This is a genomic window from Pseudomonas sp. 210_17 TE3656 (genome assembly GCF_054821965.1).
The window spans coordinates 1,235,029-1,460,523 of record NZ_JBTRBC010000001.1; the positions used below are offsets into that span (position 1 = coordinate 1,235,029).

General features: G+C 60.8%; 225 protein-coding genes, 4 tRNA genes and 1 pseudogene (2 of these 230 cut by a window edge). 71 read left to right on the forward strand and 159 right to left on the reverse strand.

Translation table 11 applies throughout. From position 1 onward, the window contains the following. Both ACVI9W_RS05805 and ACVI9W_RS05810 read left to right on the forward strand, forming a co-directional pair. On the forward strand, positions 1-97 hold the final stretch of the coding sequence (locus ACVI9W_RS05805; RefSeq protein WP_461529446.1) for a glutamine synthetase family protein. Its footprint begins 1,268 nt before the window's first position; the window shows 97 of its 1,365 coding nt (coding positions 1,269-1,365); its start codon lies beyond the left edge, outside the window; the stop codon is at positions 95-97. A 30-nt stretch (positions 98-127) separates the two neighbouring features. After that, complete coding sequence (locus tag ACVI9W_RS05810; protein WP_461529447.1) at positions 128-1,435, forward strand: NAD(P)/FAD-dependent oxidoreductase; 1,308 nt, start codon at positions 128-130, stop codon at positions 1,433-1,435. A gap of 84 nt (positions 1,436-1,519) precedes the next feature. Here ACVI9W_RS05810 and fadD1 read toward each other — a convergent pair whose 3' ends face one another. Beyond that, on the reverse strand, positions 1,520-3,217 hold the full coding sequence (fadD1, locus tag ACVI9W_RS05815) for a long-chain-fatty-acid--CoA ligase FadD1 (protein WP_461529448.1): 1,698 nt from the start codon (positions 3,215-3,217) through the stop codon (positions 1,520-1,522). A gap of 324 nt (positions 3,218-3,541) precedes the next feature. Further along, on the reverse strand, positions 3,542-5,230 hold the full coding sequence (gene fadD2 / locus ACVI9W_RS05820; RefSeq protein WP_461529449.1) for a long-chain-fatty-acid--CoA ligase FadD2: 1,689 nt from the start codon (positions 5,228-5,230) through the stop codon (positions 3,542-3,544). 209 nt (positions 5,231-5,439) lie between these two features. On the opposite strand from fadD2, the gene ACVI9W_RS05825 reads away from it, so the two are divergent. After that, complete coding sequence (locus tag ACVI9W_RS05825) at positions 5,440-6,384, forward strand: lysophospholipase (RefSeq protein ID WP_461529450.1); 945 nt, start codon at positions 5,440-5,442, stop codon at positions 6,382-6,384. Positions 6,385-6,419: 35 nt separating this feature from the next. Continuing rightward, positions 6,420-6,890: a MaoC family dehydratase gene (locus ACVI9W_RS05830; RefSeq protein ID WP_010223082.1), complete on the forward strand. Its 471-nt coding sequence runs from the start codon at positions 6,420-6,422 to the stop codon at positions 6,888-6,890. A gap of 3 nt (positions 6,891-6,893) precedes the next feature. Here the strand turns inward: ACVI9W_RS05830 and ACVI9W_RS05835 are convergent, their stop codons facing one another. The 7 genes from ACVI9W_RS05835 to ACVI9W_RS05865 all read right to left on the reverse strand — a co-directional run bounded on the left by ACVI9W_RS05835 (position 6,894) and on the right by ACVI9W_RS05865 (position 11,972). Next, positions 6,894-8,129 (reverse strand): RNA polymerase sigma factor, encoded by a 1,236-nt coding sequence (locus ACVI9W_RS05835; RefSeq protein ID WP_461529451.1) that lies wholly within the window; start codon positions 8,127-8,129, stop codon positions 6,894-6,896. Beyond that, positions 8,129-8,614, reverse strand: coding sequence for an SRPBCC family protein (locus ACVI9W_RS05840; RefSeq protein WP_461529452.1), 486 nt, complete (start codon positions 8,612-8,614; stop codon positions 8,129-8,131). The genes ACVI9W_RS05835 and ACVI9W_RS05840 overlap by 1 nt, the downstream gene beginning before the upstream one ends. A 19-nt stretch (positions 8,615-8,633) precedes the next feature. Then, complete coding sequence (locus tag ACVI9W_RS05845; protein WP_038613614.1) at positions 8,634-8,978, reverse strand: YciI family protein; 345 nt, start codon at positions 8,976-8,978, stop codon at positions 8,634-8,636. A gap of 57 nt (positions 8,979-9,035) precedes the next feature. Further along, positions 9,036-9,470: a YybH family protein gene (locus ACVI9W_RS05850; RefSeq protein WP_461529453.1), complete on the reverse strand. Its 435-nt coding sequence runs from the start codon at positions 9,468-9,470 to the stop codon at positions 9,036-9,038. A 100-nt stretch (positions 9,471-9,570) separates the two neighbouring features. Then, a complete protein-coding gene (locus tag ACVI9W_RS05855) occupies positions 9,571-10,062 on the reverse strand; it encodes a GyrI-like domain-containing protein (protein WP_461529454.1) in 492 nt (163 codons plus the stop codon). Between the two features lie 215 nt (positions 10,063-10,277). Beyond that, positions 10,278-10,934 (reverse strand): LysE family translocator, encoded by a 657-nt coding sequence (locus ACVI9W_RS05860; RefSeq protein WP_422419493.1) that lies wholly within the window; start codon positions 10,932-10,934, stop codon positions 10,278-10,280. 84 nt (positions 10,935-11,018) lie between these two features. Continuing rightward, entirely contained in the window at positions 11,019-11,972 is a 954-nt protein-coding gene (locus ACVI9W_RS05865; RefSeq protein ID WP_461529455.1) for a threonine dehydratase, read from the reverse strand. A gap of 87 nt (positions 11,973-12,059) precedes the next feature. Between ACVI9W_RS05865 and ACVI9W_RS05870 the strand changes: the two genes are divergently transcribed. The 3 genes from ACVI9W_RS05870 to ada all read left to right on the forward strand — a co-directional run bounded on the left by ACVI9W_RS05870 (position 12,060) and on the right by ada (position 15,164). Further along, the gene (locus ACVI9W_RS05870; RefSeq protein WP_461529456.1) at positions 12,060-13,406 is read left to right on the forward strand and encodes an aminotransferase-like domain-containing protein; all 1,347 of its coding nucleotides are present in this window, start codon (positions 12,060-12,062) and stop codon (positions 13,404-13,406) included. Next, positions 13,403-14,026, forward strand: a complete 624-nt coding sequence (locus ACVI9W_RS05875; protein ID WP_461529457.1) for a DNA-3-methyladenine glycosylase family protein — start codon at positions 13,403-13,405, stop codon at positions 14,024-14,026. The genes ACVI9W_RS05870 and ACVI9W_RS05875 overlap by 4 nt, the downstream gene beginning before the upstream one ends. Before the next feature lie 76 nt (positions 14,027-14,102). Continuing rightward, on the forward strand, positions 14,103-15,164 hold the full coding sequence (ada, locus tag ACVI9W_RS05880) for a bifunctional DNA-binding transcriptional regulator/O6-methylguanine-DNA methyltransferase Ada (RefSeq protein ID WP_461529458.1): 1,062 nt from the start codon (positions 14,103-14,105) through the stop codon (positions 15,162-15,164). Positions 15,165-15,171: 7 nt separating this feature from the next. Here the strand turns inward: ada and ACVI9W_RS05885 are convergent, their stop codons facing one another. Further along, complete coding sequence (locus ACVI9W_RS05885; RefSeq protein WP_461529459.1) at positions 15,172-15,429, reverse strand: DUF2790 domain-containing protein; 258 nt, start codon at positions 15,427-15,429, stop codon at positions 15,172-15,174. 285 nt (positions 15,430-15,714) lie between these two features. Between ACVI9W_RS05885 and ACVI9W_RS05890 the strand changes: the two genes are divergently transcribed. Further along, positions 15,715-16,167, forward strand: coding sequence for a GNAT family N-acetyltransferase (locus ACVI9W_RS05890; RefSeq protein WP_461529460.1), 453 nt, complete (start codon positions 15,715-15,717; stop codon positions 16,165-16,167). On the opposite strand, the gene def is transcribed toward ACVI9W_RS05890, so the two are convergent. From def to ACVI9W_RS05910, 4 genes are all read right to left on the reverse strand, one after another. Further along, the gene (gene def / locus ACVI9W_RS05895) at positions 16,119-16,658 is read right to left on the reverse strand and encodes a peptide deformylase (RefSeq protein ID WP_461529461.1); all 540 of its coding nucleotides are present in this window, start codon (positions 16,656-16,658) and stop codon (positions 16,119-16,121) included. The genes ACVI9W_RS05890 and def overlap by 49 nt on opposite strands. Further along, entirely contained in the window at positions 16,648-17,634 is a 987-nt protein-coding gene (locus ACVI9W_RS05900) for a YihY/virulence factor BrkB family protein (RefSeq protein WP_157193614.1), read from the reverse strand. The genes def and ACVI9W_RS05900 overlap by 11 nt, the downstream gene beginning before the upstream one ends. A 155-nt stretch (positions 17,635-17,789) precedes the next feature. Continuing rightward, positions 17,790-17,969 carry a CsbD family protein gene (locus tag ACVI9W_RS05905; RefSeq protein WP_038613633.1) on the reverse strand — a complete coding sequence of 60 codons (180 nt, stop codon included), beginning with the start codon at positions 17,967-17,969 and terminating at the stop codon, positions 17,790-17,792. Positions 17,970-18,088: 119 nt separating this feature from the next. Beyond that, on the reverse strand, positions 18,089-18,514 hold the full coding sequence (locus tag ACVI9W_RS05910; protein ID WP_461529462.1) for a hypothetical protein: 426 nt from the start codon (positions 18,512-18,514) through the stop codon (positions 18,089-18,091). Positions 18,515-18,685: 171 nt separating this feature from the next. Between ACVI9W_RS05910 and ACVI9W_RS05915 the strand changes: the two genes are divergently transcribed. Then, positions 18,686-19,069: a hypothetical protein gene (locus tag ACVI9W_RS05915; RefSeq protein WP_038613634.1), complete on the forward strand. Its 384-nt coding sequence runs from the start codon at positions 18,686-18,688 to the stop codon at positions 19,067-19,069. Here ACVI9W_RS05915 and ACVI9W_RS05920 read toward each other — a convergent pair whose 3' ends face one another. After that, positions 19,070-19,906 (reverse strand): CvfB family protein, encoded by an 837-nt coding sequence (locus tag ACVI9W_RS05920; protein WP_461529463.1) that lies wholly within the window; start codon positions 19,904-19,906, stop codon positions 19,070-19,072. It lies immediately after the preceding gene. Positions 19,907-20,016: 110 nt separating this feature from the next. Between ACVI9W_RS05920 and ACVI9W_RS05925 the strand changes: the two genes are divergently transcribed. Continuing rightward, positions 20,017-20,886: a DUF6279 family lipoprotein gene (locus tag ACVI9W_RS05925; protein WP_461529464.1), complete on the forward strand. Its 870-nt coding sequence runs from the start codon at positions 20,017-20,019 to the stop codon at positions 20,884-20,886. Between the two features lie 33 nt (positions 20,887-20,919). On the opposite strand, the gene aceK is transcribed toward ACVI9W_RS05925, so the two are convergent. Further along, entirely contained in the window at positions 20,920-22,641 is a 1,722-nt protein-coding gene (aceK, locus tag ACVI9W_RS05930) for a bifunctional isocitrate dehydrogenase kinase/phosphatase (protein ID WP_461529465.1), read from the reverse strand. 186 nt (positions 22,642-22,827) lie between these two features. Here aceK and ACVI9W_RS05935 point away from each other — a divergent pair, with 186 nt between their 5' ends. Then, positions 22,828-23,712 (forward strand): DMT family transporter, encoded by an 885-nt coding sequence (locus tag ACVI9W_RS05935; protein WP_461529466.1) that lies wholly within the window; start codon positions 22,828-22,830, stop codon positions 23,710-23,712. A gap of 64 nt (positions 23,713-23,776) precedes the next feature. Here the strand turns inward: ACVI9W_RS05935 and ACVI9W_RS05940 are convergent, their stop codons facing one another. The 3 genes from ACVI9W_RS05940 to cysK all read right to left on the reverse strand — a co-directional run bounded on the left by ACVI9W_RS05940 (position 23,777) and on the right by cysK (position 27,128). After that, a complete protein-coding gene (locus tag ACVI9W_RS05940) occupies positions 23,777-24,667 on the reverse strand; it encodes a DMT family transporter (RefSeq protein ID WP_461529467.1) in 891 nt (296 codons plus the stop codon). A gap of 388 nt (positions 24,668-25,055) precedes the next feature. Continuing rightward, positions 25,056-25,991: an aspartyl/asparaginyl beta-hydroxylase domain-containing protein gene (locus ACVI9W_RS05945; protein WP_461529468.1), complete on the reverse strand. Its 936-nt coding sequence runs from the start codon at positions 25,989-25,991 to the stop codon at positions 25,056-25,058. Between the two features lie 162 nt (positions 25,992-26,153). Beyond that, positions 26,154-27,128, reverse strand: a complete 975-nt coding sequence (cysK, locus tag ACVI9W_RS05950) for a cysteine synthase A (protein WP_461529469.1) — start codon at positions 27,126-27,128, stop codon at positions 26,154-26,156. A 241-nt stretch (positions 27,129-27,369) separates the two neighbouring features. Between cysK and ACVI9W_RS05955 the strand changes: the two genes are divergently transcribed. Together ACVI9W_RS05955 and ACVI9W_RS05960 are read left to right on the forward strand one after the other, a co-directional pair. Next, entirely contained in the window at positions 27,370-28,215 is an 846-nt protein-coding gene (locus tag ACVI9W_RS05955; protein ID WP_157193625.1) for an AAA family ATPase, read from the forward strand. Between the two features lie 17 nt (positions 28,216-28,232). Next, positions 28,233-29,411 (forward strand): vWA domain-containing protein, encoded by a 1,179-nt coding sequence (locus ACVI9W_RS05960; RefSeq protein WP_422419949.1) that lies wholly within the window; start codon positions 28,233-28,235, stop codon positions 29,409-29,411. A 93-nt stretch (positions 29,412-29,504) separates the two neighbouring features. Here the strand turns inward: ACVI9W_RS05960 and ACVI9W_RS05965 are convergent, their stop codons facing one another. The 4 genes from ACVI9W_RS05965 to ACVI9W_RS05980 are packed head-to-tail and all read right to left on the reverse strand — an operon-like array spanning position 29,505 to position 33,187. Further along, the gene (locus ACVI9W_RS05965) at positions 29,505-30,425 is read right to left on the reverse strand and encodes a 5-oxoprolinase subunit C family protein (RefSeq protein WP_461529470.1); all 921 of its coding nucleotides are present in this window, start codon (positions 30,423-30,425) and stop codon (positions 29,505-29,507) included. After that, entirely contained in the window at positions 30,422-31,126 is a 705-nt protein-coding gene (pxpB, locus tag ACVI9W_RS05970) for a 5-oxoprolinase subunit PxpB (RefSeq protein WP_461529471.1), read from the reverse strand. Before pxpB ends, ACVI9W_RS05965 begins: the two co-directional genes overlap by 4 nt. After that, positions 31,123-31,875, reverse strand: a complete 753-nt coding sequence (locus ACVI9W_RS05975) for a 5-oxoprolinase subunit PxpA (protein ID WP_461529472.1) — start codon at positions 31,873-31,875, stop codon at positions 31,123-31,125. Before ACVI9W_RS05975 ends, pxpB begins: the two co-directional genes overlap by 4 nt. Positions 31,876-31,900: 25 nt before the next feature. Further along, the gene (locus ACVI9W_RS05980) at positions 31,901-33,187 is read right to left on the reverse strand and encodes an MFS transporter (protein ID WP_461529473.1); all 1,287 of its coding nucleotides are present in this window, start codon (positions 33,185-33,187) and stop codon (positions 31,901-31,903) included. Positions 33,188-33,330: 143 nt separating this feature from the next. On the opposite strand from ACVI9W_RS05980, the gene ACVI9W_RS05985 reads away from it, so the two are divergent. After that, the gene (locus tag ACVI9W_RS05985; RefSeq protein WP_461529474.1) at positions 33,331-34,242 is read left to right on the forward strand and encodes a LysR family transcriptional regulator; all 912 of its coding nucleotides are present in this window, start codon (positions 33,331-33,333) and stop codon (positions 34,240-34,242) included. Here ACVI9W_RS05985 and ACVI9W_RS05990 read toward each other — a convergent pair. Genes ACVI9W_RS05990 through ACVI9W_RS06000 form a run of 3 tightly spaced genes read right to left on the reverse strand, consistent with a single transcriptional unit; the run spans position 34,239 to position 36,056 of the window. After that, complete coding sequence (locus ACVI9W_RS05990) at positions 34,239-34,760, reverse strand: DUF2937 family protein (RefSeq protein ID WP_461529475.1); 522 nt, start codon at positions 34,758-34,760, stop codon at positions 34,239-34,241. The genes ACVI9W_RS05985 and ACVI9W_RS05990 overlap by 4 nt on opposite strands. Positions 34,761-34,770: 10 nt before the next feature. Continuing rightward, positions 34,771-35,544, reverse strand: a complete 774-nt coding sequence (locus ACVI9W_RS05995; RefSeq protein ID WP_461529476.1) for a class II glutamine amidotransferase — start codon at positions 35,542-35,544, stop codon at positions 34,771-34,773. Between the two features lie 23 nt (positions 35,545-35,567). Beyond that, positions 35,568-36,056: a hypothetical protein gene (locus ACVI9W_RS06000; protein ID WP_038613723.1), complete on the reverse strand. Its 489-nt coding sequence runs from the start codon at positions 36,054-36,056 to the stop codon at positions 35,568-35,570. 84 nt (positions 36,057-36,140) lie between these two features. Between ACVI9W_RS06000 and ACVI9W_RS06005 the strand changes: the two genes are divergently transcribed. Further along, positions 36,141-38,192, forward strand: a complete 2,052-nt coding sequence (locus ACVI9W_RS06005; protein WP_461529477.1) for a S9 family peptidase — start codon at positions 36,141-36,143, stop codon at positions 38,190-38,192. 126 nt (positions 38,193-38,318) lie between these two features. Beyond that, the gene (locus tag ACVI9W_RS06010; RefSeq protein ID WP_461529478.1) at positions 38,319-38,789 is read left to right on the forward strand and encodes a cyclic nucleotide-binding domain-containing protein; all 471 of its coding nucleotides are present in this window, start codon (positions 38,319-38,321) and stop codon (positions 38,787-38,789) included. Here the strand turns inward: ACVI9W_RS06010 and ACVI9W_RS06015 are convergent. Next, entirely contained in the window at positions 38,786-39,061 is a 276-nt protein-coding gene (locus ACVI9W_RS06015; RefSeq protein WP_038613729.1) for a hypothetical protein, read from the reverse strand. The genes ACVI9W_RS06010 and ACVI9W_RS06015 overlap by 4 nt on opposite strands. 125 nt (positions 39,062-39,186) lie before the next feature. On the opposite strand from ACVI9W_RS06015, the gene ACVI9W_RS06020 reads away from it, so the two are divergent. Both ACVI9W_RS06020 and ACVI9W_RS06025 read left to right on the forward strand, forming a co-directional pair. After that, positions 39,187-39,558, forward strand: coding sequence for a YajD family HNH nuclease (locus ACVI9W_RS06020; RefSeq protein WP_038613732.1), 372 nt, complete (start codon positions 39,187-39,189; stop codon positions 39,556-39,558). A gap of 72 nt (positions 39,559-39,630) precedes the next feature. Beyond that, the gene (locus ACVI9W_RS06025) at positions 39,631-40,101 is read left to right on the forward strand and encodes an RNA methyltransferase (RefSeq protein ID WP_038613734.1); all 471 of its coding nucleotides are present in this window, start codon (positions 39,631-39,633) and stop codon (positions 40,099-40,101) included. A gap of 6 nt (positions 40,102-40,107) precedes the next feature. Here the strand turns inward: ACVI9W_RS06025 and ACVI9W_RS06030 are convergent, their stop codons facing one another. After that, positions 40,108-41,328 carry a hypothetical protein gene (locus tag ACVI9W_RS06030; RefSeq protein WP_461529479.1) on the reverse strand — a complete coding sequence of 407 codons (1,221 nt, stop codon included), beginning with the start codon at positions 41,326-41,328 and terminating at the stop codon, positions 40,108-40,110. Between the two features lie 49 nt (positions 41,329-41,377). Continuing rightward, positions 41,378-41,827 carry a YcgN family cysteine cluster protein gene (locus tag ACVI9W_RS06035; RefSeq protein WP_038613738.1) on the reverse strand — a complete coding sequence of 150 codons (450 nt, stop codon included), beginning with the start codon at positions 41,825-41,827 and terminating at the stop codon, positions 41,378-41,380. Positions 41,828-41,984: 157 nt separating this feature from the next. Here ACVI9W_RS06035 and ACVI9W_RS06040 point away from each other — a divergent pair, with 157 nt between their 5' ends. Continuing rightward, complete coding sequence (locus tag ACVI9W_RS06040) at positions 41,985-42,578, forward strand: nitroreductase family protein (RefSeq protein WP_461529480.1); 594 nt, start codon at positions 41,985-41,987, stop codon at positions 42,576-42,578. A 117-nt stretch (positions 42,579-42,695) separates the two neighbouring features. On the opposite strand, the gene ACVI9W_RS06045 is transcribed toward ACVI9W_RS06040, so the two are convergent. The 5 genes from ACVI9W_RS06045 to ACVI9W_RS06065 form a co-directional block, all read right to left on the reverse strand. Continuing rightward, positions 42,696-43,628 carry a D-2-hydroxyacid dehydrogenase gene (locus ACVI9W_RS06045; RefSeq protein ID WP_461529481.1) on the reverse strand — a complete coding sequence of 311 codons (933 nt, stop codon included), beginning with the start codon at positions 43,626-43,628 and terminating at the stop codon, positions 42,696-42,698. A gap of 77 nt (positions 43,629-43,705) precedes the next feature. Then, on the reverse strand, positions 43,706-43,999 hold the full coding sequence (locus ACVI9W_RS06050) for a YcgL domain-containing protein (protein WP_038613744.1): 294 nt from the start codon (positions 43,997-43,999) through the stop codon (positions 43,706-43,708). Then, a complete protein-coding gene (gene rnd / locus ACVI9W_RS06055; RefSeq protein WP_038613746.1) occupies positions 43,996-45,129 on the reverse strand; it encodes a ribonuclease D in 1,134 nt (377 codons plus the stop codon). Before rnd ends, ACVI9W_RS06050 begins: the two co-directional genes overlap by 4 nt. 96 nt (positions 45,130-45,225) lie before the next feature. Then, positions 45,226-46,860 carry a phosphoethanolamine transferase gene (locus tag ACVI9W_RS06060; protein WP_461529482.1) on the reverse strand — a complete coding sequence of 545 codons (1,635 nt, stop codon included), beginning with the start codon at positions 46,858-46,860 and terminating at the stop codon, positions 45,226-45,228. A 163-nt stretch (positions 46,861-47,023) separates the two neighbouring features. Then, the gene (locus tag ACVI9W_RS06065; RefSeq protein WP_461529483.1) at positions 47,024-47,389 is read right to left on the reverse strand and encodes a 5-carboxymethyl-2-hydroxymuconate Delta-isomerase; all 366 of its coding nucleotides are present in this window, start codon (positions 47,387-47,389) and stop codon (positions 47,024-47,026) included. Positions 47,390-47,506: 117 nt separating this feature from the next. Between ACVI9W_RS06065 and ACVI9W_RS06070 the strand changes: the two genes are divergently transcribed. Further along, the gene (locus ACVI9W_RS06070) at positions 47,507-47,734 is read left to right on the forward strand and encodes a YdcH family protein (RefSeq protein WP_461529484.1); all 228 of its coding nucleotides are present in this window, start codon (positions 47,507-47,509) and stop codon (positions 47,732-47,734) included. A gap of 67 nt (positions 47,735-47,801) precedes the next feature. On the opposite strand, the gene ACVI9W_RS06075 is transcribed toward ACVI9W_RS06070, so the two are convergent. Next, positions 47,802-48,605, reverse strand: coding sequence for a phytanoyl-CoA dioxygenase family protein (locus ACVI9W_RS06075; protein ID WP_461529485.1), 804 nt, complete (start codon positions 48,603-48,605; stop codon positions 47,802-47,804). A gap of 204 nt (positions 48,606-48,809) precedes the next feature. On the opposite strand from ACVI9W_RS06075, the gene ACVI9W_RS06080 reads away from it, so the two are divergent. Next, positions 48,810-50,210, forward strand: a complete 1,401-nt coding sequence (locus ACVI9W_RS06080; protein ID WP_461529486.1) for an amino acid permease — start codon at positions 48,810-48,812, stop codon at positions 50,208-50,210. Position 50,211: 1 nt separating this feature from the next. On the opposite strand, the gene ACVI9W_RS06085 is transcribed toward ACVI9W_RS06080, so the two are convergent. The 9 genes from ACVI9W_RS06085 to ACVI9W_RS06125 all read right to left on the reverse strand — a co-directional run bounded on the left by ACVI9W_RS06085 (position 50,212) and on the right by ACVI9W_RS06125 (position 63,298). Next, positions 50,212-51,108, reverse strand: a complete 897-nt coding sequence (locus ACVI9W_RS06085) for a LysR substrate-binding domain-containing protein (protein ID WP_422422053.1) — start codon at positions 51,106-51,108, stop codon at positions 50,212-50,214. Positions 51,109-51,238: 130 nt separating this feature from the next. Further along, on the reverse strand, positions 51,239-52,678 hold the full coding sequence (locus ACVI9W_RS06090) for an alanine/glycine:cation symporter family protein (protein ID WP_461529487.1): 1,440 nt from the start codon (positions 52,676-52,678) through the stop codon (positions 51,239-51,241). Between the two features lie 329 nt (positions 52,679-53,007). After that, complete coding sequence (locus ACVI9W_RS06095; protein ID WP_461529488.1) at positions 53,008-53,382, reverse strand: type 1 fimbrial protein; 375 nt, start codon at positions 53,380-53,382, stop codon at positions 53,008-53,010. A 257-nt stretch (positions 53,383-53,639) separates the two neighbouring features. Then, positions 53,640-55,013, reverse strand: a complete 1,374-nt coding sequence (locus ACVI9W_RS06100) for a DUF1329 domain-containing protein (RefSeq protein WP_461529489.1) — start codon at positions 55,011-55,013, stop codon at positions 53,640-53,642. 50 nt (positions 55,014-55,063) lie between these two features. After that, positions 55,064-57,019, reverse strand: a complete 1,956-nt coding sequence (locus tag ACVI9W_RS06105; protein ID WP_461529490.1) for a DUF1302 domain-containing protein — start codon at positions 57,017-57,019, stop codon at positions 55,064-55,066. A gap of 50 nt (positions 57,020-57,069) precedes the next feature. Next, on the reverse strand, positions 57,070-58,386 hold the full coding sequence (locus tag ACVI9W_RS06110) for a phospholipase (RefSeq protein WP_461529491.1): 1,317 nt from the start codon (positions 58,384-58,386) through the stop codon (positions 57,070-57,072). Between the two features lie 126 nt (positions 58,387-58,512). Beyond that, complete coding sequence (locus ACVI9W_RS06115; protein WP_461529492.1) at positions 58,513-60,081, reverse strand: FGGY-family carbohydrate kinase; 1,569 nt, start codon at positions 60,079-60,081, stop codon at positions 58,513-58,515. A gap of 21 nt (positions 60,082-60,102) precedes the next feature. Continuing rightward, on the reverse strand, positions 60,103-61,698 hold the full coding sequence (locus tag ACVI9W_RS06120; RefSeq protein WP_461529493.1) for a glycerol-3-phosphate dehydrogenase/oxidase: 1,596 nt from the start codon (positions 61,696-61,698) through the stop codon (positions 60,103-60,105). Positions 61,699-61,702: 4 nt separating this feature from the next. Beyond that, complete coding sequence (locus ACVI9W_RS06125; RefSeq protein WP_461529494.1) at positions 61,703-63,298, reverse strand: FAD-binding oxidoreductase; 1,596 nt, start codon at positions 63,296-63,298, stop codon at positions 61,703-61,705. A 211-nt stretch (positions 63,299-63,509) separates the two neighbouring features. Here ACVI9W_RS06125 and gliR point away from each other — a divergent pair, with 211 nt between their 5' ends. Together gliR and ACVI9W_RS06135 are read left to right on the forward strand one after the other, a co-directional pair. Next, positions 63,510-64,547, forward strand: coding sequence for an AraC family transcriptional regulator GliR (gene gliR / locus ACVI9W_RS06130; protein ID WP_461529495.1), 1,038 nt, complete (start codon positions 63,510-63,512; stop codon positions 64,545-64,547). Positions 64,548-64,658: 111 nt separating this feature from the next. Further along, on the forward strand, positions 64,659-65,759 hold the full coding sequence (locus ACVI9W_RS06135; RefSeq protein WP_461529496.1) for an acyltransferase family protein: 1,101 nt from the start codon (positions 64,659-64,661) through the stop codon (positions 65,757-65,759). Between the two features lie 56 nt (positions 65,760-65,815). Here the strand turns inward: ACVI9W_RS06135 and ACVI9W_RS06140 are convergent, their stop codons facing one another. Both ACVI9W_RS06140 and ACVI9W_RS06145 read right to left on the reverse strand, forming a co-directional pair. Continuing rightward, positions 65,816-67,360 carry a methyl-accepting chemotaxis protein gene (locus tag ACVI9W_RS06140; RefSeq protein WP_461529497.1) on the reverse strand — a complete coding sequence of 515 codons (1,545 nt, stop codon included), beginning with the start codon at positions 67,358-67,360 and terminating at the stop codon, positions 65,816-65,818. Between the two features lie 455 nt (positions 67,361-67,815). Next, positions 67,816-68,091 carry a lysozyme family protein gene (locus tag ACVI9W_RS06145; RefSeq protein ID WP_461529498.1) on the reverse strand — a complete coding sequence of 92 codons (276 nt, stop codon included), beginning with the start codon at positions 68,089-68,091 and terminating at the stop codon, positions 67,816-67,818. Between the two features lie 93 nt (positions 68,092-68,184). Here ACVI9W_RS06145 and ACVI9W_RS06150 point away from each other — a divergent pair, with 93 nt between their 5' ends. Next, on the forward strand, positions 68,185-69,306 hold the full coding sequence (locus ACVI9W_RS06150; protein ID WP_461529499.1) for an acyltransferase family protein: 1,122 nt from the start codon (positions 68,185-68,187) through the stop codon (positions 69,304-69,306). Between the two features lie 104 nt (positions 69,307-69,410). Here the strand turns inward: ACVI9W_RS06150 and ACVI9W_RS06155 are convergent, their stop codons facing one another. Then, positions 69,411-69,578, reverse strand: coding sequence for a hypothetical protein (locus ACVI9W_RS06155; RefSeq protein WP_461529500.1), 168 nt, complete (start codon positions 69,576-69,578; stop codon positions 69,411-69,413). On the opposite strand from ACVI9W_RS06155, the gene ACVI9W_RS06160 reads away from it, so the two are divergent. Next, positions 69,559-69,915, forward strand: a complete 357-nt coding sequence (locus ACVI9W_RS06160) for an Arm DNA-binding domain-containing protein (RefSeq protein WP_461531797.1) — start codon at positions 69,559-69,561, stop codon at positions 69,913-69,915. The genes ACVI9W_RS06155 and ACVI9W_RS06160 overlap by 20 nt on opposite strands. A 240-nt stretch (positions 69,916-70,155) precedes the next feature. Here the strand turns inward: ACVI9W_RS06160 and ACVI9W_RS06165 are convergent. From ACVI9W_RS06165 to dapA, 5 genes are all read right to left on the reverse strand, one after another. Next, positions 70,156-70,245: transfer RNA gene (locus tag ACVI9W_RS06165), tRNA-Ser, on the reverse strand. Between the two features lie 93 nt (positions 70,246-70,338). Further along, positions 70,339-71,049, reverse strand: coding sequence for a phosphoribosylaminoimidazolesuccinocarboxamide synthase (purC, locus tag ACVI9W_RS06170; protein WP_038613804.1), 711 nt, complete (start codon positions 71,047-71,049; stop codon positions 70,339-70,341). 29 nt (positions 71,050-71,078) lie between these two features. Next, positions 71,079-71,837: an MBL fold metallo-hydrolase gene (locus tag ACVI9W_RS06175; RefSeq protein ID WP_422416997.1), complete on the reverse strand. Its 759-nt coding sequence runs from the start codon at positions 71,835-71,837 to the stop codon at positions 71,079-71,081. Beyond that, a complete protein-coding gene (gene bamC / locus ACVI9W_RS06180; RefSeq protein WP_038613808.1) occupies positions 71,838-72,953 on the reverse strand; it encodes an outer membrane protein assembly factor BamC in 1,116 nt (371 codons plus the stop codon). It abuts the gene before it with no gap. A gap of 17 nt (positions 72,954-72,970) precedes the next feature. Then, entirely contained in the window at positions 72,971-73,858 is an 888-nt protein-coding gene (dapA, locus tag ACVI9W_RS06185) for a 4-hydroxy-tetrahydrodipicolinate synthase (RefSeq protein WP_461529501.1), read from the reverse strand. A 260-nt stretch (positions 73,859-74,118) separates the two neighbouring features. Between dapA and ACVI9W_RS06190 the strand changes: the two genes are divergently transcribed. After that, positions 74,119-74,679, forward strand: coding sequence for a glycine cleavage system transcriptional repressor (locus tag ACVI9W_RS06190; protein WP_038613813.1), 561 nt, complete (start codon positions 74,119-74,121; stop codon positions 74,677-74,679). An 11-nt stretch (positions 74,680-74,690) separates the two neighbouring features. After that, positions 74,691-75,164 carry a peroxiredoxin gene (locus ACVI9W_RS06195; RefSeq protein ID WP_461529502.1) on the forward strand — a complete coding sequence of 158 codons (474 nt, stop codon included), beginning with the start codon at positions 74,691-74,693 and terminating at the stop codon, positions 75,162-75,164. A 76-nt stretch (positions 75,165-75,240) separates the two neighbouring features. On the opposite strand, the gene ACVI9W_RS06200 is transcribed toward ACVI9W_RS06195, so the two are convergent. Together ACVI9W_RS06200 and ACVI9W_RS06205 are read right to left on the reverse strand one after the other, a co-directional pair. Next, entirely contained in the window at positions 75,241-76,311 is a 1,071-nt protein-coding gene (locus ACVI9W_RS06200; RefSeq protein WP_461529503.1) for an AI-2E family transporter, read from the reverse strand. A gap of 24 nt (positions 76,312-76,335) precedes the next feature. Next, positions 76,336-76,575, reverse strand: a complete 240-nt coding sequence (locus ACVI9W_RS06205) for a sulfurtransferase TusA family protein (protein WP_422417298.1) — start codon at positions 76,573-76,575, stop codon at positions 76,336-76,338. A 108-nt stretch (positions 76,576-76,683) separates the two neighbouring features. Here ACVI9W_RS06205 and ACVI9W_RS06210 point away from each other — a divergent pair, with 108 nt between their 5' ends. Further along, positions 76,684-78,117, forward strand: coding sequence for a M48 family metalloprotease (locus ACVI9W_RS06210; RefSeq protein ID WP_461529504.1), 1,434 nt, complete (start codon positions 76,684-76,686; stop codon positions 78,115-78,117). A 72-nt stretch (positions 78,118-78,189) separates the two neighbouring features. Here ACVI9W_RS06210 and nadA read toward each other — a convergent pair whose 3' ends face one another. The 4 genes from nadA to ACVI9W_RS06230 form a co-directional block, all read right to left on the reverse strand. Next, positions 78,190-79,248, reverse strand: a complete 1,059-nt coding sequence (nadA, locus tag ACVI9W_RS06215) for a quinolinate synthase NadA (RefSeq protein ID WP_461529505.1) — start codon at positions 79,246-79,248, stop codon at positions 78,190-78,192. Positions 79,249-79,485: 237 nt separating this feature from the next. Beyond that, on the reverse strand, positions 79,486-80,985 hold the full coding sequence (locus ACVI9W_RS06220) for a YdgA family protein (RefSeq protein WP_461529506.1): 1,500 nt from the start codon (positions 80,983-80,985) through the stop codon (positions 79,486-79,488). Between the two features lie 52 nt (positions 80,986-81,037). Beyond that, a complete protein-coding gene (locus ACVI9W_RS06225) occupies positions 81,038-81,907 on the reverse strand; it encodes an isocitrate lyase/PEP mutase family protein (RefSeq protein ID WP_461529507.1) in 870 nt (289 codons plus the stop codon). Between the two features lie 92 nt (positions 81,908-81,999). Further along, positions 82,000-82,911 carry a helix-turn-helix domain-containing protein gene (locus ACVI9W_RS06230; RefSeq protein WP_038613832.1) on the reverse strand — a complete coding sequence of 304 codons (912 nt, stop codon included), beginning with the start codon at positions 82,909-82,911 and terminating at the stop codon, positions 82,000-82,002. Between the two features lie 173 nt (positions 82,912-83,084). Between ACVI9W_RS06230 and ACVI9W_RS06235 the strand changes: the two genes are divergently transcribed. The 4 genes from ACVI9W_RS06235 (at position 83,085) to ACVI9W_RS06250 (ending at position 87,395) form a co-directional block, all read left to right on the forward strand. Continuing rightward, positions 83,085-84,443, forward strand: coding sequence for a glutamine synthetase family protein (locus tag ACVI9W_RS06235; RefSeq protein ID WP_038613835.1), 1,359 nt, complete (start codon positions 83,085-83,087; stop codon positions 84,441-84,443). A gap of 49 nt (positions 84,444-84,492) precedes the next feature. Continuing rightward, positions 84,493-85,581, forward strand: a complete 1,089-nt coding sequence (locus tag ACVI9W_RS06240) for a polyamine ABC transporter substrate-binding protein (RefSeq protein ID WP_191833121.1) — start codon at positions 84,493-84,495, stop codon at positions 85,579-85,581. A 14-nt stretch (positions 85,582-85,595) separates the two neighbouring features. Beyond that, positions 85,596-86,891: an NAD(P)/FAD-dependent oxidoreductase gene (locus tag ACVI9W_RS06245; protein WP_461529508.1), complete on the forward strand. Its 1,296-nt coding sequence runs from the start codon at positions 85,596-85,598 to the stop codon at positions 86,889-86,891. Positions 86,892-86,999: 108 nt separating this feature from the next. After that, complete coding sequence (locus tag ACVI9W_RS06250) at positions 87,000-87,395, forward strand: hypothetical protein (protein ID WP_461529509.1); 396 nt, start codon at positions 87,000-87,002, stop codon at positions 87,393-87,395. Between the two features lies 1 nt (position 87,396). Here ACVI9W_RS06250 and ACVI9W_RS06255 read toward each other — a convergent pair whose 3' ends face one another. From ACVI9W_RS06255 to ACVI9W_RS06345, 19 genes are all read right to left on the reverse strand, one after another. Continuing rightward, positions 87,397-88,083: a peptidoglycan DD-metalloendopeptidase family protein gene (locus tag ACVI9W_RS06255; RefSeq protein ID WP_461529510.1), complete on the reverse strand. Its 687-nt coding sequence runs from the start codon at positions 88,081-88,083 to the stop codon at positions 87,397-87,399. Between the two features lie 87 nt (positions 88,084-88,170). Then, a tRNA-Lys gene (locus tag ACVI9W_RS06260) sits at positions 88,171-88,246 on the reverse strand. Positions 88,247-88,307: 61 nt separating this feature from the next. Continuing rightward, on the reverse strand, positions 88,308-88,982 hold the full coding sequence (queC, locus tag ACVI9W_RS06265; protein ID WP_422419586.1) for a 7-cyano-7-deazaguanine synthase QueC: 675 nt from the start codon (positions 88,980-88,982) through the stop codon (positions 88,308-88,310). Between the two features lie 15 nt (positions 88,983-88,997). Next, positions 88,998-89,645, reverse strand: coding sequence for a 7-carboxy-7-deazaguanine synthase QueE (queE, locus tag ACVI9W_RS06270; RefSeq protein ID WP_038613850.1), 648 nt, complete (start codon positions 89,643-89,645; stop codon positions 88,998-89,000). 159 nt (positions 89,646-89,804) lie between these two features. Then, positions 89,805-90,620, reverse strand: coding sequence for a tol-pal system protein YbgF (gene ybgF / locus ACVI9W_RS06275; protein WP_038613853.1), 816 nt, complete (start codon positions 90,618-90,620; stop codon positions 89,805-89,807). Between the two features lie 6 nt (positions 90,621-90,626). Next, the gene (pal, locus tag ACVI9W_RS06280; protein WP_028943075.1) at positions 90,627-91,124 is read right to left on the reverse strand and encodes a peptidoglycan-associated lipoprotein Pal; all 498 of its coding nucleotides are present in this window, start codon (positions 91,122-91,124) and stop codon (positions 90,627-90,629) included. 52 nt (positions 91,125-91,176) lie between these two features. Beyond that, complete coding sequence (tolB, locus tag ACVI9W_RS06285; protein ID WP_051939498.1) at positions 91,177-92,427, reverse strand: Tol-Pal system beta propeller repeat protein TolB; 1,251 nt, start codon at positions 92,425-92,427, stop codon at positions 91,177-91,179. 47 nt (positions 92,428-92,474) lie between these two features. Beyond that, complete coding sequence (tolA, locus tag ACVI9W_RS06290; protein WP_038613857.1) at positions 92,475-93,551, reverse strand: cell envelope integrity protein TolA; 1,077 nt, start codon at positions 93,549-93,551, stop codon at positions 92,475-92,477. Further along, complete coding sequence (gene tolR, locus ACVI9W_RS06295; RefSeq protein ID WP_028943072.1) at positions 93,551-94,003, reverse strand: protein TolR; 453 nt, start codon at positions 94,001-94,003, stop codon at positions 93,551-93,553. Before tolR ends, tolA begins: the two co-directional genes overlap by 1 nt. Before the next feature lie 14 nt (positions 94,004-94,017). Next, positions 94,018-94,713: a protein TolQ gene (gene tolQ, locus ACVI9W_RS06300; RefSeq protein ID WP_038613859.1), complete on the reverse strand. Its 696-nt coding sequence runs from the start codon at positions 94,711-94,713 to the stop codon at positions 94,018-94,020. A gap of 2 nt (positions 94,714-94,715) precedes the next feature. Further along, positions 94,716-95,171 (reverse strand): tol-pal system-associated acyl-CoA thioesterase, encoded by a 456-nt coding sequence (ybgC, locus tag ACVI9W_RS06305; protein WP_051939500.1) that lies wholly within the window; start codon positions 95,169-95,171, stop codon positions 94,716-94,718. 125 nt (positions 95,172-95,296) lie between these two features. Beyond that, complete coding sequence (ruvB, locus tag ACVI9W_RS06310) at positions 95,297-96,352, reverse strand: Holliday junction branch migration DNA helicase RuvB (RefSeq protein WP_461529511.1); 1,056 nt, start codon at positions 96,350-96,352, stop codon at positions 95,297-95,299. Further along, entirely contained in the window at positions 96,353-96,961 is a 609-nt protein-coding gene (gene ruvA, locus ACVI9W_RS06315) for a Holliday junction branch migration protein RuvA (RefSeq protein ID WP_038613864.1), read from the reverse strand. It abuts the gene before it with no gap. A gap of 108 nt (positions 96,962-97,069) precedes the next feature. Beyond that, a complete protein-coding gene (ruvC, locus tag ACVI9W_RS06320) occupies positions 97,070-97,594 on the reverse strand; it encodes a crossover junction endodeoxyribonuclease RuvC (protein WP_038613867.1) in 525 nt (174 codons plus the stop codon). A 117-nt stretch (positions 97,595-97,711) separates the two neighbouring features. Beyond that, positions 97,712-98,458 carry a YebC/PmpR family DNA-binding transcriptional regulator gene (locus ACVI9W_RS06325; RefSeq protein WP_038613870.1) on the reverse strand — a complete coding sequence of 249 codons (747 nt, stop codon included), beginning with the start codon at positions 98,456-98,458 and terminating at the stop codon, positions 97,712-97,714. A gap of 120 nt (positions 98,459-98,578) precedes the next feature. Continuing rightward, positions 98,579-100,354, reverse strand: a complete 1,776-nt coding sequence (gene aspS, locus ACVI9W_RS06330) for an aspartate--tRNA ligase (protein ID WP_038616901.1) — start codon at positions 100,352-100,354, stop codon at positions 98,579-98,581. Positions 100,355-100,448: 94 nt separating this feature from the next. Further along, positions 100,449-100,670 carry an FmdB family zinc ribbon protein gene (locus ACVI9W_RS06335; protein WP_157193672.1) on the reverse strand — a complete coding sequence of 74 codons (222 nt, stop codon included), beginning with the start codon at positions 100,668-100,670 and terminating at the stop codon, positions 100,449-100,451. Positions 100,671-100,763: 93 nt separating this feature from the next. After that, the gene (locus tag ACVI9W_RS06340) at positions 100,764-101,093 is read right to left on the reverse strand and encodes a ribbon-helix-helix domain-containing protein (RefSeq protein WP_461529512.1); all 330 of its coding nucleotides are present in this window, start codon (positions 101,091-101,093) and stop codon (positions 100,764-100,766) included. A 248-nt stretch (positions 101,094-101,341) separates the two neighbouring features. Next, positions 101,342-101,812: a Dps family protein gene (locus ACVI9W_RS06345; protein WP_038613877.1), complete on the reverse strand. Its 471-nt coding sequence runs from the start codon at positions 101,810-101,812 to the stop codon at positions 101,342-101,344. A gap of 321 nt (positions 101,813-102,133) precedes the next feature. Here ACVI9W_RS06345 and ACVI9W_RS06350 point away from each other — a divergent pair, with 321 nt between their 5' ends. After that, complete coding sequence (locus ACVI9W_RS06350; RefSeq protein ID WP_461529513.1) at positions 102,134-102,721, forward strand: cold-shock protein; 588 nt, start codon at positions 102,134-102,136, stop codon at positions 102,719-102,721. A gap of 67 nt (positions 102,722-102,788) precedes the next feature. Here the strand turns inward: ACVI9W_RS06350 and ACVI9W_RS06355 are convergent, their stop codons facing one another. Together ACVI9W_RS06355 and ACVI9W_RS06360 are read right to left on the reverse strand one after the other, a co-directional pair. Next, positions 102,789-102,995, reverse strand: coding sequence for a SlyX family protein (locus ACVI9W_RS06355; protein WP_157193674.1), 207 nt, complete (start codon positions 102,993-102,995; stop codon positions 102,789-102,791). Positions 102,996-102,998: 3 nt separating this feature from the next. After that, entirely contained in the window at positions 102,999-103,424 is a 426-nt protein-coding gene (locus ACVI9W_RS06360) for an HIT family protein (RefSeq protein WP_461529514.1), read from the reverse strand. A gap of 814 nt (positions 103,425-104,238) precedes the next feature. Here ACVI9W_RS06360 and ACVI9W_RS06365 point away from each other — a divergent pair. The 3 genes from ACVI9W_RS06365 to ACVI9W_RS06375 all read left to right on the forward strand — a co-directional run bounded on the left by ACVI9W_RS06365 (position 104,239) and on the right by ACVI9W_RS06375 (position 108,419). Continuing rightward, positions 104,239-105,561: an OprD family porin gene (locus ACVI9W_RS06365; protein ID WP_461529515.1), complete on the forward strand. Its 1,323-nt coding sequence runs from the start codon at positions 104,239-104,241 to the stop codon at positions 105,559-105,561. A gap of 170 nt (positions 105,562-105,731) precedes the next feature. Next, positions 105,732-107,447, forward strand: coding sequence for a proline--tRNA ligase (locus tag ACVI9W_RS06370; protein ID WP_422420978.1), 1,716 nt, complete (start codon positions 105,732-105,734; stop codon positions 107,445-107,447). An 18-nt stretch (positions 107,448-107,465) separates the two neighbouring features. Further along, positions 107,466-108,419, forward strand: coding sequence for a hypothetical protein (locus tag ACVI9W_RS06375; RefSeq protein WP_461529516.1), 954 nt, complete (start codon positions 107,466-107,468; stop codon positions 108,417-108,419). A gap of 48 nt (positions 108,420-108,467) precedes the next feature. Here ACVI9W_RS06375 and dinB read toward each other — a convergent pair whose 3' ends face one another. Then, complete coding sequence (gene dinB / locus ACVI9W_RS06380) at positions 108,468-109,532, reverse strand: DNA polymerase IV (protein ID WP_461529517.1); 1,065 nt, start codon at positions 109,530-109,532, stop codon at positions 108,468-108,470. A gap of 222 nt (positions 109,533-109,754) precedes the next feature. Here dinB and ACVI9W_RS06385 point away from each other — a divergent pair. The 4 genes from ACVI9W_RS06385 (at position 109,755) to ACVI9W_RS06400 (ending at position 114,180) form a co-directional block, all read left to right on the forward strand. Further along, positions 109,755-109,831: transfer RNA gene (locus tag ACVI9W_RS06385), tRNA-Met, on the forward strand. A 131-nt stretch (positions 109,832-109,962) separates the two neighbouring features. Continuing rightward, positions 109,963-110,039 (forward strand) — tRNA-Met (locus ACVI9W_RS06390). A gap of 206 nt (positions 110,040-110,245) precedes the next feature. Then, positions 110,246-112,888, forward strand: coding sequence for a bifunctional lysylphosphatidylglycerol flippase/synthetase MprF (gene mprF / locus ACVI9W_RS06395; RefSeq protein WP_461529518.1), 2,643 nt, complete (start codon positions 110,246-110,248; stop codon positions 112,886-112,888). After that, positions 112,888-114,180, forward strand: a complete 1,293-nt coding sequence (locus ACVI9W_RS06400; protein ID WP_461529519.1) for a virulence factor family protein — start codon at positions 112,888-112,890, stop codon at positions 114,178-114,180. The genes mprF and ACVI9W_RS06400 overlap by 1 nt, the downstream gene beginning before the upstream one ends. Before the next feature lie 101 nt (positions 114,181-114,281). Here ACVI9W_RS06400 and ACVI9W_RS06405 read toward each other — a convergent pair whose 3' ends face one another. Next, positions 114,282-116,180: a potassium transporter Kup gene (locus ACVI9W_RS06405; RefSeq protein ID WP_461529520.1), complete on the reverse strand. Its 1,899-nt coding sequence runs from the start codon at positions 116,178-116,180 to the stop codon at positions 114,282-114,284. Positions 116,181-116,387: 207 nt separating this feature from the next. Between ACVI9W_RS06405 and ACVI9W_RS06410 the strand changes: the two genes are divergently transcribed. The 6 genes from ACVI9W_RS06410 to tsaA all read left to right on the forward strand — a co-directional run bounded on the left by ACVI9W_RS06410 (position 116,388) and on the right by tsaA (position 121,395). Further along, complete coding sequence (locus tag ACVI9W_RS06410) at positions 116,388-117,242, forward strand: lipopolysaccharide kinase InaA family protein (RefSeq protein ID WP_038613902.1); 855 nt, start codon at positions 116,388-116,390, stop codon at positions 117,240-117,242. Between the two features lie 202 nt (positions 117,243-117,444). Beyond that, positions 117,445-118,782, forward strand: a complete 1,338-nt coding sequence (gene rimO / locus ACVI9W_RS06415; RefSeq protein WP_038613904.1) for a 30S ribosomal protein S12 methylthiotransferase RimO — start codon at positions 117,445-117,447, stop codon at positions 118,780-118,782. 89 nt (positions 118,783-118,871) lie between these two features. Beyond that, positions 118,872-119,342, forward strand: coding sequence for a GNAT family N-acetyltransferase (locus ACVI9W_RS06420; protein ID WP_461529521.1), 471 nt, complete (start codon positions 118,872-118,874; stop codon positions 119,340-119,342). 130 nt (positions 119,343-119,472) lie between these two features. Then, positions 119,473-120,183: an rRNA pseudouridine synthase gene (locus ACVI9W_RS06425; RefSeq protein ID WP_038613909.1), complete on the forward strand. Its 711-nt coding sequence runs from the start codon at positions 119,473-119,475 to the stop codon at positions 120,181-120,183. A 47-nt stretch (positions 120,184-120,230) separates the two neighbouring features. Further along, positions 120,231-120,692 carry a YehS family protein gene (locus ACVI9W_RS06430; protein WP_461529522.1) on the forward strand — a complete coding sequence of 154 codons (462 nt, stop codon included), beginning with the start codon at positions 120,231-120,233 and terminating at the stop codon, positions 120,690-120,692. 7 nt (positions 120,693-120,699) lie between these two features. Beyond that, a complete protein-coding gene (tsaA, locus tag ACVI9W_RS06435) occupies positions 120,700-121,395 on the forward strand; it encodes a tRNA (N6-threonylcarbamoyladenosine(37)-N6)-methyltransferase TrmO (RefSeq protein ID WP_461529523.1) in 696 nt (231 codons plus the stop codon). Positions 121,396-121,458: 63 nt separating this feature from the next. Here tsaA and fpr read toward each other — a convergent pair whose 3' ends face one another. Beyond that, positions 121,459-122,238, reverse strand: coding sequence for a ferredoxin-NADP reductase (gene fpr / locus ACVI9W_RS06440; RefSeq protein WP_400170476.1), 780 nt, complete (start codon positions 122,236-122,238; stop codon positions 121,459-121,461). A gap of 119 nt (positions 122,239-122,357) precedes the next feature. Here fpr and ACVI9W_RS06445 point away from each other — a divergent pair, with 119 nt between their 5' ends. Continuing rightward, positions 122,358-123,284, forward strand: coding sequence for a LysR family transcriptional regulator (locus tag ACVI9W_RS06445; protein ID WP_038613917.1), 927 nt, complete (start codon positions 122,358-122,360; stop codon positions 123,282-123,284). On the opposite strand, the gene ACVI9W_RS06450 is transcribed toward ACVI9W_RS06445, so the two are convergent. From ACVI9W_RS06450 to ACVI9W_RS06460, 3 genes are all read right to left on the reverse strand, one after another. Beyond that, a complete protein-coding gene (locus tag ACVI9W_RS06450) occupies positions 123,281-123,646 on the reverse strand; it encodes a diacylglycerol kinase (protein ID WP_157193687.1) in 366 nt (121 codons plus the stop codon). The two genes, ACVI9W_RS06445 and ACVI9W_RS06450, sit on opposite strands and share 4 nt — an antisense overlap. 77 nt (positions 123,647-123,723) lie before the next feature. After that, complete coding sequence (gene erdR / locus ACVI9W_RS06455) at positions 123,724-124,374, reverse strand: response regulator transcription factor ErdR (RefSeq protein ID WP_038613921.1); 651 nt, start codon at positions 124,372-124,374, stop codon at positions 123,724-123,726. 265 nt (positions 124,375-124,639) lie between these two features. Then, the gene (locus ACVI9W_RS06460) at positions 124,640-125,350 is read right to left on the reverse strand and encodes a tRNA-uridine aminocarboxypropyltransferase (RefSeq protein ID WP_157193688.1); all 711 of its coding nucleotides are present in this window, start codon (positions 125,348-125,350) and stop codon (positions 124,640-124,642) included. A 238-nt stretch (positions 125,351-125,588) separates the two neighbouring features. Here ACVI9W_RS06460 and ACVI9W_RS06465 point away from each other — a divergent pair, with 238 nt between their 5' ends. Then, entirely contained in the window at positions 125,589-126,005 is a 417-nt protein-coding gene (locus ACVI9W_RS06465; protein ID WP_038613926.1) for a quorum-sensing-regulated virulence factor family protein, read from the forward strand. 2 nt (positions 126,006-126,007) lie between these two features. Here the strand turns inward: ACVI9W_RS06465 and ACVI9W_RS06470 are convergent, their stop codons facing one another. Further along, positions 126,008-126,208: a hypothetical protein gene (locus ACVI9W_RS06470; protein WP_157193689.1), complete on the reverse strand. Its 201-nt coding sequence runs from the start codon at positions 126,206-126,208 to the stop codon at positions 126,008-126,010. Positions 126,209-126,604: 396 nt separating this feature from the next. On the opposite strand from ACVI9W_RS06470, the gene ACVI9W_RS06475 reads away from it, so the two are divergent. Next, positions 126,605-127,723: an LOG family protein gene (locus ACVI9W_RS06475; RefSeq protein ID WP_461529524.1), complete on the forward strand. Its 1,119-nt coding sequence runs from the start codon at positions 126,605-126,607 to the stop codon at positions 127,721-127,723. A gap of 7 nt (positions 127,724-127,730) precedes the next feature. Here the strand turns inward: ACVI9W_RS06475 and recX are convergent, their stop codons facing one another. From recX to ACVI9W_RS06580, 21 genes and pseudogenes are all read right to left on the reverse strand, one after another. Continuing rightward, entirely contained in the window at positions 127,731-128,198 is a 468-nt protein-coding gene (gene recX / locus ACVI9W_RS06480; RefSeq protein ID WP_461529525.1) for a recombination regulator RecX, read from the reverse strand. Between the two features lie 8 nt (positions 128,199-128,206). Further along, positions 128,207-129,274, reverse strand: a complete 1,068-nt coding sequence (gene recA, locus ACVI9W_RS06485) for a recombinase RecA (RefSeq protein ID WP_038613932.1) — start codon at positions 129,272-129,274, stop codon at positions 128,207-128,209. A 103-nt stretch (positions 129,275-129,377) separates the two neighbouring features. Beyond that, positions 129,378-129,860, reverse strand: coding sequence for a CinA family protein (locus ACVI9W_RS06490; RefSeq protein ID WP_157193692.1), 483 nt, complete (start codon positions 129,858-129,860; stop codon positions 129,378-129,380). 59 nt (positions 129,861-129,919) lie between these two features. Continuing rightward, positions 129,920-130,387, reverse strand: a complete 468-nt coding sequence (locus ACVI9W_RS06495) for a lysis protein (protein ID WP_461529526.1) — start codon at positions 130,385-130,387, stop codon at positions 129,920-129,922. 23 nt (positions 130,388-130,410) lie between these two features. Continuing rightward, a pseudogene (locus ACVI9W_RS06500) lies at positions 130,411-130,963 on the reverse strand (glycoside hydrolase family 19 protein). 28 nt (positions 130,964-130,991) lie between these two features. After that, entirely contained in the window at positions 130,992-132,023 is a 1,032-nt protein-coding gene (locus ACVI9W_RS06505) for a phage late control D family protein (protein ID WP_461529527.1), read from the reverse strand. A gap of 68 nt (positions 132,024-132,091) precedes the next feature. Next, a complete protein-coding gene (locus tag ACVI9W_RS06510) occupies positions 132,092-132,298 on the reverse strand; it encodes a tail protein X (RefSeq protein ID WP_461529528.1) in 207 nt (68 codons plus the stop codon). Further along, complete coding sequence (locus ACVI9W_RS06515; protein ID WP_461529529.1) at positions 132,273-133,118, reverse strand: phage tail protein; 846 nt, start codon at positions 133,116-133,118, stop codon at positions 132,273-132,275. Before ACVI9W_RS06515 ends, ACVI9W_RS06510 begins: the two co-directional genes overlap by 26 nt. 9 nt (positions 133,119-133,127) lie before the next feature. Further along, entirely contained in the window at positions 133,128-135,095 is a 1,968-nt protein-coding gene (locus ACVI9W_RS06520) for a hypothetical protein (RefSeq protein WP_461529530.1), read from the reverse strand. A gap of 140 nt (positions 135,096-135,235) precedes the next feature. Continuing rightward, positions 135,236-135,538 (reverse strand): phage tail assembly protein, encoded by a 303-nt coding sequence (locus ACVI9W_RS06525; protein WP_157193699.1) that lies wholly within the window; start codon positions 135,536-135,538, stop codon positions 135,236-135,238. A gap of 9 nt (positions 135,539-135,547) precedes the next feature. Continuing rightward, positions 135,548-136,057, reverse strand: coding sequence for a phage major tail tube protein (locus ACVI9W_RS06530; protein ID WP_461529531.1), 510 nt, complete (start codon positions 136,055-136,057; stop codon positions 135,548-135,550). Between the two features lie 16 nt (positions 136,058-136,073). Continuing rightward, positions 136,074-137,240, reverse strand: a complete 1,167-nt coding sequence (locus tag ACVI9W_RS06535) for a phage tail sheath subtilisin-like domain-containing protein (protein WP_461529532.1) — start codon at positions 137,238-137,240, stop codon at positions 136,074-136,076. An 89-nt stretch (positions 137,241-137,329) separates the two neighbouring features. After that, entirely contained in the window at positions 137,330-137,938 is a 609-nt protein-coding gene (locus ACVI9W_RS06540; RefSeq protein ID WP_461529533.1) for a tail fiber assembly protein, read from the reverse strand. Positions 137,939-137,948: 10 nt separating this feature from the next. Further along, positions 137,949-140,201 (reverse strand): phage tail-collar fiber domain-containing protein, encoded by a 2,253-nt coding sequence (locus ACVI9W_RS06545; protein ID WP_461529534.1) that lies wholly within the window; start codon positions 140,199-140,201, stop codon positions 137,949-137,951. Beyond that, positions 140,194-140,802 carry a phage tail protein I gene (locus ACVI9W_RS06550; RefSeq protein WP_461529535.1) on the reverse strand — a complete coding sequence of 203 codons (609 nt, stop codon included), beginning with the start codon at positions 140,800-140,802 and terminating at the stop codon, positions 140,194-140,196. The genes ACVI9W_RS06545 and ACVI9W_RS06550 overlap by 8 nt, the downstream gene beginning before the upstream one ends. A 1-nt stretch (position 140,803) precedes the next feature. Continuing rightward, on the reverse strand, positions 140,804-141,685 hold the full coding sequence (locus tag ACVI9W_RS06555; protein WP_461529536.1) for a baseplate assembly protein: 882 nt from the start codon (positions 141,683-141,685) through the stop codon (positions 140,804-140,806). Continuing rightward, on the reverse strand, positions 141,682-142,008 hold the full coding sequence (locus ACVI9W_RS06560; RefSeq protein ID WP_422417539.1) for a GPW/gp25 family protein: 327 nt from the start codon (positions 142,006-142,008) through the stop codon (positions 141,682-141,684). The genes ACVI9W_RS06555 and ACVI9W_RS06560 overlap by 4 nt, the downstream gene beginning before the upstream one ends. A 70-nt stretch (positions 142,009-142,078) precedes the next feature. Further along, positions 142,079-142,639, reverse strand: a complete 561-nt coding sequence (locus ACVI9W_RS06565; RefSeq protein WP_461529537.1) for a phage baseplate assembly protein V — start codon at positions 142,637-142,639, stop codon at positions 142,079-142,081. Beyond that, positions 142,636-143,154, reverse strand: a complete 519-nt coding sequence (locus ACVI9W_RS06570; RefSeq protein ID WP_461529538.1) for a hypothetical protein — start codon at positions 143,152-143,154, stop codon at positions 142,636-142,638. Before ACVI9W_RS06570 ends, ACVI9W_RS06565 begins: the two co-directional genes overlap by 4 nt. Beyond that, entirely contained in the window at positions 143,151-143,507 is a 357-nt protein-coding gene (locus tag ACVI9W_RS06575) for a phage holin family protein (protein ID WP_422417545.1), read from the reverse strand. Before ACVI9W_RS06575 ends, ACVI9W_RS06570 begins: the two co-directional genes overlap by 4 nt. Before the next feature lie 469 nt (positions 143,508-143,976). After that, positions 143,977-144,720, reverse strand: coding sequence for a LexA family transcriptional regulator (locus ACVI9W_RS06580; RefSeq protein WP_461529539.1), 744 nt, complete (start codon positions 144,718-144,720; stop codon positions 143,977-143,979). A gap of 158 nt (positions 144,721-144,878) precedes the next feature. On the opposite strand from ACVI9W_RS06580, the gene mutS reads away from it, so the two are divergent. The 3 genes from mutS to ACVI9W_RS06595 all read left to right on the forward strand — a co-directional run bounded on the left by mutS (position 144,879) and on the right by ACVI9W_RS06595 (position 148,226). Continuing rightward, complete coding sequence (gene mutS, locus ACVI9W_RS06585; protein ID WP_461529540.1) at positions 144,879-147,446, forward strand: DNA mismatch repair protein MutS; 2,568 nt, start codon at positions 144,879-144,881, stop codon at positions 147,444-147,446. A gap of 140 nt (positions 147,447-147,586) precedes the next feature. Next, positions 147,587-147,910: a ferredoxin FdxA gene (gene fdxA, locus ACVI9W_RS06590; protein WP_003252355.1), complete on the forward strand. Its 324-nt coding sequence runs from the start codon at positions 147,587-147,589 to the stop codon at positions 147,908-147,910. Further along, positions 147,873-148,226, forward strand: a complete 354-nt coding sequence (locus ACVI9W_RS06595; protein WP_461529541.1) for a hypothetical protein — start codon at positions 147,873-147,875, stop codon at positions 148,224-148,226. Before fdxA ends, ACVI9W_RS06595 begins: the two co-directional genes overlap by 38 nt. A 214-nt stretch (positions 148,227-148,440) precedes the next feature. Here ACVI9W_RS06595 and rpoS read toward each other — a convergent pair whose 3' ends face one another. From rpoS to ACVI9W_RS06635, 8 genes are all read right to left on the reverse strand, one after another. Beyond that, complete coding sequence (gene rpoS, locus ACVI9W_RS06600) at positions 148,441-149,448, reverse strand: RNA polymerase sigma factor RpoS (RefSeq protein ID WP_038613944.1); 1,008 nt, start codon at positions 149,446-149,448, stop codon at positions 148,441-148,443. Positions 149,449-149,555: 107 nt separating this feature from the next. Then, positions 149,556-150,437, reverse strand: coding sequence for a peptidoglycan DD-metalloendopeptidase family protein (locus ACVI9W_RS06605; RefSeq protein WP_038613945.1), 882 nt, complete (start codon positions 150,435-150,437; stop codon positions 149,556-149,558). Between the two features lie 180 nt (positions 150,438-150,617). Further along, positions 150,618-151,274: a protein-L-isoaspartate(D-aspartate) O-methyltransferase gene (locus ACVI9W_RS06610; protein WP_461529542.1), complete on the reverse strand. Its 657-nt coding sequence runs from the start codon at positions 151,272-151,274 to the stop codon at positions 150,618-150,620. Between the two features lie 20 nt (positions 151,275-151,294). Continuing rightward, complete coding sequence (gene surE, locus ACVI9W_RS06615) at positions 151,295-152,044, reverse strand: 5'/3'-nucleotidase SurE (protein ID WP_038613949.1); 750 nt, start codon at positions 152,042-152,044, stop codon at positions 151,295-151,297. Further along, positions 152,032-153,090 carry a tRNA pseudouridine(13) synthase TruD gene (gene truD, locus ACVI9W_RS06620; protein WP_461529543.1) on the reverse strand — a complete coding sequence of 353 codons (1,059 nt, stop codon included), beginning with the start codon at positions 153,088-153,090 and terminating at the stop codon, positions 152,032-152,034. Before truD ends, surE begins: the two co-directional genes overlap by 13 nt. Then, positions 153,087-153,560, reverse strand: coding sequence for a 2-C-methyl-D-erythritol 2,4-cyclodiphosphate synthase (gene ispF, locus ACVI9W_RS06625; protein WP_461529544.1), 474 nt, complete (start codon positions 153,558-153,560; stop codon positions 153,087-153,089). The genes truD and ispF overlap by 4 nt, the downstream gene beginning before the upstream one ends. Positions 153,561-153,636: 76 nt before the next feature. Next, the gene (gene fghA, locus ACVI9W_RS06630) at positions 153,637-154,485 is read right to left on the reverse strand and encodes an S-formylglutathione hydrolase (RefSeq protein WP_461529545.1); all 849 of its coding nucleotides are present in this window, start codon (positions 154,483-154,485) and stop codon (positions 153,637-153,639) included. A gap of 8 nt (positions 154,486-154,493) precedes the next feature. Then, complete coding sequence (locus ACVI9W_RS06635; protein ID WP_038613959.1) at positions 154,494-155,606, reverse strand: S-(hydroxymethyl)glutathione dehydrogenase/class III alcohol dehydrogenase; 1,113 nt, start codon at positions 155,604-155,606, stop codon at positions 154,494-154,496. Between the two features lie 106 nt (positions 155,607-155,712). On the opposite strand from ACVI9W_RS06635, the gene ACVI9W_RS06640 reads away from it, so the two are divergent. Beyond that, positions 155,713-156,609 carry a LysR substrate-binding domain-containing protein gene (locus ACVI9W_RS06640; RefSeq protein ID WP_461529546.1) on the forward strand — a complete coding sequence of 299 codons (897 nt, stop codon included), beginning with the start codon at positions 155,713-155,715 and terminating at the stop codon, positions 156,607-156,609. A 67-nt stretch (positions 156,610-156,676) separates the two neighbouring features. On the opposite strand, the gene ispD is transcribed toward ACVI9W_RS06640, so the two are convergent. From ispD to rpsB, 23 genes are all read right to left on the reverse strand, one after another. After that, positions 156,677-157,384, reverse strand: coding sequence for a 2-C-methyl-D-erythritol 4-phosphate cytidylyltransferase (gene ispD / locus ACVI9W_RS06645; protein ID WP_038613964.1), 708 nt, complete (start codon positions 157,382-157,384; stop codon positions 156,677-156,679). Further along, complete coding sequence (ftsB, locus tag ACVI9W_RS06650) at positions 157,381-157,659, reverse strand: cell division protein FtsB (RefSeq protein WP_038613966.1); 279 nt, start codon at positions 157,657-157,659, stop codon at positions 157,381-157,383. Before ftsB ends, ispD begins: the two co-directional genes overlap by 4 nt. A gap of 163 nt (positions 157,660-157,822) precedes the next feature. Further along, positions 157,823-159,112 (reverse strand): phosphopyruvate hydratase, encoded by a 1,290-nt coding sequence (gene eno, locus ACVI9W_RS06655; protein ID WP_442109256.1) that lies wholly within the window; start codon positions 159,110-159,112, stop codon positions 157,823-157,825. Positions 159,113-159,266: 154 nt separating this feature from the next. Then, entirely contained in the window at positions 159,267-160,112 is an 846-nt protein-coding gene (gene kdsA, locus ACVI9W_RS06660; RefSeq protein ID WP_038613970.1) for a 3-deoxy-8-phosphooctulonate synthase, read from the reverse strand. 3 nt (positions 160,113-160,115) lie between these two features. Beyond that, positions 160,116-161,744: a CTP synthase gene (locus tag ACVI9W_RS06665; RefSeq protein WP_422417566.1), complete on the reverse strand. Its 1,629-nt coding sequence runs from the start codon at positions 161,742-161,744 to the stop codon at positions 160,116-160,118. Positions 161,745-162,015: 271 nt separating this feature from the next. After that, positions 162,016-163,308, reverse strand: a complete 1,293-nt coding sequence (gene tilS / locus ACVI9W_RS06670) for a tRNA lysidine(34) synthetase TilS (protein ID WP_461529547.1) — start codon at positions 163,306-163,308, stop codon at positions 162,016-162,018. A gap of 105 nt (positions 163,309-163,413) precedes the next feature. Beyond that, positions 163,414-164,361, reverse strand: a complete 948-nt coding sequence (locus ACVI9W_RS06675) for an acetyl-CoA carboxylase carboxyltransferase subunit alpha (protein WP_038613976.1) — start codon at positions 164,359-164,361, stop codon at positions 163,414-163,416. 98 nt (positions 164,362-164,459) lie between these two features. Then, positions 164,460-167,981 (reverse strand): DNA polymerase III subunit alpha, encoded by a 3,522-nt coding sequence (dnaE, locus tag ACVI9W_RS06680; RefSeq protein ID WP_461529548.1) that lies wholly within the window; start codon positions 167,979-167,981, stop codon positions 164,460-164,462. A gap of 108 nt (positions 167,982-168,089) precedes the next feature. Next, entirely contained in the window at positions 168,090-168,719 is a 630-nt protein-coding gene (gene rnhB, locus ACVI9W_RS06685; RefSeq protein WP_342623058.1) for a ribonuclease HII, read from the reverse strand. Then, positions 168,720-169,847, reverse strand: a complete 1,128-nt coding sequence (gene lpxB / locus ACVI9W_RS06690; RefSeq protein ID WP_461529549.1) for a lipid-A-disaccharide synthase — start codon at positions 169,845-169,847, stop codon at positions 168,720-168,722. 2 nt (positions 169,848-169,849) lie between these two features. Beyond that, positions 169,850-170,626 carry an acyl-ACP--UDP-N-acetylglucosamine O-acyltransferase gene (gene lpxA / locus ACVI9W_RS06695; RefSeq protein WP_038613984.1) on the reverse strand — a complete coding sequence of 259 codons (777 nt, stop codon included), beginning with the start codon at positions 170,624-170,626 and terminating at the stop codon, positions 169,850-169,852. Beyond that, positions 170,623-171,063 carry a 3-hydroxyacyl-ACP dehydratase FabZ gene (gene fabZ / locus ACVI9W_RS06700; protein WP_038613986.1) on the reverse strand — a complete coding sequence of 147 codons (441 nt, stop codon included), beginning with the start codon at positions 171,061-171,063 and terminating at the stop codon, positions 170,623-170,625. Before fabZ ends, lpxA begins: the two co-directional genes overlap by 4 nt. Before the next feature lie 110 nt (positions 171,064-171,173). Then, positions 171,174-172,229, reverse strand: coding sequence for a UDP-3-O-(3-hydroxymyristoyl)glucosamine N-acyltransferase (gene lpxD / locus ACVI9W_RS06705; RefSeq protein WP_038613988.1), 1,056 nt, complete (start codon positions 172,227-172,229; stop codon positions 171,174-171,176). Between the two features lie 2 nt (positions 172,230-172,231). Next, positions 172,232-172,735 (reverse strand): OmpH/Skp family outer membrane protein, encoded by a 504-nt coding sequence (locus ACVI9W_RS06710; protein WP_010224837.1) that lies wholly within the window; start codon positions 172,733-172,735, stop codon positions 172,232-172,234. Positions 172,736-172,779: 44 nt separating this feature from the next. Beyond that, the gene (gene bamA / locus ACVI9W_RS06715; RefSeq protein ID WP_461529550.1) at positions 172,780-175,128 is read right to left on the reverse strand and encodes an outer membrane protein assembly factor BamA; all 2,349 of its coding nucleotides are present in this window, start codon (positions 175,126-175,128) and stop codon (positions 172,780-172,782) included. A 74-nt stretch (positions 175,129-175,202) separates the two neighbouring features. After that, entirely contained in the window at positions 175,203-176,555 is a 1,353-nt protein-coding gene (gene rseP, locus ACVI9W_RS06720; protein WP_461529551.1) for an RIP metalloprotease RseP, read from the reverse strand. 42 nt (positions 176,556-176,597) lie between these two features. Next, complete coding sequence (gene ispC, locus ACVI9W_RS06725; protein ID WP_461529552.1) at positions 176,598-177,788, reverse strand: 1-deoxy-D-xylulose-5-phosphate reductoisomerase; 1,191 nt, start codon at positions 177,786-177,788, stop codon at positions 176,598-176,600. Further along, a complete protein-coding gene (locus ACVI9W_RS06730) occupies positions 177,785-178,600 on the reverse strand; it encodes a phosphatidate cytidylyltransferase (protein WP_038614000.1) in 816 nt (271 codons plus the stop codon). Before ACVI9W_RS06730 ends, ispC begins: the two co-directional genes overlap by 4 nt. Then, entirely contained in the window at positions 178,600-179,355 is a 756-nt protein-coding gene (gene uppS / locus ACVI9W_RS06735) for a polyprenyl diphosphate synthase (protein ID WP_038614002.1), read from the reverse strand. Before uppS ends, ACVI9W_RS06730 begins: the two co-directional genes overlap by 1 nt. Before the next feature lie 18 nt (positions 179,356-179,373). Next, entirely contained in the window at positions 179,374-179,931 is a 558-nt protein-coding gene (gene frr, locus ACVI9W_RS06740; protein WP_038614004.1) for a ribosome recycling factor, read from the reverse strand. Further along, on the reverse strand, positions 179,928-180,671 hold the full coding sequence (pyrH, locus tag ACVI9W_RS06745; RefSeq protein ID WP_038614006.1) for a UMP kinase: 744 nt from the start codon (positions 180,669-180,671) through the stop codon (positions 179,928-179,930). Before pyrH ends, frr begins: the two co-directional genes overlap by 4 nt. Before the next feature lie 182 nt (positions 180,672-180,853). Further along, positions 180,854-181,717 carry a translation elongation factor Ts gene (gene tsf / locus ACVI9W_RS06750; protein ID WP_461529553.1) on the reverse strand — a complete coding sequence of 288 codons (864 nt, stop codon included), beginning with the start codon at positions 181,715-181,717 and terminating at the stop codon, positions 180,854-180,856. 189 nt (positions 181,718-181,906) lie between these two features. Next, the gene (gene rpsB, locus ACVI9W_RS06755; protein ID WP_038614011.1) at positions 181,907-182,641 is read right to left on the reverse strand and encodes a 30S ribosomal protein S2; all 735 of its coding nucleotides are present in this window, start codon (positions 182,639-182,641) and stop codon (positions 181,907-181,909) included. Between the two features lie 341 nt (positions 182,642-182,982). On the opposite strand from rpsB, the gene map reads away from it, so the two are divergent. From map to ACVI9W_RS06775, 4 genes are all read left to right on the forward strand, one after another. Further along, positions 182,983-183,765: a type I methionyl aminopeptidase gene (gene map / locus ACVI9W_RS06760; protein WP_038614013.1), complete on the forward strand. Its 783-nt coding sequence runs from the start codon at positions 182,983-182,985 to the stop codon at positions 183,763-183,765. A 21-nt stretch (positions 183,766-183,786) separates the two neighbouring features. After that, the gene (locus tag ACVI9W_RS06765) at positions 183,787-186,486 is read left to right on the forward strand and encodes a [protein-PII] uridylyltransferase (protein WP_461529554.1); all 2,700 of its coding nucleotides are present in this window, start codon (positions 183,787-183,789) and stop codon (positions 186,484-186,486) included. A 22-nt stretch (positions 186,487-186,508) separates the two neighbouring features. Further along, entirely contained in the window at positions 186,509-187,705 is a 1,197-nt protein-coding gene (gene dapC / locus ACVI9W_RS06770) for a succinyldiaminopimelate transaminase (protein WP_461529555.1), read from the forward strand. 159 nt (positions 187,706-187,864) lie between these two features. Beyond that, the gene (locus tag ACVI9W_RS06775; protein WP_461529556.1) at positions 187,865-188,557 is read left to right on the forward strand and encodes a zinc metalloprotease; all 693 of its coding nucleotides are present in this window, start codon (positions 187,865-187,867) and stop codon (positions 188,555-188,557) included. A gap of 47 nt (positions 188,558-188,604) precedes the next feature. On the opposite strand, the gene ACVI9W_RS06780 is transcribed toward ACVI9W_RS06775, so the two are convergent. Beyond that, positions 188,605-190,251, reverse strand: a complete 1,647-nt coding sequence (locus tag ACVI9W_RS06780; RefSeq protein WP_461529557.1) for a Na+/H+ antiporter — start codon at positions 190,249-190,251, stop codon at positions 188,605-188,607. A 230-nt stretch (positions 190,252-190,481) separates the two neighbouring features. On the opposite strand from ACVI9W_RS06780, the gene ACVI9W_RS06785 reads away from it, so the two are divergent. Genes ACVI9W_RS06785 through ACVI9W_RS06800 form a run of 4 tightly spaced genes read left to right on the forward strand, consistent with a single transcriptional unit; the run spans position 190,482 to position 193,588 of the window. After that, positions 190,482-190,844 carry an ArsC family reductase gene (locus ACVI9W_RS06785; RefSeq protein WP_191832239.1) on the forward strand — a complete coding sequence of 121 codons (363 nt, stop codon included), beginning with the start codon at positions 190,482-190,484 and terminating at the stop codon, positions 190,842-190,844. Positions 190,845-190,886: 42 nt separating this feature from the next. Continuing rightward, positions 190,887-191,921, forward strand: coding sequence for a 2,3,4,5-tetrahydropyridine-2,6-dicarboxylate N-succinyltransferase (dapD, locus tag ACVI9W_RS06790; protein WP_442109276.1), 1,035 nt, complete (start codon positions 190,887-190,889; stop codon positions 191,919-191,921). A 54-nt stretch (positions 191,922-191,975) separates the two neighbouring features. Next, entirely contained in the window at positions 191,976-193,181 is a 1,206-nt protein-coding gene (locus ACVI9W_RS06795; RefSeq protein WP_461529558.1) for an aminotransferase class V-fold PLP-dependent enzyme, read from the forward strand. After that, on the forward strand, positions 193,178-193,588 hold the full coding sequence (locus ACVI9W_RS06800; protein ID WP_461529559.1) for a SufE family protein: 411 nt from the start codon (positions 193,178-193,180) through the stop codon (positions 193,586-193,588). Before ACVI9W_RS06795 ends, ACVI9W_RS06800 begins: the two co-directional genes overlap by 4 nt. Here the strand turns inward: ACVI9W_RS06800 and tcdA are convergent. Then, positions 193,567-194,388, reverse strand: a complete 822-nt coding sequence (gene tcdA, locus ACVI9W_RS06805) for a tRNA cyclic N6-threonylcarbamoyladenosine(37) synthase TcdA (RefSeq protein ID WP_461529560.1) — start codon at positions 194,386-194,388, stop codon at positions 193,567-193,569. The genes ACVI9W_RS06800 and tcdA overlap by 22 nt on opposite strands. A gap of 289 nt (positions 194,389-194,677) precedes the next feature. On the opposite strand from tcdA, the gene ACVI9W_RS06810 reads away from it, so the two are divergent. The 4 genes from ACVI9W_RS06810 to ACVI9W_RS06825 all read left to right on the forward strand — a co-directional run bounded on the left by ACVI9W_RS06810 (position 194,678) and on the right by ACVI9W_RS06825 (position 199,805). Continuing rightward, on the forward strand, positions 194,678-197,269 hold the full coding sequence (locus ACVI9W_RS06810; RefSeq protein ID WP_038614034.1) for a glycosyltransferase: 2,592 nt from the start codon (positions 194,678-194,680) through the stop codon (positions 197,267-197,269). 176 nt (positions 197,270-197,445) lie between these two features. After that, positions 197,446-198,597 carry a succinyl-diaminopimelate desuccinylase gene (gene dapE, locus ACVI9W_RS06815; protein ID WP_422421553.1) on the forward strand — a complete coding sequence of 384 codons (1,152 nt, stop codon included), beginning with the start codon at positions 197,446-197,448 and terminating at the stop codon, positions 198,595-198,597. After that, positions 198,597-199,409, forward strand: a complete 813-nt coding sequence (locus tag ACVI9W_RS06820; protein WP_461529561.1) for a putative RNA methyltransferase — start codon at positions 198,597-198,599, stop codon at positions 199,407-199,409. Before dapE ends, ACVI9W_RS06820 begins: the two co-directional genes overlap by 1 nt. Positions 199,410-199,427: 18 nt before the next feature. After that, entirely contained in the window at positions 199,428-199,805 is a 378-nt protein-coding gene (locus ACVI9W_RS06825) for a hypothetical protein (RefSeq protein WP_038614041.1), read from the forward strand. Positions 199,806-199,893: 88 nt separating this feature from the next. On the opposite strand, the gene ACVI9W_RS06830 is transcribed toward ACVI9W_RS06825, so the two are convergent. Beyond that, positions 199,894-200,103 carry a cold-shock protein gene (locus ACVI9W_RS06830; protein ID WP_028942973.1) on the reverse strand — a complete coding sequence of 70 codons (210 nt, stop codon included), beginning with the start codon at positions 200,101-200,103 and terminating at the stop codon, positions 199,894-199,896. Positions 200,104-200,324: 221 nt separating this feature from the next. On the opposite strand from ACVI9W_RS06830, the gene plsB reads away from it, so the two are divergent. The 3 genes from plsB to ACVI9W_RS06845 are packed head-to-tail and all read left to right on the forward strand — an operon-like array spanning position 200,325 to position 203,944. After that, entirely contained in the window at positions 200,325-202,811 is a 2,487-nt protein-coding gene (gene plsB, locus ACVI9W_RS06835) for a glycerol-3-phosphate 1-O-acyltransferase PlsB (protein ID WP_342623075.1), read from the forward strand. A gap of 11 nt (positions 202,812-202,822) precedes the next feature. Further along, positions 202,823-203,221 carry a YbaY family lipoprotein gene (locus ACVI9W_RS06840; RefSeq protein WP_461529562.1) on the forward strand — a complete coding sequence of 133 codons (399 nt, stop codon included), beginning with the start codon at positions 202,823-202,825 and terminating at the stop codon, positions 203,219-203,221. A 33-nt stretch (positions 203,222-203,254) separates the two neighbouring features. After that, positions 203,255-203,944 carry a DUF4197 domain-containing protein gene (locus tag ACVI9W_RS06845; RefSeq protein WP_038614048.1) on the forward strand — a complete coding sequence of 230 codons (690 nt, stop codon included), beginning with the start codon at positions 203,255-203,257 and terminating at the stop codon, positions 203,942-203,944. A gap of 69 nt (positions 203,945-204,013) precedes the next feature. Here ACVI9W_RS06845 and ACVI9W_RS06850 read toward each other — a convergent pair whose 3' ends face one another. Further along, positions 204,014-207,079: an efflux RND transporter permease subunit gene (locus ACVI9W_RS06850; protein WP_461529563.1), complete on the reverse strand. Its 3,066-nt coding sequence runs from the start codon at positions 207,077-207,079 to the stop codon at positions 204,014-204,016. Positions 207,080-207,085: 6 nt separating this feature from the next. Beyond that, entirely contained in the window at positions 207,086-208,186 is a 1,101-nt protein-coding gene (locus tag ACVI9W_RS06855; RefSeq protein WP_461529564.1) for an efflux RND transporter periplasmic adaptor subunit, read from the reverse strand. 193 nt (positions 208,187-208,379) lie between these two features. Here ACVI9W_RS06855 and ACVI9W_RS06860 point away from each other — a divergent pair, with 193 nt between their 5' ends. After that, positions 208,380-209,015: a TetR/AcrR family transcriptional regulator gene (locus ACVI9W_RS06860; protein WP_461531798.1), complete on the forward strand. Its 636-nt coding sequence runs from the start codon at positions 208,380-208,382 to the stop codon at positions 209,013-209,015. On the opposite strand, the gene ACVI9W_RS06865 is transcribed toward ACVI9W_RS06860, so the two are convergent. Further along, a complete protein-coding gene (locus tag ACVI9W_RS06865) occupies positions 209,016-209,795 on the reverse strand; it encodes a class I SAM-dependent methyltransferase (protein ID WP_461529565.1) in 780 nt (259 codons plus the stop codon). Positions 209,796-209,893: 98 nt separating this feature from the next. Here ACVI9W_RS06865 and ACVI9W_RS06870 point away from each other — a divergent pair, with 98 nt between their 5' ends. After that, a complete protein-coding gene (locus ACVI9W_RS06870; protein ID WP_461529566.1) occupies positions 209,894-210,514 on the forward strand; it encodes an energy transducer TonB in 621 nt (206 codons plus the stop codon). A 17-nt stretch (positions 210,515-210,531) separates the two neighbouring features. Here the strand turns inward: ACVI9W_RS06870 and ACVI9W_RS06875 are convergent, their stop codons facing one another. The 6 genes from ACVI9W_RS06875 to ppc all read right to left on the reverse strand — a co-directional run bounded on the left by ACVI9W_RS06875 (position 210,532) and on the right by ppc (position 216,980). Next, positions 210,532-211,362 (reverse strand): isocitrate lyase/PEP mutase family protein, encoded by an 831-nt coding sequence (locus ACVI9W_RS06875; protein WP_461529567.1) that lies wholly within the window; start codon positions 211,360-211,362, stop codon positions 210,532-210,534. A gap of 33 nt (positions 211,363-211,395) precedes the next feature. Further along, complete coding sequence (locus ACVI9W_RS06880) at positions 211,396-212,265, reverse strand: DUF72 domain-containing protein (RefSeq protein ID WP_461529568.1); 870 nt, start codon at positions 212,263-212,265, stop codon at positions 211,396-211,398. Positions 212,266-212,268: 3 nt separating this feature from the next. Continuing rightward, positions 212,269-212,556: a hypothetical protein gene (locus ACVI9W_RS06885; protein WP_045189599.1), complete on the reverse strand. Its 288-nt coding sequence runs from the start codon at positions 212,554-212,556 to the stop codon at positions 212,269-212,271. 130 nt (positions 212,557-212,686) lie between these two features. Next, on the reverse strand, positions 212,687-213,361 hold the full coding sequence (tsaB, locus tag ACVI9W_RS06890) for a tRNA (adenosine(37)-N6)-threonylcarbamoyltransferase complex dimerization subunit type 1 TsaB (RefSeq protein ID WP_157193769.1): 675 nt from the start codon (positions 213,359-213,361) through the stop codon (positions 212,687-212,689). An 87-nt stretch (positions 213,362-213,448) separates the two neighbouring features. Next, positions 213,449-214,099, reverse strand: coding sequence for an adenylate kinase (gene adk / locus ACVI9W_RS06895; RefSeq protein WP_038614076.1), 651 nt, complete (start codon positions 214,097-214,099; stop codon positions 213,449-213,451). 253 nt (positions 214,100-214,352) lie between these two features. Beyond that, the gene (gene ppc, locus ACVI9W_RS06900) at positions 214,353-216,980 is read right to left on the reverse strand and encodes a phosphoenolpyruvate carboxylase (protein WP_461529569.1); all 2,628 of its coding nucleotides are present in this window, start codon (positions 216,978-216,980) and stop codon (positions 214,353-214,355) included. 135 nt (positions 216,981-217,115) lie between these two features. Here ppc and ACVI9W_RS06905 point away from each other — a divergent pair, with 135 nt between their 5' ends. Next, positions 217,116-217,448 carry a hypothetical protein gene (locus tag ACVI9W_RS06905; RefSeq protein ID WP_038614081.1) on the forward strand — a complete coding sequence of 111 codons (333 nt, stop codon included), beginning with the start codon at positions 217,116-217,118 and terminating at the stop codon, positions 217,446-217,448. Positions 217,449-217,518: 70 nt separating this feature from the next. Here ACVI9W_RS06905 and ACVI9W_RS06910 read toward each other — a convergent pair whose 3' ends face one another. The 9 genes from ACVI9W_RS06910 to cheB all read right to left on the reverse strand — a co-directional run. Then, entirely contained in the window at positions 217,519-217,848 is a 330-nt protein-coding gene (locus ACVI9W_RS06910; RefSeq protein WP_038614083.1) for a lipoprotein, read from the reverse strand. Then, complete coding sequence (locus tag ACVI9W_RS06915; RefSeq protein ID WP_461529570.1) at positions 217,845-218,768, reverse strand: alpha/beta hydrolase; 924 nt, start codon at positions 218,766-218,768, stop codon at positions 217,845-217,847. The genes ACVI9W_RS06910 and ACVI9W_RS06915 overlap by 4 nt, the downstream gene beginning before the upstream one ends. Then, on the reverse strand, positions 218,740-220,017 hold the full coding sequence (locus ACVI9W_RS06920) for a flavohemoglobin expression-modulating QEGLA motif protein (RefSeq protein WP_038614088.1): 1,278 nt from the start codon (positions 220,015-220,017) through the stop codon (positions 218,740-218,742). Before ACVI9W_RS06920 ends, ACVI9W_RS06915 begins: the two co-directional genes overlap by 29 nt. A gap of 24 nt (positions 220,018-220,041) precedes the next feature. Next, positions 220,042-220,587 carry a hypothetical protein gene (locus ACVI9W_RS06925; protein ID WP_461529571.1) on the reverse strand — a complete coding sequence of 182 codons (546 nt, stop codon included), beginning with the start codon at positions 220,585-220,587 and terminating at the stop codon, positions 220,042-220,044. A gap of 28 nt (positions 220,588-220,615) precedes the next feature. Further along, on the reverse strand, positions 220,616-221,320 hold the full coding sequence (locus ACVI9W_RS06930; RefSeq protein ID WP_157193781.1) for a TetR/AcrR family transcriptional regulator: 705 nt from the start codon (positions 221,318-221,320) through the stop codon (positions 220,616-220,618). Between the two features lie 101 nt (positions 221,321-221,421). Further along, on the reverse strand, positions 221,422-222,924 hold the full coding sequence (gene lysS, locus ACVI9W_RS06935; protein WP_038614096.1) for a lysine--tRNA ligase: 1,503 nt from the start codon (positions 222,922-222,924) through the stop codon (positions 221,422-221,424). Positions 222,925-222,995: 71 nt separating this feature from the next. Further along, positions 222,996-224,091 (reverse strand): peptide chain release factor 2 gene (gene prfB / locus ACVI9W_RS06940; RefSeq protein WP_096335686.1). Its coding sequence is split into 2 segments (ribosomal slippage): positions 222,996-224,018 and positions 224,020-224,091, totalling 1,095 coding nucleotides; the frame shifts between segments, so codons are not numbered across the junction. Positions 224,092-224,206: 115 nt separating this feature from the next. Continuing rightward, positions 224,207-225,211: a diguanylate cyclase domain-containing protein gene (locus tag ACVI9W_RS06945; protein WP_461529572.1), complete on the reverse strand. Its 1,005-nt coding sequence runs from the start codon at positions 225,209-225,211 to the stop codon at positions 224,207-224,209. A 51-nt stretch (positions 225,212-225,262) separates the two neighbouring features. Further along, on the reverse strand, positions 225,263-225,495 hold the end of the coding sequence (gene cheB, locus ACVI9W_RS06950) for a chemotaxis-specific protein-glutamate methyltransferase CheB (RefSeq protein WP_461529573.1). It continues 781 nt past the right edge of the window; 233 of the gene's 1,014 nt are visible here — the last part of the coding sequence; its start codon lies beyond the right edge, outside the window — the gene reads right to left on this strand; it ends in the stop codon at positions 225,263-225,265.

Genomic DNA, 225,495 nt, shown 5'->3' on the forward strand with positions numbered 1-225,495 from the left:
TCTCGGTGTCTACCTGGCGGTCAAACGTGCCGAGTACCGACAGTTCATGGCCGAAGTCGGCGAACAGGACTGGCGCTGGTACCTGACCCAGGCCTGATCCACTTTATTTTTGCGCCAAGGATTTTTTATGAACGCAGCCGTGAACACCGGCACCGCTCAACGCAGTGCTTCCTACTACACCGCCAGCCTCAACGACACCACCCAGTACCCAACGCTCAAAGGCACGGTCAAGGTCGACGTGGCAATCATCGGTGGCGGTTTTACCGGCGTGGCCAGCGCCGTCGAGCTGGCCGAACGCGGCCTGAAAGTCGCCATTGTCGAGACCAACCGCATCGGCTGGGGCGCCAGCGGTCGCAACGGTGGCCAGGTGACTGGCAGCCTTTCGGGTGACGAGGCGATGCGCAAGCAGATGCGCGAAAAGCTCGGCGAGGACGTCGACGACTTCATCTGGCACCTGCGCTGGCGCGGGCACCAGATCATCGAACAGCGGGTCGCACGCTACGGCATCAACTGCGACCTCAAGCGCGGTCACCTGCATGCGGCGATGAAGGCCTCGCACATGCATGAGCTGCAGTCTTTCGCAGCCGAAGCACAGCGCCGCGGCATGGGCGACCAGGTGCAGTTGCTCGATCGCAACGCCATGGCCGAACACCTGCAAAGCCCGTTGTACCTGGGCGCGCTGAAGAACCTGCGCAACCTGCACCTGCACCCGCTCAACCTGTGCCTGGGCGAAGCCCGTGCAGCGCATAGCCTGGGCGCGCTGATCTTCGAGAATTCCGAGGTGCTGGAGATTATCCATGGCGACCAGCCTGCCGTCGTCACCGCCCAGGGCCGGGTTGAAGCCAAGCAGATCATGCTGGCGGGCGACGTCTACCACAAACTGGAAAAGCGCCAGCTCAAGGGCAAGATCTTCCCGGCCATGGGCGGCATCGTCACTACCGCGCCGCTGGGCGACTTGGCCGCGCAGATCAACCCTCAGGACCTGGCGGTGTATGACTGTCGCTTTGTCCTCGACTACTACCGCCTGACCGCTGATGGCCGCCTGTTGTTCGGCGGTGGTGCCAACTATTCAGGCCGTGACTCGCGGGATATCGCTGGCGAGTTGCGCCCGTGCATCGAGCGCACCTTCCCGGCACTCAAGGGCGTGCCGATCGAGTTCCAGTGGAGTTGTGCCATGGGTATCGTGGTCAACCGCATTCCGCAGCTGGGCAAGCTTTCCGACAATGTCTGGTACTGCCAGGGCTACTCCGGGCACGGTATCGCCACCAGCCACATCATGGGCGAAATCATGGCCGAGGCGCTGACCGGAACGCTGGAGAAATTCGATACCTTTGCAGGCTGCAAACACATCAAGGTGCCGATGGGCGATGTGCTGGGCAATCCGTTGCTGGCGGCGGGGATGTGGTATTACCAGATGCTTGAGAAATTGCGCTGAGGCTAAATGCATCGCGGGGCAAGCCCGCTCCCACCGGGGACTCAATAACCCTGGTGGGAGCGGGCTTGCCCCGCGATTACTGACTCAAGCGATCTTCTTCAGACCCAGCTTTTTCAGCTCTTCATCACGCAGCTCGCGACGCAGGATCTTGCCGACGTTGGTGGTCGGCAGTGCATCACGGAACTCGATGAAACGCGGCACCTTGTAGCCGGTGACATTGGCACGCATGTGCTCCATCACCTGCTCTTTGGTCAGGGTCACGCCAGGCCGTGCAACGATGAACAGCTTGATCACTTCACCGGATTTCTCGTCCGGCACGCCGATGGCTGCACACTGCAACACGCCCGGCAACGCAGCCAGCACGTCTTCAAGCTCGTTGGGATATACGTTGAATCCAGACACCAGAATCATGTCTTTCTTGCGATCGACAATCCGCATGTAGCCATCAGGCTGGATCAGGGCGATGTCACCGGTCTTCAACCAGCCTTCGCTGTCGAGGATCTCGGTGGTCGCATCCAGGCGCTGCCAGTAGCCCTTCATCACTTGCGGGCCTTTGACGCACAATTCACCGACTTCACCCAGCGGCAGTTCGACGCCTTCGTCATTGATGATCTTGCACAGGGTCGAAGGCACCGGAATGCCGATGGTACCGATCTGGTTCTGTTCGGCCGGATTGACCGCCGCCACCGGGCTGGTTTCGGTCATGCCGTAACCTTCGCAGATAGCGCAACCGGTCACTGCTTTCCAGCGTTCGGCGACACTCATCTGCAGGGCCATGCCGCCCGACAGGGTGATTTTCAGGTTCGAGAAATCCAGCTTGCGGAAGTTTTCGTTGTTGCACAGGGCAACGAACAAGGTGTTCAGCCCGACAAAGCCGCTGAACTTCCACTTCGACAACTCCTTGACCATCGCCGGCAAGTCGCGCGGGTTGCTGATCAGGATGTTGTGGTTGCCGATCAGCATCATTGCCATGCAATGAAAGGTGAAGGCATAGATGTGGTACAGCGGCAACGGGGTGATCAGGATCTCGCAACCTTCATTGAGGTTGGAGCCCATCAGCGCCCGGCACTGCAGCATATTAGCCACCAGGTTACGGTGGGTAAGCATCGCGCCCTTGGCCACCCCGGTGGTGCCACCGGTGTACTGCAACACGGCCACATCATTGCTGTCGGGGCTCGCTTCTTTCACCGGCTGGCCGGCGCCTTTGCTCAATACATCATTGAACTTCAGCGCCTTGGGCAAGTGGTAGGCCGGGACCATTTTCTTCACGTACTTGATCACGCTGTTGATCAACAGGCGCTTTACCGGTGGCAGCATATCGGCCACTTCGGTGACAATAACGTGTTTGATCTGGGTCTTGGGCACGACCTTTTCGGCCAGGTGCGCCATGTTGGCCAGACACACCAGCGCTTTGGCACCGGAGTCATTGAACTGGTGCTCCAGCTCCCGTGCGGTATACAGCGGGTTGGTGTTCACCACGATCAGGCCGGCACGCATAGCGCCGAATACGGCAACCGGATATTGCAGCACGTTGGGCAGTTGCACGGCGATACGATCGCCGGGCTGCAGGTCAGTATGCTGCTGCAGGTAGGCGGCGAAGGCCCCCGACAACTCGTACAGCTGGCCGTAGGTAAGCGTTTTGCCCAGGTTGCTAAAGGCTGGTTTGTCAGCAAAGCGTTGGCAGGACTGTTTCAATACTGCCTGGATATTCGGGTACTCATCAGGGTTGATTTGCGCCGCAACCCCGGCTGGGTACTTATCCTTCCAAAAATTTTCGATCATGGAAGCCCACTCCTCCAGCACCAGCGAATTCTTCACCGCAGTCGATGCGATTATTATTGATATAAGATTACGGTTTATTGCAAACCAGATCATCAGAAGCGGGCCGAGAGTAGCAGCTTTGCAAAGGGTCGCCTAGAGCTAAAGCAGGCCGAATAGTCACGAAAATGACTCTTGATTATGCAATGGTCATTTTTAGAGTAAAAAACCTAAACAACCGGTTTATGCATAAAAGTGAGAGCGGGCTTGCCCCGCGATGCGCTGTGTCAGGTACAGCGCATCGCGGGGCAAGCCCGCTCCCACAGAAGCCCGCGCCCACCCTGGACGTCAGGCGATATCGCGCAGCTCCCGGCGCAGGATCTTGCCTACCGCCGTCATCGGTAACGAATCGCGCAGCACGATGTGCTTGGGCACTTTGTAGCCGGTGAAGTTGGCTTTGCAGTAAGCCTTCAGCTCTTCAAGACTCACCCCGCCTTCACGCGGCACCACAAACAGCTTCACGGCTTCGCCGGAGCGCTCGTCTGGAATGCCGATCACCGCGCAGTTGGCGACTTGCGGGTGGCTCATGACCACCTCTTCGATCTCGTTCGGGTACACGTTGAAACCGGAAACGATGATCATGTCCTTCTTGCGATCGACAATCCGGGTAAAACCATCAGGATCGATCACCGCGATATCACCGGTCTTGAACCAGCCCTCGCTATCAAGCGCCTCGGCCGTAGCCTCAGGGTGCTGCCAGTAGCCTTTCATCACTTGCGGGCCCTTGATGCACAACTCGCCCCGCTCGCCCATCGGCTGTTCGTTGCCTGCATCGTCAATGACCTTGAATGCCGTACCCGGCACTGGAATGCCCACTGTACCCAGACGCGCCAGCTTGCCGTACGGATTGGTGCTGGCCACCGGCGAGGTTTCCGTCAGGCCATAGCCTTCGACAATGCGGCAGCCCGTCAGGCTTTCCCAGCGCTCGGCGGTGGCTGTCACCAGCGCGGTGCCACCGGAGTTGGTGACTTTCAGCGCGGAGAAATCCAGGTTCTTGAATTCCGGGTGATTCATCAGCGCCACGAACAAGGTGTTCAGGCCGAGAAGCCCGGAGAACTTCCACTTTTTCAGCTCTTTGATAAAGCCTGGAATGTCTCGCGGATTGGTGATCAGCACGTTGTGGTTGCCGGTCACCATCATGCACATGCAATTCGCGGTAAAGGCATAGATATGGTAGAGCGGCAGCGGTGCGATCATCACCTCCTGGCCCTCTTTGATCAGCCGCTGGCCATCGGGGCCGTGCTGGGAAAAGCATGCCAGCACCTGAAGCATGTTGGCCACCAGGTTGCCGTGAGTCAGCATTGCGCCCTTGGCCAGGCCGGTGGTACCGCCGGTGTATTGCAGCACAGCGATATCACCGAGGCTCAGCGAGACCTGCTTGGGCACTACGCCACGCCCCTGACTCAACGCGCTCTTGAACGGCACAGCCTGGGGCAGATGGTAGTCCGGGACCATCTTCTTGACCTTGGCGACAATGGTATTGACCAGCCAGCCCTTGGCCGCCGGCAGCATGTCGCCCATCTTCGCTTCGATAAGGAAGTCGATGCCGGTATCGGGCAGTACCTCCTGCACCAGTTTGCCGAACATGTTCAGGTAGACCAGCGCCCGTGCCCCGGAATCCTTGAACTGATGACGCATCTCGCGAGCGGTATACAGCGGGTTGGTGTTGACCACGATCAGCCCGGCGCGCAAGGCGCCAAACACTGCGATCGGGTACTGCAGCACATTGGGCATCTGCACCGCGATACGGTCGCCCGGCACCAGATCGGTGTGTTGCTGCAGATAGGCGGCAAAGGCCGCAGAGTAACGATCGAGCTCAGCATAGGTCATCGTCACCCCGAGATTGCTGAACGCCGGGCGGTCAGCAAACTTCTTGCACGAGCGTTCGAACACTTCGATCACAGACTTGTAAGCATTCATGTCAATGTTCGAAGGAACGCCTGCCGGGCGCTTGTCATTCCAGAAATCAGCCTGCATTTATTCTTGTCCTCATACCTGAGCCGTTCCGGTCCCCTTGCCTGCTTGGCGAAGAAGGTGCTGTGCCGACGTTAGCAGGTATGCCGCAGGTGGCAAATATGCCAAGCGCTGTCATTTACATTGTGAATCTTGTTTGTCGCTGCCCTTCGATTGCACGCTTGGGTTATACACTGAGCTGAGTTACTCACCTGTGCGCACAAGGACTCGCCATGCACCACGATGCGTTCTGGCTAGCGGCCAGCGATCACTGCAGCCTTTATGTCTACCAATGGCTGCCCAGTACGCCGATCAAGGCAGTGGTGCTGCTGGCCCATGGCATGGCCGAACATGCCGGCCGCTATCAACGCCTGGGCCAGGCCCTGACTGCGGCGGGGTATGCACTGATTGCCCATGACCAGCGCGGTCATGGCCGTACCGCCGAACTCGGCACCCTGGGCCTGTTTGCCCGCCACGATGGCTGGAGCGCGGTGGTCAACGACCTGGGCATGCTCAGTCAGCACATCGGCCAGCAGTTTCCCGGTACCCCGGTGTTTCTCTTCGGCCACAGCATGGGCAGCTACATTGCCCAGGCGTACCTGATGCACCATGGCGCCAGCCTGCAAGGCGCCATCCTCAGCGGCTCGAACTTCCAGCCCCCGGCGCTGTACCGCACAGCGTGCGTGATTGCCCGTATCGAAGCCTGGCGTCAGGGTCCTCTGGGCCACAGTGCGTTGATCGACTGGTTGTCCTTTGGCTCCTTCAACAAGGCCTTCAAACCCACACGCACGGCCTTCGACTGGCTCAGCCGCGACAACGCCGAAGTCGACCGCTATGTGACCGACCCGTTGTGCGGCTTCCGCTGCACCAATCGTTTATGGATCGACCTGCTGATGGGGCTTGAACAGATCAGCCAGCCGGCCAACCTCAAACAGATCGATCCGAACCTGCCGATCCTAGTGATGGGCGGTGAATGTGATCCGGTCAGTGCCGGCAAGCGTCTCAAAGATCTGGCCGGTGCTTTGCGCCTGGCCGGCAACCAGCATGTGCAGTTGCAGCTATACCCCAAAGCGCGACATGAACTGCTCAATGAAACCAACCGTGACGAGGTCACGGCCGCGATCATCGACTGGCTGGAACAGGCCCTGGCCATTGGCCGCCCTGCCCGCAGCGAATGACGGCCGCCCCCGTGCCCCTAGCAGGAACCGAATCGATGACCCAGGTCACCAACACGCCTTACGAAGCCCTTGAAGTCGGCCAGACCGCCAGTTTCAGCAAGACCGTCGAAGAACGTGACATCCAGCTGTTCGCTGCCATGTCCGGTGACCACAACCCCGTGCACCTGGATGCCGAGTTCGCCGCCAAGAGCATGTTCAAGGAGCGTATCGCCCACGGTATGTTCAGCGGTGCCCTGATCAGCGCCGCGGTGGCCTGTGAGCTGCCTGGCCCGGGCACCATCTACCTGGGTCAGACCATGAGTTTCCAGAAGCCGGTGAAATTCGGCGACACCCTGACCGTGCGCCTGGAAATCCTCGAAAAGCTGCCGAAATTCAAGGTGCGCATCGCCACCCGCGTGTTCAACCAGAATGATGAGCTGGTGGTCGATGGCGAGGCTGAAATCCTCGCCCCGCGCAAACAGCAGACTGTCGACCTGGTCAGCCCGCCGCCGATCACCATCGGCTGAAGCTCACAACTCGCTCAGGCGGCGCTCGATAAAGCGCCGCTCTGCACCTTGCGAGGTCAGGCCCAGGGCGGTGCGGTACGCATCACGGGCCTGATCCAGGCGCCCCAGTTGCCGACACAGTTCGGCGCGGGCGCTGTGGGCCAGGTGATAATCCTGCAACTGCCCCCGCGCCAGAATCGCCTCCACCGCCAGCAACCCTGCCTGCGGTCCGTCGCGCCGCGCCAGGGCCGCGGCGCGATTGAGTTCGACCACCGGCGAAGGCCATCCGCGCAGCAGCACATCGTACAAACCGACGATTTCTTCCCAGTCCGTCTGCTCGGCACTGGCCGCGTCGGCATGCACCGCAGCAATCGCTGCCTGCAAGCTGTACACCCCGAGCTGCTGACTGCGCAGCGCCTGCTGCACCAACTGGCAGCCTTCGGCAATCAATGCACGATTCCACAAGCTGCGGTCCTGCTGATCCAGCAGGATCAAATCGCCATTCTCATCGCTGCGAGCCGCCTGTCGCGACGCCTGCAGCAGCATCAATGCCAGCAAGCCGAGCACTTCCGGGTCCGGCAGCAACTGCTGCAACAGTCGCCCCAGGCGGATCGCTTCATCACTGAGGTCATTGCGCATCAGGTTGTCACCCGATGACGCCGAATAGCCCTCGTTGAACACCAGATAAATGACCCGCAGCACGCTGTCCAGACGCTCGGGCAGCTCCGCCAGTGACGGGACCTGATAGGGAATCCGCGCATCGCGGATCTTGGCCTTGGCCCGCACGATTCGCTGGGCAATGGTCGCCGGGCTTTGCAAAAAAGCCCGGGCGATTTCCTCAGTGGTCAGATCACAGACTTCGCGCAGGGTCAGCGGTACCTGAGCATCGGCAGCCAGCGCCGGATGACAGCAGGTGAAAATCAGGCGCAGGCGATCATCTTCCAGCTCCTGGTCTGTCACCTCATCCTCCTGCCGCGCCTCCAGCGCCATCATCAACTGCGTCTGCGAGCGGTCGAAACGGGCTCTTCGCCGCAACCCGTCAATGGCTTTGAAGCGTCCGGTGGACACCAGCCAGGCCCGTGGATTGGCAGGAATGCCATCGCGCTGCCAGCGCTCAACCGCGACGAAAAACGCTTCGTGCATGGCCTCTTCGGCCAGGTCGAAATCACCCAGCAAGCGAATCAGGGTCGCCAGGATCCGGCGCGACTCGCGCCTGTAGACCGACTCGACTTCGGCCCGCACCTGAACCAGCGTCGTCATCAGCCCGGCATCTGGGTGGTCACCAGTGCGACCAGGCGATCCAGGCTTTCACCCCAGCCGCGATGAAAGCCCATTTCTTCATGTGCCAGGCAATCGGCGGCATTCCAGTGCAGCGCGCGTGCGGTGTACTTGGTCTTGCCCTGATGCTCCTCGAAGGTCACCACCACGGCCATGAACGCCTTGTTCGACGGCACCCAGCCCGGCCCGAAGGCATCGGTGAAGACAATCCGCTCAGGGGGGACAATATCCAGGAACACCCCCTGATTCGGGTATTCGGTACCATCCGGGGCCTGCATCACCGTGCGAAACAACCCTCCCACCCACAACTCCATTTCGCACAAGGGCGTGGTCATACCGTTGGGGCCCCACCATTGCGCAAGCAGATCGGGTTCGGTCCAGGCCCGGAACACCTTGCTGCGCGGTGCATCGATCACGCGGGTCAAGGACAGTTCGTACTGCGCATTGCCAGGGGGGTAGAGGCTCATATTATTGTTCTCCTGCGTCTCAGGGTTGGAGCTCGCGGATCGGCCTCACCTCGATGCTGCCGACCCTGGCGGCAGGTATTCCCTTGGCAATGTTCAGCGCTTCATTCAGGTCGCGGGCATCAACCAGATAGAAGCCGGCCAGTTGTTCCTTGGTCTCGGCGAAAGGCCCATCAGTCAGGCTCATGTGGCCACCGCGAACACGCACGGTGGTGGCGGTCTGCACCGGCTTGAGCGCCTCGGCGGCGAGCATCCGGCCGCTGCCCTGAATCGACTCGGCATAGGCCATGCACTCGGCATCCGCAGGGCTGTCGGGCAAGCTGTGCAACAGACTCTCTTCACAATAGACCAGGCAAAGGTATTTCATCGTCGTCTCCACAGCGGATGCAAAGTGCAATTCGGCATAATCCTCGACGCTCTCAGCTCAAGGCTTGAGCGCGAACAGGGCGGCACCGGTTTCCATGTCGAATGGCGCCGACCAATGCTCATGAATCACTTTCCACTGCCCATCGATGCGCTTGTAGCCAGCGGTGACGCGCATGTAACAGCTTTTATCCTCACCACCCTCTTCGATGGGCGGACCGCAGCGATTGAGCCAGTGGGCCAGCGCCAGCTCCGGCGTGGCATGAATCTGCAACTGCTCCATCTCGAAAATCATTTCACCAGGGCAGAGCTCCATGCAGGCTTGCCAATGAGCCTGATAGGCGGCCTTACCCTTGAACTGCAGTTCTTTGATGGCATCAAAGGCGACGATGTCATCGGCGTAAGGAGCGGTGATGGCGGGGATGTCCCGGGCGCGAACAGCTGGAATCCAGCGTTCGATAAGTTGACGGACTTCGTTTTCGGCGACGCTGCTCATGGTCGTGTCCTCTGCGATTCGACAACGGTCAGGCGCCGAGCGAATCGGCGCGTTCACAGATGGTCGAATGAGGACGCAGGGATTCGACAGTCGCAGCGGATTATTTTTTGCGGCCCACTGGCAACCAGATTTCCATCACGCTGAGGCTGGCAAAAGGATCGAAATCCTTGCCATAGCGCTCAAACTCCGGCGCCTGGGCAGCCTGTTCACCCGATTGCGGTAACCAGTCGTTCCAGATGGCCTGGAACGTAGCCTTGAGGTTATCGAGGCTGCCGTGGTGCTCGAACACGGCATAGCGCTGGGGCTTGAGTTCGACCTGCTGGAAGCCGGCAGGCAGCACCCTTACCTCCGCCACCTGCACACCAGCGATGTAGTCAAAATGGCCTTTGCCGTCGGCGTTGCAGCAAACGCCGTAGGTATGCTCGCCGACTTGTCCCGGGACCTTGCCGAGGTGCGGCTCGAAGCGTTGCCACAGTTGAGGAATCTGACTGATGGTGGACTGCGAGAAGCGACCACCGATACCGGCGATGGTGAAACCATCGGCCTGCTCAAAGCGTACGGGCTGAACGGCAACTTGAGTCGGGTTAGACATATCCTTTGCCTTATTTGAACCAGGAGCCCCTTGCGGGGCCCCAGGCCATTGTCATGGGAGAAAACCACTGGCTGCCGAGCGTTTGGCGCGTTTGGCGGCGCGTTTTTCATCAGCGGTTTTCAGGGGTTTTTTCTTGGCCATTTTTTTCGCATCAAGACCTTTCATCTCGAAGATCCTCCGGCCTGATGGCACCTGCACACGGGTACCCCGACTGATTATAGACCCGCTGTGGCCGCTGGCACGGCAAGGATGAACTCGCGGTATCCGGAGGCAATCACATAGACCGCGAAGTAGCAGAAGATGCCTGCCGAAAGCAGATAAGACCAGGTCAGCAGCCGGTCACCGAGCAGCCGCCCGCCATGACTGGCAATCAGGCAAAGTGACAGGCACCAGAGCAGCCCTGCTGCAAGAAATCCTGACAGGAACAGGCCCGCCTCCATCAGGCTGCCGCCACCGGAGCGCGAAATCAGCACACCGCCTACCGCCGCGAACCAGAGGATCGCACTGGGTGACGACATGGCCAGGAAGATCCCGCGCAAAAACTCACGCCAGGACGACTCCACCACCACTTCGCCGGGTTGCACATGACCTTCGCCACGCCACGCTGCCAGCAGCATTTTCACCGCGAACCACACCAGCAACACCGAACCGCCCAGCCACAGCACCCAGCGCACGGTCTCGAACTGCAGCAACACGGTCATGCCAGCCAGGGCCGCCACCGCATACAACAGATCACCGACACACGTCCCCAGGCCCAGCCAGAAACCCTGAAGAAACCCGCGCTGCATGGCCAGGGTGATCATGGCGATATTGGCGATACCGATATCCAGGCACAGGGAGAGGCTGAGGAGAAATCCGTTGGAAAAAGGCATAGGGCATTCCATAGACAGCGTTGAAGGCAGGCGCTATTAAAGCGGGATTCAGCGCGGCTGTATTGGAAGAAATTGCCCTTCGACTCACCCCGCCAACACCTGCGCATACCGCTCTCGATCGATATTGGCGCCACTGAGCACCACGGCCACCTTGCGCCCGCGCTGGCGTTCGCGCTCCTGAACCAGCGCCGCCAGCCCCGCCGCACCGGCGCCTTCGGCGGTGTTGTGGGTGTCCTCGTGGTAGATGCGAATCGCCTGGGCCACCTCCTCGTCACTGACCCTGACGATCCGCGCCGCGTGCTGGCGGATGATCTCGAAGGCTTCCGGCACCGGCATGCGGCAGGCCATGCCATCGGCAAAGGTATTCGCCGTGGCGGTGGTGACGATGCGGCCTTGTTCAACGCTCAAGGCAAAGGCATCGGCGGCGCTCGACACCACGCCAACGATCTCGGTGCGCAAGCCCAGCAGGTTACGGGCCTGGATCAGCCCGCAGATTCCCGAGCCCATACCGATGGGCACGTACACGCAATCGAGATCCGCAACCGCTTCGAACAACTCCAGAGCATAAGTGGCCACACCGCGAACCAGTTGCGGGTGGAAGGACGGCACCATTTCATAGTCATGCAGTTGCGCCTGACGTGCGGCCTCTTCACGGGCCTGGTCGAAATCGGCGCCGTATTCGATCAACTCCGCACCTTGGGCGCGCATCGCCGCGTTCTTCTCCCGCGAGTTACCTTGCGGCACCACGATGATGATCGGCAGCCCGGCGTTACGCGCCGCCAGAGCCATGCTCTGCCCGTGATTGCCACGGGTGGCGGTGACCAGGCCACGCACCTGCGGTTTTTGCCCCAGCAACCATTGCACGTAAAGCAAACCGCCGCGCACCTTGAACGCACCGGTCGGTGCATGGTTCTCATGCTTGACCCAGACCTCGCAACCCAGCCGCTCGGCCAGCCGTGGCCAGGCATATTGAGCAGTGGCGGGCACACTGGCATGCACCAGACGGGCAGCTTCACGCAGGGCAGTCAGGTCGAACATGGAACACCTCGGTAGCAGTGGGTTTGACCTGATCCTAGCGCCGGTTCATTGTATGGGTAAAAGTTTATATTGCATGGCCAACAATAAATGTGGACCCCTACCCTGCCTGACACCGGGCAACCCCGTTACCTGGCACTGGTCGATGCCATTGCCGAAGCCATCGAGCGTGGCGAACTGCCGGTCGGCGCACGCCTGCCGCCGCAACGGCGTCTGGCCTGGGCGCTGGGGCTCAACCCCAGTACCACCCAGCAGGCCTACCGTGAGGCTGCCGCCCGGCATCTGGTCAGCGGCGAGGTCGGACGTGGCACCTATGTGCTGGCTGGCAGCAAAGAAGCCACGCTGTTTCATCTGAAACAAAAAACCGCGCAGCCCAGCCTGATCGATTTGTCGACCAACGTGCCAGTGATCGATCCCGACAACCATGACATCGAACGCACCCTGCAGGCCCTGCTGCAGGACGGCGAAGTGCGCAGCCTGGAGCATTACCTGAGTGCCGACGCACTGCTCCTGGCCCGCGTACAAGGGGCTGCCTGGCTGGCCAACCGGGGGTTGCAGGTGAGCGCTAGCCAGGTGCTGCTATGCGGCGGTGCCCAGCAAGGACTGTTCAGTCTGTTGCTGTCGCTGTGCCAGGCGGGCGATCCGGTACTGGTCGAAAGCCTGACGGCCCCCGGCATCAAGGCTGCCTGCCGCCAGCTACGCCTGCCCCTGCACGGTATTGCCCTGGACCGCGAGGGTATCCTTCCCGATGACCTCGACCGCGTCGCCCGCGCAACCGGCGCACGGGTGGTGGTGCTCACACCCAGCCTGCAAAACCCCACCGGTGCCTGCATGAGCCGCGAACGCCAGCAGGCCATTGCCGAGGTGGTGCATCGCCACGGCCTGCTGCTGATCGAAGACGATGTCTACGGCGCGCTGACCGACCAACCGCCGTTGTGGCCGTTACTGGGCCAGCAGGGAATACTGATCAGCAGTCTGTCGAAGACCGTTGCTGCCGGACTGCGCCTGGGCTGGATCGTTGCTGACCCGCTGCTGTTGGCTAAAATCGACCCGCACGCACAGGCGACCCACTGGCAGGTATCGCCACTGAACCTGCAGATCGCCTGCCGCTGGATCAGTGAGGGTACGGCCAGCCGGCGACTGGCCTGGCAACGCGCAGAGGTCGAACAGCGCTGGCGCCTGGCACGCAAGATACTCGGCAGTGAGCGGCTCTTCGGCCTGCATCCCTCGCCGCATATCTGGGTAAGCTGTGCGATGCCGGCGCAAACGCTGGTGCAACGTTGTCGGGCTAACGCGGTAGAGGTGGTCCCGGCCGAAGTATTTGCCGTAAAACAGGGCGACCTGGCGGCGGTTCGTATCAGCCTGTCTGCAGCCAGCAGCCGTGCGCAACTGAAGCAGGCGCTGGAGCGCGTGGCCCACGCCATGGAGAGACCATGAGTAGTTTGTTCAACCAGGCCGAGCAGTTTCTCGCCGCGCTTGATCCCAAATGGGCCGCACATATTCAGGCCATCGGCCCCTGCCTGCATCAACCGCGCCCCGAGCGTGACCCGTATCAGGCGCTGGTGCGAGCAATTGCCTACCAGCAACTGCATGTGAAAGCCGGCGATGCGATACTCGGGCGCTTCCTTGCGCTGTATCCGGGCTGTGACTTTCCGAGCCCAGAGCAGGTATTGGCCACTTCGCCCGAACAGCTGCGCGCCTGCGGTTTCTCCGGCAGCAAGCTGGCCACCATCCAGGGTATCGCCAAGGCACGTCAGGACGGTGTGGTGCCAGACCACGAACAGGCGCTGGCACTGGATGATGAGCAACTGATCGAACGTCTGGTGAGTTTGCGTGGCGTCGGCCGCTGGACCGTGGAGATGCTGCTGATCTACACCCTGGAGCGCATGGACATCCTGCCCGCCGATGACTTTGGCGTGCGTGAGGGCTACCGTCGCCTGCAAGGGCTGGACACCCAGCCCACTCGCCGCCAGATGATTGAACTCGGTCAGACCTGGAGCCCTTACCGCACCATTGCCGCCTGGTACCTGTGGCGGGTACCGAATCCACGAGTTTGAACGCAAGACCCGGAGTTTTCTTCGCTGATGCTCGCCTTAACCTGAGTCCATCATTACTCAACAAGAGATTCCCGGCATGCGCCAAGACAAACCCCGCATCAGCGAAAACGACCCACGCTGGCAAGCGATCCTGGCCCGCGACCCGGCAGCCGACCGGGAGTTTGTCTATGCCGTACGCACCACCGGTGTGTACTGCCGGCCCAGCAGTACCTCGCGTCTGCCGCGTATCGACAATGTCGAGTTCTTTGACACCCCGGCACAAGCCGAAGCCGCAGGCTATCGCCCGAGCAAACGGCGCGCGGCAGACCAGACGCTGATGGCCGAACAGCATCGGGCGCAAGTCACCCGCGCCTGCCAATTGATTGAAAGTGCCGAGTCAGTGCCCAGCCTCAATCAACTGGCCGAGCAATTGAACATGAGCCCTTTCCACTTTCATCGGGTGTTCAAGACCATTACCGGGGTAACGCCAAAAGCGTATGCCTCAGCCCACCGGGCAAGTAAGGTGCGCAATCAATTGCAGCACGCCAGCACCATCACGGATGCCCTGTATGAGGCCGGTTTCAATTCCAACAGCCGCTTTTACGAGTCCAGCAATGCCCGCCTCGGCATGACCCCGGGGGCCTATCGAGATGGCGGCGCCAACACGGCTATCCGCTTTGCCATCGGTCAATGTTCATTGGGTGCGATCCTGGTGGCACAAAGCGAACGCGGTATCTGCGCAATCCTCCTCGGCGATGATCCGCAGGCATTGCTGCACGACTTGCAGGACAAGTTTCCCAAGGCCGACTTGCTCGGTGGCGATGCCGTCTTCGAAACCCTGGTGGCCCGAGTGGTTGGATTGATCGAGGTACCGGGGATTGGCCTGGACTTGCCGCTGGACTTGCGCGGCACGGCCTTTCAGGAGCGGGTCTGGCAGGCCTTGCGGGCAATCCCGGCGGGAACAACGGCCAGCTATGCCGAGATCGCACAACGGATCGGCTCGCCCAAAGCGGTGCGCGCTGTGGCCCAGGCCTGTGCGGCCAACGCCCTGGCCGTGGCCATCCCCTGTCACCGGGTGGTGCGCAGCGACGGCAACCTTTCGGGCTACCGTTGGGGCGTTGAGCGCAAGCGTCAGCTATTGGAGCGCGAGCGCCGATAAGGCGGGATCAACCGTTGGTGCAACCGTTACCCATGGCGCGGTACTCAAGGGTATGACGCTGACCTTGATGATCTTCGTAGACCATGGTCGCCGGCACGACTTCACAGACATTCGGAATAGTCGACAGACTGATAACCTTGGCAATATCCAGGTTGGTCGAATAATCGTACTGTTGAACAGCCGGCTGAGCACTGGCCGTGTTAACTTCATCAGCCAGAGCAAAGGAAGACACACCGACAAGAGCAAGGACAAGTAAACTTTTCATAACAATAAGCCTGCAAAGCAATCAAACTAATCGATTGACTTCATTGGCCAATAGCGGCGCGGAGAAGTTGTTACATCAGACACTAAGGACATAACACGAAGTACCGGTCCCACTGTTACTTTTTTGTGGGGACAAACATAGTTTACAAGTTGCCAGACAGGGTTAAATCCCTGAACCGAACATTCACTGTTACGGGATCTGCAACAATAGAACAGGGTTTTCACCCTCGACAGCTTGCAACTGTCGGTGTAAAAGCCCGGGCCAGAGCCTTGCCGGACGAACGCCGTGACCACCTTACGCTACTGCCTGCTGACCGGCCCCGAGCGGCCATTGCTGAATAAATTCTACAAAATCCAGGGTTCGCCCATGCGCGCAGCCGCGCAAGGGCAGCTCTGGGTGGCTCGGGCGGAGGAAATCGTCGCGGCGTTGTGCTTGACGCCCGTACCCGGTGGCAGCTGGCTGACCGGGTTATGGGTGGCGCAAAACTGGAGGGGCCGAGAGATTGCCCGGCACTTGATCGAGACAGCCATGCACAGCAGCGAGGGTACGACCTGGCTGTTCTGCCATCCTGACCTCGCTCCCTTCTACCAGCGCCAGGGCTTCAGCTCCTGCACCGGGCTGCCCGCCACGCTGGCCGAACGCCTGGCGCGTTACCAGCGCAGCAAGCCACTGCTGGCAATGGCCCGCCCTCAGTCGTCGCTGGCAGGATCCAGCCCGGGGAACAACACCTCGGTGTAGCCGAACTTGTTGAAGTCGTGGATCCGTGAAGGGTACAAGCGCCCGATCAGGTGATCGCATTCATGCTGCACCACCCGGGCATGAAAGCCCTCGGCAAGGCGATCAATCACCTGGCCGTGCGGGTCGATGCCCTGATAACGAATACAGCGAAAACGCGGCACCACACCGCGCAGGCCCGGCACCGACAGGCAGCCTTCCCAGCCGTCTTCCACTTCTGTGCCCACTGGCGTGATCAGCGGATTGAGCAGGATGGTCTGCGGTACCGGCTCGGCATCCGGATAACGCTCGCTGCGTTCAAAGCCGAAAATCACCAGCTGCAGGTCAACACCGATCTGCGGCGCGGCCAGGCCTACGCCGCCGACATGGCGCATGGTCTCGAACATGTCGGCAATCAGTTGCTCCAGCTCGGCACTGCCGATCAGGTGCTGCGGTACCGGTGGAGCGATGCGCAGCAAGCGCTCATCGCCCATTTTCAGAATGTCACGAATCATGGGATGTGCGACTCAAGGGTTCACCTTCCGGCGTGGCCGGGTGATCGAGCGAATGATCGCGTCCCAACCCGGAAACATGCTTTTTATCATGTTCGTGGGGGGCGTCACCGGCTTGTTTTTCACCCGGATTCTTACCCTCGGCAGACATATGCTCAATCACCGCATTCATTTCCGCCCCCAATAACAAAACGGCAGCAGAAATATAGAAATACAGTAGCAAGACAATGATCGCACCAATGCTGCCATACATCGCATTATAGTCGGCGAAGGTCTTTACGTAATAACCGAACGCCAACGAAGCGATGATCCACACCACCACGGCCAGCACCGAGCCCGGGGTAATAAAACGAAACTCCTGTTTAACATCCGGCATTACGTAATAGATCAATGCCACCGCCATCATCATCAAAATAATGATCGCCGGCCAGCGCAGTATCGTCCACACCGTGACAATGAACTCCTGCATGCCGATCTGCGAGGCAATCCATTCCATGACCTGCGGCCCGAGCACCATCAAGGCGGCCGTGGCCAGCAACATGCCGGCAATGCCCACGGTATAGATCACCGACAAGGGAATGCGCTTCCACACCGGGCGGCCTTCGACCACATCGTAGGCCGCGTTCATCGCGCTCATCATCAGCCGCACGCCCGCCGACGCGGTCCACAAGGCGATAACGATACCGACCGAAAGCAGGCCCCCCTTGGACTGCTGCAACTGGTCGATCACCGGGTTGACCTGTTCCAGCGCCTGGGGCGGCAACACCAGCTCCGACTGCAAGCGCAGCCAGGAGAAAAAGTCCGGCAAGTGCAGGAAGCCGATCAGCGCAATCAGGAACAACAGGAAGGGAAACAGCGAGAACAGCATCTGGTAGGCCAATGCCGAGGCATAGGTAGACATCTCGTCATCGAGAAACTCCTTGACGGTGCGCACCAGCACGCGATGCAACGGCAAGCCGCGCAGGTCGGGGAAAATCATAGCGTCTCCTTTCGCCGCTCGAGGGACATGAGCTCGGCTCCTCACTAAGGTCTGCACTGAAGTCTAAACGACGATCGCCGCCAAGTTGCTATTGTTTGCGGCAGATAGCACAACGGCCACCCTTGGTGGCCGTTGGCTAACTACCCTTACATCGTTCAAGGCTTTTTCACTGCATCCTTGACCTTGCCGGCCACTTGCTGGGCTTCGCCTTTGATCTCCTGAGCCTTGCCTTCGGCGCGTAGCCGGTCGTTGTCGGTGACCTTGCCGATACCTTGTTTGATGTTACCAACCGCTTCGTTGGCCAAACCTTTGACTTTATCTTTGGTGCCACTCATGGGAGTTCTCCTGAAACGGAAAATCGGGCTGTCGGCGTCGACAGTCAGTGGACCGGTGGCCTGTACGCAGAGTTTCAATTATTTGCCCGGAATCGTAACAGCAGTCGAAAACCCGCCTGTCAGGGTTTCAACGCATTGCACTGGTTGCGCAAGTCACTGTCTCTGATACTCCCGCAACTGCCCTTGCCTTGCTTGGCATAGCAATAATTGCGTTGATCACTGTCAGAAATGGAGCCACAGCCGCTCCCGCGGGTTTCTGCATAGCAGGCATTGCGAAGGTCGGAATCGCGGATGGAACCACAGCCACTGCTGCCTTGCCTGGCATAGCAATAGTTACGTTGATCACTGTCGGAAATGGAGCCACAGCCGCTACCGCGGGTTTCTGCATAGCAGGCATTACGAAGGTCGGCATCGCGAATGGAACCACAGCCGCTACCGCCTTCTCTGGCATAGCAATAGTTGCGCTGATCCGCGTCCCTGATACTCCCGCAACCGGCATACGCATAGCTGCTGAGCATCATCAGCAGGGCAATCAGTATTTTCATGGACCCTCTTCCCTGGCACTGTTTGATCGTTGACGAAGGTGACACCTTAATGCGCCATCAAATTGAGATCAAAGCCCAAGGAAAGTTCCAGCCCCAGCGCTCGCCGCTTTATGTTTCGCCGCATTGCCAGCACAATAGCCGACCTTTCAAGCGTCACCCGTAGGAACCTGCATGAAACTCGACAAACCCGCCGCCATTGCCCGTCGTAACCTGGAACTGGGAAAACCGGTGCTCTCCAGCGACAACACCCTGTTCGCCGTGCTCGACAGCAAGCGCAGCCTGTGGTGGTTCGATGTGCCGGTGAAGCTGGTACTGCGCAAAGGGGCAGCCGACTGGGTCAACCTGCTGCTGCACACGCCCGAGACCGACGAGTTGCAGCACTTGAAGGTGCCGGTGAACTTCCTCAAGGCCCATCTGGAGAAGATGGAAGTGCGCCACCCCGGCAAGCGACGCTCGACCATCAGCCTGGCGCTGAGCGCTGACCGCGACTCGATGCTCCAAGACCTGCGCCCAGGCGGTGAAAGCCTGAGCTTTGCAGGTTTCAAGCAGGTCTGATCAGACCAGTTCGATGCGGTCAGCGTGGATGACGATGCGGCCATCCTTGTACAAGGCACCGATGGCCTTCTTGAAGTTGCCCTTGCTGACCCCGAACAAATCGCTGATCAACTGCGGGTCGCTCTTGTCGCTGACCGGCAGCACGCCGTTGGCGTCCTTGAGCTTGGCAAGGATCTTGTCGTTGAGGCTGTTGGCCAGGTCCTGACCAATCGGCTGCAGGCTCAGGGCAATCTTGCCGTCGCTGCGCAGCTCCTTGATGTAACCCTTCTCCTGCTTGCCCGAACGCAGGAACTTGAACACCTCGTTCTTGTGGATCAAGCCCCAGTGCTTGTTGTTGATGATCGCCTTGAAGCCCATCGGGGTTTCTTCGGCCACCAGCAAATCAACTTCCTGGCCAACCGTGTAGGTGGCCGGTACTTTATCCAGGTAGCGGTCCAGGCGCGCGGTAGCGGTGATGCGGCGGGTGCGTTTGTCCAGGTAGGCATGCACCACGCAGTATTCGCCGGCTTTCATCTGGCGCTTTTCTTCGGAGTACGGCATCAACAGGTCCTTCGGCAGGCCCCAGTCGAGGAAGATGCCGATGCTGTTGATTTCCTTGACCTTGAGGCTGGCGAACTCACCGACCTGCAGTTTGGTCTTTTCGGTGGTTGCGATCAGCTTGTCTTCGCTGTCCAGGTAGACGAAGACGTTCAGCCAGTCTTCGACCTCAGTGGGCGTGTCCTTGGGAATGTAGCGGTTAGGCAGGAGGATTTCGCCATCCGCGCCGCCGTCCAGGTACAGGCCGAAGTCCGTGTGTTTCACGATTTGCAAACTGTTGTAACGCCCAACTAAAGCCATTTCCGGAAATCCTCTTTGCGAGGTCGGCATTCTACACCCAACCGGCAAAAGGAACCGCAATGCGCCATGCTGATCTATAAAGACAAGCAAGCCACTGCAAGGATTCGCTCATGTACGCCTGCCTGTGCAAGTACCTGCGCCCCTGCCTGTTCCTGCTCGTGCCTGCCCTGCTGGCCGTGGCCTGCAGCCGCATCGACCTGGCCTACCGCAACCTCGATGTACTGGTGCCCTGGACGCTCAACGACTACCTGAACATGAACCGCCAGCAAAAGACCTGGCTCAATCAGCGCCTGAAACAGCACCTGGCCTGGCATTGCCGTACGCAGCTGCCGGGATACCTGACCTGGATCGATGAAGTCCGACAGATGGTCGCCAACGGCCAGGTCACCGAGCAGCAACTGCAGGTCCGCACACAGGAAGCCAAACAGGCCATCGCCAAGGTCGCGGATCAGATCACCCCTTCCGCGGCGCAGTTGCTCAGGGCCATGGACGATGAACAGGTGCGCGAGATGCGCCAGGCCTTTACTGACGACATCCGCGAGCGCCAGGCCAAGTTCGTCAAAACACCCCTGCCCCGGCAGATCCAGGCGCGTGCCGAGCGTATGGAAAAGCGTTTGACCCCCTGGCTGGGCGAGCTAAGCCCGCAACAACAGGTGCGCATCATGACCTGGTCGCAAGGTCTGGGTGAACAGAACCGTCAGTCAATCGCCAACCGGGCGAACTGGCAGGCGCATTTCAGCGAGGCCATGGAACAACGCCAAAGCGCCAGTTTCGAGCCACGCCTTGAACAACTGCTGAAAAACCGCGAAAGCCTGTGGACCCCGGAGTACCGCCAGGTTAATCAGCGCGCTGAACGAGAAGCCCAGCGACTGCTGGTCGACATCATGGCCCAGAGCAGCGAACAGCAGCGCCAGCACCTGGAGCTGAAACTGAGCCAGGTGCGCAAGGACTTCAGTCAGCTCAAGTGTATGAAGGGGTAGGTCTGTGGGAGCGGGCTTGCCCCGCGATACTGTTCAACACTCCCGAGCCTTGCGCCGGTAAGGGAATACATCAATCACCTTACCGCCGCGAATCGCCTCCTGCAGGCTCTTCCAGTAATCGGCATCGTACAACTCACCATGCAACTGGCTGAACAGCCGGCGCTGCCCGCTGTCGGCAAACAGGAACGGCGGAAACTCTTCGGGAAACACGTCGAGCGGACCAATCGAATACCACGGCTCGCCGGACATTTCGTCCTCGGGATAACGCGGTGGCGGGATGTAGCGAAAATTGACCTCGGTGAGAAAACAGATTTCGTCATAGTCGTAAAACACCACACGACCATGCCGGGTAACGCCGAAGTTCTTCAACAACATGTCGCCGGGAAAGATATTCGCCGCCGCTAACTGCTTGATGGCCAGACCGTAGTCTTCCAGCGCTTCACGCACCTGGGCGTCGTTGGCGTTTTCCAGGTAGAGGTTGAGCGGAGTCATCCTCCGTTCGGTCCAGCAGTGGCGCACCAGCACAGTGTCGCCTTCCACCTGCACCGTCGAAGGCGCCACCTCCAGCAACTCGGCCAGGCACTCAGGTTCGAATTTGCTCAACGGGAAGCGAAAGTCGGAAAACTCCTGGGTATCGGCCATGCGCCCGACCCGATCGACGCTTTTCACCAGACGGTACTTCTCGATCACCGTAGCCCGGTCGACGCTCTTGGACGGCGAGAAACGGTCCTTGATGATCTTGAACACGGTGTTGAAGCCCGGCAGGGTGAATACGCTCATGACCATGCCACGTACACCAGGCGCCATGATGAAGCGGTCGTCGGTGCTGGCCAGGTGATTGATCAGGGCGCGGTAGAACTCCGACTTGCCATGTTTGTAGAAGCCAATCGAAGTGTACAGCTCGGCAATGTGCTTGCCCGGCAGGATGCGCTTGAGGAAGCTGACAAAATCGGCAGGCACCGGCACATCGACCATGAAATAGGAACGGGTGAAGGAAAAGATGATCGACACCTCGGCCTCATCGGTGATCAGCGCGTCGATCTCGATGCCGTGGCCTTCGCGGTGCAACAAAGGGATCACCAGCGGCCACTGTTCATCCTGGGTATACAGGCGCCCGACCAGGTAGGCACCTTTGTTGCGGTACAGCACCGGGGTGAACAATTCCACGGCCAATGCCGGGTCTTTGCACACCCAGTCCGGCAGGTTTTCGCGCAGTTGCCCTTCGAGCCGCGCCAGGTCGCCGGCAAGATCGCCATAGGCCACGTCGAAGCAATAATCGTCGAAGACTTGCGCCAGCACACTGGCCAGGCCGCCCTGTGGCCGGTAGGTCCGCGTCTGGGCCGCGCGCTCGTGGCTGCGCAACGAAGGCCGGGTGGTATGGATGAACATGCAGCCATCGCTGATCAGGTCATGGCTGAACAGGCTGCAGAAGATCGAGTTGTACCAGGTCTCGGACAGCTCATCGTCCAGACGCGGGTCGATCAGGCCGATGTACGCGCTTTTGACCAGCGGCCACTGCGCCACCTCCAGCAACACCTCGGCGTCAAATGCCTGATGCAACCAGGTACTGACTTCGCTGACCTTTTCCTCATAGAGGTTGATCCGCGCCGCCGAGGCGCTCTGGGTCTGTTGCCATTGAGCCTGCTCGAAGCGGGCGCGGGCGCCAATAGTGATCTGGCGAAAATGCTCACGGTAATCGTCGAAGCCATCGAGGATCATCCGGGCGATATCGGCGGCCGGCCAGTGCTGGGGCATACATCAGACCTCTGCGGGAATGTCGAAGCCTGAGCTTAGCCAGTCGCCGTGGGCAGGGAAAGCCTGGCGACACGGCTGTATCGGCCAAACTCACTGCCTCGGGAATTTCAGCGCAAGAAAGGGAGAGAACGGCCCCTGCGTTGTAACGTAAACTCGCGCCCCGCCCCAAAGGACCCGGAGAGCCCCATGAGCCCCATCGCCATCACCCGCCTGTTGATTCTTGCCGCTGTCTGGGGGGCCAGCTTTCTGTTCATGCGCATCATCGCGCCGGTGCTCGGCACCGTGCCCACCGCGTTCTTTCGGGTGTCGATCGCTTGCCTTGGCTTGTTGGTGATACTCGCCCTGCTGCGGGTGCGCTGGGATTTCAACGGCAAGCTCAAGGCCTGCCTGGTGCTGGGCATGATCAACTCGGGGATTCCGGCCACGCTTTATTCGGTGGCGGCCCAGGTGCTGCCGGCCGGTTACTCGGCAATCTTCAATGCCACCACGCCGTTGATGGGCGTGCTGATTGGTGCGTTGTTCTTCCGTGAACCGATGACCCTGGCCAAGCTAAGCGGCATTTTCCTTGGATTGTTCGGTGTCGGCATTCTCAGCGGAGCGGGCCCGGTGGCGTTTGACCACAAGCTGTTGCAAGGGGCCATTTCATGCCTGGCGGCGACCACCTGTTACGGCTTTGCCGGCTTTCTTGCGCGACGCTGGCTCGATCATCAGGGCGGCCTCGACAGCCGGCTGTCGGCCCTGGGCAGCATGATGGGGGCGACCTTGCTGCTATTGCCGATGTTTGCTTACAGCGTGGTCACCCAGCCGCTGGCGAGCTGGGGCGGCTGGGAGGTGTGGCTGTCACTGCTGGGCCTGGGCCTGGTGTGTACCGCGTTTGCCTACATTCTGTACTTTCGCCTGCTCAGCGAGATCGGCCCGGTCAAGGCCAGCACCGTGACCTTCATGATCCCGGCCTTCGGTGTGCTCTGGGGGGCCTGGCTGCTGGATGAGCCACTGTCGATGGCGCACCTGTATGGCGGGGTGTTGATTGCTGTGGCGTTGTGGTTGGTGCTCAAGCCGGCACGCGCCTGATCGCGGGACAGGCCCGCTCCCACCGGGTCGGTAGGAGCGGGCTTGCCCCGCGATGTAACGGATGTCAATCAGCCTGAAGTTGCGCCGCTGCAGCCGCTGGCTTGCGGAACACAAACAGCAGGCCGATCACGATCAGCCCCATACCCACCAAACTCAACGCCGCCAGGCGGTTACCGAAGATCAGGTAGTCCATTACTGCCGTCACCGCAGGCACCAGGTAGAACAGGCTGGTGACATTGACCAGGTTGCCCTTGGCAATCAGCCGGTACAACAGCAGGGTTGCCAGCAACGAGACCACCAGCCCCATCCACAGCAGAGCGCCGATGAAACTGCCTGTCAGTTCGACGTGCAGCGGCTGCAACGGCGCAATCACCGCACACATCAGCAACCCGGCGATGTACTGCAGCGGCAAGGTGCCCATGGGGTTGCTGGTGATGCGCTTTTGCATGATCGAGCCGAAGGTCATGCTCGCCAGCGCCAGCAATGCAAAGAGCATCCCCATCAAGGAGACCCCTCCCAGATTGATCCCCTGATAGACCACCATGATCAGCCCGCTCAAGCCCAGCCCGAGGCCGAACAATCGGCTCCAGGAACGCTGACGCTCCATCAACACCACGGTGAGGATAGGTTGCACGCCCATGACCGTGGCCATCACGCCGGGCGTCACCTGGGTGTTCAGCGCCAGCAGATAGAAGATCTGATAGGCACCGAGCAACACGCAACCGGTGGCCAGCGCTTGCAGCACCGCCGCCCGCCCGCGCGGCCAGCGCAACCTGAGCAACGGTGCGAGCAGCAACAGACCGCACAGGGCCAGGGCTGAACGCATCAGCAGGAAAGCAAAGGGACTGGCATGGGCCAGGCCCAGCTTGGAGACGATCGCCCCGCTACTCCAGAGCAGGACGAACAGGCTGGTGGTGGCCGCCGAGGCCACGGATTCTTTCGATAGAGCAAACATGAATGCCACCTGTAATTCGGGCAGATAAGCCGAACGGTGCTGCCCGCTGGGGGCAGCCAACCGTATTCAGTAGGGTGCAGGTGTGTCGGGTCGCAGCGGTTGGCCGCTTAGCCCAGCACTACCACGCCTGGTGGTGCGACAACGCACACAACCACGCTACTGACAGGTGGTGGGTAGTGACTGATCATGGCCGGCTGCTGACTCCCACGCACGACTACCACCGCGTCGGGCGCGGTAGCGAATACGGTGCGAAGTGGGGAAGCTGGCATGAGCAGGTCTTCGGTGAGGTGAAGTGGGTTTGACTATAGCGGTGAGTTCATCGCGGGGCAAGCCCGCTCCCACTGGAGGTCTGGAACCTGTGGGAGCGGGCTTGCCCCGCGATGCTGTCTCAGAACAACCAGTGATACAGCAGGTAAGCCACCACCACCGCCAGCACCGGACGCAACACCCGGTAGGCCTTGGGATTGGCACGCTTGAACTGTTTGACCCGGCCGCTGATCACGTTGCTGAAGCGCTTGCTCCAGGCATAAGCCCGGTTGATCCCGCCAACGCGCTCGTCATCGGTGTTCTGCGGCGCAGTGGCGCGGCCAAGGAAAGCGCTGACTTTGCGGTTGATGCGGGTCATCAGCGGGCTGTTGAGCGGACGCTCGACGTCGCAGAAGAGGATCACCCGGGTAGTCTCTGTCTCGTTTTTCACCCAGTGCACATAGGTTTCATCGAACATCACATCTTCACCGTCGCGCCACGCATAAGCCTGGCCATCGACGTAGATCCGGCAGTTGTCGGAGTTTGGCGTCGACAGGCCCAGGTGATAACGCAGGGAGCCGGCGAACGGGTCACGGTGCGGGTTGAGGTGGCTGCCACCGGGCAGCAAGGCGAACATCGCACCCTTGACGTTGGGGATGCTGTTGACCAGTTCAACGGTCTTCGGGCACAGCACTTCGGCCGATGGCAGCGCTTTGTCGTACCACTTCAGGTAGAAACGCTTCCAGCCCTTCTTGAAGAATGAACCGAAACCGGCGTCGTTGTCTTTCTCGGCGGCGCGGATGTAACCCTCGTCGAACAGGTGCATGGCCTCTTCGCGGATAACTTCCCAGTTGTCCTTGAGTACATCGAGCTCGGGAAACCGGCCGCGGTCCAGGTAGGGTTTGGAGGGCACGCCGGAAAACAGGTACATCAAGGCGTTATAGGGGGCGAACAGCGCCGAATGGTTGACGAACTGGCGCAACATCGGCAAGCGCGCCTTGCCACGCAGGTGCACATACAACGTGCTGCCGAAAAACATCAGCAATATACCTGCCTTGGCGACTAACGAAACAGTCATGCAACACTCCTTGGAATTTCGATCAAGCCATTGCTGCCGGATTAATCAAACATCATAAACCGATCTGGCACCGGGAAAAATCACCGGTGCCAGCATTCAGTGTTAAGGATTGTGCAACAGTGTCCGGCGCTGATTATTGCTCTTGATCAGCGCCAAAGCGCTTTACTGCTGGTTCTCCTGATCGGTGAACAGGTCGCTGAAGAGCATGCTCGACAGGTAGCGTTCCCCGGAATCGGGCAGGATCACGACGATGGTCTTGCCTTGCATTTCAGGCTTTTCCGCCAGGCGCACCGCCACTGCCATCGCCGCGCCGGAGGAAATCCCGCAGAGAATGCCCTCCTCCTGCATCAGGCGCAGGGCCATGACCTTGGACTCCTCGTCACTGACCAGCTCGACCTGATCGACCATTTTCAGGTCGAGGTTATTCGGCACAAAGCCGGCACCAATGCCCTGGATCTTGTGCGGGCTGGGCTTGACCTCTTGGCCAGTCATCGTCTGGGTGATCACCGGCGAAGTAAGCGGTTCGACGGCTACGGAAAGGATCGCCTTACCTTGCGTCTGTTTGATGTAGCGCGACACCCCGGTGATGGTGCCACCGGTGCCGACACCCGCAACCAGCACATCGACCGCGCCGTCGGTATCGTTCCAGATCTCCGGGCCGGTGGTTTTCTCGTGAATCGCGGGGTTGGCCGGGTTATCGAACTGGGCGGGCATGAAATACTGGGCGGTATCACTGGCAACGATTTCACCGGCCTTTTCAATCGCCCCTTTCATCCCTTTGGCAGGTTCGGTCAACACCAGTTCGGCGCCCAGAGCCTTGAGCACCTTGCGTCGCTCGATGCTCATCGACGCCGGCATGGTCAGCAGCAGCTTGTAGCCGCGCGCGGCAGCAACAAAGGCCAGGCCGATACCGGTATTGCCCGAGGTCGGCTCGACAATGGTCATGCCCGGCTTGAGCTTGCCGCTGCTTTCCGCGTCCCAGATCATGTTCGCGCCGATCCGGCATTTGACCGAATAACCCGGGTTACGCCCTTCGGTCTTGGCCAGAATGGTCACGCCGCGCGGGGCGATGCGGTTGATCTGGACCAGCGGCGTATTGCCGATGGAATGCGCGTTGTCAGCAAAGATACGGCTCATGACGGGGGTCCTTTTAGCACCGGAGCAGAAAACTTCAAGGGTAAGCCTGCCTCCAGGGCGAGTCCACCCCTGACACGTCCGGCAACATCCTTGCCCTGACCAGGTCACCAAGTGACGCTCCATTCAGAGACTGAATAGAGCGTCTGCGTTCCCAGTCGACCAGAGCCCGCGTTATAGTCGTGCATGACAATTTTTCTGCCAGGGGCCATGTACCCCCGGCACTACGTTAGAGGATCGGTTCATGAAGTTCGAAGGCACCAGCACCTACGTCGCCACCAACGACCTGAAACTGGCAGTCAACGCGGCGATCACCCTGGAACGGCCACTGCTGGTCAAGGGCGAACCCGGCACCGGCAAGACCATGCTCGCCGAACAGTTGGCCGAGTCCTTTGGCGCCAAGCTGATCACCTGGCACATCAAGTCGACCACCAAGGCTCACCAGGGCCTCTACGAGTACGATGCGGTCAGCCGCCTGCGGGATTCGCAACTGGGGGTGGACAAGGTCCACGACGTGCGCAACTACCTGAAGAAGGGCAAGCTCTGGGAAGCGTTCGAATCCGAGGAGCGGGTCATTCTGCTGATCGACGAAATCGACAAGGCCGACATCGAGTTCCCCAACGACCTGTTGCAGGAGCTGGACCGGATGGAGTTCTACGTTTACGAGATCGACGAGACGATCAAGGCTAAACAGCGCCCGATCATCATCATTACCTCGAACAACGAAAAAGAGCTGCCGGACGCCTTCCTGCGCCGCTGCTTCTTCCACTACATCGCCTTCCCCGACCGTGACACCCTGCAGCAGATCGTCGATGTGCACTACCCGAACATCAAGAAAGACCTGGTCAGCGAAGCGCTGGACGTGTTCTTCGATGTACGCAAGGTACCGGGCCTGAAGAAAAAGCCGTCGACCTCGGAACTGGTCGACTGGCTCAAGCTGCTGATGGCCGACAACATCGGCGAAGCCGTGCTGCGTGAGCGCGATCCGACCAAGGCCATCCCGCCGTTGGCCGGTGCCCTGGTGAAAAACGAACAGGACGTGCAACTGCTCGAGCGCCTGGCCTTCATGAGCCGTCGCGGTAATCGCTGAGCCCGGGGGCAATTGCCATGCTGCTCAATCTGTTCAATGAAATGCGCGCGGCCAAAGTACCCGTATCGGTGCGTGAGCTGCTTGATCTGCTCAATGCCCTCAAGCAGCGGGTGACCTTTGCCGACATGGACGAGTTCTACTTCCTGTCGCGGGCGATCCTGGTCAAGGACGAACGCCATTTCGACAAGTTCGACCGGGCCTTTTCCGCCTACTTCAAGGGCCTGGAAAACCTCGACCGACACCTGGAAGCGCTGATTCCCGAAGACTGGCTGCGCAAGGAGTTCGAGCGCTCGCTGACCGACGAGGAACGCGCGCAGATCCAGTCCCTGGGTGGCCTGGACAAGCTGATCGAAGAGTTCAAGAAACGCCTGGAAGAACAGAAGGAACGCCATGCCGGTGGCAACAAGTGGATCGGCACCGGCGGTACCAGCCCGTTCGGTTCGGGGGGCTATAACCCCGAAGGGATTCGCATCGGCGATGCCGGTAAACGCCAGGGCAAGGCGGTCAAGGTCTGGGACCAGCGCGAGTACAAGAACCTCGATGACCAGGTCGAACTGGGCACGCGCAATATCAAGCTGGCCCTGCGCCGCTTGCGCAAGTTCGCGCGCCAGGGTGCGGCCGAAGAGTTGGATATCGACGGCACCATCGACCACACCGCCCGCGATGCCGGCCTGCTCAACATCCAGATGCGCCCGGAGCGGCGTAATAGCGTCAAGTTGCTGCTGCTGTTCGACATCGGCGGTTCGATGGACGCTCACGTGAAGATCTGCGAAGAGCTGTTCTCGGCCTGCAAGACCGAGTTCAAGCACCTGGAGTACTACTACTTCCACAACTTCGTTTATGAGTCGGTGTGGAAGAACAACATGCGCCGCACCTCTGAACGTACCTCGACCATGGATCTGCTGCACAAGTACGGCGCCGACTACAAAGTGGTGTTCGTTGGCGATGCGGCCATGGCGCCCTACGAGATCACCCAGCCGGGCGGTAGCGTCGAGCACTGGAACGAAGAAGCCGGTTACGTGTGGATGCAGCGCTTCATGGAGAAGTACAAGAAGCTTATCTGGATCAACCCTTACCCCAAGGACACCTGGGGGTATACCGCTTCGACCAACATCGTGCGCGAGTTGATCGAAGACCGGATGTTTCCACTGACCTTGCGTGGATTGGAAGAAGGGATGCGGTTTTTATCCAAGTGATACCGGAACCTGTAGGAGCGGATTTATCCGCGATGGCCTGCACAGCAGGCCTATTTAGGGCCGCGTTGCGCCCCATCGCGGATAAATCCGCTCCTACAATTCAAACCGCTGCAAATAATCCCGCTGTTGCTGCCAGGCCAGCTCCTGCACCACTGGCCTGAACCTGACCACACTCCCCGGCAACAACTGCGCCAGCCGCGCCAGCGCCAACGGCGTCAATGCCCCCAACCGCGGATAGCCACCAATGGTCTGGCGATCATTGAGCAGCACGATCGGCTGCCCATCCGGTGGTACCTGCACTGCCCCCAGCGGAATTCCCTCGGAAATCATCGGTGCGCCCTGATACTGCAAGGCCGGGCCCAGCAAACGTATGCCCATGCGGTCGGCGCGGCTGTCCAGGGTCCAGTCACGGTTGAACGCCTCAAACAGGCTGATACCACTGAAATCGCCGATCTGCGCGCCCAGAACCAGATCGAGTGCGCTGTTATCAGTCAGGTCCGGCCGCAATCCCTCAGGCACTGTTTTCAGCCCTGAAGCCGTCCCGCGGTATTCGAGCTGTTGCCCCTTGGCCAGCGCTGAACCCAGTCCATCAAGCCCGCCCAGCTCCTCTCGCACAACACTGGCACAACTGCCCAGCACCTGCGGCGCAGTAAAGCCTCCAGGCGCGGCAAGATAGGCGCGAGCGCCCTGCAACGGTTGGTTAAGGCGCAGACGCTGGCCTCGGTTCAGGGTAAAGCTGGACCAGGGTTTGAGCGGCTCACCGTCGATGCGCGCATCCAGGTCGGCGCCGGTCAGCGCCAGACAGCAATCCTGCTCGGCGACCAGGCTGAAGCCTCCCAGGGTCACTTCCACCACCGCCGCCTCGGCAGGGTTGCCCAGCAGCCAGTTGGCCCAGCGCATCGAGACCCAGTCCAGCGCCCCGCCCTGGGTCACGCCCAGATGGCGCACGCCAAAACGTCCGGCATCCTGCAGCAGACACAGCGGCGTGCTGGCCTCAATCGACAAGCGGCTCATGCCAAGGCCTCCAGCGGGGTATCGTCGCCGCCCAGGTTGATAAAGGTGGCGCGATCCACGGCGACGAAACGCACCCGGTCGCCCGGTTGCAACAGACTGTAGCCGTCACGTTCGCGGTCAAAGAGTTTGCTCGGGGTGCGGCCGATCAGGTTCCAGCCACCCGGCGACACCGCCGGGTAGGCTGCGGTCTGGCGCTCGGCGATGCCGACGCTGCCTGCCGCCACGCGCTTGCGCGGGGTGGCCAGACGCGGCGCGGCCAGGGCCTCTTCAACCAGGCCCATGAAGGCAAAACCGGGGGCGAAGCCAAGGGCGAACACCTGATATTCGCGTTCACTGTGACGGCGAACGATATCGGCCACCGAGGTAGCGCAACGCTCGGCCAGCAGGCTCAGTTCCGGACCGACACTCAGGTCGTACCACACCGGAATCTCGTGCTGGCGCCCGCCGCTGCCGTTATCCGGCTGCAGGTTTTCCAGCGCTTCGCGAATCAAGGTGCGGGCCTGCTCCGGCGACAGTTGCAGCAGGTCGAAATGCACCATCAGCGTGGTGTAAGAAGGCACCAGGTCAACCAGATGCCCGGCGAACACCGTGCGCAAGCGCTGACTGGCCGCCAGCATCCAGGGCATGTTGGCTTCATCGATGGCGTCGAACAGACGCACCATCAGGCAGTCGATGGCCACCGTTTCAATGCGGTAGCTCATGACGCCACCAGGGCATCAAGGGCCTGGCGAATCTGTTGCACCGCCGCCACCGAGCTTTCGTTATCGCCATGCACGCACAGGGTCTGGGCCTGCAGGCGCAGCTCGCTACCGTCCACGGCGATCAATGGCTCGCCACGCGCCAGACGCAGGGCCTGGTCGACGATCCGCGCCGGATCGTGATGCACCGCACCCGGCAAGCGCCGCGAGACCAGATGACCGGCGGCATCGTAGGCGCGGTCAGCAAAGGCTTCGAACCACAAGGTAACGCCGTACTCGTCACCCAAGGCCTGAGCCGCACTGTTGTCGGCCGTAGCCATGAGCATCAGCGGCAACTGCCGGTCATAGCTAGCCAGCGCTTCAAGTACGGCGCGCAGTTTGAGCGGCTCAGCCATCATGTCGTTGTACAGCGCACCATGGGGTTTTACATAGGCAACCCGCGTGCCCTGGGTACGGCAGATGCCCTCCAGCGCACCGATCTGGTAGTGCAGCAGGTCACGGATTTCCTCGGCGCTGCAGGCCATGGAGCGGCGGCCGAAGCCGGCCAGGTCCTGATAGGCCGGGTGGGCACCGATGCGCACGTTACTGGCGATGGCCAGGGCCACCGTCTTGCGCATGATCCCCGGATCCCCGGCATGGAAACCGCAGGCGATGTTGGCGCAATCCACAAAGGGCATGACCTGGGCGTCCAGGCCCATGGTCCAGCTGCCGAAACTCTCACCCATATCGCAATTCAGTAGCAGGCGGCTCACGTCTGTCACTCCTTCAGGCTCGACCTTATTGGGCTTCAAGTTCTTTGCCACGGGTTTCCGGCAGGCTCAGCGCCGCCAGGATTACCACCCCGTAGGACACCGCTGCAAATGCGCCGATACCCAGGCCCAGCGGGATCTTCTGGCTGAGCATACCGATCAGCAGCGGGAAGAACGCCGCCAGCGCACGACCGATGTTGTAGCAGAAGCCCTGCCCCGAGCCACGGATGCGGGTAGGAAACAGTTCGGTGAGGAAAGCCCCCATGCCACTGAAGATACCCGAGGCGAAGAAGCCCAGCGGGAAGCCCAGCCAGAGCATCACGCCATCGCTGACCTGCATCTGGGTATACAGCAGGACGATGATGAACGAACCCACGGCGAACAGGATGAAGTTCTTTTTGCGTCCCAGCAGGTCAGTGAGATAAGCGCTGATTACATAGCCGATGTACGAGCCGAAAATCACCATGGCCAGGTAGCCACCGGTGCCGAGCACGCTCAGGCCGCGCTCGTTCTTGAGGAAGGTCGGCAACCAGGAGGTGATCGCGTAGTAACCGCCCAGCGCACCGGTGGTCAGCAGCGAAGCACGGATAGTGGTGAAGAGCATGCCGGGGGCAAAAATCTCATAGAAATGCGACGGTGCTTGGGTTTTTTCCGCCGCCTTGGCCTGGCGGTAGATTTCCGGGTCCTTGACCAGACGGCGGACGAAGATCACGAATACCGCAGGCACGATGCCCAGCAGGAACAGCGCGCGCCAGGCGTCTTCAGGCGGCAGCAAGGTGAACAGCACGGCATAGAGAACCGCCGTCAGACCCCAGCCAATGGCCCAGCCAGACTGCACCATGCCGACCGCCTTGCCGCGATCCTTGGCACGGATGACCTCGCCGATCAGCACCGCACCAGCGGTCCATTCACCGCCGAAACCGAAGCCCATCAGGGTGCGGGCGATCAACAGCTGTTCATAGTTCTGGGCGAAGCCGCAGAGGAAGGTGAAAAAGGCGAACCACAGCACCGTCAGTTGCAGGGTGCGGACCCGGCCAATACGATCGGAGAGGATGCCGGCGATCCAGCCGCCCAGCGCCGAGGCGATCAGGGTGCTGGTGTGAATCAACCCGGCTTCGGCGGTGGTAATGCCCCACAGCATGATCAAGGTGGGGATGACGAAGCTGAGCATCTGGGTGTCCATGCCATCCAGGCCGTAGCCGATCTTGCAGCTCCAGAAGGTCCGTCGTTCCTGTTTGTTGATGTTGCGGTACCAGTCGAAAGGTCCCGCCACTGAACTGGATTTGACCTGTTGCTGCACGCCCGATGGGTTCATGGTTGCCTCAGCTTGTTGGTATTGTTTTAAAGGCGGCGATCTTTGTCGCAACCGTGACCGACATTTTTCGATGGCCTCGGGTTATCGTCCAACGAGAAAAACCAGCGGTCTGGCATAAGAAAAATTTGATCAGTGAGCGCAGCATGAACCTCAAGTTCCTCGAAACCTTTGTCTGGGTGGCCCGGCTCAAGAGCTTTCGCCTGACCGCGGAAAAGCTCTTCACCACCCAGGCGTCGATCTCCAGCCGCATCGCCGCGCTTGAGGCCGACCTCGGGGTCAAGCTGCTGCTGCGCGATTCACGCGGGGTCAGCCTGACGCCCGAGGGCAGCAAGGTGCTCGAGTACGCCGAGCAGATGCTCGACACTGCCAAGGCGCTCAAGCAGTCGCTGGACAGCGACCGGGCCAAGGTTGGGCGGATACGCCTGGGGGTGATGGACACGGTGATCCATACCTGGATGAGCCCGCTGGTCTCGGAACTGATGGAGCGCTATCCGCAGGTAGAAATCGAACTGGTCGCCGATACTGCGCTCAATTTGCGCGAACAGCTGCAAAAAGGCTTTCTCGATGTGATCCTGCAAACCGACCTGCTACGCCAGGAATCGATCCGTAGCCTGGACCTGGCGCGCTACCCGATGGGCTGGATTGTCGCCAGCCAGTCGATCTACAACCGCGACTATGCCTCGCTCGCCGAGCTGGCCCGCGAGCGCATCGTGACCTTTTCGAAAAACTCCCGGCCGCACCAGGAAGTGCTCAGCCTGCTACAGGCCGAAGGCGTCAGCGCACCGCGCCTGAACTGTGTGAACTCGGTGGCGGCGATCACCCGCTTGCTGCGTGACGGCTTCGGCATCGGCGCCCTGCCGCCTGCGCTGGTCAGCGAAGAGCTGGCCAGGGGTGAACTGGTCCTGCTGCCGCTGGTGCAACAGCCACCGAGCCTGGAGCTGGTGGTGGCCTGGCAGACCGGGGTCGAGCTGGTCGATGAGGTGGTGGCGCTGTGTCGCAATGTGCTTGAACGCTACGCCGCCAATGCCGGGCCCGAGCGGATCAAGCTGGTCTAGCGCCAGCTCTCCGCCACCGGTTTGCGCCGCCCGCCAAGCACTACCCAGCCGACCAGCAACAACAGGCTTTCCACCAGCAGCGCCAGCAGCAAGGCACAGCTCAGCCCCCAGGCCAGCGCCTCGGGGGCCAGGAGAATCTGGTAGCTGTAGCCGTTGAGGGTTTCTTCGCGCAGCTGGCTGTCGGCGCGCACCAGCACATGCCAGGTCCGCTCCAGCCAGGGGCCCTGGAGGATCTGCCACTCGTGTTCGAACTGGCGATTACGGATCAGCAGACTGTCGATGCTGTTGGCATCGCTGTTGAACACCGGGTCGTCGCTGCTGCGGTAGTGACGCACCAGCGCCTGCAGATCGCCATTGAAGAAGCGTCTGGCGGTGGCCTCGAAGCCCTTGAGCCCTTCGCGAGATTCCAGCAGGTGCGCCTCGACCCGCTGGCTGTAGTCATTGATCAGGCCAGGTACCTGCACCCCTACCAGCAACCCGAAGGTGAACAGCAGCAACCGCAGATAACTTCTGAACATGGGCTATCCCTTAGCGTTGTCCTTGGGCGATACATTCACCACGGCGCCACAGGCCCCACTGGCCGGGCTCGTAGCGCTGCCAGGTTTCGTTCTCGGTCAGCGCCTCGGTGGCAATCACCGTGACCACGTCATTGGGGGTGGTTTCAGCCTGGAAGTCGACGATCATGTCGACGTCCTTGAGGCGCGCCGGCCCGAACGGTGCCCGGCGGGTGATATGCACAAGCTTGGTCGAGCAGAAACAGAACAGCCAGTCGCCATCGCTGAGCAGGCAGTTGAACACGCCCTTGCCGCGGTACTCGGCGCAAACCTCGACCAGCACCGGCAGCAGCACTTCAACCGGCACCGGCTCCGGGAACGCCTCGCGTACCCGATTGAGCAGGTCGCAGAAGGCCGCTTCGCTGTCGGTATCGCCAATTGGCCGATAGAAGCTGGCCCGGCCCTGGAACTCGCCAAGCTGACCGTTATGGGCGAAACACCAGTTGCGTCCCCACAGCTCGCGGACGAACGGATGGGTGTTGGACAGGCAGACCTTGCCGACATTGGCCTGGCGAATGTGGCCGATCACCACCTCGCTCTTGATCGGATAACGCTGCACCAGGTTGGCCACTTCCGACTCGCAGCTCGCCGCCGGGTCCTGGAACAGGCGTAGGCCGCGACCTTCGTAGAAGCCGATACCCCAGCCATCGCGGTGCGGTCCAGTGCGCCCCCCACGTTGCATCAGCCCGGTGAAGCTGAAAACGATGTCGGTCGGCACATTGGCACTCATGCCCAGTAGTTCACACATGCTTGACTGCTCCCGGGCACATCCTACAAGCGCGGCTCGACCCGCGAACGATTGCCGCCCAGTGGTGCTTCAGGCGGGTTGCGGTAGCGATCACTGCTGTTGGCGGCAAACGACTCGTCGACCAACGCTTCTTCGGCATCACGTTTGGCGGCCGCTTCGGCCTGCTCGCGACGGGCCTTGGCGCGTTTTTCCAGCGGCCAGCGCAGCACCACGAACAGCCCGTAGAGCACAAAGGCGATCATGCCGTACATGGCCAGGTCGGCGGCGGCACGCAAAGCGTTGTTGCCGACCTTGAACAGCAGGTCGAGGGCGGTAATGGCAATCGCTGGGGCGAACTTGTCCTTGACCGGATCGATGATGGTCGGGGTCAGCAGCAAGACTGCCATCAGCACCCGCAGCGGTTCGCGCAACCAGCGCCACATCCAGCGGGTCAGGCGAAAGCCCACCGCCAGGCACCCCAGGGCGGCCAGGGCGTAAAGGCCCCAGGCGAGCAGATAGTCGTTCTCGGTCATGGTGTCCGTGGCAAGCTAAGCAAATAGACGCTTATGATAAACACATTTCAGCGCGCAGGCGCCCCCCAGCCAAGAGATCCCCGCATGTCCGCAGACGCCACCGCTCCCCGCGCCCCGATTGCCCGCAAAGCCGAAGGCGCTGATCCCTATGCCTGGCTCCAGGAGCGTGACAGCCCTGCAGTCATTGCTTACCTGAACGAAGAGAATGCCTACCAGGCGGCGCAACTGGCCGACCAGGCGCAATTGCGCGAACAGTTGTTCGAAGAGATCAAGGGCCGGATTCAAGAGACCGATCTGTCGGTGCCCTCGCCCTGGGGCCCTTACCTCTACTACAGCCGCACCTCGGCAGGTGAGGAATATCCACGCCATTACCGCTGCCCGCGCCCGACTGACGACTCCAATAGCGTCGACGAAAGCCGGGAAGAACTGCTGCTGGACCCCAACCCGCTGGCCAACGGCGGCTTCCTGTCCCTCGGTGCCTTCAACATCAGCCCTGACCATCAGCGCCTGGCTTACAGCCTCGATACCAGCGGCGATGAAATCTACACCCTGTACGTCAAAGACCTGACCAGCGGCGCCATCGAGCAACTGCCGTTCGACAATTGCGACGGCAGCATGACCTGGGCCAACGACAACCAGACGCTGTTCTTCGCCGAACTGGACGACACCCACCGCCCGCACAAACTGCTGCGCCATCGCCTCGGGCGTGAAGGTTGCCAGGCGATTTTCGAAGAAACCGACGGGCGCTTCTTCCTGCATTGCTACCGGTCCAGCTCCGAACGCCAACTGATCCTGCTGCTCAACAGCAAGACCACCAGTGAAGCCTGGGTGCTCGACGCCGAACAGCCTGACGGCGACTTCACCTGCCTGGCGCCACGCGTCGAAGGCCATGAATACTTCCCCGACCACGGCCAGCTCGACGGCCAGTGGCGCTGGTTCATCCGCACCAACCAGGATGGCATCAACTTCGCCCTGTACCAGGCCGCCAGTGAGCAGGTACCGACCCGCGAACAGTGGCAACTGCTGGTGCCCCACCGTGACACGGTGATGCTCGAAGGCCTGAGCCTGAACGCCAGTGCCCTGAGCCTGAGCCTGCGTGAAGGCGGCCTGCCGATCATCGAAGTACGCCCGCAAGGCCTTGCGTCTTACCGGGTCGAATTGCCGGATGCGGCCTACAGCCTGTACGTGCAGGACAGCCTGGAATTTGCCAGCCCGCGCATCCGCCTGCGCTACCAGGCCCTGAACCGCCCGGCCCAGGTGCGCCAGCTGGAGCTGGCCGACGGCGCCCAGCAGGTCCTCAAGGAAACCCCGGTGCTCGGCCCCTTCGACCCCGACGCCTATGTCAGCCAGCGTCTCTGGGCCACGGCCAGTGACGGTACCCAGGTGCCGATCAGCCTGGTCCAGCGCCGCAGCGACCTGGGCAAGCCGGTGCCGCTGTACCTGTATGGCTATGGCGCTTATGGCGAAAGCCTCGACCCGTGGTTCTCGCATGCGCGCCTGAGTCTGCTCGATCGCGGCGTAGCCTTCGCCATTGCCCACGTGCGTGGCGGCGGTGAACTGGGCGAAGCCTGGTACCGGGCGGGCAAACAGGAACACAAACACAACACTTTCAGCGACTTCATCGCCTGTGCCGAACACCTGATCGCCCAGGGTGTGACCTCTGCCGAGCAACTGGCGATCAGTGGCGGCAGTGCTGGCGGCCTGCTGATCGGCGCGGTGCTCAACCAGCGCCCCGAGCTGTTCAAGGCGGCGATTGCCGAAGTGCCGTTCGTCGATGTGCTCAACACCATGCTCGACCCGGACCTGCCTTTGACCATCACCGAATATGACGAGTGGGGCAACCCGCAAGAGCCTGAGGTGTATGAGCGAATCAAGGCGTATGCACCTTACGAGAACGTCAAAGCCCAGGCTTATCCGGCCCTGCTGGTGGTGGCCGGCTACAACGACAGCCGCGTGCAGTACTGGGAAGCGGCCAAGTGGGTGGCCAGGCTGCGGGTGACCAAGACCGACGACAATCTGCTGCTGCTCAAGACCGAGATGGATGCCGGGCACGGCGGCATGAGCGGGCGCTATCAAGGGCTGCGGGATGTGGCGCTGGAATACGCTTTTGTCTTTAAAGTGCTGGGTTTGGTGTAAATCGGAATTTTTGTTGTCTGAGCCATTGATTCGCCGGCAACGCCGGCTCCCACAGGGATTGGTTTAGCCTGTGGGAGCCGGCGTTGCCGGCGATAGACACCACAAATCAACAAGAAACGACTGCAAATGCCTGAACCAACCCACCTGAATAATGAAATCCGCGACATGCTCATGGACTGCGGCCTGTTCGATCAGTTGCAACCCGGCGACTTCCAGCACGCCGCCGGTTACTTCAGCATCAGCACCCTCGGTACCGGCGAGGAAATCTTCGCCGAGGGCGATGCCGGCACGTTCATGTGCATCATCCATCACGGCGTGGTCTCGGTACGCAAAACCGACAGCGATCAGCGCCAGGTGGAAATCGCCACCCTGCGCAAGGGCCGGGCCTTTGGCGAAATGGCCGTGCTCGACGGCGAACGGCGCTCGGCCAGTTGCGTGGCGGCCAGTGACTGCCAGTTGCTGAGCCTGGGCAAGGACTCGCTGGAAAAGATGATCAACGACGCACCGAAAATTGCCGCCAAGATCATCCGTGCCCTGGCCGTAGCACTTTCCCGCCGCTTGCGCATGCAGGACGGCCAGCGCCTGTCACAGGTCTAGTCGGCTTTCTTGTCCTTGCTGTCATCAGGCGTCAGCCCGGGCAAGGGCTGATCCCTGGGTGGCACGGGCACTTTGATCGACGGCAGCAGCGGCGAACCCGGTCGCGCATCACCGGCCCGCGGTATGCTGCTGGGGGTGATCTGCGGATAAGGGGTCGGGGTCGCCGTCCCCGGTGCGCCCGGCACCGGGGCAATGGGCCGTGGCTGCAGGTCGGCGGCCTGCACCGTTTGCAGGCTGGCGAAGAACAACGCGGCAATGGTCAGGCAGCGCATGCGCAGACTCCTTCAAACACCTTCTGACAGCCTACTCCCAAGCGTAGCGGTTTGCCTGTCCGAACGGACCGCCAGCACGCTAAACTTCAGGTATAACCGTAACAAGCCCGAGAAAAGGTAATCCCATGAGTTCGTCATCCTCTGCCGCCGCCACCGCACGGCTCGACCGCATCCTTGCCGACGCCAAGCGCGACAAGGAGATGGGCTATCGCGACAAGGCCCTGAAAATGTACCCGCACGTCTGCGGTCGTTGCGCCCGGGAGTTCTCCGGCAAGCGCCTGAGCGAACTGACCGTGCACCACCGTGACCACAACCACGACAACAACCCCCAGGACGGTTCCAACTGGGAGCTGCTGTGCCTGTACTGTCACGACAACGAGCATTCCCGCTACACCGACCAGCAGTACTTCAGCGAAGGCTCCACCAGCAGTCCGAGCATCGCCAAGGCCACCCACAACCCGTTCGCCGGGCTTGCCGGTCTGCTGAAAAAAGACTGATCGCAATCCCCTGACCCACGGTAGCCGGCAAGCCCGTATAATCGCGTTCTTTTTTGCGAAGGGCCCCGGCACGTGGCGAACAAACGGTACAGCTGCATTGGTCTGTTCAACCCCAAGTCAGCGGAGAACGTCGGTTCAGTGATGCGCGCGGCGGGTTGCTACGGCGTCAACTCGGTGTTCTACACCGGCAAACGTTATGAGCGCGCGCGCGACTTCGTCACCGACACCAAGCGTGTGCACTACGACATCCCGCTGATCGGCATCGACGATCTGCAGAAGATCATCCCTCTGGGTTGTACCCCCGTGGCCGTAGAACTGGTCGACGGCGCCCGCCCGCTGCCCGAGTACACCCACCCGGACCGCGCCATCTACATCTTTGGCCCTGAAGACGGCTCCCTTGACCCGAGCGTCCGCGCCTGGTGCGAAGAAACCATCTACATCCCGACCCAGGGCTGCATGAACCTCGCCGCCACCGTCAACGTGGTGCTTTACGACCGCCTGGCCAAAGGCCTCAACACCCGCTCCGGGCCGAAGTTCAAATAACCCGTACTAGCGCAGCAGCTTGCTCGACAGCACTTCGGACTCGCGGCCCAGCACGCTTTCACTGAGCTGGATGAACTCCTGAGTGCTGACACTGTTCAGGCGCATCAGCGCGCGCGTGACATCGTCCAGCGAGCGCTGGTTGTGGGTGTGCAGGCGGATTTCCCGGTCCAGCGCCTGCAACAGCAGGACACCGCGCGCAGTCATGGCGCTGTCGGCCTGCTCGCCGCGCAGGCTGCTGACCTTGGCACCGCGATGCTCAAGGCCGGCCTGCAGGGCCTGGTAACGCTCTTCGGTGATCCCGCCCGCACGGCGCAGCAGCTCGGTGGCGTAATACTCGTTGATGCTTTCGGCAATCCAGTCGCTGGCCTGGCGGTCATTGATCTGCGCAAACACATGCACCAGCTCGCGCAGCAAGGGGCTTGAGCCATTTTCGCTGACCAGCGGCCGGCTACTGTGCAGGTAAATCGAATTGTGCCCGGCCCGCGTGCCGCGCCACAGCTGATCGCGGGCGCCGACCAGCAGCAGTTTTGGCGGATTGCGCGGGAACACCGCCTGCAGCTGTGGCCAGACGAAGGTCAGCAGGGTCAGGTTATCCAGCCGGCGCATGCCCTGGCCCTGCGGCGCGGCAACGCTGACTTCGGTTTCGCCCAGACGCGCACGCCGGGTGCCGATTGTGCCGGCGATCATCCAGCCGGTGGGACGGTCGAACAGACGCGAGACGTTGTCGATGCGAAAACGCTGTTTGCCGATACGTGGCCAGGGTGTTTCAACGCTCTTCCAACCACTGGGCAACTCAAAACTCAGGCGTGCCGCCAACTCGGTGCCATCTTGCTGATCAAGGCGCGCCGGGGGCACCAGATCGTCACCGCGAAACAGCGCCCAGTCAGGTGTCACCCGGGTTTCAAAGCTGCCATTGCCCTGGCGCTGGGCCAGGCGCACGCGGTAACTCAGCTGACTCTTGCCCGGTGCTGGCTGCCAGCGTCCGCGCAGACCGTCGCCTTGCAGTTGCCACTGGCCGTCGGCCTTGAAGTCGCTGTAGGCGCCCGCCTTGCCCAGATCGAAGTCCAGGCTACGCACGGCCGCCCCTTCAGCCAGAGTCACACGCACCTCGGCCTGTTCACTTTGCGGGATAAAACGGACGTGATAATCCAGATTGACCTTCTTCGCCCAGGCCGGCGAACTGGCCAACAGGCCCAGGGCCAACAGCCAATGGCAACGTACACGCATACAGAAACTCCTTGTTCCCCTGACGCGATACCCGGCAAGCCTCGACGGCTCAGCCAGCGCGGAAAATCAGATAATCTTCCCAGTCATCCTCGTCCACGCTGTTCTCGCTCAGCATACGGCCGGATTGGGAAATACGCTGTTTATGCACCTGCTGACGATCACCACAAACCAGATGGTGCCAGCTCGGCAGGTCCTTGCCTTCGCTGATCAGACGATAACCGCAGGTGGTCGGCAGCCATTTGAACTGGTCGGCCTTGCCCGGTGTCAGCTGGATGCAGTCGGGCACCAGCTTGAGGCGGTTCGGGTAGTCGCTGCACTGGCAGCTGTTGAGATCCAGCAGTTTGCAGGCGATACGCGTGTAATAAACGCTGTTGTCGTCTTCGTCTTCGAGTTTTTGCAGGCAGCACAGGCCACAGCCGTCACACAGCGACTCCCATTCCTGGCGGTCGAGCTGTTCGAGGGTTTTACGCTTCCAGAAGGAATCGGCGCTGGCAATCATGTAACGGGTGTCCTGTTTCAAAAGAGGCGCCGCAATGCGGCGGCGCCAGTCTAGGGCGAGTCTTGCGCCATTGCCAGACCGCTTGTCAGGGCTGGTACGACACAGTAGTTTGACCGGCGGTTGCTCCCCACCTTTTCCATTCGTTCAGGAACTCGCCATGAGTGTTAATCCTCGCGTTGCCGAACATGCCATCGACGACCAGTTCATCAAGCGCTGGTCGCCACGCGCCTTCACTGCCGAACCGATCAGCGAAGCCACCCTGCTGAGCTTCCTCGAAGCCGCCCGCTGGGCTCCTTCGGCCTACAACTCGCAACCTTGGCGGTTCCTCTATGCGCGCCGCGACACGCCGAACTGGGAGCGTTACCTGGGCCTGCTCAATGAGTTCAACCGCAGCTGGGCACAACACGCCTCGGCGCTGGTGATCGTGATGTCCAAGACCACCTTCGCAGCGCCAGGCGCCAGCGAAGAAACCCCGGCCTTGTGGCACACCTTCGACACCGGTTCCGCCTGGGGCCACCTGGCCCTGCAGGCCAGCCTCAGCGGCTGGCACACCCATGGCATGGCCGGTTTCGACCAGGAACTGACCCGCAAGGAACTGAAGATTCCCGAAGGCTATGCCCTGCACGCCGCAGTGGCGATCGGCAAACTGGGCGACAAGGCCAGCCTGGCTGAAGCCCTGCAAGCCCGTGAAGTTCCCAGCCCGCGGCGGCCGCTGAGCGAGCTGGCGGCTGAAGGTGATTTCACCTTGTAAGATTGATCGGTATTTGTGGGAACTGGCCTTGCCAGCGATGCGGGCGCCGCGCAGTAAATGAAACCGCGCCGATCCCATCGCCGGCAAAGCCGGCTCCCACAATGACTGCGGACCCGATCAATACCCGCGCTGGAAATCCACTTCCCCGCGCAGTTCCTCATCCGCCTGATACGCCCGCAGATTCTCGACAAACAAGCGCACCATCGCCGTTGGCGAGGTTGGCGCCGAGCTGTGCCCGGTCAGCAGCAGGCCCCAGGCAGTCCAGAACGGGTGACGGGCCGGCAGCGGTTCCTGGCGGCAGACATCAATCACTGCCCCGGCCAGATGGCCCAGCTTCAAGGCCTCGACCAGATCGCCGTCAACCACCGCTACGCCGCGCCCGGCATTGATGAACAACGCCTCGGGGTTGAAGCGGGCAAACAGCGCGGCATCGTACAGGTCATGGGTCGTCGGAGTGTCCGGCAACAGGTTGACGACATAATCGACCTCCCCCACCAGACGCCCCAGCTCACTCATCGCCGCCACTTCGATAAAAGGCGCCTGCTCACGGGCCTGGCTGGCGATGCCGTAGAGTTTGACGCCGAAGGGCAGGAGAAACTCGGCAACGCGCTGGCCAATATCACCGGTACCGACAATCAGCACCCGGCGCCCTTCCAGGCTGCGTCCAGGCCGGTCGTCCCACTTGCGTTCGACCTGGCTGACCAGACGCGCCATCACTTCTCGCTCGTGACCGAGCATGTAGGTCAGGACGTACTCGGCCATGACCTGGCCGAAGATGCCGACCGCCCGGGTCAGGCGATAGTCGCGCTGCAAACCGTCGGCCAGCAGCGGGGTGATCCCGGCCCAGGTCGACTGCAGCCATTGCGGCTGGTGGCCCTGGCGTAGCAGGGTCGCCAGCAGGTCCGGTTGCCCCAGCCACACAGGGCATTGAGCAGCCTGATCGGCCAGTTCGGCAGAATCGCCACTGGTCAGGACCTCAAGGTCCGGAGCGGCCTCGCGCAGCAGGCGGGCGTAGAGGGCATGATCCTGTTCAGCGATCAAAACACGCATGTTTTTACAACCTTGGCAGAAACAACGAAGGCCGCCAGGCCTTGGGCCCTGGCGGTATCACAGCAGGCAGGCCGGGCTCAGACCGGGTCGTTACGACGCAACAGTTCTTCGGGCAGGTGCTCGATGTACTCATCTTCAAGCGGCGGCATCTGCAGGTGGTAGCCCTGCTGCTCAAGGTTTTCCAGGACCTTGGTGATGTCCTCGCGGGCCAGTTGGCGCTCCGGGGTCAGGACCAGGTCGAAGGCATGCACCGGCTTGCCAAAGGCCGGCAGCAGGGCTTCGGGCACGCGCTCCAGGCCGTCGGCCTTAAGCACGTAAAGGTACATTTCGTTCTTGCGTGGGCTCTTGTAGATCGAGCAGATGCGTTTCATTGCGGTTCTCCAGCGCTGGCCAGGCAGTCAAGCAGCGCTTGCCCCATACGCTCACGGCGCCAGCCGCGCAACGCATCGGGAAGTTGATAAGGTCCGGCGGGGTAGCCGCTCTTGAGCAGCAACTCGAGGATTTTCTTGCGCAACATCAGCTCCGGGGCGATGTTCAGGCGCTCGGCCTCGGCCTGGCCGATGGCGCGCAGTTGCTTGAGCAACGCCGAGGCTTCGATCGGCAGCGGCTCGGGGACAGCCGGTGGCCACTCCGATGGCGGCACGCTGGCCGCCCGCTTGATCAGGTCGAGCAGGAACTCACCGTCCTGACGAATGGTGCGCGGGTGCATGTCCTCGATCTTCGCCAGCGCCGACAGCGAGTCCGGCTGGGTTTTGGCCATCGGCCACAGGGCATTTTCGCGCAGGATACGGTTGCGCGGCAGGTCGCGGGCGCGGGCTTCACGCTCGCGCCAGGCGCACAGTTCACGCAGCACCGCCAATTGCGCGCGGGACAGTTTCCAGGCCAGCTTGGCATCGCGGTACAGCTCGTTGGGGTCGGTTTCCCGGCGCAACTGGGCGACCAGCTCGGCACCATCTTCCAGCACCCAGGCATTTTTTTCGTCGGACAGTTGCGGGCGCAGACGCTCGTAGAGCTCGGCCAGATGCACCGCGTCTTCGGCGGCGTAACTGACCTGGGTTTCCGAGAGCGGGCGTTGCAGCCAGTCGGAACGGGTTTCGCCCTTGGGCAGCTCGATCCCGAGGACTTCCTGGACCAGACGTGAATAACCCATGGAGAAACCGAGATTCAGATAGCCGGCGGCCAACTGGGTGTCGAACAGCGGCGCCGGCAGGCTGCCGGTCAGACGCGACAGCACTTCAAGATCTTCGCTGCAGGCGTGCAGAACCTTGATTACCCGGGTGTCTTCCAGCAGTTCGGCCAGCGGCTGCCAGTTGCCGATCCGCAAAGGATCGATCAGGTAAGCACGCGCGCCGTCGCCAACCTGGATCAACCCGGCAATCGGATAAAAGGTATCAACCCGCATGAACTCGGTGTCGACGGCCACGAAGGGCAGCTGGCGCCACTGCTGGCAGTGTTCAGCCAGACTGCTGTCGTCGCAAATCCAGTGTATTTCGATGGCCACAAGGCTCTCCCACAAACAATGGCGCGCAGTATATACGCCGCAGGCCATTGCCGGGAAACCGCTCGACCGCTATCCCTGGCTGGCCTGTGCGTTGGTTCAATGTTGTGCAAGAGCCGGCTGGCAACCGGCAAACATGTCCAGTTGCTGATTATAGAGAGCGGTACGTACCTTCAACAGGCCGAGCATGGAGTGGAACAGGTTGTCCTGACTCAGCGGCTCGTTGCGTACCTTGTTCAGACAGTCGGTATCGACGGCAAAGTCCTGGCGATAGCTGTCGGAGAACCAGGCCAGCATCGGCACGTGTTTCTGTTGCTCCGGCGCCAGCATGTAAGGCGTGCCGTGCAGAAACAGGTTGTACTCGCCCAGCGATTCGCCATGGTCAGAGAGGTAGAGCATGGCCGTGTCGACCTTGTCCTGCTTGCTGCGCAGGATGTCGATCAGCGATGCCAGTACATGGTCGGTGTAAAGCAGGGTGTTGTCATAAGCATTGATGATGCTTTGTTCGCTGCACTGGTTCAACGCGTTGCTGGGGCACACAGGCGTGAAACGCTCGAACTGCATCGGATAGCGCTTGAAGTACTCCGGGCCATGGCTACCCATCTGATGCAACACCAGTACGGTATCTTGCTGCAGGTTGTCGATCATTGACGCCAGGCCTTGCAGGAGAATCTCGTCATGGCACTCACTGTTGGTGCACAGGGTCGGATCCTTGGCATTACTGACATCTTCAAACTGGACCCGGTCGCAGGTGCCTTTGCAGCCTGACTGATTGTCGCGCCAGCGAACACTCAGACCGGCGCGCTGAAGGACATCCAGCAAGCCTTCCTGGTTCTTTGCTTTACTGGCCTGGTAATCCTTGCGGGTGAAGCCTGAGAACATGCAAGGCACCGATACCGCCGTCTCGGTTCCACAGGAATGCACATCACTGAAAGCGATCAGCCCTGCTTCCTTGCTCAGTTGCGGTGTGGTGTCACGGCTGTAGCCCAACAGCCCGAAGTTCTGCGCCCGGGCGCTCTCTCCCACCACCAGCACCGTCAGCGACTTGCGCGCATGCTGCTGCCAGGCCGGATCGCGCTGGGCGTCTTCACCGATCTTGGCAAACGGCTTGGCCGCCGTGCCGAGCTGTTCACCGACATAACCGAAAGAGGCACCCACGACGTTGCTGGGCACCAGCATCAGGCGAATTTCATGATGGTTGCGAAACAGTGAAGCCAACCCCTGGTAATTGAGTAACGCCACCACGCCTAGCAAGGCGACACAAGCGACACCGACGAGCAACTTGCCAAACAGTTCGCGATACCAGACCCGATAGTTGATCGGTGTTTTATAAAGCAGCAGTGAAGGCACAACCCCCAGCAGCACGATATAAAGCCCAAGTTTCACAGACAACAAGTCACGCACTTCCGTGGCGTTGGTTTCAGCGGTATTGCGCAACATGCCAACATCAATCAACACACCGTATTGATTCATGAAGTAAGCCGCACCAGCGCCCATCAAAAACAGTACAACCAGTACCGGTTTCAACACCCCGCGAAAAGCAACAAAGGTCAACACCAGGTTGAATGCGCAGAAGATCAGCACGGCAAACGCCAGCCGCAGGAAAACACCCGACACGCCAGGTTCTACAACACTCGACAAATGCTGCCAGAGTACCGAGTTGAAGGCGACCAGCAGGTACAGGCTGGCAAGCAGGGTGACCCATTCGGCCCGCAGGGGTTTGATCTTGAACATGATGCTCGCTTGGCTGTTGATCGATAAGGGTGCCGTTGCGGCACTGCCTTTGGACCCGGCGAACGTTAATTACAACAGGATCAATTTTTTGTGAAAAAGACGCCAACGTTTAGTGGCTTGACGTCAATTTAATCATTACATTTTTTTCACATTAATTATGCCCCTAGGCGGGCAAGTGCATTTTGGAATAAGCGTCACGGTCTATATCAAGTACTTCGACACACAGCTGGATGTCCACGCCTGACGTGCCCGGAACCTCTTCTTTGAGCACCTCCAGCAGGCTTGCCGACAATTGCCGCTTCACCTCTGGCGATCGGCCACTGAGAATCGCCAGCTTGATATGGGCGAAAGCGCGCTCCTGCAGGGCAGTGCCCACCCGGAAACTGGCCAGGGCCACGGCACGGCTCTTGATGTCCAGTTCATCGGCGAACTGGCCGCTGCAAACCAGTGCATGGTTAAGACGCAGCAGCAGGCGATCGACGTCCAGTTCAGGCAGGTTTTCGCTGTATTCAACGTGGAGATGAGGCATTGCAGGGGCCCTGAGCTCAGAAATGTTGCAACAGACTACCTCAACCACGGAACCCGACAAATCCGACTATCCTCATAGTTCATGACTTCCACCCCAAACCCCCGGAGAGGTGAAGAAATGCCGGTAAAGCACGATCTACTCGCAGATCTCGGTCTGACCAAAGAGCAATTCATCGAGAAGAAAAAAACCGACTCGCGGCTGAGCCAGTTGCATGAGGAATACAACCGCAAAGACGCCGAAGTGCTCGAAGCCGAGAACAGCAGCAGTGCGGATGACACTGTCACCCGACTGCGCAAGGAACGTCTGAAAATCAAGGACGAAATCGTCGCCCACGTGAAATCGTAACGCCCCCGCGGAATAGCAAAAAGCCCCGCAGCTCACTGCGGGGCTTTCAATTACCCTTCCTCTGGCCTCAACGGCGGGCCCAGACCACCGGAAACCAGTCCTCGCGCATCCGGTCGCCGGTGTTCAGGTCGATCCCCGGAAATGGCGGTGAGGTACGGCCCGGCCGCTGGATGTAACGCACATCATCGCCCATGAAGCGGGTTGAGAATGCCCGGCGACGATTGCTGCCGGTATTGCCTGCAGCGCCATGCACGGTACGAAAATCAAAGACCACCGCATCCCCAGGTTCGAGTTCGGGCGAGAGAATCTCATACTCGCCGTTCTCGACGTCGGGCATGTCCATGAACACACTTTCACCGGAGCCGGCATCGGTTGCACCGTAGAAATCCTTGTTGCTGGCCCAGCTTTTCGGGCGTACCGGCTTGGGCCAGCGATGCGACCCCAGGACCACGCTCAACGTGTTATGGCGAGTCACCGGATCCAGTGGAATCCAGTAGCTGGCCGTCTGCAGGCCATCGACGCAGTAGTAAGGCAAGTCCTGGTGCCAGGGCGTCGGCTTGGAAGTGCCTGGCTCCTTGACCAGAATATGTTCATGGAACACCTGCACTTCACGCGATTGCATCAGATCACCGGCAATCGCCGCCGCCGGTGAGTTCAGCACGAAGTCCTTGAATGCCGGTATGCGCTGCCAGTTGCAGTAGTCCTCGAAGAACCGCCCGCCTTCGCCACTGCCAACGTTTTCGATGGCAAAGGCGCTGGGGTTGGCCAGGTTCTGCTCGAAACCTTCACGCAAGCGCTCGATCCAGTCGCGAAACACGCCGCGCAAGACGATGGCTCCGTCACGTTGGAACTGTTCGGTATTGGCATTCATCGGGGCAGTCCTCTCTTGTTGTAGTGGGCAAAAGTATTGGATCGCCGACTGCCACCGGTAAACGACACTTTGCCTATTCACCACTATCAGCATTCTGTATGACCGTGCTTATTGTCAGCCCCGGCAATTGACCGGTTAATAGCCCTGCCTGTCTCCTTCAACGCCTTGCGACTGAACAATAAGAACAATGAGGAGTTACCTGGGATGAACGATAACAACACCGTCCTGCGGCGGGGTCTGAGCACCCGCCATATTCGTTTCATGGCGCTCGGTTCTGCCATTGGCACCGGGCTGTTCTATGGCTCCGCCTCGGCGATCAAGCTCGCCGGCCCCTCGGTACTGCTGGCCTACCTGATTGGCGGCGCGGCCATCTACATGATGATGCGTGCCCTGGGCGAAATGGCGGTGCGCAACCCGGTGTCGGGATCGTTCGGCCAGTATGCGAGCCAATACCTGGGGCGCTTTCCGGGCTTTTTGACCGGCTGGAGCTATGCCTTCTCGATGCTGGTGGTGTGCCTGGCGGACGTGACTGCCTTCGGCGTGTACATGAGCTTCTGGTTCCCGGAAACGCCGCGCTGGATCTGGGTATTGGGCATCGTGTTCTTTATCGGCGCTCTGAACCTGTGCAGCGTCAAGGTGTTCGGCGAGCTGGAGTTCTGGTTGTCACTGCTGAAGGTCACCGCGATTGTGTCGATGATTCTGGCCGGCGCTGCGGTGCTGATGTTCGGCATCCAGCTGGGCGGTTCCGGAGAGCAACTGGCTAGCGTCAGCAACCTGTGGAGCCACGGGGGTTTCTTCCCCAATGGCGTGGGCGGCATGATCGCCTCGTTCACCGTGGTGATGTTTGCCTTCGGCGGCGTCGAGATGATCGGCATTACCGCCGGTGAGGCCCGCGACCCGCAGCGGGTCATCCCCAAGGCGATCAACTCGGTACCACTGCGCATCCTGCTGTTCTACGTATTCACCCTGTTCGTGCTGATGTCGATCTACCCATGGACGCGGATCGGTAGCGAAGGCAGCCCCTTCGTGCAGATATTCAGCGGCCTGGGCATCGGCTCGGCGGCAACCTTGTTGAACATTGTGGTGATCTCGGCGGCGGTGTCAGCGATCAACAGCGATATTTTCAGCGCCGGGCGGATGATGTACGGCATGGCCCAGAACGGTCAGGCGCCGACCAGTTTCTCCCGTCTGTCACGCTTCGGAGTGCCATGGATGACCGTGGTAGTGATGGCGGTGGCGCTGCTGTTCGGGGTGCTGCTCAATTACCTGGCACCCGAAAACCTGTTCTTGATCCTCGCCGCCGTGGTGACCTTCTCGATTGTCTGGGTATGGTTGATGATTCTACTGTCGCAGATGGTCATGCGCCGCGGCATGAGCGCCGAAGAAGTGGCCAAGCTGCACTTCCCGGTGCCTCTCTGGCCGGTCGGCCCGGCCTGCGCGGCGCTGTTCATGCTGTTCATCTTCGGTGTGCTGGCCTGGTTCCCGGACACCCGCATGGCCTTGTATGTCGGCATCGGCTGGCTGGTCCTGCTGTCGCTGGGCTACTGGCTGTGCGTGGCACGCAAGGCTAAACCGCTGGTGGCAGTGGCCGATCCGGCGAGCTGAGTCAGGCAGGAAATTGCTGGCTTGCCCAGTCCAGGAACGCCTGCGCTGCCGCTGACGGGCGCATGGCACTGGACTGGGCCAACACCACTGGCTGTGGGCTCACGCTTTCGAGCAGCGGCCGACAGGCCAGTGGTTTGCCGTCATAGCTGCAGTCGCCCACCGGCCGTGTACAGGACAATGCCACCCCGTAACCGTGGGCAACCAGCCCGCGCTGCATCTCGAAGGTCTGGGTCAATTGCGTCGCCGCCGGTTGCAGATCATGGGCCCAGAACAACGACAGGAAGTATTCCCGGGTCCTGGCGATGTCTTCGAGGATCAGGCATTCGGCGGCCAGATCGACCAGCGAGACCTTTTCCTGCTGGGCCAAGGGATGATCGGCAGGCAACAGGGCATAGGGCGCCAATTGCGCCAGCACGCGTTTCTCGATCGGCGAATCCAGCCCCACATCATAAGTCAGCGCCAGCTCGGCCTTGCCATCGCTGAGGCGGCGATTGACCTCGGCCAGGTCGGCTTCGAACAGGGTGATGGTGACCTCGGGATGGCGCAGGCGAAAGCCGCTCAACAAGCGCGGTGCGTAGTAAGGGCCCAGGTCCTGGAAACAGATCAGGCTCAAGGCGCCGCGCACAGTTGTCTGCTCTTCGCCTCTGCCACAGATCGCCGTCGCCAGGTTGAGCATCTGCCGCGCCTGCTCCAGCAGCGTGCGGCCTGCCGGCGTCAGCTCCAGGCCGCGGCTGACCTGACGGTGAAAGAGTTTTTCACCCAGGCTCGCCTCCAGCTGTGACAACGCCAACGACACCGATGGCTGGGAGATATGCTTGGCCCGGGCGGCTGCGCTGACACTGCCCTGCTCGGCGGCGGCAACAAAGTATTCCAGCTGACGCAAGGTGAAGCCGATCATCGCAAGGCCCTGACAGATGGTTGGACAGTCGGGGCATTATGGCAGGGAAACAGCGAATGCATCGCGGGGCAAGCCCGCTCCCACCGGGAGACCAATTAACCCGGTGGGAGCGGGCTTGCCCCGCGATCTATTACCGTTCCTTCAACGCATCAAGGGGTTGCTCGGTACCATTGGCCGCCCCCCAGATCTCTGCATCGATCTTACCCGCCAGCTCCGGATAATCCTTGGCGTTGAACTCCGGCGTGCCCACCGCCTTCTGCGCGAAGTAGTCACGGGTCAGCTTGACCACCACACCGGACAGCAAGCAGATCGCGATCAGGTTGATGGTCGCCATCAGGCCCATCGCCGCATCGGCGGCATCGAACACCGTGGTAACGCTTTCATAGGCGCCCCAGACCACCATCAACAACGCCGCTGTGCGCAGCACGGTCAGGCCCAGACGGGTGTTCAGCTTCAGGTACACCATGGCGTTCTCGGCATAGGTGTAGTTGCCGATGATCGAAGTGAAGGCGAAGAAGAAGATCGCAATGGCAATGAAGTACTGCCCGGCCCAGCCGATGTGTTCGTTCATCGCCGCCTGGGTCAGCGGTGTGCCGGTCATGTCAGGGCCAGGCACCACGCCGGACAGCAGGATCATGATGGCGGTGGCGGTACAGATCAGCAACGTATCGATGAACACCCCCAGGGCCTGGACAAAGCCTTGCGAGGAAGGATGGTGAGGATTGGGGGTCGCCACCGCGGCAATGTTCGGCGCCGAGCCCATGCCCGCTTCGTTGGAGAACAGGCCGCGTTTGACGCCATTGAGCAAGGCCCCGGCCACGCCGCCGACCGCCGACTCGATGCCGAAGGCACTCTTGACGATCAGCATCAGCACGCCCGGAACTTCATCCAGATTGACCACGATCACATAGATCGCCACCAGCAGGTAGGCACCGGCCATGAACGGCACGACCCATTCGGCAATGCGCGCGATTTTCTTGATACCGCCGAAAATCACCAATCCGGCCAGCACGGCCAGCGCCACACCGGTGGTCAGCTTGGGTACACCAAAGGCGCCCAGGGTTGCATCGGCAATGGAGTTGGCCTGCACTGCGCCGAACACCAGGCCGAAAGCGATAATCAGGCAGACCGAAAAAATCGCTGCTGCCCAAGGCGCATTCAAACCCCTGGCGATATAGAACGCAGGACCGCCGCGATACTCACCGTTGCTGTTACGCACTTTATACAGCTGCGCCAGGGTGCTTTCCGCGTAGGCCGTTGCCATGCCCAGCGAGGCCACCACCCACATCCAGAACACTGCACCCGGCCCGCCGAGGGTAATGGCCACCGCCACACCGGCAAGGTTACCGGTACCGACCCGCGAGGCCAGGCTGGTGCACAAGGCCTGAAACGGCGTGATGCCACCTGGGTCGTTCGCCGGGGCGCGCAACACCGAGCGGAAGAACTCGGGCAAATGGCGAAACTGGATAAAGCCCAGGCGGACAGTGAAGTAGATACCTGCAGCCAGCAGGCCATAGATCAGGACATACCCATAGAAAAAGGTATTCAGTGCGTTGATCACGGCTGTCATTGTCTGTTCCCAAATAAAGCGCAGGGCCGGTAAAGCGCCCTGCTCAGTCTGTAAAGCAACCGGTGCCAGAGGACGACCCGTGCCTTTTCAATATGAATGGCCTGGAGCAATGGGAAATGCCCACTGCTTCAGTAATCACTTCGGCACCACCGCTTGGGTGATGGAGGATGTCGAGCGCGAGGGCCCGGCTTGACCAGCATGCAGGAGCAAATGCGCTGATCTGATGTTGAAGCCGGGCATATTAACAGATCTTGTTGTTACCTTCCCCAAGGGCCCGCTACCCGGACTTTACGCCCAGGTACGGGTGGCAACATCGAGCTTTGGATGGGTTACGGCGAGGTAAGCGTAATCAGGTAGTTCCCGCTGGTAACCGGATTACCTGCATGATCGACCAGCGCATAGTGTTGATCGTAATAACGACCGTGGCGATTCTCGGCCACCAGCTTGACCTGTACTGAAGTGCTGTCCGGGCCACTGACTGAAGCCTGTGGATCTATCCGACGCACGTTGATGGCGGTTTCCCGAACCTGTGCGGGGCAGCCATCCATTCGCCAACCGCCTGGCTGGGAGGATGTCTGGCAGGGTGACTCAACGATGCTGCCGGTAAATCTGACCGTTCCTTGAGCTATCGGGGTTGCAGCCTGGCACACGGCACCAAGGCTGAACAACACGGCCACACTGGCTACCTTCAGCTTGCCACTCATGCAGACACTCCTCAGGAAAAGTCATTACCTTGAGTGTCGGCATGTTCAACAGAATGTTCAGACCTGTCTGATGGCAATTTTTGCGCACTGCCAAGCGCGTCACAGATTACAGGTTTATCCTGCAAGGTCGTGTAAACCTGCTACTGCCCGCTCCCATCCTGTAGGAGCGGATTTATCCGCGATGGGTCGCAACGCGGCCCCAAAAGATGGGACTGCTGCGCAGTCCATCGCGGATGAATCCGCTCCTACAAGGACGCTTAGCGCGTACCGCGCTGGCGCAATGCCGACGGCATGAAGTAGGCGTCCTCGGGCACTGGCTGGGCAAAGTCCACGGTCTGCGCTTCTTCGTTATCCAGGTTCTGCACGTAGTAACGACGCGCCTGCAAATCGTGGAACACGTCCAGCGAACTCCAGGTGGTTGGCAGGTCGTAGAAGTTCTTCAGGTAGCCCATCGACACCCGCCACAACTGCCCGCGCCCGTCGTACTGATCGACCAGCGCCGCACCCCAGCTGTCTTCGTCGAGAAACAGCACGCGCTTGGAATAGATATGCCGCGCGCCTGTCTTGAGCGTGCCCTCCACCACCCACACCCGGTGCAGCTCATAACGGGTGTACTGCGGGTTGAGGTGCCCGGGCTTGAGCAAGTCGGCGTACTTCACCTCGGGGCTTGAGACCTTGTAGTTGTTGTAAGGAATGTAGACCTCTTTCTTGCCCACCAGCTTCCAGTCATAACGGTCCGGCGAGCCGTTGAACAGGTCTGTGTCGTCGGCCGTGCGCAAACCGTCGGACGAGGCGATTGGCGTGTCGTACGCCAGACTCGGCGCGCGTCGCACACGGCGCTGGCCGGCGTCGTAGATCCAGGCCTGACGCGGGTCCTTGATCTGGTCGAGGGTTTCGTGAACCAGTGTCGCGCCACCGGCCAGGCGAGCCGGGCTCTTCACGAAGGCCAGGTAGTAGAACAGGATGTTTTTCAGATCGGCATACTGCCCACCGGGGCGGTAGTAGTTGAACATCCCTTCCTGTTGCGCAGTCACCAGCGCGTAGCTGCCGTTGCGTTGCACCGGCGCTTCGGAAGCACGCCGGACCACGTAGATGCCGCGATAACGGGTGATGTGGTTCCACACTGCCTCGACGCCATCCTTGGGAACGGGAAACGGCACGCCGCCATAGGCGTCGCTGAAACCGTTGCCGCCTTCGAGCAGCTTGGCCGAGGTGGCGTTCTTGAAGGTGTTGTCGTACAGCCACTGTGGCGCCGAGCCGGAACGGCGGCTGGGGTACACCGGCATCTGGAAGGTCTCGGGGTAGCTGTTGAACAGCGCGATCTGACCCGCACTCAACTGGTCCTTGTATTGCTCCAGATTGGCCTTGGTAATGGTGAACAACGGCTTGTCTGCCGCGAACGGGTCCAGGTGATGCTGGCCCGGTTTGTAGCCCTGCGGCGCCTGGGTGATGCCGCCGTCCCAGGCCGGGATGGTCCCGGCAGCGTTGCCCGCGCGCTCGGCGCCCATGGGCGTCAGGGTGGTTTTCAGTTGCTCGGCCTGCTGAGGCGAAATGGCGGCCAGCGTCCCGCCGGCCGCCAGGCTCAGGACCAGCGCCAGGGTGGTCTTGAGCAGTCGTGGTGTGTGAAGCATGGACGTTCTCCGAATTAAAAACCGGGCCGTAGGCCTTGGGGTCTGAGCACTCACAGGAAGTACTTGAGGTTGAAGCCGACGTTGTCACGGTCGCGAATGCTGTTGTTCTGGCCGCCACCGTAGAACTCGGTGTACTGCAACTCGGCTTCGAGCTTGTTCTGGTAGTTGGCTTTGATCCCCAGGGTGTAGGCCTTGCGGCCCTCGATAGTGTTGCCTGCCTGGTAGCTGTTGCCCTCGAAGTCGTCCTTGTAGACGACATAGGGCGAGAGGTTGACCCCGGCGTAGACATCGTTCCAGGTCGCGTTGAGCATCGCCGTGTAGCTGTAGGAGTTGCGATTGACCTGGTCGTCACGATCGCCACCGGACACATAGGAGGTATTGCCGCTACCGGCGTAGTAGCGGGTGCTGCCGTCAAAGGCGGTGTAGTGCAGGCTGCTGCCGCGCAGATGCTCGGAAGCCAGCTCGAACACCCCGAACATCGAGTCGAACGACAGCCCCGGGCCGAAGTTGTAGATGGTGCCCAGTGAGGTATTGAAGGACTCCACCCGTTCAGCGTTGTTGATCTGGCTGTCGAGCTGGACCATTTGCCCGCCGATGTTGACAGTCTGACCGGCAGCGGCGGCTGCCGCGCCATTGGCCAGGTCGCCGATCAGGTCGTTGGTAGCGGCGATGCCGATGGGCAAGTTGGGCCTGTAGGCCACTTCACCAAACACCGACGCCTGCCCCAGGGTGGTGTTGAAGCTGAAGCCGTACATGCGGATGTCTTCGGCGTAACGCCGATGCGCCTGGATATTGCCCATCACGTCGGCGGTAGCCAGACCACCGGCCAGCGCCGCAGCCTGACTGCCGGCAAGGCCCGATAGCAGGTTGGTCAGGGCGTTCATGTCGATGCCCTGGTAGCCACCCAGGTCGGCGGAGATGGTCGGCTCCTTGGCGTGATAATTGACCATGTACAGGCCGAACTCGGTGCTGTTGAGCTCTTCTGCGATGTAACGGAAAGCGAAGCCGAACTGCCCGTCGTTACGGGCGTTGAAGTCCTTGCCGATGGTCGCCACTTTCAGCGTATTGCCGAACGCCGGGGTCACGCCGTTGGCGTACAGGCCGGTGCTGCCCAGAACCTGATTGAAAAACGGGTTGTTACCCAGCCCCTCGTACAGACCGATGACATTGCCAAAACCGGGTACCGGGCTGTCCAGGGCGGTGCCGCTGAAATTGTTGTAGGCGGTGTTGCCGCCGTCGGCGAACAGGTCGGTCTGGGAGTAGAAGGTGCCGACCGGGTCGATGCGGGTTTCCTTCCAGTTGGTCTGGTAGAAACTCTCCAGTGTCAGGCTGTCGGTCAGGCCGATGTTGAAGCTGACAGCCTCCACCGGCATCAGCACTTCCTTCACCTCAGCGCCCGGCAAGCGAAACCTGGCCGCATCCACCGGGTTGGTAGTGTTGATCCCGCCGCGATAGAACATACCCTCGCCCCAGTTGAACACCTGGCGCCCCAGGCGCGCGGTCAGCGGCATCTGCGCCACGTCCCAGCTGCCATAGACATAGGCGTCGAGCATCTCGATGTGGTGGCCGGCGATGTCGCGGGTCTGGTCGGTGAAACGGTCGTCGTTGGGGAAGTTCTGGCTTGGTTGCGACGGGTTGTTGTTGTCGTAGTAATCGTTGCGCTTGTCCATCAACTGGGTGTCGTAGAACGCGTTGCCGCGCATGAACACCCCGTAGTTCTGGTAGTTGGCCTCCAGTTCCGAAGTGATCTTGTAGACCTCGGACGCCAGGCCGGTATCGAAGTTGCGATTACCGTCGTTGGTGTTGATGTCATCGTTGCTCTTGTCCCGCCCCTGGACCCGCCACAAGCGACCGTAGGACAAGGTGGTGTCGAGCGAGCCGGTGACCTGATTGTCCAGTACCTTGAACTCGACGGCCTGCGCGCCCTCGAGTGCGCACAATTGCAACAGCCCCGCCAACCCTACCCCGGACATCACTGCGCCAGACTGGCGTAATCGATTCCCCATGGTGCGTTTCTCCCTTTGCTGATCTTGTTGTTTTTGTGTCCTGACAGCGGTTACCGCGCGACGTTGACGCCCGCTGATGGCGCCAGGCCCGCACGGGCATAGCTGCGGCTGTGCGCGCCAAAATTGCCCAGTAGCTGGAACAACTGCTGGTTGAGCAACGGATGGTCGTAACGTTCACGCTGCACCTGGTTACCGGCGCTGAAGCTGCTGGTGGCCGGTGCCGTCGCCAGCCACTGGCCGATGGCCTCATCAAACGCAGCACCTGCGGCGGCGGACTGAGCGCTGACCACGTCGCGCAGGTAGTCCACCGAATACGGCGGATAGCTGGCGTCTTGCGCGGTGTCGGCGTAGGCCTGAAGCATCGGATGCACCCGCTGCCCGTTGCGCAGCAGGCGAGAGAGCCAGGCGGCCTGATATTTCTCCACTTCCATGTGCCGGGTGGCGACCCGCTCGATGGCGGCGTGCTTGTCGCTGTCGTATCCGGCCAGGGCCTTGCCTTCCATCAGCAGCATGCTGAGCAGACCGACGCCGGGCAGCGGTTTGGCGTGATACGGCTGGGTCAGGTCTTGAACGTGGTGCATGCCCCAGCCGAGAAAGCGGTAGCCCCAGTAGGGATGGCCGGTGGCGAAGGCCAGCCGCGCCAGGCCCAGGTACTGATAAGCCCGCCAGTGCGGCCAACTGCGTTCAAGAAACCCGGCCGCGGCATACACCACCGGGTTTTCATGGAAGAAGCCCATATGGAAGGGTGCCTGCGAGCTGTACTGGAAACGCTCATCGCCAAACGGCTGCGGACCAAAGCCGTAGAGCGCCGCCACTTCACCGGCGTTGTCGCTGAACAGGTTGATGTCGTGACCGTAATCCGGCTCGTCGGCGGCGCTGGCCAACACCGCCAGCGGCACGACTTTCTCGCCTTCGGCCAGGCGGATGAAACGCTGGCGGTTCCATGGCGAAAGGGTCTGTTCGACCATCACCTGCTCAGCCTTGAGGTGTTCACGCTGCGGCTGGTCTTGCCCCGGTAACGGCTGGATGACCATTGCCAGGTGAATCTGCGGATTGATGCGCAGGGCGGTGAGAAAGGTGTGGCGTAAATTGTCCCTTGGTACCGCGGGCAGCTTCAGGCTGTCGGGACGCGGCGGATACTGGGCAAAGTGCTGACGGGCGAAGCGCTCCTGCTCGTCCAGCAGCGCGGCGATGGCGCCATATTGCTGAGCGAGAAACTGTTCCAGCGGCTCGACCTCAACCAGAGGTGCTTCGCGCAGCACCGGCAAATCCTGCAATGCCAGGTAGCTGCCAACCGTATGGTTGGACCAGCCCCACGCCGCCGGAGCGATGCCACAGAGCAGCATCAGGAGAAGTTTCAGCTTCATTGTTATTAGTTCTTATTGGAAGTGCTTGAGGGCTGAGCCTAACAACCGACCCCGCCCCTGACACTGTCCGATGTCGCCAAATACATTCTCCAATTGCGCCACGAACTCTCAGTGGGAGCGGGACTGCTAGGCTGGGTATCCTGTGATCTGCCGAATACTCTGGTACAGCGGTTTGAGCTGGCGGTACATGCGCAGATAGACCTCCTTGTACAACCGCTCATAAACCTGCTGCGCCTCCGGCTGCGGCGTGAACACCGTACCCACCCGGGTCATCGCTGCAATCGCCGAAGGAAAGTCGGCATGCAGGCCAAGGCCCACCGCACAGCAAATCGCCGCCCCCAGGCCCGACGCTTCATAGACATGCGGACGCTCGGCCGGCAGACCGAAAATATCCGCCGTGAGCTGCATCGCGGCATCACTCTGCGACCCGCCACCGGCAACGCGCAGACGCTCAATCGACTGTTTCGAGCGCTTTTCGAGCTTCTCCTTGCCCTGACGCAAGGCGTAGGCCAGCCCTTCGAGAATCGCCCGATAGATATGTGCGCGGGTATGCACGTCACCAAAGCCGATCATCGCGCCCTTGGCTTCCATGCCCGGTTCACGAATCCCCGGCGACCAGTAAGGTTGCAGCATCAGGCCCATAGAGCCGGGCGGCACCGCATTGACCAGGGCGTCGAACAGTTGCTCTGGCTCCAGCCCCTGCTCCTTGGCCTGCTGCATTTCGCGCAGGCCGAACTCGTTCTTGAACCAGCTGACCATCCAGTAGCCGCGGTAGATCATCACTTCGCAGTTGTACTGATCCGGCACCGCCGCCGGATAAGGCGGAATCAACGGGACAACTTCGAGATAACGCGAGCGCGTCGTGGTGATGGTCGCGGTGGTGCCATAGGACAGGCACACCGTGGACGCATCGACCACGCCGGCGCCGAGTACTTCACAGGCCTTGTCGGCACCCGCAGCGATCAGCGGCACGCCTTCGGGAATGCCGGTATGCCGGCTTGCCTCGGCGCTGATATGGCCCAGGGTTTCGCCGGGTTTGAGCAGCGTCGGCAATTGTTCCGCACGCACCGCCAGCGCCTGCCATTTCCAGTCGGCAGGTGCAGCCCAGCGCAAGCGTTTGAAGTCGAACGGCAGGTAGCCCACGCAGCAACCCACCGAGTCGACGAATCGCCCGCACAGCCGATGGGTGAGAAAACCCGAGAGCAGCAGAAACTTGTCGGTCGCCGCCCACACCTCGGGTTGGTGCTGGGCAATCCAGTTGGCTTCGGCCTGGGCACGGAAATAATCCACGGTGGCCTGCGCGCCGACCAGTTTGAACAGCCAACCCCATGGTCCCTTGATCCCGCCCTCGACCTCGGCCTGGCGCTGATCGAGCCACAGGATTGCCGGACGCAGGGCCTTGCCCTGGGCATCGACGTTGATCACCGTGCCGCGCTGTGTGGTCAGTGACACACCGGCGATCTGCGTACGATCAACTCCGGTCTGCTGCCACAACTGCTGGCAGGCTTCGCCCAGCTTGGCCCAGTAATAATCCGGTTCCTGCTCGGCCCAGCCCGGTTGGGCCGAGGTGTAGGCCTGCAGCTCGATCTTGCCCTTACCCAGCAGATTACCCTGCAGGTCGAACAGCAACGCGCGCACACTCTGGGTGCCATTGTCGATTGCCAGCAGGTAGCGCTTGTTCTTGTTGTTATCCATGGAGCTCTCTTCAATGGGCATTCAATGCGTGGCGTCCGGCAAACCATGGTGGCGTTGCCACAACGCCCGATAACGCTGTTCTTCCGCCTGCCAGCGCAGATCGTCCCAGCCCAGTCGTGGCTGGCACAACTGGCGGATGGCCGGTAGATGATCCTCCGCTCCGCGCTCCAGCAACAGGCCGATACGGGTGCGGCGCAGCAGCAGGTCGTCGAGGTGCAGGACCAGTTCCGCATCGCAGGCAAACGCCAGCTCCGCCCACAAGGTGTCGCTGGCACCGACGCTGGCGCAACCCAACTGTTGCAGCAATAGCGCCAGACGTGGCAGGTCGCGACCGTGACGCCCGGCCAGGCGACGCCACTGGCTGCTGTTGAGCCCCGAAATCGGCAACGCCGGTACCGCCGCAAACACCGGGGCGCCGTCATCACTGACTTCGCGCCCGAGCATCGGCGCACAGGCCTTGAGCACTTCGAGCGCCTGAGGCCGGAACGTGGTCAGCTTGCCGCCGGCCAGGGTCACACAGCCGGGCTCAAGCCACAGCACATGCTCACGGGTTTCATTGGACGGCTTGCCCTGCTGCTCCCCGCGAGCACTGCCCACTACCGGGCGCACCCCCGACCAGGTCGACAATACATCGCCAGCAACCACGTTAGCCTGAGGAAACTGCTGGGCACAGGCGGCCAGCAGGTAGTCGAGTTCCTCGCTGCTGATGCTCGCGCTGTGGTCCAGATCTTCCTGATGATCAAGGTCCGTGGTGCCCACCACCGTGGTGCCTTCCCACGGGAAGACAAACACCGGCCGGCGATCGCGGGCGTGCAAAAAAGTGATCGCTTGAGCAACGGGTAAACGCCAGCCGGGCAGTACCAGATGACTGCCGCGCAACGGTCGCAATTGCCGGGGCGCGTCGCTCGGGCGCAGACGCTCGGCCCAGGCGCCGGTCGCCACCGCCAGCGCCCGGCAACGCAGCTGCAACAGTTCGCCATCCTCAGTGTTCTCAGCCTGCACGCCGCAGACCCGGTCGTTTTCACGCAGCAATTGCCGGACTCGCACACCATTGAGCGCCAGCGCGCCATCGGCCCGCGCTTCAGCCAGCACACGCATCACCAGGCGTGCATCATCGGTCAGTGCATCGACGAAGCAGGTGCCCCCCAGCAACTGGTCTTCCTTCAAACCCGGCGCCAGGTAGTGCAGCTGTTGCGCGTCATAAAAGCGATGGCTGCGCCGCCCGGCCAGGGCGTCGTACACCGTCAACAGCCCACCCAGCACCCGCGGCCCGGGAAACTCGCCACGGTAGTGCGGCATCATGAAACTTGCAGACTCCACCAGCCCCGGCGCTTCGTCGAGCAGGCGCTGGCGTTCGTGCACCGAATCGCGGGTCAGGCGCCACTGGCCCTTGGCGATGTAGCGCAAGCCGCCATGGACCATCTTCGAAGAACGGCTGGAGGTGCCCCAGGCAAAATCGCGCTGCTCCAGCAGCAGGCAGCGCCAGCCACGGCGGGCCGCTTCGCGCAGGATCCCGGCACCGCTGATGCCGCCGCCGATGACGATCAGGTCCCAGGTTTCATCCGCCAGGGTCGGCAACACCTGCTGTCGCCACGCGGCATTCCAGTCCTGGCTCATGCCATCACTCCTGCAACAGGGTGCCGGGGTTCAGACGCCCGGCCGGGTCAAAATGCCGGCTCAGTGCCTGCAAGGTGTCCAGCGCCCGCGCGCCCTTCTCGCGCAACAGGTAGGGCGCATGATCCTTGCCGACGCCATGCTGGTGACTGACCGTACCATTGTTGTCAACGATGGTCTGGCTGGCCGCATGCTTGAGCGCCTGCCAGCGCGCCAGGGTGGCCGGATACGTCTCCGCCGGGCGGAACACATAGGTGGTGTAGATGCTCGACCCTTCGCCATAGACGTGGGACAGATGGGTAAACACATGCACCCGCTCACCCTCAGCCGCCAGGCCGTCGCGCAGACTGCTTTCGATACGATTGAGCAGGTTGTCGACATTGCTCCAGTCGGTGGCGGTTTCCAGGGTGTCGACCACATAACCGGCGTTCCACAAATTCTCGCGCAGGTAAGGGAAGCGGAAGCGGTTCTGCGCCCACTTGTTGCCCAGCAGCGTGCCGGTGAACACCCCGCCAAACGCTTTCAGGTGTTGCCGGGCCTGCTTCAGCGACAATGCGTTCTGCTGCCGGTTGCCGGTCACGCCGAAGGTCAGCATGCATTTCCCGGCACGCGCACCGCGCAAGGCCAGGTATTTTTCCAGCCAGGCGATCTGCTGCGGATGCCCGGCCAGGGCCAGCTGGGTTTCGGTTTCCACGGCATTCGACAGACGCAGCATCGACAGCGGCACGCGCGCCTGGGCCAACTGGCGGATGGCTTGCAGGGCCAGGTTCCAGTCGGGCAGGAACACCCCGTAGAAACGCTCGTCCGCTGGCAGCGGAGTGATCCGCACCTTGACCTCGGAAATGATCCCGAAGCGCCCTTCACTGCCCAGCACCACTTCGCGCAGATCAGGACCTGCGGCCGAAGCCGGGAAGGTTGCGATTTCCAACGGGCCGGCGAAGGTTTCCAGCGTACCGCCGGCGAACAGCTGCTCGATGCGCCCATAGCGTAGCGACTGCTGGCCGCTGGAACGACTGGCAACCCAGCCGCCCAGGGTCGACAGCTCCCACGACTGCGGGAAATGCCCCAGGGTATAACCGCGGGCACGCAACTGGCTTTCCACTTGCGGCCCGGTAGCGCCGGGACCGAAGGTGGCCAGCAGGCTCTGTTCGTCGAGATCGAGCAGGCGGTTCATGTGCGCCAGCGACACGGTCAGCACCGGCCGCGTGGAAGATGGCGGGTTGATGTGTCCGGCCACCGAGGTACCGCCACCATAAGGAATCAGACACAGGTCTTTATCGTGGGCGAGCGCCAGCAACTGGCGGATCTGCTCGACACTCTGCGGGAACGCCACCCCATCGGGGTAGGTCCCCAGCGTGCCTTCACGCAACGCCAGCCAGTCCGGCAAGCTCTGGCCACGCGCATGCAGCAGACGATCATGAGCCTCCAGGCTGTACAGCGGATGCGCCGCCAGACGCGAGGCCGGAACCCGCGCCAGTGCTGCCTCCAGCGTGGCGTCGGGCAACGCAGCTCCAGCGCCTACCCGGGCAGCGAGAAACCCCGCGCCCTGGGCCGGCAGCTCGACCACCGTGGTTGCATCTCCCCAGCCGTTCCAGCGTCGCATGCGTGTGTCCTTTTATGGTTCTTATCAGGTGGCAGTTCAGGCGCCTATAGTAGCCAGCCACCCGAGCCTGTCACGGTCACATCCGGCCAGCTCGAGTAGCCGATTGAGCCAACCCGCATACGGCTGCCGCCATTTACTTTAGCGGTGGTTTCAAATTACCTTTCAGGGTCTTCATCTGCGCCTGTCTGCTTCGATCAAAAGGAACCCGATCATGCAATCCCTCGGCTACAGCTCGGTTCCCCCGCTGCTCAAGTACGTGCGTCATGCCGAACAACTGGGCATGGCCATTGAACCGGCGCTTGCGGTAGCCGGGTTGCAAGCTCAACAGCTGAGCGACAACAGCCTGCGCGTGCCAGGCGAAGCCCATGAACGCTTGCTCGATTACTTTTGCGAGCATTCCGGCGATCCGCTGTTCGGCCTCAACTCGGCGCGATTCGTGTTGCCCAACTCCTGGAACGTGCTGGGCTACATCACCATGAACTGCGCGACCTTGGGCGATGCCATGAATCGCATCATGCCGTTCGAGAAGCTGGTGGGCGACATGGGCGTCAGCCGCGCCGAAGCGCAGGGCGAGCACGTGCACCTGATCTGGACCTGCCGCCACCAACGCCCACGCATCCGCCGCCACCTGGTGGAAAACGTCCTGGGCTCCTGGCTGCAATATGCGCGCTGGATCGCCGACGCCCAGCTGTCGCCCGTCGCCGTGTGGCTCGAACATCCCCTGCCAGCGGACACCGAACGCGAGCAGTACGAACAGTTCTTCAACTGCCCGGTGCTGTTCGACCAGCCTTACTCGGCGCTCGTTGTTCCGCTGCCGTACCTGCAACTGCCCTTGCGCCAGGCCGATGCGCAGTTGCTGCGCACCCTGGAAGACCACGCCCTGGGCTTGATGGCAACGCTGGAGGACGCCTCGCTTGAACAACGGGTAAAGAACATCCTGCGCCAGTTGCTCAAGGAAGGGTTGCCACGCAAGGAACAGGTGGCCGAACAGTTCGCCGTCTCGGTGCGCACCCTGCAACGCCAACTGCACCAGGCCAACACCTCCTACCAGCAAATCCTCGATGACCTGCGCCAGGAGCTGGCGGAGCACTACCTGCTGCACAGCACCTTGCCGATCCAGGACATCGCCCAGTACCTGGGCTTCACCGAACCGCGTTCGTTCCACCGCACCTTCAAAAGCCGACGCGGGATGCCACCGGGCGAGTTTCGCCAGACTTACCGGGAGTCGACGAACGAATCGAACGCTTGAAGCTGCAACAGGTGTAAACCCGCGTCAGCCCTTGACAGGTTGCCCCAGCTGCTAAGCTTGCGCACAGTGGCCGAAGAGCGACACCCAGTGCGGGCGAATGGAGAAGCGGGTATGAGTGGAATCACCACTGACGACAAACATCGCCTGGCCCTGATTGACGCACTACGGTGTTTCGCAGCCTTCTGGGTGGTGCTCTTTCACTTGTCCGAAGGCAACCACATTCCCACCCTGCTTGCCGCCATTCCGGGCTGGGTGAAAGCGGCAGTCTTCGATGCCGGCCACCTGGGCGTACCGATATTTTTCGTCTTGAGCGGCATCGTCATGGCGACGACCACCGCCCGCGTGCCGATGAACACCGTCAACGCCGCAAATTTTGTCGCCCGCCGTCTGGTGCGCCTCGCCCCGCCCTACTATGCCGCTGTTGCCCTGGGTTTGCTGGTGATCGCCACAAAACACATGCTTGGGCAAAGCGGGGTCAACATTCCCAGTGCCACCGACATTCTCGGACACCTGGCGTTTCTGCAAGGTGTGCTTGGCAGCGAAAACATCATTTCGGTGTTCTGGACGCTGTGTATCGAGGTGCAGTTTTACATCGCTTTCGCCGTGCTGCTCTGGCTAGCCGATCACGCCAACGGCGGCGAAGCGTTCAAAGCCCGGAACATTCCAATCTGGATCAGTGCTGTATTGGCGCTGCTGTGGCCCACCGGGCTGATTCAGTCGATAGGTTGGCAAGGTGGATTCATTGCATTCTGGTTCAGCTTCATGGCCGGGGTGCTGTGTGCTCAAACCCTTTCCGGCACCAAGCAAAGCCGCTATATCGCCATTGGCTACAGCGCATTGGTTCTGTTGATCGGCGTGGCCAGCAACAGCTCATTTACCATTGCTGCCGGGCTGACAGGCCTGGGCTTTTGCTTGCTGGTCAATCGATCCGCCTCGCTTGGCTTTTTGTCCAGCTACCCAGTGCAGAAGATTGGCTTGATTTCCTACAGTCTGTACTTGTTCCATTCACCGGTGACGGGGTCTTTCATGCGGGTGTTCCGGCGCTTCATGCCGAGCGGCATTGCTTCAGACCTGTTGGCGACTGTCCTGATCATTGCGATCTGTATCGCATTCGCAGCCATTGCCTATGTGCTGTTCGAACGCCCTGCCATCGCCTGGAGCCGGCGCATCAAGTTCAAGCGTCCTGATGCCGCGGTGCTCACCCGGACCTGAACCTGATCGGATAGCGGCCCGTCCAGTAACAACCTGCACGGGCCCCTACCCAAGGGTCAAAGCTTGAACTTGCCCACCAGCATTTGCAGATCCGCACCCAGGCGGGCCAATTTAACGCTCGAAGCGGCTGTTTCCTCGCTGGCCGCCGCCGTCTGCTCGGAGACGTCGCGGACGTTGAGCACACTGCGATTGATTTCCTCGGCCACAACACTCTGCTGCTCCGATGCCGTAGCGATCTGCAGATTCATCGACTCGATGGTGGCCACCGAACGGCTGATGTTCATCAGCGAAGCGCCTGCACGGCGCGTCAATTCAACACTGTTGGTGGTCAGTGCGCGACTGCGCTCGAGGATATCGCCTACCTGCTGCGTGCCACGGTGCAAGCCGCCAATCAGTTCCTCGATCTCTTCGGTGGAAGTCTGGGTGCGTTGCGCCAGACTGCGAACTTCATCGGCGACCACTGCAAAACCACGACCGGCCTCACCGGCTCGTGCTGCTTCGATGGCCGCGTTCAAGGCGAGCAGGTTGGTCTGTTGGGCGACCGACTTGATCACGTCCAGTACCGTACCGATCTTGTCGCTTTCACGCTTGAGCCCGGCCATGGCCTGCGTCGAATGTCCCACCTCGACGTCCAGATGGGTAATCTGCTCGATGGCCTGATTGACGACGGTGTCACTTTCTCGTGCTTCAAGACCGGCATTGACTGCCGCATTCGATGCCTGCTCGGCATTGCGTGCCACATCCTGCACGGTCGAGGTCATCTCGTTCATTGCCGTCGCCACCTGATCAGTCTCGACCTTCTGACTGCTGACCCCCGCACTGGTTTGCTCGGTCACCGCCGACAACTCTTCGGCTGCACTTGCAAGCTGCACCACGCCGTCGCGCAAACCGCCAATCAGGTCGCGCAGGTTCAGGGTCATGCGCTGCATGCTGGCTTGCAGTTCGCCCAGCTCGTCACGCCGCGACACCTGGATATCCTGGCTCAGGTTGCCATTGGCTACCCGCTCGGCGCTCTGCAGGGCTTCTTTCAACGGCAGCACAATCAAACGGGTGATCAACCAGGCAGCCAGAACGCCGAACATCAGGGCCAGTCCCGCTGCGAAGATCAACCGCTGGATCGACGACTGCACTTCATTGTCACGCTTGGTCGACTGGCTGTCCGACAGCCGCCCGGATGCCTCGAGCAGGCTCTTGAGATCTGCCTCCAGAACCTCCAAAGCCTGACTGGCCTGGGTAGCGTTACGCCCCTCGATGGCACGGGCATAATCCTGGAAGTGTGCACGGTAGCGTTCGACCGCGCTGCCTGCCTGGCCTATCCAGCGCAGATCGTCCGGGTCGGTGAACTGTTTGGCGAGCCCCTCGATACGAAGATTGAGCTCATCCATTGCCTTGACCATCAGCGCCGCCTGCGCATCCTCGGGGGACACGGTGTAGTTCAGGCGCGCAATGCGCACATCACGCGCCTCTTCGTTGATTCTGGCGATACTGCTGAGTTTGGCACTGCGCTCGCCCAAACCGCTCAGACCTCCCCAGCCGATTCCCGCAATCCCAATGGTCAGCAGCAAAACCAGCGCGAAGCCCAGGGTCAGTTTCGACCTCACACTAATATCAGCCAACACCTTCACAATTGTGCCGAACATCCGCATAGCCCTTTAATTGATCGTTCTTGAAATAGCCATTACCGGGCGACATCCACTGGGGCCCGGTTGCACAAGGTAGGGAGTGCCGTCGCGCCCAAGGGCGGCGACGACGGAAGAGACTTGAAGCGCGTAACGCAAATAATGGCACCGAGCCATCAATCGCACGAAATATACATCTGCGGGTAGTCATCTACAACAGATTTCGCGGCAATCTGTAAACATTACCACCTCATCATTGTGAACAATCACCGCAAGCAAAAAATACAATCCGAATGACCCAAGCAACTCTGGCTCGCTTACGTGATCGCCTTGCTACTTCTGATCTCCGGCTGCCAGTCCTACTCGCCGCCCCAGCCCGGGGTAGTGGCTGCGGGATGTCAGCCACTATTGCCAGCGGCGGTGTGGTTCATGGAGCCCTATGAGCCGACCTTGACCCAACGCTTGCTCAACGCCAACTGCTGGTACCGGCCAGCAGCGCTCGATTTCAGGCCGTTGGTGTTCACCGTGACCAGCACGCCTGGGTGATCGGTATAGCTCTTGAAGGTGTTCGGGTTGTTGATACCGCACACGACAACGCCGTAACCTTCGTCGCGGCTGTGCTTGCTGGTGGATGTACCCTCTGACCTGGCAAGCATGTCGAGGAAGGCGAGTGCATTCTTGCTGCCCGCCAGTGAATCAGAATTACGAGCCATGGCTTTCTCCAGACAAAATAAACTCACTCAGTGGCGGGTTTTGGATAGAATATTGCGGAATAGCAGTCCCTTCTTTTTTGGCGCAATCACCCCATGACTTTCAAGAAGCCGTCATTAACTAGCTCAATCGCAAACTCTGAGCGCGCCATGCACTTAGATGGAATTAGAGGTGTTGCGGCACTTACTGTGGCTATTTTCCACTTCGCCCGATCATTCGACAACTCATTACTAAGCTCCGAGCAAACTATAAATCACACATTCATCAGCACATTATGGAATGGTCATTTCGCGGTAGCTCTATTTTTTGTTTTGAGCGGATTTCTTTTCTTTGAAAAATTTTACTGCAAGACCATTGACCTAGCCATCACAGCTGCTGCAAAGCGATATTTAAGACTCTGCATACCAATTCTTGCAATATGCCTAATAGCATACGCCATCCACAGGTTTGATTTATACCCAAACAAGCAAGCCAGCATTGCGAGCGGTTCAGACTGGCTTGGCCGATGGTATGCGTTCTCGCCAGACATACGCTTAGCAATAACAGAGTCTTTCTGGAGCGACTTCGTATCATTTGACGCAACACGAACCTACAACTCGAACCTCTGGACTATTTCTTACGAGCTATTCGCGGTATTTTTAATAATCGCATTCGGCATTATTTGCAGACACGTCAATTTTTTAACGCAGATATTAATACTAACTACTGCAGCAATACTTAGTTTTGGCTCGCACTATTTGGAGTTCATACTTGGAGCGTTTTTGGCCCTGGCTTGCATAAAGCGCAAGATTAGCATACCCCTGCCTGCTGCCATTGTGCTGACCATCGCTGGGTTGTCTCTTGCGCCAATGGCATTGCCCAATCAGGTAATTACTCTTGCGGCGGATCTTCTTTACCCCGTAGCCGCCGCTTTATTCATTGGCTCGATAAACTCAAACTCGACTCTCAGGAGCTTCTTTTCAAATAGATGCTTCGTAAAACTTGGCGAAATATCATTTGGACTATACTTAACGCACTTTATCGTCCTAAATAGTGCTGCATCGGCCTTCTTTATATTTACAGGCTCTATTACCGCGACATTCGCTTTGTATTTGGCTGTTACCGCCGCAGCATCATTTGCTTTCACGTACGCAATAGATAAACCATGGATGAAATATCTGAACAAAAATTTCACCTCCAGAAAATATATCGACTCGATTTCGAAGCAAGCTAAATAGATATTGGCTCTGACCAATCGATAGCCAGAGGATATCTATCTCGCTGGTCCATTTTGTTGAGCTTCAGCTTGTAAGCCTCATATCGTTTGAAGAGCGACGCGTCTTTACTCGCTGAGCGGCCCAATAACTAAAGCGTCCACCATACCGTTGGTTGCGAGATTCGTCTCTGCCAGAAAAATATCTCTCTTTTGAACGGCAGCGAACTTCAATTCGCTGCCCGTTAACTCCTGCGTTACCGGTACAGAAAAGACCATTCCGCCCTCATCGAGCACTGCAACCCACCCTCCTGAAGGCTGGGGACTACCTTCAGGCGTCGACATCAACGGTAATCAACTGCGGGCTGCCTTGATGTATGAAGGTCAACCGCGCCGAGAGCCCTTACGCAAGTCGCCAAGATCAACAAGGCGGCAATCGCATATGCGGATAACAAGACTTGCCGAGATCCGGGAGGGCCGCTTTGACTATGCGGCCCACTTTCCCGAATCAAGCTGGCTCAAGGCTCGTATTGAGGAACAATCCCAACCTGAGAAACGCACAGTTGCAGAAGGAGTAAATCGGTGGCTCCGCTCAACGCTGGGTGGTCATTGTGTGAAATACCTAATTAGGTAGCCTAACCGTCCTCCAATCGAGCAGGTCTTGCCGGCAGCTGCAGATGTATGCAACTGCCGACCTCAACCAAAGTGCTCAGGCGGCTTGATCTGACCCTACCCCCCAACGACAAGGAATGGCCCGCCCTGACGCGGCCTAATAGGCCGAGAATCTGCCCTGAATTTTCCCTAAGCCAGTACCCCGAAACGACGAAGCCCCCGAAAACTTCAACGTTTTCGGGGGCTTCGGCTACTTCTATAATGGCGGAGAGATAGGGATTTGAACCCTAGGTACTGTCGCCAGTACAACGGATTTCGAATCCGTCCCGTTCGGCCACTCCGGCATCTCTCCAGTGGCGCGCATGATACCAGCAGTTTGCCTAAAGGCAAAGCCTGTTTGCGAAAAAAATTCGCGTGGTATCAGGCGCTTGCGTGAACTTGCCGCTTACAGCGGCACGCCCAGGCGTTTGGCAACTTCTTCGTAGGCTTCGATAACGTCGCCCAGACCCTGACGGAAGCGGTCCTTGTCCATTTTCTTGCGGGTTTCTTTGTCCCACAGGCGGCAGCCATCCGGGCTGAACTCGTCACCCAGGACGATCTCGCCGTGGAATACACCGAACTCCAGCTTGAAGTCGACCAGCAGCAGGCCTGCGTCGTCGAACAGCTTGTTCAGCACTTCGTTGACCTTGAGCGACAGGGCTTTCATCTTTACCAGTTGCTCGGCGGTGCCCCAGCCGAAGGCGACAACGTGGGATTCGTTGATGAACGGATCGCCCTTCTCGTCGTTCTTGAGGAACAGTTCGAAGGTCGAAGGCTCAAGCTTGATGCCCTCTTCCACGCCCAGGCGTTTGACCAGGCTGCCGGCGGCGTAGTTACGCACGACGCATTCAACCGGGATCATGTCGAGCTTCTTGACCAGGCACTCGTTGTCGCCCAGCAGTTTGTCGAACTGGGTAGGGATGCCGGCTTCTTCAAGCTTCTGCATGATGAAGGCGTTGAACTTGTTGTTCACCATGCCCTTGCGGTCGAGCTGTTCGATACGCTTGCCGTCGAACGCCGAGGTGTCGTTGCGAAACAGCAGGATCAAGCGGTCAGCGTCGTCGGTTTTGTAAACCGACTTGGCTTTGCCGCGGTAGAGTTCTTCACGTTTTTCCATGATGGGCTCCGCTTGCTAAATAAGATGGGCTAGGCGATTTCGCGCCAGTCGAGCCCGCAATCCTGGTTGGCCACTTGCAGCCAGTCCGGGTCGCACCCGAGGGTGTCGACGAAACATTGCCGGGCCAGCTGTGGCTGGTTGTTCTTGCTACTGAGATGGGCCAGCACCAGATGCTGCAGGTTCTGCCAGTCCAGCTCCGACACCAGGCGCGCGGCCTGGTGGTTGTTCAAATGTCCGTAGTCGCCACCCACCCGCTGTTTGAGAAACATCGGGTAAGGCCCGCGTCCGAGCAGGTCGCGACAGTGGTTGGCCTCGATCAACAAGGCATCCAGGCCCTGATAACTTTCCAGCAGGGCGGCGTCGTAGGAGCCCAGGTCGGTCAGCACGCCGAAACGCCGGTTACCGTCGTCAAACACATACTGCAACGGTTCCAGCGCGTCGTGGGTCACGCCCACGGCGCGGATGTTCAAGGCGCCGATCTGCAGTGTCTCGTTTGCCGCCAGGAATCCCGCCGCTTCGACCGGTTTGCGCATGCCGCGCAAGGTGCCGCGGCTGAGGTAGACCGGTACATTGTAGCGCCGCGCCAGCAAACCGACCCCATGCACGTGGTCGGCATGTTCGTGGGTAACAAGCACAGCACTCAATTGCTGGGCAGAAACGCCGAGCAGCGCCAGGCGCCGCTCGGTTTCACGCAGGGAGAAGCCGCAATCGACCAGGACAAGGGTGTTGTCACTGGCGATCAGCGTGCCATTTCCCTGGCTTCCACTTCCAAGTACGGCGAAGCGCACTTAACCCAGGTTGTCCTGAATCACGCTCAGCACGCGGCGGGCGACGTCAGCCGGGGCCACGGTGTTGATGTTCTTCTCAACGGTGACCTGGACGCTGTCGCCAACCTTGCTCAGGCGCACCTGGTAACGCTCGGCACGGGCTTCACGCTCTTCCTTGCTCGGCGCGCTGCCGAACAGCTTGCCGAAGAAGCCCGGCTCCTGGTCCTTGGCCTCGGCCTTTTCTGCCAGGTTGATGTAGTACAGGCCCAGGCTGCGGTTGATGTCTTCAACCCGCCATTCGCCCTGCTCCAGGGCACGGCCAACGCTGGACCAGGCGCGATCGAGGTCGGCACCCAGGTTCAGTACCGGGTTGCCGCTACCGTCTTCGCTGAGGCTGACACGGCTTGGCGCATCGAAATCACGTGCGGCGAGCAACGACACCGAGCCGCCCTTCTCGGCGCTGCGGGTCATGCTGGCGAGCATTTCGTCGACCAGCATGGCATCGACCCCGGTGTTTTCCGAACGGGCCGGGAAACCAGGTTCGGCAGTGCTGCCAGCCGGACGCTCGACGCTGACGATGTACACTTCACTGGTGTTGCGCTGCACGCCCGGCTCAATGCGGATACGCGCACGCACTTCGTTGTCGCGGCTGCTCGAAGCACTGGCCAGACGGCTGGCCATGGCGCCGGAGAGCTCGTCAAAACGCTGCCAGGTGGTGTTGAACTCACCGGTCTGCGGGCGCTCTTCGGCGATACGGAAGCCGTTGTCTTCAAAGAACTGCCGGGCCACCGGCCAGACTTCGGCCGGGGCGCGCTGGGCCAGGACCCAACGGGAACTGCCGCTCTTCTGCAGGCTGAAGTCGCTGATGTCGGCAGCCGCGCTCAATGGTTGTGGACGCGGCACTTCGAACTCGCCCTTGACGTTGTCGTCGGCGACGTTACGCGGGATCGGCAGCAGCGGATCAAGCCGCTTGGCGCTGCTGATGTCCGGTGGCATCTGCATCGGCGCCTTCTGCGTGGCCTCCAGATAATCGCTGCCACGGTCACGGAAGTAACCCTCTTCGCCCCAGAGCCAGCCACAACCACTGGTGCTGGAGATGATCAAGGCAAGGGCGGAAAGACCAGCCAATCGCTTCATGCGGTGTACGTCCTCAATTAAAACTGCAGGCCGCACTGGCGCATCGCCCGGCGTACCGTATCGTGACAGGATTCGCTCAGCCAGGTCAGTGGCAGGCGGATGCCTTTGTGCATCAGGCCCATTTCGACCAAAGCCCACTTCACCGGAATCGGGTTGGCTTCGATGAACAGGTCCTTGTGCAGGGGCATGAGTTTTTCGTTGATCGCGCGAGCCTTCTCGGCATTGCCCGCAAGGGCGGCTTCGCACAGATCAGCCATTTCGCGCGGGGCGACGTTGGCGGTAACCGAGATGTTGCCTTTGCCGCCCAGCAGGATCAGCTCGACCGCGGTCGGATCATCGCCGGACAGCACGATGAAGTCCTTGCTCACGCCGTCAAGGATGGCCTTGGCGCGTTTCAGGTCGCCGGTGGCTTCCTTGATACCGATGATGTTCGGCACGGTCGACAGACGGATCACGGTCTCGGCCTGCATGTCGCAGGAGGTGCGGCCAGGAACGTTGTAGAGAATCTGCGGGATGTCGACGGATTCGGCAATGTGCTTGAAGTGCTGGTACAGGCCTTCCTGGGTCGGCTTGTTGTAGTACGGGACTACCAGCAGGCAGGCGTCGGCGCCAGCGTTCTTGGCGTTGCGGGTCAGGTGCACGGCTTCAGCGGTGGAGTTCGCGCCGGTGCCGGCGATCACCGGAATAGGGTGCTTGCTGTGCTTGACGCGCTCGACCACGTGCTTGATAACCAGAATGTGCTCTTCGACATCCAGGGTCGCGGACTCACCGGTGGTGCCGACTGCAACGATCGCATGGGTGCCGTTTTCCAGGTGGAAGTCTACAAGTTTGTCGAGGCTGTCCCAATCAAGACGCCCTTGTGCATCCATGGGTGTGACCAATGCCACCATACTGCCCGCAATCATGAAACTGCTCCTGCCGGAAAAAGAGAGCGGTAATGGTACTGGCGCCATCGGCCTTGCACAAGCGAAGCAGGCGGCTGGAGCATTCCCCTCGGCGGCCATTTTCGCTACCCTTCTCTCTTTGATCGGTACACAGCGGCCCGCCGGGCTGCCGACAACCTGCGCAGGCAGTGCCCAAAGCCTCGATCCTGAGCCCCGGGACCACGCCTTCCCGCCATTCTGACCTGTCGGGTACCGACCGCTCATCGCTTTAGGAATGCTGCATGTCCACCCCCACCGTTCGCGAACAATTCCTTGTCATCAGTGCTCTGGGCGCCAATCCCATGGAACTGACCAACATCCTGTGCCGGGCCAGCAACGACAATCGCTGCTCGGTCGTGACCTCACGCCTGACCCGCCACGGCGAGTGCAGTGCACTGGTCCTGCAGGTTGCCGGCAGTTGGGACGCGCTGGCGCGTTTCGAGGCAGCCCTGCCGGGCCTGGCCAAGAAGCACACCTTCACCGTGAATGTGGTGCGTAGCGCCGAGCTTGAAGTGCGCCCGCTGGCCCTGCCATATGTCGCCTATGTCAGCGCCGCCTATCGCCCGGACATCATCAACGAGCTGTGCCAGTTTTTCATCGACCACCATGTCGAGCTGGAAAACCTCACCTGCGACACCTACCAGGCGCCTCAGACCGGCGGCACCATGCTCAACGCCACGTTCACCGTGACGCTGCCGGCCGGCACCCAGATCAGCTGGTTGCGTGACCAGTTCCTGGACTTCTCCGATGCCCTGAACCTGGATGCGCTGATCGAACCCTGGCGCCCACAGAACCCACTGTAAGGAAGCTTTCCATGGCCGTTGAACTCGACCAACCCGTCGCCGATTTCCAGGCCCTGGCCACCAGCGGCCAGAGCGTCAACCTGGCTGATCTGAAGGGCAAGCAAGTGGTGCTGTACTTCTACCCCAAGGACAGCACCCCGGGCTGCACCACTGAAGGTCAGGGTTTCCGTGACCAGCATGACGCCTTCGAAGCGGCCAACACCGTGGTTTTCGGCGTTTCGCGGGACGGCATCAAGTCTCACGAAAACTTCAAGGCCAAGCAGGCGTTCCCGTTCGAGCTGATCAGCGACAAGGACGAAGCCCTGTGCCAGCTGTTCGACGTGATCAAGCTGAAGAAGCTTTATGGCAAGGAATACATGGGCGTTGATCGCAGCACGTTCCTGATCGACAAGAACGGTGTGCTGCGCAAAGCGTGGCGTGGAGTGAAAGTGCCGGGGCATGTGGATGCGGTGCTGGCTGAAGCACAGGCGCTGAGCAAGGCCTGAGGCCTATCGCGGGGCAAGCCCGCTCCCACAGGGATCATCTGTAACCCTGTGGGAGCGGGCTTGCCCCGCGATGCTTTCACAACAACGGCGCGACTATGGGCTCCTGCCGCGGCCAGGCATCAAGCACCGCCTTGAACAGCGTCGCCAGCGGAATCGCAAAGAAGATCCCCCAGAACCCCCACAGCCCGCCAAACAGCAACACCGCACAGATGATCGCCACCGGGTGCAGGCTCACCGCCTCAGAGAACAGCAACGGCACCAGTACGTTGCCATCCAGCGCCTGGATGATTGCGTACACCGCCATCAGGTAGATGAACTGATCGCCCCAGCCCCACTGGAACAGCGCAATCAGGGTGACCGGCACCGTCACTACCACTGCACCGACATACGGCACCACCACCGACAAGCCCACCAGCAACGCCAGCAGCGCCGCATAGTTGAGCCCCAGGGCAATGAAGGCGATGTAGGTCGCCACGCCACAGATCAGGATCTCGATGCCTTTGCCGCGAATGTAGTTGGCAATCTGCCGGTTCATTTCCTCGGCCACCCGGGTCATCAACGCCCGCTCACGCGGCAGGTAACCGCTGACCCAACGGGCAATCAGCTCGCGGTCCTTGAGGAAGAAGAACACCAGGATCGGCACCAGCACCAGGTAGATCATGATATTGACCAGCAGCGGCAGGCTGGAGAGCGAGAAGGTCAACGCCCACTGTCCGAACTTGCCGATCTCCCCGCGCATGGCTTCGATCGCGCGCAGCACCTGCTCATCGGAGACCAGGTGCGGATAACGCTCAGGCAACAGCAGCAACAGCGATTGCCACTTGCCCAGCATGCCCGGCAGCTCGTTGAACAGGGTGATCAGCTGATGCCAGAGCAACGGCACCAGGACCAGCAAGAACACCGCCAGGGCGCCCATGAACAGGGTGAAGACCAGGCCGACGGCATAGCGGGTCGGCACCCGCAAACGCTCCAGAGCGTTGACCAGCCCCTGCATCAGAAACGCCAGGACCATACCGGCAAGCACCGGAGCAAGCATACCGCCCAGGGTCAGGACTGCGGTGAAGGCCAGAAACAGCAAGACCGCCAATACCACCGCTTCTTCATCCGAGAAGTAGCGTTGCATCCAGTCGCGAAGCACTTTGAACATTGACGATCCTTAGGGGAGAAAAACTCAGGCTTTCTGCAACCAGTAGGTGTACACACCTGCCTCGGCTGTTTCGAGCAGCAGCGTATGACCGGCCAATTTGGCAAAAGTGCGAAAATCGCGCTGCGACCCGGCATCGGTGGCGATCACCTTGAGTACCGCGCCACTGGCCAGGCGATTGAGCGCCATCTTCGCCTTGAGCAACGGCAGCGGGCAGTTCAGGCCGCAGGCGTCGAGTTCAGCGTCAAACGTCGGGGTATCGCTCATCGGTTGCTCCAGGCAGGCAGAATCAGTCAAGCCTCGTAGAATACCGCCACTGGTCGCCAACGTGTGAGCCAGCTACAGTAAGGCTCTTTGTCGACCAGAGCTTCGTGCATGAATTTTCTGCGCCCTACCCTGCTGACGCTGGCCTGTTTGATGGCGCTCCCCAGCCATGCCGACGACCTGCCGTCACTTGGCGACGCCAGTTCTGCCATTGTTTCCCCGCAACAGGAACATCAGCTGGGCCGCGCCTGGCTGAGCCTGCTGCGGGGCAATGTCAATCAACTGAACGATCCCCAGCTCAAGGACTATGTCGAAACCAGCGTCTACCGCCTGGCCGAAACCAGCCAGCTGCAGGATCGACGCCTGGAATTCATCCTTATCGACAGCCGTGAACTCAACGCCTTTGCCGCCCCTGGCGGAATTGTCGGGGTCAACGGCGGCCTGTTTCTCAATGCCCAGACCGAAGGCGAGTATGCCTCGGTACTGGCCCACGAACTTGCACACTTGTCACAACGCCACTTTGCCCGCGGTGTCGAGGCTCAGCAGCGCATGCAGCTGCCGATGATGGGGGCGCTGCTGGTCGGCATCGTTGCTGCCGCCGCCGGTGCCGGCGATGCCGGTATCGCCGCGATTGCCGGTACCCAGGCCGCAGCCATTCAGGAGCAGCGGCGCTTCTCCCGGCAAAACGAACAGGAAGCCGACCGTATCGGTATCCAGAACCTGGAAAAAGCCGGCTACGATCCGCGCAACATGCCAAGCATGTTCGAGCGTCTGATGCGTCAGTACCGCTACGACGCCAAGCCGCCGGAGTTCCTCCTCACTCACCCGGTTACCGAGTCGCGTATCGCCGACACCCGCAACCGTGCAGAGCAGGCGCCCAAGGGCGGCACCGAAGACAGTCAGCGCTATCAGTTGATCCGCGCCCGTGTTGCACTGATCTACGAAGGCACTCCAGGTCTTGCCGCCAAGCGCTTTCGTGCGCAACTGGATGAGGACCCCAAGCTCGACTCGGCCCGCTACGGCCTGGCCCTGGCGCTGATCAAGGGTGGTCGCCTCAACGAGGCACGGGATGCGCTCAAGCCCTTGCTGGACAAGGCGCCCAACGACGTCACCTACAACCTGGCGCAGATCGACCTGGACGTTACCAACAATCGCCTGGCCGATGCCCAGCAGCGGGTTGAGCGCATGCGTACGTTGTACCCGGCGAACTACCCGCTACAGCAGGCGCGGATCGACCTGCTGCTCAAACAGAACCGCCCGACAGAAGCGGAAAAAGCCCTGGATGCGCTGCTCAAGAATCGCCCGGAAGATCCGGATGTCTGGTATGACGTCGCTGAGGTTCGTGGCTTGTCCGGCAATACCATCGGCTTGCACCAGGCGCGGGCCGAGTACTTTGCCCTGGTGGGCGACTTCGATCAGGCGCTGCAACAGCTCGACTACGCCAAACAGCGGGCCGGCAACAACTTCGTGCTGGCGTCGAAGATCGATGCGCGTCAGCGTGAGTTGCTGGAGCAGCAGCGGATGGTCAAGGACATGATGCGCTAATGATTTGAAATGCATCGCGGGGCAAGCCCGCTCCCACCGTGGGAGCGGGCTTGCCCCGCGATTCGGGATTCCTCAAGCGTTACCGGACAACTTCATCCGCGCCGCCTGGGTAAAATCGAGCATGCGCTTGAGCGGCTTGATCGCCTGGGGAATCAGCGCAGGCTCGACGAAGATCTCGTTGCTACCCTCACGCAGGCACTGCAGGGTGCGTTCCAGGGTGTTCATGGCCATCCACGGGCAATGGGCGCAACTACGGCAGGCCGCGCCGTTACCGGCCGTAGGGGCCTCGATGAAGACCTTGTCCGGGCACAGCTGCTGCATCTTGTAGAAGATGCCGCGGTCGGTAGCGACGATGAAGGTCTTGTTCGGCAGCGTTTGCGCCGCAGCAATCAGCTGACTGGTGGAACCGACAGCGTCCGCCAAATCGATCACCGCCTCCGGCGACTCCGGGTGCACCAGAATCGCGGCATCAGGGTACAAAGCCTTCATATCGGCCAGCTGCCGCGACTTGAACTCTTCATGGACGATGCAGGCGCCATCCCAGAGCAGCATGTTAGCGCCGGTCTGTTTCTGGATATAGCGGCCCAGGTGCTGATCCGGACCCCAGATGATGGTTTCGCCGTTGTCCATCAGGCTCTCGACGATTTCCAGCGCGCAGCTGGAGGTCACCACCCAGTCGGCACGGGCTTTGACCGCCGCCGAGGTATTGGCATAGACCACCACGGTGCGCTCCGGGTGTTTGTCGCAGAACGCCGAAAACTCTTCGACCGGGCAACCCAGGTCAAGCGAACAGGTCGCTTCCAGGGTCGGCATCAGTACGCGCTTTTCCGGGTTGAGGATTTTTGCCGTCTCGCCCATGAAGCGCACGCCGGCGACGATCACCGTGCTGGCTTGATGCTTGTTGCCGAAGCGGGCCATTTCCAGTGAGTCGGATACGCATCCACCGGTTTCCTCGGCCAGGGCCTGGATCACCGGATCACAGTAGTAATGGGCAACCAGCACCGCGTTCTGCGCCTTGAGTTCGGCGGCGATGGCGGCGCGGTAGTCGGCCTCTTGTTCGGGCGTCAGCGGCTTGGGCTGCTTGGCATCGAGATGGGCTTGCACCAAAAGGCGTTCGGAAATCTGGGTCATGATCGCTGGACCTGCAGGCGCTTGTGCGCGTAAGTCGAGTGTATCACCGAGCCCTGGCAAATCGGTTACCGGCTCTGCATGCGAGGCGCTGAACGGCGCAGCGGGCAGAACCAAAGACCTTCTGCGGCCTCGGGTTTTTATGGGATGCCGAAGGCTACAGATAATCGGATGAATTCAAAAGGTTTTTTTAGTGAAACAAGCCCCGGAACGACTGACTTGCCGCCCCGGGGCCAGACATCACCCCTCGGCCGGGTGCATGGCACCGAGGTTGGCCATGATCAGGCTGGCGAACTGCTCGACGGTCATTTTCTGGCCGTTGAAGTCGACCATACCGTCGGCATAGTGCAGATTGGCGAGGATGTCGTTGCCCTGCACCGTGGCCATCTGGCTCTGCACCGCCATCATGCCGACCATCTCCCCGGTTTGCGACGCTTGCTGGGCAAGTACCTGCGCATCGCTCTGGCCCTGCAGACGGGCCTGCAGGGTAGCCAGGTCGCCAATCATCGGCTTGGACAACTGCAGCGTACTTTGCACCTGGGTGATCATCTGCTTGTACAGCTCAGCCGATGGCAGTTCCAGGGAAGACGGCTTGCCTAGATCGACACTCAGCTTGAAGTGACTTTCGCCATTGGCAGTCTTGAACGAAAAGTCCTCCAGGGCAATCTGCGGCTTCGCGGCCAGTAGTTGCTGGACGCTGGCGCTGACCTTAGCCTTTTCCGCCTCGGTCATCGGCAAGGTCGGCAAAACCTGACCTTGTGCTGCGGCGGCCTCGAACTCCGGCAGACGGCTCTGGTACCAGGCAATCAGGGTCTGCATGGATGGCATATCGATGTTCTTCAGGTTCCAGACCATTGCACTGGAACCCACTGGCTGACCATCAAAGTTGATGTCGCCAACTTTGTAGACGATGCTGCCGCCAAACTGATCGCCATCCGCCCGGGACTCGCTGTTCTGCTCAAGTTGCTTCAACAGCAGTACTTTCTGCTCTTCGCCCCCGCTCACACTGAGCTGGTCGAGCATCATGTCGGTGCGCCCGACATAGAAACCATAGGGCGTCTTTTTCAAGTCACCGACCAGGCTCAGGTTCTTCAGCTCCAGCTTCAAGCGCCCGCTTTGCTCATCATCATGGTTCAGGCTGAAGCTCGGCGCAGCACCACTGAATTTGATCTGCTCGCCATCGCGCGTGCCGCTGGCCTGAATCGCCAGACCGGAAAACTTGGTCGTGGCCCCACCGACCTCGGTCACTTGCATCGGCGGCATGATCAGCGTGCCGTCTGTGGAGCCGTCGTAGCCCAGGCTGTTCTGTCCGTATACCGGTGGCACCTCAGCGCTGGCGGCGAACCACTCGGCAGTGAAAGCGTCCTTCTCCAGGGCGTAGTTACTGGCCGCCATCACTGGCATGAGTTTGAACGCCTTGACCCGGCTCCAGGGCAACGGGCCGTGCTCGATATGATCGACAAAGCCCAGCTCGAAACTCTCCGCCCCGTCAGCGCCCTTGAGCTCGGTGACCTTGACCCGGTAACGCGCGGTACTGGAGAACAGGTGTGATTCCAGCGATGCCAGCTCCAGGGTCACTTTGCCGCTCAAGCCCGACGACTGCTTGAGCTGAACATTGGCTTGCGCCATGGCCTGCTCAAGCACTTCAGGCAATTGCTTGCCGGTGTACCAGGCGCCGGCCGTGCAGGCTGCAGCCACGGCAACTACCAGGCCTGAAAGTACACCCACTGTCTTCTTCATGAATTGTTCCGCTTGTCCATTTGTTGAGGGTTATTGCAGCAAGGCCTGTGGCCTATTCGTTGACGTCCATGAACTCACGGGCCCAGACGATGTAGTCGCCAGGAACGGTGTAGGTATGGGTCAGTTCGGTGGCGCTCAGGTCCGAGGCGCTGCTGGTGATCCGCCGTTGCTCACGCAGGCAGTCGTAGGTCGCCTTGATCGCGGCAAAGTAAGCACCGTGGCCGTCTACGGCAACGCGCACACCCAGTTGCGCCAGGCGTGCATCGTCGTGCAGTTGCGGGTTGCCGTAGGTCACCAGCATCAACGGCACACTGAGGTGCTTGGCGATCTGTTCGAGGTGTTCGAAATCGCGGATGCCGACCATGCACAGCGCGTCGGCGCCGGCATTCTGATAAGCCACGGTGCGGGCAATCACTTCTTCGACCGGGATCAACGCGGCGTTGGTCCGGGCGATGATCGACAGCTCCGGATCGACGCGCGCCTCCAGGGCCGCACGGATCTTGCCAACACCCTCGGCAATGCTGATCAGGTCGGTGGACTTGCGCCCGAACTGGGCAGGCAGCAGGGTGTCTTCAATCGTCAGCGCAGCGATGCCGGCACGCTCCAGCTCAGTGACGGTACGCATGACGTTCAAGGCGTTGCCGTAGCCGTGGTCGGCGTCAGCAATCACCGGCAGTTGCGCCACCCGGCCAATACGCGTGGCCTGCTCGGCGAACTCGCTGAGGGTGATCAGGGCAAAATCAGGTGCAGCCAGCACCTGCAGGGAAGCGACCGAACCACCCAGAATACCCACCTCGAAACCCAGGTCGGCGGCGATACGCGCCGACATTGGGTCAAACACGGAAGCCGTGTGGTAACAGGCAGGGGAAGCAAGGAGTTGACGAAACGCGCGACGCAGGTCTTGGTGGGAGGCTCTTGGCATGGTCTTTCCAATCTATCGACTTCATTTATTCGACAGAACATACCACTGCAGGCCCTCTCGCCGACAGAGTCAGATACGCGGCTTTTCGCAGCTCAAGTGCGCTGCTGCGCTCGTTTCAGCGTTTCGCTGGGCAATTCCTTGAACAATTGCTGGTAGCTGCTGGAGAACCGTCCCAGGTGCCAGAACGACCAATGCATCGCCACTTCGGCCACGGTACTGCCGCCCGCCCGCGCGCCCAGCAGTTCGCGGCGCGCACTGTTCAGGCGACGCAAGCGCAGCCAGTGCGCCGGGGTCATGCCGGTAAAGGCCTTGAATGCCTGCTGCAGCTGACGCAACGACACCCCGGCGACCTGCGCCAGCTCCAGCAGGTTGAGGGTCTCTTCCGGACAATCGGCAGCCCACTCGCCGACCCGGCGCATGATCGTGCGCTCCTCGGTGCGCCGCCACAACGCACCGCGGTCCAGGCGGACACAGGCGTTGTCGAGAATGAACAGGCAATCTTCAAGCAGTTGCTCGGCCAGCGCTTCACGGTTCGGCAGGTCGCTCTCCTGGCCCAGACGCGTCAGGGTGCTGCTCAACCAGCGCCCGAACAGCGCGTTCTGCCCCGAATTGAGCGGCGCCATGAACAGCCCTTCGAGACGGGCGATGTCCAGGCTGTGACGCTGGACGAACTCGGGGCCGAACACCACCGCCACTTCCTGGTAGTTCTCCGGGGTGATCCAGATGTTGCGGCTCTCGCCGTTGAGCAGGTACAGGGTGTTGTCGGTGCGATCGAAACAGAACGCCAGAGCACCCGGCGGCGCACTGAAATTCTGCTCGACCCGGGTGTTCATGAATTCTTCGTAGATCTCCACGCCCTGCAGGTCCAGGCAACGCACCTGACCGGCGAAATGTCCGGGCGACATCTGCTGGTAATGCTGGGTCCAGCTGGGTGTGGCACGCACTTGTTCGCCGACGTCGGCGGTGCTGAAAGCTTGTACCTGAAACGGACTTTCCGTTGTCATGAGCGGCTCTTTATGCACTCTTTTGGTGCATTTTATCCTGCGAAAAGTGGATAGATGGAAGTTCAAGGCTCACCCAAGATAGACCTCAACGCGCTGCAGGGGAAGTCGTCCAGACGGCATACCGGCCTTGATCGCTGGTCCTGGCGCGGAATAAAACCAATAACGAGGTCTTTATGAATGCCCCTTTCGATCAGCTGTCTGCGTGGCTGAAAGAACACAAGATTACCGAAGTCGAGTGCGTGGTCAGTGACCTGACCGGTATCGCCCGCGGCAAAATCGCACCCACCAACAAGTTCCTGCATGAGCGAGGCATGCGCCTGCCGGAAAGTGTGTTGTTGCAAACGGTAACCGGGGATTTCGTCGACGACGACATCTACTACGACCTGCTCGATCCGGCCGACATCGACATGGTCTGCCGCCCGGACTCAGCCGCGGTATACGTGGTGCCATGGGCCATCGAGCCGACCGCCATCGTCATCCACGACACCTTCGACAAGCAGGGCAACCCGATCGAACTGTCGCCGCGCAACGTCCTGAAAAAAGTACTCAAGCTGTACGCCGACAAGGGCTGGCAGCCGATCGTCGCGCCCGAGATGGAGTTCTATCTTACGCAGCGCTGCGAAGACCCTGACTTGCCGCTGCAGGCGCCACTGGGCCGTTCGGGCCGCGCCGAAAGCGGTCGCCAGTCGTTCTCCATCGATGCCGCCAACGAATTCGACCCGCTGTTCGAAGACGTCTACGACTGGTGCGAAGCCCAGGGCCTGGACCTCGACACGCTGATCCACGAAGACGGCCCGGCGCAGATGGAGATCAACTTCCGTCACGGCGACGCTCTGGATCTGGCCGACCAGATCACCGTGTTCAAGCGCACCATGCGTGAGGCGGCGCTCAAGCACAATGTCACCGCCACCTTCATGGCCAAGCCGGTGGGCGACGAGCCCGGCAGCGCCATGCACCTGCACCAGAGCGTGATCGACATCGCCACCGGCAAACCGATCTTCGTCAACGAAGACGGGCAGATGAGCGAGCTGTTCCTGCAGCACATCGGCGGCCTGCAGAAGTACATCCCCAAGGTGTTGCCGATGTTCGCCCCCAACGTCAACTCGTTCCGCCGCTTCCTGCCCGATACTTCGGCACCGGTGAACGTCGAGTGGGGTGAAGAGAACCGCACCGTGGGCCTGCGTGTGCCGACCTCGAGCCCCGACGCCATGCGTGTGGAAAACCGCCTGCCGGGCGCCGACGCCAACCCTTACCTGGCGATTGCCGCGAGCCTGCTGTGCGGCTACCTGGGCATGGTCGAGAAGATCAACCCCAGCGCTCCGGTGCAGGGCCGCGCCTATGAGCGGCGCAACCTGCGCCTGCCGATCACCATCGAAGACGCCCTGGCCAACATGGAAGACTGCCCGAGTGTCGAGCAGCACCTGGGCAGCAAGTTCGTGCGTGGCTATGTCGCGGTCAAGCGCGCCGAACATGAAAACTTCAAGCGCGTGATCAGTTCGTGGGAGCGGGAGTTCTTGCTGCTCAGCGTCTGAGCCGTGCCGGGTACCAAACGTCGATAAAACAATTCCAAGAGGTGTCGATATGCGTTCATTGAAAACAGTTGCAAGTGCGACCCTGGCGCTGCTGGTCAGCGCCACAGCCCAGGCCCAGCCCAGTGTCAGCGTGTACAACTGGACCGACTATATCGGTGAAACCACCCTGGCGGATTTCCAGGGCAGCACCGGTATCAAGGTCATCTATGACGTGTTCGACTCCAACGAAACCCTGGAAGGCAAGTTGCTGGCCGGTCGCACCGGTTACGACGTGGTCGTGCCTTCCAACCACTTTCTCGCGCGCCAGGTCAAAGCCGGCGCGTTCCTGAAACTCGACCGCGAGCAACTGCCGAACTGGAAAAACCTCGACCCGGTGCTGCTCAAGGCCCTGGAAGAGAACGACAGCGGCAACCAGCACTCGGTGCCTTACCTGTGGGGCACCAATGGCATCGGTTACAACGTCGACAAGGTCAAGCAGGTGCTGGGGGTCGATCACATCGATTCGTGGGCGGTGATGTTCGAACCGGAGAACCTCAAGAAGCTCAGCAAATGCGGCGTCTCCTTCATGGACTCGGCGGATGAACTGTTCCCGGCGATCCTCAACTACATGGGCATGGACCCGCGCAGCAATAATGTCGAGGACTACAAAAAGGCCGAGGCCAAGCTGCTGAGCCTGCGCCCCTATATCACCTACTTCCACTCCTCCAAGTATGTCTCGGACCTGGCCAACGGTGATATCTGCGTGGCCTTCGGCTACTCCGGCGATGTGTTCCAGGCGGCCAACCGCGCCAAGGAAGCCAACAATGGCGTCAACATTGCCTACGCCATTCCCAAGGAAGGCGCCAACCTGTGGTTCGACCTGCTGGCCATTCCCGCCGACGCCAGCAATCCGAAAGAAGCCTATGCCTTTGTGAACTACCTGCTCGACCCGCAAGTGATCGCCAAGGTCAGCGCCACCGTCGGTTATGCCAACGCCGTTCCACCGTCCCAGCAGTACATGGACGCCGATCTGGTCAAGAACCCCGAGGTATACCCGCCACAAGCGGTGCTGGACAAACTGTACGTCTCCAACACCCCGACCCCGCAGATCATGCGGGTGATGACCCGCTCCTGGAGCAAAGTGAAGTCGAACAAATGAACCAGGGAGCCTCTATGAATCCTGCTGCGCAACATGCCAGCTCCTACTACCGGGCATCGGTCGCTGCGATGCCTGAACACCCGGTGCTGAGCGCTGAACTCAGTGCCGACGTGTGTGTGATCGGCGGCGGTTTCACCGGCGTCAACACCGCCATCGAACTGGCCCAGCGCGGCCTCTCGGTAATCCTCCTGGAAGCCCGGCGTATCGGCTGGGGCGCCAGTGGCCGCAACGGCGGCCAGCTGATCCGCGGCATCGGCCATGAGGTCGAAGGCTTTGCCCGCTACGTCGGCCAGGAAGGGGTGAAATACCTGCAGCGTGCTGGCATCGAATCGGTCGAAGTAGTGGCCAAGCGCATCAACGAGCACAACATCGACTGCGACCTGCGCTGGGGTTTCTGCGAACTGGCCAATACCCCGGCCCAGTTCGCCGCCTTTCGCGCCGAACAGGATAGCCTGGCAGCCCTGGACTACCGCCATGAAACCCAACTGGTCAGCCCTGAGCGGATGCGCGAAGTGGTCGCCTCCTCGGTTTATGCCGGCGGCTTGATCGACCGCGGCTCGGGCCACCTGCACCCGCTCAACCTGGTGCTGGGCGAGGCACGTGTGGCGGCCGCCCTCGGCGTACGGATCTTCGAACACAGCCCGGTGCTGGAGATCAACCACGGTGCCACCGTACAAGTGCGCTGTGCCCACGGCAGCGTGCGGGCCGGCAGCCTGGTGCTGGCGTGCAACGCTCACCTGGAAGAGCTCGAGCCGCGCCTGAGCGGCAAGGTACTGCCTGCGGGCAGCTACATCATCACCACCGAGCCGCTGTCGCCAGCACTGGCCAATGAACTGATCCCGCAGAACCTGGCGTTGTGCGACCAGAAAGTCGGCCTGGATTACTACCGGCTCACTGCGGACCGGCGTCTGCTGTTCGGCGGCGCCTGCCATTACTCCGGGCGTGACCCGCTGGACATTGCCGGGTACATGCGGCCGAAGATGCTCAAAGTGTTCCCGCAACTGGCCGACACCCGTATCGAGTTCCAGTGGGGCGGCAAGATCGGCATCACTGCCAACCGTTTCCCTCAGGTTGGCCGCCTGTCGCAGCACCCCAACGTGTACTACGCCATGGGCTATTCCGGGCATGGCCTGAACGTCACCCACTGGACCGCGCGCCTGCTGGCCGAGGCTATCGATGCCGGCCACAGCCAGGGCATGGATGTGTTCAACGCCGTGCCGCACATGACCTTCCCCGGCGGCAAGGCCCTGCGCTCGCCGCTGCTGGCCCTGGGCATGATGTGGTACCGGCTGCGCGAGGTACTGGGCTGAACCTTGCGCACAGCGCCCTACTCCAGGCCCTTGCCAGCGACTCAATTGCAGCTACTGTCAGTTAAGTTGCGGTTGCGCTGGGCAACGGGCATTGGAGGGGGAGAAACAATGAGGACGATCAGCAAGCTCTGCTTGTCAGGCGCGTTGCTGCTGGTGTTGGCCGGCTGCAGCAGCATTGATGCACGCACTACCGAGTACGTCGGGGTTGCCCATGCGGCCCCCACCAACGCCGCCAATGTCGAGGTGCTGCGCCGCGAACCGCTGCGCCCGCATTCCCGACTGGGTGAGATCCTGGTGGATGCCAGCGTCGAGCCGGCACCGCCGATCAGCGATGTCGAACAGAAGCTGCGTGACGAAGCCGCCAAGATCGGCGGCGATGCCGTAGTGGTGGTCTACGACCGAATCCAGCCGCAATCGGCCTATGTCAGCGGACCGCTGTGGGACCGTGACATCCACACGGTCGAAGGACGCAAACTCAAGGGTATCGTGATCAAGTACCAGTAGTTCAGCTTTCGGCCGGCAGTACGCTCAGTGGATTTACCGGTTTGCCGTTCTGGCGAATCTCGAAGTACAGCTGCACGCGATCGGCATCCAGGTCTCCCGCTTCGGCGATCTTCTGGCCCTTGCTGACGGTTTGCCCTTCCTTGACCAGCAGCTTGCTGTTGTGGCCGTAAACGCTGGCGTGGGACGTGCCGTGCTGGAGGATGATCAGGTTGCCATAGCCGCGGATATTGGTGGCGAACGCCACCTTGCCGCCAAGGCTGGCGAAAACCGGCTGCCCCGGCGTCGCGGCAATGCGAATGCCCTTGCTGAGTTTATCGGCTGCCGAGTAGCGGCCAATCACCGTGCCCTGCAGCGGCCACGCCCAACCGCGCAAGGTTACATTGGTAGCCGGGGCCACAGGCTTGCCCTTGCTGGCCGTAGTGGTCGTGGTGCGCGTCGTGGCTTTCGAGCCACCAAAGCGAATGGTCTGCCCCACATTCACCGCGTAAGGCGGGCTGATGCCGTTGTAGCGCGCCAGCTCCTTGAAATTCCAGCCATTGCGCGAGGCAATCGAATACAGCGTGTCACCACGCTTGACCTTGTAGGCGCCACCGACAACCTTGATGGTGGCTTCACCTGAGCCGGTGGGTTGAGAACTGCATGCAGAAATCGCCAACAACATGGCGACCAGAACTAATCTGAACAACACGGCGCTTGCACCCACTGGTAAGGAAAAATGGCCGGAAACGAAAAAGCCCGCGACCTTCTCAGGACGCGGGCTCTCTCTTACAGCGTATGGTGGGTCGTGTAGGATTCGAACCTACGACCAATTGGTTAAAAGCCAACTGCTCTACCAACTGAGCTAACGACCCGTTGGATGGCGCGTATAATACTGATTTCTAACAGGAAATCAACACCCCATCGCAAAATAATTTAAAAATATCGAGTTGGGTCCTCTACACCCGCCGCTTTGAAGCCGTCAGCACGCAGGCGGCAGCTGTCGCATTTACCGCAGGCACGGCCTTGATCGTCGGCCTGGTAGCAGGAAACTGTCAGGCTGTAGTCCACGCCGCGGGCCATACCGGCCTGGACGATCTGCGCCTTGCTCAGGTTCTGCAGCGGTGCCTGGATACGGAACCCCTGGCCTTCGACACCAGCCTTGGTAGCCAGGTTGGCCATACGCTCGAATGCCTCGACAAATTCCGGACGGCAATCCGGATAACCGGAATAGTCCACGGCGTTGACGCCGATAAAGATATCCCGCGCTTCAAGCACCTCGGCCCAACCCAGGGCCAGGGACAGGAACACCGTATTACGCGCCGGGACGTAAGTGACCGGGATCCCCTCGCTCGGTGCCTCAGGCACGTCGATGCTGCTGTCGGTCAGGGCCGAGCCGCCGATGCCGTCCAGGCTCAGGCCGATGACCTTGTGCTCGACCACACCCAGGTCACGGGCGACCCGCGCAGCGGCGTTCAGCTCCGCGCGATGGCGCTGGCCATAGTCGAAGCTCATGGTGTAGCACTTGTAACCTTCGGCCTTGGCCATGGCGACCACGGTGGCCGAGTCCAGGCCACCGGAAAGCAGAATTACCGCACGTTTCTCAGTCATTGCATCGCGCTCCTGTCAGCGTCCCGGCTCGTCGTTCCACAGCAGTTTGTGCAACTGCATCTGAAAACGAACCGGCAAATTATCAGCCACAATCCAGTCGGCGAGGTCGGTGGCGCTCACCTGATGGTGGCTCGGCGAGAACAGCACTTCACCTGCGCGTTTTTCCAGGCCGTACTGAATGAGTTTGGACACCGCCCAGTCGTAGTCTTCACGCGAACAAATGACGAACTTGACCTGATCATTGGCGGTCAGCAGCTCGATGTTCTCGTAACGGTTACGGTGCGCTTCCTCGGAGCCTGGGGTTTTCAGGTCAACGACCCGGCTGACACGCGGATCCACTCTGGAAATATCCAGGGCGCCACTGGTTTCCAGCGAAACCTCATAGCCCGCGTCACACAGCTGCGTGAGCAAAGGAATGGCATTGGGCTGGGCCAGCGGTTCGCCGCCGGTGACGCAGACATAGCGCGGCTTGAAGCCTGCGACCTGCTCGAGGATCGAATCAAGGGTGCGGACAGTGCCGCCACTGAAGGCGTATTCACTGTCGCAATACTGGCAGCGCAGCGGGCAGCCGGTGAGACGGACAAAAACCGTGGGCAGGCCAGCGGTACGCGTTTCACCCTGCAAAGAGTAAAAAACTTCGGTAATTCGTAATGTGTCTTGCATAGTCGCCACGGGCGTAACAGCTAAACAGGCTGTCCGCCTCCGTCAGGCACCGCTGAAAACCCGTCATCGCGTAGTTCACAGCAGCGTATTTCAATAAAAGGGCAGAGATTCTAACGAAAAAACCCGCGACTAGCGCGGGTTTCTTTCTAAACGGCTGACTCAGAGCTTCTGCAGGTCGCGCTGGGCCAGTTGTGCAGCCGAAGTACCCGGGTACTGGGTAATGACTTGCTGCAGAATGCCTTTGACCCGGTCAGTGTGACCCAGGCGGCGTTCTACGTCGGCCAGCTTGTACAGCGAATCCGGCACCTTGTTGTGCTTGGGATACAGCTGGCTGACCTTGGCGAAGGCCTGCCCTGCAGCTTGCAGGTCGCCTTTGGCCAGGTTCACCTCACCCAGCCAGTACTGGGCGTTGCCGGCGTACTGACTGTTGGGGTACTTGCGCAGAAAGGCGTTGAACGCCTGGCTGGCCTTGTCGAAATCCTTGGCTTTGATCAGATCAAAGGCAGCGTCGTAATAGAGCTTCTCTTTGGCCGGATCGCCAGGTTCGCTACTGGCTGCGGGCGGTTGCGCGGCGGCAGCACCTGCAGCGGCGCCGGCGGCGGCTTCGCCACCCGCTGGAGAATTCTGTGGAGCTTCGGCAGGAGCGCCGGTTCCAATACGCCGATCCAGGTCCTGGTAACGTTCCAGGCTTTCCTGTTTCATGCGCGCAACATCGTTTTGCAGCTCTTCGATGATGCCTTGTTGACGCGACAGCTGATCCTGCATCTGCTGCAGTTGCAGGAACAACTGACCCTGCGCCGAGGCAGGGGCGGTAACCCCTCCCCCGGCGTAGGCGCCGTTCGTACCATAACCCGATGGCGGATAGCTGCTTGCGCCGCTATAGCCAGCGTTGTCATCAACAACAGGAACCTCAGCCCAAGCCACGAGTGGCAGGCTGAGCGCCAGGACGGTTACAGCACGACGGCACATTCGCATATCGAATTACTTACGCAGTTCGACGCGACGGTTCTGAGCCCAGGACTGCTCGTCGTTGCCGGTGGCAACTGGACGCTCTTCGCCGTAGGAAACCAGTTCCAGCTGGGCAGGAGAGACGCCTTGCAGAACCAGGTAGCGTTGAACGGCTTTCGCACGACGCTCGCCCAGAGCCATGTTGTATTCGCGAGTACCACGCTCGTCGGTGTTACCTTCCAGCACGACGCGAGCGCCGTTGCCTTTCAGGTCCTTGGCATGAACGTCCAGAGCGCGCATGGCTTCTGGCTTCAGGTCCGAGCTGTCGTATTCGAAGTAGAAGGTGGTGATTGCGCGCAGAGCTGCTTCTTCGCTCAGGCTGCCGTCAACAGCGCCAGTGTTGGCACCGTAGCCAGCGTTAGGGTCAACAGCGCCTTGACCAGCGTCGTCGCCGCCTTTCGAAGAGCAACCTACAGCTACGGCCATGGCCAGAGCCAGCGCAGCAAACTTACCAAACTTCAGCATTTCCATCGTGAAACTCCTAATGAACCCCAATGTGTTAAGTAAAACGTAAAGCGCCGCGTCAGTTCAGGTAAGGGGACCAGGACGGTTCTCTGACTTCGCCTTGAGCGGTAGGAAGCGGGAGCCTCACGCGTCCGTTGAGAGAGACGAGCATCAAGACTCCCCGGCCCTGCTGGCGGGTGGCGTAGATTAGCATGGTGCCGTTGGGCGCAACAGTAGGAGACTCATCAAGACTTGTTTCAGAGAGAATCTTTACACTACCGCGTTGCAAATCTTGTGCAGCCACCTTGAAGTTGGTGAAACCTTGTTGACGATGAATCATCACCAGGGTCTTTTCATCCGCCGAAAGTTTAGGGTTGGCGTTGTAGTTGCCTACAAAAGTTACACGCTCGGCACCACCACCGGAAACATTGGTTTTATAGATCTGTGGTTTGCCGCCACGGTCGGAAGTGAAATAGATGGTCGAACCATCTTTACCCCAGAACGGTTCGGTGTTGATACCAGGACCTGCAGTTACACGCGACAGCTGACGCGAGCCCATGTTCATCACGTAGATGTCCGGGTTGCCGTCCTTGGACAGCACGAACGCCAGGCGCGAACCGTCTGGCGACCAGGCCGGTGCACCGTTGAGTCCTTCGAAGTTGGTGATCTGCTCACGACGACCGGTATCGATGTGCTGAACGAAGATGCGCGGACGCTTCTGCTCGAACGACACATAGGCGATACGTTTGCCATCGGGTGCAAAACGCGGCGACAGGATCGGCTCACGCGATTGCAGCAGGGTCACCGCACGCGCGCCGTCGTAGTCCGAACGCTGCAGGGTATAACGCGTGTTGTTGGTGGAGAAACGCTCAGCGGTCACGTACAGCATGCGGGTAGAGAACGCACCCTTGATGCCGGTGAGTTTCTCGAACGACTGGTCGGCGATGTAGTGCGACATGTCGCGCAGCTGATCGACACCGCCGGTGACGCTGCCGGTCAGCACTTGCTGTTCGGTGGCGACATTGAACAGTGCGTACTGCACCTGCAGGCGACCGCCGGCCGGCACAATGCTACCGACCATGACGTACTGGGCGCCCAGGGCTTTCCAGTCACGGAAGATCACTTCACTGGCCTGGCTCGGCTGGCTGATCATGTTCTGCCGCGGGATCGGCGAGTAATAACCGGAGTTGCGCAGGTCATTGCCGATAATGTCAGCCATGTCTTCCGGCAGCACGCTACCGCCCTGCAGACCGAAAGGCACGACTGCGATAGGCGTGGCACGGTCGCTGCCGCTGGTGACCAGAATGTTCTTTTCTTCTGCCACGGCCATCCCTGCTGCGCAGCAGAGAACGACCAGCAGTCCTCGAAGAAGTTTAATCACAAGGCTAGATCCTCAGGTGTGAATGTCATCTTGAATGAACGATAGGGATTGAATTCGCTCGGTTTCAAGCCCTGCATCTCGGTTAAACGACCAATGTTCTTGACCGCGGCAACTGCCGAGCTGTCAAACGGACCATCGCCACTGGAGCGCGCTACGCTCACCGAGGTAATGGTGCCATCAGGCAACATCCCGATCTGCAGAACCACCGTCATGTTCTTGCGCGCAGAAGGTGGACGCGCCCAGCCCTCGGCCGCACGCGCACGGATCAGGTCGTCGAAGTCGCCGGCTACCTGGTCACCCTGCTCGTCTGCCAATGCCTGTTGCCGCTCGGTGGTATCGGACAGAAGCTCGGCCAGGGCCTGGGCTTTCTTGTCTTCCGCCGCTTTGCGGGCTGCATCCTGGGCCTTCTTCTTGGCTGCATCAGCTGCAGCTTTCTTCTTGGCGTCTTCAGCGGCCTTTTTCTTCGCCTCTTCGGCCACGGCTTTCTTCTTGGCATCCTCGGCCGCCTTCTTCTTGGCGTCCTCGGCTGCTTTTTTCTTGGCTTCTTCAGCCGCCACTTTCTTGGCCTCTTCGTCAGCCTTTTTCTTGGCTTCCTCTTCGGCCTTCTTCTTGGCGATATCAGCCTGTTGCTTCTCGGCAGCCTTCTTGGCCTCTTCGGCTTTCTTGGCTTCGGCGGTTTTCTTCGCTTCGTCAGCCTTCTTGGCTTCCTCGGACTTCTTGGCCTCGGCTTCGGCGCGCGCTTCTTCCGCCTTTTGAGCAGCTTCTTCCTTCTTTTGTTCCGCAGCCTTCACTGCTTGCTGCTCGACCTTTTTCTGCTCCATCTGTTCTTCTTCGGTCTGGCGCGAAGCGGTTTTCTTCGCTTCACCCGCAATCTTCTGATTGGTCTGGGTGGTGGCCTGACTTTTCGATTTCAGCTGGTACAGGGTTGCCTGGACAATAGGCTTGGACGGCGGCAACTCCGGGGTCATGGCAAAACTGACGAACAGCATGCCGAACACCAGAACGTGCAGCGCAATGGCCCAGACGCTGGGCCAGAAATAGCTTTCCGAGGCGGATGGCTCTCGCTGTTGCATCAGGGCGCCTCGGTAATCAGGCCAACGTTACCGACACCTGCCTTCTGCAACCCGCCCATGGCACCCATGACCGCGCCGTAGTCGACGGACTTGTCGCCACGGATGAAGACCTGGGTCTGTTTGCCCTGGTCACGTCCGGCGGCGATGATTTTGGTCACGGCGTCGGTCATTTGCGGCAAGGTCATAGCCTTGTCCATCTGCTTTTCGGTGTCGACTTCGCTGCCAAGGTTCCAGAAGTAGGTCTTGTCAGCCTTGATCGAAATGGTCAGAACCTGGACGTTGTTGTCCTGCGGCAAGGCTTCGCTGGAAACCTTGGGCAGATCGACCTTCACGCCCTGGTTGAGCATCGGTGCGGTCACCATGAAAATGACCAGCAGTACCAACATCACGTCGATGTAAGGCACCACGTTCATCTCGGCGACCGGCTTGCGTTTGTGGCGAACTCGGGCCATGGGCTTTTACCTGATCACTCTTCGCTGGTGTGCACTTTACGGTGCAGGATGGCCTGGAACTCGTCGGCGAACGTGTAGTAACGACCGATCAAGACTTCACTGCGGGCAGCGAAACGGTTGTAGGCAATAACCGCTGGAATCGCGGCAAACAGGCCGATCGCGGTAGCGATCAAGGCCTCGGCGATACCCGGGGCGACGGTAGCCAGGGTTGCCTGCTGAGCGCTGGCCAGGCCGCGGAAGGAGTTCATGATGCCCCACACGGTACCGAACAGACCGATGTACGGGCTGGTCGAACCGACGGTAGCCAGGAACGGCAGGCTCTGTTCGAGCTTCTCTTCCTCACGGGAGATGGCTACGCGCATGGCCCGGCCAACACCTTCCATGACCGCATCAGGATCGACACCTGGCTGCTGACGCAGGCGGGAAAACTCCTTGAAGCCGGCACGGAAGACCTGCTCGACACCCGAGTCCGGGTCCGGGTTGCTGCCCGCCTGGCGGTACAGTTTGGACAGGTCGATTCCCGACCAGAAGCGCTCTTCGAAGCTTTCCAGGGCTCGACGACCGGCGCGCAGCATGGTGCTGCGCTGGAAAATCATGATCCATGACGTTACCGATGCGGCAACCAGAACCAGCATGACCAGCTGTACCACGATGCTGGCATTGCTGACCAGGCTCCACATGGAGGTATGGTCGACGACGTTAGCTTCCACGCTTAATCTCCTGCATTTGAATGAGTACCCGGATCGCCAGCCTCGGCAAAGGCCGTACGCAGCGCTGGGGGAATGGCCCGGGGTTTGAAAGTATCGGCGCGCACACAGGCCACCAGGAACTGCCCTTCGCAGAGCAGCGTTGCATCTTTTTCGCGCCAGACCTGCTGCACGAAGCGCAGACTGGCGCGGTTCAATTCAAGCACTTGCGCGGTAACCCGCAATTCATCGTCCAGTCGCGCTGGCGCGTGATAGCGCGCCTCGCTGGAGTGGACCACGAACAGCAGGTTGTCCTGCGCCAAGGCCGACTGGGCAAAGCCCAGTGCGCGTAACCGCTCGGTGCGGGCACGCTCCATGAATTTCAGATAATTGACGTAATACACCACGCCGCCCGCATCAGTGTCTTCGTAATAGACCCGACAATGATGTGCGAACGGCTCAAGCCCATTTTGCGCGCGCATACTCTAGTGCTTACTCCTCAGCTTGCCAATCCGCTCCGGCAACTGTTTTTCATCGATTATGTCGTATTGCCAGCGTGGTCCTTCCATGACAGCCGATAGGACCACGAAAACAGCAGATAAATCTGTCATTCATCGGGCGGGGCGGAAAAACCTTCGCCAGTGACCGACTCGCCGAGGCGATTGGGGATATTCAGACCGAAGTGCAGGTAGGCATGCCGCGTTACCACCCGCCCCCGCGGCGTGCGCATGATATAGCCCTGCTGGATCAGGTAGGGCTCGAGCACATCCTCAATGGTATGACGCTCCTCACTGATGGCCGCCGCCAGGCTGTCGACGCCAACCGGACCACCGTCGAACTTCTCGATCATGGTCAGCAGCAAGCGGCGGTCCTGGTGATCAAAACCGCGCTCGTCGACATCCAGCAGGTTCAACGCCATGTCGGCAATCGGCTTGGTGATATGGCCCTTGCCCCGCACCTCGGCAAAATCGCGCACCCGGCGCAGCAGGCGGTTGGCAATTCGCGGCGTGCCGCGGGCCCGCCGGGCAATCTCGAAGGCACCTTCATCCTCAATCGGCAGACCGAGAATGCCACCGGAACGGCTGACGATGGTTGCCAGGTCTTCGGTGTTGTAGAACTCCAGACGCTGGACGATACCAAAACGGTCGCGCAACGGGTTGGTCAGCATGCCAGCCCGGGTAGTAGCACCCACCAGGGTAAAAGGTGGCAGATCGAGCTTGATCGAGCGCGCCGCCGGCCCCTCGCCGATCATGATGTCGAGCTGGAAGTCCTCCATGGCCGGGTACAGCACTTCTTCGACAATGGGCGACAGACGGTGAATTTCGTCAATGAACAGCACGTCGTGCGGTTCAAGGTTGGTCAACAACGCCGCCAAATCACCCGGACGTTCGAGAATGGGCCCTGAGGTGCTCTTGATCGACACGCCCATTTCCTGGGCGATGATATTGGCCAGGGTGGTTTTACCCAACCCCGGCGGGCCGAAGATCAGGGTGTGATCCAGCGACTCGCTGCGCCCGCGCGCCGCCTCGATGAACAGGGCCATCTGCTCACGCACCACTGGCTGACCGATGTACTCGGCCAGGCGCAGCGGACGGATCGCCCGGTCCTGGACCTCTTCACGGTCACGCCCGGTGGCGGCTATCAGTCGATCGGCTTCTATCACTTAGATCATTCCCTTCAGGCTGCGACGGATCAGTTCTTCACTACTCAGCCCCTTGGCATCGACAGCAGCCACTGCCTTGCTGGCTTCCTGGGGCTTATAACCCAGGGAGATCAAGGCACTGACGGCATCAGCTTCGGCACTGGAGACGGTGGCCAGCGGCAGCGGCCCATTGGGCACCAGGGCGAACATGGCCGGCGAGGTTTCCCAGGCTTTGAAACGGTCCTTGAGTTCGACCAACAGGCGCTCGGCGGTTTTCTTGCCGACACCGGGCACTTTGACCAGGGCCGAAGCATCCTGAGCCTGGACGCAGCGCACCAGCTCATCGACATCCAGGCCCGACATCAGCGCCAGGGCCAGCTTGGGGCCGACGCCGTTGAGCCGGATCAGCTCACGGAACAGCTCTCGCTCGCGCTTCTCATGGAAGCCGTAGAGTAGATGAGCATCCTCACGCACCACCAGATGGGTGTGCAAGGTCACCGCCTCGCCCACCTTGGGCAGGCGGTACAGCGTGGTCATTGGCACTTCGAGCTCGTAGCCCAGGCCATTGACATCAACAATCAGGTGCGGCGGCTGCTTTTCAGCCAGAGTGCCGCGCAAACGTCCAATCACGTTGCAATCCTTCCTCATGGGCGCCGGCAAACAACCGGTCAACCCTAACAGCAAATGCAATGGCCGATGGCATTGCCCGGTCAAAATTTGTTTCAACGCATGATGCTATCAGAGCCGCAAGCGTCCGCTACGGCTGCGCGCGGTGCCCAGGCCGTGCGGCAACAGGCTGGAGCGGGTGTGGGCATGGCACAGGGCGATGGCCAGGGCATCGGAGGCATCGATCTGCGGCTTCTGAGTCAGCTTGAGCAGATGCATGACCATCATCTGCACTTGTTCCTTGTTGGCCCCGCCTGTACCGGCGACGGCCTGTTTGACCTGGGTTGCGCTGTATTCGGCGATCTCCAGCCCTTCTTCAATGGCAGCGACAATGGCCGCGCCACGCGCCTGCCCCAGCTTCAGCGCAGAATCGGCGTTGCGCGCCATGAACACCCGTTCGATGCCCATGGTCACCGGGCCGTACTGGCTGATGATCTCTCGTACACCGCGAAACACGATCTGCAAGCGCTCCGGCAACTCACCGCTACCGGTTCGAATACACCCGGAAGCCACATATTCGCAGCCCCGAGGCCCCTGGCGCACCACGCCGTAGCCGGTGATGCGCGAGCCAGGGTCGATGCCAAGAATCAGAGTCATAACGCCTGCATATTCAATGACGCATCTACGCGTCGTTGTAAAGACAGAAGCCGGACCCGCTTGCAGCCGCGATGCGACTGCAGGTGGATCCGGCTTCCAACCAGCCAGGGCTGTAGGTTAGCCGAGACTTTCCATGACTTCGTCGGGAATCTCGGCATTGGAATAGACGTTCTGCACGTCATCCAGGTCCTCAAGCATATCGATCAGCTTGAGCACCTTTTGCGCGCCATCCAGGTCCAATTCGGCGCTGGTGGTCGGCTGCATGACGATTTCCGCATCCGCCGCCTTGAAGCCTGCTTCTTCCAGCGCGTTACGCACGGCATAGAAGCTGGCAAACGAGGTGAACACGTCAAAGGAGCCGTCTTCATTGCTGACCACATCGTCAGCATCGGCCTCCATCGCCGCTTCCATCAGCGCATCTTCATCGACGCCCGCGGCAAAGCTGATCTGCCCCTTGCGCTCGAACAGATAGGCCACCGACCCGTCGGTACCGAGGTTGCCGCCACACTTGCTGAAGGCGTGACGCACGGCAGCAGCGGTACGGTTGCGGTTGTCGGTCATGGCCTCGACCATGATCGCCACGCCCCCCGGACCGTAGCCCTCGTAGCTGAGCTCTTCAACGTTATCGGCTTCGGTCGCGCCAGCGCCACGGGCAATCGCCCGATCGATGATGTCACGACTCATGTTGGCACCCAGAGCCTTGTCCAGAGCCAGACGCAGACGCGGGTTGGAACCCGGATCGCCGCCGCCCTGCTTGGCGGCGACGGTCAGTTCACGGATCCACTTGGTGAAGATCTTGCCCCGCTTGGCGTCTTGACGCTCTTTACGGTGCTTGATGTTTGCCCATTTGGAATGACCAGCCATAACGACTCCGAATCCTTTGTAACAATGCCATGCACCTGCCCGGCGCAAACCGGGCAGGAACCATAAAATCAGTACTGCTTAACGCAAAGGCGCATCCATTTGGATGCGCCCGGGGTCCGCTTACTCAGCCTTGGGCTGTTCGCGCAGACGGATGTGCAGCTCACGCAGGGCCTTGGCATCGACCAGGCCTGGCGCCTGGGTCATGACGCACGCAGCGCTCTGGGTTTTCGGGAAGGCGATGACTTCACGAATCGACTGGGCGCCGGTCATCAGCATGACCAGACGATCCAGACCGAATGCCAGACCACCGTGCGGTGGCGCGCCGAATTTCAGGGCGTCGAGCAGGAAGCCGAATTTCTCTTCCTGTTCGGCCGCCTCGATACCCAGCAGACGGAACACCGCTTGTTGCATTTCCTTACGGTGGATACGGATCGAACCGCCACCCAGCTCGGTACCGTTGAGGACCATGTCATAAGCACGCGACAGGGCGGTGGCCGGGTTGGCCTCCAGCTCTTCAGGCGAGCACTTCGGCGCGGTGAACGGGTGGTGCAGCGCAGTGAAGCTGCCGTCGTCGTTCTCTTCGAACATCGGGAAGTCAACAACCCACATCGGCGCCCATTCACAGGTGTGCAGGTTGAAGTCGTTACCGACCTTGATGCGCAGGGCGCCCAGCGCCTCGCTGACGATCTTGGCCTTGTCGGCGCCGAAGAACACGATGTCGCCGTCGACCGCACCAACGCGATCGAGGATCACATTGAGGTTGGCTTCCGGGATGTTCTTGACGATTGGCGACTGCAGGCCTTCGACGCCCTTGGCGCGCTCGTTGACCTTGATGTACGCCAGGCCCTTGGCACCATAGATGCCGACGAACTTGGTGTACTCGTCGATGCGGCTGCGCGGCATGCTGGCAGCGCCAGGCACACGCAGGGCGGCAACGCGGCATTTCGGGTCGTTGGCCGGGCCACTGAAGACCTTGAATTCTACGTCCTTGAGCTGATCGGCAACGTCGACCAGTTCCAGCGGGTTACGCAGGTCCGGCTTGTCGGAACCGTAGCGGCGCATGGCTTCTTCGAAGGTCATGTGCGGGAATTCGCCGAACTCCAGGTCCAGGACTTCCTTGAACAGCTTGCGGATCATGTTCTCGGTCAGGCCCATGATCTCGGATTCATTGAGGAAGCTGGTCTCAATGTCGATCTGGGTGAATTCCGGCTGACGGTCGGCACGCAGGTCTTCGTCGCGGAAGCACTTGGCGATCTGGTAGTAGCGGTCGAAACCGGCAACCATCAGCAGTTGCTTGAACAGCTGCGGCGATTGCGGCAGGGCGAAGAAGCTGCCAGCGTGGGTGCGGCTCGGCACCAGATAGTCACGCGCGCCTTCCGGGGTGGCACGGGTGAGGATCGGCGTTTCGACGTCGAGGAAGCCGTTTTCGTCGAGGTAGCGACGGATGCTGGAAGTGATCCGCGAGCGCAGGCGCAGCTTCTCGGCCATTTCCGGACGACGCAGGTCGATGAAGCGATAGCGCAGGCGGGTTTCTTCGCCAACGTCGGAGTACTCGTTCAGCGGGAACGGCGGGGTTTCAGCTTCGTTGAGCACGGTCAGCTCGTAACCCAGCACTTCGATGGCACCGGAGGCCATGTTGGCGTTCACAGCGCCAGCTGGACGCGGACGCACCTTACCGGTGATCTGCACCACGTATTCGCTGCGCACGCGATCGGCGGCGGCGAAGCTGTCTGCGCGATCCGGGTCGAACACGACCTGAGCCATGCCTTCGCGGTCACGGATATCGAGGAAAATCACCCCGCCGTGGTCGCGGCGACGATGGACCCATCCGCAAAGGGTAATTTCCTGACCTTCCAGGCTCTCGTTCAGTTGGCCGCAATAATGGCTGCGCATCATGATGGTGGTTTCGCTTCTCGTCATTCGTGTGTTCAGTGGAGGTCTTGACGCCACAAAGGGCTAATAGTGCAAGACCCTGCCGGTGCAATTCAACTCAGTCGGCCTTGTCGCCGCCTGCAAGGTTCTTTTTCGCACCGGTCTTGAAGTCGGTTTCGTACCAGCCTGTACCGCCCAGGCGGAACCCCGGGGCAGAAATCAGCTTCTTCAGCTCGGGCTTCTGACACGCCGGGCAATCGGTCAGCGGTTCGGCGCTGATCTTCTGGAGGACTTCCATCTGGTGATCGCAGGAAGCACATTGATAGTCGTACAGGGGCATAGGCGTGTCTCGTTAACCACAGCGCAGGCTGGTTCAGGCAGTAAAGAGCGGGATTATATATGGTTAAGGAGTGCTGTGCAGCCCGGCAACCGACTAGCGTGTCACCTGCGTGCCCAGCAGAAAGACCACACAGACCACCCGGATCAGGCCACTGAAATTTTTCACCCCGCCATAACGCAGGTGTACCTCGCGGTCCACGTAGGACAGCACGGCGTTGACCGAGCACTGGTTTACCTCGGCGATCCGCTCAAGAATTCGCCAATAGACCTCTTCCAGCCGCAGACAAGTGGCAAATCCATTCAAGCGCACCGAACGGGACAGCGGCTGGGCCAGGCCCATATTGAAGTTCGCCTCGAACGGATCGACCCCTTCCTTGCCCGGCCCGCCCGCCACTCGCCCAGCGCGATTCATCCATGAAGACATACAAGCACCACGCGATCTGACTAACAGGGAAATAACCCTGAGCAATGGTTTTCACTCAGAGACATACCCTAATAAAGCGCTGCGGTGCGGTTTGCTTCCAGCAGACCGGCTTACTCTCGCTGTAGGATTACTCGGCAAGACAACAAGGATCGCATCACGATAGAACGCTTTCCTTATTAACGATCAATGCCCGGCCCCATGAGAGGTCCGGGCATCTATGCCTAAGCGCTTACTGCCCTGCCGGACTATTAACCTTCCAGCAACGAGCGCAACATCCAGGCAGTCTTTTCGTGCACTTGCATGCGCTGGGTGAGCAGGTCTGCCGTCGGCTCGTCGCTGACTTTATCGAGCAGCGGGAAAATGCTGCGCGCCGTGCGGGTCACGGCCTCCTGCCCCTCCACCAGCTGTTTGATCATTTCCTCGGCAGGCGGCACGCCCTCTTCTTCCTTGATCGAAGACAAACGGGCGTAGATCGAATAAGCACCGGGCGCCGGAAAACCCAGGGCACGGATGCGTTCGGCAATGGAGTCCACGGCCAGGGCCAGTTCGTTATATTGCTCTTCAAACATCAAGTGCAATGTGCGAAAGGCCGGGCCCGTCACGTTCCAGTGGAAGTTATGGGTCTTCAGATAGAGTACATAAGTATCCGACAAGAGCCGCGACAACCCATCGACAATGGACTTGCGGTCTTCTTCGCTGATACCGATATCAATAGCCATGCGATTCCCCTTTCCATGATGTTTGATGATCAAGCAGGTACACCCCACTGTACCAAGACTTGTCACTGCCTGCAGTGCTGCACCTGCGACACAGCGCTGCAGGCGCCGACGGTTCTGGCCCGGAGCAAGCGACACACGGTTTGCCGATGATTTGAGAAGCCTTGGGCTTTGCTGTTAAATAGGCGGCGTGCCGCCCCTGACGATTGTCAGTGCAGGGGCGCATAGGCTGGCCTTTTCTCACGTTTTTGCGTTTTTCAAGCCAATGCGCGCCGTGATGTCAGCTCTTCCTGTGATATGCCTTATCAATGTGAGCCAACCAACATGTTCAAGATCGTCCACCTGTTGACGGGCGCTGCAGCTTTGCTGCTGTCCTTCATACCCAGCCTAAGAACCGACGCAGTGCCCCTGCTGCAGCAACCGGAGGCCATTTACCTGGCACTGTTCGGCCTGCTCAACCTGCTTCTCGCCCCCGTGGTCCCCCAGCACTACAAGGGCGCACGCCTGCACATCCAGCGCCTGGCCAGTGTTTTGCTGGTACTGGCCGTGGTGCTGCAAACCCTGACCCTGCTGGCCCGCCCGGAACTGGGCAACCTGCCAGCACTGAGCGTCACCCTGCTGGCCGTTGCGCTGCACCTGATCGCCGGTTTCCTCAAAAGCGCAAGCGCGCGCAGCCAGCACACCCAGTACGACATGAGCAACCGCGATACCGGTACGGTCAAGTGGTTCAACACGTCCAAGGGCTTTGGCTTCATCTCCCGCGATTCAGGAGATGACATTTTTGTCCACTTCCGTGCTATTCGCGGCGAAGGTCACCGTGTCCTGGTCGAAGGCCAGCGTGTGGAGTTCTCGGTGATGAACCGCGACAAAGGCCTGCAAGCCGAAGACGTGATCGCCGCCCCACGGCGCTGATCCCGCGACAAATAAAAAACCGCGGCGCCTGGGCGACCGCGGTTTTTTTACGCCTGCACACTAGCGTTCAATAATGCGGCGGCGGTGCCTCTTCTTCACTGCTCTGGTATTGGCCGACCATTTCCTCGTAACGCTTGAGCAGTGCCGCCATCTGCAACTGCAGGCGCTCAACCACCCGCTGCTGCTCGACCAGCACATCATTAAGGGCCTGGATTGTATCGTCCTGAAAAGCCAACCGGCTTTCCAGCTCGGTTACCCGCGCTTCAAGTGTCATTTCTCACACCTCGGCGAATGTGAAGTTGTCATCGAGCACTGTCGCCAGACGCTTGCGAACATCGGCAAGCTGCTCGGCGCTATAAGTAGTTGCCGGTTTGTTTCCCCAGACAGGAGCAGGCCAGGCCGGGTCGTTACGTCGTCGCACGATGACATGCATATGAAGTTGACTGACGACATTGCCCAGTGTCGCGACATTCATTTTGTCGGCGGCAAAACTGTCTTTCAGGGTTTCAGCCAAAAAGGTTGTTTCTTTCCAGAGCTGCGCCTGATCACTGTCATCCAGTTGAAACAATTCACTGATATCAGCACGACGCGGCACCAGAATAAACCAGGGATAGTTGGCGTCCTTGCTCAGCAACAGCCGGCAAAGAGGAAAGTCCCCGAGCACATAGGTGTCTTCTTGAAGACGTGGATCCAGATCAAACACAGGGCATCTCCTACAACTGTTTAATACCTGGTCCATGCACAGCCAACCCCGCGCCACAGACCGAATGCTGCAGGATACCCCTGTTCGCGTAGCGGAGCATTGCCAGGTAGTCAGTAAAAAGTAGAAACGCACCGGTTTGACCGCTTTTCTCCCTCCCAGCTTTCGACAAACGTACCGGTAACAGCCCGTCGCCCCCTGAAACGCTACTTTTCGCACCAAAATGAGGCTTGCCTCATGCACCTGGCACCCAAAGTATCCGCAAACTACCCAGCACAACGTTTCCACGGTAACGCTTTGACTTTAGGGACAGTTTTCCCCTTATTCCAGAACAACCCGCGCAAACGAATCTTTCGATCTTAGCCCCCCGGATTTACGGCACTTGGCGGCCCTCTCGCGGGGGGGTGTGAAATTTTTGTGAACCACTCGCGCTTTTGAGCACGCTTGTTGCATTCTCATCCGCCACAGTCGGCACGACACCTGCATTGATGCGGTGAAGCGCGACAAATAACAACAGTTGCATGGGTAAACCAGGGAGTGCCGGGGCCGGGGGGCTAGATTGTTTTTACCTATCCTTAAGCCGTCCGGAACAGCGCTGGAGTTGTACGCCCCGTAAAATCGGGACGTGATTTGCGACAGGGACTTAACCGTTAGCGACATGACCGTAAAGTTACCGAAAGGTTCTTTCCCCCCATATCGCCAACTACAGTCTGCGTGATATACATTTCCGCCGACACAAAAAGAAAGAGCCGCGCCACATAAAAAAATCAATGGGCGACGGCAGTACTCTTCCTAAAAACCAAAGGAGCAAATCACGATGCGCGTGATGAAGTGGAGCATAATCGCCCTGGCTGTTGCAGCCGGCACCTCGCAAATGGCATTCGCCTCTTCGCAAAGTGAATCCAAGGGCTTTGTTGAAGACAGCTCGCTGAACGTCAAAACCCGCATGCTGTATTTCAGCCGCGACTTCCGTAACGCTCCTCACGGTGAGCAGAGCCGTGTTGAAGAAACCGGCCTGGGCTTTCTCGGCACTTACGAATCCGGTTTCACTCAAGGTGTCGTCGGTTTCGGTGTTGATGCCATTGGTATGCTGGGCCTGAAACTGGACAGCGGCAAGGGCCGTGCCGGTACCGGCCAGTTCCCTATCGGCTCCGACGGTCGCGCCGAAGATTCCTTCTCCGAAGGCGGCGGCGCAGTCAAAATGCGCATCTCCGACACCGTACTGAAGTACGGCACCCAGTTCACTGCCATGCCTGTCCTGGCCACTGACGACAGCCGCCTGCTGCCAGAAACTGTCGAAGGTACATTGATTACCAGCAACGAAATCAAAGGCCTGGAACTCAATGTCGGTCACTTCACCGCTCTGAACGCACAATCGCAGTCCTACCACGACAGTATCGGCGGCAGGGATAGCGATACGGGTCTCAAGAACCCTGGCCTTACCCAGGCTGATGTCATCGGTGGCACCTATGCCTTTACCGATAACCTGAGCAGCAGCGTCTACTACTCTCACGTCGAAGATCACTTCCGTAAGTGGTACGGCAACCTTAACTGGGGCCTGCCAATCAGCGACAACCAAGGCCTGGTGTTCGACTTCAACATTTATGACACCAAGTCCACCGGACAAAATCGTACCGGCGCCTTTGTCAAGAACCCTGATGGCAGCGCCCGCGAGCTCGACAACACTGCGTTCAGCCTTTCTGGCGCTTACAACATTGGCGCTCACACCTTTACCCTCGCCTACCAGCAGCTCAACGGCGACGGCGACTACGCCTACGGCGTTGACGGTGGCGGCAGTATCTTCCTGGCCAACTCCATTGCCCGTTCCGACTTCAACGCTGAAGACGAAAAATCCTGGCAGGCTCGCTACGACCTGAACTTCGCCGAATTCGGCGTTCCAGGCCTGACCTTCATGACCCGTTACGCCCGCGGTACCGATGCCAAGACCCGTACTACCGATGACGGTAAGGAATGGGAACGCGACATCGACGTGAAGTACGTGCTGCAAGAAGGTGCTGCCAAGGACCTCAGCTTCCGTGTCCGCCAGGCTACCTACCGCTCCGGCGACGGCGTTTACTACGGTTCGGACTCGATCGACGAACTGCGTCTGATCGTCGAGTACCCGCTGAGCATCCTGTAAGCCCCGGGCTTTCAGTATCCCCAGTACGAAAAAGCCCGGCATTGCCGGGCTTTTTCTTGTCTCGATCCGGGCTGACAACGCCTTCGTGCTCCGGCATCCTGTACGCCACCGAATCGCCCCCGTACAATGCGGGGTCATTTAAAGTCTTAAGCAACCGACAACGGCCTACCATGCGCACCAGTCAATATTTGCTCGCTACCCAGAAAGAAACCCCTTCCGACGCGGTCGTCATCAGCCACCAGCTCATGCTGCGTGCCGGCATGATCCGCAAGCTCGCATCCGGCCTTTATACCTGGCTGCCGATGGGCCTTCGGGTAATGCGCAAGGTTGAGACCGTGGTCCGCGAGGAAATGAACGCCGCTGGCGCCCTCGAAGTGCTGATGCCAAGCATCCAGCCTGCAGAGCTGTGGCAGGAATCCGGCCGCTGGGAACAGTACGGCCCTGAACTGCTGCGCCTGAAAGACCGTCACGGTCGCGATTTCTGCGTGGGCCCGACCCATGAAGAAGTGATCACCGATCTGGCCCGCAACGAGCTCAACAGCTATAAACAGCTGCCGTTGAACATGTACCAGATCCAGACCAAGTTCCGTGACGAAATCCGTCCGCGCTTCGGTCTGATGCGTGGCCGCGAATTCATCATGAAGGACGCTTACTCCTTCCATGCCGACCAGGCTTCCCTGCAGGAAACCTACGACCGCATGCACCTGGCCTACAGCAACATCTTTACCCGCCTGGGCCTGGACTTCCGTCCTGTGCAAGCCGACACCGGCTCGATCGGCGGTAGCTACTCCCACGAATTCCATGTACTGGCCGAGTCCGGTGAAGACGATGTGATCTTCAGCGACAGCTCCGACTACGCCGCCAACATCGAGAAGGCCGAGGCCATTCCACGGGAAACCGTGCGCCTTGCGCCAAGCGAAGAGCTGCGCCTGGTCGACACCCCGGACGCCAAGACCATCGCGCAACTGGTGGAAAACTACGGCCTGGCGATCGAAAAGACCGTCAAGACCCTGATCGTCCACGCTGCCGAAGAAGGCAAGCTGATTGCCCTGATCGTCCGTGGTGATCACGAACTGAACGAAATCAAGGCCGCCAACCTGCCAGAAGTCGCCAGCCCGCTGGTCATGGCCAGCGACGAAGAACTGCGTGACGCCATCGGCGCTGGCGCAGGTTCGCTCGGCCCGCTGAACCTGCCGCTGCCATGCATCATCGACCGCTCGGTAGCGTTGATGAGCGACTTCGGCGTGGGTGCCAACATCGACGACAAACACTACTTCGGCGTCAACTGGGAGCGTGACCTGCCCGTTCCACAAGTGGCCGACCTGCGTAACGTCGTCGAAGGCGACCCAAGCCCGGATGGCCAGGGTACCCTGGTGATCAAGCGCGGCATCGAAGTCGGGCACATCTTCCAGCTCGGCACCAAGTACAGCGAAGCACTCAAGTGCCAGGTACTGGGCGAAAACGGCAAGCCGGTGACCCTGAGCATGGGTTGCTACGGTATCGGCGTGTCCCGCGTGGTGGCTGCGGCCATCGAGCAGAACTACGACGAAAACGGTATCATCTGGAGCGACACCCTGGCCCCGTTCCAGGTCGCCCTGGTACCGCTGCGCTACGAAACCGAACAGGTTCGCGAAGCCACCGACAAGCTCTACGCCGAACTGACCGCCGCCGGTTTCGACGTGCTGCTGGACGACCGCGACAAGAAGACCAGCCCGGGGATCAAGTTTGCCGACATGGAACTGATCGGCATTCCGCACCGCATTGTGGTCAGCGACCGCGGCCTGGCCGATGGCAACCTGGAATACAAGCACCGTACCGAACGTGACGCGCAACCGCTGCCAGTGGCCGAGGTGCTGTCGTTCCTGCAAGCCCGCATCCGCCGCTAAGCCAACGCAAGAGTAATCATGTTCAAGCGAAGTACCTTTACCCTGGGGGGCGCCGCACTGAGCGGCGCCCTGTTGCTCAGCGGTTGCGCCAACCAGATGTCCCAGCGCAGCGAGCATGAGGAACGCATCGAGCGCAAGCTGCTCGAACACAGCCTGCAGATCGATGTCGGGGACCCGAAGGTACTCGAACTGCCCCAGCGGCGCGTGCGCATTCACGAACAGAAGAACTTCGAAGTCACCGAGTTCGAAGTCACCCGTCGATATGATCGCTACACGCCCTACCAACCCTGGCGGGAAGTCTACGAGATTCCCCTGGGCGCGGTGGCTGTAGTGGCCGGCGTCGGTGCCAACGTGGTCAATATCTTCGCGCTGGGCAACCTGCCCGATAGTGTTACCCGCGACTGGTTCAGCTACGGTGTCGACGGCCTCAACCCGTTCATGAACACCCAGTCCAATGGCCGCGCCCAGCAGAACCTTGCCGGGATCAACGAGGTCCAGAAGGACAAACGCCAGGAGTACACCAGCCTGCCGTGGAGCGATCGTCCGGTTGAGGTCAAGGCCGGCAAGGTCAACCATACGCTGACTACCGATCGCAACGGGGTGCTGTTGCTGAATCTGCTCGACAGCCCGTTCTCCGAGCAGAACCTGACCCACATCGGCACCCTGCACCTGCAAGTCGCCGATGAAGACAACAACGTCCGTGGCGATGCCAGCCTGCTGATCAGCAGCACCTTGCGCAACAAGCTGGCGGAAGCCCACGACCTGATCTTCGACGACCTTGAAGACGATGAAGTCAGTCAGTGGGTTCACCGTGTCAAACGCCTGTCTGAACTGGGCCTGGAAGAAGAAGCCAGCGAGCTGGAGCAGAGCCTGATCGAACTCACCCGCAACGATCCGGAGCTGCAACAGGAGTTTCTCCAGTCGCTGACCAAGGATGCCGGCCGCCTGGTCGCCGACCCTGGCGTGCATTGATACCCCTGCCCTGCTCTAAAAAACGCCAGCTTGCTGGCGTTTTTTCATTCAGTCGCGACTAAACAGCTCCAGCTGCTCATGGCCCGCGCGCAAATCCTGCAAGCGCACGCCGATACCCAGCAGCCTCACCGGTTTGCCGCCACGGGCGAAGGCCTGGCTGAGCAATTGCTGATAACTGCCCAGGTCACGCCCGGCACCGGCCTGCTCCAGGGTGGTCTGGGTAAAATCGTGGAACTTCACTTTGACGAAGGGTTTGCCCGGCCGGTAACTGTCATCGATGCGCGCCATGCGTCCGGCCAGGGTTTCCAAAAGTTCCGGCAGTTTCTCCAGGCAGCTGGCCAGATCGGGGAGATCCGTGTCGTAGGTGTTTTCGACACTGACTGATTGACGACGACTGTCGTTATGCACCGCACGATCATCGATACCCCGTGCCAGCCCCCACAGACGCTCGCCAAAACTGCCGAACTCGCGGGCCAGCGCCAGGCGACTCCAGTCGCGCAGTTCCAGGCAGTTAGTGATGCCCAGGCGACCGAGCTTGTCCGCAGTCACCTTGCCCACGCCGTGCAATTTGTTGACCGGCAGCGCAGCAACAAACGCTTCGACTTCATTGGGCGTAATCACAAACAAGCCGTTGGGCTTGCGCCAATCACTGGCGATCTTGGCCAGGAACTTGTTCGGCGCCACCCCGGCCGACACCGTGATGTGCAGTTGCTGGGCAACTCGGCGGCGAATATCCGCGGCAATCCGCGTTGCGCTACCGGCAAACCAGGAGCTGTCCGAGACATCCAGGTAGGCTTCGTCCAGCGACAAGGGCTCGATCAGATCGGTGTAGTCGCGGAAGATCGTGTGTATTTCCCTGGATGCTTCTTTATAGGCATCCATGCGCGGTTTTACGATCAACAGATCAGGGCACAGATTGAGGGCATGCCGGGACGACATTGCCGAACGCACACCATAGGCCCGCGCCTCGTAGTTACAGGTGGCGATTACCCCGCGGCGCTCAGCCGAGCCACCGACAGCCAGCGGCCGCCCGGCCAGACGCGGGTCGTCACGCATTTCAATAGCGGCGTAAAAGCAATCGCAATCGATGTGGATGATCTTGCGCTGGGACATCGGCAACCGTAGCTACAGGTGAACAATCGTGTAGGCAGTATCTCATTCCACTGCGCCGTACGCACCACAGATACTGGATAAACATACACACTCAAACCCTAAAAGCCCCAGCACAGCTGCCTTGCAGTACTAAAAGAGAGCGCTAAGCATTTGAACAAAAAAGGATTTCTTGAAATGAGCGCTTGACACTCCAGCGCATAACTGTAGAATTCATCTCACAGGCGCGGGATGGAGCAGCCTGGTAGCTCGTCGGGCTCATAACCCGAAGGTCGTCGGTTCAAATCCGGCTCCCGCAACCAGATTCAGGAAAGGCCACTCTTCGGAGTGGCCTTTTTCTTTGCCTGAAGAAAGTGCTCGGGCATAAATTTATTGTAAATCAACAATTAAGCGTTGACAGCTGGTCAAAACGCTGTAGAATCCGCCCCACAGACGCGGGATGGAGCAGTCTGGTAGCTCGTCGGGCTCATAACCCGAAGGTCGTCGGTTCAAATCCGGCTCCCGCAACCAAACAACAGAAAAGGCCACTTTGAAAAAAGTGGCCTTTTTTGCATCTGCGATTCAGCCCCCTCCCCACGCCCGCGCGGCAATATAAATATTCTTTAACTATCCTCTGGACAGGCAGTGGCCCGATCATAGTCGCCACTACTTTCCATAGGGATTGGTACCTTGGCTGGATACGTTCCTCCTGGCGTGCACCCCCCACGAGGTGCTTGATGCACAGCCAGACACCCGAAACACAAGCACCTGTCACCTCTGCGCTGCCCAACGCCGCCCAGCATTTACGCTGGCTTGACCGCTTGAGCCGTTATCGCCAGCCAATTGGCCTGGCGGTGACCTTGCTGTTGTTCACCATCGCCCTGATCGCTTGCCGTCATCTGCTCAGCGAGCTGGACATCTATGCCCTGCATGATTCGCTGCTCAGCGTGCCACCCACGGCCCTGGCCGGAGCATTCCTGGCAACGGTTGCAGGGTTCATCATCCTTTTGGGGTACGAGTGGTCTGCCAGTCGCTATGCCGGCGTTCAACTGCCGCCGCGGACCTTGGTCATGGGTGGTTTCAGCGCCTTCGCCATAGGCAACGCCATCGGCCTGTCGCTGCTCTCCGGCGGATCGGTGCGTTACCGACTGTATGCCCGCCAGGGTATTGGTGCCGCTGAAGTCGCGCGCATGACCCTGTTCGCCAGCCTCTCGCTCGGTTGTGCGCTACCGCCGCTGGCAGCCCTGGCAACCCTGAGCAATCTGCCAGCAGCAGCGGCAGCCTTGCACCTTCCACAAGCTCTGCTGGCCGGTATTGCACTGGTCGTGCTGGGCCTGGCTGCGCTGCTGGCCTACGGCCTGTACCGTCGGCGTCTGCCGGAGCAGCCGCAGGTAGACAACCTGCTGGTGCGCATCGGCCGCCGCACCCTGCGCCTGCCCGGCGCACGCCTGACCTTCCTGCAATTGCTGATCACCGCCCTGGATGTTGCCGCTGCGGCGACGGTGCTGTACCTGCTATTGCCTGAAGCACCGCCTTTCGGCGCATTCCTGCTGGTGTACCTGCTGGCCCTGGCTGCGGGAGTGCTGAGCCATGTTCCCGGGGGCGTCGGGGTGTTCGAGGCGATTCTGCTGGCCGCTTTCGCCGATCAACTTGGTGCCGCGCCCCTGGCCGCCGCCCTGCTGCTCTATCGCCTGATCTACGTGGTACTGCCATTGCTGCTGGCCTGCGCCCTGTTGCTGAGCAGCGAGGCACGGCGGTATCTGGTTGCCCGTCAGGCCATCAAGGCAGCATCCGGACTGGCTGCCCCGGTGCTGGCAGTACTGGTGTTTCTCTCTGGTGTAGTGCTGCTGTTTTCCGGCGCCACCCCGGAAATCGACGAACGTCTCGAACACCTGGGCTTCCTTATTCCCCATCGCCTGATCGACGCCTCGCATTTCGGCGCCAGCCTGATTGGCGTGTTGTGCCTGCTGCTGGCCCAGGGGCTGCGCCGTCGCCTGTCCGCCGCCTGGATGCTGACCACCATCCTGCTGCTGGTCGGTGCCCTGCTCTCGCTGCTCAAGGGCTTTGACTGGGAAGAAGCCAGTATCCTGACCTTTACCGCCTGTCTGCTGGCATTGTTCCGACGCTCCTTCTACCGCCCCAGCCGCTTGCTGGAGCTGCCCTTCTCACCTGTCTATCTGGCAGCCAGCGCTTGCGTCATTGGCGCGTCGATCTGGCTGTTGCTGTTCGCTTATCAGGACGTGCCCTATAGCCATCAATTGTGGTGGCAATTCACCCTGGACGCCGACGCCCCGCGCGGCCTGCGCTCAGCCCTGGGCAGCGCGGTACTGCTGGTAGCGGTCGCCCTGACCTGGTTGCTGCGTACCGCGCGCCCGGTGATCCACCTGCCAAACACCGAAGAGCTGCAACGCGCCAACCGCATTCTGCAGGCCTCGGATCAACCCGACGGCGGCCTGGCGCTGACCGGGGACAAGGCGCTGCTGTTCCACCCCGATGACGATGCCTTCCTTATGTACGCCCACCGAGGCCGCAGCCTGGTCGCCCTGTACGATCCGATCGGCCCGGCGCACAAGCGTGCCGAAATGATCTGGCAGTTCCGCGACCTGTGTGACGTGCACCATGCCCGCCCGGTGTTCTACCAGGTGCGTGCCGAGAACCTGCCGTTCTATATGGACATCGGCCTGACCGCGATCAAGCTCGGCGAAGAGGCGCGGGTCGATCTCAAACGCTTTGACCTGGATGCCAAGGGCAAGGAGATGAAAGACCTGCGCTACACCTGGAACCGCGGTGGTCGCGACGGCTTGAGCCTGGAAGTACATGAACCGGGGCAAGCCCCGCTTGAGGAGCTGAAGGTTATCTCCGACGCCTGGCTGAGCGGCAAGAACGTGCGCGAGAAAGGCTTTTCTCTAGGCCGATTCAGCCCAGAATACCTGCAACATTTCCGGATTGCCCTGATCCGCTTCGAGGGACGCCCGGTAGCCTTTGCCAACTTGCTGGAAACCCACAGCCGCGAACTGGCCAGCCTCGACCTGATGCGCGCCCATCCACAGGCGCCGAAGCTGACCATGGAATTCATGATGATCGGCCTGATCCAGCACTATAAGCACCAGGCCTACGCCCGCTTCAGTCTGGGCATGGTGCCTCTTTCCGGACTGCAGCCGCGCCGTGGCGCACCGCTGACCCAACGCCTGGGCTCAATCGTGTTCCAGCGCGGCGAGCAGCTCTACAACTTCCAGGGCCTGAGACGCTTCAAGGACAAGTTCCAGCCTGACTGGGAACCCCGTTACATGGCCGTGCCTGCCGGACTCGATCCGCTGGTGGCACTGGCTGACACTGCCGCCCTGATCGCCGGCGGCCTGACTGGATTGGTGAAACGCTGATGATTCGACGCTATTGGTTACACCTTCTGGCCACACTGCTTCTGGGCTTGCTGGTCGCAGCCCTGGGCTTCTGGCTGTGGACCCGTCCGGCTCCTGAGCCACAGCTGGAACACCTGACCCAGCCTGATGGCAGCAGCCTGACCCGGGTCACCCCCGGCACCCATGCCAAAGCCCGCGTGGCCATCGCCGTACTCCCGGACCAGGCGCTGACCGACAAGCAACTGCTGAACCTGAGCCAGAGCGGCGAGGCGCAGATGGTTCAAGTGATCCTGCCGCCAGCCGACTGCACCTTGCAAAAAGCCGCCTTGCAACAGGCCCTGCAACAACTGCAAGGCCCGGCAACCCTGGTAGCGGGTATCGGCCCCGGCGCCGCGCAAGCCTGGGACTGGCTGGCTGGCCAGAGCGATGACAAAGCCCAGGCTATCTCGGTAGATTTCAGCGTTGAACGCCCGGGCTGCGCCACACCGCTGCCCAAATCGGCGGCTCACGGCCACTGGAGCGTCGCCTGGAACGACAACCCGGACGACGCCAGCGCCGCCTTTGTACGCGATCAAGCCAACGCCGAAACCAGCATCAGCGATTACGACATCCACCTGCCGCAAGTGCTCAAAGCACAACTGACCCAGGCTCTGGTGGGTGAAGAAGGCAATGCCATGAGCATCCCGGTGGTCGAGGTCCCGGCAGGCCAGACCACCGACACCGTAACCCTGTTCCTCTCCGGCGACGGCGGCTGGCGTGACCTGGACCGCGACGTTGCAGGAGAGATGGCCAAGCTTGGCTATCCAGTGGTCGGCATCGATACCCTGCGCTACTACTGGCAGCACAAGACACCGGAACAAAGTGCCATTGACCTGTCGGAGCTGATGCAGCACTACCGTCAGAAATGGGGCACCAAACGTTTCGTACTGACCGGCTACTCGTTCGGCGCAGACGTCTTGCCTGCGATCTACAACCGTCTTCCCGCTGAAGACCAGCAACGTGTGGACGCAGTCATCCTGCTGGCTTTCGCCCGCAGCGGCAGTTTCGAGATCGAAGTTGAGGGCTGGCTGGGCAACGCCGGCAAGGAAGCGCCGACCGGACCGGAAATGGCCAAGTTGCCGGCAGCGAAAGTGATCTGCATCTATGGCGAGGAAGAAGCCGATGAAAGTGGCTGCACCGACCACACCGCAGTTGGTGAGCGCCTGAAGCTGCCAGGCGGGCATCATTTCGACGAGAACTACCCGGCGCTGGCCAAGCGCTTGATCGGTGATATCGAAAATCGCCAGGGCAAGACCAGCGTTGCCGAACACTGATTTGGGCAAGTAACTGTCTGCCAGTGGGAGCGGGCTTGCCCCGCGATAGCATGTTGCCAGCCACATCGCATCGCGGGGCAAGCCCGCTCCCACTGTGCAGGTCAAATCTCGACTTGCGTACCCAGCTCGATCACCCGATTCAAGGGCAGGTTGAAGAAACGCAAAGTGCCGTTGGCATTCTTCAACAGGAACGCAAACAACATTGCCCGCCAACGCGCCATCCCCACCAGCCGCGAAGGAATCACCGTCTCCCGGCTCAGGAAATAGGTGGTGCGCATCGGGCTGAAGTCCAGACCTTCCAGATGGCACAGCTTCAGCGCCGCAGGCACATCGGGCTCATCCATGAAACCGAAATGCAGTAACACCCGGTAGAAGCCCTCACCATAGGCTTCTACCTCGAACTGATGCTGCGTCGGCACCCGCGGCATGTCCTCGCTGACCACCGTCAACAGCACCACCTGATTGTGCAGCACCTGGTTATGCAACATGTTGTGCAACAAGGCATGTGGCACGGCATCCGCTCGCGCCGTCAGGAACACTGCCGTGCCTTCGACCCGGTGCGGTGGCTGCACGCGAATGCTGCCAATAAACAGCGGTAGTGGCAGGCTGCCTTCATCCAGACGCTCGACGAGGATCTGTTTGCCACGCTTCCATGTGGTCATCAGCACGAACAGCGCAATCCCCGCCAGCACCGGAAAAGCTCCGCCCTGCACCACCTTGGGTACGTTGGCGGCAAAGAACAGGCCGTCGACAAACAGAAAACCGAGCAATACCGGTACCGCCAGCACTGGCGGCCATTTCCACAGCAGCAGCATGACCGTGGACACCAACAGGGTAGTCATCAGCATGGTCCCGGTCACCGCCACGCCGTAGGCCGAGGCCAGCGCATCGGACGACTCGAAACCCAGCACCAGGAGGATCACCCCGACCATCAGCGCCCAATTCACCGCGCCGATGTAGATCTGCCCCTGTTCGTGGCTTGAGGTGTGCTGGATCTGCATGCGCGGTACATAACCGAGCTGGATCGCCTGGCGCGTCAGGGAGAAGGCCCCGGAAATCACCGCCTGGGAGGCGATCACTGTCGCCAGGGTGGCCAGACCGACCAAAGGAATCAGCGCCCAGGCGGGAGCCAACAGGTAGAAGGGGTTACGCGCCGCCTCAGGGTTCTGCAACAGCATGGCCCCCTGGCCAAAGTAGTTCAGCACCAACGCCGGCAGTACCAGGGCAAACCAGGCCCGGGCAATCGGCTTGCGCCCGAAGTGGCCCATGTCGGCATACAGTGCCTCGGCACCGGTCAGGGCCAGAACCACAGCACCGAGAATGGCCACCCCCATGCCCGGGTGAACAATGAAGAAGCGTACCGCCCAGACCGGGTTGAACGCCTTGAGCACCTCAGGGCTCTGGGAAATGCCGTGCACACCCAGCGCCGCCAGGACAACAAACCAGGCAACCATCACCGGCCCGAACAGAATGCCGATCCGCGCCGTACCGTGCTTCTGGATCAGAAACAACGCCACCAGCACCACCAAGGCTATTGGCACCACCCAGTGATCGATACCGTCGAAGGCCAGTTGCATGCCCTCAACCGCCGACAGCACCGAAATGGCCGGGGTGATCATGCTGTCACCATAAAACAATGCAGCGCCAATCAGGCCGCAGCCCACCATCAGCGCACGCAGATTGGGATAAGGCGCCGAAGCCCGGCGTGCCAGCGCGGTAAGGGCCATGATGCCCCCCTCGCCCTGGTTGTCGGCGCGCAGGATGAACAGCACGTACTTGATCGAGACCACCCAGATCAGCGACCAGAGGATCAACGCCAGGATACCCAGCACGCCGTCATGGTTGACCGGCACCCCATAGTCGCCGGAAAACACCTCCTTGAGGGTATACAAGGGACTGGTGCCAATATCGCCGTACACCACCCCTACCGCCGCCACCAACAGGCTCAGCGGCTTCGCCGCCGAATGCCCGGAATCAGCCTGATCGCTTGCCTGAACCATCCGCTACTCCCGCAGCCTAGACCCTTGGGGCCGGAAAAATACACGCCAGACGCTGAGACTTTAGCGACCGCACCGCTGACGCCAACAGGACCCGATAGAAACACAGGCATATAGCCGCGAAGCATAGCCCAGGGTACAGCGCATGGTTGCTAGCCAAGTGATATTACAGCCGTTAGGATTGCGCACTTTTCGATCAGGGAGCGGTACATGCGTCACCTCAGGAGCCTTACCCGAACGCTGCACAAACAGCACATTGAGGGCGTTACCTTTCATTTTGATCCGCACCATCAGCACGAACTTTCCACCGCGGTTCGGCGCTTCTTCACAACACCCGAACAACACACCCCGCTGGACACGCCAGAAGCGACCCGCGGCGTCTTCCTGCTCGAAGGTGAGCGCAAATGGGTGCTCAAGCACAATCGCCTGATCCATTGGAAAAAGCAGCTGCAGAACTACCTGGGGCTGAAGAAGACTTTCGGCCTGCATGACCTGACCAACGAATTCATCAACCTGTCAGCGGTGGCCACCAAATCCGCTTGCGCCCCCAGTGTTGCCGCCTTTGGCTATAAAGGGCGCTTTCCATTTCTCAAGGAAGAGTACTTGCTGGTCAGCTTTCTGGACGATCATTGCAGTGTTGATGATCGCTTGATCGCTCACCCTGAACAGGCCTCAACCTTGCTGCCACAAGTCTTTGATCTGTTCGCGCGCATGCTCGACGAAGGCTTCGTGCACATGGACCCTCACCCGAAGAACATCCTGATCGCCCCCGATGGCCAGCTGCGCTTGATCGATTTCGAGTGTTGCGCACACGAGGTGATTGATCGCGATTTCAGTCTGGGTTTTTTAATGGGCTACTTTTTCCACTACTGGATCAAGCGCTTCATCTGCATGGAAGACTATCGCACTTGCTGCGAAAACTACCTGAAGGTCAAACAGCCAACGTTGGACCGCAGTATTTTCATGCCTGTTTTCGAGCGCTTCCTCACCGGAAAAGTGTCCCGCACAACACGTTACGCGATCCTCACCAGCCCGAAGGCGCAAGCGGCGTTCAAGGCGCAGTAACCCCCAGGCACTCCAGCAGGCGGCAGCAAGCCGCTTTGCTGGAGTCCGGCATCGCCAAGCACTCGTCGTATTTCCCCGTTTAAAGCTGGTCAACTCCGTTGCGCACCGCTAGAATTGCGCACTTTTTGATCAGAGGCGCTGCTAGCGCCCAACAGGACAGCGGCGCTTGCGTACGACTGTCCCCATTACACCGAGGTTAGTCATGTCCACCACTCCTGCGCCAACCACGCCAAAGGTCGGCTTCGTTTCCCTAGGCTGCCCCAAAGCCCTGGTCGACTCCGAGCGCATCCTGACCCAGCTGCGCATGGAAGGCTATGAAGTCGTGCCCACCTATCAGGATGCCGATGTGGTGGTGGTCAACACCTGCGGCTTCATCGACAGCGCCAAGGCCGAGTCGCTTGAAGTGATCGGCGAAGCCATCAAGGAAAACGGCAAGGTCATCGTCACCGGTTGCATGGGTGTCGAGGAAGGCAGCATCCGTGACGTGCACCCGAGCGTACTGGCCGTGACCGGCCCGCAGCAATATGAGCAAGTCGTCAACGCCGTGCACGAAGTGGTTCCGCCGCGCCAGGATCACAACCCGCTGATCGACCTGGTGCCGCCACAGGGCGTCAAGCTGACCCCGCGCCACTACGCCTACCTGAAGATTTCCGAAGGCTGCAACCACAGCTGCAGCTTCTGCATCATCCCGTCGATGCGCGGCAAGCTGGTCAGCCGTCCGGTCGGCGAAGTCCTCAGCGAAGCCGAGCGCCTGGTCAAGGCCGGGGTCAAGGAGATCCTGGTGATCTCCCAGGACACCAGCGCCTACGGCGTCGACGTCAAATACAAGACCGACTTCTGGAACGGCCGCCCGGTCAAGACCCGCATGCTCGAACTGTGCGAAGCACTGAGCAGCCTGGGCGCCTGGGTTCGCCTGCACTACGTTTATCCGTACCCGAACGTCGACGACATCATCCCGCTGATGGCCGCCGGCAAGATCCTGCCGTACCTGGACATCCCGTTCCAGCACGCCAGCCCGAAAGTACTCAAGTCGATGAAGCGTCCGGCCTTTGAAGACCGGACCCTGGCGCGCATCAAGAAGTGGCGCGAACAGTGCCCGCAGCTGATCATCCGCTCCACCTTCATCGTCGGCTTCCCGGGCGAAACCGAAGAAGACTTCCAGTACCTGCTCGACTGGCTGACCGAAGCCCAGCTCGACCGCGTCGGCTGCTTCCAGTACTCGCCCGTCGAAGGCGCGCCAGCCAACGACCTGGGCCTGGAAGTCGTCCCCGATGAGATCAAGCAAGAGCGCTGGGATCGTTTCATGGCCCACCAGCAGGCGATCAGCAGTGCCCGCCTGCAACTGCGTATCGGCCGCGAAATCGACGTACTGATCGACGAAGTGGAAGAGGAAGGCTCGGTAGGCCGCAGCTACTTCGACGCCCCGGAGATCGACGGCAACGTGTTCATCGATGGCAACCACGGCTTCAAGCCGGGTGACACCGTACGCTGCCGGGTCACCGACGCCGACGAGTACGACATGTGGGCTGAACCGATCTGATCGCATCCTGCTGAAAATAGCCCTGCCGACCCTGGCGGGGCTTTTTTTTGCAACTATCGTTGTCTCTGTTGCCCAAGGAGAGCAGAGCGATGTACCGGCATATCAGCGTGCACACCCCCAGATTAAGCGACTACCCGGAGCTGGCGCGTGTCTGGGAGGCGTCTGTGCGGGCAACCCACGACTTCCTGCCTGACAGCTATATCTGTCTGTTGCGCGAACTGCTGGTCAGCCAGTATCTGGACGCGGTGATGCTGATCTGCTGCAAAGACGCCAAGCAGCGGATTACCGGTTTTGCCGGGGTTGCCGCCGGACGCGTGGAAATGCTTTTTATCGATCCGGCTGCGCGTGGCCAGGGGCTGGGCAAACGCCTGTTGCACTACGCCATCGACGAACTCAACGCCGTTGGACTCGATGTCAACGAACAAAACCCGCAGGCTCTGGGCTTCTATTTGCACCAGGGATTCGAGGTGGTCGGCCGTTCGGAAACAGATGGCATGGGTCAACCCTACCCCTTACTGCATCTGAGGCTGATTCAGACAAAAGCCGCTCAAACCGGCTGACAGAAGACGTCATACCTTTCTGAAATGCAGCTAAATCGCAGATAATTGGCCCGACGGGCGAATGTTGCCGGACCTGGGCCCGCCCGCACGGTTACAATGGGCACCTTTCCCTATGCCTACGGCTGTCGTCATGTCTGAACCCATTCGCCTTTCCAAACGCCTCATTGAACTGGTCGGTTGCTCCCGACGGGAGGCCGAACTGTACATCGAAGGCGGCTGGGTCACCGTGGACGGTGCGGTGGTCGACGAGCCGCAATTCAAAGTGACCGAGCAGAAGGTCGAACTGCAGGCCGGTGCCCGCGCCGAAGCCCTGGAGCCGGTCACCCTGCTGCTCCACCAACCGGCCGACCTGGACCTCGACAGCGCCTGTAACAGCATCACTGCCGACAGCTTGTCCGCAGATCACAGCCAAGGCCGCCGCCCGCTCAAAGGCCACTTCGCCCGCCTCAATAACGTGGCGCCTCTGCAACAAGGCGCCAGCGGCCTGCAGGTGTTCACCCAGGACTGGCGGATCACCCGCAAGCTCGAATCCGACCTGGCCAAGCTCGAACAGGAATACGTGGTTGAAGTCAGCGGCGACATGATCGCTCACGGCCTGGAACGTCTGAACCGCGGGTTCACCTGGAAGGGCAAGGAGCTGCCGAAGATCAAGGCCAGTTGGCAGAACGAAACGCGCCTGCGCATGGTCCTGAAAAACCCGCAGCCTGGCCTGATCGCCTTGCTGTGCAGCAGCGTTGGGGTTACCCCGGTGAGCATGCGCCGGATTCGCCTGGGCGGTGTATCCATGAGCAAGTTGCCCCTGGGCCAGTGGCGCTATCTGGCAAACACCGAAAAATTCTAGCAACAAGGCGCCGCCACCCGGGCGACGCCCCGAACAGGATTGTCACCATGATTCACAACGATGTACTGCGCAGCCTGCGCTACCTGCTGGACGTCAACGACGCCAAACTGGCCGATATCATCAAGCTCTCCGGCTTCGAAGTCGCCACAGACGATATCGTCTCCTACCTCAAGAAAGACGAAGAAGAAGGCTTTGTGCGCTGCCCCGACGAAGTCATCGCACACTTTCTCGATGGCCTGGTGATCTTCAAGCGCGGCAAGGACGACAGCCGCCCTGCGCAACCTGTCGAACTGCCCGTGACCAACAACATCATCATGAAGAAACTGCGGGTGGCCTTCGAGCTCAAGGAAGACGACCTGCACGCGATCCTCAAGGCGGCTGACTTCCCGGTGTCCAAGCCGGAACTCAGCGCCCTGTTCCGCAAGGTCGGGCACAACAACTACCGTCCGTGCGGCGACCAACTGCTGCGTAATTTCCTCAAGGGCCTGACCTTGCGGGTCCGTGGCTGAGACGTCGATGAACTACAGCGTCGCACCGATCGGATTCGTCCGCTCCTGCTTCAAGGAAAAGTTCGCGATCCCGCGCCAGCCCCAGCTGGCGCCCGCTGCGCGCGGCGTGCTGGAACTGGTGCCGCCCTTCGACAGCGGTGACGCGGTGGCCGGGCTCGAACAGGTCAGCCATGTCTGGTTGTTGTTCCTGTTCCACCAGGCCCTGGAAGACAAGCCACGGCTCAAGGTGCGTCCGCCACGGCTGGGCGGCAACACCTCCATGGGCGTATTCGCCACCCGGGCGACGCACCGGCCCAACGGCATCGGCCAATCGGTGGTGCGCCTCGAGAAGGTGGAAGCCGGGCGCCTGCTCCTGTCGGGCATCGACTTGCTCGACGGCACCCCGGTGCTCGACATCAAGCCCTATGTGCCCTATGCCGATGCGGTCAGTAGCGCGACCAACCAGATGGCCAGCGCACCGCCAGCGCCGATTTCGGTCGCCTGGAGTGACACCGCCCTGCCCCAGGCCCGCGAGCACGCCTTGCGCCTTGCAGAGCCGCTGGTAGAGCTGATCGAGCAATGCCTGGCCCAAGACCCGCGTCCGGCCTATCAGATCCCACCGCCCGAGCGCGTGTACGGCGTGAAGTTCTGGGATGTGCAGGTGCGCTGGCACTATCCGCAGCCGGATCAGATCCGGGTGCTGGAAGTGGTCATGGATCTCTAGAGACTGCCCGTTCCAAAAAAAAACGCAGGCCAAGGCCTGCGTTTTTTGTGTTCCGCGTACTGCTTACTTCTCGACGAATGCACGCTCGATCAGGTAGTCGCCCGGCTCACGCATACGCGCCGAGATCTTCAGGCCGAAGCTGTCGAGCACTTCGCTGGTTTCGTCCAGCATGCTCGGGCTACCGCAGATCATCGCACGGTCGTCCTGCGGGTTGATCGGTGGCAGGCCGATGTCCTCGAACAGCTTGCCGCTGCGCATCAGGTCGGTCAGGCGGCCCTGGTTCTCGAACGGCTCGCGGGTCACGGTCGGGTAGTAGATCAGCTTGTCACGCAGCGCCTCGCCGAAGAACTCGTTCTGCGGCAGGTGCTCGGTAATGAACTCGCGGTAGGCGACTTCGTTGACGTAACGGACGCCGTGAACCAGGATCACTTTCTCAAAGCGCTCGTAGGTTTCCGGATCCTGGATGACGCTCATGAACGGCGCCAGGCCAGTACCGGTGCTCAGCAGGTACAGGTGCTTGCCCGGGTTCAGGTCGTCGAGTACCAGTGTACCGGTAGGCTTCTTGCTGATGATGATCTCATCGCCTTCCTTCAGGTGCTGCAGCTGCGAGGTCAGCGGGCCGTCCGGCACCTTGATGCTGAAGAACTCCAGATGCTCTTCCCAGTTCGGGCTGGCGATCGAGTAGGCGCGCATGAGCGGGCGGCCGTTGGGCTGTTGCAGGCCGATCATCACGAACTGACCGTTCTCGAAGCGCAGGCCCGGATCGCGGGTGCACTTGAAGCTGAACAGGGTGTCGTTCCAGTGGTGAACACTGAGGACACGTTCGTGGTTCATGTTGCTCATGTACGGGCTCCTGAAATAAAACGCAGCGCTAACCTAGAGCGCGATTGCGCGATAGTTTAGTGCGAGCGACAATATCTGTTAAATGAATTATCAAGATATGTCTTATCGGTTATATAGATATGCGATTTACACTTCGTCAGCTTCAGGTCTTCGTCGCCGTAGCCCAGCATCAAAGCGTCTCGCGAGCCGCGGGAATATTGGCGCTATCGCAGTCGGCCGCCAGTACCTCGATCACCGAACTTGAACGCCAGTCCAGCTGCCAGCTGTTCGATCGCGCCGGCAAACGCCTGAGCCTCAACGCCCTGGGCCATCAACTGCTGCCACAGGCAGTGGCGCTGCTCGACCAGGCCAAGGAAATCGAAGACCTGCTCAACGGCAAGTCCGGTTTCGGCTCACTGGCGGTCGGCGCCACCCTGACCATCGGCAACTACCTGGCCACACTGCTGATCGGTAGTTTCATGCAGGTCCACCCGGAAAGTCAGGTCAAGCTCCATGTGCAAAACACTGCGCATATCGTGCACCAGGTTGCCCATTATGAAATTGATCTGGGTCTAATCGAAGGCGACTGCAACCATCCCGATCTTGAAGTGCAACCTTGGGTTGAAGACGAACTGGTGGTGTTTTGCGCGCCACAGCACCCGCTGGCGCAGCGCGGCCAGGCCAGCCTGGAAGAGCTGACCCACGAAGCGTGGATTCTGCGTGAGCAAGGTTCCGGCACCCGCCTGACTTTTGACCAGGCGATGCGTCATCACCGCTCCAACCTGAACATCCGCCTCGAGCTTGAACACACCGAAGCGATCAAACGCGCTGTCGAATCGGGCCTGGGCATCGGATGTATCTCACGCCTGGCGTTGCGCGACGCTTTTCGTCGCGGCAGCCTGGTCGCAGTGGAAACACCGGAGCTGGACCTGGCCCGGCAGTTCTACTTCATCTGGCACAAGCAGAAGTACCAGACCTCTGCCATGCGCGAGTTTCTTGAGCTGTGCCGCACCTTTACCGCCGGTGTACAACGCAGCGATGAAATCGTCCTGCCCAACATTGCCTAGATAAGGATCACCGCCCAGACCACCGCCACCATTGTCAGGGCGACGAGCTGGGCGGCACTGCCCATATCCTTGGCGTTTTTCGACAGCGGGTGGCGGTCGAGGGAAATCCGGTCGATCGCCGCCTCAACCGCCGAATTGAGCAATTCAACGATCAGGCCCAGCAGGCACACGGCAATCAGGATGGCCCGTTCGGCGCGACTGACATCCAGCCAGAACGCCAGCGGCACCAACAGCACATTGAGCAGCACCAGCTGGCGGAAAGCCGCTTCACCGGTGAAAGCTGCGCGCAGACCGTCAAACGAATAGCCGGCAGCGTTGAAAATACGTTTGAGGCCGGTCTGGCCCTTGAAAGGCGATGACATAGAAGGTCACTTCATCCACTGAAAAATGCGCTGCAGCCTAGTGCAGATCGGGTCAAAAAAGCGTGAAGGCTACGGCCTCAGCTCGCCGAAACCGATTCCAGTTGTTGCAGGAGCAGTGCCGCCTGAGTTCGGGTACGCACGCCGAGCTTGCGGAAAATCGCCGTGACGTGGGCCTTGATGGTCGCTTCCGAAACGTTCAGCTCGTAGGCGATTTGCTTGTTCAACAAGCCTTCGCAGACCATGGTCAACACCCGGAACTGCTGGGGGGTGAGACTGGCCAGACCTTCACTGGCAGCCTTGGCTTCAGCCGATACGTCGACTTTTTCAAAGGCTTGTGGCGGCCACCAGATGTCACCATCAAGGACCTTTTTCACCGCTTCCTGAATCACTTCCAGGGAGCTGGACTTGGGAATAAAGCCACTGGCGCCAAATTCGCGCGACTTCACCACCACCGCGGCTTCTTCCTGAGCCGAGACCATCACCACCGGAATCTGCGGGTACTGACCGCGCAACAGGACCAGCCCGGAAAAACCGTAGGCACCTGGCATGTTGAGGTCCAAGAGCACCAGATCCCAGTCGGACTTCTCGGCGAGGCGGGTTTCCAGTTCGGCAATGCTCGCCACTTCTACCAGGCGGACATCGGGCCCCAGGCCCAGGGTTACAGCCTGACGCAGGGCACTGCGAAACAGCGGGTGGTCATCGGCAATCAGGATTTCGTACGTGGCCATCGATCTAATGATCCTGTTCTGTGCAGGCGCAGGGAGGAAGAATAGGCGCCTGGCGGGCAACTCAAGGTGCTGACGGCGGTGCCGCACACCCAAAAGGCACTTCAAGGCCAGGAAAAACTGTGTTTCAAGCCTTGTATATGCCCGAATCGGCGCCAAGGATGCCGAGCCAGAACCGGGTGGTCAAGTTGATTGCCCGGTCCGGACAGGCACGCAATGGTCGCCAGCCTGCCCATTATGACCCAATGTGCGATATCTGCCCCTTGTACTATAGGAAGGTATGCAAACGCTGGTGGACGGCATCCTGCTCATCAATTGACCACTGGTGCTTGGCACTCAGGTAGTGCGTACTGAACACATCCAGATAAGCATCCAGGGCTTCGGCAGCACGCTGGTCCCCCGCCAGCTCCAGACACATGGCCGCCACTTCGGCAGTGCAGAAATGATCGTCGCGCTTGGAGCGGCGCAAGCGGTAGCGCGACAGCTGCTCCGGTTGCAGGCTGAGCACCGGGAAGCGATCGAGATAGGGGCTTTTGCGAAACATCTTGCGCGCCTCGGTCCAGGTCGCATCGAGGAGGATGAACAACGGCCGTTTGCCGGGCTCACGCACTACCTCGCTGACCACCCTTTGCGGCGCCACGAACTCACCGGGAAAGACGATGTAAGGCTGCCAGTGCGGCTGATCGAGCAAGGCCAGCAAAGCCTCATCGACCGAAGTACGCTGCCAGCCGAACGCCGAGGTGTCGGCGATCAGGTCGGCAATCAACCAGCCGGTGTTACTCGGTTTCAATGGCTCGGTGTCGTGCATCAGCAGGCACATCGCCGAATCGGACGGCACCTGTGGACGCCAGGCACACAGGCAATGGCTGAAAATCACCCGGCACTGCGGGCAGCGTGGCGCCCGTGATCCGCGCGCAACGAAAGGTTTGACACTGCGCGCCAGGCGCTCGGCGCGCAGGCGCGATACGGCATGGCTCATGGCAGCAGACTATATAGGCAAGGAAAGGACGGCACTGCGCGGACTCGGCAAGACAGGAAAACCGCTGCAGTTTACCAGACCCGGTCTGCCGGCAGACGGTATTTGCCGTGCAGCCATAGCGCCGACTCCCCTATAATCTCCAACCTGTTGCTACCCGCTGGCACCACGACTTCGCGCGTGACGGAACACCGTGCGCAGTTGCCGGTCCAATCGCCAGTTACCGAACCAGGAGAAACCCATGTTGCGCTTCATCGCCCCGTCCCTGAGCCTGTTGCTCGCCCTGCCCCTGGCTGCCAATGCTGCCTCCAAGCAGGAATACGAGCTGAGCAAGATGCTGCAAAAAGTTGCCACTGAAAGCAGCGTGGGCACGCCGCGGGCGATCAACGAAGACATCCTCGACCAGGGTTACACCGTCGAAGGCAAGCAACTGATCAACCACCTCAGCGTACTTCCCAGCCACGCTGAAAAAATGAAGGCCGACCCAAACCGGGTGCGCAGCCAATTGGGTGACAGCGTCTGCAAGAACACCGGCTACCGTCAGTTGCTGGCCAAAGGTGCAGTGCTGACCTACCGCTTCACCGAGTACAAGACCAACCGCCCGGTCAGTGAACAGGCGTTCGATGCCAAGAGTTGTGGTGTGAAGCCAAGCAAGTAAGCCTAAGCCACCTGCTCGCTGTCGCGCCGTTGCTTTTCATCGGCGCGCAGTTCGGCCACCAGGGCCTGGACGTAACGTGAGTGCCGCACTCCGGCCCCCAGGCGACGCAGGCACTCTTCTTCAAGGCTCAGGTTGTTGGCCTGGGCCGAGCGCTCGAGCAGCTCGAACAGCTGTGCATCGAGCTCCAGATTAAGCCGTTGCATGTGACAGCCTCCCTGCACCGCGACAGTCGCTCAGGCTTCCAGTTAACCAGACCCCTGCCAGGATCGGTTCCCGGCTGACGAGCGGTCTGTTTCCAACCTGCCCCATCACGCTGCCCCAGCGAAGATCCTTTCGGCACAAATACCTGCCAGGGTCTAGATTGATAGCAAGCGCCCGCCCGTTTCAGGGCTCGCACCGGGGGATGCCTGCCGACGCCGTGCATTAGCATTGCTGAGCGACAACAACAAAGAGCCCATCATCACTGCACTAAGACCTTGCAGGTCTACTGCAATGCTCGAGGCGCACACTCGAGCCACGGCAGCCAGCGACACACGTAGTGTCGCGGCCGGAAACCCTACAGGTCCGGTCAGAGGTTTTGCTGCAGAAGGAGACGTTGAATGCCTTACCAACCGAATGAACTGCTATCGAGTCACTTCAAGAACCAGGGAATCGATCTGAGCAAGCTGGATGAACAACTGAAACTGGTTGCCCCCGACAGCCCCAACCTGTCGCTGTACCGTGACATGATGCTGACCGTCCTGCGCATGGCCCATGACGACAGCAACCGCTGGAACGCCAAGATTACCCTGCAAGCCTTGCGCGAACTGGACCATGCCTTCCGCACCCTTGAACAGTACAAGGGCCGGCGCAAGGTCACCGTGTTCGGTTCAGCCCGCACCCCGGTCGAGCACCCGATGTATGCACTGGCCCGGGAACTGGGCGCGACCCTGGCTCGTTCCAACCTGATGGTCATCACCGGCGCTGGCGGTGGCATCATGGCCGCCGCACACGAAGGCGCAGGCGTCGATCACAGCCTGGGGTTCAACATCACCCTGCCGTTCGAGCAGCACGCCAACCCCACTGTAGACGGCACCGACAAGCTGCTGCCGTTTCACTTCTTCTTCATTCGCAAGCTGTTCTTCGTCAAGGAAGCGGATGCGCTGGTGCTGTGCCCAGGTGGCTTCGGCACGCTGGATGAAGCGCTGGAAGTGCTCACCCTGATCCAGACCGGCAAGAGCCCGCTGGTACCTGTGGTACTTCTGGATTCTCCGGGCGGCACCTTCTGGCAGGACGCACTGAATTTCATCACCCGGCAGCTGGAAGAAAATCGCTACATCCTGCCCAGCGACCTTAAGCTGCTACGCCTGGTGCAGAGTGCCGAAGAAGCCGTGGAGGAGATCAACCAGTTCTACAGCAACTATCACTCCAGCCGCTGGCTGAAAAACCAGTTCGTGATTCGCATGCACCACCCGCTCAGCGAGGGCGCGTTGCTTGATCTACAGGAGGGGTTTGCCGACTTGCGCCTGAGTGGCCAATACCACCAGCACGCCTATGCTGGAGAACACCACGACGAAGCCAGGTTCAGCCATCTGACGCGCCTGACCTTCGCCTTCAACGGCCGCGACCAAGGGCGCCTGCGCGAACTGGTGGACTTCATCAACCTGTCGGAAAACTGGGCCAAACCCGAGCCAATGCACACCACGCAACGGGCCCGCGAAGCGCTGAAGGTCACTTGACCTTCAACTAGTCGTCCAGACCTCGGCCGCTCAACAGGCGGCCGACCATCTCCATGGAAAAGCCACGGTAAACCAGAAAACGGGTTTGCTGTGCGCGGCTGCGCGGATCGATGGGTAACTGCCCGGAGAATTTGCGCTGCCAGACATCCTGCAACTGCCCCGCCCAATCCACACCGCTCTCGCGCAAGGCCTGGTCGATGTCGCCGCGTTGCAGGCCGCGCTGGCTCAGCTCTTCGCGAATGCGTGCCGGGCCGTAGCCGGAACGCGAGCGGTAGCTGATAAAGCTTTCCAGGTAACGGGCTTCACTGAGCAGGCCCTCTTCCGTCAAGCGGTCGAGCTCCTGGTCAATCAATTCGGGGGGAGCGCCGCGCTGACGCAACTTACGCGTCAGCTCGACTCGACCATGCTCGCGGCGTGCGAGCAGGTCCATGGCTGTCCGCCTTACGGCGACGGGGGTGTCGAGTACGGCGGACATGGGGACGATCAGTAGCCGGCTTCAGTTTCGGTTTCGTCTTCAGGCTCGGCGTTGACCGCTGCAGCCTTGCCAGCAGCCTCAACAGCACCGGCATTGAGCAGCTTGTCGCGGATCTGCTTCTCGAGGGTAGCGGCGATTTCCGGGTTGTCCTGAAGGAACTTGGCCGAGTTGGCCTTGCCCTGACCGATCTTGCTGCCCTGATAGCTGTACCAGGCACCGGATTTTTCCAGGAAGCCGTGCAGCACGCCGAGGTCAATGATCTCGCCGTTGCGGTAGATGCCCTTGCCGTAGAGGATCTGGAACTCAGCCTGACGGAATGGCGGTGCCACCTTGTTCTTGACGATCTTGACGCGGGTTTCGCTACCGACCACTTCGTCGCCTTCCTTCACCGCGCCGGTACGGCGGATGTCGAGACGGACCGAAGCGTAGAACTTCAGCGCGTTACCACCGGTGGTGGTTTCCGGGCTGCCGAACATCACGCCGATCTTCATGCGGATCTGGTTGATGAAGATCACCAGGCAGTTGGCGTTCTTGATGTTACCGGTGATTTTACGCAGGGCCTGGGACATCAGGCGGGCTTGCAGGCCGACGTGCATGTCGCCCATCTCGCCTTCGATCTCGGCCTTGGGTACCAGGGCGGCCACGGAGTCGACGATGATCACGTCAACAGCGTTGGAGCGCACCAGCATGTCGGTGATTTCCAGGGCCTGTTCGCCAGTGTCTGGCTGCGAGACCAGCAGGTCGTCGACATTGACGCCGAGCTTGCCGGCGTACTCGGGATCGAGGGCGTGCTCGGCGTCGACGAATGCGCAGGTAGCGCCCATTTTCTGGGCCTGGGCGATGACCGACAGGGTCAGTGTGGTTTTACCGGACGACTCAGGACCGTAAATCTCGACGATACGGCCTTTTGGCAGGCCGCCAATGCCCAGGGCAATGTCCAGGCCCAGGGAACCGGTGGAAATGGCCGGAATTGCCTGACGCTCGTGGTCGCCCATGCGCATGACCGCGCCTTTACCGAATTGACGCTCGATTTGCCCCAGGGCCGCAGCCAAGGCGCGCTTCTTGTTGTCGTCCATTGAAGTCCTCACGTAATCGATAGGGCCTGACGGCCAGAACACCTGTATAAGTAGCCAGTATTATTCCACAGGGTTTTGTTCCCGCCTACCCCCGAATTGCGATTTACTCTGCACCAAGCTGTAACAAGCCCTCTAGCGCGGCGATTACCGTTTGTCGGCGCACCTCGTCGCGGTCGCCGTCGAAGTGCCGGCGCTCGCTGCTGACATGGCTGCCATCGGCCCAGGCCAGCCATACGGTACCCACCGGTTTGGCCGGCGAGCCACCGTCCGGCCCGGCCACGCCACTGACCGCCACGGCGAACCGCGCACCACTGGCAGCCTGGGCGCCGCGGACCATGGCCTCGACCACTTCCTGGCTGACCGCCCCGACCTCGGCGAACAGGGTTTGCGGCACCGCCAGCTGGCGGGTCTTCTGGGGGTTGGAGTAAGTCACATAACCGGCTTCGAACCAGGCCGAACTGCCCGGAATCCGCGTAATGGCCTCGGCGATGCCGCCGCCGGTGCAGGACTCGGCAGTGGTCACCTGGGCATTGAAGCGGCGCAGGTGTTCACCCAGGCGGGCGGAAAGCGCAGTGATCGGGTCCATGGCAAGCTCCTTGAAAGACTGTCGCCTACCCTACACCAGCTATCGTCCGACACAAATCCTCAGCGCTGCAGCGCGCGCACATAGGCCTGACAGGCCCGCAAGGCGATCAATCCCCGATCGCCGCGGTCGGTGATGGCGATAATTCGTTGAGCATGCGCCGGCTCAAGTCGGGCGCGTACGGGGTCATGATCCAGGCCGCCGGTGCCGGAGGCGGCGCGCACACCGGAGGCGGCGTCGGTGCCAAGGAGGACTGACAGCCGTAAATCAGCAGTGGCAAGACGGTCACGCAGGCGCGCTTGAGTCTGTTGCGCATCGAGTAACTCCTGATAATGGGATTGATCGTTGGCCTGGATCTGCTGCTCCAGCACCTGACGCTGCTGACGCTCGCCAAGCGCCTGGCTGGCCAGGGCTTCGGCCAGTTGCTGGCGCTCCTGGGCATGGGCCTGTGCCTGCTGCGCCAGTTGCGCGCTGTACCGCCATGCCTGCACCTGCCAGGTCAGCGCTGCAACCAGCAGTAGCAACGCCATCGGCAGCACGCCCCGCAACCGCTTCAACACAGTACCTCGCGGGCCCGAGCCCAAAGTTTCAGGCGATCCTCAAGGCCATTGAGCCCCGCCATTGATGTGGCGGGTAATACGGTTGAACTCGCCGCGATCGGCCAGTTGATTGAGCCCGCGAGAATGCCAGAACCAGGCCGCCGATTCGCTCGCCCAGCGTGGCTGCTCAAGTAGCTGCGGCAGGTCCAGTAAACGCTCGTCGCCGAACAGCGCCATGCTGCAGGCGTGATAGTTGTTGCGACCGGTGACCTGGATCAGGCCGCGGCCGCAATACAGTTGGCCATCGCCATCGGCCTCAGGGCTATTGCCCAGGCGCAGGGCGAGGTTACCGGTGTCATAACGCGACAGGTAGCGCTCACTGCCCAGCTCTTTCACATAACGCAGCTGCCCGGACTCGTGCCCGACCTGCGCCAGAAAAGCCGCCATGCGTCGCGGGGAATCAACTTCCCAGCGCTGCATGGCGGCGTTCAAGGCAGACACAAAAACGCCCGCTTGCTGGCGGGCGTTGGGGAAAATCGACAACAGCGTTTTTTCAGTTATTTCCATAAGCACCTCGTTTGTATCACCCATCCATTCAACGCGAAGTGTCACGCTTGCGCGGCCTGGCGCCCTTGGCCCTGGCCTTGCCCTGCCTGCCGCCATTGCACTCGAGCGTGGTTGTCCAGCCAGAAGCGCTGAACACCTGCTCCACCGACCCCACCAGGTACTCGCCATCGAGTCCGCTCTTGAACCCCTTCAGATCGACCGTGCGCTCGGTGAACACATCTGTGCGTCCTGGCATGTCCAGACGTACGTTGGCCGTGCTGCGGTTGAGTGCCGCCAGCCGTGCCTTGGCCGCCTGCTGTGCCGATGCCTGATCCGGGTAGAGATGGCGGTCGGTGTGAACCGGCGCCATCCCCTGTGGCGCGTCCTCGTTCACCAGGTCGACCACCTTGAGCTGGCCGCTACGCGGGTCCTGATGCCGGGTCTGTACTGCCTGATAGGTGCCTTTGTCAGCCAGGCGGAACTGCCAGCGCGTGACATCGGCGCGGCGCAGGCTGACAACCCCCAGGGCCTTGCCGCTTGCGCTCTGCCCGCCCTGGCGCGGCAATACCAGCAAGGTGCCGTCGCCGATCTTGGCGGTGCAGTCGTACTGCTTGGCCAGACGGGTGATGAAGTTGAAGTCCGACTCATTGAACTGATCGACCCGCAGCACCTTGGTCAGCACCGGACACGCCGGTTGCCAACCATTGCGCGCGGCGATATCACCGACGATCCGTTGCAACGCGACGTTCTCCCAGCTGCCGCTGCGCGTGGTTTTGCCACTACCGCGCATGTCACTCGCCTTGCCCCGAATGATCACGCTGTCGGGCGGTCCGGACAGTTCGACTTCATCCACGGTATAGCGCCCCAGACGGGTCAGCGTCTGGCCGGCGTAGCCCAGATGAATCTCGATGGCAGCCCCGCGTGCAGGCAGCGTCACTGCGCCATCACGGTCATCAATACGCAGCTCGAAGTCGTCCGACTCCATGCCTGGCTTGTCCGTGGTGCGCAGCAGCAATAAGCGGTCGTTGATAATGGCGGTGATGTCCTTGCCATCAGCGACAATGCGAAATACAGGTTGCATGACTCATGCTCCGCAAAAGCAGACCCCGCACACGGCGGGGTCTGGTGGCTGCACGAATGACCGAAGCGTCAATCCCATAGCTGGACCGTGGAATCGCTAGCTGCGGCCAGTTCCGGCAACTGGATAAGCACCCCGGCACGAAACGGCTGGGGTTCGTCGGCCAGGCCCTGATTGCCATTGAGCACAGCTTCCACACTGCCATTGAGGTGCCCGTAGTAGTGCTGACACAAGGTGTCGAGCACATCCCCTTCAGAGGTTCTGCAGGTCGTCGCCATAGCTCACAAACTCCAGTGTGAAGGCCTGTTTACGGGGGATACCGCCAGCCAGCAGGTTGCTCTGATCTTCGTCGATGCCGGTCAGGCACCAGTTGCCCAGCACCTCGCCGTAACCGCTGACCAGACTCAGCGGGCGCAACAACCGGCCAATGCTGCGCAACGTCTGCAGATGGCCAAGGTCGCCTTTGCGCCTCGGGAAAATCGTCCCCCTGATATTGATTTTTTCCTCACCCAGACTCACCGCCTGCTGTGCGACACTGCGCGTCAAACGTTCCTGGCCGGTCCAGCGAAAACTGGTCTGGCGCCGCAGCTCTTCGAACGCGGCGGTGTCGAGGTTGAAGTAGTAACCCGGTGACACGCCATCCAGTGGTTGCAGGATCAATAAATGAGGGAACGGTTTGACCGCCTCCGCGGCCGGGGTGACCGCGGGCAAGAAAATGCCAGTAGGCAGGATGTTGCCCAGCGACGGACTGATCTTGCCGGCAATCTGGTTGATCTTCGCCGCCGCCTTGTCCACCTGCTCGCCGAAGACCTGAATCCGGTCCTGAACCTGGACCACCACCGCCAGCGCCTGGTCATACTTGTCCGAGACCTGTTTGACCGTCTCTTGCGCGCTTTTAATAGCGCGCATCGTACGTTGCAGCTTGGCGGCGATCAGCGGGCCGACAAAGGGAATGCCTTCAAGCTCGGCCACAGCGCCGGTGATGTCACTGACCGCGCCATTCATCGGCGCCAGCATTTCATCGACACTGTGCCGCCCCGCCTGCCCTGCCGCCACTACGTAGCGCAGCGACGACTGCAGCTGTTGTATGTAGTTCATGGGCGCTCCTTAGTTAACGTGGGGGATGTCGGATAGTTGCCGCGCGGTCGCCATACGCATCAGCTCCTCGAACTCGCGGCGGACCATGGCTTGCAGGTTCTGGGCGAGCAGCATGGGATCGCTGACGCTGCCCTGGACCGTGATGGGCATGCTCGGGGTGAAGGTGAATTGCTGGCTGACCTGTTGCGGCTGATTAAGCTGCGGTACCGGCGCATTGCCCAGCGTTGCCAGAGGGTCCGGGACGGGCACCGTACTCACCAGCGAACGCACCACGTCGCCCGGTTGTGCAACTGCCGACGCTGGCTCATCGCGGGGTGCCACCATCTTTTTACCCAGCCAACCACCGATCGCATCGCCCGCCATGCCGCCGAGCAAAGCGCCAATCGGCGGCCCGATCACCGGCACGAACGCCCCAAGCACCCCACCCAGCATCGATCCGACCAAACCGCCAGCGGCAGCACCGTAACCCTCGGCCTTCTCTTCAGGGGTGTCGGCAGTCGCGAGGGTAACCACACCCTTGATCCCCGCCTCTAGAAGCGCCGGGCCACGAACCTCCTTGATCGCAGCACCGATCCTGCCCGCCGTACTTACCGAACGGTTGGGTGCCGGCGGCTTGCTCGGCGGCGCGGATGGAGCAGGTAGCGGTGCTGGGCGAGGACGCCTGCGCCGCGCCGATGAAGGCGACTGACGTTGCGGCGTCTTTCGTCCACGCTGGGATGGACGTTTTCGTTCGCGCCCTTGCGCTCCCATACAACACCCGATGTCGCTGGCGTTGACCACAAATACATTGAGCGGGTCGTTGAGCACGAACACCTTCGACAAACCGGCGCCCTGCCCTGGGTCGTTACCAGCCCCCTCCGGGATCGGTGCGCCTTTGAACCATCCACGCCCTTTGAGCGCCAGAAAGGCCGTACCGAGTACCGTGGCCCCGGTGATCAGCCACTTGATCGCATCCGGCGCGCCAGTGAATGCTTTGGCCGTGGCGGTGATGCCCATGGCCAATTCATCCGTCAACGGTCGAATGGAATCACCCAGGCTGCGCAGCGAGTCATCGAATGCGTCGGACACTTCGCTCAGGCGTCGATCAGAAGTCCCACGCCGCGAGATCAGGTCGCTGTCGAGGACACCTTTGGCACCCTCGGGCTGAACACGGCCGAGCGCCCGGTCCAGGCCCTGGTTCTGCGACGCGGACAGACTGTCAGCAACGCCCTCGCCCGTCCCCTTGCGCTGGAACACGATGTACTCCAGCGCCTTTTTCAGTTCAGCCGGGCCGGTGATCTTCGGGTTGCTCTGCAACTCGCTGATCAAGCGTACGCTGTCATCGGTCGAGGCATCCTGCCCAACCGAAAACGTCGCCGCCACCGGCGCATAAGCCAGGGCTTTCTCCAGGCCCATACCGGTGTCGTACAGCTGCTTGATCAACGTGGCCGCCTGGTTGCGCTCCATCCCGGTGGCATTGTTGATTTTGCTTACCGTGGCGATCACTTTCTGCTCTTGCTGCGAAGGCGCAACGCCGTCAGCCACGCCCGCGCTGATCGCGATGTCGCGGGTAATCTTCTGGTACTGCGCGCTGATTTGCGTGGGTAACACCAGCGCCCGCCCCACCGTAACCGCCTGACCGATCAGCGGAAGGCCCTCGAAGGCCTTCAGGTTGTCCCGCTCAGGTGCTGGCGCTTTTGCCGATGTGCCAGTCCGCCCCAGCGATACCGACACCTGTTGCTGCTGACGCAGCGCAACGAGCTGTTGCTGAAGCAGGTTGAGCGTTGCTTGCAGATAAGGGCGCAACACGCCCACCTCGTTAACATCACGGCGCGGTGCAGGCTTCGCCTCATTACGCAGGCGCAAGACTTCAGCGAAAATGTTCTCCAGTACTTTGGTGTTCTTCTTGATACGGTCTTCGACCGACTTGAACGCGATGCCTACCGTGAACATTACGGGGGCATCGAGCTGCAGTTTCATTGCCAGATTGCTCGCCATCTGATTCCCCTTTAGCCACGCCACAGGCTTAATCCGTGAGCCACCAGACCATGTCGCTGAACGACATGGTCATGATTTCGGCGGCGGAAAAGTTCAGCTCCCTGGCGAGCCGCTTGGCCGCCGCTCTCTGCACGGCGGGGTCAAACCTCGTCGTCTTGCACCAGACGAAAATACCCGGCCTGCAAGCGGCTGTAGTCTTTCAGGGCAAGCCCTTCGAGGTCCTTGACGGCGACTTCGGCGAGCGAGGCGAACAGGTTCAGTTCACGTTGTTCGTCGTCGCTGTTGGCTGCCGATTGCGCGGCACGGATGTCGCGTACCGTGGGTGCGCGCAGCGACAGGCTGTCAACCTGTACACCATTGGCCTCGGACGGCCTGGTGAGGGTCACGACCACCCGTTCGGCGCTCACGGCCAGCCAGCTTGGCGTCTTGTTTGCCTGATTCATGCGATCTCCTTACAGGCCCAGGGCCGAACGTTGCGCGGCGAGCTGGTCGACGCCATCGATGACGCGTTTCATCCCCAGCGGATCGATTTCGTAGATCAGGCGACCATCCACTTCCAGCTTGTAGTAGGTCACTGCCACGTTGTGCTTGATTTCGGCCTTGTCGCCCGGCTTCCAGTCGCCCATGTCGACTTCCTTCAGCGCGCCACGCAGGGTAACGATCACCGGTGTGATACGGCCTTTCAGGCCTTTGAAGGCACCACGGAAGGTGCCGTTGAATGCCGAACCGTCAGCCAGGCCGAAGAACTTCAGCGACTCGCGGCGCACGCCCGTGGTGACGAAGCCGGCTTCCTGCTTCTCCATGCCCTGGTCGATTTCGATCGGCATGTCCATGCCACCGGCACGGTGCTCCTCCATCTTCAGGGTCAGCTTGGGCAGGGTCAGGCTGGGGACGTCACCTTGAAAGCTGACGCCATCGACGAACAGGTTCAGGTTCGCCAGGGTTTCGGGAATCATTGCCATGTGTATTGCTCCTTGATTAAGCGGCCTGGTCGAGGACTTCGGTCAACCACTGGTTGGTGACCTCGACGCGGAAGTTCGGGTTTTCAGCTGGCGGCACGTCGGTGAAACGGATGTTCCAGTACACCTTGCCCTGCTCCAGCTGGCTGGCGGTGTTCAGCTCGGGATCGGCGAACACTTCGAAATTGATGATTGCGCCCTGGGCCTTGAGATCGCGCATGAAGGCTTGCAGGCCTTCGGTCACGTCCTTGACGTAGGTGGCAGTGATCGAGCGGTCGACCGCCCACTTGTGGCCATAGAGGATCGCGTCCATGACGATGTCCATGGTCCGCACGCGGGTGACGAAAGCCCATTTCGGATCGCTGCTCAGGGTGCGGTTGCCCCACAGGCGGTAGCCGTCATCGCGGATGACCGTGGTGATGTTGGCGTTGTTGAGCAGGTTGGCGCGGCAGGTTTCGTCGCCATCGAGGTACTCGATCGGACGACCGGTGCCGGTAATACCGACGAACTCCTTGTTCGACGGCGAGGCCCAGAAGCCGTACTCGCTATCGGTCCAGGCGAACAGACCGGCGACCCAGGCCGAGGCCGGTGCGTCGACGGTGGCGTCAGCCGTGGTGTCCCAATACTGCACACCTGGATCGACGAGAAAGGCGCGTTTGGCACCGAAGTTTTCGGCATAGGCAATGGCCGCTTCGTCGGTGGTGTTCGGACCATCGAGGATGGCCAGGCCGCGCAGCTTGTCAGCCAGAGCCACCAGCGCCGTGCCGACGGCCTGGGTGGCGCTGTGTTTTGGAGTCACCAACAGACGCGGCTGGGCGTTGAAGCGGCTTTTGCCGTCGAGCAGCGCCTGCAGGCCGGTGCGTTTGCCGTCGGCCAATACACCGCCGATGATCGCCGAAGTCTGCTCGGCGGCATCCTCAAGCTTGGCCACGCCACAGGCGACGATGACCGCCTTGGCGCGGCTGTAAATGGCCTGACAGGCCTTGGTAATTGCCGCATTCGCGCCGAACGCAGCGATGGCTTCACGCTCGCTGGTGATCAGCACCAGGTCGTTGGCCTTGGCCGTGGCGGTCGGGCCTTCGGTGAAGGTGTCGACCAAGCCGATGATCGAGGAGGAAGGCAGCGCGATGGTGCGGGCGCCGGTGTCGACGTTGGTGACGGTGACGCCGTGGAAGAATCCACTCATGGGTAAGTCTCCAGAAAGGCGAAGGCCCCGCAGTGCGGGGCCTTCAAGGGTTTGTTGCGGATAAGAAAAAGCCCCGTCGGTGCGGGGCTTTATTGAGTCTGATCAGTTAACAGGGGCTGTTCGACAGCATACTCAGGGCTTAATGGCCATTCGATAGACAACGGAAAGCCCGGCTGTTGCTCCAGTCGTCCGAGTTCAATCCGGTAGCGTTTCCAGGCACGCAACAGCATCTGCTCTTGCTCCGTCGCCTCACCGAGATCGACAGCATCCTGCAATGGTGCAATGCGCATCGAGGCTGAACTGAGTCTTTCATTGCGCTGGGTCAGTTTTTGAGCCAGCTCACTTGCATGCTGTGCCTCGGGATCAAGAGCCCAAGCATTGCCATCCCAATCGTGGAACGCCCCCGGGAACGGCTGATAGGTCAGCTCAAGTGGCAGGGGGCCCAAAGCCGTATACTCTTGGGGTGCACCCGTTGCAACGTCATATACCGTACCCCGATTGTCCTCCACCTGAACCCAGGTATTGCGATTTACGTCACGAATGACGGCAAATCCTGGGATTGGTTCTTGAGGTGCATCAATGTACGCAAAAGCTGGAATCAACCAGTTACCACTATCTAGTGGGTCTGGATCTGCGAGTCCCTGGCCGATGCACTCCAGCGTCAGCGGGTGCGCGTTGTAGATCGTAGGTGCGTTCACTGTGGCTTCCTTAGTACTTGATGCATGCGAGTAGCGCTACGTTGCGCGGACGCGCTTCGATACCGCCATTTGCGGCGATCGTCGCGACGTGGGTATGCGCGCCCCCATTAGAAGCGGTACCGTTAAAGGTATGGGTATGTGCACCGGCACTAAGTGTAGAAACAACCGGGGCACCAGCCCCACCGGCAGAGTTGACCGGGGTACCTGTTGTACGCGCATCGGTAGTGTTTGGCAGTGGATGGGTATGCTCCCCCCCACTAGCAGTGGTACCGGAGACGGTATGAGTATGTGCACCGTCCGCTGCAATTGTTGCAATGTGACCGTGGCTCAGGTTCTGGGACGCTTGTGCAGAACCCTGCAGGCGGCCAGGGTCTATGCCGCGCCCATCATCAAGGCCACGGATAAACTCAGCGCGAAGATCCGGCAGACCGAAAGTAGTGCTGCCATCACCAACACCGTAGGTAGTTCCGATTACAGCAAATAGATTCGCGTGGGTGACACGACTTAGCAGCGCACCGTTGGCTTTGAGATATCCCTCCGGCGGTACGGCACCAGAAACGTAGACAATGCTACCGGTAGGTAACCCACCATCGAGCCGTGTCCAGCCCGTCCATACATTCTCATAACAGCTACGGGCGTAAACGGCGTTGCCATTGTTGTATTGAATTGCCAACTGCGAACGATTTGCTGTATTCGAGATAGTCGAATAGAAGGTTGTTGTGATGTGCCAGTGATATCTGGCATCTGGTGTCTTGGCATGATTGGACAAAATGACCTGATTCACCGCTAAATCCGGGTCTTGAGTAACAACCCCTTGGTTCAGACCACTCACCGCATTGAGGGCTGCGGCAAGGCCTGCGATATCAGTCATTGTATGGCTATGAGATACCGCCGCCGCGCCTAGCGTTGCCCGAGCGACTACATCAGTCGCGTCATCCAGCAGGGTGCGCATGAATGCCGACAATGGCGTCATTGCAAACTGATTGGTACCAGTGCTGTAAATCATCTGGTTCGCGGCGATACTCAGCCCAGACATTGCAGTAAGCGCTGTGTTCAACGGCTGTTTGTTCGCCAGAGCATTGGTCATGGTCGCTGCAAAATTCGCGTCATTGCCCAATGCTGCCGCAAGCTCGCTCAAGGTATCGAGTGCAGCGGGTGACGATGCGATCAACGCCTTGACTGCCGCCTGCACAAACGCCGTGTTCGCCAACTGATTGGTGTTGGTTCCCGCCGCAGCCGTAGGCGCAGTGGGCACCCCGGTGAGCGCCGGACTGGCCAAGGGCGCTTTGAGAACCAACATTTGGTCGGTCTGGGACTTGGTATATACATCGGTCAGCCCATAACCTGCGACTGTAGTAGGGCTGGTTGCTGCCACCACACGGCCGCAAACATCCACTGTAACGCTACGATAGGTGCCAGCCGCAACACCGGTTCGGCCGAATGCCATTTCGAAGACCAACGCCGAAACACCTAGGGCAATCGGCCCGTCGGTCACTAACTGCCAGGCACTGTCACCGTTGACAGCCCCCTTTTCCACTTGCACCAATAGACCAGGCGTAACCTTGGTGCTGGTATCGGCATCGCTACAGCGCGTCCAAGCACTGCCTGCTACTACCAGATACAAGCCGTTGTCTTTGGCCGCAGACTGATTCTTCACCAGGACACGCGCACCGGCGGGCAGGGCCACACCATCGACCGTCTGCAGCCCACTCAAGGTGATGGCCGCAGTGGTGGCGGCCATCACCGAATGTTTGAAATCCTGCCTGGCCAGTTCCTCGGTCACCCATTCCCTGGTTGCCAATACAACACTTGGGTCAATTTTGAGCTGCACATTGCTGGAGCTACTCACAATCAAGTTCATCCGCACCACCTGGGTACGGCCGGAGCCCTGATTGAGCAATGGTTTATAGGTCGGTGCGCAGTTGGCTAGCGCGACCATGTCACCGTCTGCGTCGTACAGCGCCAGCTCGCGAATCCAGCGCCCCCCCACATCGGCCGGAATCACCTGCTCAGCGACGATGACCGCGCTGTTCTTGTCGTCCACTTTAAGCTGGTTCAATGGCGCTCGGCGCCACTCATTGAGCAAGGCTCGTGCGCTGGCATCGGGCATTGGCAACGCCGGGTTATCCAATCCGGCCGGGTTGCCATCGCCAACCGCCATTTGGGTGATTTTCCAAGGGATGCCCAGTGCATCCGCATTGGCCTGCTTCGCAGCCCCTACAGCGGTAAGGATCGCGTAAAACTGAGAAGTTTGATCAACCATGATAAACGTCCAGATAGTCAATGATGTGCTCGCGTCCACCGCGCCCAATTGTGCCAGTGACCTCGATGTCAGCAGCTTGTGGGGGGTAGACGTCGAGTTCGTCGCCGTCGAAGACCGAGGCGGTCATATGCAGTACCCCTGTGCTTTCCAGACTGATAACCAGCCCTGTCAGATGCCGACTCACTGGCCGGGCGTCGTCAATGAGCCATGAAAGCTGTTGATAGGTCTGCTCGCTAATTCCCTCGCCGGACACACCGATCTTCAACGCAAAGGTGCCCGGCACGCCCTGAGGCTGGGCCTGGAACCATTCCTCCACCTCGATCAGGTAACCAAACGGCTCCACCACCCGGCGCAACGCGCCGATGGTGCCTTTATGCGCATGCACGTAGAACGCCGAGCGAATCACCGAGCGCTTGATTGCCTCCGGCCAGGTTTCGTCCCAGCGATCCACCGACCAGGCCCAGGCCAGCTGGTGTAGCAGGTGCGCCGGGCAGGTGTCCGGGTTGTACAGGGCGCGTAGCGGTATCTCGGTAACTTCAGCACCAGCGGCTTCGATGGCCTGTTCAAGCGCGGTGCTGTTGAGCGGGAGCAAGCTGTTCATCTCAACTCCCCCGCGTCACGCTGATGCCTTCGCACCAGGCCGCTTGCGCCATGCTCGGGCGGATATCAGTCCAGTTGTTCAGATCGACCCGGCTGACGCCATTGATATGCAACTGGGCATCCACCCCCGAGCGCGCCACTTCAACGCCAAGGCGCCGGCGGGGATTGACCCAGGTTTGCAGACGGCGATTGCATTCGGCCAGGGTCGCTTCAATTTCCGGACCATTGCCGCTCATATGCACCACGGCATCGATACGGTACGGCAGGATTTCGGCGCTCTGCACGGTCAGGCGGTCAGCCACCGGGCGCACATCGTCATCGTTGAGCCGGGCCTGCACGGTTTCCAGTAATGCAGGAGCCGCCACGCCATTGCCCTCCAGGGCCAACACCGTCACCACCACGACCGCTGGCGACGGGCTCTGCGCAGTAGCATCGGCCACCTGGCCGGAGGCATTGCGGGCATGCAGGATGTAGCTGTTGCGTGGCCCTGCGGTGGTCAAACCTTCATAGACCAACTGAATCCGCTCACGCAGGGCATCATCCTCTTCGAGAACCTCTGGCGTCGGCGGTACCGTACCCGGGTTCTCGGCCTGCACCACCAGGCGCTCAAGACGCACATTGGCGGCGAGTTGATCGAGGTCTGTGCCTTGCGCATACGCCAGCAACAGCGCCTTGGCGGCATCGTTGACCCGCGCCCGGTTGAGCAGCTTGCGATAGGCACCGACTTCCAGCAGTTTTGTCACCGGGTCGCTCTCCAGCAACGCGTCCCAGTTGTCGCCCATGTGCGACCGGAAGGTCGCCAGGTCCTCCTGGAAGATGGTCTCGAAATCGAGGTCTTCCAGCACCTGCGGCGCGGGCAGCGCCGAAAGATCCAGACTGCTCATGCCGTCACCTCCAACAACTGGCTATCGCCCAGGTACTGTCCGCTGAGCTGCAGGCTGATCTGCCCGCCCGTCACCGCCAGCACCCGGACCCGCTCCAGTTTCAGGCGTGGCTCCCAGCGTGCGAGGGAACGCGCCACTTCGGCCTGCACCGCACTTTTCCAGCCGTCATTGACCGGCAGATCGACAAAGCGTCGTAGCGCGCTGCCATAGGCCGGACGCATGCGCCGGCTGCCCAGCGGTGTGGTCAGGATGTCTTCAATGGATTGGCGCACATGCTCGATGCCCGACAGCGATGCACCGGTTCGGCGATTCACTCCGATCATCGGCTTACTCCTTCATTAGCGTGGCCATGATTTCTCCAGGCGTAAAAAAGCCCGCGTCGGCGGGCTGGGTTCAATGCTTGTGGTTGGCGGTGTTGCCGCCGGTGTCGATGATCTTGCCGCCGCCAAGGATGTCGCCGGTTACCCGTAGCATCCCGTTGACCTGCACCTCACCGGTCAGGGAAATGTTGGTGGCTTGGGCAACAATGGAGTCGGCGGTGACCACTGCCGAACTGCCACCGACTTTTAGAGTCAGGGTGCCGCCGGGCAGCTCGATGGTGTAGCTGCTGGCCTGCCAGTCATAGACCAGCGAGCCGCCGTCGGCGAAGCGCCAGACCTCGACATGGTCGCGGTTGTCCGGTTGATCGCCGGCGTTTCCGTACAGACCGGGTATGAAAGTACCTTGCGCGGGCTCACCGCTCGGGCTGACCAGCACACCTTGCTCATCAAGGCTGGGCGATCGCCAATGCCGCGTCTTGCCAGCGGCCAGGCTGTGCCAGCGGACCCAGGTGCTGGTCCAGCCGGCGCCGTCGGAAACCCGTACTTTGGCAGCGGCAAGATCGACCGCAACCACCCGACAAGGGATGATCAATGCCGCCAACATGCGGTCATGGGCTGCACTGGCGTAGCTCATGCCAGGTCCCCCGGTGACTGGTAACTGCCTTCATTACCAAGGCCGGTGTCGGGGCTGAAGGCGAAAGCCAACGGCCCCGGCTCATCGGCCCACGGCCATTGCACGCTTCCCAGGTGCAAGACCTGCTCCCATTGCACCCGCCATTCGACCGCAACGGGCGAAGCCGGGATGGCAAGAACAGGCAGGGCCTGCACCTGTTGTGTCTCCTCGACGAAATCCAGCCCCCAGAACTGCTTGCGCAGCAGTACAGCCAGCTGAGTTGCCAGGGTAACGGCCTGCAAAGACGCCTGTGGAAGGTTGCTATCGACCAGGATGCGTGCCTCGAAAGTCGCCACGATGCAGGAGCGGCCATCGCCAGGATCAATGCCCGGCTTCAGGCCGGTGATGGCATGCAACAGTGCTGGCAATGTTGTGCTTTGGTTAGCAGGCACATAGGCCTCAACGGTTTCGAGCACAGGCAAAGCGAGCTTGATGCTGGCAGTGATAGCCTCATGCAAAGTCGTCAGCTCGTTCACAATTGCTCCTCCTTGCTGGCAGGTTTGTTGAAGTCCTGCGCCTCTACCCCCAGCCGCCGCGCCGCCCAACGCTCATACAAGCCGATCGCCACATCGGCTCCTGCCATCGCGGTCAGGCAGCCAAAAGCACTGGCAGTCCAGATCGACATGCCGCTGGCATACAGCAGCATTACCGTGGACACCCCGCAGACCATGCAGGCCCCTGAGCGCAAAAGCAGACGCCGGACCAGCGCCCAACCTCGGGCGCCGGCCTTGTCGGCGCGCCACATTTCTCCGGAAATGCCGCCCAGCAAGGCCAGGACGATCACCAGCCAGATCGGCATTTCCAGTAACGTCTGTTGCTCGTTTGTCACTGTCCTGTCTCCTTGAGTAGTTCCGCTCGGCACCTTGCCTGCGGCGTGTGTTGTAGAACCGATAACCCGGCATTCCAAAAAGCCCGGTCGCCCAGGCTTTTCAGTAATGCGTTGTCGAACCGCCCGCCACGACTGGTGCCCGGGCAACTCCGCTTCAAATTGTTCTTCCGACCGCGGCCGCCTGCCCGCCGGATAACTGCTTGTGGTGCTTTACGCTGCACACCCGGGCCAGTTGCCAACCCTCTGAACAGTTCAGGCCTGTCCATCGCTGCCTTTGTCACTGCCGGTGTCGACCGGCTTGAGACAAAGATTATGCATTGATGCATATGCAGTCAATGCATTTGTGGAAATATTTATGCATAGGAAAATGCGAATATGCATGTAGGCCTTATGCCGTGGGGCCTGGAGTGCTTTTCAGTAGACGAAAAAAAACCCGCCGAAGCGGGTTTTCTGGTTGTCGGGATGTGAATCAGCGGGCGTACATGCCCCACCAGAACACATGACCGAGAATGCTGATCTGCTCTTCCTGCATCTGCTGGAAGCTGTAGTCTTCATCCGGGTGTTCATCGCGGTTGAAGCTGCGCAGGCGTATGCCGGTAGGCAGGCGATACAGCTGTTTCACCCGCAGTTGACCATTGTGATTGATGGCGTACAGGTCGCCATCGACGATATCGCCGATGCCACTCTTGCCGGCGTTGACGCCCACCGTGGCGCCATCGCGCAACACTGGCAACATGCTGTTGCCACGTACGGTGACGCATTTGGCCTGGTCGAATTGCACGCCGTTGTGACGCAGGCTGCGCTTGCCGAAGCGCAGGCTGGCCTTCTCGCTTTCTTCAATGACGAATCGTCCTGATCCTGCTGCCAACTCGACCTCGCGAAGAAACGGAATGGATACCTCGTCGTCCTCGACGGGCGTGTCGTCATCCCACAGGCTGATATCGCGCAACTCGGCATGACTGCGCCCGGGCGCGGCCTGGCGGCTTTCACCGAGCTCGACGCGACCACGCAGTTGATCGGTACTTACCCCGAAATACTCAGCGATCTTCGACACATGCTTGTCGGAAGGATCGACGATCTTCTCGCTGAGAATGCGCGACAGGGTGGATTGCGGCACGCCAGTACGCCGGTGCAGCTCCGTGGGGGAGATACCGTGACGGTCGAGCAGTGCTCTCAAGACGGATGCTACGTTGCGTTTTTGCATAATTTGCATAATGCAATCGCTTGATACGAAATGCAAATGCCAATATGCACGAAAATGCATGGACAAATGGTCGCGCGCGGCTGTTCGCCTCGGCATCGCAGACAAAATCCCTGTACCATTGCCCGCTTGCCTTTGGTCTAAACGACACTGCGAGCCAAGTTTCTGTAATGAGCGATCTTTCCGCACACACCCCGATGATGCAGCAGTACTGGAAGCTGAAAAACCAGCATCCGGATCAACTGATGTTCTACCGCATGGGCGACTTCTACGAAATCTTCTATGAAGATGCGAAGAAGGCCGCAAAACTCCTGGACATTACCCTGACTGCCCGCGGGCAATCGGCGGGCCAATCGATCCCCATGTGCGGTATCCCCTTCCACGCGGCCGAGGGCTACCTGGCCAAGCTGGTGAAGCTGGGCGAATCGGTGGTGATCTGCGAACAGATCGGCGACCCGGCCACCAGCAAGGGCCCGGTCGAGCGCCAGGTGGTGCGCATCATCACCCCGGGCACAGTCAGCGACGAGGCGCTGCTCGATGAGCGCCGCGACAACCTGATCGCCGCCGTACTGGGTGACGAGCGCCTGTTCGGCCTGGCCGTGCTGGATATCACCAGCGGCAACTTCACCGTGCTGGAGATCAAGGGCTGGGAAAACCTGCTGGCCGAGCTTGAACGCATCAATCCGGTCGAGCTGCTGATCCCGGATGACTGGCCACAAGGCCTGCCGGCCGAAAAACGCCGTGGCGCCCGCCGCCGTGCACCGTGGGACTTCGACCGCGACTCGGCACGCAAGAGCCTTTGCCAGCAGTTCGCAACCCAGGACCTCAAAGGCTTCGGCTGCGAGAAGCTGACCCTGGCCATCGGCGCTGCCGGTTGCCTGCTGGGCTACGCCAAGGAAACCCAGCGCACTGCCCTGCCGCACCTGCGCAGCCTCAAGCATGAACGCCTGGACGATACCGTGGTGCTCGACGGCGCCAGCCGCCGTAACCTCGAGCTGGATGTGAACCTGGCCGGCGGTCGCGACAATACCTTGCAGTCGGTCATCGACCGTTGCCAGACCGCCATGGGCAGCCGTCTGCTGAGCCGCTGGCTGAACCGTCCGCTGCGTGACCTGAAAGTGCTGCAGGCGCGCCAGGGTTCGATTCGCTGCCTGCTCGACAGCTACCGCTTTGAAAAACTGCAGCCGCAGCTCAAGGAAATCGGCGACCTCGAACGGATCCTTGCTCGTATCGGCCTGCGCAACGCCCGTCCACGAGACCTGGCGCGCCTGCGCGATGCCTTGGGCGCCCTACCTGAATTGCAAAACGCCATGGCGGAGCTCGAAGCACCGCACCTGGCGCGCCTGGCGGCCATCACCGGCACCTACCCGGAACTGGCCGACCTGCTGGAAAAAGCCATCATCGACAACCCGCCCGCGGTCATCCGTGACGGCGGTGTGCTGAAAACCGGCTACGACAGCGAACTGGACGAACTGCTGTCCATGAGCGAGAACGCCGGTCAGTTCCTTATCGATCTGGAAGCGCGGGAAAAAGCCCGCACCGGCCTGGCCAACCTCAAGGTCGGCTACAACCGTGTGCATGGCTACTTCATCGAGCTGCCAAGCAAGCAGGCCGAACAGGCGCCTGCCGACTACATTCGGCGGCAGACGCTCAAGGGTGCCGAACGCTTCATCACCCCGGAACTGAAAGTCTTCGAAGACAAGGCGCTGTCGGCCAAGAGTCGCGCCCTGGCCCGCGAGAAGATGCTCTACGACGCGCTGCTGGAAACCTTGATCGGTCATCTGGCGCCCCTGCAAGACACCTCCGCGGCCCTGGCTGAGCTGGATGTGCTGAGCAACCTCGCCGAGCGTGCGCTGAACCTGGACCTGAACTGCCCGTCCTTCGTCGACGAGCCGTGCATGCGCATCAGCCAGGGTCGCCATCCGGTGGTCGAGCAGGTACTGACCACGCCGTTCGTGGCCAACGACCTGGCACTGGACGACAACACCCGCATGCTGGTGATCACCGGCCCGAACATGGGCGGTAAATCCACCTACATGCGCCAGACGGCCCTGATTGTGCTGATGGCGCATATCGGCAGCTTCGTACCGGCAGCCAGCTGCGAGCTGTCGCTGGTCGACCGCATTTTCACCCGGATCGGCTCCAGCGACGATCTGGCTGGCGGGCGCTCGACCTTCATGGTCGAAATGAGCGAAACCGCCAACATCCTGCACAACGCCACCGATCGCAGCCTGGTGCTGATGGACGAAGTCGGCCGTGGCACCAGTACCTTCGACGGCCTGTCCCTGGCCTGGGCCGCTGCCGAACGTCTGGCGCAACTGCGCGCCTACACGCTGTTTGCCACTCACTACTTCGAACTCACGGTGCTGCCGGAGAGCGAACCTCTGGTGGCCAACGTGCACTTGAACGCCACCGAGCACAACGAGCGCATCGTGTTCCTGCACCATGTGCTGCCGGGCCCTGCCAGCCAGAGCTACGGCCTGGCCGTGGCGCAACTGGCGGGCGTACCGACGCCGGTGATCCAGCGCGCGCGCGAACACCTGGGCCGGCTGGAAACCGCCAGCCTGCCGCATGAAATGCCTGCAGTGCCCAAGGGTGCACCAGATGTTCCGCACCAGAGCGACCTGTTTGCCAGCCTGCCTCACCCGGCCATCGAGAAGCTCGGGAAGCTCGACCTGGACAACATGACGCCGCGTCAAGCTATCGAAATGCTCTATACACTGAAGACTCTGTTATAACGCGAGCCCGCACAAGCTGATAGAATCCCGCGCGGTTTGGCGGTGCTGCAGGTTACTAGCCTGGCTTGCAGCCGAACGACCAAACCGAGCGACCCTGTCTGGAAGGGTATCGCTGCCGTCGCCTGAGGAGAGAATTAGAAATGACCTTCGTCGTCACCGACAACTGCATCAAGTGCAAGTACACCGACTGCGTAGAAGTCTGTCCGGTGGACTGCTTCTACGAAGGCCCGAACTTCCTGGTCATTCACCCGGATGAGTGCATCGACTGTGCACTGTGCGAGCCTGAATGCCCTGCCCAAGCCATTTTCTCGGAAGACGAAGTGCCAAGTGGCATGGAGAACTTCATCGAGCTCAATGCCGAGCTGGCAGAGATCTGGCCAAACATCACCGAGCGTAAGGATGCCCTGCCGGACGCTGAAGAGTGGGATGGCAAACCAGGCAAGATCGCCGACCTGGAGCGTTAAGCGCTCCGGATCAATAAAAAAGGCCCTTCAAGGGCCTTTTTTCATGTTTATTGCAGGCAAAAAAAGGGGCGGTTTAACCCGCCCACATTTTTTCCGTAGTCCCTTTGTTCCCTTTCATCATCCTGATGAATCGCATCCTGCGATGTCCCTGGCCTTCATCCTTGAGAGCCTGTGTCAGTCCGTAGACACAGTTGAGATACTAGCGTCTGCAGTATTTCCTTCAACAGGTCAAAGCTCTCAAAAAGCTGCAGAAATGTATCTGAAACAAACAATAGATTTGTTATTTATCAATAACTTACAAAAACAACCACAGTGAAAACGACAACGTTTTACTAAAACCTATAGCGATGACTTACATAACGGGTAAGCGAAGGCTTACACGGAAAACAACTGTGCCAACAGCAATTGAGGCTTTCGACTAAACCCGGATGTTTCCCAGGCAACAACAGGAAATGCCTCCCTGTGGCCTGTTTCGTACACAAACAAAAACGCCTCGATCATGTCGAGGCGTTCTTTGCTACAAGCAGTGCTTACTGGAACAGCGACTCACTGGACAGGCCATTCTTCTCGAGGATCTCACGCAAGCGCTTGAGGCCCTCTACCTGGATCTGGCGAACCCGTTCACGGGTCAGGCCTATCTCCAGCCCGACATCTTCCAGGGTGCTGCTTTCGTGCCCACGCAGGCCGAAACGGCGAATCACCACCTCGCGCTGCTTGTCCGTCAGCTCGCTCAGCCATTGGTCGATGCTCTGGGACAGGTCATCATCCTGGAGCAGCTCGCAAGGGTCGGTAGGGCGGTCGTCGGTCAGGGTATCGAGCAGGGTCTTGTCGGAGTCCGGCCCCAGGGACACATCCACCGACGATACACGCTCGTTGAGCCCGAGCATGCGCTTGACCTCTCCAACTGGTTTTTCCAGTAGGCTGGCGATCTCTTCCGGGGACGGTTCGTGATCGAGCTTCTGGGTCAGTTCGCGTGCCGCGCGCAGGTAAACGTTGAGCTCCTTGACCACATGAATCGGCAAGCGAATCGTGCGGGTCTGGTTCATGATTGCCCGTTCGATGGTTTGCCGGATCCACCAGGTGGCATAGGTAGAGAAACGGAAACCACGCTCAGGGTCAAACTTCTCGACCGCGCGAATCAACCCCAGGTTGCCCTCTTCGATCAGGTCCAGCAGCGAAAGCCCACGATTCACATAACGCCGGGCGATTTTCACCACCAGACGCAGGTTGCTCTCGATCATGCGCTTGCGCCCGGCCGGATCGCCACTTTGCGAAAGGCGCGCAAAATGAACCTCTTCCTCTGGCGAGAGCAAAGGCGAAAAGCCGATTTCATTGAGGTACAACTGGGTTGCATCAAGCGCACGGGTATAATCGATGTACTTGTGCTGCTTGAGCGTAGAGCCTTGTTTGGCCCTGGTCCGAACCGAAGATACAGCAGGTTCGTCTGACACCACATCCGTTTCCAAAACGATGCCCGTCTCCATCAGGAGCACTTCATCGTCGATGTCAAACTCCGGCACTTCTTTACTGAGAGCCATTGTTATAGTCCTTTGCTGAGTTCGAACTCAGACTCGAGCGGCGCCGATATCCTTGGCAACGCTGGAGCCTGTCCCCTCTACGCGAGGAACAGGCCGGGTACTAGCAATCAACGACGCGGCAGGAATTGCAGCGGATCAACAGGTTTGCCCTGGCGGCGAATCTCAAAATGCAGCTTCACCCGGTCTGTGCCCGTGGAACCCATTTCGGCAATTGTCTGCCCAACTTTGACCTGCTGTCCCTCCCGAACCAAAAGCCTGCGGTTGTGACCGTAGGCACTGACGTAGGTGTCGCTGTGCTTGATGATGACCAACTCGCCGTAGCCCCGCAAGCCACTCCCGGCGTAGACAACTGAACCATCAGACGCAGCAAAAACAGGCTGTCCCAAATCACCGGCGATATCAATGCCTTTATTCAAACTGCCGTTTGAAGCAAATTTCCCAATCAGCACACCCGTGGCCGGCCATGCCCAACCGCCTACGGCTCGCTCGGCAGCAGGCACCTGAGCCGGCGCGGTAGTGGTTACTACAGGCGCTGGCGTGGATGTCACGGGAGTCGTCACAGGCGCTGTCGCAGGCTTGGCTGGAGTGCCGGCCGGACGCGTGGTGATCGTGGTTTTACTCGAAGGCGATGATGAAGTGGTGACCACGGTGGTGGTCGCGCTGGCAGGTCCACTGGTGCGGCCATCGAAGCGGATCGCCTGGCCTGGGCGGATGGTATACGGCGCAGCGATGCCGTTGCGGGCAGCCAGGGCCTTGTAGTCCCAGCCATAACGAAAGGCGATGGAGTACAGGGTGTCACCAGGGCGCACCACATACTGGCCACTGGTGGTAACAGGACGCTTGGCCACCGGCGCGTTGCGATCGACCACTCGCGCACTGTTGGTCGACGTGCTGGAACAACCCGAAAGCAGTGAACCCGCGGCAAGTGCAATCACCAGAAGCTTGACGCTCGAAAATCCCCTGCGCTGCTGATTGATTGTGTGCCCCACCCGCCGCTCCCTCTCATGGTGACTGTTGCGAAAATGCAATATTGTTTCAATTATAACCGAGCACATGCGCCTTGCGGATGCCAGGCTTGCGCAAAATGTGAACCCTGACAGAACAGGGTAGCCCGCCAGATAGACAGGGCAATACCGGAGGAATTCGCTGGTGCTGAAAAAAAGTCCTGATCAGGCCAGCGGGCCGGTCAGCAACGGCACGAAACGCACGGCGCCGAGCACCTGCTGCGAAAACCCATGCTCTTCACGCACGATCAGCATCAAATGCTGGGTGTCGCCTGTCGGCCCCACCGGAATGACCATACGCCCGCCCGGGGCGAGTTGATCAAGCAAGGCCTGCGGGACTTCCGGCGCCACCGCCGTAACGATGATGCCGTTGTAAGGCGCCAGTGCCGGCCAGCCTTCACAGCCATCGCCCCAGCGAAACACCACGTTGCGCAGGTTGAGCTCGGTCAGTCGTTCCTTGGCGCGATCCTGCAGCACCTTGATGCGCTCCACGGAGAACACCCGCTCGACCAGTTGCGCGAGAATGGCGGTCTGATAGCCCGAACCGGTGCCGATCTCCAGCACCTTGTCCAGAGGCCCCGCCTGCAGCAGCAGCTCACTCATGTGCGCGACCATGAAGGGCTGGGAAATCGTCTGGTTGTTGCCGATCGGCAGTGCAGTATCTTCATAGGCGCGGTGTGCCAGCGCCTCGTCGACAAACAGGTGACGCGGCGTACGCCGCAGCACATCGATCACTTTGGGGTTGGACACGCCTTCTTCGATCAACCGCTGAATCAGCCGCTCACGGGTTCGTTGCGAGGTAAAACCGATACCATGGCGCATCAAATCCTCCTGTTCACGCATCAGAGCAGCCCCTCCAGCCAACCATCCAGGCGCTCGAAAGCGTCGTTGAACGTGCGGTCGAGCTGCAACGGGGTGATCGAAACATAACCCTGCATCACCGCATGAAAATCCGTGCCCGGGCCGCCGTCCTCGGCATCACCGGCCACCGCGATCCAGTAGCCCTCCTTGCCCCTCGGGTTGACCACCTTGGTCGGCGCCGCAGCGCGGGCGCGATGCCCCAGGCGCGTCAACTGGATACCGCGGATATGCTCGAGCGGCAAATTGGGAATATTCACATTGAGCACTGTTCGCGGCGGTAACTCCAGCGTCTTGTGCGCCTCGACCAGCTTACGCGCGATATAGGCGGCGGTCGGCAGGTTGTCCGGCAGGCGCGAGAGCAACGAGAAAGCGAAGGAAGTACCACCAAGGAAGCGCCCTTCCAACGCGGCGGCCACCGTACCGGAGTACAGCACGTCATCGCCCAGGTTGGCGCCCAGGTTGATCCCCGATACCACCATGTCCGGTGTCTGTTCCAACAGACCGTTGAGCCCCAGGTGCACGCAATCGGTCGGCGTGCCATTGAGGCTGATGTAGCCATTGGCCAGGGTCTGCGGGCACAAGGGGCGGTCAAGCGTCAGGGAACTGCTGGCGCCGCTCTTGTCTTGATCCGGGGCAATCACCACACAGTCGGCATAGTCCGCCAGCGCAGCATGCAGCGCGGCAAGTCCGGGGGCGGTAACGCCGTCGTCGTTAGAAATCAGAATACGCATGGGCTGTCCGTCTGCCCTGCCGACACCAGATCAACAAGCTCGCGCACCACCACGGTGGCAAAGCATCCGGCCGGAAGGACGAATTCCAGTTGCAGAATATCAGGCTCGGGATAATGCCACGTCAGACCGCCAATGGGCAGTCGCAGGATGCGGCGTTCGTGACTCATGCCCGCCCGCGCCAACCACTGGCACAACGACGCATGCTGCTCACCGATGCGCTGTTCGAGTTCGCCAGTGGCGCCGCTGGCGGCTGACTGCCCCTCGCCCCACAGCGGGCCGGTGGGATGCAGGTCAAGAATGGCCAGGCGCGGATCGGAACACTCCGCTTCGCCAGCCGGAAAAAAGCTACGGCTGTCGGTAAAGGCCAACAGGTCGCCGACCTGGGCGCGCTGCCAGCTGCCATCGGCTACGCGTTGCGCCAGCACCTGGTTAAACAGATAACTGCGTGCACTGGAAAGCAGCCGTGAACGCACATTGCGCTGTTCCGGCAGCGCCTGGCGCCCGGCCCAGTCACGGGCATCGTGAACATTGCCGCCGGCATGGCCGAAGCGCTGGGTGCCAAAATAGTTGGGAACACCCTGGCTGCGCAGTTGTTCCAGGCGTGCATTCAACGCCGCATGATCGGCACTCAGAGCGGTCAGGCGCAAGGTGAAACCGTTGGCCGAATGGGCGCCGCGTTGCAACTTGCGCGAGTGCCGGGCCTGCTTGAGGATGCTCAGGGTTTCATTTTCCGCCGCGCTCAGGTCCGGATCGGCCTTGCCTGGCAGGTGCAGGCTGAACCATTGACGGGTCAGGGCCTGACGATCCTTGAGACCGGCATAGCTGATGTTGCGTAGCGGCACACCAGCAGCCCGGGCCAGACGGCGCGCAGCTTCTTCGGTATTGAGGTCGCGTTTTTCGACCCACAGCCACAGGTGCTCACCATTGCCGGACAAGGGAATGTCGAGGACTTCGTCAACCTGGAAGTCTTCGGCGGTGGCCTTGAGAATCGCGCTGCCCAGCGCCGGACCCGATGCACGCGGGCCGAGAAGTTCCAGTTCGGTCATGCTGGCAGCAACAAGGCGACAGCGTGGACGGCAATGCCTTCTTCACGACCGGTGAAGCCCAGCTTCTCGGTGGTGGTGGCCTTGACGTTGACCTGATCCAGTTCGACCTGCAGGTCTTCGGCAATCAACTGGCGCATGGTATCGATATGCGGGGCCATCTTCGGCGCCTGGGCAACGATGGTGGCGTCGACATTGCCGACTTTCCAGCCTTTGGCCTGGACGATGTTGATCACATGCCGCAACAGCACACGACTGTCTGCGCCCTTGAACTGCGGGTCGGTGTCGGGGAAGTGCTTGCCGATATCGCCCAGCGCCGCGGCGCCGAGCAGGGCATCGCTCAGGGCGTGCAGCAATACATCGCCATCGGAATGGGCCAGCAGCCCGAATTTGTGCGCAATGCGCACCCCACCCAAGGTGATGAAATCGCCTTCCGCGAAACGGTGCACATCGTAGCCGTGGCCAATACGCATAAAAAAACGCCCTGATTGAGTCAGGGCGTGATTCTACCTGCTTTGCCGGGCCTTGGGCTCATTTGTAGGACTGCCCCTACAACAAACCCAGGGCCACACCATGATGGCGCAGGTGTTCATCGATAAAGCTGGCAATGAAGTAGTAGCTGTGGTCATAACCTGGCTGCAGGCGCAGCTCAAGGGGGTGACCCGCCGCCTTCGCCGCCTGGACCAATACCTGGGGTTTGAGCTGGTTTTCGAGGAAATCGTCACGATCCCCTTGATCCACCAGTAACGGCAAACGCTCCTGAGCATCAGCGATCAGCACACTGGCATCCCATTCACGCCAGCGCGCCCGGTCTTCACCGAGGTAGCGGGAGAACGCCTTCTGCCCCCAGGGGCAATCCATCGGGTTGCTGATCGGGGCGAACGCCGACACTGACTGATAACGCCCAGGATTGCGCAGCGCACAGACCAGCGCGCCATGCCCCCCCATGGAGTGCCCACTGATGCCGCGACGATCTGACGCAGGGAAATGCGCCTCAACCAGCTTCGGCAGCTCCTGCACGACATAGTCATGCATACGGTAGTACTGGGCCCAAGGCTGCTCGCTGGCATTGAGGTAGAAGCCAGCACCCAGGCCAAAGTCCCAGGCACCATCGGGATCACCCGGCACCTGAGGTCCGCGTGGACTGGTGTCAGGGGCGACGATGATCAACCCCAACTCGGCGGCGAGCTTGTGCGCCCCCGCCTTCTGCATGAAGTTCTCGTCGGTGCAGGTCAGGCCGCTGAGCCAGTACAGCACCGGCAATTTGCCGCCCTGCTCCGCTTGCGGCGGCAGGTACACGGCAAACACCATGTCACAACCAAGCACCTCGGAGCGGTGGCGGTAACGCTTGTGCCAGCCGCCGAAACTCTTCTGACAGGAAATGTTTTCCAGGCTCATGGCAAACCTCAGAAATGGATGACGCTGCGAATGCTCTTGCCTTCATGCATCAGGTCGAAAGCCTTGTTGATATCTTCCAGGCCCATGGTGTGGGTAATGAAGGTATCCAGCGGGATCTCACCTTTTTCTGCCATTTCCACGTAGCTCGGCAGCTCGCTGCGGCCACGCACGCCGCCGAACGCCGAACCGCGCCAGACCCGGCCGGTCACCAGTTGGAACGGACGAGTGGAAATTTCCTGGCCAGCGCCGGCGACACCAATGATCACCGACTCACCCCAGCCCTTGTGGCAGCATTCCAGCGCGGCGCGCATCAGTTGTACGTTACCTACGCACTCGAAGGAGAAGTCCACACCGCCGTCGGTGAGGTCAACGATGACTTCCTGGATCGGGCGGTCGTAGTCCTTTGGATTGACGCAATCGGTGGCACCCAGTTGTTTGGCAATTTCGAACTTGCCCGGGTTGATGTCCACGGCAATGATCCGCGCCGCCTTGGCCTTGACCGCACCAATGATCGCCGACAGGCCGATGCCACCGAGACCGAAGATGGCCACGGTATCGCCCGGTTTGACCTTGGCGGTATTGAGCACCGCACCGATGCCGGTGGTGACGCCACAACCCAGCAGGCAGACCTTCTCCAGCGGCGCTTCTTTCTGGATCTTGGCTACGGAGATTTCCGGCAGCACGGTGTACTCGGAAAAGGTCGAAGTCCCCATGTAGTGGAACAGTTGCTGACCCTTGTAGGAGAAACGCGTGGTGCCATCAGGCATCAGACCCTTGCCCTGAGTGGCACGAATGGCCTGGCACAGGTTGGTTTTGCCGGAACGGCAGAATTTGCACTGGCCGCACTCGGGGGTGTACAGCGGGATCACATGATCGCCGACGGCAACCGAGGTGACGCCTTCACCCACCGCTTCGACGATGGCACCGCCTTCGTGGCCCAGAATCGACGGGAAGATACCTTCAGGGTCTGCACCGGACAGGGTGTAGGCATCGGTGTGACAGACACCGCTGGCGACAACGCGCAGCAGCACTTCGCCAGCCTTGGGCATGGCCACGTCGACTTCGACGATCTCCAGCGGTTTCTTGGCTTCGAAGGCAACGGCGGCACGGGACTTGATCATTAATCTTCTCCAGCAAAGGGTCAGTTCAGGCTCGAAGTGTAATTCATCGTCATTTGATTAATAATCAGGCCAAAGACAAAACATTATTGCCATACAGGGATAATCAATGAGCAGCCGCTGGGAAGGCATCGACGAATTTGTCGCGGTGGCCGAGTCAGGTCAGTTCACCGCTGCGGCCGAACGCCTCGGGGTTTCCTCTTCACATATCAGCCGCCAGATCGCCCGCCTGGAAGACCGCCTGCAAACCCGCCTGCTCTATCGCAGCACGCGCAAGGTAACCTTGAGCGAAGCCGGGCAGACCTTCCTGCAGCATTGCCAGCGCCTGCAGGATGGCCGCGAGGAAGCCTTGCGCGCCATCGGCGACCTCACCAGCGAGCCCAAAGGTTTGCTGCGCATGACCTGTGCGGTGGCCTATGGCGAGCGCTTCATCGTACCGCTGGTGACACGCTTCATGGCGCTGTACCCACAGCTGCGGGTCGATGTCGAACTGAGCAACCGCACACTGGATTTGCTGCACGAAGGCATGGACCTGGCGATTCGCCTGGGCCGCCTTCAGGACTCACGTCTGATTGCAACGCGCCTGGCGCCAAGACGCATGTACCTGTGCGCCTCGCCGGCATATCTGGAGCGTTATGGTCGACCGCACAGCGTGTCGGAACTGGCTCGGCACAATTGCCTGATCGGCAGCTCGGATATCTGGACGCTGCAGCAGGATGGACGTGAGCAAGGCCTCAGGGTGCAAGGCAACTGGCGTTGCAACAGTGGCCAGGCGGTGCTGGATGCGGCGTTGCAGGGGATGGGGTTGTGTCAGTTACCAGACTACTACGTGCTTGAGCACCTGAAGACCGGGTCGCTGGTTTCGTTGCTTGAGGCCCAGCAACCGCCCAACACCGCGGTGTGGGCGCTGTACCCGCAGCAACGGCATTTGTCACCGAAGGTGCGCAAGCTGGTGGATTATTTGCGTGAGGGGCTGGCGTTGTTGCCTGAGTATCGTGGGGCCTAGAAAAGTATCGCGGGGCAAGCCCGCTCCCACAGGGGCGGTGGGAGCGGGCTTGGCCCGCGATAGACCTTCAGCCGCGCTTGGCCCAGCGCTGACGCAGCCACTCCAGGTCTTCCGGCCGGGTCACCTTGATGTTGTCACTGCGCCCTTCAACCAAGCGCGGCGCCTGCCCGGCCCACTCGATGGCCGAGGATTCATCGGTGATCGCCACATCCGCCACCAGGCTGTCGGCCAGCGCCCGGTGCAAGGTGCCCAGACGAAACATCTGCGGGGTATAAGCCTGCCACACGGTACTGCGGTCGATGGTGGCGCTGACTCGCCCCTTGGCGTCGGCGCGCTTGAGGGTATCGCGGGCCGGCACGGCCAACAGGCCACCTACCGGATCGTCGGCAAGTTCGAACAGCAGGCGGTCAAGGTCGCTGCGTGCCAGGTTCGGACGGGCGGCATCGTGTACCAGCACCCAGTCGCTGTCCGCCGCGCCCTGGGCGTGCAACAGCAACAAGGCGTTGAGCACCGAGTCGGCGCGCTCCTGGCCACCAGCGGCGCGCTGGATACGTGGGTCACTGGCGCAGCGCAAGCCGGGCCAGTAAGGATCGTCAACGGCAACGCTGACCACCACCCCTTTGACACAGGGATGGTCGAGGAAACAGTCGAGGCTATGCTCGAGAATGGTCTTCCCGCCCAATTGCAGGTACTGCTTGGGGCGGTCGGCAGCCATGCGGGCACCAACGCCCGCGGCGGGAATCACGGCCCAGAAGGCCGGCAAGGTCTGGTTCATTGGGCAAGCTGGTAGAGGGTTTCACCCTCCTTGACCATACCTAGTTCATGGCGAGCCCGTTCTTCGACGGTTTCCATACCTTTTTTCAACTCCAGTACTTCAGCATCAAGCACACGGTTACGTTCCAGCAGACGCTCGTTTTCGGCGTGCTGGTCGGCGATCTGTTGCTTGAGCTCGGTGACATGGGCCAGGCTGCCATTGCCCACCCACAGGCGATACTGCAGGCCACCAAGCAGCAGGAGCAGGACGAGGAACAACCAATAGGGACTGCGCATCAGGGTATCCAGTGGAAAAAGACCGCCACCTCTGCAGGGCACTGATGGCACGAAGCCTGGCCGAAGCCAGGCTTTGTGTATTCAGACCTGCTGCAACAAGTTGCTGAACAGTCAGTATGGCTGTTCAGCGAACCTTGGCTGCTGTCTTTTTACCATCTCTTGCTTAGCCGCGAAACTCGGCACGACCACGGTACACAGCCTTGCTGCCCAGTTGCTCTTCGATACGCAGCAGCTGGTTGTACTTGGAAACGCGGTCGGAACGGCACAGCGAACCGGTCTTGATCTGGCCGGCAGCGGTACCCACGGCCAGGTCGGCAATGGTCGAATCTTCGGTTTCGCCCGAACGGTGCGAGATCACTGCGGTGTAACCGGCAGCCTTGGCCATCTGGATGGCTTCCAGGGTTTCGGTCAGCGAGCCGATCTGGTTGAACTTGATCAGGATCGAGTTGCCGATCTGCTTGTCGATGCCTTCTTTCAAGATCTTGGTGTTGGTCACGAACAGGTCGTCACCGACCAGTTGTACCTTGGCGCCGATCTTGTCGGTGAGGATCTTCCAGCCAGCCCAGTCGGACTCGTCCAGACCGTCTTCGATCGAGATGATCGGGAAACGCTCGGTCAGGCCTTTCAGGTACTCGGCAAAACCTTCAGCGTCGAACGACTTGCCTTCGCCGGACAGGTTGTATTTGCCGTCTTCGTAGAATTCGCTGGCCGCGCAGTCCAGGGCCAGGGTCACGTCGGTGCCCAGCTTGTAGCCAGCGTTGGCCACAGCTTCAGCGATGGCGCCCAGGGCGTCTTCGTTGGAAGCCAGGTTCGGCGCGAAACCGCCTTCGTCACCGACAGCAGTGTTCAGGCCACGGGCCTTGAGCACGGCTTTGAGGTGATGGAAAATTTCGGTGCCCATGCGCAGGCCATCGGAGAAGGTCTTGGCGCCAACCGGCTGCACCATGAACTCCTGGATGTCGACGTTGTTATCGGCGTGCTCGCCACCGTTGATGATGTTCATCATCGGAACCGGCATCGAGTACTGGCCTGGGGTGCCGTTGAGGTTGGCGATGTGCGCGTACAGCGGCAGGTCCTGATCCTGGGCAGCGGCTTTGGCAGCGGCCAGGGACACAGCGAGGATGGCGTTGGCGCCCAGGTTGGCCTTGTTCTCGGTACCGTCCAGCTCGATCATGGCGCGGTCGAGGGCTTTCTGGTCAACCGGGTCTTTGCCCAGCAGCAGGGAGCGGATCGGGCCGTTGATATTGGCGACTGCCTTCAGTACGCCCTTGCCCATGTAACGGCTCTTGTCGCCATCACGCAGCTCCAGCGCTTCGCGCGAGCCAGTGGAAGCACCGGACGGCGCGCACGCGCTGCCGATGATGCCGTTGTCGAGCAGTACGTCCGCTTCTACGGTGGGGTTACCACGCGAATCGAGAACTTCACGACCTTTGATGTCGACGATTTTTGCCATTGTTGTAAGCACTCCAGAATTGACGAAAACAACGCAGCTGAGAAAAATCCTTGCCGTTCGCCTGGCTGTTGAAAACGGGCAGGCCTGACGATGGCGAGCCCCTGACCCGAGGGTCAGGGGTTAATCGGGCGGTACTTTACCGGAGAATTGAGGATTACGCGGTTTCTACCGTCGGAAAACTCTTCACCAGGTCGTCCAGTTGCTTGAGCTGGGCCAGGAATGGCTCCAGTTTGTCCAGGCGCAGGGCGCATGGACCGTCGCACTTGGCGTTATCCGGGTCCGGGTGGGCTTCAAGGAAAAGACCGGCCAGACCCTGGCTCAGACCGGCCTTGGCCAGGTCGGTGACCTGGGCACGACGGCCACCGGCGGAATCGGCGCGACCACCCGGCATCTGCAGGGAGTGAGTCACGTCGAAGAACACCGGGTACTCGAACTGCTTCATGATGCCGAAGCCGAGCATGTCGACCACCAGGTTGTTGTAACCGAAGCTCGAACCACGCTCGCAGAGGATCAACTGATCGTTACCGGCTTCTTCGCACTTGGTCAGGATATGTTTCATCTCCTGAGGTGCGAGGAACTGGGCCTTCTTGATGTTGATCACCGCGCCGGTCTTGGCCATGGCCACCACCAGGTCGGTCTGACGCGACAGGAAGGCCGGCAACTGGATGATGTCACAGACGTCCGCTACGGCTTGCGCCTGATGCGGCTCGTGAACGTCGGTGATCAGCGGCACATTGAAGGTGCGCTTGATCTCTTCGAAGATCTTCATCCCCTCTTCCAGGCCAGGGCCACGGTAGGAGTTGATCGACGAACGGTTGGCTTTGTCGAAGCTGGCCTTGAACACGTAAGGGATACCGAGTTTCTCGGTAACCCGTACGTACTCTTCACAGACCTTCATGGCCAGGTCACGGGATTCCAGCACGTTCATGCCGCCGAACAGGACGAACGGCTTGTCGTTGGCGATCTCGATGTTACCGACGCGAATGATCTTCTGGGTCATGTATCAGGCCTTGTTCTTTTGAGCCAATGCCGCCTTGACGAAACCGCTGAACAGCGGATGACCGTCACGCGGCGTCGAGGTGAACTCAGGGTGGAACTGGCAAGCGACGAACCACGGATGATCCTGCGACTCGACCACTTCGACCAGCGCGCCGTCACCGGAACGACCGGAAACCTTGAGGCCGGCGTCTACCAGTTGTGGCAGCAGCTTGTTGTTCACTTCGTAGCGATGACGATGACGCTCGACGATCACATCCTTGGCGTAGCAGTCATGGACCTTGGAGCCGCTTTCCAGCTGGCATTCCTGGGCGCCCAGACGCATGGTGCCGCCCAAGTCGGAGGCTTCGGTACGGGTTTCAACCGCGCCGGTGGCGTCTTCCCACTCGGTGATCAGGCCGACAACCGGGTGAGCGCTGTTGCGATCGAACTCGGTGGAGTTGGCATCTTTCCAGCCCATGACGTTACGGGCGAATTCGATGACCGCAACCTGCATGCCCAGGCAGATACCCAGGTACGGGACCTTGTTCTCGCGAGCGTACTGCACGGCAGTGATCTTGCCTTCGACACCGCGCAGACCGAAGCCACCCGGAACCAGAATGGCATCCGCACCTTCGAGCAGGCTGGTGCCCTGGTTCTCGATGTCTTCGGAGTCGATGTAGCGCAGGTTGACCTTGGTACGGTTGCTGATACCGGCATGACTCATCGCTTCGATCAGCGACTTGTAGGCGTCCAACAGCTCCATGTACTTGCCGACCATGGCGATAGTGACTTCATGCTCAGGGTTGAGCTTGGCGTCAACGACAGCATCCCACTCGGACAGGTCGGCACCGCCGCACTGCAGGCCGAAACGCTCAACGACGAAATCATCCAGACCCTGGGAATGCAGGATGCCCGGGATTTTGTAGATGGTGTCGGCGTCTTCCAGAGCAATTACTGCACGCTCTTCAACGTTGGTGAACTGGGCGATCTTGCGACGCGAAGAAATGTCGATCGGATGATCGGAACGGCACACCAGCACGTCTGGTTGCAGGCCGATGGAACGCAGTTCCTTGACCGAGTGCTGGGTTGGCTTGGTTTTGGTCTCGCCAGCGGTGGCGATGTACGGAACCAGGGTCAGGTGCATCAGCATCGCGCGCTTGGCGCCGACTTCGAAACGCAACTGGCGAATTGCTTCGAGGAACGGTTGGGACTCGATGTCACCGACGGTACCGCCGATCTCGACCATCGCTACATCAGCATCGCCAGCACCCTTGATGATGCGGCGCTTGATCTCGTCGGTGATGTGCGGAATGACCTGGATGGTCGCGCCCAGGTAATCACCACGGCGCTCTTTGCGCAGCACGTGCTCGTAGATACGGCCGGTGGTGAAGTTGTTGTTCTGGGTCATGGTCGTGCGGATGAACCGCTCGTAGTGGCCCAGGTCCAGGTCGGTTTCGGCGCCGTCGTGGGTGACGAACACTTCACCGTGCTGGAACGGGCTCATGGTGCCCGGGTCGACGTTGATGTACGGGTCCAGCTTGAGCATGGTGACCTTGAGCCCCCGCGCCTCCAGGATGGCCGCCAATGAAGCCGAGGCAATGCCTTTCCCCAATGAAGAAACAACACCGCCCGTGACGAATATGTAGCGCGTCATGAAAAACCCTAGAAGTCTGCGTTAAAGCGGTCTGCGCCGCCGGGGAAAGCGAAGGAAGGCCGAAGCCCCCGATCACCTGCGTCAATCACAGTGCTACTTAAAAAACTGCCGCGTCTGGACAGACCGGGGGTTTTCGACCCGGTACGGAGCTCGCTACACATTTTTAGAATCGCCCAGCAAAAAACTGCTTGGTAATCGGCAACTGCCGTGATTTCAGGGAAGCCACAGAAGTTGTATCAAGAAGGGAGCGTAGTCTACCGGAATGTGCCTTTCATCTCAAACCTTGCGCGCTCGTCGGTATGCACCAATGTAATTGCCATGGCCCCTGACTCAGTTCCGGCAGGTTGGCGACGGCCAGTAACTGCTCGTCGCGATAGAGCAACGGCAGGCGGCAACGGGCGAACGCCGGCACCTGCAGCTCGTTGAGCAGGCGCTTGAGGTCACGGCGGCCGCGCCCGGCAATCTGCAGGCTTTCTCCGCCCTGGCGGTAAGCGACACGCAACGGCCCCTGCGGCATCATGCCGCTCAAGTGCAGAGTGCCATTACCTGGCAAGGCCAGGCGTTGTGCCGGATCATTCCAGTCCTGCCCCACCGGGGCCTTGAGCCAGTCGTCGGCCAGCCACCAGATACGTTCATTGGCGCGGTGCAGCTCACCGTCAGCCAGACGCCAGCATGGCCGTCCGTCGCCTGATGCGTCACGCAGGTCTTCCCAGCCGGACCAGTGGCGCGTGTCTGGCAAGCGCGTGCGCTGGGCCAACCAGTATTGCAGGGCATTGCGCTGACGCGCCGGTGACAATCCACGCAGCACGCTCAGGTCCAGTGAGGCCAGGGGCAGCCAGTCAAAGCCGCATGGCGTGCTGGCCTGCTGCAAATCCTCAAGCGCCAGTTCATCCAGCAGCCCTCGGGCCTCGCCCAGGTGCTCAGCGGTGCGCGCCAGATTCTGCGCCGCTTGCGGCCAACGCTGGCGCAACACCGGGAACACAGCGTGACGCAAGTAATTACGGGAATACCGCGTGTCGCCATTGGAGGGGTCTTCGACCCACGCCAGCTGTTGCGCACGGGCGTAGCGCTCCAGCGCCTCTCGCGATACATCGAGCAACGGCCGCAGCAACAGCCCCTGCCCCAACGCACGCTGAGCGGGCATAGCCGCCAGACCGCGCACACCAGCCCCGCGCAACAACCTGAACAGCAGGGTCTCGGCCTGATCCTCGCGATGCTGCCCGGTCAACAGCACTTCGCCGGGACGCAGAGCCTCAGCGAAGGCTGCATAACGCGCGTCACGGGCACCCTGCTCGAGACTGGCACCAGGGGCGACCTTGACGTGAATGATCTGCAGCTCGACGCCCAGCTCATCGCACAGGCGCTGGCAATGGGCAGGCCAGGCATCGGCCGCAGCTTGCAGGCCGTGGTGGATGTGAATCGCGCGAAGGGGGGGGAGCGGATGTTGGCGGGACAGGCTTGCCAGCAGATGCAGCAGGACGGTGGAGTCGAGGCCGCCGGAGAGAGCGACGCACCAGGAAGGGGCGTGGCGCCAGGGGGAGAGCTTGCTTTGCAGATCAATCATCGGTGTGCACTCGATTGCGAATCGCGGGGCAAGCCCGCTCCCACCAGGTTCACACACCATTGTGGGAGCGGGCTTGCCCCGCGATTGAGGCACCGATGCGTCAGATCAGAGCCCGTAGCTCATCAGACGGTCATAACGGCGCTTGAGCAGCGCATCGTTGTCGAACTTCTTGAGCATGTCCAGCTGTTCGATCAGCTCGCCACGGATGGTAGCCGACATTTTCGCCGGGTCACGGTGGGCGCCGCCCAGTGGTTCGGCGATGACCTTGTCAACAATACCCAGGCCCTTCAGGCGCTCGGCGGTAATACCCATGGCTTCGGCAGCGTCCGAAGCCTTTTCGGCAGTCTTCCACAGGATCGAAGCACAACCTTCCGGCGAGATCACCGAGTAGGTGGAGTACTGCAGCATGTTCAGCTGATCGCAGACGCCGATGGCCAGTGCACCACCAGAACCACCTTCACCGATAACGGTGGCGATGATCGGGGTCTTCAGGCGCGCCATGACCCGCAGGTTCCAGGCAATGGCTTCGCTCTGGTTGCGCTCTTCAGCGTCGATACCCGGGTAGGCGCCCGGGGTGTCGATGAAGGTCAGGATCGGCATCTTGAAACGTTCGGCCATTTCCATCAGGCGGCACGCTTTGCGATAGCCTTCCGGACGCGGCATACCGAAGTTGCGGCGCACCTTCTCGCGCACATCACGGCCTTTCTGGTGACCGATGACCATCACTGGCTTGTCGTCCAGACGGGCAATACCACCGACAATTGCCGCATCATCGGCAAAGTGTCGGTCGCCGTGCAGTTCGTCGAACTCGGTGAACAGGTGATCGATGTAGTCCAGGGTGTACGGACGACGTGGATGACGAGCCAGACGGGCAATCTGCCAGCTGGTCAGATTGCCGAAAATGCTTTCGGTCAGGGTGCTGCTCTTGTCTTGCAGACGGGCGATTTCATCGCCGATGTTCAGCGAGTTGTCATTGCCGACCAGGCGCAGCTCTTCGATCTTGGCTTGCAGGTCAGCAATCGGCTGTTCGAAATCCAGAAAATTCGGGTTCATAGGCATCCGTCTAGGGTCTACGGCCAGGCGGCCGGCCGGTTGATCCGTTTGGCGCCCTACCTTAAGGGATCAGGCGCATTCAGGTCGAGATTAAAAATTCATCGATATTGCAAAAAGACGTTCTCACGCCCGAACTGGTCACGCAGTGCCTGAATCAGGCCATCGGCCGGGTCGATTCGCCAGCTTTCGCCGAACTGCAACATCGCCCGGGCATCGCTGCCGGTGTACTCCATGGTGATCGGACAAGCCCCGCGATGGCGCTTGAACAGCTCACCCAGCCAGGTCAGGCGATCGCCCTTGAGGGCGTCGCTGTGGACTTTCAGGCGCAGGCTCTCGGCCAGGTTGGTCCGCGCATCTTCCATGCTCATGACCCGCTTGACCCGCAGGCGCAGGCCGCCGGAGAAGTCATCATTGCTGACCTCGCCTTCGACCACCACCATCGCGTCGGTCTGCAACAGGGCCTGGGCGGCCATGAAGGCGTCGGCGAACAACGAGGCCTCGATACGTCCAGAACGGTCGTCGAGGGTGACAAAGCCCATCTTGTCACCCTTTTTGTTCTTCATTACCCGCAGGGCGATGATCATGCCGGCCACCGTCTGGGTGTCGCGGGCCGGCTTCAGGTCGATGATGCGTTGACGCGCGAAGCGGCGAATCTCGCCTTCATATTCATCAATCGGGTGACCGGTCAGGTACAGGCCCAAAGTGTCCTTTTCACCACGCAGACGCTCCTTGAGGGTCAGCTCGCGGGCCTTGCGATGGTTGGCGTAGACATCGGCGTCCGCTTCCTCGAACAGCCCGCCAAACAGGTCTACGTGGCCACTGTCCGCAGTACGGGCGGTCTGCTCGGCGGCCTTGATCGCCTCTTCCATGGTCGACAGCAACACCGCGCGATTACGGTCGATGTTGGCCTGGTAGGCCTTGAGCTCGTCATGGAAGTACGGCCCCAGACGGTCGAGGGCGCCGCTGCGAATCAGCGCGTCGAGGGTACGCTTGTTGATGCGCTTGAGGTCGACACGCTCGCAGAAGTCGAACAGATCTTTGAACGGGCCCTCCTTGCGCGCTTCGACGATGGCCTCTACCGGCCCCTCGCCGACGCCCTTGATCGCCCCCAGGCCGTAGACGATACGACCGTCGTCATTGACCGTGAACTTGAAGTCGGAGGTGTTCACGTCCGGCGCATCGAGGCGCAGCTTCATGCTGCGCACTTCCTCGATCAGGGTCACGACCTTGTCGGTGTTGTGCATATCCGCCGACAGTACCGCAGCCATGAAGGGGGCCGGATAATGGGTTTTCAGCCAGGCGGTCTGGTAGGAGACCAGGCCATAGGCGGCGGAGTGGGATTTGTTGAAGCCGTAACCTGCGAACTTTTCTACCAGGTCGAAGATGTTACCTGCCAGGTCCGGGTCGATATTGTTGCTGGCGCAACCCTCAATGAAACCGCCGCGCTGCTTGGCCATTTCCTCGGGCTTTTTCTTACCCATGGCGCGACGCAGCATGTCCGCACCGCCGAGGGTGTAGCCAGCCATCACCTGGGCAATCTGCATCACCTGTTCCTGGTACAGGATGATGCCGTAAGTCGGCGCAAGCACCGGTTTGAGGCCCTCGTACTGATAGTCCGAGTGCGGATAAGCCAGTTCGGCGCGGCCGTGCTTGCGGTTGATGAAGTCGTCAACCATGCCCGATTGCAGCGGGCCGGGACGGAACAGCGCCACCAGTGCGATCAGGTCTTCCAGGCAGTCGGGTTTGAGCTTCTTGATCAGCTCCTTCATGCCCCGCGATTCAAGCTGGAACACCGCAGTGGTCTCAGCCTTTTGCAGCAGTTCGTAGGTTTTCTTGTCATCCAGCGGGATGAAATCGATGTTCAGGTCATCCAGGCCTTTCTTGGCCTGCTCGCGGTTGATGGTTTCCATCGCCCACTTGATGATGGTCAGGGTCCGCAGACCGAGGAAGTCGAACTTCACCAGCCCCGCCGCCTCGACGTCGTCCTTGTCGAACTGGGTAACCAGGCCGCCGCCTTCTTCATCACAGGCGATCGGCGAGAAATCGGTGAGCTTGGTCGGCGCGATGACCACACCACCGGCGTGCTTACCGGTACCGCGGCAGACACCCTCGAGCTTGAGGGCCATGTCCCAGATTTCCTTGGCGTCCTCATCGGTCTTGAGGAAGTCGCGGAGCATCTCTTCCTGCTCGTAGGCTTTCTCCAGGGTCATGCCCACTTCGAACGGGATCATCTTCGACAGGCGATCGGCCAGGCCGTAGGACTTGCCCTGCACCCGCGCCACGTCGCGCACCACCGCCTTGGCGGCCATGGTACCGAAGGTGATGATCTGGCTCACCGCGTTGCGACCATAGGCGTCGGCCACGTACTCGATCACCCGGTCGCGGCCATCCATGCAGAAGTCGACGTCGAAGTCGGGCATGGAAACCCGTTCCGGGTTGAGGAAACGTTCGAACAGCAAGTCGTAGGCCAGCGGATCGAGGTCGGTGATCTTCAGCACGTAGGCGACCAGCGAGCCGGCACCCGAACCCCGGCCCGGGCCCACTGGCACGCCGTTGTTCTTGGCCCACTTGATGAAGTCCATAACGATCAGGAAGTAACCGGGGAAGCCCATCTGGATGATGATATCCAGCTCGAACTTCAAGCGGTCGAGGTAGACCTGACGTTTCTCTTCGTAGTTGGGCGTGGTCTCTTTCGGCCACAACACCGCCAGACGCTCTTCCAGGCCTTCATGGGAGACATGCCGCAGGTAGTCGTCAATGCCCATGCCATTGGGCGTCGGGAAATCAGGCAGGAAGTGTTTGCCCAACTGCACCTGGATGTTGCAGCGTTTGGCAATCTCCACGGTGTTGGCCACCGCGTCAGGCAGGTCGCTGAACAGCTCGGCCATTTCTTCCGGGCTTTTCAGGTATTGCTGGTCACTGTAGTTGCGTGAACGCCGCGGGTCGTCCAGGGCGCGGCCTTCACCGATGCATACGCGGGTTTCATGGGCGTCGTAATCCGACTGCTTGATGAAACGCACATCGTTGGTCGCTACCAGCGGTGCATCGAACTTGTCGGCCAGAGCGACCGCAGCATGCAGGTACTCTTCATCGCCGGCGCGGTTGGTGCGCTGCACTTCGACATAGAAGCGATCAGGGAACATCGCCATCCAGTCTTGCAGCAAGGCTTCGGCCTCATCCGGGTTGCCATTGAGCAACGCCATGCCGATATCACCCTCCTTGGCTGCCGACAGGGCGATCAGGCCCTCGCTGGCTGCGGGGATCCAGTCACGCTCGATCACCACCAGGCCATTGCGCTGACCTTCGACCCAACCGCGAGAGATCAACTCGGTGAGGTTGCGATAACCCTTGGCGTCCATGGCCAGAAAGCAGATGCGCGACAGCGCCGCGTCGGGATCGCGATTGGCCAGCCACAGGTCGGCGCCACAGATCGGCTTGATCCCCGAACCCATGGCGTTCTTGTAGAACTTGACCAGCGAGCACATGTTGCTCTGGTCGGTAACCGCTACGGCCGGCATGTTCATCGAGGCCAATGCCTTGGCCAGCGGCTTGATCCGCACCAGGCCATCGACCAGGGAGAATTCAGTGTGCAGGCGAAGATGAACGAAAGAAGCCGACATGATGATCCTATAGCAGCACAAAACAACAAGGCCCGGATTGTACCGGGCCTTGATCAAAACATCAGCCAGCGCAGGTCGATCCTGACTGCTGACACTTGCCCGAGGTCGTCAGATCTCGGCGAAACCATTGCTCAAAGCGCCACGTGCCTCATAAGCGGCACGAACCGGTGCGAAGGAGCGCCGGTGAATCGGCGTCGGCCCGAGCCGCGCCAGGGCTTCAAGGTGCACCGGAGTCGGATAGCCCTTGTGTCCGCCAATGCCGTAACCCGGATACATCAGCTCGAAAGCGGCCATTTCCCGGTCGCGAGTAACCTTGGCCAGAATCGAAGCGGCAGCGATCGCCGGCACCTGGCTGTCACCCTTGACCACCGGTGCAGCCGGCACTGACAGCTTGGGGCAGCGGTTGCCGTCGATCAGCGCCAGTTTCGGCGTGACGCTCAGCCCTTCGACCGCGCGCTGCATGGCCAGCATGGTGGCATGCAGGATGTTCAGCTCGTCGATTTCCTCGACCTCGGCGCGGGCGATGCAGAAGCTCAGGGCTTTCTCGCAGATTTCATCAAACAGCTTTTCGCGACGTGCCTCGGTGAGCTTCTTCGAATCGTTCAGACCAAGAATCGGTCGCTGCGGATCGAGGATCACCGCCGCCGTCACTACCGCGCCGCACAGCGGGCCGCGGCCGACTTCGTCGACGCCGGCGACCAGGTCCTCGACCAGGTTGAAGTCCAGTCCCATTTGCATCTATCGGGTTTCCAGCAGGGCCAGCACCGCTTCGGCTGCCTGGTTCGAGGCATCGCGGCGCAGGGTACGGTGAATCTGGTCAAAGCCTTCGGTCTGCTGTGCACCACCCTCAACCAGCGGCGCCAGGGTCTGGGCCAGGGCTTCGGGGGTGGCGGCTTCCTGCAGCAACTCAGGCACCAGCATGCGCTGGGCCAGCAGGTTGGGCAGGGAAACGTAGGGGCTTTTGACCAGTCGTTTGAGAATCCAGTAAGTCAGCGGTGCCAAACGGTAGGCGACCACCATCGGGCGCTTGAACAACAGCGCTTCCAGGGTGGCGGTACCCGAGGCGATCAACACCGCATCACAGGCCGCCAGGGCCTGGTGCGAACGACCGTCGAGCAGGGTCAGCGGCAGGTCGCGCCCCTGCAGCATCTGCTCCAGCTGGGCACGGCGCTCGGCATTGGCACACGGCGACACAAAGCGCACACCCGGCACCAGCTCACGCAAACGCTGAGCGGTATCGAGAAACAACGCACCCAGTCGCCCGACTTCACCGCCGCGACTACCGGGCATCAAGGCCACCAGCGGCCCTTCGCTAAGCCCCAGTTGTTCACGGGCAGCACGACGATCAGCTTCGAGAGGAATACTGTCAGCCAGCGGGTGACCGACGAAACGCACCGGCACACCCTTCTCTTCGTAGAACTTGGCCTCGAAGGGAAACAGCGTCAGCATCAGGTCGCACCCTTCGCGAATCTTCAGCACACGCTTCTGCCGCCAGGCCCAGACCGAGGGGCTGACGTAATGCACGGTCTTGATCCCGGCCTTGCGCAGGTTCAGTTCGATATTGAGGGTGAAGTCAGGCGCATCGATACCGATGAACACGTCCGGGCGTTCTTCGATCAAGGTCTGGATCAGAGCCTTGCGCCGCTTGAGCAGCTCACGCAGGCGACCCAGCACCTCGACCAGGCCCATGACCGCCAGGCGTTCCATGGGGAAGTAGGACACCAGGCCCTCAGCCTGCATCAGCGGCCCGCCAACCCCGATGAAACGTACTTGCGGGTGGCGTGCCTTGAGCGCCCGCATCAAGCCGGCGCCAAGGATATCGCCGCTGGCTTCACCCGCCACCAGCGCTACACAGAGCTCAGCCATGATCAGCGGGTGATGCCGCGGGTGGAGTTCTGGATCGACTTGAGGAACACGTCGACTTCAGGAAATTGCGCGGCAGGTTCTGCCAGTTCGGCGATGGCCTGCTCGACCGTCAGCCCCTGACGATAAACCACCTTGTAGGCACGACGCAGGGCGTGAATGGCATCTTCACTGAAGCCCCGACGGCGCATGCCCTCGAAGTTCATGCTGCGCGCCTCGGCCGGGTTACCGAATACCGTCACATATGCCGGTACATCCTTGCCGATCGCGGTGCCCATGCCGGAAAAGCTGTGGGCGCCGATATGGCAGAACTGATGCACCAGGGTGAATCCGGAAAGGATCGCCCAGTCATCCACATGAACATGCCCGGCCAGCGCAGTATTGTTGACCAGGATGCAGTGGTTGCCGATGACGCTGTCGTGACCGATGTGGGCATAGGCCATGATCAGGTTGTGATCGCCCAGCGTGGTTTCCGAGCGGTCCTGCACGGTGCCACGGTGGATGGTCACGCCTTCACGGATGACATTGTGATCACCGATTACCAGGCGTGTAGGCTCACCCTTGTACTTGAGGTCAGGGGTGTCTTCACCTACCGAGGAAAACTGGTAGATGCGGTTGTGCCGACCGATACGGGTCGGCCCCTTGAGGATCACATGCGGACCGATAACGGTCCCCTCGCCGATCTCGACCCCGGCACCGACGATAGACCAAGGGCCAACCTCGACGCCGTCGGCGATCTTCGCCGAGGGATCGATGATTGCCCGAGGGTCAATCAAACTCATAGTTTACGTTCCGCGCAGATGATCTCGGCCGAGCACACTGGCTTGCCGTCGACCGACGCCTGGCATTCGAACTTCCAGATCTGACGCTTGCAGCTGATGAACTTGGCTTCGAGGATCAGCTGGTCACCCGGCAGCACCGGCTGACGGAAGCGCAGTTTGTCGGAACCGACGAAATAGTACAGCGTACCGTCCGCAGGTTTCACGTCGAGCATCTTGAAGCCAAGGATACCGGCCGCCTGGGCCATGGCTTCGATGATCAGCACGCCCGGCATGATCGGGTGCGCCGGGAAGTGACCATTGAAGAACGGTTCGTTGATGCTGACATTCTTGTAGGCACGAATGCGCTGGGCCTCGACGTCCAGGTCCACTACCCGGTCCACCAACAGGAACGGGTAACGGTGAGGCAGGTATTCGCGAATCTCGTTGATGTCCATCATTTCGGGGGGAAGCCTGTAGTAAAGATAGGGAGCGCCCGCTTTTGCCAGGCGCTCCTTTTGCAAATCAAAGAGTCAGCCTGTGGCTATTCACTCTCGATCAGGAAATGGTATCAGCCTTCTGATGAAGGCTGGCTGCCTGAGGTCACGACCTCGACACGCTTTTCCAACTGTTGAAGGCGTTTCGCCATCTCGTCGAGCTGGCGAATCCGTGCGGCACTTTTACGCCACTCGCCCAGCGGCTGCATCGCCGTACCGGAAGAATAAGCCCCAGGTTCGGTGATCGAACGTGTGACCATGGTCATGCCGGACACGAAAACGCCGTCGCAGACATCGATATGCCCCACCATGCCGACACCGCCGGCGATGGTGCAATGCTTGCCGATTTTGGTACTGCCGGAAATGCCGACGCAGGCCGCCATCGCCGTGTGATCACCAATCTGTACGTTATGGGCGATCTGGATCTGGTTGTCGAGCTTGACCCCATTGCCGATCCGCGTATCTGCCAGGGCGCCACGGTCAACCGCGGTGTTCACACCGATTTCGACATCGTCGCCAATGCTGACACCACCGATCTGCGCGATCTTCTGCCAGACACCCTTCTCGTTGGCAAAGCCGAAGCCCTCACCACCGATAACTGCACCAGACTGAATGACCACACGCTTACCGATGCGCACGTCGTGGTACAGGGTCACCCGCGGGGCCAGCCAACCGCCCTCACCGATAACACAACGAGCACCGATAAAGCACTGTGCACCAATGCTCACACCCGGGCCGATCTGCGCACCGCTTTCGATCACCGCACAGGCGCCGACACTGGCGCTGGCATCGACCTGAGCATCGGCAGCAACCACGGCGCTGGGATGAATTCCCGCTACAGCCCTGGGCTTTGGATCGAACAGGTGGGAAATGCGCGCATAGGCGAGGTACGGATCGGGGACGATCAGGGCATTGCCGGCGAAGCCTTCGGCATCGGCAGGCTTGAGCAGGATCGCAGCTGCCTGGCTGTCACCGAGGTACTTGCGGTACTGCGGATTGGCGAGAAAGCTCAACTGCCCCGGCCCGGCTTCCTGAAGGGTTGCCAGGCCAGAGATTTCCAGCTCCTCGGGGCCACTCAAGGTGGCGCCGAGGAACTCGGCCAGCTGGCCGAGTTTCATGGTCACAGTCATGTTCAACGGGACTGGTTCATGCGCTCGATGACTTGGCGAGTGATGTCGTACTGAGGTTTGACATCAATCACCGCGCCACGCTCGAGCACCAGGTCAAAACCGCCCTTCTTGATCACTTCTTCAACCGCGCCATCGAGTTTCGGCTTCAGTTGCTTGAGCATTTCACGGTCGGCCACGGCCTTGGACTCGTTCAGCTCCTTGGACTGGAACTGGAAGTCGCGGGCTTTCTGCTTGTATTCAAGCTCCAGACGCTCACGCTCTGGCTGGGCCATCTTGTCGCCACCGGCACGAATACGGTCGGCAATGCCCTTGGCGCTGCTTTCCAGGTTCTTCAGCTTGGTCAGCTGCGGGCCGAACTTTTTCTCGGCATCGACGGCGTATTTCTTCGCCGCGTCCGACTCAAGCAGGGCCATCTGATAGTTCAGAACGGCAATTTTCATTTCGGCGAAAGCCGGGGTTGCGACCAGGGCCGCAGCCAGTACTGCCAGTTGGGTCAACTTACGCACGATGCACTCCTACAGAATCCGTTGTCGTTAGCAGCGGGCAGACCTTAGAAGGTCTGACCCAGAGAGAATTGGAACACCTGGGTGTCGGCTTCGTCCGGCTTCTTCACCGGCATTGCCAGGCTGAAGCTCAACGGACCAAGCGCGGTAATCCAGGTCACGCCCAGGCCGACCGAGCTGGCCAGGCCCGACAGGCCAACCTTCTCGCAATCGGGCTTGGAGCCGCAGTTGGTATCGAACACGTTACCCACATCCCAGAATACCGAAGTACGCAGCGAGCGCTGGTCCTTGACGAACGGCAGCGGGAACAACACCTCCATACCACCCTGGACGAGGACGTTACCACCGAACGGCAGTGGATCCTGATCCGGGTCGGCGATGGTGCCCGGGTTGTGGCCGTCGCTCGGGGTACTGCGTGGGCCCAGGCTGCTGTCCTTGAAGCCACGAACCGAGTTGAAACCACCGGCGTAGTAGTTCTCGTAGAACGGCAGGCCCGAAGTGCCACCGAATCCATCACCATAGCCCAGCTCAGTGTGCAGACGCAGGGTGTAGTTGTTAGTGATTGGCTTGAACAGCTGGCCGCGGTAGTCGAGCTTGAAGAACGACAGGTCGCTGCCTGGCGTGGTTGCCTCGAGCACCAGGCTCTGGGAGTGACCACGGGTGGCCAGTACGCCCTTGTTCAGGGTCGACTCGGACCAGCCGGCCGAAGCCTTGAAGTTCAGGTACTTGTCGCCCTCTTCATTGACGAAGTCGAATATCTCGTCAACGGTGTACTTACCGGTCTTGATCTCATCCTGCTGTACGGTCAGGCCGAAGGTCAGGCGCGAAGTTTCGCTGATCGGGTAGCCGACGCTGACGCCCGCACCGAGGCTATCAACCGCATAGCTGGCTACGTCGACGTCGAGGTCGTCGTAGTCAGTGGTGCGATAGAAGGCGTTGTAGCCCAGGCTGACGCCATCGGCAGTCCAGTAGGGGTCAACAAAGCCGAAGTTGTAGCGGCTCTGGTATTCACTGCGGGTCAGACCGATGGAGACCTTGTTACCGGTACCCAGGAAGTTGGTCTGGCTGATCGAACCACCGAGGATCAGACCGGCGCTCTGGGCGAAACCGACGCTGGCGGTGATCGAACCGGATGCTTGTTCTTCAACGCTGTAGTTGACGTCGACCTGGTCATCGGTGCCCGGAACGGCCGGGGTCTCGACGTTGACTTCCTTGAAGAAGCCCAGGCGCTCGAGGCGGGTCTTGGACTGGTCGATCAGGTAGGTCGAAGCCCAGCCACCTTCCATCTGACGCATTTCACGACGCAACACTTCGTCTTCGGACTTGGTGTTGCCACGGAAGTTGATACGGTTGACGTAGGCACGTTTGCCCGGATCGACCACGAAGGTGATGTCGACGGTGTGATCCTGGTCGTTTGGTTGTGGCACGCCGTTGACGTTGGCGAAGGTGTAGCCTTCGTTGCCCAGACGACGGGTGATCAGCTCGGAAGTGGTGGTCATCACTTTACGCGAGAACACCTGGCCCGGCTGCACCAGCATCAGCGACTTGACCTGGTCTTCCGGCACCTTGAGGTCGCCGGAGAGCTTCACGTCACGAACGGTGTACTTCTCGCCTTCGTTGACGTTGACAGTAATGTAGACGTGCTTCTTGTCCGGGGTGATCGACACCTGGGTGGAAGCGATGTCCATGTTGATGTAGCCGCGGTCCAGGTAGTAGGAACGCAGACGCTCCAGGTCACCGGAGAGTTTTTCACGGGCGTACTTGTCATCGTTCTTGAAGAACGACAGCCAGTTGGTGGTCTTCAGCTCGAACAGGCCAACCAGGTCTTCTTCAGGGAAGACGGTGTTGCCGACCACGTTGATGTGCTGGATGGCAGCAACGGTGCCTTCGTTGATCTTGATCTTCAGGCCGACGCGGTTGCGCGGCTGTGGCACGACTTCAGTGTCGACCTCTGCCGAGTAACGACCCTGGGCAACGTACTGACGTTGCAGTTCGTTACGCACACCCTCGAGGGTGGCGCGCTGGAAGATCTCGCCTTCGGACAGGCCAGACTGTTTCAGACCTTTCATCAGGTCTTCAGTACTGATGGCCTTGTTGCCTTCGATTTCGATGCTGGACACCGAAGGACGCTCGACCACGGTAATGATCAGGACGTTGCCGTCACGGCCCAGTTGGATATCCTGAAAGAAACCGGTCTTGAACAGCGCACGGGTGGAGTCCACCAGGCGACGGTCATCGGCCTCATCGCCGACGTTCAATGGCAAAGCACCGAAAACGCTGCCCGCGGAAACCCGCTGCAGACCATTGACACGAATATCGGAGATGGTGAAGGACTCGGCGTGAACTTCAGCGATCATCAGTACGGCGAGAACCGCAGTTAGCAGCAGACGTTTCATGAAGTCCTTTCTTATTCCAACTGGCAATAAACGACCCGCCGCGGGACGCGGCAGGTTCGCAATTGAGCGAAGCTTTACAGTCGACCCAAATCGTTTATCAGGGCAAGCAACATCACCCCGACTACCAAACTGATACCGATCTGGATCCCCCAACCTTGCACCCGATCCGAAAGCGGACGACCACGCGCCCATTCGATCAGGTAGAACAGCAAATGCCCCCCATCCAGTACTGGAATGGGCAGCAAATTAAGAACCCCCAGGCTAATGCTCAGGTAGGCGAGGAAATTCAGGAAATCCCCAACGCCCGACTGGGCTGAAGCGCCCGCCACTTTAGCAATGGTTATCGGTCCACTCAAGTTTTTTACCGAGAGCTCGCCGAACAGCATTTTCTTCAACGATTCGAGGGTCAGGACACTCATGTTCCAGGTCCGTGAAAGCCCCTCGCCTACGGCCTCCAAGGGCCCATAGCTGACCTCCCGAAGCATGGCATCCGGCCACTTCACTGGCTTTACGCCAGCTCCGAGATAACCGCTGGCCGACTTGCCTTCGCCACGACTGGCCAGGGTAACCGGTACATCCAGGGTTGTACCATCGCGCTCGACTTGCAGCACGATCTTGCTACCCGCGCGCGAACGCACGATATCAACGACCTGTTGCCAGTCATTCAATGCCTTGCCATCAAGGCTCAGCAGGCGATCACCGGTTTGCAGGCCAGCCGCCTTGGCCGGGCCCTTGGGGTCAAGCTCGGCCAGCACCGGCGGCAATGCCGGGCGCCACAGGCGCAAGCCCAACGAGCGGATAGGATCGGGTTCGTCAGCCCCTCTGAGCCAGTTGTCCAGGGTCAGCACATGAGCACTGTCGACTGTTGCGCCCTCTTCGCGCACATTGATATGCAACTGACCGCTTTCGCCCAGGCGACGAATCAACTGCAAATTGACGGCAGACCAGCCAGTCGTCGCCTTGCCATCAATAGAAACAATTTCCTGACCAGCTTTCAGGCCTGCGGCCTCCGCCACACTGCCTGCTTCGACCCCACCAATGACCGGACGTTCCTGCTGGGTGCCAAGCATTGCCAGCACCCAGAAAAACAGGATGGCCAGCAAAAAGTTGGCCACAGGCCCGGCGGCGACGATCGCAATACGCTGGCGCACCGACTTGCGGTTGAAAGACTGATCGAGCTGATCAACCGGCACTTCACCTTCGCGCTCATCGAGCATCTTGACGTAGCCACCCAGCGGGATAGCTGCCACCACGAACTCGGTACCGTGGCGGTCGTGCCAGCGCAGCAGCGGCATACCGAAACCGACGGAAAAACGCAGAACCTTGACGCCACAACGCCGGGCCACCCAGAAGTGACCGAATTCGTGAAAGGTGACCAGCACACCCAATGCCACCAGGGTGCCGATAATCATGTAGAGCGCACTCATATCTTTCTCCGAATGACGTTCAGCCCAGCCAGGCGCCCGGCCTCAGCGCCCGTGATGGTTCAACCACTGCCCGGCCAGCTGGCGGGCGCGCTGATCGGCAGCGAACACCGCCTCAAGCGTCGGCACCGCGACGACCGGCTCCTGGTCGAGTACTCGTTCGATCATACTCGCGATCTGCGGGAAGCGGATCCGCCGCTGGAGAAATGCCTCCACCGCCACTTCATTGGCTGCATTGAGCATCGCCGGCGCACTGTTGCCCGCCTCGGCTGCCTGACGCGCCAGGCGCAAGCAAGGGAAGCGCTGTTCGTCGGGAGCCTGGAAATCCAGGCGCGCGACCGCGAACAGATCCAGCGGCGCGACACCGGAATCAATCCGCTGCGGCCAGGCCAGGGCATTGGCAATCGGTGTGCGCATGTCCGGATTACCCAATTGGGCCAGCACCGAACCATCGACGTAGTCGACCAGCGAGTGAATCACGCTCTGCGGATGCACCACCACTTCGACCTGCCCCGGCCGCGCATCGAACAACCAGCACGCCTCGATCAGCTCGAGCCCTTTATTCATCATGCTGGCCGAGTCGACCGAGATCTTGCGCCCCATGGACCAGTTCGGATGGGCACAGGCCTGTTCCGGGCTGACCTCGGCCAGCTCGGCCAACGGTGTTTCGCGAAACGGCCCACCGGAGGCGGTCAGCAGGATGCGCCGCACACCGACCTGGGAAAGGCCACGGGCGTAGTCGCCAGGCAAGCACTGGAAGATTGCGTTGTGTTCGCTGTCGATCGGCAGCAATACCGCACCGCTGCGCTGCACGGCCTGCATGAACAAGGCGCCGGACATTACCAGCGCCTCCTTGTTGGCCAGCAGGACTTTCTTGCCTGCCTCGACCGCCGCCAGGGTAGGACGCAATCCTGCCGCACCGACAATCGCCGCCATCACCGCGTCAACCTCAGGGGCTGCCGCCACCTGGCACAAGCCCGCTTCGCCTTCCAGCACTTCGGTAGCCGAGCCGGCTGCCGCCAACCCTGCGCGCAGTTGCCCCGCCGCCTCGGCCGACGGCACCACGGCAAATACCGGGGCATGGCGCAGGCACAGCGCGAGCAGCTCCGGCAAACGCGAGTAACCACTCAGGGCGAACACCTGGTAGCGGTCGGGATGACGAGCGATGACATCCAGGGTACTCAGGCCAATCGAGCCGGTAGCCCCTAGTACGGTAATACGCTGCACGCTACTCACATCACGCCCCAGTTGGCTGCCCAGAGCAGCACGGCAAACAGCGGAATGGCAGCGGTCAAGCTGTCGATGCGGTCCAGTACGCCACCGTGGCCCGGCAGCAGATTACTACTGTCCTTGATCCCGGAACGGCGCTTGAACATGCTCTCGGTCAGGTCACCAACCACCGACACCAGCACCACGATGGCAGCGCCCACCAGGCCCAGCAGCAACTCGGTGATACTCCAGTCGCGTTCAAGACCGACCACCAGGGTAATCACCAGGCTCAACGCCAGGCCGCCATAGACACCTTCCCAGCTCTTGCCCGGGCTCACTTGCGGCGCCAGCTTGCGCTTGCCGAAGGCACGTCCGGAGAAGTACGCCCCAATGTCCGCAGCCCAAACCAGCACCATGACCGCCATGATCAGCCAATTACCCAAAGGCCAGTGCTTGAGCAGCACCAGGCCTTGCCAGGCCGGCAACAGGATCAGCAGGCCGATCAGCAACCGGCAGGCAACGCTGGACCAGAGTTCGTTGGTACGCGGATACGTCAGCACCAACCAGGTCGCCACACCCCACCACAACACCGACGCTCCCAGCACCCAAGGCGCCAGCTCCGGCATGAGATAGAGCAGCATCAGCAGCCCGGCGACCACAGCAGCGAAGGCAACACGTACGGCTTGCGCCACCAGGCCCGCCAGGCGCGCCCACTCCCAGGCACCCAGGGTGACTACCAGACCGATGAACAGGGCGAAATCGCCACCATCGAGCAAGAAGAAGCCACCCAGAGCGATCGGCAACAGGATCAGCGCAGTGATGATGCGTTGTTTAAGCATTAAGCACGGGCTCCAGCTTCGACCTGCTCGCTGGTTTTCCCGAAGCGGCGCTGGCGCGAAGCGTAATCGGCCAACGCAGTGCGCATGGCCTCGTGTTTGAAGTCCGGCCAGAACAGGTCGGAGAAGTACAGTTCGGCGTAAGCCAGCTGCCACAACAAGAAGTTGCTGATGCGGTGCTCGCCACCGGTACGGATACACAGATCGGGCAGCGGCAGATCGCCCGTTGCCAGGCAGGTCTGCAGCAGCTCGGGGGTGATGTCGTCCGCACGCAGGTGACCGGCCTGAACCTCGCGCGCCAGGCGTTGGGCGGCCTGGGCGATATCCCACTGGCCGCCGTAGTTGGCGGCGATCTGCAGGATGAAGCGGTTGCTGCCAGCGGTCAGCGCTTCCGCTTCGCGCATGGCGGCCTGCAGCTCAGGATGAAAGCGAGAGCGGTCACCGATAATGCGCAGACTGATGTTGTTGTCGTTGAGGCGCTTGGCTTCCCGGCGCAAGGCCGAGAAGAACAGCTCCATCAACGCCCCGACCTCTTCGGCCGGGCGCTGCCAGTTCTCACTGGAAAAGGCGAACAGGGTCAAGACCTCGACCTTGGCCTCGGCACACACTTCAATGACCGCGCGCACCGCGTCCACACCTGCCTTATGCCCGGCGACACCGGGCAGCAGGCGTTTCTTCGCCCAGCGATTATTCCCATCCATGATGATCGCGACATGGCGCGGCACCGATGGGGACCCACCCTGTTTGGTCTTTTCCATTAAAAAAAGTCCCGACCCTTAAACGGCCATCAGGTCCTTTTCTTTCTGCTTCACCGCAACTTCGATTTCAGCCACGAACTTGTCGGTCAGCTTCTGTACATCGTCAGCGGCACGACGCTCATCGTCTTCGCTGATTTCTTTCTCTTTGACCAGATCTTTGAGCTGGCTCAGTGCGTCGCGACGGATGTTGCGCACGGCGATACGGGCATTTTCTGCCTCGTCACGCGCCTGCTTGGTGAAACCCTTACGGGTTTCTTCGGTCAGCGCCGGCATGGTGATCAGCAGCAGCTCGCCAAGGTTGGTAGGGTTCAGATTCAGACCCGCACTACCGATAGCCTTGTCGACAGCCCCAAGCATGTTGCGCTCAAAGGCAACAACTTGCAGGGTGCGGGCATCTTTAACGGTAATGTTTGCGACTTGCTTGATCGGGGTGTCAGCGCCGTAATACGGCACCATTACACCTTCAAGAACGCTTGGGTGCGCCTGACCGGTACGAATCCGGCTGAATGCGTGCTGCAGCGACTCCAGGGACTTGACCATGCGTTCCTGGGCGTCTTTCTTGATTTCGTTGATCATTTTTGAACTTCCTCGATCAGAGTTCCTTCAGCGCCGCCATGCACGATGTTCAGCAGGGCGCCGGGCTTGTTCATGTTGAAGACGCGCAACGGCATCTTGTGGTCGCGGCACAGGCAGATTGCCGTCAGGTCCATTACGCCCAGCTTGCGATCCAGCACTTCATCGTAAGTCAGATGATCGAACTTCTCGGCATGCGGGTCTTTGAATGGATCTGCAGTGTATACACCATCGACCTTGGTTGCCTTCAATACCACATCGGCATCGATTTCGATGGCGCGCAGGCAGGCTGCGGAGTCGGTGGTGAAGAACGGGTTGCCGGTACCGGCAGCGAAGATTACAACTTCTTTCGAGTTCAGGTGGCGCATGGCTTTGCGACGATCATAGTGATCGGTCACACCCACCATGGAGATGGCCGACATGACGATAGCGGTAATGTTTGCCCGCTCCAGCGCATCACGCATGGCCAGGGCATTCATCACCGTAGCCAGCATACCCATATGGTCGCCAGTGACGCGGTCCATGCCGGCTGCACTGAGCGCCGCGCCACGGAACAGGTTGCCACCGCCAATCACCAAGCCTACCTGAACACCGATCCCGACCAGTTGGCCAACTTCCAGTGCCATGCGATCCAGGACCTTGGGGTCGATCCCGAATTCTTCCGAGCCCATCAGGGCCTCGCCGCTAAGCTTGAGTAGAATGCGTTTATAGCGAGCTTGATAACCACTGCCCTGCTGAGCCATTGCGAATCTCTCCTGCGGCGTTTGTAAAAAAATCTGGCGGACTGTTGTCAGTCTGCGCGTAACTCTAGTGTGGCGCAGCTACTGCGCCAGCGAGCAACGGTCTCGTAAACCGCCCCCGCTTTGACAAAGAGGCTGCGCGCGTGAGCGGGCAGCCTCTTCGGGGCGACAGAGGTGAATCTGTCTTATTGCTTGGCAGCAGCCAGCTGTGCGGCAACTTCTTCAGCGAAGTTGTCAACTGGCTTCTCGATGCCTTCGCCTACTTTGAAGTAGGTGAAGGAAACGATTTCAGCACCGGCTTTCTTGGCCAGTTCGCCGACCTTGATTTCCGGGTTCATGACGAACGCTTGCTCGACCAGGCTGGCTTCGGCCAGGAACTTCGAGATACGGCCTTTGACCATGTTCTCGACGATGTTCTCAGGCTTGCCCTTGATCTTCTCTTCGTTCAGCTGCAGGAACACAGCTTTTTCGCGCTCGATCGCTTCAGCCGAAACTTCCGACGGCAGCAGGAACTCTGGGTTGCTTGCAGCTACGTGCATGGCGATTTCTTTGGCCAGCTGGACGTCGCCGCCCTTCAGGACAACAGCAACACCGATCTTGTTACCGTGCAGGTAGGTACCAACGACGTCGCCTTCAACACGCACCAGACGGCGAATGTTGACGTTCTCGCCGACTTTGGCAACCAGGGCTTCACGAGCCGACTCGCGCGAAGCGATCAGCGGTGCTGCGTCGGTCAGTTTCTCGGCGAAGGCTTGTTCAACGCTTTCGGCTACGAAAGTTTTGAAGTCATCTTGCAGAGCCAGGAAGTCGGTCTGCGAGTTGACTTCCAGCAGAACGGCAGACTTGTCGTCAGCCTTGATGGCGATAGCGCCTTCAGCGGCAACGTTACCAGCCTTTTTAGCAGCCTTGATGGCGCCCGAAGCACGCATGTCATCAATGGCTTTTTCGATGTCGCCGCCAGCCTTTTCCAAGGCCTTTTTGCAATCCATCATGCCTTCGCCGGTACGCTCACGCAGTTCTTTGACCAGCGCTGCAGTAATTGCTGCCATTTCAAATTCCTCTTGGATAGGTTTTCAACCATTCCACCCGATACTTGACGGGCGTTCAATTCTGTAAATCCACTCATCAACACTCATGCCCGGACAAGCTTGCAACGGCGATGCTGACAAGAGGATTTCAAGGTGGCAAAAAGGGGGCCTAGCCCCCTTTTTGCGTGCCGAGTAGACGCCAGGCGTCAATTACTCAGCAGCTGGTGCTGCTTCTTCAGCGTAAACTTCGGTGCCGCCAGCAACGTTGTTGCGACCACGGATAACCGCGTCAGCCATCGAACCCATGTACAGCTGGATAGCGCGGATGGCGTCATCGTTGCCTGGGATGATGTAGTCAACGCCTTCTGGGCTGCTGTTGGTATCGACAACGCCGATGACCGGGATGCCCAGCTTGTTGGCTTCGGTGATAGCGATGCGCTCGTGGTCAACGTCGATCACGAACAGGGCATCAGGCAGACCGCCCATGTCCTTGATGCCGCCCAGGCTGCGATCCAGTTTTTCCAGATCACGGGAGCGCATCAGAGCTTCTTTCTTGGTCAGCTTGGCGAAGGTGCCATCTTCGGCCTGGGTTTCCAGGTCGCGCAGACGCTTGATCGAAGCACGGATGGTTTTGTAGTTGGTCAGCATGCCGCCCAACCAGCGGTGATCGACGTACGGCGAACCGCAACGTGCTGCTTCTTCAGCAACGATCTTGCCTGCGGAACGCTTGGTGCCGACGAACAGAATCTTGTTTTTGCCCTGGGCCAGACGCTCGACGAAAGTCAGTGCGTCGTTGAACATTGGCAGGGTTTTTTCAAGGTTGATGATGTGAATCTTGTTGCGCGCGCCGAAAATGTATTTACCCATTTTCGGGTTCCAGTAACGGGTTTGGTGACCGAAGTGCACACCGGCCTTCAGCATATCGCGCATGTTGACTTGGGACATGATAGTTCCTTGATAAGTCGGGTTGGGCCTCCACGTATCCCAATGACCAACCCAGGATCCGTAGATCGAAGGCACCCAGGTCATCGTGTCGACACGTGTGTGGGTTTAAGCTCTCGGGGCTATCCCCGCAAAGCGGCGCATTTTATATCACACAAGCGCGCTAAACGGAACCCGAAATAGCATCGTCCGTCACTGGCTTTTGCACCGCAACGCTAATCGCGCCAGAATGCTTCTATATAAAGGCTGTATCACAGCCATAGCCGCCTTAGCGGGCGCCGCTCTGGTAGAATCCGGCCTTTCCTCAGAATATTTGCGCATCCATGCGCCGTAGAGAGCCTGCAATGACCGTCACCATCAAAACCGCCGAAGACATCGAAAAGATGCGCATCGCCGGCCGCCTGGCCGCCGAAGTCCTGGAGATGATCGAAGAGCACGTCAAGCCCGGCGTCACCACCGAAGAGCTCGACCGCCTGTGCCACGACTATATCGTCAACGTCCAGAAGGCGATCCCGGCACCGCTCAACTACAAGGGTTTTCCCAAGTCGATCTGCACGTCGGTCAACCACGTGGTCTGCCACGGCATCCCGGGCGACAAGCCGCTCAAGGATGGCGACACCCTGAACATCGACGTAACCGTCATCAAGGACGGCTACCACGGCGACACCAGCCGCATGTTCCACGTCGGCAATGTACCGGTGTGGGCCGAGCGCCTGTCCCAAGTCACCCAGGAATGCATGTACAAGGCCATTGAGCTGGTCAAGCCGGGCTGCCGCCTGGGCGACATCGGTGAAGTGATCCAGAAACACGCAGAAAAGAATGGTTTCTCGGTGGTCCGCGAATTCTGCGGTCATGGCATCGGCAAAGTGTTCCACGAAGAGCCGCAGATCCTGCACTACGGCCGTGCTGGTACCGGCATGGAGCTCAAGGAAGGCATGACCTTCACCATCGAGCCGATGATCAACCAGGGCCGCGCCGACACCAAAGTGCTGGGCGACGGCTGGACCGCCATTACCAAGGACCGCAAGCTCTCGGCGCAGTGGGAACACACCCTGGTGGTGACCGCGACCGGCTACGAGATCTTCACCCTGCGTAAAGACGACACCATTCCCCGTATGTCAGCCTGATTCACACAGGAAAGTGACTCGATGCCCCAGGTGGATCCCGAGCTGTTCGACCGCGGCCAGTTCCAGGCGGAACGGGCCCTCAAGGCCAGCCCTATCGCGGCCTTCAAGAAGGCCATCCGCCAGGCTGGCGAAGTGCTCGACAAGCGTTTTCGCGACGGCCGCGAGATCCGCCGGCTGATCGAGGACCGCGCCTGGTTCGTCGATAACATCCTGCAACAGGCCTGGAAGCAGTTCGACTGGAGCGATGAAGCCGATATCGCGCTGGTGGCGACCGGCGGCTATGGCCGGGGCGAGTTGCACCCCTACTCCGATATCGACCTGCTGATCCTGCTCGACAGCGCCGATCACGAAGTGTTTCGCGACTCGATCGAACGCTTCCTGACCCTGCTCTGGGACATTGGCCTGGAAGTGGGCCAGAGCGTGCGCTCGATCGATGAGTGCGCCGAACAGGCGCGTGCCGACCTGACGGTAGTCACCAACCTGATGGAAAGCCGCACCATTGCCGGCCCCGAGCGCCTGCGTCAGCGCATGCTGGATGTAACCAGCACCGATCACATGTGGCCGAGCAAGGAATTCTTCCTGGCCAAACGCGCCGAGCAAAAGGCCCGGCACCACAAGTACAACGACACCGAATACAACCTCGAGCCCAACGTCAAAGGCTCACCCGGCGGCCTGCGCGACATCCAGACGGTACTGTGGATCGCCCGCCGCCAGTACGGCACCCTGAACCTGCATGCCCTGGCGGGCGAAGGTTTCCTGCTGGAGAGCGAAAACGCCCTGCTGGCTTCCTCCCAGGAGTTCCTGTGGAAGGTCCGCTATGCCCTGCACATGCTCGCCGGCCGCGCCGAAGACCGCCTGCTGTTCGATCATCAGCGCAGTATTGCCGCCCTGCTCGGCTTCAGCGATGACAACCCCAAGCGGGCTATCGAACAGTTCATGCAACAGTACTATCGGGTAGTGATGAGCATCGCCGAGCTCAGCGACCTGATCATCCAGCACTTCGAAGAAATCATTCTCGACGACGACAGCGGCAGCACCCAGCCGCTCAATGCGCGCTTCCAGCTGCATGACGGTTACATCGAGGCAGTACGCACGAACGTCTTCAAGCGCACCCCGTTCGCCATGCTGGAAATCTTCGTACTGATGGCCCAGCACCCGGAAGTCAAAGGTGTGCGCGCCGACACCATTCGCCTGCTACGTGAACACCGGCACCTGATCGACGACGATTTTCGCAACGATATCCGCAACACCAGCCTGTTTATCGAGCTGTTCAAGTGTGAAATCGGTATCCATCGCAACCTGCGGCGCATGAACCGCTATGGCATCCTCGGCCGCTATCTGCCGGAATTCGGCCTGATTATCGGGCAGATGCAGCACGACCTGTTCCATATTTACACCGTCGATGCCCACACCCTGAACCTGATCAAGCACCTGCGCAAACTGCAATACACCCCGGTGTCGGAGAAATTCCCACTGGCCAGCAAGCTCATGGGCCGCCTGCCCAAACCCGAGCTGATCTACCTGGCCGGCCTGTACCACGACATCGGCAAAGGCCGTCAGGGCGACCACTCGGAGCTCGGCGCCGTGGATGCCCAGGCATTTTGCCTGCGTCACCAGCTGCCAACCTGGGACAGCCGCCTGGTTGTCTGGCTGGTACAGAATCATCTAGTGATGTCGACCACTGCCCAGCGCAAGGACCTTTCAGACCCGCAGGTGATCCACGACTTCGCCCAGCAGATGGGCGACGAGACCCGCCTGGACTACCTCTACGTTCTGACCGTGGCCGATATCAACGCCACCAATCCGAGCCTGTGGAACTCCTGGCGCGCCAGCCTCTTGCGCCAGCTCTACACCGAAACCAAGCGCGCCCTGCGCCGCGGCCTGGAAAACCCGCTGGACCGCGAAGAGCAGATCCGCCAGACCCAGGGCGCGGCACTGGACATCCTGATCCGCGAAGGCACCGACCCGGACGACGTCGAGCAACTCTGGGCGCAACTGGGTGACGACTACTTCCTGCGCCATACCGCCGCCGACGTGGCCTGGCACAGCGATGCGATCCTCCAGCAGCCGGCCGATGGCGGCCCGCTGGTGCTGATCAAGGAAACCACCCAGCGCGAATTCGAAGGCGGCACGCAGATCTTCATCTATGCGCCAGACCAGCACGACTTCTTCGCGGTGACCGTGGCAGCCATGGACCAGCTCAACCTGAACATCCATGACGCGCGAATCATCACCTCCAGCAGCCAGTTCACCCTCGACACCTACATCGTGCTCGATAACGACGGCGGCTCGATCGGCGACAACCCGCAACGGGTCAAAGAGATCCGCGACGGCCTGACTGACGCCCTGCGCAACCCGGACGATTACCCGACCATCATCAAACGCCGGGTGCCGCGCCAGCTCAAGCACTTCACCTTTGCCCCGCAGGTAACCATTCACAACGACGCGCAGCGACCGGTAACCATCCTCGAACTCAGCGCTCCCGACCGCCCGGGCCTGCTGGCGCGGATCGGCAAGATCTTCCTGGAGTTCGACCTGTCGCTGCAAAATGCCAAGATTGCCACCCTCGGCGAGCGGGTCGAAGACGTGTTCTTCATCACCGATGCCGACAACCAACCGCTGTCCGACCCACAGCTGTGCAGCCGCCTGCAGGATGCCATCGTCGAGCAATTGCGCGTCGACCAAGCCGCTGCGACAACCGTTTCCCGCCTGACCATTTAACGTTTGACGAGACCCAGCGCCGATGAACACCGATTTGCTTCAGCTTCAGCCCTACCCGTTCGAGAAACTTCGCGCCTTGCTCGGCAGCGTCCAGCCTGCCGCCGACAAACGCGCCATTGCCCTGTCGATCGGTGAGCCCAAGCATGAATCGCCGGCGTTCGTCGCCAAGGCCCTGGCCGACAACCTCCAGCAGATGGCCGTGTATCCGACCACCGTTGGCCTGCCGCCCCTGCGTCAGGCCATCACCCGCTGGTGCGAGCGTCGTTTTGGTGTGCCAAGTGGCTGGCTGGATGCCGACAAACACGTACTGCCGGTCAATGGCACCCGTGAAGCACTGTTCGCCTTCACCCAGGCCGTGGTCAACCGTAGCGCCGATGGCCTGGTCATCAGCCCCAACCCGTTCTACCAGATCTATGAAGGCGCAGCCCTGCTGGCCGGTGCCACCCCGCACTACCTGCCGTGCCTGGACAGCAACGGCTTCAATCCGGACTTCGACGCCGTCTCGGCCGAGACCTGGAAGCGATGCCAGATCCTGTTCATCTGCTCCCCGGGCAACCCCACCGGCGCGCTGGTGCCGATGGAAACCCTGAAAAAGCTCATTGCCCTGGCTGACCAATACGATTTCGTGATTGCCGCCGACGAGTGCTACAGCGAACTCTACTTCGACGAGCAAAGCCCGCCACCGGGCCTGCTCAGCGCCTGTGTCGAGCTGGGTCGCAGCGACTTCAAGCGTTGCGTGGTGTTCCATAGCCTGTCCAAGCGTTCCAACCTGCCGGGTCTGCGTTCGGGCTTCGTCGCTGGTGACGCTGAAATCATCAAGCCGTTCCTGCTCTATCGCACCTACCACGGCTGCGCCATGCCGGTGCAGACCCAACTGGCGAGCATTGCCGCCTGGAACGACGAAGAACACGTGCTGGCCAACCGTGACCTGTACCGTGAGAAATTCGATGCCGTGCTGGAGATTCTGGCACCGGTGCTTGATGTGCAGCGTCCAGACGGTGGTTTCTACCTGTGGGCCAAGGTACCTGGCGATGATGCCGAGTTCTGCCGCGACCTGTTCGAAGCCCAGCATGTAACCGTAGTGCCGGGCTCGTACCTGTCCCGTGAAGTGGATGGCGTCAACCCGGGCGCAGGCCGGGTGCGCATGGCGCTGGTTGCACCGCTGGCCGAGTGCATCGAGGCGGCCGAGCGGATTCGCACGTACCTGCAGAACCGCTGATACTTGCCAAGCCAGGCCTGCCGCCAGCAAATGGCGAAGGCCTGGCTAGTTCCAAGCAAATGCTCAATGGGCCAAGGCCAAGCCATGAGCATTATGTACCACTCCAAAGATTGCACTCACTCGCACAATGGCACCTCCCAATACCGAATGGTGCCAACAATGAACGACGACCTCATTAAACAGCTCGAAACACAAATCAAACAGGCACAACCAAAGCCTAAATTATGGACACCAGGTCAGACACTGCGTATTTCCTTCGTCAACATACGAGGAGATGTGTCGAAGAAGGCGATCTATGACATAGCCTGTGAATGGCTGAAATACGCCTACCTGCACTTTGAGCTTGTCGATGACAAAGATGCTTCAGCAGAAATTCGCATCAACGCCTTTGAAGAAGGCTATGAATATACTGAGGCTGATTGGGATGACGAGGATTCCAACGACATCGATTCAAACATGACCATTTCTTGGGTCCCCGATGCCCCCAACTCCGCGGCTGATATTCTTCGCCAAACCGGTTCGATTCTGGGCATGGAAATTGCCCAATTCCATCCTGACGCTAGCATTCCTTGGAACTTCGATTACATACGGAAAAACTACCGAGAAGACCTAGACGAACAGCAAAATCTGCAACTATCCGACGACGACATTGATTATTTAATACGTATAAAACTTACATCAATGTCCAATGAGGTGCAGATAGCCCTAGGTTATGACGAACAGTCGATCATGCACGATCCACTCTACACGGAATTTACGGTCGCTGGCTGGAAGACCGAACGCGGTACCACGTTGAGTGACAAGGACAAACAGTTCATGGCTTTGGTTTATCCTGGCCGCAGTGAAGCCTGAGTCAATCAGGGTCGATGGCTTCCAGCCAGCGACCCCTGGAAAACTTGTTATCTGACAGCCCCCAGATTCGCCTCACTCATATCCAGCTCACCCAGCACCTGACGCACCACATCATCTCCCACCTGATGATGACGGTGCAGCTTGTACAGCTCCAGGCGCTGGGCGCGTAACGCACGCAGACGCAGGCGTCGCTCCAGCTGGTCCATCTGCTCGGCCAGGGCCTGGGCTTCCGCGCTGTCGTTGAAACTGTCCAGCTGATGCCGGTACTCGGCCATCAACCGCGCCTTGAGTTCCGCCGCCAACGCCGCCTGGGCCGCATCCTGGGGCATACCCGGCTCGGCCAGGTCTTCGGCTTCCAGTGCATGAATGGCCGCTTCCGCCGTGCGCCGCCAGGCTTCCTTGGCCTCCTGGCGCAAGGTGTCGTCGGGACTTTTTGTTACCCCGCGCAACAACAGCGGCAGGGCAACGCAGGCCGATACCAATGACAGCAGGATCACCCCGGCAGCAATGAAGATCAGCAAGTCCCGCTCAGGGAATGCCTTGCCCGCACTGATCAACAATGGCACCGACATGACACCGGCCAGGGTCACCGCTCCACGTACCCCGCCAATGGTCAGCAGCCAGCAGGACCGGGCATTGGGCACCAGCACCAGGTCTTCCTTGCCGCGCCAGCGGCGGATCACCCCGATCAAGCGCCAGATACTCTGCACCCAGACGAAACGCAACATCACCAGCACCGCAAAGATCGCCACTACATCCAGGCAACGCCACAGCAGGGTCGGCCACAACGACGCTTCGTGACTGGTGACCGCCTTGATGATGTCGGGCAGTTGCAGGCCCAGCAGCAGGAAGATCAGGCCATTGAAACTGAACTCGAGCAACGACCAGACACTGCGATTGAGCAATCGGGTACTGGTCTGGCGCGGCAGCAGGTCGAGCCAGCTCTGCATCATCCCCGCAGCCACTGCCGAGAGGATCCCTGAGGCCCCCACGCGCTCGGCCACTACATAGGCGGCAAATGGCAGCAGCAACATGAACACCACATGGGTGGCCGGATCGTCCCAGCCGCGGGCGATCATCCACGCCCGCAGACGACCGACCAGCCAGCTCAGGGCCACACCGATGGCCAGCCCACCGAGCGCTACCAGAACGAATGTGACACTCGCTTCAGCCAGCGAGAACGCACCGGTAATGGCAGCAACCAGGGCAAACTTGAAGGTCACCAGACCCGTGGCGTCATTCATCAGCGCTTCCCCCTGAAGCATATGCATCAGAGGCGTTGGCAGGCGATCCTGGGTAATCGCCGACACCGCCACAGCGTCAGTTGGCGACAACACCGCGGCCAGGGCAAACGCCACCGGTAACGGGATGCTCGGCAGGAGCCAGTGAATGAAGTAACCAGCGCCGACCACGGTAAACAGCACCAGTCCCACCGCCAGGGTCAGGATCGGACCGCGCAAGCGCCAGAGGTCACGCTTGGGCATGCGCCAGCCATCGGCAAACAGCAGCGGCGGCAGGAACAGAAACAGAAACAGTTCCGGGTCCAGGGCCACGTGCAGCCCCAGTGTCGGCCAGGCCAGCAAAGCCCCGGCGGCGATCTGCACCAACGGCAACGGCAACGGGACCAACCGGCCGACAAGTTTGGAGACACTCACCAGCATCAGCAGGATGAGAACGGTGTAGGCTGATTGCATTCGGCGTGTTCCTATCAATTCAAACAGTCAACGGCACACCTTCTGCCCATGCTGGACGTTGCCATTGAAACGACATAGTAGCCGTTCAGGCTGCTCACGCACCGCTGCACAAAAGTCGCAGAGGCTGCCGAAACCTGTAACACAATGCTACAAAGTGCCGTGGCGAGGCCAACCCTAACCGGTTGACCGTGGCATAATCCTTCACCATTTTTTCCCAGGAGGGGCAAGACATGACCAACCGCGACACGCCATTGCACCTTTATGGAATCAAGGCTTGTGACACCATGAAGAAAGCCCGTACCTGGCTGGAAGACAAAGGCCTGGGTTACGACTTTCACGACTACAAGACCCAAGGCATCGACCGTGCGAGCCTGACCCGCTGGTGCAACGAGCACGGCTGGGAAACAGTGCTCAATCGTGCCGGCACCACTTTCCGCAAGCTCGAAGACGCCCAGAAGGCCGATCTCGACCAGGCCAGGGCCATCGAACTGATGCTGGCCCAACCGTCGATGATCAAGCGCCCGGTGCTCGACCTCGGCGAGCGGACCCTGGTCGGCTTCAAGCCGGACCTGTACGCAGCCGCCCTTCAATAACGCGGCGTCACGCTTTCATTCAAATTCGCAAGAGGTAACTGCATGTCCACTACCCTGTTCAGTCTGGCCTTCGGTGTCGGCACCCAGAACCGCCAAGGCGCCTGGCTGGAAGTTTTCTACGCACAACCGCTGATCAACCCGAGCGCCGAGCTGGTCGCGGCCGTCACTCCGGTACTGGGTTATGAAGGTGGCAACCAGGCCATCGCCTTCAGCAATGCCCAAGCCGCGCAGCTGGCTGATGCCCTCAAGGGTGTCGACGCCGCCCAGGCCGCCCTGCTGACCCGCCTGGCCGAAAGCAACAAGCCACTGGTCGCTACCCTGCTGGCCGAAGACGCCGCCCTGAGCTCCACGCCGGAAGCCTACCTGAAGCTGCACCTGCTCTCGCATCGCCTGGTCAAGCCGCACGGCTTGAGCCTGGCCGGCATCTTCCCGCTGCTGCCAAACGTGGCCTGGACCAGCCAGGGCGCAGTCGACCTGGCCGAACTGGCCGAGCAGCAACTGGAAGCACGCCTGAAGGGCGAGCTGCTGGAAGTGTTCTCGGTGGACAAGTTCCCGAAAATGACCGACTACGTCGTACCTGCCGGCGTGCGTATCGCCGACAGCGCCCGCGTGCGCCTGGGTGCCTACATCGGCGAAGGCACCACCATCATGCACGAAGGCTTCGTCAACTTTAACGCGGGCACCGAAGGCCCCGGCATGATCGAAGGCCGTGTCTCGGCTGGTGTATTCGTCGGCAAGGGCTCGGACCTGGGCGGCGGTTGCTCGACCATGGGCACCCTGTCCGGTGGCGGCAACATCGTCATCAAGGTAGGCGAAGGCTGCCTGATCGGCGCCAACGCCGGTATCGGCATTCCGCTGGGCGACCGCAACACCGTCGAAGCCGGCCTGTACATCACCGCTGGCACCAAGGTGAACCTGCTGGACGAGAACAACCAACTGGTCAAGGTCGTCAAGGCCCGCGACCTGGCCGGTCAGACCGATCTGCTGTTCCGTCGCAACTCGCTGAACGGCGCGGTGGAGTGCAAGACCCACAAGTCGGCGATCGAGCTGAACGAAGCGCTGCACGCCCACAACTAAGTGGTACCATCGGGTCTGGCCTAACGCCAGGCCCGATATTCAGGTCCGATTATCATGTTCCAGCCCTCCCCGTGGCGCGCTGATTTTCCAGCCATCGCCGCTCTGCAACGGCAGCACCAGACCTACCTGGACAACGCTGCTACCACGCAAAAACCGCAACTTCTGCTCGATGCCTTGAGCCATTATTACGGCCACGGCGCCGCCAATGTGCACCGTGCCCAACACCTTCCCGGCGCGCTGGCAACCCAGGCCTTCGAACGCAGCCGGGAAAAGGTCGCCAGTTGGTTGAATGCCACTGACACCCAACAGATCATCTTCACCCATGGCGCAACCTCGGCCTTGAACTTGCTGGCCTACGGCCTTGAAGGCATGTTCGAAGCCGGTGATGAAATCGCCATCAGCGCCCTGGAGCACCATGCCAACCTGCTGCCCTGGCAGCAACTGGCCCAGCGCCGCCAGCTCAAGCTGGTTATTCTGCCCCTGGACAACCGCGGCTTGATCGACCTTGAGATTGCCCTGCAGTTGATCGGCCCGCGTACCCGCCTGCTGGCGGTCAGCCAGTTGTCCAACGTGCTGGGGGCCTGGCAACCGCTGGCGCCGTTGCTGGCCCATGCAAGTGCCCAAGGAGCCCTGACCGTGGTTGACGGCGCCCAGGGCGTAGTGCATGGCCGCCAGGACATGCAACAACTGGGCTGCGACTTCTACGTATTCTCCAGCCACAAGCTGTACGGCCCGGACGGCGTGGGTGTGCTCTACGGCCGCAGCGAAGCGCTGGCGCGCCTGCGCCACTGGCAATTCGGCGGCGAGATGGTTCAGGTGGCCGACTACCACGGCGCCAGCTTCCGCCCGGCGCCGTTGGGGTTCGAAGCCGGCACCCCGCCAATCGCCAGCGTCATCGGCCTGGGTGCCAGCCTCAACTACCTGGCAGGGCTCGATCCGACCGCTGTCGCCGAACATGAAGCCAGCCTGCACCGCAGCCTGTTGCGCGGCCTGAATGATCGCGAAGGCATCCGATTGCTCGGCCAACCGCAACTGGCCCTGGCCAGTTTCGTGGTCGAAGGGGTGCACAATGCCGACCTCGCCCATATGCTGACTGAACAGGGGATCGCCGTGCGTGCCGGGCACCACTGCGCCATGCCGCTGCTGAAAAGCTTCGGGCTGGATGGGGCGATCCGGGTTTCCCTGGCCCTGTACAACGATTCCGACGACCTGCAACGCTTCTTCGAGGCGCTGGATCAAGCCCTGGAGCTGCTGCGATGAACCTGCCGGTTAACGCCCAGGAGGCGCTCAGCAGCTTCGAACAGGCCGCGGGCTGGGAGCAACGGGCACGCCTGTTGATGCAATGGGGTGAGCGCCTGGCGCCCCTGAGCGAGGCAGAAAAATCCGAAGCCAACCGCGTGCATGGCTGTGAAAGCCAGGTCTGGTTGGTGGCCGAACAGCAGGACGGTCAGTGGCGTTTCAAAGGCGCCAGCGATGCGCGGATCATTCGCGGCTTGCTGGCGCTGCTGCTGATTCGGGTCGAGGGCTTGTCCAGCACCGAGCTCCAGCAGCTTGATCTGCCCGGCTGGTTCAACCAGCTGGGCCTCGGCCGCCAGCTCTCGCCCTCACGCAGCAACGGCTTGAACGCCGTGCTGCAGCGCATGGCTCAACTGGCCGCTGGCACCTGAGCTTTGCGCTCGGATGGCCGACGGGCGCCACCTACCAGCTTTTCCACCGCCTTGCTGGCGGCGACCATACCGAAGGTCGCCGTCACCATCATCACCGCGCCAAAGCCACCCGAGCAATCGAGCTTGACGCCTTCGCCAACAAAGCTTTTCTGCAGGCAGACACTGCCGTCGCCTTTGGGATAGCGCAACTGTTCGGTGGAGAACACGCAAGGCACGCTGTAGTTACGGGTGACCGTGCGGGAAAAGCCGTAATCACGGCGCAAGGTCGAACGCACCCGCGAAGCCAGGGGGTCGTTGAAGGTTTTGTTCAGGTCGGCCACACGGATCTGCGTCGGGTCGATCTGTCCGCCGGCCCCCCCGGTGCTGATGATGGTGACCTTGTGCCGCTTGCACCAGCCGATCAGCGCGGCCTTGGCCATGACGCTGTCGATACAGTCGATCACACAGTCGATGTGCTCGCCGATGTATTCGGGCAGGGTGTCCTTGGTGACGAAATCCACCACCGCATGCACCTTGCACGCCGGGTTGATCGCGCGCAGGCGCTCGGCCATGACCTCAGCCTTGGCACGCCCGATATTCCCTTCCATGGCATGCAACTGGCGGTTGGTGTTGCTGACGCAGACGTCATCGAGGTCGAACAGCGAAATTTCGCCGACACCACTACGCGCCATGGCTTCAGCCGCCCACGTGCCGACACCGCCAATGCCGACGATCGCCACATGGGCCTCGCGCAGGCGTTGCAGGCCGCTGTCACCGTATAACCGGGCAACACCGGCAAAGCGTGGATCATCTGTACTCATGGCCATACCCCGAAAAAACCGGCGCGCATTATAGGCCTGTTGAGGCCCGCTGCCATCCTGCTTCGGACCAGTCACCCTGTACGAATTAGTAAAGTCGGTTGTAATCCTGCTTTAATGTGCCAGGCAATACCTAGTCCTGGACGACAACAGCACGGGCCTCAGAACTTCGACACCAGAAGACAATCTAACCCTTGCCGCCAGCCTGTTCCTACACAGCATAGGCGGACAAAGAGCAGGATCCGCGCCCTGTGGCGCTCGCCCGTTCCACCCTTCGGAACCCGAACTATCTATGTCATCGCGTAAATTTGGTATCAACCTGGTGATAGTCATGGCCATCGCCGCGCTATTCACCGGGTTCTGGGCGTTGATCAACCGCCCGGTTTCCGCCCCTGACTGGCCGGAGCAGATTTCCGGCTTCTCCTACTCGCCGTTCCGCCTCGGAGAAAGCCCGCAAAAGGGCCAGTACCCGACTGAGGACGAACTGCGCCAGGACCTCGAGCAACTGAGCAAGCTGACCGACAGTATTCGTATCTATACCGTCGAAGGTACCCAGGCGGATATTCCGCGCCTGGCCGAAGAGTTCGGCCTGCGGGTGACCCTCGGGGTGTGGATCAGTCCGGACCTTGAGCGTAACGAGCGGGAAATCCAGAAAGCCATCGAACTGGCCAACAGCTCGCGCAGTGTCGTGCGGGTCATGGTCGGCAACGAAGCGCTGTTCCGTAAAGAAATCACTCCCGAAGCACTGATACAGTACCTGGACCGGGTGCGCGCCGCAGTGAAAGTACCGGTAACCACCAGTGAACAGTGGCACATCTGGAAAGAACACCCGGAGCTGGCCAAACACGTCGACCTGGTAGCGGCGCATATCCTGCCGTACTGGGAATTCATCCCGATGAAGGATGCCGGCCAGTTCGTCCTCGACCGTGCCCGTGACCTGAAACAGCTGTTCCCGCGCAAACCGCTGCTGCTCTCCGAAGTCGGCTGGCCAAGCAATGGGCGCATGCGTGGCGGTGCCGACGCCACCCCGGCCGACCAGGCCATTTACCTGCGCACCCTGGTCAACAAGCTCAACCGCCAGGGCTACAACTACTTCGTCATCGAAGCCTATGACCAACCGTGGAAGGCCAGCGACGAAGGCTCGGTCGGCGCGTACTGGGGCGTGTTCAACGCCGCCCGCCAGCAAAAATTCAACTTTGAAGGCCCAGTAGTGGCCATTCCGCAGTGGCGCGTGCTGGCGGTGGGTTCGGTGGTATTGGCAATGCTCTCGCTGACCTTGCTGCTGATCGATGGCTCGGCCCTGCGTCAGCGCGGCCGCACCTTCCTGACCTTTATCGCCTTCCTCTGCGGTTCGGTGCTGGTGTGGATCGGCTACGACTACAGCCAGCAGTACAGCACCTGGTTCAGCCTGACGGTGGGCTTTTTGCTCGCACTTGGCGCGCTCGGGGTGTTTATCGTACTGCTGACCGAGGCCCATGAACTGGCCGAGGCAGTGTGGATTCACAAACGCCGCCGCGAGTTCCTGCCGGTGCAGGCCGACAGCGCCTACCGACCGAAAGTCTCGGTGCATGTGCCGTGCTACAACGAGCCACCGGAGATGGTCAAACAGACCCTCAATGCCCTGGCTGCGCTGGATTATCCGGACTACGAAGTGTTGATCATCGACAACAACACCAAGGATCCGGCGGTCTGGGAGCCGATCAAGGCGCATTGCGAGATGCTCGGCGAGCGCTTCAAGTTCTTCCACGTCTCCCCGCTGGCCGGTTTCAAGGGTGGCGCGCTGAACTACCTGATCCCGCACACCGCCAAGGATGCCGAAGTGATCGCGGTGATCGACTCGGACTACTGCGTGGACCGCAACTGGCTCAAGCACATGGTCCCGCACTTCAGCGACCCGAAAATCGCCGTGGTGCAATCACCGCAGGACTATCGCGACCAGAACGAAAGCACCTTCAAGAAGCTGTGCTACAGCGAATACAAGGGCTTCTTCCACATCGGCATGGTCACCCGCAACGACCGTGACGCGATCATCCAGCACGGCACCATGACCATGACCCGGCGTTCGGTGCTCGAAGAACTGGGTTGGGCTGACTGGTGTATCTGCGAAGACGCCGAACTCGGCCTGCGGGTATTCGAGAAAGGCTACTCGGCGGCGTACTCCCACGAGAGCTACGGTAAGGGTCTGATGCCCGATACCTTCATCGACTTCAAGAAGCAGCGCTTCCGCTGGGCCTATGGCGCCATCCAGATCATCAAGCGCCATGCCGCCAGCCTGTTGCGCGGCAAAGACTCGGAGCTCACCCGCGGCCAGCGTTATCACTTCCTGGCGGGCTGGCTGCCTTGGATTGCCGATGGCATGAATATCTTCTTCACCGTTGGCGCCTTGCTCTGGTCGGCGGCGATGATCATCGTGCCGCAACGGGTCGATCCGCCGCTGCTGATCTTCGCCATTCCGCCATTGGCGCTGTTCGTGTTCAAGGTTGGCAAGATTGTCTTCCTCTACCGCCGCGCGGTCGGGGTCAACATGAAGGACGCCTTCGCCGCCGCGCTGGCCGGTCTTGCCCTTTCGCACACCATCGCCAAAGCAGTGCTGTACGGTTTCTTCACCAGCAGCATTCCGTTCTTCCGCACGCCGAAGAACGCCGACAGCCATGGTTTGCTGGTGGCGCTTTCCGAAGCCCGGGAAGAGCTGTTCATCATGTTGCTGCTGTGGGGGGCTGCGGCCGGTATCTACCTGGTCCAGGGTCTGCCGAGCAATGACATGCGCTTCTGGGTAACCATGCTGCTGGTGCAGTCGCTGCCGTACCTGGCGGCGCTGATCATGGCGATGCTGTCGTCGCTGCCCAAGCCTGTGGATGCTGCCCAGCCGGCGCAGGCGTCCTGACCTACCCCCCGGTGGGAGCGGGCTTGCCCCGCGATGCGATCTGCCAGACACATCGCATCGCGGGGCAAGCCCGCTCCCACCGGGTGGCGCTCCTACCGGCCACCCTCCCCTGATCGATTTGCTATAAGATAACGCCCCTCGAATTCGTGCCCTGCCTTGCCCCCGGAGTTCCTTCAATGACGGCCCCAGCCGACCTTTCGCCTACCCTAGAACTGGCCTGCGACCTGATCCGTCGCCCCTCGGTGACCCCGGTCGATGCCGACTGCCAGAAACAGATGATGCAACGCTTGGGCGATGCCGGTTTCATGCTGGAGCCGATGCGTATCGAAGACGTCGACAACTTCTGGGCCACCCATGGCACCCAGGACGGTCCGGTGCTGTGCTTTGCCGGTCATACCGACGTGGTCCCCACCGGCCCCGTGCAGGCCTGGCAGAACGATCCGTTCGATGCCCTGATCGATGCCGAGGGCATGCTCTGTGGCCGTGGTGCCGCCGACATGAAAGGCAGCCTGGCGGCCATGGTTGTGGCCACCGAGCGCTTCGTCGCCGATTACCCGAACCATCGCGGCAAGGTCGCCTTCCTGATCACCAGTGACGAAGAAGGCCCGGCCCACCACGGCACCAAGGCGGTCATCGAACGCCTGGCCGCGCGCAAAGAGCGCCTGGACTGGTGCATCGTCGGCGAACCGTCAAGCACCAGCCTGGTTGGCGATGTGGTCAAGAACGGCCGTCGCGGTTCCCTCGGCGCCAAGCTGACAGTGCGCGGCGTGCAGGGCCATGTGGCCTACCCGCACCTGGCCAAGAACCCGATCCACCTGGCCGCCCCGGCGCTGGCAGAACTGGCAGCCGAGCACTGGGACGAAGGCAACGCCTTTTTCCCGCCGACCAGCTTCCAGATTTCCAACCTCAACTCCGGCACCGGCGCTACCAACGTGGTGCCGGGTGAACTGACGGCGCTGTTCAACTTCCGCTTCTCCACCGAGTCCACGGTCGAAGGCCTGCAGGCCCGCGTCGCGGCGATCCTCGACAAACACCAGCTGGATTGGCACGTCGACTGGGCACTGTCCGGCCTGCCGTTCCTGACCGAGCCGGGTGACCTGCTCGACGCGGTGTCGGCCAGCATCAAGGCGGTCACCGGTCGCGAAACCAAGGCCTCGACCAGCGGCGGCACCTCCGATGGACGCTTCATTGCCACCCTCGGCACCCAGGTGGTCGAACTGGGTCCGGTCAACGCCACCATTCACCAGGTCAACGAGCGGATCCTGGCCAGTGACCTCGACGTGCTGACCGAAATCTACTACCAGACCCTGACCCGGTTGCTCGCCTGATGCTCACCTGCCCTATCTGCAGTGCAGCACTGAGCACCCTCGACAACGGTGTGGCCTGCCCGGCCGGGCACCGTTTCGACCGGGCCCGCCAGGGTTACCTGAACCTGTTGCCGGTGCAGCACAAGAACAGCCGCGACCCGGGCGATAACCAGGCCATGGTCGAAGCCCGCCGCGACTTTCTCAATGCCGGGCACTATGCCCCGGTGGCCCGTCGCCTGGCTGAACTGGCCGCCGAGCGTGCCCCGGCGCGCTGGCTGGATATCGGTTGCGGTGAGGGTTACTACACCGCGCAGATCGCCGAGGCGCTGCCCGAGGCCGACGGTTATGCCCTGGATATCTCCCGCGAAGCGGTCAAGCGCGCCTGCAAACGCAACCCGGCACTGACCTGGCTGGTGGCGAGCATGGCGCGCGTGCCGCTGGCCGATGCCAGCTGTCAGTTTCTGGCCAGCGTGTTCAGCCCTCTCGACTGGCAGGAGGCCCTGCGCCTGCTCGCCCCGGGTGGCGGTCTGATGCGCGTCGGCCCGACCAACGAGCACCTGATCGAGCTGCGCCACAAGCTCTATGATGAAGTGCGCGACTACGCCGACGACAAGCACCTGGCGCTGGTCCCGGCCGGCATGCAGCACGCCCATAGCGAAACCCTGAAATTCCGCCTGAGCCTTGTCGATGGCAAGTCCCGCGCCGACCTGCTGGCCATGACTCCTCATGGCTGGCGCGCCAGCGCGGAAAAACGAGCCCGCGTCATCGAGCAGGCCGAGCCTTTCGAGGTCACGGTATCGATGCGTTACGATTACTTCGTGCGCCAAGACTGAGCACACCCGGAGCCCCCCATGCGCCAACCCGATATCGAGATTTACCTCAAAGACGCTGACGTCGACCACAAACAGATCGCTGCCTGGCTCAGCGAGGCACTCGGCCCTTGCAGCGACTGGCAGCAGAAAGGTCAGACCTACAAGTGCAAGGCCGGTAACATTCCGGTTACCTGGTTACCGAAGGCTGTAGGCAAATGGAACAGTCTCTACCTGGAAAGCGACCAGACGCCGTGGGCAGACGACATCGCCTGCGCGCGCGCCGCCTTCGCTGCACTGAACGTCGAAGTACGTTGTGCACCGGGTAGCTGGGTCGAGGAAGAAGGTGAAGAGGATGCCGATCGCTGGATCCGCATCAGCGCCGACGGTGAAGAGGAAATCACCTGGCGTACCAGCTGAAGCCGGCTCTACGAAAAGGCCCGTCCCGGTCGTCCGGCGACGGGCCTTTTCGCTTTTGGGCCCAGGCTCAAGGCCCGTGGCCCGGCGCTTACAGGCCGATTACGTCTTCTGCCTGGAGGCCTTTCTGGCCTTGCGTCAGACTGTATTCGACCTGCTGCCCCTCGATCAGGGTGCGATGCCCCTCACCGCGAATGGCGCGGTAGTGAACGAACACATCGGCACCCCCTTCACGCTGGATGAAGCCATAACCTTTGGCGTCATTGAACCACTTTACACTTCCAGTCTCACGAGACGACATCTGAACTACTCCGGGTTTTTATTTTGGAATCGCCTTGCAAGCGGGGGATCACCTTCCCCCGCCGACGCAGCTTGAGGATTACTCCTGCAAGCTGCGGACCGAGTATATGTCAGGCTTGAAATATTTTTTATGACTGCCCGAGATTTTGCTGAACATGCGCAGATACGTCACACTAACCGGCTGAGCAATTACTCGAAAAACTCACCCAGAGCACACACTGTATGACCCGTTCCCCCCTGCGCCGCCTGATCTTTGGCGCCCTGCGTCGCCTGTTGTACCTGTGGGTTCGCTCCGAGACCATCAACCAGTCGTCCTTTACCCTGAACCTGGATCGCAGCCGACCGGTGTTCTATGCCCTGCAGTCGCCGTCGTTGACCGATCTGGCGGTACTCGACCGCGAATGCAGCAAAGCCGGGCTTCCGCGTCCGGTGCTACCGGTGGCGGTGGGCACCCTGCAAGAGCCAGCTGCGTTCTTCTACCTGACCCCCGAGCCGGACTGGCTTGGCCGCCAGGACAAGCGCGGTGCCCCGCCGACCCTGTCGCGGCTGGTCAATGCGATCAGCCAGCATGCCGAGGAAGACGCGCAGATCATTCCGGTCAGCGTGTTCTGGGGCCAGTCGCCGGCCAGTGAGTCCAGCCCGTGGAAACTGCTGTTTGCCGACAGCTGGGCGGTGACCGGACGTTTGCGCCGGCTGCTGACCGTGCTGATCCTGGGACGCAAGACCCGTGTGCAGTTCTCTGCGCCGATTCACCTGCGTGAACTGGTCCAGCACAACAAGGGCCACGAACGTACCGTACGCATGGCCCAGCGCATGCTGCGCGTGCACTTTCGCAACCTCAAGACCGCGGTCATCGGCCCGGACATCTCGCACCGGCGCAACCTGGTCAAGGGCCTGGTCCATGACCCGCTGGTGCGCCAGGCCATCGCCGACGAGGCCGAGCGCGAGAACATCCCCCTGGCCAAAGCTGAAGCCCAGGCCCTGCGCTATGGCAACGAGATTGCCTCGGACTACACCTATACCGCCATCCGCTTCCTCGAAGTGGTGCTCAGCTGGTTCTGGAACAAGATCTATGACGGCATCAAGGTCAACCATATCGAGCAGGTGCAGGGCATCGCCCCCGGTCACGAAGTCATCTACGTGCCCTGCCACCGCAGCCATATCGACTACCTATTGCTCTCCTACCTGCTGTTTCGCAACGGCCTGACCCCGCCGCACATCGCCGCCGGGATCAACCTCAACATGCCGGTGATCGGCGGCCTGTTGCGCCGCGGCGGGGCATTTTTCATGCGCCGCACCTTCAAGGGCAACCCGCTGTACACCGCGGTGTTCAACGAGTACCTGCACACCCTGTTCACCAAAGGCTTCCCGGTCGAGTACTTCGTCGAAGGCGGCCGCTCGCGCACCGGGCGCATGCTACAACCGAAAACCGGCATGCTGGCCATCACCCTGCGCAGCTACTTGCGCTCATCGCGTACACCGATCGTCTTCGTACCGGTGTACATCGGCTACGAACGTGTACTCGAAGGCCGCACCTACTTGGGTGAGCTGCGTGGCGCGAGCAAGAAGAAAGAGTCGATCTTCGACATCTTCAAAGTCATCGGCGCGCTCAAACAGCGCTTCGGCCAGGTGGCGGTGAACTTCGGCGAACCGATCCGCCTCGGCGCCTTCCTCGACCAGCAGCAGCCCGGCTGGCGCGAACAGACTCACGCCCCGCAGTTCCGTCCGGCCTGGCTCAACGAGACCACTTCGCGCCTGGGTGAAAAGGTCGCGCGCCACCTCAATGAAGCGGCGGCGATCAACCCGGTCAATCTGGTAGCCCTGGCCCTGCTGTCCACCAGCCGCCTGGCCCTGGACGAGCGCGCCCTGGCGCGGGTTCTGGACCTGTACCTGGCATTGCTGCGCACGGTGCCCTACTCGCCGCACACCACCTTGCCGGAAGGTGACGGCCTGGCGCTGATCAGCCACGTCAAAGGCATGGGCCTGCTGGCCGAACAGAGCGATGCACTGGGCAGGATTCTGTACCTGGACGAACAGAATGCGGTGCTGATGACCTACTACCGCAATAACGTTCTGCACATCTTCGCCCTGCCGGCGCTGCTGGCAAGCTTCTTCCAGAGCAGCTCGCGCATGAGCCGCGATTTGATCCTGCAGTACACCCGGGCGCTGTACCCGTACCTGCAGTCGGAGCTGTTCATCCGCTGGGAGCTGGAAGAGCTGGACGCGGTCATCGACCAGTGGCTGGAAGCCTTTGTCGAGCAGGGCCTGCTGCGCTACGAGAATGGCGTGTACCTGCGTCCGGCCCCGAGCTCGCGCCAGTTCGTGCTGCTGACCCTGCTGGCCCGCGCCATCACCCAGACCCTGCAGCGTTTCTACATGGCCACGGCGTTGCTGCTCAACAGCGGCCAGCACACGCTAAGCGCCGAAGAACTGGAAGACCTGTGCGTGATCATGGCCCAGCGCCTGTCGATCCTGCATGGCCTTAACGCCCCAGAGTTCTTCGACAAAACCCTGTTCCGCCACTTTATCCAGACCCAGATCGAGCAAGGCGTACTGCGCCCGGATGCCAATGGCAAGCTCGGTTACCATGAAAAACTCAGCGAACTGGCCGAAGGGGCGGCCAAGCGAGTGCTGTCGGCGGAGGTACGTTTGTCGATCCGCCAGGTGGCCTTGCACCGCAGTGAAGACACCACCGAATCCCCGGTTTAAAGGAGTTACTGATGAAAAAACTGTCCCTGATCCTGCTTGGCAGCCTGCTCGCCGCCTGCAGCAGCAACCCACCAACGCCCAAAGCCAGCCTCGATGGCGAAGTTTTCTACCTGCAGCGTATCGCCCTGCCACCTGCCGCCACCCTGAGCGTCAGCCTGCAGGACGTTTCGCTCATGGATGCCCCGGCAGTGACCCTGGCCAGCCAGAACGGTCCGGTCAAGGGCAACGTCCCGCTGCCCTTCCACCTGACCTACGACCCGGCCCAGGTCAAGCCTGGCCACCGTTACGCGATCAGCGCGCGGATCGAGCTGGACGGCAAGCTGCTGTTCATCAACACCGAACACCATGGCGTCACACTTGATGGCAACGACCAGCAGTCGTTGCGCATCAAGGTCGATGCTGTTCGCTGATAGCCCGCTCTGACAACTGATAAGGATGCTGCCATGTTCCGCCCTGCTCTCACCTTCACCGGCCTGTGCGCCGGCCTGCTGCTGTCAGCCAGCGCACTGGCGCTGTCGCTCAGCGACCTGTCGCAGAAAGACGCCTCTGGCGGGCTGAAAGATGCCCTGACCCAAGGCGCCCAGGTTGCCGTGAAGCAACTGGGTACGCCCGGCGGCTTCAGCAGTAACCCGGATGTACGCATCGAACTGCCGGGCAACCTCGGCAAAGTAGCGAAGAAAATGAAGCAGTTCGGCATGGGTGCCCAGGTCGATCAGCTGGAGGCCAGCATGAACCAGGCCGCCGAGGCTGCCGTGCCACAGGCTCAGGCGCTGCTGGTCGATGCCGTGAAGAAAATGACCGTCGATGATGCCAAGGGCATTCTCGCCGGTGGCAACGACTCGGCCACCCAGTACCTGAGCAAGACCAGCCGCGAGCAGATCCGCGCCAAGTTCCTGCCGATCGTCAAGAAGGCCACCGACCAGGTCGGTCTGGCCCAGCAATACAACAGTTTCGCCGGACAAGCGGCGACCTTGGGTGTGCTGGATGCCAAGAACGCCAATGTCGAAGGCTACGTGACCGAGCAGGCGCTCAACGGCTTGTTCGAAATGATCGCCAAGCAGGAAGAAGGCATTCGCCAGAATCCGGCTGCGGCGGCGACCGGGCTGGCCAAGAAGGTGTTTGGCGCGCTGTAAGCTATCGCGGGGCAAGCCCGCTCCCACTGGGATATCACACCCTCGGTGGGAGCGGGCTTGCCCCGCGATTCACTCCTTCTTCACCCTGAACCAAGCGGCATACAGCGCCGGCAGGAACAACAGCGTCAACGCCGTCGCCACAATCAGCCCGCCCATGATCGCCACCGCCATCGGCCCGAAGAACACGCTGCGTGACAGCGGGATCATCGCCAGTACCGCCGCCAGCGCGGTCAGCACGATCGGCCGGAAACGCCGCACCGTCGCCTCGATAATCGCCTGCCAACGGTCCAGTCCGGCAGCAATGTCCTGCTCGATCTGATCGACCAGGATCACCGAGTTACGCATGATCATCCCCGACAGCGCGATCGTCCCGAGCATCGCCACAAAGCCGAATGGCTGGCGGAACACCAGCAGGAACAAGGTCACCCCGATCAACCCCAGGGGCGCGGTGAGGAACACCATCACCGTGCGCGAGAAGCTGCGCAGCTGCAGCATCAGTAAGGTCAGCACCACCACAATGAACAGCGGTACGCCGGCGTTCACCGACTTCTGTCCGCGCGTGGAGTCTTCCACCGTGCCACCGACTTCCAGCAGGTAACCATCCGGCAGTTCGGCACGTACCGGATCCAGGGTTGGCAGGATCTGCTTGACCAGCGTCACCGGCTGTTCCTTGCCGTAGATATCAGCGCGGACGGTAACGTTAGGCAGGCGGTTGCGGTGCCAGATGATGCCCTCCTCGAAACCGTACTCAAGCGTTGCCACCTGCGACAGCGCCACGCTTTGGCCGTTGTCGGTCGGCACCGCCAGGCTTGGCAGGTTGGCAAGCTCGGTACGCTCCTGGCGGGTGCCGCGCAGGAGGATCTCGATCAGTTCGTTGTCTTCGCGGAACTGGCTGACCGAGGAGCCGGTCAGCGAGCTTTGCAGAAACTTCGCCAGGTTGGCCGTGCTCACCCCAAGGGCGCGGGCGCGGTCCTGGTCGATGTTGAGGTAGACCACCTTGCTCGGCTCTTCCCAGTCCAGGTGCACGTTGACCACATGCGGGTTCTCGCGCACCTTGGCCGCCACCTTGCGCGCCAGGGCACGTACCTGCTCGATGTGCTCACCGGTGACCCGGAACTGCACCGGATAGCCCACGGGCGGGCCGTTCTCCAGACGGGTAACCCGCGAGCGCAGGTCAGGGAACTGCTCATCGAGGGTGGCGATCAGCCAGCTGCGCAGGGCTTCACGCTCTTCAATGGTCTTGGCCAGCACCACGAACTGGGCAAAGCTGGCCGCCGGCAATTGCTGATCCAGCGGCAGATAGAAGCGTGGCGAACCGGTACCGACATAGGCCACGTAGTTATCGATACCCGCACGTTCTTTGAGCATCGCTTCCAGGCGCTTGACCTGCTCGGCGGTGTTACTCAGCGACGCACCTTCGGCCAGTTTCAGGTCAACCATCAGCTCCAGGCGTCCGGACGCCGGGAAAAACTGCTGGGGCACGAAACGGAACAACAGGATGCTGCCGATGAACAGCGCGATGGTCGCCACGATCACCGTCTTGCGCCGTTCCACACACCAGCCCACCAGGCGCCGTACACGCTGGTAGAACGGTGTGCCGTAGGGGTCAGGACCACCCTCGGCAGTACCGTGCTTGGCTGCGTGCAGCTTGGCCAGATCCGGCAGCAGGCGCTGACCCAGATACGGCACAAACACCACCGCAGCAATCCACGAGGCAATCAGGGCGATGGTCACCACCTGGAAGATCGAACGGGTGTACTCACCGGTACTGGACTGCGCCGTGGCGATCGGCAGGAAGCCTGCGGCGGTGATCAGGGTGCCGGTGAGCATCGGGAATGCCGTGCTGGTCCAGGCGTAACTCGCCGCCTTGATGCGGTCGAAACCCTGCTCCATCTTGATCGCCATCATCTCGACGGCGATGATCGCATCGTCCACCAGCAGCCCCAGGGCCAGTACCAATGCCCCGAGGGAAATCTTGTGCAGACCGATCCCCAGGTAATACATGGTGGCGAAGGTCATCGCCAGCACCAGTGGAATGGCCAGGGCCACCACCAGGCCGGTACGCATGCCGAGGGAGAAGAAGCTCACCAGCAATACAATCGCCAGCGCCTCGACCAGTACCTGGACGAACTCGCCGACCCCGGTCTTTACCGCGGCGGGCTGATCCGAGACCTTGCGCAGCTCCATACCGGCTGGGAGATTCTGGGCAATACGGGCAAACTCGGCTTCCAGCGCCTTGCCCAGCACCAGAATATCGCCACCGGGCTTCATCGACACCGCAAGGCCAAGGGCATCCTGGCCCATGAAACGCATACGCGGTGCGGGTGGGTCATTGAAGCCACGGCGCACCTGAGCCACATCACCGATACGGAAGGTGCGGTCACCCACCCGGATCGGGAACTGCTCGATCTGCTCGACCGTGTCGAAGCGTCCGCTTACCCGTAGCTGCAAACGCTCGCTGGGGGTCTCGAAGAAACCGGCGGTGCTGACGGCGTTCTGTTCTTCCAAGGCCTGCTGCACGGCCGCCAGGGGCAACCCCAGGGTCGCCAGCTTGAGGTTGGACAGCTCGATCCAGATCTTCTCGTCCTGCAGCCCGAGCAGCTCGACCTTGCCCACGTCCTTGACCCGTTGCAGCTGGATCTGCACGCGGTCGGCGTAGTCCTTGAGCACGGCATAGTCGAACCCTTCGCCGGTCAATGCATAGATGTTGCCGAAGGTGGTGCCGAATTCATCATTGAAAAACGGGCCCTGGATGCCAGGCGGCAAGGTATGCCGGATATCGGCGACTTTCTTGCGGATCTGGTACCACAATTCGGGGATATCGGCCGAGTGCATCGAATCGCGGGCCATGAAGGTGACCTGCGACTCGCCGGGGCGGGAGAACGAAACGATCTTCTCGTACTCTCCGGTCTCCATCAGCTTCTTTTCGATGCGTTCGGTGACCTGGCGCGAGACCTCCTCGGCGCTGGCCCCCGGCCAGATGGTGCGGATCACCATGGCCTTGAAGGTGAAGGGCGGGTCTTCGCTCTGCCCCAGCTTGGTGTAGGACAAGGCGCCGACCACAGCCAGCAGAATCATCAGGAACAGCACAATTTGCCGATTGCGCAGGGCCCAGGCGGAAAGGTTGAAACCCATCGGGACTTACTCCTTGGCCGCCAGATTCACCACACGATTGGAACGATCCACCGGGCGCACCTGTTGCCCCTCCTGGAGCACATGCACGCCGGCCGCCACTATCCAGTCCGAAGCATTGAGGCCTTCGAGCACCGGCACACTGTTTTCGCCATAAGCCCCCACGCGCACCGGAACACGCTTGAGGGTGTTGTTGGCATCCACACGCCAGACGTAGGTCTGGCCGTTCTCTGCGGTCAGCGCCGACAGCGGCACCGCCAGCGGCACCTGTTCGGCATGTTCGATGAACACCCGGGCGCTCTGACCAAGCTCCGCCGGTACCTTGCCAGCGCTGAAGGCGATCCGCGCAGCGTAAGTCCGTGAACGCGGATCAGCCGAGGGTGACAGTTCGCGAATGCGCCCGTTGAAGCGTTGGTCCGGTTGCGACCACAGCTCGACCGCCACTGGCTGGCCGACCTTGAAGCGCCCGAACTGCTGCTCCGGCAGGCCGATCAACACCTCACGCTCGCCATCGGCAGCCAGGGTGAACACGGTCTGACCGGCGGCAACCACCTGGCCCACTTCGACCTGACGCTTGGCGATCACCCCGTCCTGCGAGGCGCGCAGCACGGCGTATTCAGCCTGGTTACCGGCCACGTCGAATTCGGCCCGCACCTGTTTGAGGCGGGCAAGACCGGCACGGTAGAGGTTTTCGCTGTTGTCGTACTGGGAACGGCTGACCATCTGCCGGTCGAGCAGGGTCTTGTAGCGATCACGCTCGGCCTTGACCAGGTTCAGGTTGGCTTCGGCGGCGGCCAGTTGCGCACGGCTGGCCTCCAGTTGCAGCCGCACATCCTGCGGGTCGAGTTGGGCCAACGGTTGCTCGGCCTTGACCCGCTGCCCCTCCTCCACCAGACGCTTGCTGACCTTGCCGCCGATCCGGAACGCCAGCTCCGGCTCGAAGCGCGCACGCACCTCGCCCGGGTAGCTGTCGGCAGCGGCGCTGGCCGGTTGCGGCTGCACCACCATGGCGGGGCGCAGGGAAGTCTGTGGCGCGCTCTCCTGCCCGCAGGCAGTTAGCAGCAAGGCGAGGCCGACAGGCAGAGCGAGGGGCAAGGCATGGCGCAACATGATGAATGACCTTTCGCGAGTGACGCTTTGAATATTTATACTGGCGAGTATATTAAATCAGCGCACTCCCCCGGGGAAGCGTCAGGTCAAGAGAAAAAACGCATTAACAGGCTTTCGTTATGACGATATCTGCCAGCCCGGGAAGGGTCGGCGATGTACCATGTCCACTTACCGGAATCTGTACAAGTTACCCATGCCCAACGATCTCACCGCTCCCGTCGGCCCCGGCCGGCCCAAGGACCTGGCAAAGCGCCAGGCCATTCTCGAGGCGGCCAAGCAGCTGTTTCTTACCCTTGGCTATGCCAGCACCAGCATGGATGCGGTCGCGACAGCGGCAGGTGTTTCAAAATTGACGGTCTACAGCCACTTCACGGACAAGGAGACGCTGTTCACCGCGGCGATCTCGGCCACCTGTACGGCGCAGTTGCCGGAGCTGATCTTCGAGCTGCCCGACGGCGTGCCGCTGGAGCAGGTGCTGCTCAACATCGGTTGTGGTTTTCAGGCGTTGATCAGCAGCGACCAGTCAGTGCAACTGACCCGGCTGATCATGACCCTCGGCACCCAGGACCCCAAGCTCAGCCAGATCTTCTTCGAAGCCGGCCCGTTGCGGGTGCTGCGCGAAATGGAGGTGTTGCTGCAGCGCGTCGACCAGCGCGGTCTGTTGCGCATCGAGCATCCCGACAAGGCAGCGGAACACTTCTTCTGCCTGCTCAAGGGCGCGCCGAACTATCGCCTGCTGCTCGGTTACTCACCGGCCCTGGACGCCGAAGCCGCCCAGGCCCATGTCGAAGAAGTGGTGACGATGTTCATGCGCGCCTATCGGCCCTGATCAGGCCTTGAGGGCCTTCTTCGGGTAGATGTCGTAGCGGCTCGACTTGCCCTCCAGGCTGTGGCTGGGCTTGGGCCCGTCGATGATCGGTGCCTTGCGCGGGCGCTTGACCACCACCCGGTGGCTGGCCAGCGCCAGGGCGGCTTCAAGCAGCGCTGGCGCGTCCAGGTCATCGCCGACCAAGGGGCGGAATACGCGCATTTCCTTTTTCACCAGGGCGCTCTTGTCCCGGTGCGGGAACATCGGGTCGAGGTAGATCACCTGTGGTGGCTCGCCCTGCCAGTTGCGCATGCGCTCGATGGCGTTACCGGTGAGCAACTGCATGCGCGCGACAATCGGGCCGACCTCGGCGTCAGTCGCGGCCCGTGCCAGACCGTCCTCCAGCAGTGCGGCGACCAGCGGCTGGCGCTCGATCAGGGTCATCTGACAGCCCAGGCTGGCCAGCACGAAGGCGTCCTTACCCAACCCCGCCGTGGCATCGAGCACCTGCGGGCGCACGCCCTGGGCAATGCCCACGGCCTTGGCAATCATCTGCCCGCTGCCGCCACCGAACACCCGCCGGTGCGCCGCTGCGCCTTCGACAAAGTCGACACGTACCGGGCCGGGCGCCTGCGGTCCGAGCTGCTGGATCTGCAGGCCGCATTCGCCGACCTGCACGGCGAAAGCCGCGTTATCGTCCGCCACAGGCAGGTCCAGGCGCTGCGCCCACTCTTGAGCCTTGGCCTGATAATCGGCTGTCAGTGCCTCGACCCGGATACCGCCGTCCGCCAGTTGCTCCACCTTCAAATCCTGTACTCAAAAAAATTAAATGATCGCCGGCCTCGGCCGATATACGAAGTATTCGCTATTTTGCCAGACCTTCACGGCCCGCGACTGCCATGACCGACATTCTTCAGCTCAGCTCAGGTTACTTATCGCCCGTTGGCGATTATGGCCGGCACAATACCCAGGCACTGGGCGGCGTCAGCCACCTGTGGCAGGATTTTTTTGCCCGCGCCCTGGCCGAGCAACAGGCTGAAGGAACACAAGCGGACAGCGTCGTCGCCGAGCAATTCGACAAGGCCACTGGCGAGCCCCTGGGCGCTAGCCGGGTCCTGGCGCAGATTCATACGCAGCGTCTGTGCAACGTCCAGGACACCGAGATCGCCCCACCCGAACCCTTGTTCCTGCCGATCGCCGAGTTCGAACCGGAACTGCTGGAAAAGCTCGCGCCACCTTTCAGCGACGTCGAACTGATCGAGCAACAGCGCCAGCTGGATATCAGCAATACCTGGGTTCGCCCGGTGGTCATGAACCAGGGCCATCCGCTGCCGGAGCCCGGGCCAGGACCGGCACCAAAAGCACTGTACCTGCCAATCGCCGAGTTCGAGATGGAACTGCTGGACAAGGCACCTGAACCCTTTGACGAACCGACCCTGGTCGCCCAGCAATCGGCACTCGACTTCGACACCCGCTGGGCCCGCCCGGTGGTGCTGAACAACGTACGCATCGCTGCCTAAGCCTCAGCAGCAAGCGATCAACGCCTGAACAGCTGGTTCAACTGATCGAACGGCATTGCCTGTTCGCCATAGGTAAAGGTGCCCTGGCCCAGGATTTCCCCGGCGCCCCGGTAAAACGCGCCATAGGCTGCACGCATCAGCGACGAGCCGACACTGATGCGCCGCACGCCCAGGTCCTGCAACTGATTGACGCTCAAATGCACGCCACTCATGCCCATCAGCACATTCACAGGCTTGGGCGCGACGGCCTGGACCACTGCACGTATTTCATCTGCCGTGCGCAATCCCGGGGCATACAGGACATCTGCTCCGGCTTCGGCAAAAGCCTGCAGGCGGGCGATGGTGTCATCCAGGTCCATGCGCCCATGCAGCAGGTTTTCTGCGCGGGCACAGAGCATGAAGGGGAAGTCCAGACTGCGCGCGGCGGCCACCGCCGCTTCGACCCGCTCCACGGCGTGATGGAAGCTGTAGATCGGCTCATCGGGATTGCCGCTGGCATCCTCGATGGAACCGCCTACCAGGCCTGCCTGTGCGCCCTGCACAATCGCCTCGGCACAACCTTTGGGGTCATCGCTGAAACCGTTCTCCAGATCGGCCGCCACCGGCAGCGCCGTGGCATCGACAATGGCACGGACATTAACCAGGGTTTCTTCCAGGGTCATCGCACCTTCGGCATCCGGCCGCCCCAGGGAGAACGCCAGGCCGGCACTGGTGGTGGCCAGCGCCTCGAAGCCGAGACTAGCCAGCAGCCTGGCGGAGCCGGCGTCCCAGGGGTTGGCAATGACGAACGCACGATCGCGCTCATGCAGGGCTTTGAAGGCTTCGGCACGCAGGGTTTGCACATCCATGATCACGACTCCCGGGCAGGCGGCAGGACGCGTTCAGAGCAGGCCGAGCTGTTCGGCCTCAGGCGCCCTGTCCAGTTCAGGCAAGGCCGGCAATCCCGGCAGACGCTCCATCAATCCTCGATGAAAACGCTGCGCCAGGGCAGCGGCCAGGCGATTATCGGCAGTATGCAGGAAAACGTAGGGGCTGCGCCCTTCCTCGATCCACGCCGCCACTTTGTCTATCCATGGCATCAGAAAGGATTCGTTGGCCGCCAGTTCCGGGTGACCGATAAAGCGCACTTGCGGATGCTGACTGAAGGCGGTCGGGCGCGGCGGAACCCGCGGTTTTTTCGACTGGGCATGGAGCACGCCCGGATCAACCGAGGTACAGCTGAACAGCGCGCGCGGATCCAGGCAGATGCGCTCGACGCCACGCCCCTGCAGCAAGCGATTGAGCAGGCGCTCTTCATCGCCCTTGGCAAAAAACGCACGGTTGCGCACTTCGACGGCGACAGGCACATCGACTTCGTCCAGAAAGGCGACCAGCTCGCCTATCCGCGACGGGCCGAATGTCGCCGGCAATTGCAGCCAATAGGGCGCGACCCGTGCACCCAGCGGCTTGAGCAGGTCAATGAAGGTCTGCGCCGCGGCCAGTTGCTCGCGCAGGTCACCGCCGTGGCTGATATCGCCGGGGAACTTGGCGGTGAATCGAAAGTGCGCAGGCATGATCTGCGCCCAGCGTTCGATAGTCGCCGGCGCCGGTCGGGCATAAAAGGTGGTGTTGCCTTCTACCGCATTGAAGACCTGGCTGTAGAGGCCGAGAAATTCGCTGGATCTGGCGTGCGCCGGGTACAGGTACTCGCGCCAGGCGTTTTCACTCCAGGAGGGACAACCGAGAAAATAGGGAAGCGTGGACAGACTCATCCATCAAATGTACAGGTCCAACCCCAGCACTTCCATCTCCCAGTCTACAAAACCTGCGGTGGTCAGGTAGCTGGTCAGGGCCTGGGCGGTGCGCTTGTTGCGCGCCCGGGGGAAGATCATGTCCTGCTGACGCGCAGGCAACCCGCCGCTGCGGGCCTGGCCAGTGCTGGCCTGAGGCTGCACTTCGAATTCGCCGGGCAGGTCCTCGTCCACGTCATCGCTGCGAACCGGTGCTTTGCGCGGGGCCCGTTTGATCGGATAGGACTGTGAGGAAAAGCCGTCGATACGCATGGCGATCTTCTCAGGAGCAATGATGGCAATTTAGCAGCACCGGCGCGCCTGCGCTAATGCCCGATTGATAACTGGACCACAGTTCGGGCAAAAGGTTTTATCTGGCCTGGGAATAACCGACGAACAGCACTCAGCGCGCTTTCGGGGTCGCCACATTGTCGCGCAGGTACACCGGCTGGGCCTGGTCGGCAGCGATGGCCTCGCCGCGTTGCCAGGCGAAGGTGGCCAGGCTCAGCAGGTCCTGGGCATGCGGCAGAAGGCTGGCATCCTGACCGCTGAGCACCACCGGGATACGCTCAGCGTAGCCCCAACCTGTGCCGGCGCCATACCATTCACCGCTGGCACCCTCAGGCAGAACGGCACGCTCGGGTGGCAGCACCGCTTCGCTGCCGAGCAGGCGCATTTCCCCGTCGACGTTGTGATAGCAGCCCCAATACACCTCATCCATGCGCGCATCAATGGCCGCCGCGACCTGGTTCACACCCTGCTCACGCAAGGCACGCTGGGCCAGTACCGCCAGGTTGGACACCGGCAGCACCGGGCGCTCAAGGGCAAAAGCCAGGCCCTGAACCACGCCAATGGCGATGCGCACGCCGGTGAAGGCCCCCGGCCCACGCCCGAAGGCAATCGCATCGACCGCCGCCAGGGTGGTGCCAGCGTCGGCCAGCAGCTGCTGGATCATCGGCAGCAGCTTCTGGGCGTGCAGGCGCGGGATCACCTCGTAATGGCTGGAAACCTTGCCGTCATGCAGCAAGGCAACGGAGCAGGCTTCAGTGGCGGTATCCAGGGCCAGCAAGGTGGTCATCGGTGTATCCAGGCGAAAGAAAAAAGAGCGGCATTATAAACAACAACGGCCCGCAAGCGGGCCGTTGTCTGCACTATCGGGTCGCAATCAGCTCAGGGCTGCCAGCACCTTGGTGGTGATGGCATCCACCGAGCCCACGCCTTCGATATGCGCGTACTTAGGCTTGCCGCCATTGGCCGCCGACAGCTTCTGGTAGAAGTCGACCAGTGGCTTGGTCTGGTCGTGATAGACCGCCAGGCGATGGCGCACGGTTTCTTCGGTGTCGTCTTTACGCTGTACCAGCGGCTCGCCGGTTACGTCGTCCTTACCTTCAACCTTCGGCGGGTTGTAGACCACGTGGTAGACGCGGCCCGAACCTTCGTGAACGCGGCGACCGGCAATACGCTGAACGATTTCTTCGTCGGCGACGGCGATTTCAACCACGGCATCCAGCTCGACACCGGCAGTCACCAGGGCTTCAGCCTGAGGAATGGTGCGCGGGAAACCGTCGAACAGGAAGCCATTCGCGCAGTCAGGCTGGGCGATGCGGTCCTTGACCAGGTTGATGATCAGCTCGTCGGAAACCAGCTTGCCAGCGTCCATGATCGCCTTGGCTTCCAGGCCCAGCGGGGTGCCGGCCTTGACAGCGGCGCGCAGCATGTCGCCAGTGGAGATCTGGGGAATGGCGAATTTTTCGGTGATGAACTTTGCCTGAGTACCTTTACCGGCCCCGGGAGCTCCCAGCAGAATCACGCGCATATTGTGCTCCTCATTTTTGTAAGCAAATCAATGGAGTCGGCGCAGAGGGCCAAGTCCGGAATTGGGTCATGACCACAAATCGGTCAGAAGGCTGCTCAAGATACACAGCGCCTTCAAGCCACACAAGCGGTCGAAAGTCGGAAAAAACCGCATACATCAGCGTTGCAAAGCACAGGTTGCGCCGAGCGCAACCTATTGCTTTGCAAGCATTCTCCCCTCTCTTTGCAGCCCCTCGGCAGTGCGGCGATTTATCTCAACCGGTATTGCGCAAGCCCGCCGCGATGCCCGCGACAGTGACCAGCAGAGCCTGCTCCAGCGGGCTGTCCAGAGCGGCTTCGCGCTTGCGCGAACGCGCCAGCAGCTCAGCCTGCAATAGATGTAGCGGGTCCAGGTAGGTGTTGCGCAGACGGATGAATTCCAGGGTCTCCGGGCTGTGCGCCAGTAGCACCGGCTGGCCGGTCAGGCCCAGCACTACCCGGCACGCCTGCGACAATAGGTCGCGCAAATGTGCACCCAAAGGTCGCAGTTCTGGTTGCACTAGACGTTCGTCGTAGGAGCGGGCGATTTCCGCATCGGCCTTGGCCAGCACCATTTCCAGCATGTCGATGCGGGTGCGGAAGAATGGCCACTGCTCGCGCATCTCGGCCAGCAATTCACCCTGCCCGCGGCTCAAAGCGTTGTTCAGTGCCGCCTCCCAGCCAAGCCAGGCCGGGAGCATCAGGCGGGTCTGGGTCCAGCCGAAAATCCACGGAATCGCCCGCAGGCTTTCAATACCGCCGGCACGGCGTTTGGCCGGGCGGCTGCCCAGGGGCAAGCGTCCAAGCTCCTGCTCCGGGGTGGACTGGCGGAAATATTCGACGAATTCAGGGTTGTCGCGCACCACCCCACGGTAAGCTTTGACCCCATCGGCGGCCAACTCGTCCATCAACGCGCGCCAGGCCGGCTGCGGCGGCGGTGGCGGCAGCAAGGTCGCCTCCAGCACCGCTGCCAGGTACAGGTTGAGGTTCTGTTCGGCGATGTCCGGCAGGCCGAACTTGAAGCGGATCATCTCGCCCTGTTCGGTGGTGCGGAAACGTCCCGCCACTGAGCCCGGTGGTTGCGACAGGATCGCCGCATGGGCCGGGCCGCCGCCACGCCCGACGGTGCCGCCGCGACCGTGGAACAGCAGCAATTCGACCTCCTGTTCGCGGCAGATCCGCACCAGGGTCTCCTGTGCGCGGTACTGGGCCCAGGCGGCCGCCGTGGTGCCAGCGTCCTTGGCCGAATCGGAGTAGCCGATCATCACTTCCTGCGGGCCATGCAAGGCGCTGCGGTAGCCCGGCAAACCCAGCAGGCGCTCCATCACCGGACCTGCGTTATCAAGGTCTGCGAGGGTTTCGAACAACGGCACCACGCGCATTGGCCGCAGGACACCGGCTTCCTTGAGCAGCAGCTGCACGGCGAGCACATCGGAAGCGGCACCGGCCATGGAAATCACATAAGAGCCCAGGGACGCGGCAGGCGCGGCAGCGATCTCGCGACAGGTGGCGAGCACCTCGGCGGTGTCAGCCTGTGGTTTGAAGTAGCCGGGCAGCAGCGGCCGCCGGCTGTTGAGTTCCTGTTGCAGAAAGGCGATACGCGCGTCTTCATCCCACTCTGCGTAACGTCCCAGTCCCAGGTACTCGGTTATCTCACTCAGCGCCGCGGTATGCCGGGCGGCATCCTGACGCACGTCCAGACGCACCAGAAACAGGCCGAACGTCACTGCCCGACGCAGGCAGTCAAGCAACGGGCCATTGGCGATCACCCCCATGCCACAGGCGTGCAGCGACTCGAAACACAGGTGCAAGGGCTCGAACAGGTCATGGTTATGCTGCAACACCAAAGGCGAAGGTGTTTGCGGCGCCTGCAAGGCACTGTGCGCCCAGGCACGGGTTTCGCGCAGGCGATCACGCAACTGCTTGAGCAGCGCCCGGTAAGGTTCGGCAGAATCGCCCACCTTGGCCCTCAGCGCCTCGCTGGCTTGCTGCATGGACAACTCGGAGGCCAGGGCATCGATATCGCGCAGAAACAGGTCAGCGGCCATCCAGCGCGCCAGCAACAGCACTTCGCGGGTGACCGGGGCGGTGACATTGGGGTTGCCATCACGATCACCGCCCATCCACGAGGCAAAACGGATGGGCGCGGCCTCCAGCGGCAAGTGCAGGCCGGTAGCCTCATGCAGGGCCTTGTCGACTTTGCGCAGATGATGGGGAATGGCGTGCCAGAGCGAATGCTCAATCACCGCAAAGCCCCACTTGGCCTCATCCACCGGAGTTGGCCGGGTGCGGCGGATCTCCTCGGTGTGCCAGGCTTCGGCGATCAGCCGCTGCAGACGTTCGCGGATCTGCTCGCGTTCGGCGGGAACCAGGTCGCGATGATCCTGGGCGGCCAATTGTGCGGCGATGGCATCGTACTTCTGGATCAACGTACGGCGTGCCACTTCGGTGGGGTGGGCGGTCAGAACCAGCTCGATACTCAGCTTGCCGAGCTGACGCGCCAGTGCATCGTCACTGTGCCCGGCCGCCTTGAGTCGGGCCAGAAGTTCGGGCAACACCCGCGCTTCGAAAGGATCGGCCTGGCCTGCGTCGCGGCGGCGAATCAGCTGGTACTGTTCAGCGATGTTGGCCAGGTTGAGGAACTGGTTGAAGGCCCGCGCCACCGGCAGCAGTTCGTCTTCAGCCAGGTCGTTGAGGGTCGAGCTCAGCTGTTCGGCAGCGCCGCTGCGATCAGCCTTGGCGCTGCGCCGGATGTCTTCGATTGTTTGCAGAAACGCTTCGCCGTGCTGCTCACGAATGGTGTCCCCCAACAACTCGCCCAACAAATGAACATCTTCACGCAAGCGCACATCGATATCAGTCATCAGCCTTGTCTCCGGCATTCCTGGAAAACCGCTCTGGTCCCAGAGTGCCCCACTACCGGTCATGCTTTCAAGGCAGACCAAAGGCGGCGCAGAAGCTACGCTGAAATCTGAGCCCTGAGGATTGATGAGGTGATCATGAAAATTCGTGAACTTGCCCGGCACTGGGAACAGAACGCCAAAGGCCGCCTCAGCCCCACCGGCCATGTCCTGCATCTGGATGTGGAGTCGGCAGCGCGTCTGGCCGCCCTGGCTGAAATGTACCCCAAGCGCCGCCCCGAAGAACTGCTCGGCGAGCTGCTGGGGGCGGCCCTCGAAGAACTGGAGGCGAGCTTTCCCTATATCCAGGGCCAGCACGTGATCGCCACTGATGAGGAGGGCGATCCGCTCTATGAAGATATTGGCCCTACTCCGCGTTTCCTGGCCCTGTCACGTCGCTATCTGCAGGACATGAGCAAATCGAGCCATTGACGGCCATCGCGGGGCAAGCCCGCTCCCACAGGTGATCACCCGGTGGGAGCGGGCTTGCCCCGCGATGCTGTTACTCCTGAACCTGCTGCGGCGTTTCCTGGCCCAGGCAGCGCACCGCCTGCTTCTTGTTGTCCACCAGCACCCCGGTAAGCCCTTTCTGCGACATATCGAACATCACCAGCACACCATCAACGCACTGGGCCACCTGGTTGGCCGGCTTCAGCGAGATCTTGTAATCCTCCCCCGGCACTGTCTTGAGCATGGTGAAATCAGATAGCAGCAGCGCATCTTCAGGTTTGGCGAAATGCAGATAGCCGTAATACCAGAGTGCGCCCACCGTACCGATGATGCTGCAGACACCGGTGATGATCAGGGGAATTGCGTTGCGTTCTTCACTCATTGTGACGTCTCGTCAGGGTAATTGGGGACTTCGGCCAAACGCCGCAGTCCATTGAAATGTTCCGGGTCATCGAGAAAGCGCAGCATCACCTGGCGCCAGGTGCGGTCGGCAAAGGTCTGCACATGGCCGCCCCGGGTCAGTTGCAGCACGCGTGGCGGCGGGGCCGCCTGGTACAGCTGGATGCCGTTAGCCAAAGGCACGATCGGGTCGTCGATGCTGTGGAAAAACAGCTTCGGTGATGATTTGAGCCGGGCAATCGAATGAATCGCGCTGTCGCCATCGGGCACCAGCCACGACAATGGCACCTGGAATGGCCAGGTCAGCCATGAATTGCTCAGGGCAAAACGCCCGACCTGACGGTAACTGGCCGGTACGCCATCGAACACCAGGGCCTTGAAGCGCTGGCCCTGCTCAGGGTGCTGGGCCAGATAATGAATGGCCATGGCGCCGCCCAGGCTCTGCCCCAGCAGCACCTGCGGCTTGCCCTGCACTTCCGGCGCCTGGTCCAGCCACGCCAGTGCTGCGGCAATGTCCTGGTATACCTGCGGCAACGCCGGCTTGCCCTGGGACAGCCCATAGCCGCGGTAGTCCAGCAACAGCACCTGATAGCCCTGCTCCGGCAGCCACCAGCTGCCACCCAGATGCCAGGCCAGGTTGCCGCCGTTGCCATGCAGGTGCAGCACCGTGCCCTTGACCTCGACGCCGGCCTTGGCCGGTAACCACCAGCCGTGCAGGCGTGTACCGTCCGCTGCGGTGAGCGTCAGGTCGCGGTACTCAAGCTTGGCTTTCTCGGGGGTGAACGGCTGGCCAGGCTCGGGGTAGAACAGCAGCGAACTGCAACCGCCCAGACTCAGCAACACCAGCAGCAGGCCGAAAAACCCGCGCCCTGCTTCAGAGAATGTTCGAATAATCGGCTTCAATCCGGTCCAGGCTCAGGTGGTTGAGGAAGTTGGAGAAACACATCCAGGCCGACAGCGCGTTGAGGTCGCGAAACTGCTCCGGCAGGTATTTGGGTGGTTCCACCAGGCCTTCATCGACCAGTTGGCGCAAGGTGCGCATGTCCTCAAGGGTGGTCTTGCCGCAGAACAGCAAGGGGATCTGTTCGAGCTTGCCCTTGCGCACGGCCAACTGAATATAGTTGTAAACCATGATGAAGCCCTTGAGGTAGGACAAGTCCTTGGTAAATGGCAAGCCATTGGGTACCGAGCCACGGAACACCCGGCTGGCGTTGCCATAACTCTCCGGCATGCCGAAGCCCTGGGCGCGGAAGAACTCGTAGACCTGCATGAAGTCGGCGCCCTCCTCGACCATGTGAATGGCCCGGGTGCGGTTGGTCAGCTTGCGCAGGCGGCTCGGGTAGGAGGCAAAGGCGATGACCTCCATGAGAATCGCCAGGCCCTCCTGGGTCACGGTCGACGAGGGCGGGCCCTTGGCCAGGAAGGTGCAGATCGGCTGGTTCAGGCCGTTGAGAGTGGTGCCCACGTGCACCAGGCCCTCATGTACCTCCAGCGCGCGCACATCGCGGCTGTTGAACATGGCGTCGGCGCGGATCTTGATGTAATCGGCCCCGGCCGCGGCATCGGCGACGATACCATCGGACTCGAACACCCGGATGGTGTCCTCGGCTTCGTTGAACACTTTGTTCAAACGGCCCTGGAGCATTTCCACGGCCTGTTTGGCGGTGAGGTTCTTCGGTTCGTCCTTGAGGTCGCCGCGGCCGTCGATGTTGTTCAGGTAGTCGGAAAGCATCAGGCCGAGGTCGGCCAGGGTCGGATCACCGGCATGGAAGGCATCGGACGCTGCGCCATACAGTTCCTGGGAGATCAGACCGAAATCTTCGGTGCCGCGCGCTTCGAGCATGCGCACCACCATGCGGTACTCCTTGCACATGCGCCGCATGATCTGCCCGACCGGGTTGAACTGGCCCAGCTGGCGGGTGATGTCGCGCTCGATGTTCTGGAACTCGAGCTTCACCGCACCGGAGTCGAACGACAACGGCCGCCCCTGATAATAGGCGCGATCGACTGCCGGCGGCTCTTTGCCTTTGGCCTTGAGAAAACCCTGGCGGATGCTGTCGTCCCACTTCACCGCATCGAGCACGCGAATGGGCGTTTGCGCCAGGACAATGCGATCAGACAGGGCACGTATCGTCTGCTGGTACTCGTCCACCCTACACTCCTTGAATTGAGACTATTACTTGCCAGCCCGCTGGAACCGCGCCACCTCGATGAACAGGTCGGAGTTGGCCGGATCGTCCAGATAAGCCAGGACACGCTCGGCCGGACTGTCGATCAGCACGCCTTCGCCGTTTTCCTCCGACACCTCATAGGTGCGCCCGCTGAGCTCTTTTTTCTTCACGGCCTGGCTGACCTGTTCAACGTCGAGGTTGTAGACCACCAGTTCCTTGCGTTCGATGATTTCGAAGCCACCGATCAGGAAGTTGCCGCCCAGACGCTTGGGTACGCCGGCCGAGAGGTACCAGCGGTTGCCGTGTCGGGACACGGTGAAGACGTACTCATCACGTTTCTTGTCCTTGCCGATGGCCACCGCCTTGTAGGCGTCGCCGCCGCTGCGGCTGATCTGCAGGGTCAGCGGTTCGCCCCAGGCGTCCTTGCTGGTCCATTTGCCAAGCAGGGCCTTGGGCGCCGCCTCATTGGCCGGCATAGGCTCATTAAAGGTCACCAGACAACCGCCAAGCAGCAAAAACGACAGCGCCAACAGCAGACTTCTGGCTTTCATCGGGTTCTCCTTGAAATAGGGTCGCGGCTCACACGGCGGCCAGTACCAGATGCAGGTACCGGGTAAGGATAGCGAGCATCTGCGCTTGCGCATCGGCGCGTGAGCCGTCGAGCAGGCCCTGATATTCCATCTGCTCGATAATCGCCGTCAACACCAGCGCATCCTGCTGTGGCTGACGCGAGCCCACAACCTGCAACATCTGGCCGGCGCCACGCAGCAGAATCTGCTCGTGCAGCTTGACCAGCTCGGCCAGACGCGGGCACAGCAACGCCTCCTGGCGAAAGGCCTGCTCGGCCATCAGGAAGTCGCGACGGTTGTGCAACTGGCGCTGCACGTAGTCGGCCATCATCTTCGCCACTTCATCGGCCAGACGCGCCCGGCACTGCGGGCTGTGATCGCCCTGCGCGAGCAACTGACGCAGCAGCACCTCGGTGTGCTCCCACAGTTTGGCCATGTAGGCCGCACTGCGCTCCACATACTGGGCGAAGGTATCGGTGAGCAGGTCTTCGATGTCTTTGAAGTAGTAGGTGGTCGCCGACAGCGGCACCCCGGCCTCGGCCGCCACCGCGCGGTGACGCACGCCACGCACCCCCTCGCGAACGACAATGCGCATGGCCGCGTCGAGAATGTCCTGGCGGCGCTGCTCGCTGCCCTGGCGGCTGGCCTTGCGGCCCTGGTACTGAACACTTTCGGCGACTGTCGTGGCAACGCCAGCGGCACCTTGTTGAGCCATTGCAGGAGTCACTGCTGACCTCCCCCCATGAAGTGGATTCGAAAGAAGAATTTTCTACAGGCATGAAAAAGCCGCCCCGGAAGGCGGCTTGTTCAGAACACTCAGGCCTGTGGACGCATGTGCGGGAACAGGATCACATCGCGAATCGATGGCGAGTTGGTCAGCAGCATCACCAGACGGTCGATACCGATACCTTCACCGGCGGTTGGCGGCATGCCGTATTCCAGGGCGCGGACGAAGTCGGCGTCGTAGTGCATGGCTTCGTCGTCGCCGGCGTCCTTGTCCGCCACCTGGGCCATGAAACGCTCGGCCTGGTCTTCCGCGTCATTGAGCTCGGAGTAGGCGTTGGCGATTTCGCGGCCACCGATGAACAGCTCGAAGCGGTCGGTGACGTTCGGGTTCTCGTCGTTGCGACGGGCCAGCGGCGAGACTTCGAACGGGTACTGGGTAATGAAGTGCGGCTGCTCCAGCTTGTGCTCGACCAGCTCTTCGAAAATCATCACCTGCAGCTTGCCCAGGCCTTCGAAGCCAAGGACCTTGGCGCCGGCTTTCTTGGCGATAGCGCGGGCCTTGTCGATGTCGTTCAGGTCGTCGGCGGTCAACTCAGGGTTGTACTTGAGGATCGAGTCGAACACCGACAGGCGTACGAACGGCTCGCCGAAGTGGAACACCTTGTCGCCGTACGGCACGTCGGTGCTGCCCAGAACCAGCTGCGCCAGTTCACGGAACAGCTCTTCGGTGAGGTCCATGTTGTCTTCGTAGTCAGCGTAGGCCTGGTAGAACTCGAGCATGGTGAACTCGGGGTTGTGCCGGGTCGAAACGCCTTCGTTACGGAAGTTGCGGTTGATCTCGAAGACTTTCTCAAAGCCACCAACCACCAGACGCTTGAGGTACAGCTCCGGCGCGATACGCAGGAACATGGCCATGTCCAGGGCATTGTGGTGGGTTTCGAACGGCTTGGCTGCGGCACCACCGGGGATGGTCTGCAGCATCGGCGTTTCCACTTCGAGGAAGTCGCGCTTGATCAGGAAGTTGCGGATATGGTTGATGACCTGCGAACGCACGCGGAAGGTATCGCGCACTTCTTCGTTGACCATCAGGTCGACGTAACGCTGGCGATAGCGCTGCTCGGTGTCGGTCAGGCCGTGGTGTTTGTCGGGCAGCGGGCGCAGCGACTTGGTCAGCAGGCGCACGTTGGTCATCTCGACGTACAGGTCGCCCTTGCCGGAACGCGCCAGGGTACCTTCGGCGGCGATGATGTCGCCCAGGTCCCAGGTTTTCACCGCGGCCAGGGTTTCTTCCGGCAGGGTCTTGCGGTTGACATAGACCTGGATGCGTCCGGTCATGTCCTGGATCACCATGAACGAGCCACGGTTGAGCATGATGCGGCCGGCAACCTTGACCGGAATCGCTGCAGCTTCCAGCTCTTCCTTGGTCTTGTCGACATACTGTTTCTGCAGGTCGTTGCAGTAGCTGTCACGGCGGAAGTCGTTGGGGAAGGCATTACCCTTGGCACGCTCGGCGGCAAGCTTTTCCTTGCGCAGGGCGATCAGGGTGTTTTCTTCCTGTTGCAGGTCTTGCGGGTCGAGTTTGAGGTCGCTCATGTCGTTACATTTTCCATCAGGGGTTCATTGCCCCCGCCCGCAGGCGAGGGTCTTGTAGCGGATCGGGAAACTTACAGCCCCTGCTTGAGGCTGGCTTCCAGGTATTCGTCGATATCACCGTCGAGCACCTTGTCGCAGTCGCTGCGCTCGATGTTGGTGCGCAGGTCCTTGATCCGCGAGGCGTCGAGCACGTACGAACGGATCTGGTGACCCCAGCCGATGTCCGACTTGCTGTCTTCCAGGGCCTGGGACGCCGCGTTGCGCTTCTGCATTTCCAGCTCGTACAACTTGGCCCGCAGCATTTTCATCGCGGTGTCTTTGTTGGCGTGCTGGGAGCGTTCGTTCTGGCAGCTGACCACGGTGTTGGTCGGTACGTGGGTGATACGCACCGCCGAGTCGGTGGTGTTTACGTGCTGACCACCGGCGCCCGAGGATCGGTAGGTGTCGATACGCAGGTCCGACGGGTTGATCTCGATTTCCACTTTGTCGTCGATCTCGGGGGACACGAACACCGCCGAGAACGAGGTGTGGCGACGAGCGCCGGAGTCGAACGGGCTCTTGCGCACCAGGCGGTGCACGCCGATCTCGGTACGCAGCCAGCCAAAGGCGTACTCGCCCTTGATGTGCACGGTGGCGCCTTTGATGCCGGCGACTTCACCTTCGGACAGTTCCATGATGGTGGCGTCGAAGCCACGCTTGGCGGCCCAGCGCAGGTACATGCGCAGGAGGATGTTGGCCCAGTCCTGGGCTTCGGTGCCGCCGGAGCCGGCCTGGATATCCAGGTAGGCGTTGTTCATGTCCATCTCGCCGCTGAACATGCGACGGAACTCGAGCTTGGCCAGGGATTCTTCCAGGCCTTCAAGCATCTCGACGACATCGTTGACGGCGCTTTCGTCGCCCTCTTCAACCGCCATGTCGAGCAGCTCACGCGAGTCGGTCAGACCACTGGCCATCTCGTCCAGGGTCTCGACGATCTGTGCCAGCGCCGAGCGCTCGCGGCCCAGCTCCTGGGCGTATTCGGGCTTGTTCCAGACGTTCGGGTCTTCGAGTTCGCGGTTGACTTCGATCAGGCGCTCATGCTTTTGATCGTAGTCAAAGATACCCCCGAATGGACTCGGAGCGCTCGGTCAGGTCCTTGATGGTGTTCAGGATCGGTTGGATTTCCATGGGCGGGCAGCTCTCGTGCGTAATCGGTAGAAAAGCCGGGGAGTATAACCGAGTCTGCGCAGCGACGGCAGCCCGTCGGGCGGTTGCTGCAGGGGCAATTACCGGCGGGAGCGTCTCACGCCACGCCGACCTGATTGCGGCCATTATTCTTGGCCAGATACAAGCCCTTGTCCGCCGCCGAAATCAGCTGCCGGCAGTGGCTGCCAATCGCCGGTGTCAAAGTCGCCAGGCCGATGCTCACAGTCAGGTGCGAGTCGGTCTCGGGTGCGGTGTGCGGGATTTTCAAGGCAAGCACGGTCTGGCGTAGCTTCTCGGCAATCAGCCGCGCGCCACCCGGTGAAGTATTGGGCAGCACCAGGGCGAACTCTTCGCCGCCATAGCGCGCGGGCAGATCGCTGGGCCGCGAACAGGATCCACGGATGGCCTCGGCCACCTGGCGCAGGGCCTCGTCGCCGGCCAGGTGGCCGAAACTGTCGTTGTAGGCCTTGAAGTAATCGACATCGATCATCAGCAGCGACAGTTGCTGCTGTTCACGCATGGCCCGGCGCCACTCAAGCTCCAGGTATTCGTCGAAATGACGGCGGTTGGACAGCCCCGTAAGGCCGTCGGAGTTCATCAGCCGCTGCAGCATCAGGTTGGTGTCGAGCAACTGCTGCTGGCTAACGCGCAAGGCACGGTAGGCCTCATCGCGTTGCAGCAAGGTCAGGTAGGAACGCGAGTGGTAGCGAATGCGTGCTACCAGCTCGATGGTATCCGGCAGCTTGACCAGGTAATCGTTGGCGCCCGCTGCAAAGGCCGCGCTCTTGACCAGCGGGTCTTCCTTGGTCGACAGGACGATGATCGGAATGTCCCGGGTTGCCGGGTTGTTACGGTACTCGCGCACCAGCGTCAAACCATCGAGGCCGGGCATGATCAGGTCTTGCAGGATCACCGTCGGCTTGATCCGCACCGCCTGGGCGACAGCCTGGTGCGGGTCGGCACAGAAGTGGAAGTCGATGTTCTCTTCATAAGCCAGGCCACGGCGCACCGCTTCACCGATCATGGCTTGATCGTCGACCAACAGGACCATTGCCGAGTTTTCATTGGTGGTCGGGAAACCGTCGAGCGGTAAATCATTCATGCGCTGTCACCTGGTCACTGCCGACTGGCCGGCGTGGCACAATACATATCGTCATTTTGGAAATATTTCCATTAATCGCGCAGCGATCCGTTCCAGCGGGCGAATCTCCATCGCCGCGTCGATCGCGACTGCGGCCTTGGGCATGCCATAGACGGCGCTGCTGTGTTGGTCCTGAGCAATGGTCAGGAATTTCTGCTGGCGCATCAGCTTCAGGCCCTGGGCGCCATCGCGTCCCATGCCGGTCAGCAGCACGCCAACCGCGTCACCTCGCCAGTAGCGGGCCA

Coding starts and splice junctions, on each gene's coding strand:
- ACVI9W_RS05810 (WP_461529447.1), top strand. CDS start 128: ATGAACGCAGCCGTGAACACCGGCACCGCTCAACGCAGTGCTTCCTAC.
- fadD1 (WP_461529448.1), bottom strand. CDS start 3,217: ATGATCGAAAATTTTTGGAAGGATAAGTACCCAGCCGGGGTTGCGGCG.
- fadD2 (WP_461529449.1), bottom strand. CDS start 5,230: ATGCAGGCTGATTTCTGGAATGACAAGCGCCCGGCAGGCGTTCCTTCG.
- ACVI9W_RS05825 (WP_461529450.1), top strand. CDS start 5,440: ATGCACCACGATGCGTTCTGGCTAGCGGCCAGCGATCACTGCAGCCTT.
- ACVI9W_RS05830 (WP_010223082.1), top strand. CDS start 6,420: ATGACCCAGGTCACCAACACGCCTTACGAAGCCCTTGAAGTCGGCCAG.
- ACVI9W_RS05835 (WP_461529451.1), bottom strand. CDS start 8,129: ATGACGACGCTGGTTCAGGTGCGGGCCGAAGTCGAGTCGGTCTACAGG.
- ACVI9W_RS05840 (WP_461529452.1), bottom strand. CDS start 8,614: ATGAGCCTCTACCCCCCTGGCAATGCGCAGTACGAACTGTCCTTGACC.
- ACVI9W_RS05845 (WP_038613614.1), bottom strand. CDS start 8,978: ATGAAATACCTTTGCCTGGTCTATTGTGAAGAGAGTCTGTTGCACAGC.
- ACVI9W_RS05850 (WP_461529453.1), bottom strand. CDS start 9,470: ATGAGCAGCGTCGCCGAAAACGAAGTCCGTCAACTTATCGAACGCTGG.
- ACVI9W_RS05855 (WP_461529454.1), bottom strand. CDS start 10,062: ATGTCTAACCCGACTCAAGTTGCCGTTCAGCCCGTACGCTTTGAGCAG.
- ACVI9W_RS05860 (WP_422419493.1), bottom strand. CDS start 10,934: ATGCCTTTTTCCAACGGATTTCTCCTCAGCCTCTCCCTGTGCCTGGAT.
- ACVI9W_RS05865 (WP_461529455.1), bottom strand. CDS start 11,972: ATGTTCGACCTGACTGCCCTGCGTGAAGCTGCCCGTCTGGTGCATGCC.
- ACVI9W_RS05870 (WP_461529456.1), top strand. CDS start 12,060: ATGTGGACCCCTACCCTGCCTGACACCGGGCAACCCCGTTACCTGGCA.
- ACVI9W_RS05875 (WP_461529457.1), top strand. CDS start 13,403: ATGAGTAGTTTGTTCAACCAGGCCGAGCAGTTTCTCGCCGCGCTTGAT.
- ada (WP_461529458.1), top strand. CDS start 14,103: ATGCGCCAAGACAAACCCCGCATCAGCGAAAACGACCCACGCTGGCAA.
- ACVI9W_RS05885 (WP_461529459.1), bottom strand. CDS start 15,429: ATGAAAAGTTTACTTGTCCTTGCTCTTGTCGGTGTGTCTTCCTTTGCT.
- def (WP_461529461.1), bottom strand. CDS start 16,658: ATGATTCGTGACATTCTGAAAATGGGCGATGAGCGCTTGCTGCGCATC.
- ACVI9W_RS05900 (WP_157193614.1), bottom strand. CDS start 17,634: ATGATTTTCCCCGACCTGCGCGGCTTGCCGTTGCATCGCGTGCTGGTG.
- ACVI9W_RS05905 (WP_038613633.1), bottom strand. CDS start 17,969: ATGAGTGGCACCAAAGATAAAGTCAAAGGTTTGGCCAACGAAGCGGTT.
- ACVI9W_RS05910 (WP_461529462.1), bottom strand. CDS start 18,514: ATGAAAATACTGATTGCCCTGCTGATGATGCTCAGCAGCTATGCGTAT.
- ACVI9W_RS05915 (WP_038613634.1), top strand. CDS start 18,686: ATGAAACTCGACAAACCCGCCGCCATTGCCCGTCGTAACCTGGAACTG.
- ACVI9W_RS05920 (WP_461529463.1), bottom strand. CDS start 19,906: ATGGCTTTAGTTGGGCGTTACAACAGTTTGCAAATCGTGAAACACACG.
- ACVI9W_RS05925 (WP_461529464.1), top strand. CDS start 20,017: ATGTACGCCTGCCTGTGCAAGTACCTGCGCCCCTGCCTGTTCCTGCTC.
- aceK (WP_461529465.1), bottom strand. CDS start 22,641: ATGCCCCAGCACTGGCCGGCCGCCGATATCGCCCGGATGATCCTCGAT.
- ACVI9W_RS05935 (WP_461529466.1), top strand. CDS start 22,828: ATGAGCCCCATCGCCATCACCCGCCTGTTGATTCTTGCCGCTGTCTGG.
- ACVI9W_RS05940 (WP_461529467.1), bottom strand. CDS start 24,667: ATGTTTGCTCTATCGAAAGAATCCGTGGCCTCGGCGGCCACCACCAGC.
- ACVI9W_RS05945 (WP_461529468.1), bottom strand. CDS start 25,991: ATGACTGTTTCGTTAGTCGCCAAGGCAGGTATATTGCTGATGTTTTTC.
- cysK (WP_461529469.1), bottom strand. CDS start 27,128: ATGAGCCGTATCTTTGCTGACAACGCGCATTCCATCGGCAATACGCCG.
- ACVI9W_RS05955 (WP_157193625.1), top strand. CDS start 27,370: ATGAAGTTCGAAGGCACCAGCACCTACGTCGCCACCAACGACCTGAAA.
- ACVI9W_RS05960 (WP_422419949.1), top strand. CDS start 28,233: ATGCTGCTCAATCTGTTCAATGAAATGCGCGCGGCCAAAGTACCCGTA.
- ACVI9W_RS05965 (WP_461529470.1), bottom strand. CDS start 30,425: ATGAGCCGCTTGTCGATTGAGGCCAGCACGCCGCTGTGTCTGCTGCAG.
- pxpB (WP_461529471.1), bottom strand. CDS start 31,126: ATGAGCTACCGCATTGAAACGGTGGCCATCGACTGCCTGATGGTGCGT.
- ACVI9W_RS05980 (WP_461529473.1), bottom strand. CDS start 33,187: ATGAACCCATCGGGCGTGCAGCAACAGGTCAAATCCAGTTCAGTGGCG.
- ACVI9W_RS05985 (WP_461529474.1), top strand. CDS start 33,331: ATGAACCTCAAGTTCCTCGAAACCTTTGTCTGGGTGGCCCGGCTCAAG.
- ACVI9W_RS05990 (WP_461529475.1), bottom strand. CDS start 34,760: ATGTTCAGAAGTTATCTGCGGTTGCTGCTGTTCACCTTCGGGTTGCTG.
- ACVI9W_RS05995 (WP_461529476.1), bottom strand. CDS start 35,544: ATGTGTGAACTACTGGGCATGAGTGCCAATGTGCCGACCGACATCGTT.
- ACVI9W_RS06000 (WP_038613723.1), bottom strand. CDS start 36,056: ATGACCGAGAACGACTATCTGCTCGCCTGGGGCCTTTACGCCCTGGCC.
- ACVI9W_RS06005 (WP_461529477.1), top strand. CDS start 36,141: ATGTCCGCAGACGCCACCGCTCCCCGCGCCCCGATTGCCCGCAAAGCC.
- ACVI9W_RS06010 (WP_461529478.1), top strand. CDS start 38,319: ATGCCTGAACCAACCCACCTGAATAATGAAATCCGCGACATGCTCATG.
- ACVI9W_RS06015 (WP_038613729.1), bottom strand. CDS start 39,061: ATGCGCTGCCTGACCATTGCCGCGTTGTTCTTCGCCAGCCTGCAAACG.
- ACVI9W_RS06020 (WP_038613732.1), top strand. CDS start 39,187: ATGAGTTCGTCATCCTCTGCCGCCGCCACCGCACGGCTCGACCGCATC.
- ACVI9W_RS06030 (WP_461529479.1), bottom strand. CDS start 41,328: ATGCGTGTACGTTGCCATTGGCTGTTGGCCCTGGGCCTGTTGGCCAGT.
- ACVI9W_RS06035 (WP_038613738.1), bottom strand. CDS start 41,827: ATGATTGCCAGCGCCGATTCCTTCTGGAAGCGTAAAACCCTCGAACAG.
- ACVI9W_RS06040 (WP_461529480.1), top strand. CDS start 41,985: ATGAGTGTTAATCCTCGCGTTGCCGAACATGCCATCGACGACCAGTTC.
- ACVI9W_RS06045 (WP_461529481.1), bottom strand. CDS start 43,628: ATGCGTGTTTTGATCGCTGAACAGGATCATGCCCTCTACGCCCGCCTG.
- ACVI9W_RS06050 (WP_038613744.1), bottom strand. CDS start 43,999: ATGAAACGCATCTGCTCGATCTACAAGAGCCCACGCAAGAACGAAATG.
- ACVI9W_RS06060 (WP_461529482.1), bottom strand. CDS start 46,860: ATGTTCAAGATCAAACCCCTGCGGGCCGAATGGGTCACCCTGCTTGCC.
- ACVI9W_RS06065 (WP_461529483.1), bottom strand. CDS start 47,389: ATGCCTCATCTCCACGTTGAATACAGCGAAAACCTGCCTGAACTGGAC.
- ACVI9W_RS06070 (WP_461529484.1), top strand. CDS start 47,507: ATGCCGGTAAAGCACGATCTACTCGCAGATCTCGGTCTGACCAAAGAG.
- ACVI9W_RS06075 (WP_461529485.1), bottom strand. CDS start 48,605: ATGAATGCCAATACCGAACAGTTCCAACGTGACGGAGCCATCGTCTTG.
- ACVI9W_RS06080 (WP_461529486.1), top strand. CDS start 48,810: ATGAACGATAACAACACCGTCCTGCGGCGGGGTCTGAGCACCCGCCAT.
- ACVI9W_RS06085 (WP_422422053.1), bottom strand. CDS start 51,108: ATGATCGGCTTCACCTTGCGTCAGCTGGAATACTTTGTTGCCGCCGCC.
- ACVI9W_RS06090 (WP_461529487.1), bottom strand. CDS start 52,678: ATGACAGCCGTGATCAACGCACTGAATACCTTTTTCTATGGGTATGTC.
- ACVI9W_RS06095 (WP_461529488.1), bottom strand. CDS start 53,382: ATGAGTGGCAAGCTGAAGGTAGCCAGTGTGGCCGTGTTGTTCAGCCTT.
- ACVI9W_RS06100 (WP_461529489.1), bottom strand. CDS start 55,013: ATGCTTCACACACCACGACTGCTCAAGACCACCCTGGCGCTGGTCCTG.
- ACVI9W_RS06105 (WP_461529490.1), bottom strand. CDS start 57,019: ATGGGGAATCGATTACGCCAGTCTGGCGCAGTGATGTCCGGGGTAGGG.
- ACVI9W_RS06110 (WP_461529491.1), bottom strand. CDS start 58,386: ATGAAGCTGAAACTTCTCCTGATGCTGCTCTGTGGCATCGCTCCGGCG.
- ACVI9W_RS06115 (WP_461529492.1), bottom strand. CDS start 60,081: ATGGATAACAACAAGAACAAGCGCTACCTGCTGGCAATCGACAATGGC.
- ACVI9W_RS06120 (WP_461529493.1), bottom strand. CDS start 61,698: ATGAGCCAGGACTGGAATGCCGCGTGGCGACAGCAGGTGTTGCCGACC.
- ACVI9W_RS06125 (WP_461529494.1), bottom strand. CDS start 63,298: ATGCGACGCTGGAACGGCTGGGGAGATGCAACCACGGTGGTCGAGCTG.
- gliR (WP_461529495.1), top strand. CDS start 63,510: ATGCAATCCCTCGGCTACAGCTCGGTTCCCCCGCTGCTCAAGTACGTG.
- ACVI9W_RS06135 (WP_461529496.1), top strand. CDS start 64,659: ATGAGTGGAATCACCACTGACGACAAACATCGCCTGGCCCTGATTGAC.
- ACVI9W_RS06145 (WP_461529498.1), bottom strand. CDS start 68,091: ATGGCTCGTAATTCTGATTCACTGGCGGGCAGCAAGAATGCACTCGCC.
- ACVI9W_RS06150 (WP_461529499.1), top strand. CDS start 68,185: ATGACTTTCAAGAAGCCGTCATTAACTAGCTCAATCGCAAACTCTGAG.
- purC (WP_038613804.1), bottom strand. CDS start 71,049: ATGGAAAAACGTGAAGAACTCTACCGCGGCAAAGCCAAGTCGGTTTAC.
- bamC (WP_038613808.1), bottom strand. CDS start 72,953: ATGAAGCGATTGGCTGGTCTTTCCGCCCTTGCCTTGATCATCTCCAGC.
- dapA (WP_461529501.1), bottom strand. CDS start 73,858: ATGATTGCGGGCAGTATGGTGGCATTGGTCACACCCATGGATGCACAA.
- ACVI9W_RS06190 (WP_038613813.1), top strand. CDS start 74,119: ATGTCCACCCCCACCGTTCGCGAACAATTCCTTGTCATCAGTGCTCTG.
- ACVI9W_RS06195 (WP_461529502.1), top strand. CDS start 74,691: ATGGCCGTTGAACTCGACCAACCCGTCGCCGATTTCCAGGCCCTGGCC.
- ACVI9W_RS06200 (WP_461529503.1), bottom strand. CDS start 76,311: ATGTTCAAAGTGCTTCGCGACTGGATGCAACGCTACTTCTCGGATGAA.
- ACVI9W_RS06205 (WP_422417298.1), bottom strand. CDS start 76,575: ATGAGCGATACCCCGACGTTTGACGCTGAACTCGACGCCTGCGGCCTG.
- ACVI9W_RS06210 (WP_461529504.1), top strand. CDS start 76,684: ATGAATTTTCTGCGCCCTACCCTGCTGACGCTGGCCTGTTTGATGGCG.
- nadA (WP_461529505.1), bottom strand. CDS start 79,248: ATGACCCAGATTTCCGAACGCCTTTTGGTGCAAGCCCATCTCGATGCC.
- ACVI9W_RS06220 (WP_461529506.1), bottom strand. CDS start 80,985: ATGAAGAAGACAGTGGGTGTACTTTCAGGCCTGGTAGTTGCCGTGGCT.
- ACVI9W_RS06225 (WP_461529507.1), bottom strand. CDS start 81,907: ATGCCAAGAGCCTCCCACCAAGACCTGCGTCGCGCGTTTCGTCAACTC.
- ACVI9W_RS06230 (WP_038613832.1), bottom strand. CDS start 82,911: ATGACAACGGAAAGTCCGTTTCAGGTACAAGCTTTCAGCACCGCCGAC.
- ACVI9W_RS06235 (WP_038613835.1), top strand. CDS start 83,085: ATGAATGCCCCTTTCGATCAGCTGTCTGCGTGGCTGAAAGAACACAAG.
- ACVI9W_RS06240 (WP_191833121.1), top strand. CDS start 84,493: ATGCGTTCATTGAAAACAGTTGCAAGTGCGACCCTGGCGCTGCTGGTC.
- ACVI9W_RS06245 (WP_461529508.1), top strand. CDS start 85,596: ATGAATCCTGCTGCGCAACATGCCAGCTCCTACTACCGGGCATCGGTC.
- ACVI9W_RS06250 (WP_461529509.1), top strand. CDS start 87,000: ATGAGGACGATCAGCAAGCTCTGCTTGTCAGGCGCGTTGCTGCTGGTG.
- queC (WP_422419586.1), bottom strand. CDS start 88,982: ATGACTGAGAAACGTGCGGTAATTCTGCTTTCCGGTGGCCTGGACTCG.
- queE (WP_038613850.1), bottom strand. CDS start 89,645: ATGCAAGACACATTACGAATTACCGAAGTTTTTTACTCTTTGCAGGGT.
- ybgF (WP_038613853.1), bottom strand. CDS start 90,620: ATGCGAATGTGCCGTCGTGCTGTAACCGTCCTGGCGCTCAGCCTGCCA.
- pal (WP_028943075.1), bottom strand. CDS start 91,124: ATGGAAATGCTGAAGTTTGGTAAGTTTGCTGCGCTGGCTCTGGCCATG.
- tolB (WP_051939498.1), bottom strand. CDS start 92,427: ATGGCCGTGGCAGAAGAAAAGAACATTCTGGTCACCAGCGGCAGCGAC.
- tolA (WP_038613857.1), bottom strand. CDS start 93,551: ATGCAACAGCGAGAGCCATCCGCCTCGGAAAGCTATTTCTGGCCCAGC.
- tolR (WP_028943072.1), bottom strand. CDS start 94,003: ATGGCCCGAGTTCGCCACAAACGCAAGCCGGTCGCCGAGATGAACGTG.
- ybgC (WP_051939500.1), bottom strand. CDS start 95,171: ATGCGCGCGCAAAATGGGCTTGAGCCGTTCGCACATCATTGTCGGGTC.
- ruvC (WP_038613867.1), bottom strand. CDS start 97,594: ATGACTCTGATTCTTGGCATCGACCCTGGCTCGCGCATCACCGGCTAC.
- ACVI9W_RS06325 (WP_038613870.1), bottom strand. CDS start 98,458: ATGGCTGGTCATTCCAAATGGGCAAACATCAAGCACCGTAAAGAGCGT.
- aspS (WP_038616901.1), bottom strand. CDS start 100,354: ATGATGCGCAGCCATTATTGCGGCCAACTGAACGAGAGCCTGGAAGGT.
- ACVI9W_RS06335 (WP_157193672.1), bottom strand. CDS start 100,670: ATGCCCCTGTACGACTATCAATGTGCTTCCTGCGATCACCAGATGGAA.
- ACVI9W_RS06340 (WP_461529512.1), bottom strand. CDS start 101,093: ATGTCTTCATGGATGAATCGCGCTGGGCGAGTGGCGGGCGGGCCGGGC.
- ACVI9W_RS06345 (WP_038613877.1), bottom strand. CDS start 101,812: ATGGCTATTGATATCGGTATCAGCGAAGAAGACCGCAAGTCCATTGTC.
- ACVI9W_RS06350 (WP_461529513.1), top strand. CDS start 102,134: ATGTTCAAGATCGTCCACCTGTTGACGGGCGCTGCAGCTTTGCTGCTG.
- ACVI9W_RS06355 (WP_157193674.1), bottom strand. CDS start 102,995: ATGACACTTGAAGCGCGGGTAACCGAGCTGGAAAGCCGGTTGGCTTTT.
- ACVI9W_RS06365 (WP_461529515.1), top strand. CDS start 104,239: ATGCGCGTGATGAAGTGGAGCATAATCGCCCTGGCTGTTGCAGCCGGC.
- ACVI9W_RS06370 (WP_422420978.1), top strand. CDS start 105,732: ATGCGCACCAGTCAATATTTGCTCGCTACCCAGAAAGAAACCCCTTCC.
- ACVI9W_RS06375 (WP_461529516.1), top strand. CDS start 107,466: ATGTTCAAGCGAAGTACCTTTACCCTGGGGGGCGCCGCACTGAGCGGC.
- dinB (WP_461529517.1), bottom strand. CDS start 109,532: ATGTCCCAGCGCAAGATCATCCACATCGATTGCGATTGCTTTTACGCC.
- mprF (WP_461529518.1), top strand. CDS start 110,246: ATGCACAGCCAGACACCCGAAACACAAGCACCTGTCACCTCTGCGCTG.
- ACVI9W_RS06400 (WP_461529519.1), top strand. CDS start 112,888: ATGATTCGACGCTATTGGTTACACCTTCTGGCCACACTGCTTCTGGGC.
- ACVI9W_RS06405 (WP_461529520.1), bottom strand. CDS start 116,180: ATGGTTCAGGCAAGCGATCAGGCTGATTCCGGGCATTCGGCGGCGAAG.
- ACVI9W_RS06410 (WP_038613902.1), top strand. CDS start 116,388: ATGCGTCACCTCAGGAGCCTTACCCGAACGCTGCACAAACAGCACATT.
- rimO (WP_038613904.1), top strand. CDS start 117,445: ATGTCCACCACTCCTGCGCCAACCACGCCAAAGGTCGGCTTCGTTTCC.
- ACVI9W_RS06420 (WP_461529521.1), top strand. CDS start 118,872: ATGTACCGGCATATCAGCGTGCACACCCCCAGATTAAGCGACTACCCG.
- ACVI9W_RS06425 (WP_038613909.1), top strand. CDS start 119,473: ATGTCTGAACCCATTCGCCTTTCCAAACGCCTCATTGAACTGGTCGGT.
- ACVI9W_RS06430 (WP_461529522.1), top strand. CDS start 120,231: ATGATTCACAACGATGTACTGCGCAGCCTGCGCTACCTGCTGGACGTC.
- tsaA (WP_461529523.1), top strand. CDS start 120,700: ATGAACTACAGCGTCGCACCGATCGGATTCGTCCGCTCCTGCTTCAAG.
- fpr (WP_400170476.1), bottom strand. CDS start 122,238: ATGAGCAACATGAACCACGAACGTGTCCTCAGTGTTCACCACTGGAAC.
- ACVI9W_RS06445 (WP_038613917.1), top strand. CDS start 122,358: ATGCGATTTACACTTCGTCAGCTTCAGGTCTTCGTCGCCGTAGCCCAG.
- ACVI9W_RS06450 (WP_157193687.1), bottom strand. CDS start 123,646: ATGTCATCGCCTTTCAAGGGCCAGACCGGCCTCAAACGTATTTTCAAC.
- erdR (WP_038613921.1), bottom strand. CDS start 124,374: ATGGCCACGTACGAAATCCTGATTGCCGATGACCACCCGCTGTTTCGC.
- ACVI9W_RS06460 (WP_157193688.1), bottom strand. CDS start 125,350: ATGAGCCATGCCGTATCGCGCCTGCGCGCCGAGCGCCTGGCGCGCAGT.
- ACVI9W_RS06465 (WP_038613926.1), top strand. CDS start 125,589: ATGTTGCGCTTCATCGCCCCGTCCCTGAGCCTGTTGCTCGCCCTGCCC.
- ACVI9W_RS06470 (WP_157193689.1), bottom strand. CDS start 126,208: ATGCAACGGCTTAATCTGGAGCTCGATGCACAGCTGTTCGAGCTGCTC.
- ACVI9W_RS06475 (WP_461529524.1), top strand. CDS start 126,605: ATGCCTTACCAACCGAATGAACTGCTATCGAGTCACTTCAAGAACCAG.
- recX (WP_461529525.1), bottom strand. CDS start 128,198: ATGTCCGCCGTACTCGACACCCCCGTCGCCGTAAGGCGGACAGCCATG.
- recA (WP_038613932.1), bottom strand. CDS start 129,274: ATGGACGACAACAAGAAGCGCGCCTTGGCTGCGGCCCTGGGGCAAATC.
- ACVI9W_RS06490 (WP_157193692.1), bottom strand. CDS start 129,860: ATGGACCCGATCACTGCGCTTTCCGCCCGCCTGGGTGAACACCTGCGC.
- ACVI9W_RS06495 (WP_461529526.1), bottom strand. CDS start 130,387: ATGGCGTTGCTACTGCTGGTTGCAGCGCTGACCTGGCAGGTGCAGGCA.
- ACVI9W_RS06505 (WP_461529527.1), bottom strand. CDS start 132,023: ATGCAACCTGTATTTCGCATTGTCGCTGATGGCAAGGACATCACCGCC.
- ACVI9W_RS06510 (WP_461529528.1), bottom strand. CDS start 132,298: ATGGCGACGACCTGCAGAACCTCTGAAGGGGATGTGCTCGACACCTTG.
- ACVI9W_RS06515 (WP_461529529.1), bottom strand. CDS start 133,118: ATGAACTACATACAACAGCTGCAGTCGTCGCTGCGCTACGTAGTGGCG.
- ACVI9W_RS06520 (WP_461529530.1), bottom strand. CDS start 135,095: ATGGCGAGCAATCTGGCAATGAAACTGCAGCTCGATGCCCCCGTAATG.
- ACVI9W_RS06525 (WP_157193699.1), bottom strand. CDS start 135,538: ATGAATCAGGCAAACAAGACGCCAAGCTGGCTGGCCGTGAGCGCCGAA.
- ACVI9W_RS06530 (WP_461529531.1), bottom strand. CDS start 136,057: ATGGCAATGATTCCCGAAACCCTGGCGAACCTGAACCTGTTCGTCGAT.
- ACVI9W_RS06535 (WP_461529532.1), bottom strand. CDS start 137,240: ATGAGTGGATTCTTCCACGGCGTCACCGTCACCAACGTCGACACCGGC.
- ACVI9W_RS06545 (WP_461529534.1), bottom strand. CDS start 140,201: ATGGTTGATCAAACTTCTCAGTTTTACGCGATCCTTACCGCTGTAGGG.
- ACVI9W_RS06550 (WP_461529535.1), bottom strand. CDS start 140,802: ATGAACAGCTTGCTCCCGCTCAACAGCACCGCGCTTGAACAGGCCATC.
- ACVI9W_RS06555 (WP_461529536.1), bottom strand. CDS start 141,685: ATGAGCAGTCTGGATCTTTCGGCGCTGCCCGCGCCGCAGGTGCTGGAA.
- ACVI9W_RS06560 (WP_422417539.1), bottom strand. CDS start 142,008: ATGATCGGAGTGAATCGCCGAACCGGTGCATCGCTGTCGGGCATCGAG.
- ACVI9W_RS06565 (WP_461529537.1), bottom strand. CDS start 142,639: ATGAGCTACGCCAGTGCAGCCCATGACCGCATGTTGGCGGCATTGATC.
- ACVI9W_RS06580 (WP_461529539.1), bottom strand. CDS start 144,720: ATGCAAATTATGCAAAAACGCAACGTAGCATCCGTCTTGAGAGCACTG.
- mutS (WP_461529540.1), top strand. CDS start 144,879: ATGAGCGATCTTTCCGCACACACCCCGATGATGCAGCAGTACTGGAAG.
- fdxA (WP_003252355.1), top strand. CDS start 147,587: ATGACCTTCGTCGTCACCGACAACTGCATCAAGTGCAAGTACACCGAC.
- ACVI9W_RS06595 (WP_461529541.1), top strand. CDS start 147,873: ATGGCAAACCAGGCAAGATCGCCGACCTGGAGCGTTAAGCGCTCCGGA.
- rpoS (WP_038613944.1), bottom strand. CDS start 149,448: ATGGCTCTCAGTAAAGAAGTGCCGGAGTTTGACATCGACGATGAAGTG.
- ACVI9W_RS06610 (WP_461529542.1), bottom strand. CDS start 151,274: ATGCGCCATGGTATCGGTTTTACCTCGCAACGAACCCGTGAGCGGCTG.
- surE (WP_038613949.1), bottom strand. CDS start 152,044: ATGCGTATTCTGATTTCTAACGACGACGGCGTTACCGCCCCCGGACTT.
- truD (WP_461529543.1), bottom strand. CDS start 153,090: ATGACCGAACTGGAACTTCTCGGCCCGCGTGCATCGGGTCCGGCGCTG.
- ispF (WP_461529544.1), bottom strand. CDS start 153,560: ATGCGTATTGGCCACGGCTACGATGTGCACCGTTTCGCGGAAGGCGAT.
- fghA (WP_461529545.1), bottom strand. CDS start 154,485: ATGAGCCTGGAAAACATTTCCTGTCAGAAGAGTTTCGGCGGCTGGCAC.
- ACVI9W_RS06635 (WP_038613959.1), bottom strand. CDS start 155,606: ATGATCAAGTCCCGTGCCGCCGTTGCCTTCGAAGCCAAGAAACCGCTG.
- ACVI9W_RS06640 (WP_461529546.1), top strand. CDS start 155,713: ATGAGCAGCCGCTGGGAAGGCATCGACGAATTTGTCGCGGTGGCCGAG.
- ispD (WP_038613964.1), bottom strand. CDS start 157,384: ATGAACCAGACCTTGCCGGCCTTCTGGGCCGTGATTCCCGCCGCGGGC.
- ftsB (WP_038613966.1), bottom strand. CDS start 157,659: ATGCGCAGTCCCTATTGGTTGTTCCTCGTCCTGCTCCTGCTGCTTGGT.
- eno (WP_442109256.1), bottom strand. CDS start 159,112: ATGGCAAAAATCGTCGACATCAAAGGTCGTGAAGTTCTCGATTCGCGT.
- kdsA (WP_038613970.1), bottom strand. CDS start 160,112: ATGACCCAGAAGATCATTCGCGTCGGTAACATCGAGATCGCCAACGAC.
- ACVI9W_RS06665 (WP_422417566.1), bottom strand. CDS start 161,744: ATGACGCGCTACATATTCGTCACGGGCGGTGTTGTTTCTTCATTGGGG.
- tilS (WP_461529547.1), bottom strand. CDS start 163,308: ATGATTGATCTGCAAAGCAAGCTCTCCCCCTGGCGCCACGCCCCTTCC.
- ACVI9W_RS06675 (WP_038613976.1), bottom strand. CDS start 164,361: ATGAACCCGAATTTTCTGGATTTCGAACAGCCGATTGCTGACCTGCAA.
- dnaE (WP_461529548.1), bottom strand. CDS start 167,981: ATGTCGGCTTCTTTCGTTCATCTTCGCCTGCACACTGAATTCTCCCTG.
- rnhB (WP_342623058.1), bottom strand. CDS start 168,719: ATGCAAATGGGACTGGACTTCAACCTGGTCGAGGACCTGGTCGCCGGC.
- lpxB (WP_461529549.1), bottom strand. CDS start 169,847: ATGGCTGAGCTCTGTGTAGCGCTGGTGGCGGGTGAAGCCAGCGGCGAT.
- lpxA (WP_038613984.1), bottom strand. CDS start 170,626: ATGAGTTTGATTGACCCTCGGGCAATCATCGATCCCTCGGCGAAGATC.
- fabZ (WP_038613986.1), bottom strand. CDS start 171,063: ATGATGGACATCAACGAGATTCGCGAATACCTGCCTCACCGTTACCCG.
- lpxD (WP_038613988.1), bottom strand. CDS start 172,229: ATGACTGTGACCATGAAACTCGGCCAGCTGGCCGAGTTCCTCGGCGCC.
- bamA (WP_461529550.1), bottom strand. CDS start 175,128: ATGAAACGTCTGCTGCTAACTGCGGTTCTCGCCGTACTGATGATCGCT.
- rseP (WP_461529551.1), bottom strand. CDS start 176,555: ATGAGTGCGCTCTACATGATTATCGGCACCCTGGTGGCATTGGGTGTG.
- ACVI9W_RS06730 (WP_038614000.1), bottom strand. CDS start 178,600: ATGCTTAAACAACGCATCATCACTGCGCTGATCCTGTTGCCGATCGCT.
- uppS (WP_038614002.1), bottom strand. CDS start 179,355: ATGGAAAAGACCAAACAGGGTGGGTCCCCATCGGTGCCGCGCCATGTC.
- frr (WP_038614004.1), bottom strand. CDS start 179,931: ATGATCAACGAAATCAAGAAAGACGCCCAGGAACGCATGGTCAAGTCC.
- pyrH (WP_038614006.1), bottom strand. CDS start 180,671: ATGGCTCAGCAGGGCAGTGGTTATCAAGCTCGCTATAAACGCATTCTA.
- tsf (WP_461529553.1), bottom strand. CDS start 181,717: ATGGCAGCAATTACTGCAGCGCTGGTCAAAGAACTGCGTGAGCGTACC.
- rpsB (WP_038614011.1), bottom strand. CDS start 182,641: ATGTCCCAAGTCAACATGCGCGATATGCTGAAGGCCGGTGTGCACTTC.
- map (WP_038614013.1), top strand. CDS start 182,983: ATGACCGTCACCATCAAAACCGCCGAAGACATCGAAAAGATGCGCATC.
- ACVI9W_RS06765 (WP_461529554.1), top strand. CDS start 183,787: ATGCCCCAGGTGGATCCCGAGCTGTTCGACCGCGGCCAGTTCCAGGCG.
- dapC (WP_461529555.1), top strand. CDS start 186,509: ATGAACACCGATTTGCTTCAGCTTCAGCCCTACCCGTTCGAGAAACTT.
- ACVI9W_RS06775 (WP_461529556.1), top strand. CDS start 187,865: ATGAACGACGACCTCATTAAACAGCTCGAAACACAAATCAAACAGGCA.
- ACVI9W_RS06780 (WP_461529557.1), bottom strand. CDS start 190,251: ATGCAATCAGCCTACACCGTTCTCATCCTGCTGATGCTGGTGAGTGTC.
- ACVI9W_RS06785 (WP_191832239.1), top strand. CDS start 190,482: ATGACCAACCGCGACACGCCATTGCACCTTTATGGAATCAAGGCTTGT.
- dapD (WP_442109276.1), top strand. CDS start 190,887: ATGTCCACTACCCTGTTCAGTCTGGCCTTCGGTGTCGGCACCCAGAAC.
- ACVI9W_RS06795 (WP_461529558.1), top strand. CDS start 191,976: ATGTTCCAGCCCTCCCCGTGGCGCGCTGATTTTCCAGCCATCGCCGCT.
- ACVI9W_RS06800 (WP_461529559.1), top strand. CDS start 193,178: ATGAACCTGCCGGTTAACGCCCAGGAGGCGCTCAGCAGCTTCGAACAG.
- tcdA (WP_461529560.1), bottom strand. CDS start 194,388: ATGAGTACAGATGATCCACGCTTTGCCGGTGTTGCCCGGTTATACGGT.
- ACVI9W_RS06810 (WP_038614034.1), top strand. CDS start 194,678: ATGTCATCGCGTAAATTTGGTATCAACCTGGTGATAGTCATGGCCATC.
- dapE (WP_422421553.1), top strand. CDS start 197,446: ATGACGGCCCCAGCCGACCTTTCGCCTACCCTAGAACTGGCCTGCGAC.
- ACVI9W_RS06820 (WP_461529561.1), top strand. CDS start 198,597: ATGCTCACCTGCCCTATCTGCAGTGCAGCACTGAGCACCCTCGACAAC.
- ACVI9W_RS06825 (WP_038614041.1), top strand. CDS start 199,428: ATGCGCCAACCCGATATCGAGATTTACCTCAAAGACGCTGACGTCGAC.
- ACVI9W_RS06830 (WP_028942973.1), bottom strand. CDS start 200,103: ATGTCGTCTCGTGAGACTGGAAGTGTAAAGTGGTTCAATGACGCCAAA.
- plsB (WP_342623075.1), top strand. CDS start 200,325: ATGACCCGTTCCCCCCTGCGCCGCCTGATCTTTGGCGCCCTGCGTCGC.
- ACVI9W_RS06840 (WP_461529562.1), top strand. CDS start 202,823: ATGAAAAAACTGTCCCTGATCCTGCTTGGCAGCCTGCTCGCCGCCTGC.
- ACVI9W_RS06845 (WP_038614048.1), top strand. CDS start 203,255: ATGTTCCGCCCTGCTCTCACCTTCACCGGCCTGTGCGCCGGCCTGCTG.
- ACVI9W_RS06850 (WP_461529563.1), bottom strand. CDS start 207,079: ATGGGTTTCAACCTTTCCGCCTGGGCCCTGCGCAATCGGCAAATTGTG.
- ACVI9W_RS06855 (WP_461529564.1), bottom strand. CDS start 208,186: ATGTTGCGCCATGCCTTGCCCCTCGCTCTGCCTGTCGGCCTCGCCTTG.
- ACVI9W_RS06860 (WP_461531798.1), top strand. CDS start 208,380: ATGCCCAACGATCTCACCGCTCCCGTCGGCCCCGGCCGGCCCAAGGAC.
- ACVI9W_RS06870 (WP_461529566.1), top strand. CDS start 209,894: ATGACCGACATTCTTCAGCTCAGCTCAGGTTACTTATCGCCCGTTGGC.
- ACVI9W_RS06875 (WP_461529567.1), bottom strand. CDS start 211,362: ATGGATGTGCAAACCCTGCGTGCCGAAGCCTTCAAAGCCCTGCATGAG.
- ACVI9W_RS06880 (WP_461529568.1), bottom strand. CDS start 212,265: ATGAGTCTGTCCACGCTTCCCTATTTTCTCGGTTGTCCCTCCTGGAGT.
- ACVI9W_RS06885 (WP_045189599.1), bottom strand. CDS start 212,556: ATGCGTATCGACGGCTTTTCCTCACAGTCCTATCCGATCAAACGGGCC.
- tsaB (WP_157193769.1), bottom strand. CDS start 213,361: ATGACCACCTTGCTGGCCCTGGATACCGCCACTGAAGCCTGCTCCGTT.
- adk (WP_038614076.1), bottom strand. CDS start 214,099: ATGCGCGTGATTCTGCTGGGAGCTCCCGGGGCCGGTAAAGGTACTCAG.
- ppc (WP_461529569.1), bottom strand. CDS start 216,980: ATGACTGATATCGATGTGCGCTTGCGTGAAGATGTTCATTTGTTGGGC.
- ACVI9W_RS06905 (WP_038614081.1), top strand. CDS start 217,116: ATGAAAATTCGTGAACTTGCCCGGCACTGGGAACAGAACGCCAAAGGC.
- ACVI9W_RS06910 (WP_038614083.1), bottom strand. CDS start 217,848: ATGAGTGAAGAACGCAACGCAATTCCCCTGATCATCACCGGTGTCTGC.
- ACVI9W_RS06925 (WP_461529571.1), bottom strand. CDS start 220,587: ATGAAAGCCAGAAGTCTGCTGTTGGCGCTGTCGTTTTTGCTGCTTGGC.
- ACVI9W_RS06930 (WP_157193781.1), bottom strand. CDS start 221,320: ATGGCTCAACAAGGTGCCGCTGGCGTTGCCACGACAGTCGCCGAAAGT.
- lysS (WP_038614096.1), bottom strand. CDS start 222,924: ATGAGCGACCTCAAACTCGACCCGCAAGACCTGCAACAGGAAGAAAAC.
- ACVI9W_RS06945 (WP_461529572.1), bottom strand. CDS start 225,211: ATGAATGATTTACCGCTCGACGGTTTCCCGACCACCAATGAAAACTCG.